The organism is Streptomyces sp. NPDC026522, assembly GCF_055567555.1.
Genome location: NZ_JBVHQF010000015.1, coordinates 1 through 171,574 on the forward strand (window position 1 = coordinate 1; position 171,574 = coordinate 171,574).

At 70.0% G+C, this 171,574-nt stretch carries 154 protein-coding genes, 9 pseudogenes and 2 CRISPR repeat arrays; of the genes and pseudogenes, 88 read left to right on the plus strand and 75 right to left on the minus strand.

Annotation, left to right across the window (positions count from 1 at the left end; translation table 11 throughout):
* Together ACZ4M3_RS31275 and ACZ4M3_RS31280 are read left to right on the plus strand one after the other, a co-directional pair.
* The coding region (locus ACZ4M3_RS31275; protein ID WP_351857368.1) for an adenosylhomocysteinase at positions 1–95 on the plus strand (95 nt) is incomplete at its 5' end.
* Positions 96–140: 45 nt separating this feature from the next.
* Positions 141–1,301: a prephenate dehydrogenase gene (locus ACZ4M3_RS31280; RefSeq protein ID WP_467738335.1), complete on the plus strand. Its 1,161-nt coding sequence runs from the start codon at positions 141–143 to the stop codon at positions 1,299–1,301.
* Between the two features lie 44 nt (positions 1,302–1,345).
* Here the strand turns inward: ACZ4M3_RS31280 and ACZ4M3_RS31285 are convergent, their stop codons facing one another.
* The 8 genes from ACZ4M3_RS31285 to ACZ4M3_RS31320 all read right to left on the minus strand — a co-directional run bounded on the left by ACZ4M3_RS31285 (position 1,346) and on the right by ACZ4M3_RS31320 (position 19,971).
* Complete coding sequence (locus tag ACZ4M3_RS31285; protein WP_467738337.1) at positions 1,346–1,918, minus strand: winged helix-turn-helix domain-containing protein; 573 nt, start codon at positions 1,916–1,918, stop codon at positions 1,346–1,348.
* Positions 1,919–2,008: 90 nt separating this feature from the next.
* Positions 2,009–3,109 carry a methyltransferase gene (locus ACZ4M3_RS31290; protein ID WP_467738339.1) on the minus strand — a complete coding sequence of 367 codons (1,101 nt, stop codon included), beginning with the start codon at positions 3,107–3,109 and terminating at the stop codon, positions 2,009–2,011.
* A 32-nt stretch (positions 3,110–3,141) separates the two neighbouring features.
* Positions 3,142–3,363 carry an MbtH family NRPS accessory protein gene (locus ACZ4M3_RS31295; protein WP_467738341.1) on the minus strand — a complete coding sequence of 74 codons (222 nt, stop codon included), beginning with the start codon at positions 3,361–3,363 and terminating at the stop codon, positions 3,142–3,144.
* Positions 3,360–5,747 (minus strand): M20/M25/M40 family metallo-hydrolase, encoded by a 2,388-nt coding sequence (locus tag ACZ4M3_RS31300; protein ID WP_467738343.1) that lies wholly within the window; start codon positions 5,745–5,747, stop codon positions 3,360–3,362. Before ACZ4M3_RS31300 ends, ACZ4M3_RS31295 begins: the two co-directional genes overlap by 4 nt.
* Positions 5,744–6,841 carry a hypothetical protein gene (locus ACZ4M3_RS31305; protein WP_467738345.1) on the minus strand — a complete coding sequence of 366 codons (1,098 nt, stop codon included), beginning with the start codon at positions 6,839–6,841 and terminating at the stop codon, positions 5,744–5,746. Before ACZ4M3_RS31305 ends, ACZ4M3_RS31300 begins: the two co-directional genes overlap by 4 nt.
* Positions 6,841–11,286, minus strand: coding sequence for an amino acid adenylation domain-containing protein (locus tag ACZ4M3_RS31310; protein ID WP_467738347.1), 4,446 nt, complete (start codon positions 11,284–11,286; stop codon positions 6,841–6,843). Before ACZ4M3_RS31310 ends, ACZ4M3_RS31305 begins: the two co-directional genes overlap by 1 nt.
* A complete protein-coding gene (locus ACZ4M3_RS31315) occupies positions 11,283–14,606 on the minus strand; it encodes a non-ribosomal peptide synthetase (RefSeq protein ID WP_467738349.1) in 3,324 nt (1,107 codons plus the stop codon). Before ACZ4M3_RS31315 ends, ACZ4M3_RS31310 begins: the two co-directional genes overlap by 4 nt.
* A gap of 58 nt (positions 14,607–14,664) precedes the next feature.
* Positions 14,665–19,971 (minus strand): amino acid adenylation domain-containing protein, encoded by a 5,307-nt coding sequence (locus ACZ4M3_RS31320; RefSeq protein ID WP_467738351.1) that lies wholly within the window; start codon positions 19,969–19,971, stop codon positions 14,665–14,667.
* Between the two features lie 326 nt (positions 19,972–20,297).
* On the opposite strand from ACZ4M3_RS31320, the gene ACZ4M3_RS31325 reads away from it, so the two are divergent.
* Positions 20,298–21,662 (plus strand): cytochrome P450, encoded by a 1,365-nt coding sequence (locus ACZ4M3_RS31325; protein WP_467738354.1) that lies wholly within the window; start codon positions 20,298–20,300, stop codon positions 21,660–21,662.
* A 132-nt stretch (positions 21,663–21,794) separates the two neighbouring features.
* Complete coding sequence (locus ACZ4M3_RS31330) at positions 21,795–23,306, plus strand: FAD-binding oxidoreductase (protein WP_467738356.1); 1,512 nt, start codon at positions 21,795–21,797, stop codon at positions 23,304–23,306.
* Positions 23,307–23,374: 68 nt separating this feature from the next.
* On the opposite strand, the gene ACZ4M3_RS31335 is transcribed toward ACZ4M3_RS31330, so the two are convergent.
* The gene (locus ACZ4M3_RS31335) at positions 23,375–23,608 is read right to left on the minus strand and encodes a ferredoxin (RefSeq protein WP_467738358.1); all 234 of its coding nucleotides are present in this window, start codon (positions 23,606–23,608) and stop codon (positions 23,375–23,377) included.
* Between the two features lie 3 nt (positions 23,609–23,611).
* Positions 23,612–24,799: a cytochrome P450 gene (locus tag ACZ4M3_RS31340; RefSeq protein ID WP_467738360.1), complete on the minus strand. Its 1,188-nt coding sequence runs from the start codon at positions 24,797–24,799 to the stop codon at positions 23,612–23,614.
* A 286-nt stretch (positions 24,800–25,085) separates the two neighbouring features.
* Between ACZ4M3_RS31340 and ACZ4M3_RS31345 the strand changes: the two genes are divergently transcribed.
* From ACZ4M3_RS31345 to ACZ4M3_RS31365, 5 genes are all read left to right on the plus strand, one after another.
* Positions 25,086–25,481 (plus strand): pyridoxamine 5'-phosphate oxidase family protein, encoded by a 396-nt coding sequence (locus ACZ4M3_RS31345; RefSeq protein WP_467738362.1) that lies wholly within the window; start codon positions 25,086–25,088, stop codon positions 25,479–25,481.
* On the plus strand, positions 25,478–25,960 hold the full coding sequence (locus ACZ4M3_RS31350; protein WP_467738364.1) for a hypothetical protein: 483 nt from the start codon (positions 25,478–25,480) through the stop codon (positions 25,958–25,960). The genes ACZ4M3_RS31345 and ACZ4M3_RS31350 overlap by 4 nt, the downstream gene beginning before the upstream one ends.
* A 150-nt stretch (positions 25,961–26,110) precedes the next feature.
* Positions 26,111–26,710: a class I SAM-dependent methyltransferase gene (locus ACZ4M3_RS31355; RefSeq protein WP_467738366.1), complete on the plus strand. Its 600-nt coding sequence runs from the start codon at positions 26,111–26,113 to the stop codon at positions 26,708–26,710.
* 55 nt (positions 26,711–26,765) lie between these two features.
* A complete protein-coding gene (locus tag ACZ4M3_RS31360) occupies positions 26,766–28,331 on the plus strand; it encodes an FAD-dependent monooxygenase (protein ID WP_467738368.1) in 1,566 nt (521 codons plus the stop codon).
* Positions 28,332–28,394: 63 nt separating this feature from the next.
* A complete protein-coding gene (locus ACZ4M3_RS31365; protein ID WP_467738370.1) occupies positions 28,395–30,860 on the plus strand; it encodes an excinuclease ABC subunit UvrA in 2,466 nt (821 codons plus the stop codon).
* 117 nt (positions 30,861–30,977) lie between these two features.
* Here the strand turns inward: ACZ4M3_RS31365 and ACZ4M3_RS31370 are convergent, their stop codons facing one another.
* The 3 genes from ACZ4M3_RS31370 to ACZ4M3_RS31380 all read right to left on the minus strand — a co-directional run bounded on the left by ACZ4M3_RS31370 (position 30,978) and on the right by ACZ4M3_RS31380 (position 34,697).
* Positions 30,978–32,429 (minus strand): MFS transporter, encoded by a 1,452-nt coding sequence (locus tag ACZ4M3_RS31370; protein ID WP_467738372.1) that lies wholly within the window; start codon positions 32,427–32,429, stop codon positions 30,978–30,980.
* 35 nt (positions 32,430–32,464) lie between these two features.
* Positions 32,465–34,006, minus strand: a complete 1,542-nt coding sequence (locus ACZ4M3_RS31375) for an FAD-binding oxidoreductase (protein ID WP_467738374.1) — start codon at positions 34,004–34,006, stop codon at positions 32,465–32,467.
* Between the two features lie 181 nt (positions 34,007–34,187).
* Positions 34,188–34,697, minus strand: coding sequence for a winged helix-turn-helix domain-containing protein (locus ACZ4M3_RS31380; protein ID WP_467738376.1), 510 nt, complete (start codon positions 34,695–34,697; stop codon positions 34,188–34,190).
* 220 nt (positions 34,698–34,917) lie between these two features.
* On the opposite strand from ACZ4M3_RS31380, the gene ACZ4M3_RS31385 reads away from it, so the two are divergent.
* Positions 34,918–35,700 carry a thioesterase II family protein gene (locus ACZ4M3_RS31385; protein ID WP_467738378.1) on the plus strand — a complete coding sequence of 261 codons (783 nt, stop codon included), beginning with the start codon at positions 34,918–34,920 and terminating at the stop codon, positions 35,698–35,700.
* 18 nt (positions 35,701–35,718) lie between these two features.
* Here the strand turns inward: ACZ4M3_RS31385 and ACZ4M3_RS31390 are convergent, their stop codons facing one another.
* Positions 35,719–36,627, minus strand: a complete 909-nt coding sequence (locus tag ACZ4M3_RS31390; RefSeq protein ID WP_467738380.1) for an SDR family oxidoreductase — start codon at positions 36,625–36,627, stop codon at positions 35,719–35,721.
* Entirely contained in the window at positions 36,624–37,241 is a 618-nt protein-coding gene (locus ACZ4M3_RS31395; protein WP_467738382.1) for a TetR/AcrR family transcriptional regulator, read from the minus strand. The genes ACZ4M3_RS31390 and ACZ4M3_RS31395 overlap by 4 nt, the downstream gene beginning before the upstream one ends.
* A gap of 495 nt (positions 37,242–37,736) precedes the next feature.
* Here ACZ4M3_RS31395 and ACZ4M3_RS31400 point away from each other — a divergent pair, with 495 nt between their 5' ends.
* From ACZ4M3_RS31400 to ACZ4M3_RS31415, 4 genes are all read left to right on the plus strand, one after another.
* Complete coding sequence (locus ACZ4M3_RS31400; RefSeq protein WP_467738384.1) at positions 37,737–38,276, plus strand: XRE family transcriptional regulator; 540 nt, start codon at positions 37,737–37,739, stop codon at positions 38,274–38,276.
* A gap of 128 nt (positions 38,277–38,404) precedes the next feature.
* Entirely contained in the window at positions 38,405–39,097 is a 693-nt protein-coding gene (locus ACZ4M3_RS31405) for a hypothetical protein (protein WP_467738386.1), read from the plus strand.
* On the plus strand, positions 39,094–40,263 hold the full coding sequence (locus ACZ4M3_RS31410; protein ID WP_467738388.1) for an MAB_1171c family putative transporter: 1,170 nt from the start codon (positions 39,094–39,096) through the stop codon (positions 40,261–40,263). Before ACZ4M3_RS31405 ends, ACZ4M3_RS31410 begins: the two co-directional genes overlap by 4 nt.
* The gene (locus tag ACZ4M3_RS31415; protein WP_467738390.1) at positions 40,260–40,871 is read left to right on the plus strand and encodes a hypothetical protein; all 612 of its coding nucleotides are present in this window, start codon (positions 40,260–40,262) and stop codon (positions 40,869–40,871) included. Before ACZ4M3_RS31410 ends, ACZ4M3_RS31415 begins: the two co-directional genes overlap by 4 nt.
* Positions 40,872–40,947: 76 nt before the next feature.
* On the opposite strand, the gene ACZ4M3_RS31420 is transcribed toward ACZ4M3_RS31415, so the two are convergent.
* The 4 genes from ACZ4M3_RS31420 to ACZ4M3_RS31435 form a co-directional block, all read right to left on the minus strand.
* On the minus strand, positions 40,948–41,301 hold the full coding sequence (locus ACZ4M3_RS31420) for a hypothetical protein (RefSeq protein WP_467738391.1): 354 nt from the start codon (positions 41,299–41,301) through the stop codon (positions 40,948–40,950).
* A 147-nt stretch (positions 41,302–41,448) separates the two neighbouring features.
* On the minus strand, positions 41,449–42,162 hold the full coding sequence (locus ACZ4M3_RS31425) for a hypothetical protein (protein WP_467738393.1): 714 nt from the start codon (positions 42,160–42,162) through the stop codon (positions 41,449–41,451).
* A 63-nt stretch (positions 42,163–42,225) separates the two neighbouring features.
* Positions 42,226–42,705, minus strand: a complete 480-nt coding sequence (locus ACZ4M3_RS31430) for a hypothetical protein (RefSeq protein WP_467738395.1) — start codon at positions 42,703–42,705, stop codon at positions 42,226–42,228.
* Between the two features lie 143 nt (positions 42,706–42,848).
* Positions 42,849–43,118 carry a hypothetical protein gene (locus ACZ4M3_RS31435; protein ID WP_467738397.1) on the minus strand — a complete coding sequence of 90 codons (270 nt, stop codon included), beginning with the start codon at positions 43,116–43,118 and terminating at the stop codon, positions 42,849–42,851.
* A 547-nt stretch (positions 43,119–43,665) separates the two neighbouring features.
* Between ACZ4M3_RS31435 and ACZ4M3_RS31440 the strand changes: the two genes are divergently transcribed.
* The 9 genes from ACZ4M3_RS31440 (at position 43,666) to ACZ4M3_RS31480 (ending at position 52,825) form a co-directional block, all read left to right on the plus strand.
* Complete coding sequence (locus tag ACZ4M3_RS31440; RefSeq protein ID WP_467738399.1) at positions 43,666–44,244, plus strand: helix-turn-helix transcriptional regulator; 579 nt, start codon at positions 43,666–43,668, stop codon at positions 44,242–44,244.
* Positions 44,245–44,429: 185 nt separating this feature from the next.
* The gene (locus tag ACZ4M3_RS31445; protein ID WP_467738401.1) at positions 44,430–44,771 is read left to right on the plus strand and encodes a hypothetical protein; all 342 of its coding nucleotides are present in this window, start codon (positions 44,430–44,432) and stop codon (positions 44,769–44,771) included.
* A 318-nt stretch (positions 44,772–45,089) separates the two neighbouring features.
* Positions 45,090–46,292, plus strand: a complete 1,203-nt coding sequence (locus tag ACZ4M3_RS31450; protein ID WP_467738403.1) for an MAB_1171c family putative transporter — start codon at positions 45,090–45,092, stop codon at positions 46,290–46,292.
* Positions 46,289–47,767: an FAD-dependent monooxygenase gene (locus tag ACZ4M3_RS31455; protein ID WP_467738405.1), complete on the plus strand. Its 1,479-nt coding sequence runs from the start codon at positions 46,289–46,291 to the stop codon at positions 47,765–47,767. The genes ACZ4M3_RS31450 and ACZ4M3_RS31455 overlap by 4 nt, the downstream gene beginning before the upstream one ends.
* Positions 47,768–47,900: 133 nt before the next feature.
* Entirely contained in the window at positions 47,901–48,245 is a 345-nt protein-coding gene (locus ACZ4M3_RS31460) for a hypothetical protein (protein ID WP_467738407.1), read from the plus strand.
* A 110-nt stretch (positions 48,246–48,355) separates the two neighbouring features.
* Entirely contained in the window at positions 48,356–48,901 is a 546-nt protein-coding gene (locus ACZ4M3_RS31465; RefSeq protein WP_467738409.1) for a toxin-antitoxin system, toxin component, read from the plus strand.
* Positions 48,902–48,903: 2 nt separating this feature from the next.
* A complete protein-coding gene (locus ACZ4M3_RS31470) occupies positions 48,904–50,148 on the plus strand; it encodes an MAB_1171c family putative transporter (RefSeq protein WP_467738411.1) in 1,245 nt (414 codons plus the stop codon).
* Complete coding sequence (locus ACZ4M3_RS31475; RefSeq protein WP_467738413.1) at positions 50,145–51,332, plus strand: MAB_1171c family putative transporter; 1,188 nt, start codon at positions 50,145–50,147, stop codon at positions 51,330–51,332. Before ACZ4M3_RS31470 ends, ACZ4M3_RS31475 begins: the two co-directional genes overlap by 4 nt.
* A gap of 230 nt (positions 51,333–51,562) precedes the next feature.
* Positions 51,563–52,825 carry an NADH:flavin oxidoreductase/NADH oxidase family protein gene (locus ACZ4M3_RS31480; protein WP_467738414.1) on the plus strand — a complete coding sequence of 421 codons (1,263 nt, stop codon included), beginning with the start codon at positions 51,563–51,565 and terminating at the stop codon, positions 52,823–52,825.
* 29 nt (positions 52,826–52,854) lie between these two features.
* Here ACZ4M3_RS31480 and ACZ4M3_RS31485 read toward each other — a convergent pair whose 3' ends face one another.
* Positions 52,855–53,064 carry a hypothetical protein gene (locus tag ACZ4M3_RS31485; RefSeq protein ID WP_467738416.1) on the minus strand — a complete coding sequence of 70 codons (210 nt, stop codon included), beginning with the start codon at positions 53,062–53,064 and terminating at the stop codon, positions 52,855–52,857.
* 180 nt (positions 53,065–53,244) lie between these two features.
* Here ACZ4M3_RS31485 and ACZ4M3_RS31490 point away from each other — a divergent pair, with 180 nt between their 5' ends.
* Positions 53,245–54,423, plus strand: coding sequence for an ALF repeat-containing protein (locus ACZ4M3_RS31490; RefSeq protein ID WP_467738418.1), 1,179 nt, complete (start codon positions 53,245–53,247; stop codon positions 54,421–54,423).
* Between the two features lie 134 nt (positions 54,424–54,557).
* On the opposite strand, the pseudogene ACZ4M3_RS31495 reads toward ACZ4M3_RS31490, so the two are convergent.
* From ACZ4M3_RS31495 to ACZ4M3_RS31515, 5 genes and pseudogenes are all read right to left on the minus strand, one after another.
* Positions 54,558–55,290 (minus strand): annotated as a pseudogene (locus tag ACZ4M3_RS31495) (chorismate synthase).
* Between the two features lie 21 nt (positions 55,291–55,311).
* A complete protein-coding gene (locus ACZ4M3_RS31500; RefSeq protein ID WP_467738420.1) occupies positions 55,312–55,935 on the minus strand; it encodes an MFS transporter in 624 nt (207 codons plus the stop codon).
* Between the two features lie 344 nt (positions 55,936–56,279).
* Positions 56,280–57,146 (minus strand): hypothetical protein, encoded by an 867-nt coding sequence (locus ACZ4M3_RS31505; protein WP_467738422.1) that lies wholly within the window; start codon positions 57,144–57,146, stop codon positions 56,280–56,282.
* Positions 57,143–58,009 (minus strand): ABC transporter ATP-binding protein, encoded by an 867-nt coding sequence (locus ACZ4M3_RS31510; protein ID WP_467738424.1) that lies wholly within the window; start codon positions 58,007–58,009, stop codon positions 57,143–57,145. The genes ACZ4M3_RS31505 and ACZ4M3_RS31510 overlap by 4 nt, the downstream gene beginning before the upstream one ends.
* The gene (locus ACZ4M3_RS31515; protein WP_467738426.1) at positions 58,006–58,407 is read right to left on the minus strand and encodes a GntR family transcriptional regulator; all 402 of its coding nucleotides are present in this window, start codon (positions 58,405–58,407) and stop codon (positions 58,006–58,008) included. Before ACZ4M3_RS31515 ends, ACZ4M3_RS31510 begins: the two co-directional genes overlap by 4 nt.
* Before the next feature lie 688 nt (positions 58,408–59,095).
* On the opposite strand from ACZ4M3_RS31515, the gene ACZ4M3_RS31520 reads away from it, so the two are divergent.
* Complete coding sequence (locus ACZ4M3_RS31520) at positions 59,096–59,722, plus strand: hypothetical protein (RefSeq protein ID WP_467738428.1); 627 nt, start codon at positions 59,096–59,098, stop codon at positions 59,720–59,722.
* Between the two features lie 535 nt (positions 59,723–60,257).
* On the plus strand, positions 60,258–62,807 hold the full coding sequence (locus tag ACZ4M3_RS31525) for a UvrD-helicase domain-containing protein (protein WP_467738430.1): 2,550 nt from the start codon (positions 60,258–60,260) through the stop codon (positions 62,805–62,807).
* 44 nt (positions 62,808–62,851) lie between these two features.
* On the opposite strand, the pseudogene ACZ4M3_RS31530 reads toward ACZ4M3_RS31525, so the two are convergent.
* Positions 62,852–63,428, minus strand: a pseudogene (locus ACZ4M3_RS31530) (IS701 family transposase); the annotation flags it as partial.
* 427 nt (positions 63,429–63,855) lie between these two features.
* Between ACZ4M3_RS31530 and ACZ4M3_RS31535 the strand changes: the two are divergent.
* From ACZ4M3_RS31535 to ACZ4M3_RS31545, 3 genes and pseudogenes are all read left to right on the plus strand, one after another.
* On the plus strand, positions 63,856–64,686 hold the full coding sequence (locus ACZ4M3_RS31535) for a hypothetical protein (RefSeq protein ID WP_467738432.1): 831 nt from the start codon (positions 63,856–63,858) through the stop codon (positions 64,684–64,686).
* 691 nt (positions 64,687–65,377) lie between these two features.
* Positions 65,378–66,787 carry an IS701 family transposase gene (locus ACZ4M3_RS31540; protein WP_467738434.1) on the plus strand — a complete coding sequence of 470 codons (1,410 nt, stop codon included), beginning with the start codon at positions 65,378–65,380 and terminating at the stop codon, positions 66,785–66,787.
* 147 nt (positions 66,788–66,934) lie between these two features.
* A pseudogene (locus tag ACZ4M3_RS31545) lies at positions 66,935–67,428 on the plus strand (DUF4265 domain-containing protein).
* A 64-nt stretch (positions 67,429–67,492) separates the two neighbouring features.
* Here the strand turns inward: ACZ4M3_RS31545 and ACZ4M3_RS31550 are convergent.
* The 7 genes and pseudogenes from ACZ4M3_RS31550 to ACZ4M3_RS31580 all read right to left on the minus strand — a co-directional run bounded on the left by ACZ4M3_RS31550 (position 67,493) and on the right by ACZ4M3_RS31580 (position 70,950).
* Positions 67,493–68,176, minus strand: a complete 684-nt coding sequence (locus ACZ4M3_RS31550; RefSeq protein WP_467738436.1) for a tyrosine-type recombinase/integrase — start codon at positions 68,174–68,176, stop codon at positions 67,493–67,495.
* Positions 68,173–68,565 (minus strand): hypothetical protein, encoded by a 393-nt coding sequence (locus ACZ4M3_RS31555; RefSeq protein ID WP_467738438.1) that lies wholly within the window; start codon positions 68,563–68,565, stop codon positions 68,173–68,175. The genes ACZ4M3_RS31550 and ACZ4M3_RS31555 overlap by 4 nt, the downstream gene beginning before the upstream one ends.
* Positions 68,565–69,320 (minus strand): hypothetical protein, encoded by a 756-nt coding sequence (locus ACZ4M3_RS31560; protein ID WP_467738440.1) that lies wholly within the window; start codon positions 69,318–69,320, stop codon positions 68,565–68,567. Before ACZ4M3_RS31560 ends, ACZ4M3_RS31555 begins: the two co-directional genes overlap by 1 nt.
* Before the next feature lie 313 nt (positions 69,321–69,633).
* Positions 69,634–70,051 (minus strand): annotated as a pseudogene (locus ACZ4M3_RS31565) (ASCH domain-containing protein).
* On the minus strand, positions 70,048–70,425 hold the full coding sequence (locus tag ACZ4M3_RS31570; RefSeq protein ID WP_467738442.1) for a diguanylate cyclase domain-containing protein: 378 nt from the start codon (positions 70,423–70,425) through the stop codon (positions 70,048–70,050). The pseudogene ACZ4M3_RS31565 and the gene ACZ4M3_RS31570 overlap by 4 nt, the downstream one beginning before the upstream one ends.
* 61 nt (positions 70,426–70,486) lie before the next feature.
* Positions 70,487–70,726, minus strand: a pseudogene (locus ACZ4M3_RS31575) (GGDEF domain-containing protein); the annotation flags it as partial.
* Positions 70,727–70,818: 92 nt separating this feature from the next.
* Entirely contained in the window at positions 70,819–70,950 is a 132-nt protein-coding gene (locus ACZ4M3_RS31580) for a hypothetical protein (protein ID WP_467738444.1), read from the minus strand.
* Between ACZ4M3_RS31580 and ACZ4M3_RS31585 the strand changes: the two genes are divergently transcribed.
* From ACZ4M3_RS31585 to ACZ4M3_RS31595, 3 genes are all read left to right on the plus strand, one after another.
* Positions 70,944–71,438, plus strand: a complete 495-nt coding sequence (locus ACZ4M3_RS31585; RefSeq protein ID WP_467738446.1) for a hypothetical protein — start codon at positions 70,944–70,946, stop codon at positions 71,436–71,438. The genes ACZ4M3_RS31580 and ACZ4M3_RS31585 overlap by 7 nt on opposite strands.
* 4 nt (positions 71,439–71,442) lie before the next feature.
* On the plus strand, positions 71,443–72,381 hold the full coding sequence (locus ACZ4M3_RS31590) for a MerR family transcriptional regulator (protein WP_467738448.1): 939 nt from the start codon (positions 71,443–71,445) through the stop codon (positions 72,379–72,381).
* Positions 72,382–72,455: 74 nt separating this feature from the next.
* Complete coding sequence (locus ACZ4M3_RS31595) at positions 72,456–73,025, plus strand: GNAT family N-acetyltransferase (RefSeq protein ID WP_467738450.1); 570 nt, start codon at positions 72,456–72,458, stop codon at positions 73,023–73,025.
* Positions 73,026–73,432: 407 nt separating this feature from the next.
* Here the strand turns inward: ACZ4M3_RS31595 and ACZ4M3_RS31600 are convergent, their stop codons facing one another.
* The 3 genes from ACZ4M3_RS31600 to ACZ4M3_RS31610 all read right to left on the minus strand — a co-directional run bounded on the left by ACZ4M3_RS31600 (position 73,433) and on the right by ACZ4M3_RS31610 (position 75,746).
* A complete protein-coding gene (locus ACZ4M3_RS31600; protein ID WP_467738618.1) occupies positions 73,433–73,693 on the minus strand; it encodes a hypothetical protein in 261 nt (86 codons plus the stop codon).
* Between the two features lie 54 nt (positions 73,694–73,747).
* Complete coding sequence (locus ACZ4M3_RS31605; RefSeq protein WP_467738452.1) at positions 73,748–74,749, minus strand: hypothetical protein; 1,002 nt, start codon at positions 74,747–74,749, stop codon at positions 73,748–73,750.
* 148 nt (positions 74,750–74,897) lie between these two features.
* Positions 74,898–75,746 carry a hypothetical protein gene (locus tag ACZ4M3_RS31610; protein WP_467738454.1) on the minus strand — a complete coding sequence of 283 codons (849 nt, stop codon included), beginning with the start codon at positions 75,744–75,746 and terminating at the stop codon, positions 74,898–74,900.
* 112 nt (positions 75,747–75,858) lie between these two features.
* On the opposite strand from ACZ4M3_RS31610, the gene ACZ4M3_RS31615 reads away from it, so the two are divergent.
* Positions 75,859–76,053, plus strand: a complete 195-nt coding sequence (locus ACZ4M3_RS31615; protein ID WP_392900839.1) for a hypothetical protein — start codon at positions 75,859–75,861, stop codon at positions 76,051–76,053.
* Between the two features lie 83 nt (positions 76,054–76,136).
* Here ACZ4M3_RS31615 and ACZ4M3_RS31620 read toward each other — a convergent pair whose 3' ends face one another.
* Complete coding sequence (locus tag ACZ4M3_RS31620; protein WP_467738456.1) at positions 76,137–76,634, minus strand: hypothetical protein; 498 nt, start codon at positions 76,632–76,634, stop codon at positions 76,137–76,139.
* A gap of 225 nt (positions 76,635–76,859) precedes the next feature.
* Here ACZ4M3_RS31620 and ACZ4M3_RS31625 point away from each other — a divergent pair, with 225 nt between their 5' ends.
* On the plus strand, positions 76,860–77,021 hold the full coding sequence (locus ACZ4M3_RS31625) for a hypothetical protein (RefSeq protein ID WP_387291237.1): 162 nt from the start codon (positions 76,860–76,862) through the stop codon (positions 77,019–77,021).
* Position 77,022: 1 nt separating this feature from the next.
* On the opposite strand, the gene ACZ4M3_RS31630 is transcribed toward ACZ4M3_RS31625, so the two are convergent.
* From ACZ4M3_RS31630 to ACZ4M3_RS31695, 14 genes are all read right to left on the minus strand, one after another.
* Positions 77,023–77,211 (minus strand): hypothetical protein, encoded by a 189-nt coding sequence (locus ACZ4M3_RS31630; protein ID WP_467738459.1) that lies wholly within the window; start codon positions 77,209–77,211, stop codon positions 77,023–77,025.
* Positions 77,212–77,290: 79 nt separating this feature from the next.
* On the minus strand, positions 77,291–79,447 hold the full coding sequence (locus ACZ4M3_RS31635) for a chromosome segregation protein ParM (RefSeq protein ID WP_467738460.1): 2,157 nt from the start codon (positions 79,445–79,447) through the stop codon (positions 77,291–77,293).
* Between the two features lie 81 nt (positions 79,448–79,528).
* Positions 79,529–79,945 carry a conjugal transfer protein TraB gene (locus ACZ4M3_RS31640; RefSeq protein ID WP_467738462.1) on the minus strand — a complete coding sequence of 139 codons (417 nt, stop codon included), beginning with the start codon at positions 79,943–79,945 and terminating at the stop codon, positions 79,529–79,531.
* A gap of 21 nt (positions 79,946–79,966) precedes the next feature.
* The gene (locus tag ACZ4M3_RS31645) at positions 79,967–81,727 is read right to left on the minus strand and encodes an ATP/GTP-binding protein (RefSeq protein ID WP_467738464.1); all 1,761 of its coding nucleotides are present in this window, start codon (positions 81,725–81,727) and stop codon (positions 79,967–79,969) included.
* A gap of 553 nt (positions 81,728–82,280) precedes the next feature.
* The gene (locus ACZ4M3_RS31650; protein ID WP_467738466.1) at positions 82,281–82,589 is read right to left on the minus strand and encodes a hypothetical protein; all 309 of its coding nucleotides are present in this window, start codon (positions 82,587–82,589) and stop codon (positions 82,281–82,283) included.
* Positions 82,586–83,059: a hypothetical protein gene (locus ACZ4M3_RS31655; protein WP_467738467.1), complete on the minus strand. Its 474-nt coding sequence runs from the start codon at positions 83,057–83,059 to the stop codon at positions 82,586–82,588. The genes ACZ4M3_RS31650 and ACZ4M3_RS31655 overlap by 4 nt, the downstream gene beginning before the upstream one ends.
* A 223-nt stretch (positions 83,060–83,282) precedes the next feature.
* Positions 83,283–85,856 (minus strand): hypothetical protein, encoded by a 2,574-nt coding sequence (locus tag ACZ4M3_RS31660; RefSeq protein WP_467738469.1) that lies wholly within the window; start codon positions 85,854–85,856, stop codon positions 83,283–83,285.
* Between the two features lie 156 nt (positions 85,857–86,012).
* On the minus strand, positions 86,013–86,573 hold the full coding sequence (locus ACZ4M3_RS31665; RefSeq protein ID WP_467738471.1) for a DUF6197 family protein: 561 nt from the start codon (positions 86,571–86,573) through the stop codon (positions 86,013–86,015).
* A 113-nt stretch (positions 86,574–86,686) separates the two neighbouring features.
* On the minus strand, positions 86,687–86,863 hold the full coding sequence (locus ACZ4M3_RS31670) for a hypothetical protein (RefSeq protein WP_467738473.1): 177 nt from the start codon (positions 86,861–86,863) through the stop codon (positions 86,687–86,689).
* Positions 86,864–86,962: 99 nt separating this feature from the next.
* Positions 86,963–87,154, minus strand: a complete 192-nt coding sequence (locus tag ACZ4M3_RS31675; protein ID WP_467738620.1) for a DUF5999 family protein — start codon at positions 87,152–87,154, stop codon at positions 86,963–86,965.
* A gap of 217 nt (positions 87,155–87,371) precedes the next feature.
* Positions 87,372–87,557, minus strand: coding sequence for a hypothetical protein (locus ACZ4M3_RS31680; protein ID WP_467738475.1), 186 nt, complete (start codon positions 87,555–87,557; stop codon positions 87,372–87,374).
* A 136-nt stretch (positions 87,558–87,693) separates the two neighbouring features.
* Positions 87,694–88,038 carry a hypothetical protein gene (locus ACZ4M3_RS31685; protein ID WP_467738477.1) on the minus strand — a complete coding sequence of 115 codons (345 nt, stop codon included), beginning with the start codon at positions 88,036–88,038 and terminating at the stop codon, positions 87,694–87,696.
* Complete coding sequence (locus ACZ4M3_RS31690) at positions 88,035–88,568, minus strand: WhiB family transcriptional regulator (RefSeq protein ID WP_467738479.1); 534 nt, start codon at positions 88,566–88,568, stop codon at positions 88,035–88,037. Before ACZ4M3_RS31690 ends, ACZ4M3_RS31685 begins: the two co-directional genes overlap by 4 nt.
* A 164-nt stretch (positions 88,569–88,732) precedes the next feature.
* A complete protein-coding gene (locus tag ACZ4M3_RS31695; RefSeq protein WP_467738481.1) occupies positions 88,733–89,341 on the minus strand; it encodes a hypothetical protein in 609 nt (202 codons plus the stop codon).
* Between the two features lie 400 nt (positions 89,342–89,741).
* On the opposite strand from ACZ4M3_RS31695, the gene ACZ4M3_RS31700 reads away from it, so the two are divergent.
* The 17 genes from ACZ4M3_RS31700 (at position 89,742) to cas2e (ending at position 113,899) form a co-directional block, all read left to right on the plus strand.
* Positions 89,742–90,089 carry a GntR family transcriptional regulator gene (locus ACZ4M3_RS31700; protein ID WP_467738483.1) on the plus strand — a complete coding sequence of 116 codons (348 nt, stop codon included), beginning with the start codon at positions 89,742–89,744 and terminating at the stop codon, positions 90,087–90,089.
* A 201-nt stretch (positions 90,090–90,290) separates the two neighbouring features.
* Complete coding sequence (locus tag ACZ4M3_RS31705) at positions 90,291–91,460, plus strand: helix-turn-helix domain-containing protein (protein WP_467738485.1); 1,170 nt, start codon at positions 90,291–90,293, stop codon at positions 91,458–91,460.
* A 5-nt stretch (positions 91,461–91,465) separates the two neighbouring features.
* Positions 91,466–92,044 (plus strand): cysteine hydrolase family protein, encoded by a 579-nt coding sequence (locus tag ACZ4M3_RS31710; protein WP_467738621.1) that lies wholly within the window; start codon positions 91,466–91,468, stop codon positions 92,042–92,044.
* Positions 92,041–92,952, plus strand: coding sequence for an FAD-dependent oxidoreductase (locus ACZ4M3_RS31715; protein ID WP_467738487.1), 912 nt, complete (start codon positions 92,041–92,043; stop codon positions 92,950–92,952). The genes ACZ4M3_RS31710 and ACZ4M3_RS31715 overlap by 4 nt, the downstream gene beginning before the upstream one ends.
* Before the next feature lie 235 nt (positions 92,953–93,187).
* On the plus strand, positions 93,188–93,457 hold the full coding sequence (locus ACZ4M3_RS31720; protein ID WP_467738489.1) for a helix-turn-helix transcriptional regulator: 270 nt from the start codon (positions 93,188–93,190) through the stop codon (positions 93,455–93,457).
* Between the two features lie 775 nt (positions 93,458–94,232).
* Positions 94,233–96,737: a hypothetical protein gene (locus ACZ4M3_RS31725; protein WP_467738491.1), complete on the plus strand. Its 2,505-nt coding sequence runs from the start codon at positions 94,233–94,235 to the stop codon at positions 96,735–96,737.
* Complete coding sequence (locus ACZ4M3_RS31730) at positions 96,734–97,555, plus strand: DciA family protein (RefSeq protein ID WP_467738492.1); 822 nt, start codon at positions 96,734–96,736, stop codon at positions 97,553–97,555. Before ACZ4M3_RS31725 ends, ACZ4M3_RS31730 begins: the two co-directional genes overlap by 4 nt.
* 252 nt (positions 97,556–97,807) lie before the next feature.
* On the plus strand, positions 97,808–99,490 hold the full coding sequence (locus ACZ4M3_RS31735) for a zinc finger domain-containing protein (RefSeq protein ID WP_467738494.1): 1,683 nt from the start codon (positions 97,808–97,810) through the stop codon (positions 99,488–99,490).
* A gap of 50 nt (positions 99,491–99,540) precedes the next feature.
* Positions 99,541–100,180: direct repeats of the CRISPR family, unit length 29 nt; unit sequence CGAACCACCCCCGCGTCGGCGGGGAGCAC.
* Positions 100,181–100,206: 26 nt separating this feature from the next.
* A complete protein-coding gene (locus ACZ4M3_RS31740) occupies positions 100,207–100,332 on the plus strand; it encodes a hypothetical protein (RefSeq protein ID WP_467738496.1) in 126 nt (41 codons plus the stop codon).
* Between the two features lie 119 nt (positions 100,333–100,451).
* Positions 100,452–104,203: direct repeats of the CRISPR family, unit length 29 nt; unit sequence CGAACCACCCCCGCGTCGGCGGGGAGCAC.
* Between the two features lie 182 nt (positions 104,204–104,385).
* On the plus strand, positions 104,386–107,265 hold the full coding sequence (gene cas3 / locus ACZ4M3_RS31745; protein ID WP_467738498.1) for a CRISPR-associated helicase Cas3': 2,880 nt from the start codon (positions 104,386–104,388) through the stop codon (positions 107,263–107,265).
* Positions 107,266–107,540: 275 nt separating this feature from the next.
* Positions 107,541–109,163, plus strand: a complete 1,623-nt coding sequence (gene casA, locus ACZ4M3_RS31750) for a type I-E CRISPR-associated protein Cse1/CasA (RefSeq protein WP_467738500.1) — start codon at positions 107,541–107,543, stop codon at positions 109,161–109,163.
* Positions 109,164–109,225: 62 nt separating this feature from the next.
* Entirely contained in the window at positions 109,226–109,954 is a 729-nt protein-coding gene (gene casB, locus ACZ4M3_RS31755) for a type I-E CRISPR-associated protein Cse2/CasB (RefSeq protein ID WP_467738502.1), read from the plus strand.
* Positions 109,951–111,093 carry a type I-E CRISPR-associated protein Cas7/Cse4/CasC gene (gene cas7e / locus ACZ4M3_RS31760; protein WP_467738504.1) on the plus strand — a complete coding sequence of 381 codons (1,143 nt, stop codon included), beginning with the start codon at positions 109,951–109,953 and terminating at the stop codon, positions 111,091–111,093. Before casB ends, cas7e begins: the two co-directional genes overlap by 4 nt.
* On the plus strand, positions 111,090–111,914 hold the full coding sequence (gene cas5e / locus ACZ4M3_RS31765; protein ID WP_467738506.1) for a type I-E CRISPR-associated protein Cas5/CasD: 825 nt from the start codon (positions 111,090–111,092) through the stop codon (positions 111,912–111,914). The genes cas7e and cas5e overlap by 4 nt, the downstream gene beginning before the upstream one ends.
* Complete coding sequence (gene cas6e / locus ACZ4M3_RS31770; protein WP_467738508.1) at positions 111,911–112,573, plus strand: type I-E CRISPR-associated protein Cas6/Cse3/CasE; 663 nt, start codon at positions 111,911–111,913, stop codon at positions 112,571–112,573. Before cas5e ends, cas6e begins: the two co-directional genes overlap by 4 nt.
* 62 nt (positions 112,574–112,635) lie before the next feature.
* On the plus strand, positions 112,636–113,571 hold the full coding sequence (cas1e, locus tag ACZ4M3_RS31775; protein ID WP_467738510.1) for a type I-E CRISPR-associated endonuclease Cas1e: 936 nt from the start codon (positions 112,636–112,638) through the stop codon (positions 113,569–113,571).
* 1 nt (position 113,572) lies between these two features.
* Positions 113,573–113,899 (plus strand): type I-E CRISPR-associated endoribonuclease Cas2e, encoded by a 327-nt coding sequence (gene cas2e, locus ACZ4M3_RS31780; RefSeq protein ID WP_467738512.1) that lies wholly within the window; start codon positions 113,573–113,575, stop codon positions 113,897–113,899.
* Between the two features lie 1,316 nt (positions 113,900–115,215).
* Here the strand turns inward: cas2e and ACZ4M3_RS31785 are convergent.
* Positions 115,216–116,166, minus strand: coding sequence for an excalibur calcium-binding domain-containing protein (locus tag ACZ4M3_RS31785; RefSeq protein ID WP_467738514.1), 951 nt, complete (start codon positions 116,164–116,166; stop codon positions 115,216–115,218).
* Positions 116,167–116,823: 657 nt separating this feature from the next.
* Between ACZ4M3_RS31785 and ACZ4M3_RS31790 the strand changes: the two genes are divergently transcribed.
* The 4 genes and pseudogenes from ACZ4M3_RS31790 to ACZ4M3_RS31805 all read left to right on the plus strand — a co-directional run.
* On the plus strand, positions 116,824–117,057 hold the full coding sequence (locus tag ACZ4M3_RS31790; protein WP_467738516.1) for a hypothetical protein: 234 nt from the start codon (positions 116,824–116,826) through the stop codon (positions 117,055–117,057).
* 211 nt (positions 117,058–117,268) lie between these two features.
* Positions 117,269–117,685, plus strand: coding sequence for an SRPBCC family protein (locus ACZ4M3_RS31795; protein WP_467738518.1), 417 nt, complete (start codon positions 117,269–117,271; stop codon positions 117,683–117,685).
* 89 nt (positions 117,686–117,774) lie between these two features.
* On the plus strand, positions 117,775–118,113 hold the full coding sequence (locus tag ACZ4M3_RS31800; protein WP_467738520.1) for a MarR family winged helix-turn-helix transcriptional regulator: 339 nt from the start codon (positions 117,775–117,777) through the stop codon (positions 118,111–118,113).
* Between the two features lie 2,411 nt (positions 118,114–120,524).
* A pseudogene (locus ACZ4M3_RS31805) lies at positions 120,525–120,752 on the plus strand (ABC transporter ATP-binding protein); the annotation flags it as partial.
* Positions 120,753–121,506: 754 nt separating this feature from the next.
* On the opposite strand, the gene ACZ4M3_RS31810 reads toward ACZ4M3_RS31805, so the two are convergent.
* From ACZ4M3_RS31810 to ACZ4M3_RS31820, 3 genes are all read right to left on the minus strand, one after another.
* On the minus strand, positions 121,507–123,249 hold the full coding sequence (locus ACZ4M3_RS31810) for an IclR family transcriptional regulator domain-containing protein (protein ID WP_467738522.1): 1,743 nt from the start codon (positions 123,247–123,249) through the stop codon (positions 121,507–121,509).
* Complete coding sequence (locus tag ACZ4M3_RS31815) at positions 123,249–123,932, minus strand: RNA polymerase sigma factor (RefSeq protein WP_467738524.1); 684 nt, start codon at positions 123,930–123,932, stop codon at positions 123,249–123,251. The genes ACZ4M3_RS31810 and ACZ4M3_RS31815 overlap by 1 nt, the downstream gene beginning before the upstream one ends.
* Before the next feature lie 392 nt (positions 123,933–124,324).
* On the minus strand, positions 124,325–124,534 hold the full coding sequence (locus tag ACZ4M3_RS31820) for a hypothetical protein (protein ID WP_467738526.1): 210 nt from the start codon (positions 124,532–124,534) through the stop codon (positions 124,325–124,327).
* A 233-nt stretch (positions 124,535–124,767) separates the two neighbouring features.
* On the opposite strand from ACZ4M3_RS31820, the pseudogene ACZ4M3_RS31825 reads away from it, so the two are divergent.
* Positions 124,768–124,863, plus strand: a pseudogene (locus ACZ4M3_RS31825) (ATP-binding protein); the annotation flags it as partial.
* Between the two features lie 300 nt (positions 124,864–125,163).
* Positions 125,164–126,234 carry a hypothetical protein gene (locus ACZ4M3_RS31830; protein ID WP_467738623.1) on the plus strand — a complete coding sequence of 357 codons (1,071 nt, stop codon included), beginning with the start codon at positions 125,164–125,166 and terminating at the stop codon, positions 126,232–126,234.
* A 561-nt stretch (positions 126,235–126,795) separates the two neighbouring features.
* On the opposite strand, the pseudogene ACZ4M3_RS31835 reads toward ACZ4M3_RS31830, so the two are convergent.
* A pseudogene (locus tag ACZ4M3_RS31835) lies at positions 126,796–126,909 on the minus strand (IS5/IS1182 family transposase); the annotation flags it as partial.
* A 540-nt stretch (positions 126,910–127,449) separates the two neighbouring features.
* Between ACZ4M3_RS31835 and ACZ4M3_RS31840 the strand changes: the two are divergent.
* Together ACZ4M3_RS31840 and ACZ4M3_RS31845 are read left to right on the plus strand one after the other, a co-directional pair.
* On the plus strand, positions 127,450–127,725 hold the full coding sequence (locus ACZ4M3_RS31840; protein ID WP_467738528.1) for a hypothetical protein: 276 nt from the start codon (positions 127,450–127,452) through the stop codon (positions 127,723–127,725).
* A gap of 9 nt (positions 127,726–127,734) precedes the next feature.
* Entirely contained in the window at positions 127,735–129,195 is a 1,461-nt protein-coding gene (locus ACZ4M3_RS31845) for an IclR family transcriptional regulator domain-containing protein (protein WP_467738530.1), read from the plus strand.
* A 291-nt stretch (positions 129,196–129,486) separates the two neighbouring features.
* Here the strand turns inward: ACZ4M3_RS31845 and ACZ4M3_RS31850 are convergent, their stop codons facing one another.
* The 3 genes from ACZ4M3_RS31850 to ACZ4M3_RS31860 form a co-directional block, all read right to left on the minus strand.
* Positions 129,487–130,074 carry an SMI1/KNR4 family protein gene (locus ACZ4M3_RS31850; protein WP_467738532.1) on the minus strand — a complete coding sequence of 196 codons (588 nt, stop codon included), beginning with the start codon at positions 130,072–130,074 and terminating at the stop codon, positions 129,487–129,489.
* Positions 130,075–130,117: 43 nt separating this feature from the next.
* Positions 130,118–130,369: a transposase gene (locus tag ACZ4M3_RS31855; protein WP_467738535.1), complete on the minus strand. Its 252-nt coding sequence runs from the start codon at positions 130,367–130,369 to the stop codon at positions 130,118–130,120.
* 541 nt (positions 130,370–130,910) lie between these two features.
* Positions 130,911–131,525: an ISL3 family transposase gene (locus ACZ4M3_RS31860; protein WP_467738537.1), complete on the minus strand. Its 615-nt coding sequence runs from the start codon at positions 131,523–131,525 to the stop codon at positions 130,911–130,913.
* 436 nt (positions 131,526–131,961) lie between these two features.
* Between ACZ4M3_RS31860 and ACZ4M3_RS31865 the strand changes: the two genes are divergently transcribed.
* The 4 genes from ACZ4M3_RS31865 (at position 131,962) to ACZ4M3_RS31880 (ending at position 134,322) form a co-directional block, all read left to right on the plus strand.
* Complete coding sequence (locus tag ACZ4M3_RS31865) at positions 131,962–132,273, plus strand: hypothetical protein (RefSeq protein ID WP_467738539.1); 312 nt, start codon at positions 131,962–131,964, stop codon at positions 132,271–132,273.
* Entirely contained in the window at positions 132,270–133,325 is a 1,056-nt protein-coding gene (locus tag ACZ4M3_RS31870; RefSeq protein ID WP_467738541.1) for a zeta toxin family protein, read from the plus strand. The genes ACZ4M3_RS31865 and ACZ4M3_RS31870 overlap by 4 nt, the downstream gene beginning before the upstream one ends.
* 360 nt (positions 133,326–133,685) lie before the next feature.
* The gene (locus tag ACZ4M3_RS31875) at positions 133,686–133,907 is read left to right on the plus strand and encodes a hypothetical protein (RefSeq protein ID WP_467738543.1); all 222 of its coding nucleotides are present in this window, start codon (positions 133,686–133,688) and stop codon (positions 133,905–133,907) included.
* 139 nt (positions 133,908–134,046) lie between these two features.
* Positions 134,047–134,322, plus strand: a complete 276-nt coding sequence (locus ACZ4M3_RS31880) for a hypothetical protein (protein ID WP_467738545.1) — start codon at positions 134,047–134,049, stop codon at positions 134,320–134,322.
* Here ACZ4M3_RS31880 and ACZ4M3_RS31885 read toward each other — a convergent pair.
* The 3 genes from ACZ4M3_RS31885 to ACZ4M3_RS31895 form a co-directional block, all read right to left on the minus strand.
* Positions 134,319–134,888 carry a hypothetical protein gene (locus tag ACZ4M3_RS31885; protein WP_467738547.1) on the minus strand — a complete coding sequence of 190 codons (570 nt, stop codon included), beginning with the start codon at positions 134,886–134,888 and terminating at the stop codon, positions 134,319–134,321. The genes ACZ4M3_RS31880 and ACZ4M3_RS31885 overlap by 4 nt on opposite strands.
* A 168-nt stretch (positions 134,889–135,056) precedes the next feature.
* The gene (locus ACZ4M3_RS31890; protein WP_467738549.1) at positions 135,057–135,296 is read right to left on the minus strand and encodes a hypothetical protein; all 240 of its coding nucleotides are present in this window, start codon (positions 135,294–135,296) and stop codon (positions 135,057–135,059) included.
* Complete coding sequence (locus ACZ4M3_RS31895) at positions 135,293–135,466, minus strand: hypothetical protein (protein WP_467738551.1); 174 nt, start codon at positions 135,464–135,466, stop codon at positions 135,293–135,295. The genes ACZ4M3_RS31890 and ACZ4M3_RS31895 overlap by 4 nt, the downstream gene beginning before the upstream one ends.
* Positions 135,467–135,663: 197 nt before the next feature.
* Between ACZ4M3_RS31895 and ACZ4M3_RS31900 the strand changes: the two genes are divergently transcribed.
* From ACZ4M3_RS31900 to ACZ4M3_RS31940, 9 genes are all read left to right on the plus strand, one after another.
* Positions 135,664–136,755, plus strand: a complete 1,092-nt coding sequence (locus tag ACZ4M3_RS31900; protein ID WP_467738553.1) for a helix-turn-helix domain-containing protein — start codon at positions 135,664–135,666, stop codon at positions 136,753–136,755.
* Between the two features lie 21 nt (positions 136,756–136,776).
* Positions 136,777–137,358 (plus strand): HD domain-containing protein, encoded by a 582-nt coding sequence (locus tag ACZ4M3_RS31905; RefSeq protein ID WP_467738555.1) that lies wholly within the window; start codon positions 136,777–136,779, stop codon positions 137,356–137,358.
* Between the two features lie 214 nt (positions 137,359–137,572).
* A complete protein-coding gene (locus ACZ4M3_RS31910; RefSeq protein WP_467738557.1) occupies positions 137,573–138,394 on the plus strand; it encodes a DUF4145 domain-containing protein in 822 nt (273 codons plus the stop codon).
* Between the two features lie 114 nt (positions 138,395–138,508).
* A complete protein-coding gene (locus ACZ4M3_RS31915) occupies positions 138,509–138,925 on the plus strand; it encodes a hypothetical protein (RefSeq protein WP_467738559.1) in 417 nt (138 codons plus the stop codon).
* 3 nt (positions 138,926–138,928) lie between these two features.
* Complete coding sequence (locus ACZ4M3_RS31920; protein ID WP_467738561.1) at positions 138,929–139,603, plus strand: SPASM domain-containing protein; 675 nt, start codon at positions 138,929–138,931, stop codon at positions 139,601–139,603.
* Positions 139,604–139,616: 13 nt separating this feature from the next.
* Positions 139,617–139,880, plus strand: a complete 264-nt coding sequence (locus ACZ4M3_RS31925) for an acyl carrier protein (RefSeq protein WP_467738562.1) — start codon at positions 139,617–139,619, stop codon at positions 139,878–139,880.
* Entirely contained in the window at positions 139,877–141,073 is a 1,197-nt protein-coding gene (locus ACZ4M3_RS31930; protein ID WP_467738564.1) for an enoyl-[acyl-carrier-protein] reductase FabV, read from the plus strand. The genes ACZ4M3_RS31925 and ACZ4M3_RS31930 overlap by 4 nt, the downstream gene beginning before the upstream one ends.
* A 47-nt stretch (positions 141,074–141,120) precedes the next feature.
* A complete protein-coding gene (locus ACZ4M3_RS31935; protein ID WP_467738566.1) occupies positions 141,121–141,342 on the plus strand; it encodes a hypothetical protein in 222 nt (73 codons plus the stop codon).
* Positions 141,343–141,833: 491 nt separating this feature from the next.
* Entirely contained in the window at positions 141,834–142,268 is a 435-nt protein-coding gene (locus ACZ4M3_RS31940; RefSeq protein ID WP_467738625.1) for an HNH endonuclease family protein, read from the plus strand.
* A 325-nt stretch (positions 142,269–142,593) separates the two neighbouring features.
* On the opposite strand, the gene ACZ4M3_RS31945 is transcribed toward ACZ4M3_RS31940, so the two are convergent.
* A complete protein-coding gene (locus tag ACZ4M3_RS31945; RefSeq protein ID WP_467738568.1) occupies positions 142,594–142,956 on the minus strand; it encodes a DUF6233 domain-containing protein in 363 nt (120 codons plus the stop codon).
* Between the two features lie 149 nt (positions 142,957–143,105).
* Here ACZ4M3_RS31945 and ACZ4M3_RS31950 point away from each other — a divergent pair, with 149 nt between their 5' ends.
* The 3 genes and pseudogenes from ACZ4M3_RS31950 to ACZ4M3_RS31960 form a co-directional block, all read left to right on the plus strand.
* Positions 143,106–145,304 carry a hypothetical protein gene (locus ACZ4M3_RS31950; protein ID WP_467738570.1) on the plus strand — a complete coding sequence of 733 codons (2,199 nt, stop codon included), beginning with the start codon at positions 143,106–143,108 and terminating at the stop codon, positions 145,302–145,304.
* A 290-nt stretch (positions 145,305–145,594) separates the two neighbouring features.
* Positions 145,595–145,834, plus strand: coding sequence for a hypothetical protein (locus ACZ4M3_RS31955; protein WP_467738572.1), 240 nt, complete (start codon positions 145,595–145,597; stop codon positions 145,832–145,834).
* Positions 145,835–145,999: 165 nt separating this feature from the next.
* A pseudogene (locus tag ACZ4M3_RS31960) lies at positions 146,000–146,275 on the plus strand (IS630 family transposase); the annotation flags it as partial.
* A 434-nt stretch (positions 146,276–146,709) separates the two neighbouring features.
* On the opposite strand, the gene ACZ4M3_RS31965 reads toward ACZ4M3_RS31960, so the two are convergent.
* The 3 genes from ACZ4M3_RS31965 to ACZ4M3_RS31975 are packed head-to-tail and all read right to left on the minus strand — an operon-like array spanning position 146,710 to position 148,032.
* Positions 146,710–147,072 (minus strand): GntR family transcriptional regulator, encoded by a 363-nt coding sequence (locus ACZ4M3_RS31965; RefSeq protein WP_467738574.1) that lies wholly within the window; start codon positions 147,070–147,072, stop codon positions 146,710–146,712.
* Position 147,073: 1 nt separating this feature from the next.
* Positions 147,074–147,559 (minus strand): hypothetical protein, encoded by a 486-nt coding sequence (locus ACZ4M3_RS31970; protein ID WP_467738576.1) that lies wholly within the window; start codon positions 147,557–147,559, stop codon positions 147,074–147,076.
* Complete coding sequence (locus ACZ4M3_RS31975; protein WP_467738578.1) at positions 147,559–148,032, minus strand: DUF1648 domain-containing protein; 474 nt, start codon at positions 148,030–148,032, stop codon at positions 147,559–147,561. The genes ACZ4M3_RS31970 and ACZ4M3_RS31975 overlap by 1 nt, the downstream gene beginning before the upstream one ends.
* A gap of 313 nt (positions 148,033–148,345) precedes the next feature.
* On the opposite strand from ACZ4M3_RS31975, the gene ACZ4M3_RS31980 reads away from it, so the two are divergent.
* The 7 genes from ACZ4M3_RS31980 to ACZ4M3_RS32010 all read left to right on the plus strand — a co-directional run bounded on the left by ACZ4M3_RS31980 (position 148,346) and on the right by ACZ4M3_RS32010 (position 156,078).
* A complete protein-coding gene (locus ACZ4M3_RS31980) occupies positions 148,346–148,990 on the plus strand; it encodes a hypothetical protein (RefSeq protein ID WP_467738580.1) in 645 nt (214 codons plus the stop codon).
* A gap of 130 nt (positions 148,991–149,120) precedes the next feature.
* On the plus strand, positions 149,121–149,714 hold the full coding sequence (locus tag ACZ4M3_RS31985; RefSeq protein ID WP_467738582.1) for an SdpA family antimicrobial peptide system protein: 594 nt from the start codon (positions 149,121–149,123) through the stop codon (positions 149,712–149,714).
* Complete coding sequence (locus ACZ4M3_RS31990; RefSeq protein ID WP_467738584.1) at positions 149,711–150,679, plus strand: sporulation-delaying protein SdpB family protein; 969 nt, start codon at positions 149,711–149,713, stop codon at positions 150,677–150,679. Before ACZ4M3_RS31985 ends, ACZ4M3_RS31990 begins: the two co-directional genes overlap by 4 nt.
* Positions 150,680–150,759: 80 nt before the next feature.
* Positions 150,760–152,820: a polymorphic toxin-type HINT domain-containing protein gene (locus tag ACZ4M3_RS31995; protein ID WP_467738586.1), complete on the plus strand. Its 2,061-nt coding sequence runs from the start codon at positions 150,760–150,762 to the stop codon at positions 152,818–152,820.
* Positions 152,817–154,133, plus strand: a complete 1,317-nt coding sequence (locus ACZ4M3_RS32000; RefSeq protein WP_467738587.1) for a hypothetical protein — start codon at positions 152,817–152,819, stop codon at positions 154,131–154,133. Before ACZ4M3_RS31995 ends, ACZ4M3_RS32000 begins: the two co-directional genes overlap by 4 nt.
* 871 nt (positions 154,134–155,004) lie before the next feature.
* Positions 155,005–155,370 (plus strand): DUF1330 domain-containing protein, encoded by a 366-nt coding sequence (locus tag ACZ4M3_RS32005; protein ID WP_467738589.1) that lies wholly within the window; start codon positions 155,005–155,007, stop codon positions 155,368–155,370.
* 147 nt (positions 155,371–155,517) lie between these two features.
* On the plus strand, positions 155,518–156,078 hold the full coding sequence (locus ACZ4M3_RS32010; RefSeq protein WP_467738590.1) for a DUF4158 domain-containing protein: 561 nt from the start codon (positions 155,518–155,520) through the stop codon (positions 156,076–156,078).
* 1,227 nt (positions 156,079–157,305) lie between these two features.
* Here the strand turns inward: ACZ4M3_RS32010 and ACZ4M3_RS32015 are convergent.
* From ACZ4M3_RS32015 to ACZ4M3_RS32025, 3 genes are read right to left on the minus strand one after another with little or no spacing between them, the layout of a single operon-like run.
* Positions 157,306–157,731: a hypothetical protein gene (locus ACZ4M3_RS32015; protein WP_467738592.1), complete on the minus strand. Its 426-nt coding sequence runs from the start codon at positions 157,729–157,731 to the stop codon at positions 157,306–157,308.
* Positions 157,732–157,775: 44 nt separating this feature from the next.
* Positions 157,776–160,271: a tyrosine-type recombinase/integrase gene (locus ACZ4M3_RS32020; protein WP_467738594.1), complete on the minus strand. Its 2,496-nt coding sequence runs from the start codon at positions 160,269–160,271 to the stop codon at positions 157,776–157,778.
* Positions 160,268–161,548, minus strand: a complete 1,281-nt coding sequence (locus ACZ4M3_RS32025) for a tyrosine-type recombinase/integrase (RefSeq protein WP_467738596.1) — start codon at positions 161,546–161,548, stop codon at positions 160,268–160,270. The genes ACZ4M3_RS32020 and ACZ4M3_RS32025 overlap by 4 nt, the downstream gene beginning before the upstream one ends.
* Before the next feature lie 84 nt (positions 161,549–161,632).
* Here ACZ4M3_RS32025 and ACZ4M3_RS32030 point away from each other — a divergent pair, with 84 nt between their 5' ends.
* Positions 161,633–162,904: a transposase gene (locus ACZ4M3_RS32030; RefSeq protein ID WP_467738598.1), complete on the plus strand. Its 1,272-nt coding sequence runs from the start codon at positions 161,633–161,635 to the stop codon at positions 162,902–162,904.
* Between the two features lie 73 nt (positions 162,905–162,977).
* On the opposite strand, the gene ACZ4M3_RS32035 is transcribed toward ACZ4M3_RS32030, so the two are convergent.
* Positions 162,978–163,574: an HD domain-containing protein gene (locus ACZ4M3_RS32035; protein WP_467738600.1), complete on the minus strand. Its 597-nt coding sequence runs from the start codon at positions 163,572–163,574 to the stop codon at positions 162,978–162,980.
* 165 nt (positions 163,575–163,739) lie between these two features.
* Between ACZ4M3_RS32035 and ACZ4M3_RS32040 the strand changes: the two genes are divergently transcribed.
* The 3 genes from ACZ4M3_RS32040 to ACZ4M3_RS32050 are packed head-to-tail and all read left to right on the plus strand — an operon-like array spanning position 163,740 to position 166,187.
* The gene (locus tag ACZ4M3_RS32040; protein ID WP_467738602.1) at positions 163,740–164,342 is read left to right on the plus strand and encodes a recombinase family protein; all 603 of its coding nucleotides are present in this window, start codon (positions 163,740–163,742) and stop codon (positions 164,340–164,342) included.
* Positions 164,332–165,822 carry a S1 RNA-binding domain-containing protein gene (locus tag ACZ4M3_RS32045; RefSeq protein WP_467738604.1) on the plus strand — a complete coding sequence of 497 codons (1,491 nt, stop codon included), beginning with the start codon at positions 164,332–164,334 and terminating at the stop codon, positions 165,820–165,822. The genes ACZ4M3_RS32040 and ACZ4M3_RS32045 overlap by 11 nt, the downstream gene beginning before the upstream one ends.
* An 8-nt stretch (positions 165,823–165,830) precedes the next feature.
* Complete coding sequence (locus tag ACZ4M3_RS32050; protein ID WP_467738627.1) at positions 165,831–166,187, plus strand: hypothetical protein; 357 nt, start codon at positions 165,831–165,833, stop codon at positions 166,185–166,187.
* A gap of 180 nt (positions 166,188–166,367) precedes the next feature.
* Here ACZ4M3_RS32050 and ACZ4M3_RS32055 read toward each other — a convergent pair whose 3' ends face one another.
* The 5 genes from ACZ4M3_RS32055 to ACZ4M3_RS32075 all read right to left on the minus strand — a co-directional run bounded on the left by ACZ4M3_RS32055 (position 166,368) and on the right by ACZ4M3_RS32075 (position 169,690).
* A complete protein-coding gene (locus ACZ4M3_RS32055) occupies positions 166,368–166,526 on the minus strand; it encodes a hypothetical protein (protein ID WP_467738606.1) in 159 nt (52 codons plus the stop codon).
* Entirely contained in the window at positions 166,523–166,828 is a 306-nt protein-coding gene (locus tag ACZ4M3_RS32060; protein WP_467738608.1) for a hypothetical protein, read from the minus strand. The genes ACZ4M3_RS32055 and ACZ4M3_RS32060 overlap by 4 nt, the downstream gene beginning before the upstream one ends.
* On the minus strand, positions 166,825–167,637 hold the full coding sequence (locus ACZ4M3_RS32065) for a class I SAM-dependent methyltransferase (protein ID WP_467738610.1): 813 nt from the start codon (positions 167,635–167,637) through the stop codon (positions 166,825–166,827). Before ACZ4M3_RS32065 ends, ACZ4M3_RS32060 begins: the two co-directional genes overlap by 4 nt.
* Positions 167,634–168,344 carry a glycine-rich domain-containing protein gene (locus tag ACZ4M3_RS32070; RefSeq protein ID WP_467738612.1) on the minus strand — a complete coding sequence of 237 codons (711 nt, stop codon included), beginning with the start codon at positions 168,342–168,344 and terminating at the stop codon, positions 167,634–167,636. The genes ACZ4M3_RS32065 and ACZ4M3_RS32070 overlap by 4 nt, the downstream gene beginning before the upstream one ends.
* A 644-nt stretch (positions 168,345–168,988) precedes the next feature.
* The gene (locus tag ACZ4M3_RS32075; protein WP_467738614.1) at positions 168,989–169,690 is read right to left on the minus strand and encodes a hypothetical protein; all 702 of its coding nucleotides are present in this window, start codon (positions 169,688–169,690) and stop codon (positions 168,989–168,991) included.
* A 363-nt stretch (positions 169,691–170,053) separates the two neighbouring features.
* Between ACZ4M3_RS32075 and ku the strand changes: the two genes are divergently transcribed.
* Entirely contained in the window at positions 170,054–170,923 is an 870-nt protein-coding gene (gene ku / locus ACZ4M3_RS32080) for a non-homologous end joining protein Ku (RefSeq protein ID WP_467738629.1), read from the plus strand.
* Between the two features lie 76 nt (positions 170,924–170,999).
* Positions 171,000–171,383 (plus strand): hypothetical protein, encoded by a 384-nt coding sequence (locus tag ACZ4M3_RS32085; RefSeq protein ID WP_467738616.1) that lies wholly within the window; start codon positions 171,000–171,002, stop codon positions 171,381–171,383.
* Positions 171,384–171,574: the final 191 nt, after the last annotated feature.

Sequence of the window (171,574 nt, forward strand, 5' to 3'; positions counted from 1 at the left end):
TGGGCGTCAAGCTCACCACCCTGCGCCCGGAGCAGGCCGCGTACATCGGCGTCAAGGTCGAGGGCCCGTACAAGCCCGACCACTACCGCTACTGAGCAGTCCCGCAACACTGAGCGGGTTCGGAACGAAGTGACGACAGGGTGATCACCATCGAACGCACGGACGCGACAGATCCGCTGGACACCGTCGTAGTGATCGGCACCGGGCTGATCGGGACCTCCATCGGCCTGGCACTCACCCAGAACGGTGTCCGGGTCCACCTCCAGGACGTCCATGCGGAATCGGTGCAGATCGCCGAGGCGATGGGGGCGGGCACCGCGCTCGCCCCCGAACGCCCGGCGGACCTGGCGGTCATCGCGGTTCCCCCGCACAGCGTGAACGCCATCCTGGCCGACGCCCAGCGCAGGCGGATCGCCCGCCACTACACCGACGTCGCCAGCGTCAAGGCGTCGCTGCCCGCCGGGCCCGGCGCCGACTGGGACGCCTCCCGCTTCGTCGGCGGGCATCCCATCGCCGGCCGCGAGCACCCGGGCCCCGGCGCCGCCCGCGGTGACCTGTTCCGGGCCAAGCCGTGGATCCTCACCCCGAGCACCGACACCTCGCGCGCGACCACCGCCACCGCCCGCCGGCTGGTCGGCCTGTGCGGGGCGGACGCGGTCACGATGAATGCCGAGGCGCACGACCGGGCCATCGCGATGACCTCCCACCTGCCGCACCTGGTCAGCAGCCTGATGGCCCGGATGCTGCGGTCCTACGACCAGCGCGCGCTGGGGCTGTCCGGCTCCGGACTGCGTGACTTCACCCGGATCGCGGCCGGCGACCCCGCGCTGTGGACCGACATCCTCGGGTCCAACGCCTCCGCGGTGCTGGCAGCACTGGAGGGTCTCCAGCACGACCTGGAGGTGACCCGCCGTGCCCTCAGCGCACTGGCCGAGGTCCGCGGGGGCGAAGACGCCCCTGCCTACCGCGAGTTGCTGCGCCGACTGCTGGAGGAGGGCAGGTCCGGGCAGCTGCTGATCCCCCAGAAGTACGGATCGGCGGGGCGCGCGTACGACCGGCTGCAGGTGCGCCTCACGGACCGCGGGGGCGAACTCGCCCGGCTGCTGGCGGATGTGAGCGACTTGAACGTGAACGTCGAGGACCTGTGGATCGAGGACTCGCCGCACTCTCCCACCGGCCTCGCCGTGCTCCTGGTCGACGCGGGGGTGACGTCCGCGCTGACGGACTGGCTGGAGAGCCGTCAGTGGCCCGTCGTCGGACGGGCCCGGGCGGTGCCGGAACCGCTGGCCGAACCGGTGTGAGGCCGGCCGGGCGAGGGCACGAGTGGTGAGCGGGGCGTGGACCGTCAACCGGCGGCGAGCGCCCCGCTCGTCGTTTTCGCGCCGCCGGCCGCTCCGCCCTCACCCTGCATGCCCGGCGTCAGCTCCTGGAGCAGGTAGCCGCGCCCCCACGCCGTGCTGATGCCCAGCCCGAGCGGGGCGATACGCCTGCGTATCCGCATCATGTGCAGGTCGAGGGCGTTGCGGCTGTTGGCCCGCGGAGCGCCCGTAAGGTGGGCGAGCGCTTCCCTGGCGACCAGCGAGCCGTAGTTGCGCACGAGTTCGGCGACGATCGCGATCTCCGTGGGGGAGAGCACGACCGAGTCGCCGTCGAAGCCGAGAACCCCGTCCACGTCGAGGGTCGGGACGCGGTACGTCCTGGCCTTGACGCGCAGCGCCGTGACCCGTGCCGCGAGGTCCGCCCTGCTGACCGGGACCCTGACCCAGTCCTCCCGCAGGTCCGCGGTCAGCGGTGGCGTCGCGCCGTTCTCCACGAGGAGGATCCGCAGGGCTCCCAGTTCCCTGCACTTCTCCCGCTTCGCCGTCTCCAGCGGCCAGCGGACGATCCTCACCTTGTCTTCGTCCGGGGTGATCAGCATCAGGTCCTCCGCGGTGCCGCATGACGGCGGCCCGCGCAGCGGCCCGGCCCCGCCCTCGGGGCGCGACCGGGCCGCCGCACGGGCCGTTGGTTACTTGGTGGCGATGATGACGCCGTGGGGGGTCCAACCCGGGAACTCGATCCGCTGGAAGGACTGCGGGTCGAAACCGGCCTTGGTGAGGGACTCCTCGTAGGTGGCCCAGGGGTAGATCATCCCGCCCTCGGCCGGCAGCGCGGCGAAGTAGACGCTGTCGAGAGCCGCCACGACCGGGCCGTCACCCGCGTCGTTGGACATCGAGTTGAAGATGATCACCCGACCGCCTTCGGGCAGGGCGTGGTACGCCTTGCGCAGCAGCGCGGTGTTCTCCTCCGGCGTCCAGATGACGAGCTGGTGGGCGAACATCACCGTGTCGTAGCCGGTGGGGAACTCGTCCGCGTGCATGTCGCCCGGCTTGACCGTGATGCGGTCGCTGAGGCCGGCCTCAGCGATCTTCTTCTCGGTCAGCGGGGCGGTCGGCGGGATCTCCAGGATGCCGGCCTCGATGTGCGGGTTGGCCTGGGCCAGCGCGATCGAGTTGACGGCGTCGCCGCCGCCGCAGTCGAGCAGCTTGGAGGTGCCGGACAGGTCCAGGACCTCGACCAGGTGCTGGTTGGCCAGCTCCGACCAGGACCGCATGTACTTGTAGAAGGCCTGCTCCATCTGCGGGTTCTCGTGCAGGCGGTGGTACAGGTCACGGCCGGAGCCGCGGACCCGGCGCAGGCCGACGTTGCTGTTGGCGCGCAGCGACTCGGTGAAGTCGATCTGGCCCTCGTAGCAGACGTACTGCTCGAAGCCGACGGTGTCCTTGAAGCGCTGCCAGTCGTCCGTCTTGAGGAGCTCGGCCAGGACGGTGGCGAGCTGGTAGCGGCCGTCCTCGACGGTGAGCATGCCGGTCGCGGTGACACCCAGCAGCAGGATGTCGTTGGCGCGGTCGGCCAGGCCGAGCTCGGCGCCGATCTGCGCCTTGGTCAGACCCGGCTTCTGCTCCAGCAGCTCGAAGAGGTTCAGCTCGCAGGCCGCGTTCAGGTACTGGAAGGCGGAGGCGCCGAAGAGGATCCAGGCGAGCCCGTCCATGTCCAGCGGAGCCTTGCCGGTCGGAGGACCACCGACGGGGGACTGGGTCGCGGAGGTGTTGTCGAGGGTGACGGTCATGGTGGTGTTTCTCCTTGTGTGAAGGGTCGGTATCAGGCGGCGGGGGCGGGTGCGGGACCGGCCCATACCGTCTCGATGTGTTCGAGGCATGCGCTGCGCGGGCCGGTGAAACCGGCCGGTCGCCAGCCGTCTGGAATGCGGCGGTCCGCCGGCCAGATCGAGTACGCGCCGGCGTCGTTGGCGACGACGGCGCAGGCGACGGAGTCGTCCTCGCCCAGGAAAGTGGCCAACCCGGTCACTCCTTTCGTAGTCATGCCGGCCCCTCCTGGACCGGAAGGTGCACCGTCCGTACGACGAGTGAGGCGTTGCCCCAGGTATCCACGTCGAGGGCGGCCGCCGGGCTGATGTGCTCCGGGATCCCGGCGGAAGGATCGGTGCCCGGAGCCGCCGCGAGCTGGTGCGGCAGTCCGTCGACCCGATCGAGGACCCGGAGCCGGGCATCGGACGACGGAAGTTCGAGTTCGACCCGGATGCCCGGGTCCGGGACGGCGTGCAGCCACAGCTCCCAGCTGTCGTCCCCGGCGGCGAAGCGGGCGGGCTCCGACCACGCGCCGTCCTCGACGCGCCAGCGGCGTACTCCGCCGCCGACCACGGCCAGCGACAGCTGGCGCGCACCGCGCGGCGAGCGCAGGTGCAGCACCAGACGGCGCCGGCCGGCCTCCCCGGCCGCGTCCTCCAGCACGGCCACCTCGGGGCCCGGGAGGTCGAGCTGCGGGGCGGGCGCGTGCAGGAAGTCCCGCTGCCAGCCGGGGAAGTGCTCCGGCAGGCGGCCCTTGGCCGGCTGGTCGCCGAGGAAGGCGCGCGTGCGGGCGGAGGCGGACTCGTCGCTGCTGATCCACAGCGCCTCGGCGCGTTCCGGATCCAGCAGGTAGCTGAGGGTCTCGGGCGGCGGGGCGCCCTTGCCCCGCCGGAGGAAGCGCCGCGCGGCCACCCCGGCCGCCAGGAGCAGCCCGCCCGCCGCAGCGGCGCCCCGGGCCCGGCGCGGCAGTTCCGCCAGCGCCGGCGCGGCCAGCTCGCCGCACAGCTGCAGGGCGACCACGGCGGTACCGGCCAGGCGCGGGGTGAGCCCCTTGAAGAGCAGGCGCGACAGCGGGACGAGCAGCGCGGCGGCCGGAGCGGCCGCGGCCGCCGCGCCCAGCGCGTGCCGTGCGGAGGGGCCCCGGCCCGGCGCGGCGCCGGAGGCGGCCGGCCCGTCGGAGCCCAGCAGCCACAGGCCGGCGCCCGCGCCGACCAGCGGCCAGGTCGTCAGGTAGCTGCCGCCCGGCATCCCGGCGGCGAGCGCCACCGAGGCGGCCGCCAGGGGCACCGTGGCGGAGGCGGTACGGGCCTGGGCCGCGGCACGGCCGCCGGGGCCGGCGAACACCGCGGCGCAGGCCAGCCCCGCCACTGCGGCGTAGATGTCGCCCGACCCGTGGAAGTCGCCGTGCCGGCGGAACTCCGGTGCCAGCTTGCCCATGGCCGCGGTGAATGCCGTACCCGCGGCCGCGCCCGCTGCGATCCGGCCCGCCAGCAGGGCGCCGGCACCGCCCAGCCGGCGGCCGCTCAGTCCGCCCCCGCGCAGGGCGTGGCCCAGACCGCCCGCCCACAGCAGTCCGGCCGCGACGCCCAGCGGCACGACGGCCCTGCCCGGGACGCGCACGAGGCGCCCCCGTCCGAGCGGGAAGAAGACGGTGTCCTCACCGCCCAGTTCGGCCAGGTCCGCCGAACCCAGGCGACGGGCGAGCGCGAGGGCGAGCTCCCCCTGGTGCTGGAGCGCGGACGGATCCACGTGCTCGATGTCGTCGAGGGGGCCGTGGTAGGCCGCGAAACCTCCGATGTGTGCGAAGTTGAGGCCCGGGATCCCCCGTTCCTTCACCAGAGCGAAATCGGTGGCATTGGGCATGCGCCGGTAGATGGCGTCGAAGAGGGAACTGGCGAACACGGGAACCCCGGTACGGGCCAGCTCCTCCAGCATCGGCCCGTTGCCCGGACCGGCTTCGAACATCAGCACCGGGCCTTCGGTGCCGCGGGCCTCGAAGTTGAAGGCCACGCCCACCGTCGCGGCCAGCGGGTGCCGGTCGAAGAAGGCGCGGGCGCCCAGCAGGCCGGCCTCCTCGCCGTCGGTGAACACCACCAGGAGGTCGTTGAGCGGCTGCGCGCCCTCGGCCCGCAGCGCCCGGACCGCCTCCAGGAGAGCGGCCACCGGGACGCCCGCGTCACTGGCGCCCGGGCCCTGGGACACCGAGTCGTAATGTGTCATCAGCAGCACGGCGTGCCCGGGGACGGAGCCCGGGAGCCGGCCGATGACGTTGCGCACCACTCCGCCGGTCAAGTACCGGGGCCCGTACGGCGTGGGCCCCAGGTCATGGCCGGCGACCGCCTCTTGGACCTCCGTCTCGAATCCCAGCTCCTTGAGCTCGGCGAGCAGGTGGTCGCGGACCCGGCCCGCGGCCGGCGAGCCGACCGGGTGGGGCTCGCGCGCCACCGCCCGGACGTGGCGCATGGCGCGTTCGGCGGAGAACCGGTCCTCCGGATCGCTGTCCGGGCGCGGTCGGGGCGAGGTGAGCGAGGTGGCGGCGTACGCCGCCGCGGCGCAGGCTGCCGCGGCCGGGCCGTACCGGGCCAGCCCCGTGCGCAAGGCGTGGGAACCGCGGATCACGGGGCGTCCCCCTCGGGAGTGGCGGACGGCTCCGGAAGCGAGCGCAGCCGGATCGTGCGGAACTGGTCGATGACGCCGACGGCGGAGCGCGAGGAGCCCTTGCCGGCCAGCAGGCTCGGCGACTCGTCGCCCACGAAGTGGTCGCACACCCCGATGTGGGAGTCGTACGCCTCCCCGAGGGCCGCCCGGAACGCGGCGGGCCGCTCGGAACCCTGCGCGGCCAGCCATTCCCAGGCACCGCGGGACCGGGCCAGCTCCTCGATCAGCGCCTCGTGGTCGCGCCAGTGCAGGCCGCTCATCTTCGGCGGTGCGACCGGCGGCATGAGGGTGGGGCGGATCTGCTCGTTGTACTGCTCCCGGTTGGCGTCGCCCGCGTAGAGCAGGGCCCCCTGACAGCCGCGCATCAGTGCCTCCGCCGCGGCCGCCGAGGCCTCGGCCCCGGACAGGTCGCCGCGGTCGGCGCTGTCACGCAGGCAGGCCGTGGCCAGAGCGCATCCCTGGGCGAAGACCATGAAGACGTGGTGTCCGCGCACCCAGCGGCGCAGCGCGTCCTGGGGCCCCGGCGGCCCGGGCGGCCCGGCAGCCGGGACGGGCCGCGCCTGCGGCGCGCCGTACGGGTCGGCGAGCCAGCCGAGCAGTCCGTCGAAACCGCCGATGAAGCGTTCCCAGGCGATCCCGTCCAACTCGGAGCCCTGCTCCGCGGCGACCTCCAGCACCCCGATGAGCGCGGCGAGTGCCGCGTCCACGAGCAGCTCGGTCACCGGGCCGCGAGTCCGCACGATGCCGAAGGCGAGGTCGTTGTCCCGGTTGGCCTCGGACTCGGCCGGATCGTCGGTCACCGGCCCGCTGCCGGTCGGCGCGAGGGCCGCACGCGTCTGCCGGGCCTGTGCCAGCAGCGCGCCGACGCCGGCCCGGGCGCCCGGGCGGCTGAGGCCGACGACGGCCTCGGCCGCCCGGTCCGCGACGGCGTCGCGCACCTCGTCCAGCGAGCCGGGCAGCTCCTCGGGCCGTCCCAGGCGGAAGGGCACGGTGGCCACCTGGGCCACGTAGTCGGGCCGGCCCGCCGGATGGAGGACGTGTTCGGCGGCCCCCATCACCGTGCCTCCGCCGTGTCGGCCACGTCGTGGACGACGTCCGCGGGCGCCGACATGAAGCCGGTGCGCACGAGGTAGTCCATGACGGCGTGGGCGTCGGCCTCCGTGGTCGGCGGGCAGACGATGTCGCTGCCGGCCAGCATGCGCAGCGTCTCGGCGCACTCGAGCTCGGGCCGGACCTCGTCCATGTACTTGGGGTCGAGGGCCCGGTGCGGCTCGGCTTCCGCATCCTTGATGAGCGGCACGAGCGGATACAGGAGGTGGTCCGGGGCGACGCCCAAGGCGCGGCGCCTGCCCTCCTCGAAGGGCACGATGTCGAACTCGTAGCCGTATCCCTTGATCCAGTCGCAGAACGTGCGCAACGGCACCGGCGCCGGGTTGAAGAGGTGGTAGAAGCCGTCGATCGCCTCCCGCTTGCCCGAGATGTGCACGATGGCGGAGGCCACGTAGTCGACCGGGATGACGTCGAAGATGCGGGGGTAGTCGGGCAGGATGCGCATGGGCAGGAAGCCGCGGAGCGCGACCAGCAGGTAGTCGATGGTCTGGGTGGCGCCGTTCTTCGTGTGGCCGAGGATCAGGCCGGGGCGGAAGACGGTGACCGGGATGCCGCGTCGGCGCGCCTCGTCCACGACCTTCTCCGCCACCCACTTGCTGCCGGTGTAGCCGGCCGGGACGCCGACCGCCGAGTGCAGCGGCGCGTCGTTCTCGAGGAACGGACGCGGCATGTGCGTGGCGAGCAGGGTGTCGATGGTGGAGACGTGGTGGACGGCCTTGAGCCGGGTGGTGCAGGCCAGTTCGATGACCCGCTGGGTCCCGCCCACGTTGGCGGCCTTGAGCGCCGAGTAGGGGTAGACGAAGTTGACGAGTGCGCCGTTGTGGTAGATCACGTCCACGGTCGCGGCCAAGTCGTCCCACTGCTCCTGGGTCAGACCCAGCAGTGGTTCGGCGAGGTCGCCGACGACCGCGGAAACCCGGTGCAGCTGGTCCTCGACGTCGATCTCGTAGAGGGCGAAGCCCTCCCGCAGCCGTTCGAGGGCGTGTTCTTCGTCGCGGGCCCGGCACAGGGCCACGACCTCGGCGTCGGTGCGGCGCAGCAGCTGCTCGACGAGGTGCAGGCCCAGGTAGCCGGTGGCGCCGGTGAGGAAGACGCGCCGCGGGTTCTCCCAGTCGGCCTCCGGCAGCCCCTCGGGGCTGATGGAGGGGTCCAGGGTGCCGTCGCCTTCGAGCGTCGCGGCGTGCTTGCGGCCCAGGACACCGGCCAGGCCCTCGCGGCGGTAGACCTCGATGGTCTCGGAGACGCCTGCCACGGTGGGCGTACGGAAGAACTCGTGCAGCGGGATCTCGACGTCGTGCCGGCGGCCCAGTAGGGAGGCCAGCTTCGCCAGGATCAGGGAGGTGCCGCCGAGGTCGAAGAAGTCGGCGTGGATGTCGACGGCCGGGACGCGCAGCACGGAGGCGAAGGCCTCGGCGACGGAACGCTCCAGCGCGTTGCGGGGTCCGGCGGAAGCGTCCCGGCCGGTGGCCGGTGCGGCGGGCTGCCACGCCAGCAGTTCGGCGACGGCGCGTCGGTCGGTCTTGCCGTTGGAGGTGAGCGGCAGCTCCTCCAGCACGGCGAACCGGTCGGGGACCAGGTAGCCGGGCAACTCGTCGGCGAGTGCGGCACGGACCTGCTCCGCCGACGCACCGTCGGCGCCGGTGGCCAGGACCAGGGCGGCGGCCAGCCGGGCGTCCTCCGTGCCCGCGTCCAGCGCCACCACGGCGGCCTCGCGGACCGCGGCCAGGGTCTTGAGCACCGACTCGATTTCGGCGAGCTCGATGCGGTGACCGCGGATCTTGACCTGGTCGTCGACACGGCCGAAGAACTGCAGGGAGCCGTCGGGGAGCCGGCGGCCCAGGTCACCCGTGCGGTAGAGGGCGCCACCCGCGCCGTCGCCCGCCGCCGCGAACGGGTCGGGCAGGAAGCGGGCCGCGGTCAGTGCCGGCCGGTCGTGATAGCCGAGGGCCACTCCGGCGCCGGTGACGACGATCTCACCCGGGACGCCCTCCGGTACGGGCCGCAGCGCGGCGTCGACGACATGCACGGCCGTGTTGTGCACGGCGCGGCCGATCGGGACCGGTACCGTGCGGTCGCCGCGCGGCACCCGGTGACCGGTGGCGTCGATGGTGGCCTCGGTCGGGCCGTAGAGGTTGGCGATCTCGCAGGACCAGGTCGACTCGACGCGCTCCAGCAGGCCTTCGGTGAGGGGTTCGCCGCCGCTGAGCACCAGCCGGATGCGGGTGCAGGCGCCCGCGTCCGGATGATCGAGCAGCAGGGACAGCAGGGAGGGCACACCGCTCAGCAGGGAGACCTGGTGCTTGCGGAGCGTCGCGATCAGCTCCCCGGGGTCCTTCATCTGCTCCTCGGTGGCGAGGACGACGGAGGCGCCGGACGCCAGCGGCCAGAACGTCGCCCAGATGGAGGGGTCGAAGCAGAAGCTGTAGTTGTGCAGCACCCGGTCGGCCTCGGTCAGCTGCCAGTTCGCCTGGCGCCAGGTGATGTTGTTGACGACGTTGGAGTGGCGCACGACGACGCCCTTGGGGCGGCCGGTGGTACCCGAGGTGTAGATGAGGTAGGCGGCCGCATCGGCGGGGACCCGCTCGGGGCGGGACGCGCCGCCCCGAGCGGCCGTACCGGACAGCTCGTCCAGCAGGAGCACCGGGACACCGAGGTCGCCGAGCAGCTGCACGGAGCTCTCGGACAGCACCAGCGAGGGCCGGGAGTCGGACACCAGGTAGCGCACCCGGTCCTCGGGATAGGCCGCGTCGACCGGCACGAAGGCCGCGCCGGCGGCGAGCACCGCGAGCAGCGCGGTGACCGTCGAAGGCCCGCGGCGCAGCCACACCGCGACCCGGTCGCCGGGGCGCACACCGCGCGCCGCCAGCTCGTCCGCCAGTCGTACGGCATCCGACCACAGCTGTGCGTACGAGACCTCGGCGTCACCCTGCCGCAGCGCGACGGCCTCGGGCGTGGCGGCGGCCTGCGCCTCGACCAGATCGACGAGGGAGCGCGGGTCGGGGGCCGTGCGCTCACCGCGCCCCGCCGCCAGGGCGACGCGGGCGCCCTCGGCGTCGAGCAGCGGTACGACCGCCCCGGTCACCTCCGGGGTACCGCCGGGCAGGATCGCGTCGAGGACCGCCGCGAGCTGGTTGCCCAGCGCGCGCACCCGCTCCTGCGAGTACAGCTGGACGTCGTAGTCGATCTGCGCGACGACCAGGCCCGGCTGGAGCCGGACCGTCACCTCCAGGTCGTACTCGGTGCCCGAGGCCGCGTCGGCGACCGGCCAGGCGGTGCCTGCGGCGCCGCCCAGCGGCCTGCGCGCGTCGACGGCCCGTACGACGGTCTGCACGTAGGGGGTGCGAGCGATGTCGCGGCGCGGCGGAGCCACTTCGAGGAGGTGGGCGAGCGGGACGTCCACGGCCGCGGTGCGCAGCTGTCGCCCGACGGCGGACAGGAGGTCCGACAGCGGCGCCTCGGCCGCGTCGTCCACGCGCACCAGGCGCAGCGCGTCGAGCGGCCCGACGACGTTGCCCAGTTCGGCCCGGCGTGCGGTGCGGACACCGCACACGGCGGCGCCGGTGGCCTGCGAGCGCATGAGGACCACGAGCCAGGCGGCCGCGACCGCGGCTTCCCAGTCGGCGACCTCGGCGGCGCGCGACGCGAGGGCCAGCGGCAGCGGCAGCACCACGGAGGCGGCGGAATTCGCCTTGATCTCCGGGCGCGGGCCGTAGCCGGGGATCTCGGTGGCGGCGGGGCGGGCCAGTTCCGCGGCCCAGCCGGTCACGGCGTCCGCGAGGGCGGGTTCCGCAAGACGCTCACGCTCGGCCCCCAGGGCCTGCTCCAGGGACCCGGCCTCGCCCGTGGCGCTCCCCCGGTCGCCCTCGTCGCCCAGGAGTTCGGCGACCAGCAGGTCCAGGGAGGTCTCGTCGAGGACCAGGCGGTGACCGGCGACGACCAGCTCGGCGGCGTCCCCGTCGGCGGAGCGCAGCAACAGCGCCCGCAGCAGGGGACCGTGGCCGAGGGAGAAGTCCTCCTCGGCGAGGTGGCGGACGTGCTCCTCGATGCGGGCGGCATCAGTGGACTCGGGCGCGCTCAGCGTGCGCAGCGAGATCTCGGCGAACGGCAGGACCAGGCGGGCGGGCCGCCCGGCGACCTCGACGAAGACGCTGCGCAGCGCTTCGTGGCGGGAGACCAGGGAGGCCAGCCGCAGCTGGAGCCGGGCCGCGTCCGGGGCGCCCTTGAGGCGGTAGCGGCCGGTGACGACGGCCCAGGAGCCGCCGGCTATGCCGCCGAGCAGCCACAGCCGGCGCTGCTCCACGGACAACGGGGTGGCCGACTCCGCACCGCGGTCTTCGAGTACGCGGTGCAGGGCTTCGGTGAACGTTTCAGTGGCGTCGTGCCGGGTCACGGCGATACCTCCAGGGGAACGGGGTCGGAGCCGGGGGCGGACCGGCGCACGGCCGGGAAGTCCCAGCCGTCTTCGTCGGCCCAGCGGTCCCCGGGCAAGGGCTCTGCGGTCTGCTCCGCACGCCCGTCTGGGTCTTGGGGTGGTGTCCGGTCCGCGCCGCCGCCGTGGAGCTGGCCGACGGTTCCGGCGAGCCGGGCTACGGTCGGCTCCATGAAGAACTCGGCCACGGGAACGCGGGCACCGAGGTCGCGCTCGATGCGTTGCAGCAGTTCGGCGGCGAGCAGCGAGTGGCCGCCGAGCCCGAAGAAGTCCTCTCGGACACCGACTTCGGGGAGGTTGAGGAGTTCGCACCACAGTGCCGCGACGGCGCGCTCGGCGTCGGTGGAGGGCGCGACCCGCTCGTCGGCGCCTTCCAGGCGCCGGCCCGTGCCCGGCAGTGCCCGGCGGTCGACCTTGCCGTTGGGGGTGAGGGGGACCGCGGTCACCGCGTACAGCTCGGAGGGCAGCATCGCCGTGGGCAGCACCTCGGCGAGGGCCTGGCGCAGCGCGGCCGCCTGACCGGGCGTGTCCAGGACTCCCGCGCCGGCGACGAGGTAGCCGGCGATACGGGCGTTGCCGCGCGGGTCGAGCACGGTCGCCGCGGCGTCCAGCACTCCGGGCAGGGCGCGCAACGCGCTCTCCACGTCGCCGAGTTCGATGCGGTGCCCGCGGACCTTGACCTGCTCGTCGGCACGGCCCACGAACTCGATCAGCCCGTCGGGACGCAGGCGTACGACGTCACCGGTGCGGTAGAGCCGTTCGCCCAGCCGGTATGGGTCGGGCACGAACCGCGCCGCCGTGCGCGCCGGGTCGCCGAGGTAGCCGAGCGCCACTCCGGGGCCGCCGATGAGCAGCTCACCGCAGACCCCCGGCGGCACCGGCCGCAGGTTCCGGTCGGCCACCAGGGCACGGGTGCCCGGGATCGGACGGCCGATGGTCAGGGGGGCGCCCGGACGGACCGTGGCGGCGAGGGACCAGATGGTGGTCTCCGTCGGCCCGTACAGGTTGTGCACTTCGGCAGCGGTTCCCGCCAGCAGGTCGGCCAGGTCCGGGGGCAGCGCCTCGCCGCCGCACAGCACCCTGAACCCTTCGCGGGGCCGCCAGCCCGCCGACATCGCCATGCGCCACACGGCCGGGGTGGCCTGGGCGACGGTGAGGCCCGGCGCGCTGAGGCGGGCGGCGAGGTCGGCGGCGCCGCGCTGCGCGGACGAGGGCGCCACGACGACCGCGCCGCCCGTCACGAGCGGCCCGAGGAGTTCGAGCAGCGAGATGTCGAACGCCGTCGTGGTCAGGGCCAGCAGCCGGTCGTCCGGGCCCAGCCCCAGACGTCCGGTCAGGGCGTGCAGGAACGAGGCGAGCGAGGCGTGGCTGACGGCCACCCCCTTGGGACGGCCGGTCGAGCCCGAGGTGAACATCAGGTACGCGGGATCGTGCGGCTGCGTCGCGGCCTGCGCCGGCGCGGCGACCGCGCCGTCCGCCGGCGCCGTGAGGGCGCTGATCGCCACGGCACGGACCCGGTACGCGGGACCGGGCCGGTCCGGATCCTCGCAGACCAGCACCGCGGGCGCGGCCTGCTCCAGGACCAGTTCCCGGCGCGCCGGCGGCGCCGCCGGGTCGACCGGCACGTACACCGCGCCGGCCCGCCAGCATGCCAGCATCGCGACCACGGCCGGGATGCCGCGCTCGGCGAGGACGACGACCCGGTCGCCGGCGCCCGCTCCGGCGGCACGCAGCCGCGCGGCCGCGGCGTCGACGCGCTCGGCGAGCGCGCCGTAGCCCAGGTGGTCCCCGTCGTCGCGGACGGCCTCGGCGTGCGGCCGGCTCACCGCGAGGTCCCTGATCCGCGGCCACACCAGCGGCCACGGCTGCTCCAGCGGACCGCCGTCGAGGAAGGGGTCGACGACGGTGCCGGTGGCGTTGCCGGTCAGGTCGACGGCTGAGACCGCGACGCCCGGGTCCCGCAGGATCTGCCGGAGCACGGCGTGCAGCTGGTCGGCGAAGCGTTCGGCGGTGGAGCGGTCGAAGAGGGCCGAGGCGTACTCCAGGAAGCCGTCGATCGCCCCGCCGGCCTCCTCGAAGAGGAACAGCGACAGGTCGACCCGGGCGTTGCCGCAGTCCACGTCCTCGACGTCGACGCGCAGACCCGGAAGGTCCCAGCTGCGCCTGACGTCCTGCTGGAGACCGAACAACACCTGGAAGACGGGGTTGCGCTCGGGCATCCGAGGGGGCGCCAGCATCTCCACCAGCTCACCGAACGGCACGTCCGAATGCTCCAGGACCCCCGTGAGCCGGTCGTACAACTGCCCGACCAGCTCTTCGAGGGTCGGCTCGGCGCGCAGGTCGGCCCGCAGCGGACAGGTGTTGGCGAGGTACCCGACCGTCCCGGCGAAGTCCGTGTGGGAGCGGTTGGCGACCGGCAGGCCGACCAGCAGGTCGTCGGCGCCGCCGTTGCGGGCGAGTACGACGACGTACGCGGCGAGGAGGGTGGTGAACGGCGTCACCCCGCGCTCGGCGGACCAGTCGCGCAGCCGGTCCGCGAGAGCCGTCTCCAGCTGTACGGGGACCCGGCTGCCGGCGTAGGACTGCAGCGGCGGCCGGCGCCGGTCGGTGGGCAGGTCCAGGACCAGCGGGGCGCCGGCGAGTTCCCGGCTCCAGTGGTCCCGGGCGGCCTCGCGCCGCGCGGACCACTGGGCGTCCGGCCCGTCCTCGCCGCCGCTGTTCCACACCACGTAGTCGGCGAACTGCAGGGGTTCCTCGCCGCCCGGACGACTGCCGCCCGTGTAGTGCTCCAGCAGTTCGCGCAGGACGACCTGGAGGGACAGGCCGTCGCAGACGGCGTGGTGCACGCACAGCAGCAGGACGTGGTGGTCCTCGGCGAGGGCGATCAGCAGCCCGCGCAGCAGCGGCGGCTGCGCCAGGTTCCAGCCGCGCTGCGCCTCCTGGCGCACCAGCCGGCTCACCTCGCGCTCCAGCTCGTCCACCTCCAGGCCGCGGCCGCTCAGGTCCACGACGGGCAGCGGGACGGTGACGCCCGGCACGACGACCTGGGTGAGGGTGCCGTCGATGCTGCGCAGACCGGTGCGCAGCGCCTCGTGGCGCTCCACGGTGGCGTTGAGCGCGGACTGCAGCGAAGTGCGCTCCAGGGCGCCGCGCAGGTCCATGCGGACGGCGAGGCCGTACGCCTTGCCGGCCGTCTCGTTCATCCGGTCCAGGAACCACAGCCGTTCCTGGCCGGGGGAGGCGGGGAAGAGATGGGCGTCGGGCGGGATCCGGTCGCTCACGGGTACTCCAAAGCGTTTCGTCGGGCGGGCGTCGGGCGTCCCGGGCGGGGCCGGCCCATCAGGAGGTCCGGCCGTTCCCGGCCGCGGTGTACCTGCTGCGGTCCAGCCGGCGTACCGAGCGCGGACCGGAGGCGTCCGCAGGCGCGGCCCTGGTCAGTTCCGTCAGGTACAGGGCCTGTTCGGCCACCGTCGTGTGCGTGCGCAGGGCGGTCAGCGGGACCTGCACCGAGAACTCCCGGCCGATCACGTGGGCGAGCTTGCTGAGCATCAGGGAGTGGCCGCCGAAGTCGTGGAACTCGTCGGTCACACCGAACTCGCGGACCGGCAGGACCTGGGCCCAGCACCCCGCGATCCGGCGTTCGGCCTCGTCGCGCGGTCCGATCCGGTCGCCCGTCACGAGGGGGAGGGTGGCGCAGGACGCGAGCCGGCCGCGGTCGAGCTTGCCGTGCCGGTTGCGGGGCAGCGCGTCGAGCACCGCGAACTCGGCGGGCACCATGTAGCCGGGCAGCTCCGTGGCGAGGCGCCGGCGCACTCCGCGCAGCCAGCTGCCGGGGTCGCCCTCCAGGGGCCGCGCGGGCACCACGTACGCGGCCAGCCGGCGTGCGGTGCCCTGACCGAGGGCCAGTACGGCGGCCTCGCGGACGAGCGTGACGGCTCCCAGCGCCCGTTCCACGTCGCCCAGCTCGATGCGGAATCCGCGGACCTTCACCTGGTGGTCGGCCCGGCCGATGAACTCCAGCTGCCCGTCGGGCCGCCAGCGGACCAGGTCTCCGGTGCGGTAGAGCCTTCGGCCCGGAGCGTCCGGGTCGGGCAGGAACCGCGCCGCGGTCATGCCCGGGCGCCCCGCGTAACCGAGGGCCACGCCCGCGCCGCCGATGAGGAGTTCGCCGGTACCGCCGAGCGGCAGCGGGCGCAGCCCGGCGTCGACGACGCTGAGGGTGGTGCCGCCGACGGGCCGGCCGATGGGGACCGGGCCGCTGGTGTCCGCCCCCAGATCGGCGAACGTGGAGTACGTGGTGGTTTCGCTCGGGCCGTACAGGTTGACCATGCGCACTCCCGGCAGACGCCGGTGCACGGCCCGGACCAGCTCGGCGGTGAACGGTTCGCCCGCCACGTTGACCACGCTCAGGCCGTCGGGCAGCGCGTCCTGCTCCAGCAGGCTCGCCACCGCCGAGGGCACGGTGTTGAGCAGCGTGGCACCCGCGGCGTGCGCCGGGCTCTCCAGCAGGTCCAGGACGCCGTCCAGCAGCCGCACCTCGCAGCCGTGGGCCAGGGGGGCGAACAGCTCGAAGACGGACAGGTCGAAGGTGGTGGGCGTGACGGCGAGGGTGCGCGCCAGCGCGCCGGCGCCGAACTCGGAGCCCGCCCAGCGCACCAGGTTCACCGGGCCGCGGTGCGGGATCACCACCCCCTTGGGGCGGCCGGTCGAGCCGGAGGTGAACAGGACGTAGGCCGGGTCGTCGGGGCTGACCGAAGGCTGCGGTACGACCGGCGCCGCGTCGCCCGCCGCGAGCACCGCGTCGACGTCCAGGGCGCGCACGGGGAAGAACTGGTCCCGGTCCACGGGAACCGCGCCGACCAGGACGTGGCGGCACCCGGCGTCCTCCACCACGGCGGCCAGCCGGGCCTGCGGGGTGGCCGCGTCCAGCGGCAGGTAGGCCGCTCCCGAGCGCATCACCCCGAGCAGGACGGCCGGCAGGTCGCGGCCGCGGGGCATCAGCACGCCGACGGTGTGGCCCGGCCCCACGCCCTGCGCGGCGAGCGCGGCGGCCACGACGGCAGAGCGGTGGGCGAGTTCGCCGTACCCGAGGGTGCCGTCTTCGGCGACCACGGCGGTGCGCCGCGGATGGCGTGCCGCGGCTGACAGGACCAGCTCGTGCAGGGTGCCCTCGCCGTCCTCGGGTACCCCGGGCAGCGACCACTGCCGCAGCAGTGCGGCCTGCTCGGCGCCCACGGCGGACACCTCGGCGAGCGGAAGGTCCGCATCGCCCGCCAGGGAGCGGGCGACGGCGCGGAACGTGTCGGCGAACTGCCCGGCCAGCCAGCCGGCGTACCGGCCGGGATCGACCTCGACCCGCCCGGTGAGCGTGCCGTCGTGCTCGCTGAGCACGGTGGTGAGCCCGAAGGGACCGATGCTGGGAGGGACCACGGCGACGCCGAGCTCCACGTCCCCGAGCCGCACCCCGCCGCCGAGCAGGCCCGCGCCGACTCCGCGGGGAGCACCGGGGGTGTCCTGCTGGAGCAGGAGCGCCGCGTCGGGGGCGGGCACGCCGGGTCCGCCGCGGGCGGCCGACAGCGCGACCAGCTCCGGGTAGCCGACGGTGCGGTGGGCCAGCGCGCCGCGCAGCGCTCCCGACGCCCGGACCACCAGGTCGCGGACGGTGCCGGCGGAGGTGTCCACGGGCAGGGTGACGGTGGAGACGAGGTAGTCGACGGCCCGGTGGGTGGCGGACCCGCGGCCGTGCAGGGGAACGGCGACCGGGACGCGCTCGGTGCCGGTGAGCCGGGACAGGGTCAGCGACTGCACGGCCAGCAGTACCGCGTACAGGGTGCTGCCGCACTCCTTGGCGAGGGCGCTCAGGGCGGCGGTGAGCCCGGCGTCCAGCGTGAGCGGTGTACGGATGGCGGGCCGGGCGCGGCCCGCCGGGAGGTCCTGCCCGGCGCCGTCGGCGGCCGGCAGCTGGAGCGGCTCGACCCCGTCGGCGAGCAGGGGCTGCCAGAAGGCCCACGCCCGCTCCAGGCGCCGTTCGTCCGGGACCTGGCCGCTGGGCACCGGGGCGGGCGGCAGGGCCAGGGCCCCGGTCCGCGGGTCGTCGGCGGCCAGCAGGTGGGTGAGCTCGGATGCGAGCACCCCGATGGACCAGAGGTCGGCGACCGCGTGGTGCACGGTGATCACGAGGTGGGCGCCGTGCCCGTCGGTGAGGACGAACTCGGCCTGGAACAGGGGACCTTCGGCGAGGTCCGGTACCCGGCGGCAGCGTTCGGCGAGAACCTCTTCGAGTTCCTGCGCCCCGACGGCGCCCAGCCGGGTGAGGGTGCAGTACCTGCCCCAGGGCTCGCCGGCGGCCGGGGAGGGCGCCGGGTCGACGACACGCGTCCAGTGCTCGCCACGGCGCACCAGGCGGGTGCGCAGTGCCGGGTGGCGGCCCACGAGCGCGGCCAGGCCGGCGGCCATGTCGTGCGGATCGGCCTCGGCGGGCAGGGCGAAGGCGATGCCGAGCACCAGTCCGGGAGTGGCGGGGTCGAGTTCCTGGAGCAGGCACAGGGTCTCCTGGCGGGTGCTCGCCGGGGACTCGACCGGTTCGGCGGTACCGCCGCCGGGCACGGGGCCGGCGGAGCGGATGAGCGCGGCGAGCGCCTCGGCGTCGACGCCGGCCAGGATGCCGGTGACGGGCAGCGCCACCCTGAAGGCCTGCGAGGCCTCCCCGGCGAGCCGGGCCGCTCCGAGCGAGTCCAGGGCGCGCGTGGTGCCGTCGTGGCCGCCGAAGTGCGCGATGACCGTCGCGGCGAGGCGCACGAGCAGGTCCTCCGACGGGGCGCCGGGTACCTCGGCCGCCGCGCCCGTGGACGGGCCGCCGCCCGGCACCGCGGCCACCGGGGCCGGCGTCGCCGGGTCACGGTCAGCCGTTTCGCACACCACGGTGACCAGGGAACCGTCCAGGTGCGCCAGCCGGGCGGCGGAGCGCTGCACCTTGCCGCTGGAGGTCTTGGGCAGGGTCGAGGGACGGATCAGGTGCACGCTGCGCACCGGAACCGAATGCTCCCGGGCCACGGCGTCCCGTACCCGGCGCGCGATCCGGCGGGCCTGCGCGGCGTCGTCCGCGGCCTCGGGCCGCAGCTCGGCCACGATCAGGACCTCCTCCCCGCCGTCCGGGCCGGGTACGCCCGCGGCCGCGACGCAGCCCTTGCGGATGCCCGGGTCGGTGTTCTGCACGGTTCGCTCGATGTCCTGCGGGTGCACGTTGCGGCCGCGTACGACGATGACGTCCTTGATCCGTGCGACGGGAACGAGTTCACCCTCCGCGGTGCGGAAGCCGATGTCGCCGGTGCGCATCCACTTGTGCGGCGAGCCGGGCAAGGACAGGCCGAACGTACGCGCCGTCTCCTCCGGGTCCTCGAAGTACCCCTCGGCCACGCTGTCGGAGGCGACCAGGACTTCGCCGACGGCACCCGGCCCGACGGGCAGGCCCGTGCCCGGGTCGACGATCTGGACCTCGGTGCCGGTCACCACCGGCCCGCTGGAGACCAGTTCGGTGGCCGGTGCGCCGTCCCGGGCCGGTTCCGCCCGGCCCAGGCCGAGGGCTTCGGAGTCCAGCCGGTGGGTACGCAGTCCCGCGCCCGGCCGGCCGCCGCTGACGATCAGGGTGGACTCGGCGAGGCCGTAGCAGGGCAGGAACACGTCGGGGCTCAGGCCCGCCGGGGCGAATCGCTCCGCGAACGCCCGCAGCGTCGCCGGGTCCACCGGCTCCGCGCCGGAGAAGGCCACCCGCAGCCCGCTCAGGTCGAGGGCGGCGACGTCTTCGTCCCGGGCCCGGCGGGTGACGAGCGCATAGCCGAAGTTGGGCGCCCCGGTGTGCGTGGCACCGGTCTCGGAGACCAGCCGCAGCCAGCCCATCGGGTCCGACACGAAGGACAGCGGTGACAGCAGGTGGATGGGGAAGCCGGTGAGGAGGGGGGTGAGCACCCCGCCGACGAGCCCCATGTCGTGGTAGGGCGGAAGCCACAGCGCGCCGGTGCTGGAGGTGTCGAGGCCGAACCGGTCGGTGATGGCGGCGACGTTGGCGAGCAGGTTGCGGTGCGAGACGAGCACGCCCCGCGGGGAGCCCGTCGAGCCGGAGGTGAACTGGATGAACAGCGGCTCCTCGGGCCGCACCGACGGCGCCCGCCAGTCGTCCCCGGCACCCGCCGGGACGCCCGTGTCCACCAGCCGCTCGGGCCGCACGTGGGGCAGGCGCTCCGCGAACAGCTCCCGCAGCGGCTCCAGCAGTCCCGGCTCGGTCAGCAAGGTGGCGTCCGGCAGCTTGGCGAGGATCGCGCCGAGCCGGGCGAAATCCCGCCGCACATCCGCCGGGTTGGGGGGGTAGACCGGGGCCGCGGGCAGTCCGGCGTAGACGGTGGCGAGGAAGGCCTTGAGGTAGTCCGGTCCGGGCTGCATCAGGAGCAGTACGGGGCCGTGTGCCACTTGGCGGAGCTTCATGGCGAGCGCCCGGGCCTCGCGGTCCAGCTCCTCGCGGGTGAAGCGCACCTCTTGCGGCAGCCCGATCGCCGGCTGGGCGGGGAAGACGGCCGCGGTCGCCCCGGGGTCGGCCTCGCAGACCGCCCGCATGACATCGAGAGCAGTCTCCCGGTCCGTCCTCGCCCGCATCTTCGTCCCGCCCCTCTGCCGATGACATGCCCCGTGTGGTACCTGCGGAGCGCAGAGGCGATTCACTGCCCGGAGTCCGCGGTCCCGAAGTTAAAGGCGGCCCGACGGGAGGGGGGAGTTTCTTTCCGAACCGTGAGGGATCTCGGAAAGAAGCCGGAGGGAATCCTCTTGCGGAATTCTTTCCGCGGGGACCTGGGGCGGCCCGCCGTCCGGTAGCAAGAAGACTCGTCATACGTGCCGTTTCCCTGAGGAGAACCACCGTGGCTGGAAGTTCTGTTGCGCAGAATCCGGCGGGCCGACTGCCCGGTCCGGCTGATCCTCTGGGAATGAGGAGGCTCTCGGCGGGACTGAGCCTGCTGCGCCGTCCGCTGCCGTTCCTGCGCGAGCTGCGCGACACGTACGGCGACGTGTGTGCGATGCCCGGCCGCCGCCCCCGCACGGTGTTCGCCTTCGGCCCCGACCAGGCGCGCCAGGTACTGACCGGCAAGGCCTTCGTCTCCGACTCCTTCCGGCACCTGCGGCTGCCGCCCGGTTCGCCGATGATGCTGTTGACGAGCGGCCTGCTGAGGCTGAACGGCACCGTCCACCGCAAGCACCGCCAGGCCATGCAGCAGGCCTTCTCACCGCGCCACGTGGCCGTCTACACCGACACCATCGTGCGCTTCACCGACGACATGCTCGCCCGGTGGACGCCGGGCCGCTCGGTCGACCTGCACGAAGAACTCGCCCGGCTCGTCACGAGGATCTCGCTGGCCACCATGGCCGGGGTCGAGGACGAGGAGTCCGCCCGCCACCTCAACGACAAGATGGTCCAGCTGGCCGCGGCCGCCGGGAACCCGCTGACCGCGGTGGTCCAGGCCCCGCTGCCCGGCACCCCCTTCCGCCGGATGACCCGGATCGCGGGCGAGATCGAGGACATCCTGCGCGCGCTGATCGCCGCCCGGCGCTCCGGCGCCGCCGCACCGGACCTGCTCAGCAAACTGACCGTGCCCGACGGGGAACCGGCCCCTGAGCAGGAGCTCACCGACGACGAGCTGCTGGGCGAGGCCTACACCGCGCTGTGCCACGACAGCGTCGCCTCCTCGCTGTTCTGGACCCTGTTCCTGCTCGACCAGCACCGGGAGTGGTGGGAGAAACTGCGCGCCGAGGTGGCCGAGGTCGTCGGCGACGCGACGCCGGGGCCGGACGCGCTCGTGCGCATGCCGGTGCTGGACCACGTCGTCAAGGAGAGCGTGCGGCTGATGCCGCCGGCCGGGTTCGGCGTCCGCTACGCCGAGGAGGGCGCCACGATCGACGGCCACCCGGTTCCCGAGGGCGCCATGGCGATCTTCAGTTCCTTCGTCACCCACCGCGACGCCACCACGTTTCCCGAACCGCTGCGATTCCGCCCGGAGCGCTGGGAGACCGCGCAGCCCGCGCAGCACGAGTACTTCCCCTTCGGCCTGGGCCAGCACAACTGCATCGGGCGCAACCTCGCCCTCCTGGAGAGCAAGCTGGTGCTCGCCCGGATCATGCAGCGCGCGCCCGTCGTACTTCCCGCAGGGACCGAGGTCAACCCGGTCGTGCGGATCTCGACCGTCCCCGCCGGCCACGTCCGGGCCGTCGCCGTCGAGCCGGGTGGACCGGCGCCGAAGGCACACCGCGTCACCGGCTCGGTCAACGAGATCATCGAGCTGCCGGACCACCGCTGAATCCGGCCATCGACACCGGCGTGTCCGAAAGCTTTCGGATTTCTGCCATCTCCGCCGCGCAGCACACACTCCGTCACCACACTCTGGGCCGTCGGAACCGAACGAGAGACCGTCCGGACAAGGGAGACCTGTATGAAACGCCGCGCTTTCCTCGGAACAGGAGCGGCCTCGGCGGCGGGCCTGCTCCTGCCCGTCGCCACCGCTTCGGCAGGAGGGCCGCCGTGGGCCGCCCTGCAACGGGGCATCGACGGCACCGTGGTGCTGCCGGGCGATCCGCAGTACGACACCGTCCGGACACTGGCACTGCGACAGTTCGACTCGGTCAAGCCGCAAGCGGTGGTGCGCTGCACCACCGCGCAGGACGTCTCCGAAGCCGTACGGTTCGCCGCCCGCCACCGCATACCGGCCGTCGCCCGCAGCGGCGGCCACTCCTTCGCCGGATACTCCACCACGACCGGAATGGTCATCGACCTGTCCCGCATGAACACGGTGGGCCTGGCCGGTTCGGTCGCCCGGATCGGGCCCGGCTGCCAGCTCATCGACCTGGAGGAAGGGCTCGCCGGCCACGGCGTCGCAGTGCCGACCGGCTGGTGCCCCACCGTCGCCATCGGCGGTCTCGCGCTGGGCGGCGGCCTCGGTTTCCTCACCCGCATGCACGGGGTCGCGAGCGACCGGATGCGGCGGGCCCAGGCCGTCCTCGCCGACGGGAGCATCGTGGAGAGCAGCGCCCACAGCCACCCCGACCTTTTCTGGGCCCTGCGCGGGGGCGGGGGCGGCAACTTCGCCATCGTCACCGAGTACGACTTCGAGCCGGTGCCCGCCCCCGACATGACGAGCTTCACCCTCACCTGGACCTGGGCCTCCGTGCGCGCCGTACTCGCCGCCTGGCAGCGTTGGACCGCCGACGCCCCGGACCCCCTGACGCCGCTGCTCAACATCTCGACGTACGGCGACGACCCCGGGGTGGACCCCGGCGTCACGGTCTCCGGGGTGTGGCTCGGCCAGCCCGGCGAGCTCGGCCCGCTCCTGGAGCGGCTGGTCGCCGCGGTGGGCACGGACCCCTCGACCGACGAACGGCGTACCGACACCTATCGCCTCGGCATGCGCCACTGGTTCGGCTGCGACACCCTCGAACCGGCCGCGTGCCACCGCATCGGCCACAACCCGCAGGCACAGCTCGCCCGCTACGGGTTCGCGCTGGCCCGCGGCAACTTCTTCGACAGGCCGCTGGACGCGGCGGGCATCGAGGCCGTCCTGGAGGCCTTCGCCGCCGCCCGCAATGCCGGCGAAGCCCGCAGCTACGACCTCCAGGGCCTCGGGGGCGCCCACAACCGCGTCTCGCCGACCGCCACCGCCTACGTCCACCGCAGCGCCCTGTTCTACGCGGGCTGGTCGGTCGGCGTCGACGTCCCGGACGGCGAGGTGCTGCCGGCGGACCGGCGGCGCGCCTGCCAGGAGTGGATCGACCGCAGCTACGCCCGGGTCCATCCCTGGTCCTCCGGTCAGGCCTACCAGAACTACATCGACCCGGACCTGGCGGACTGGCGGCAGGCCTATTACGGGGTCAACTACGGTCGGCTGGTGGCGGTCAAGCGGACTTACGACCCCAAGGGGTTCTTCCGGTTCGCCCAGTCGATCACCTGAACCCGGACACGGCGGAGGGCGGCGGACGAGAAGTCCGCCGCCCTCCGCCGCCCGCCCCGCCCGGCGTCTCAGTCCAGGCCCTCCACCGGCTCTCCGGTGGCCAGGTCCCTGATCGTGATGGCCTCGGCCGGGCAGAACCCGGCTGCCTCCAGCAACCGCTCGTCGGGCGCGGACCGGTCGGTCAACGCCACCGAGCGGTGGTCGTCCGCCCCGAAGACGTCCGGCGCCAACGACATGCACAGTCCCGACATCAGGCAGGCCTCACTGTCGACCCGCACGCTCCACTCGCTCTCTGCCGCCACCGGTCACCACTCCACCGGCAGCGACTCGACGCCGCGCAGCACGACCCCGGCCTTCCACCGCAGTTCGCCGTCCGGCACCGCCTGGCGCAGGTCGGGGAAGCGCCGCAGCAGGGTGCGCAGCGCCGTGACCAGTTCGAGCCGCGCCAGCTGGGCGCCCACGCAGTGGTGCGCGCCGTGGCTGAAGGCCAGGTGCGGGTTGTGCTCCCGGCTGACGTCGATGCGCTGGGGGTCCGTGAAGACCTCGGCGTCGCGGTTCGCGGAGTTCATCGACGGCACCACCGTCTCGCCGGCCCGGATCAGCACCCCGCCCAGAGTGACGTCCTCGCGCGCGACCGAGGGCTGGTCGACGGCGAGCAGCGGTACGTAGCGCAGCAGCTCCTCGACCGCGTTCGGCACCAGCTCGGGCTTGGCGCGCAGCAGCTCCAGCTGGTCGGGGTTGCGCAGCAGCAGGTAGAGGAAGTTGACGAGCTGGGACGCGGTGGTCTCCATGCCGGCGACGAGCAGGCCGAAGCTCATCTCGATGAGCTCCTTCTCCGACAGCCGGTCACCCTCGTCGCGCGCCCGGATCAGGGCGGTGAAGAGATCGTCCGTCGGGTTGGCCCGACGCTTCTCGATCAGCTCGTTGAAGTACACGTGCAGGTCGCCGATGGCCTGGCGGATCTCGTCCGGCGTCTTGGACGTCGTGGAGACCACCGAGTCGAAGAACGGCATGAAGCGGTCGCGGTCCTCGTACGGGACCCCCATGAACTCGCAGATCGAGATGCCGGGCAGTGGCCAGGAGAAGTCGGTGAAGACATCGGCCGGGGCACCCTTGGCCTCCATCGCGTCGAGCAGTTCGTCGACGATCGCCTGCACCCGCGGTTCGAACTCCTGGACCCGGCGGGCCGTGAACGCCTTGGCGACCAGCTTGCGCAGCCGCGTCTGCTCCGGCGGGTCCATGATGCCTATGCCCTCGACCACCGGTTCGGGGAAGAACCGCGGGCGGTCCGCTTCGGTCTGCAGCTGACGGCTGAACCTCGGGTCGGAGAGCACCTCCTTCACGTCCGTCATGCGCGTCACCAGCCAGGCCTCGCCGCCGTAGGGCATGGTCACTTTGGAGACGGGCTCCTCCTGGCGCAGTCTGCTCAGCTCGGGGGCTTCGTCGAGGTGTTCGGCAGGGAAGGGATAGCTCGGGGCGGGAGTCGATGTCATGCCCTTTCTCTAGCACCGGGCTCACCCGCCGGCCGTATTCCTTTCCAGGATCTTTCAATGGCTTTGAGTCATTTCCGAAAGGGTCCACCCGGGCCCGAGTGCAATGCGTTGACGGGCCCGCAGGTGGCTGGTAGCCATGTCCCCGACCTCATCGGACCGGATCGACAAACACTTTCGAGGAAGCATGCCAGCCACTATTTCCGGCGACGTGAACCACGTTCTGCGCCGTGTACGTGCCTGCGAATTCTCCACCTTGTCCAAGGCCGGCCGACCAGTGACCTGGCCCATGGCGTTCCTCTGGAAGCCGGAGGAGAACGAGTTCGTCCTCAGCTCCAGCATCTCGGTGGCCCGCAAGGTGGAACACATCAACCGCGACGACCGCGTCTGCCTGCTGATGTCCGATTTCACCGGCAGCGCGCTGCCCGGCAGCGCCCCGGCCGTACTGGTCCAGGGGCGGGCCACGGCCCCCGAGGAGATCCTGACCGTGCGGGGCCTCGAGGATTTCTGGGCCGAGCTCTTCCGCAAACGGCCCGCCGGAGCGATCGAGACGCTCGACCCCGCGGTACGCGAGCAGTTCCCCCCGAGTTTCTACTGGCGCTTGCGCATCACCGTGACCCCGGAACGGGTCTGGGCCTTCCGCAAGGACGCGATGGGGGCGACCGGGCTGGAGCGGGTGGCATGAGCGTCTGGCAGGACATCGACACCTACCTGCACCTCTTCAGCAGCCCGGTGCTCTCCTTCCGCGACACCGACGGCTTTCCCTTCAGCCTGCGCTGCCGGCCCCGGCACGACCGGGACTCCGGCCTCATGCTGGTCTCGCTGCCCGACGGCACACCGGCCGTCGCGGGGCCCGCCTGGCTGCTGTGGCACAGCCACGACGAGGAGTTCGGCTCCCTCCAGTCCCTGGCCGTCCGCGGCGAGCTGGCCGCCCACGCGGCCGGCTGGTCCTTCAGCCCGCACCAGGTCATACCGGGTCCCGGCCTCGGGCCCGAGGGCTGGACGGGGGTCATGGAGAAGATCGAACGCGACACGGCCCGGTTCCTGGAGAGCCGGAACCTGACCGCCCCGGCGCACATCGACTGGGCGACCCTGGAACAGATCGCCGAGGCTGCCCGGAGCGACAACGAGGAACGCGCCCGGGCCTGGGCCGAGCTGCTCTGACGACCCCGGACGGCAGAGACGCGGAGCGGATTCCCGGGCTGCCGCCCCGCTCGCCCGGGATCCTTTCAACGACCTGTTCCCGCCGGCCCGGCCGCCTCCGGGCGGCCCTAGCCTGGGCCACCCATCGGCACCCGAGAGCTGGAGCGGACCATGGCAGATCCCGGCCACGTGCAGACCTTCAACCGGATCGCCCCGCGCTACGACGCCAAGTTCGGCAAGGACTGCGAGACGGCGCACCAGGTCGTACTCGACTGGGCCGTCGAAGCGGGCGTGCGGCCCGAAACCGTGCTCGACATCGGCTGCGGCACCGGAAAGCTCCTGCACGAGGCGGCGTCCCGGTGGCCCGGGGCGCGCCTGCACGGCATCGATCCGGCCGACCGCATGGTGGAGATCGCCGGCAAGCGGCTGCCCGGAGCGGAACTCACGGTCGGCCACGCGGAACAACTGCCGCTGCCGGACGCCAGCATCGACCTGGTCCTCAGCACCACCGCCTTCGGCCACTGGTCGGACGCCGTGGCGGGGCTGCGCGAGGTGCACCGGGTACTGCGCCCCGGCGGCTGCGTACTGATCGCCGAGCACGCCCCGCCCGGGCTGCTGCTCGGCCTGCTGCTCAAGGTGATGGGGCGGCTGCCCCGCCTCTACGACGTCGACGGGATGCGCGCCCTGGTCCGCAGGGCCGGGCTCACGCCCGTACGGCTGCAGACCGTGCCCGGCACGTTCGTCGTGACCCACGCGGTCCGCAACGGCTGACCCGGCCGCCGCCGCCCGCATCCGCGCCCGTACGAGTTGGACCAAGGAGAATTCCATGCCCACTTCCCCGTCCGTGCTGATCGTCGGCGCGGGGCCGACCGGTCTCGCCCTCGCCGCCGAGCTCGCCACGGCCGGGATTTCCTGCCGTGTACTCGACAAGCGCACCAGCCCCTCGCCCCACTCCAGGGCCTTCGGGCTGCTGCCCCGTACCCTCGAGCTCCTCGATCTGCGCGGGCGGGCCGACTCGTTCGTGGCCCAAGGCCTGCCGTGGGCGCACGCCGCACTCGGCGACGGCAAGCGCTGGCTCGATTACCGACACGTCCAGAGCCCCTTCCCGTACATGCTCGTCATCCCGCAGAGCCGCACCGAGGAACAGCTGGCCGCCTGGGCCCTGGACTCCGGCGCCGTCATCGAGCGCGGCTCGACCGTGACCGGGCTGCGCCAGCACGAGCACGGCGTCGAGGTCGAGGTCGAGGGCCCGGACGGCCCGTACACCGAGCACGCCGACTTCGTGGTCGGCTGCGACGGGGTGCACAGCACCGTGCGCCGGCTCGCCGGCATCTCCTTCCAGGGCTCTTCGTACGACAGCTCGCTCATCGTGGCCGACGTCCGTCTGGCCACGCCGCCGGACCCGCAGGTGTACGCCCGCACCGGCAAGCGCGGCATGGTCGTCCTCTTCCCGTTCGGCGACGGAACCTTCCGCCTCATCGCGCTCGACCACGAGCGGATGGGGGCCCCGGTGGACGAGCCCGTCACCGTCGAGGAGCTCCGCGAGAGCAGCCGGGCCATCCTCGGCACCGACTTCGGGCTCCACGACCCGCTGTGGATGTCGCGCTTCCGCAGCGACCAGCGGCTCAGCGACCGCTACCGGCTCGGCCGGGTACTGCTGGCCGGCGACGCGGCGCACACCCACATCCCCTCCGGCGGACAAGGCCTGCAGACCGGCATCCAGGACGCCATGAACCTCGGATGGAAGCTCGCCGGCCACCTGTCCGGCTGGGCTCCGGCCCACCTCCTCGACACCTATCAGCGAGAGCGCCGCCCCATCGCGGCCGCGACCTTGCGCCGCACCGACCTGGTCTACAAGTTCGAGGTGTCCAACTCTCCGGGCGCCCGGCTCCTGCGTGCCCTCACCACCCGCCTGATGGGCCTGGCCCCCGTACAGGACTCGGTGCTCGAAGAGCTGTCCGGGCTGACCCTGCGCTACCGGCCGCTGCCCGGCGCTGCGGACGCGGCCACGCACAAACTGGTCGGGCGCCGCATGCCCGACGCCTCCCTGCGCTCGCGCGACGGCGCGGAGAGCCGGCTGTACACCCACTTCCGCCGGGCCGGCTTCGTCCTGCTCGACCAGTCCCACGGCGGCTTCTGCGCCGACGTGGCCGAGAACGGCTGGGCGTCCCGGGTCACCGCGGTCCGCGCGGTGGACGTCGGTCGCGCCGGGCGCAAGGTCCTGCCCGAGGCGGTGCTGGTACGCCCTGACGGCTACGTCGCCTGGGCGGGACACGCCGGGAACACCCCCGCTCTGCGGGCCGCGTTGCGCCACTGGTGCGGCGAGCCGCAAGCCGCTGGAGCGCCGCTGGAGCGGTCGGCCGGACCGGACGCGGTCCCCGCCGCGGTGTGATTCGATTTTCAGCAGCTCCCCGGCCGGAGACCGTCCCTTGCACCCCGAACGAGCGGAAACGCCATGCCGCAACGCCCCTTCCCGCACGCCGACACGGAATGGATCAAGGTGGTGCGCGCCCGGACGCACAACCTGCAGGACGTCACCGTCGACATCCCGCGCGGCGGCATCGTCGCCTTCACCGGGGTCAGCGGCAGCGGGAAGACCTCGCTGGCGATCGACACGGTGCACGCGGAAGCCCAGTTGCGCTACCTGGAGGGCCTGTCGCCCTTCGTCCGCCAGTACATCACCCCCAAGGACCGCCCACAGGTGGACCGCATCGACGGCCTCGGTGCCACCCTCGCCGTCGACCAGCGCAGGCTGAGCCGCCACTCGCGGTCCACGGTCGCCACGATGACGGGCATCGATGCCTACCTCGGGCTGCTCTACTCCCGCCTGCCCGCGGTCTCCGGCGAGGGACCGGAGCTCTCCGGCGGCCACTTCAGCCGCTACAGCCCCGAGGGCGGCTGCCCCGCCTGCCACGGCGCCGGGGGCGTACCCCACGCCGACCCCGACCTGATCATCACCCGTCCCGACCTGCCGCTGATGGCGGGCGGCTCACCCTGGTTCGACAAGCTCCGCTCACCGGAGCAGGTGGCGGTGCCCTTCCTGGCCGAACGTTACGGCGCGGACCTGTCCCGCCCCTGGCGCGAGCTGCCCGACGCCTTCCGGCACGCCCTGATCCACGGAACGGGCACCGAACCCGTCAGCGTCAGCGTCCAGGTGCCCAACAAGAACTCCGACGCCGAGATCGTCTACCAGCTCAACCAGCCGCTGCGGGGCGCGCTGGCAGAGGTCGAGCGGCTGTTCGCCGCCGCCGGCACCGAGAACGCCAAGCAGCGCTACCTGCCGTACATGCGCCAGGTCCCCTGCCCGCAGTGCGGCGGCAGCGGCTACGGCGAGGCCGCCCGTACGGTGTCCCTCGCGGGCGTCACGTACCAGGAACTGACCACGCTGCGGGTGCACGAGGTGCAGCAGTGGGCCGCCGAACTCTCCGGGCTCCTCACCGGCGTCCAGCACGAGATCGGCGAGGCGCTGCTGCCGGAGGTGACGAACCGGCTGCGGCTGCTGGAGCGGCTGGGCCTCGGCCACCTCGACCTCGGCCGCACCGCCCCCACCCTCTCCGGCGGTGAGCTCCAACGGGCACGCACCGCAGCCCAGTTGAGCACGTCGTTGACCGGCATCGTCTTCGTCCTCGACGAACTCGGGTCCGGGCTGCACCCCGCCGACAAACAGAAGCTGCGCGACATCCTGGAGGGACTGCGCGATCGCGGGAACACCGTGCTGCTCGTCGAGCACGACCCGGACGTCGTGGCCCAGGCCGACTGGGTGATCGACCTCGGCCCGGGCGCCGGCCGCGGCGGCGGCCGGGTGATGTTCTCCGGGCCCCCGCACGAACTCGCCGCGCACCCCGACTCGGCGACGGGGCGCTACATGGACCGCACCCGCCGGCGGATCACCCGCACCCGGTCCGCGGTCGGCGACGGCGGCTGGCTCGAAGTCAAGGACATCCGGGCGCACACCGTGCGGGTGGACGGGCTGCGCATCCCCCTCAACGCGCTGACCTGCTTCACCGGTGTCAGCGGAAGTGGCAAGAGCAGCCTGCTCGGCCACGCCCTGGCCCCGGCGCTCACCGCCGCGCTCACCGGCGCCGCCCACCCCGGTGTCGGCGCCATCACCGGGATCGACGCCGTGGCCTGGGTGGACTGCGTGGACCAGAGCCCCATCGGCCGCACCCCCCGCTCCAACCCGGCCACCTACACCAAGGCCTTCGACGCCATCCGCAAGCTGTACGCCGCCACCGACCGGGCCCGCGCTCTGGGCCTGGGTGCCTCCGCCTTCTCCTTCAACGCGGCCGCGGGCCGTTGCGAGACGTGCACCGGCTACGGCAAGAAGCTGGTGAACATGCACTTCCTGCCGGACGTGTGGGCGACCTGCGACGTCTGTGACGGGCGCCGGTTCACCAGCGAGGTCCTCTCGGTCACCTACCAGGGCCTGGCCATCGACCAGGTGCTCGACCTGACCGTCGACGAGGCGGCGCAGTTCTTCGGCGAACCCCGCACGCTGGCCGCCATGCTGCGCGCCCTGCAGCAGGTCGGCCTGGGCTACCTCCAGCTGGGCCAGAGCGCCACCGACCTGTCGGGCGGTGAGGCACAGCGCCTCAAGCTGGCCGAGGCGATACGCCGGGGCGGAACGGGCGGCCGCGGCGGCGTCGTCCTGCTGGACGAGCCCCTGACCGGGCTGCACCCGGCTGACGTGCAGCGCATGGTGGGCGCGTTCGACGCCCTGCTCGCCGCGGGCCACACCCTGCTGGTCGCCGAACACGACCTGCACCTGGCGGACAGCGCGGACTGGGTGGTGGACATGGGCCCGGGAGCCGGCGAACACGGCGGCCGCGTCGTCGCCGAAGGCACCCCCGAACAGGTCCGGGCGAGCGGTACGACGACGGCCGGTCACCTGCGCCGGCTGGTCGGCGAGCGGCGCGGCTGACAGCGGGCCCGGGCAGCGCGAGCCGCCCGGTGGCGGACAACGCACGACGCCCGGCCGGGGTGTTCCCCGGCCGGGCGTCGTGCGTTGTCCGGCCCGCGGCCGGCCGCGGCGACGGGATCAGACCGTCTGGCCCTGCTCCGTCGGCTCCTGCTGCGGCTCGTCGCCCTTCGGCGCGGCCTGCTTCTTGGGCACGGCGACCAGGCACAGCACGATGAGGACCGGGATGGCCAGCGACCACAGGAACCCGGCCTGGAAGCCCTCGGTCAGCGCCTCGGGCGTGTCACCGCCGGAGGACGCGGCCACGGAGGCCGTCACACCGCTCAGGATGGCCAGGAAGAGCGCCGCACCGATCTGCTGCGAGGTGCCGAGCAGACCCGAGGCGAGCCCCTGCTCCTCGTCGGGGACGCCCGTCGTGCACAGGATCATCGAGGGGGCGAAGCTGAGGGCCGCGCCCACACCGCCGATCGCGAGACCCGGGAAGACCTGAACCCAGTACGAGCCGTCGACGGTGACGAAACTCATCAGCAGCGAACCGACCGCGAACAGGGCGGCCGAGGCCAGCAGCAGCGTCTTCACGCCGAACTTCTGCACCAGCGGGCCCATCCGCATCGAGACGCCCAGGATGAGCAGGGTGACCGGGGCGAATCCCAGCCCCGCCATCATCGGGCTCATGCCGATGACCTGCTGCATGTACAGCGTGCCGAGGAACACCGAGACCGTTGCGCCGCCCGCGGTCAGCATGCAGATCATGTTGCCGTAGCGGACGTTGGGGTTGCCGAACATCGACAGGCGCAGCACCGGGTTCTCCACCCGGCCCTCATGTACGACGAAGACCGCCAGCAGGACCACCCCGAGCACCCCGCTGACCAGCACGGGAACACCCAGACCGCGTTCGGCGGCCTGCGAGACGGCCGTCACGAGCAGCACCACGCCCGCGGTGAGCAGCCCGGCGCCCGCCATGTCGATGCGTCCTACGGCCCGCGTGCTGTCCTTGCGGACCATGCGGGCCACGGCCACGATCACGATCAGGCCAAGCGGCACGTTGATCAGGAAGATGGACCGCCAGCCCGCGAGGTCCGCGAGCACACCGCCCAGCAGCTGGCCCGCGATGGCGCCGCCGGAGGAAACGGCACCCCACAGACCGAGCGCCTTGTTGCGCTCCTCGCCCTCCCCGAAGCTGGTGGTCACCAGCGACAGCGCCGCCGGCGATACCAGTGCGGCGCCGAAGCCCTGCACCGCGCGGGCCACGAACAGCGTCAGCTCATTGGGCGCGAGACCGCAGAGCCCCGAGGCGACGGTGAACAGGGCCAGACCGGCGAGCAGGATCCGCTTGGGCCCGAACAGGTCCGCCGCGCGGCCCGAAGCAACCAGGAACCCACCGAAGGCGAGGCCGTAGGCGGTGCTGACCCATTGGATGTTGGCCGCTGAGATGTCCAGCTGCGACTGCATCGACGGGACGGCGACCGCCACCACCGCGACGTCCAGGATCAGCATGAACTGGGCCAGACAGAGCAGCGTGAGAAGGGTCTTTCCCGCCTTGGCGCTTGTGGCGCTCTTGTCGGCGACCATGTGTTTCACCTCTCGGTTGGGAACTTGCTGGGGGATCAGGCGATTCCCTGTGCGAAGGAGAAGACCCGGTGCTGGTCGTACTTGCGCTTGACCGTGGCCAGCCGCGCGTAGTTCTCGCCGTAGTAGGCCGTCTTCCAGTCGGTCAGGGAGGGGTCGATGAAGTTCTGGTAGCTCTCGTGGTTCGAGTACGGGTCGATGGCACGGAACCCGGCGTCCGCCCAAGCCCGGCCCGCCGCCTCGTCCTCGGGCGTGTACTTCGCCTCGTTGAGGCCCAGCGAGTACCCGGCGTAGAACTCGGTGTCACGGTGCACGAAGGCGGTGTCGGTCCTGGCGGGGTCCTTGGCCGCGCCGCCCAGGGCGAAGAAGCTGAGGAAGCGGAACTGTCCCGCGCGCGGGTTGGCGACGAAGGCCTCAAGTGCCTCGTCGATGCCGGAGGCGGGGATGGCCTTGGAGAACAGCCGGCTTCGGTCGACGGCGAAGTTCGTACGGGGGACCGCTGCCTCGGGGGAGTAGCCGACGGTGTGGCACTGGTCCGGCGTCAGGTCCGCGCAGCCGTAGTACGACATCATTGCCTTCTGGTACGGCTGCTCCTCGACGGAGCGGGTGGTGGGGGCGCTGCCGGCGTCGCGGACGAAGCCGTCGAGCACAGCGGTGAACTGGTCGGGGCGGCCGAGCCAGCCGCCGTAGACCAGCAGCTCGGGACGGCCGGTACCGGCGTCCAGCCACTGCACGCCGAGGCCGGCCCCGAGGTCACGGGAGCCGCCGATGACCCAGCGCTGCCACGCCGCGATGACCTTCTGCGCGGCTTCCCACGGCCAGGTGAGGTTGAAGTTCACGATGGACGGCACCTGGGTGGGCTTGATCTCGAAGCTGGTCACCACACCGAAGTTGCCGCCGCCGCCCCCACGCAGGGCCCAGAACAGGTCGCAGTTCTCGGTGGCGGACGCGGTGACGCGGCGGCCGTCGGCGAGCACGACCCGGGCCGAGACGAGGCGGTCGGCCGCCATCCCGAACTTGCGGGTCTGCCATCCCAGCCCGCCGCCCTGGACGAAGCCGCCCGGGCAGACGCCCGGGCAGAGCCCGCTCGCGACGGACACGCCGCGCGGCGCCAGCTGGGTGAGCGCGTCGACCTGCTGGACGCCGGGGCCCATCACGACGGTGTCGGACGTCAGCCGGACCGAGTTGAGGCGGGAGACGTCCAGCACCAGTCCGGTCGTCGTGGAGTAGCCGCCGAAGCTGTGGCCGCCGCTGCGCGGCACCAGGCGCAGCGTGTTGTCCTGGGCGAAGGCGAGCGCCGTGCGCACGTCCTGTTCGCTCTCGCAGTACGCGACGGCCTGCGGGCGGATCGCGTCGAACTGTCCGATGGCCAGCCGGCTGGCCTGCTCGTACCGGGCGTCGCTGGGCAGCACCAGGTCACCTGACAGGTTGTTGCTCAGTCTGCTCCAGTCGATGCCGGCCGCCCGGCGGACCACCGGGTCCACCGTCGCGGCCGAGGCCACACTCGCGACCATGGAGCCGCCGATCGCACCGGCTGCCGCTCCGGCACTCATCCGCATGACGGTTCGGCGCTTGAGCATGGTTCTCCCCCTGGTAGGACTTGTCGCGTGGGTGGGGACATGAAGCGGTACCTTCCGCATTCACATCGGCAGCGATTGTGATCCCGAAATGCTCCGTTCCTCCGCGAACCTGTCGGAGTGCTGAAAGACCGCCGAGCGGAACCCGCCACGCGGCAGGAGGTGCCTGAGCCCGGCCCGGTCCTCAGGCCGGCTCATCGGCCGGTTCCAGGACGTAGCCGCGCCCCCACACGGTGCGCAGGCCGAGGCCGAGCGGCGCGACCCGGCGGCGGATGCGCATGATGTGCAAGTCCAGGGCATTGCGGCTGGGCTGTGAGCTACGGGAGAGCACTTCCAGCAGCATCTCCCGGGAGACGACCTGGGCAAACGATTCGGCAAGGCGGCTCACCAGGTCGGTCTCGGTCGGTGAGAGGACCGCCGACATCCGGCGGAAGCGCAGCACACCGTTCGGGTCCACCGCCGGAAGGTGATCGGAGCTGCCCTTGACGCGCAGGGAGTCGATCCGGGCGCGCAGATCGCTCTTGCTGATCGGAGTGCGCACCCAGTCCTCGCGGATGTCCGTACAGACCGGGGCCTCGACCCCCGCCTCCAGGACCAGCAGCCGCATCACTCCCTGGTCACGGCAGGCCTCCCGGCGCGCCGACTCCACTGGCCACCGGATCAATTCCACTTTGGTCTCAAGTGTGTCGAGCACAGCTGAAAGCCCTCCCTCTGTGGTGGCGACGGTGTGGCTCCGAATCAACGGTCTCTGCACAGTAGCCACGGAGGATCGGCCCCATGCCGGGGCTCCGTCCGGCCTTGAGCGTTCTTCCGCGAGAGGCTTGAGGCTCGCTCGGAAAGGCCTGCGGGAGGCGGCGACGGCCGTTAGCGTCTCCGGTGCCGAAACGCCGGCCGGACCGTACGACGGGAGTCTCATGCGCGTCACGCCAAGCCGTACGACCGCCGGGCCGCAGCCGGCCGCCGAGGCCGACGAAGTTCGGTTGTTCGTCCTGCACCACGCAGGCGGCTCCCATCTCTCCTACCGGGACTGGCCCGGCCTCTTTCCGGCCCGCTGGGACGTGCGGCTGCCGGACGCGCCGGGCCACGGCCGGCTGATGGCGCAGCCCCCGTACACCGATGCGGCAGCCCTCGCGGACCACTTCCTGCGTACGCTCGGACCGGAACTGGACGGCGACTACGCCCTGTTCGGGCACAGCATGGGCGCCTTGATCGCGTACGAGCTGGCGGTGCGGCTGAGTGCGGCGGGGCGCACCCCGCCGGTGTGGGTGGGCCTGTCCGGCCACGGCGTGCCCACGTACGGGGAGGGCGGTGTGCCGCGCCACAGGCTGGCGGACGAGGACCTGCGCCAAGAACTGGCGGCCCTGGGCGGCACGCCCCGGCAGGTCCTCGACGACCCCGCCATGTGGCAGTTGTTCGAGCCGCTGATCCGCGCGGACCTGCGGTTGGCCGAGAACTGGCGGCCCGGCCCGACGGCCGTTGCGCGCACCGCCGTCTCGGTCTTCGGGGGCGCGCAGGACGCGGGCGTGCCGCGCGAGCGGCTGGCCGCCTGGGCGGGTCGTGCCGGGCACCTGATCGGGATGCACCTGTTCGAGGGAGGCCACTTCTACTTCCGGCCCGACCCGTCAGGGCTGATCCGCCGGATCACCGGGGACATCCGGATCGCCCGGCGGATGCGCCGCCCGGACGGCCCGCACTGACGGGCACCGGAGGACGAACTACAGCGGGTCGCCGAGGGGACCCAGGCGCGGTGCCAAGTCCTTGGCCCAGTGCGCGCCGAAGTCGGGCCGGCTGCCGTCGGCGTCGGTGAAGCCGTACTCCTGGTACAGCCCCCAGGTCGCCAGCGCCCGGCCCGTCTTCGCCATCACGTCCGGGTCGGCCGCCAGCGCGGCGACCGCCCGGCCCAGGTAGGCGGGCGTCTCGGAATGCGCGAAGTCCGGGTCCCTGGCCACGCCGTCGCGCCAGTTGGCCTCGGTGACGCCGAAGTGTTCGAGCAGGGCCTCCGAGCGCAGGAAGCCCGGGGTGAGTGCGACGGCGGCCACCCCGTGCTCCTTCAGCTCGGCGGCCTGCGCGAAGGCGAGGCGAATCACCGTCGACTTCGCGACGTCGTAGAAGAAGGACCCGCGGTAGCGGGCGGTGTTGCCGTCCGTGACCTCCACGACCAGGCCGCTGCGGCGGGCGACCATCAGGGGGAGCGCGTACCGGCTGGTGATCACGTGGGTCTCGACGGCCTGCCTCAGCAGCCGCAGACCGGTATCGAGGTGCTGTTCCCACAGCGGCCGGTTCCAGTCCGTCAGCGGATCCCCGCCCCAGACGCAGTTGACCAGGATGTCCAGCTGTCCGCCCCGTTCGGCGTCGATCCGGCCGACCAGCGCCTGGACCTGCTCGGGATCACTGTGGTCGGTGCGGACGGGGATGCCCAGGCCGCCGGCGGCGGTGACCTGCCGCGCCGTCTCCTCGATCGTCTCCGGGCGGCCGAGTTCCGAGCGGCCGGCCGAGCTGCTGCGGCCGGTGACGTACACCGTCGCCCCCGCGGCGCCGAGTTCCACGGCGATGCCGCGTCCGCCGCCGCGGGTACCTCCGGCGACGAGAGCCACCTTGCCGGTGAGCTTCCGGCTGTCGGTCATGATTCCTCCGTGTCGGTGTCGCCCTGCGGCGTGATGTGGGAAGCGAGGGCCGCGGCGACCTCGCGCTCGATCCGGTCGGCCAGCGTGCCCAGGCGGTCCAGGGCCCAGGTCAGGCCCGCGCCGGCCACGACCGTCTGGATCGAGCCGGCCAGCGCCGCGGGATCGGTGCCCGCCCGCAGTTCGCCGGCTTCGACCGCCGCCGAGACCAACGACTCGTACGCCTTGCCCTGGGCGCGGTGGATGGCGAGGGCGTGTTCGTGGAGCTGCGGGTCCGTCAGGTCCATGCACAGGAACGCCAAGTGGTTGGCGAAGACCTCGGGGGTGGTCATCGGGGCCATGGAGGCCACGGCCAGCTCCCGCACGGCCTTCAGCGGGCTGTCGTACCCGTCGCCCCGCCGCTCGTGCAGGGCTTCCGCCTCCCTGGCGGACTGCTGCGCGAGCGCCAGCAGCAGGCCCCGTTTGGAGCCGAACCGCTGCACGAGGGTGCCCGGTACGAGGCCCACCTCGCGCGCCACGGCCGCAAGCGTGAGACCGGCCGGACCGACCCTGCCGATCACCTCTGCCGTGGCGCGCAGGATGAAGGCGTCATCGACCCCTCGGGGGCGTCCTACCACGGCTTCCTCCGCTCCAGGATTAATAAATGCCTGCGCATTTATTAAAGCAGCAACGGCCGTGCCACGGCAAAACGGCAGCGCGAAGCAGGGGCAGGAGCAGGGGCACGGGTGGGGGGCAGGGGCAGGAAGGCAGGGGCTCCGACCGGGAAGGGCGCCGACCGGGACGAAACGGCGGTGGCGGCGTCGGCGTCCGGCCGCGGCCACTCGGCCCGCGCCCCCGCCCGCTCGGGAGGAGCCGGCCGCAACGGACACCCCCGTGCCCCATTGCGGCCGCTCCGGCCCCACGGTGTGCTCCAGTCAAGTAGATGCCCGCGCCCGCAGGCACGCCTCCAGTTGACTAGATGACCTCGCTGAAACATACGCGGCGGCCGACCGCCCCTGTCAAGTCGGTTAGATTGTTGACGGGCCGGCCCCGGCCGGCATCCAGTCGAGTAGAGATGACACACGACACCGCAACAGTGACCGCTGAATCGGTGAGTACCGAGGAGTGCCGCGATGGGTGAGAACAACAGCGCGGGCGAGCAGGGCCAGGGCCCCATCGCCCACCGGCTCGATCACCTGATCCGCACCCTGCATCCCAAGGACCGCGGCCCGTACACGTACCAGGAGATCGCCGACTCCATCCGGGAGCAGGCCGGCCCCGACGATCCGACCGTCTCCCACGGCACCATCCACAGCCTCCACAAGGGCAAGGTCACCAACCCCAGCGTGGACACGCTGCGCGCCCTCGGCAAGTTCTTCGGCGTCGGAGCCAAGTACTTCCTCGACGACGAGGTCGCCGCCCGCACCGACGCCCGCATCAGGCAACTCCGCGAAGGCGCCGACCGGGCGGAAGCCGGCCGCGAACTCGCCGACGCCCTGGAGGACAAGCAGGTCAAGGCCGTCGCCTTCCGGCTGAAGGGCCTGTCGGCCGCCGCCCTGCGCGGCATCACCTCCATCGTCGACGGCGCCCGCCAGGCCGAGGGCCTGCCCCGGGTCGACCGGACCCCGGACCGGACACCCGCCGCCGGCCACGACCGGCCCTCCCGCCCCTAGCCGGCCGCCGCACCGTGGGCAGCGCAGAGTTCGACCATGTATACGACCGTTGTGACCGGATGCCACTGCAGTGGCGCACCCCGCACGAAGTCAGCCCGGACGACACCCGGGCCGGAATGGAACGCGATATGAGATGGCGCAGGCGACCGGCCGATCCCTGTGTCGCGATAGCGGACCGACTGCACATACCGCACCCCTTCGACCTGCCGTCCTTCTGCGCGCACATCGCCGAACAGCGCGGCCGCCCGCTGCTCCTGCTGCCCCTCGAAGGGCCGCCCCAGCCGGACCTCCCCTGCGGCATCTGGATCGGACTCGACACCGCCGACCTGGTCTTCTACGACCAGAGCGCCTCCGACCTGCTGCGCGTACAGATCATCCTGCACGAGATCTCCCACATGCTCCTCGGCCACGTCGCCCCGCAGTTCGACGTCCCCCACGACGCCACCGCCGACGAACTCGCCGCCGCGGCCGCCCACTTCGAACGGCTCCTCGACATGACCGCCCCCGCGGTCGAAGGCCTCGACGAGCACACCATGGTCGCCCGGCTCATGCGGGCCGAGGCCGAACGGCTCCGGGCCACCGCGGCCGCTCCCCGGCCCGGCGACGACGAACTCGAACTGTCCGGCAGCCGCATCCTCAGCCTCCTCGGCCGCACCAAGTTCGACTCCGACCAGGAGAAGGACGCCGAGACCCTGGCCACCCTCGTCCTGGAACGCATCAGCCGCGACGAGGACCGCTCGACCTCCGACGGCGCCGCCGACGTCATCCACCGTCTGCACGACGCCTTCGCCCACCCCGCACGCACCCACCGGAACCGATGAGCATCCTCAAGATCACCATCATGGTCATGCTGTGGGCGGTGGCGTTGTGGCGCCTGCCCTCCGCGATCCGCGTCCCCCGACAGCGCTCCCTGTGGCTGGCCTTCACCGGCCTCGCCCTGGCGACCACCCTCGCCATGCCGCCCGTCCCCAGCCTCCTGGACACCTCCACCGGGATCAACAACATCTCCGTACCGGCCAAACACGCGGTCGGCATCGTCGCCTGCGGCGCCATCCTCGACTTCGTCTTCTCCATGGCCCGCCCCCAGCTGGTCCGGCGCACCCGGCTGCCCCACCTGCTCCTCGCGCTCGCCGTCATGCTCCTCATGGGCGTCCTCTTCGCCCAGGTCGACCAGCCCACCCGGGTGGAGAACTTCTACGAGGCCTACGCCGGCACCCCCGCGGCCACCGCCTACCTGCTCACCTTCACCGCCTACCTGGGCCTGGCCATGGGCCTGTCCACCTGGCTCTTCCTCGCCTACGCCCGCCACGCCGGGGCCCGCTCCCTGCGCAACGGGCTGCGCCTCCTCGGCATCGGCACCGCCGTCGGCGTCGTCTACGCCGCCATCCGCATCGCCGCCCTGCTGACCCGGCAGTTCAGCGACGGTCCCCTCGCCGACGAGGAAACGATCCAGCGCACCGCCGACCTCGTCGAATACCTCGCCATCGGGCTGATCATCATCGGCAACTCCCTCCCCGCCGCGGGCGTCCTCGCCCGCACGGCCGGACACTGGCGGGCCGGCCGGCGGCTACGCCCCCTGTGGACCTCACTGACCGAGGCCGTCCCCGACATCACCCTCCCCACCCCGCACCGCCACGGCATCCGCGTCCACCTGCACCGCACCGTCATCGAGATACGCGACGCCAGCCTGAGCCTGATGCCGTACGTCTCCGCCACCGTCCGGGACCGCGCCGACCGCGCCGCCGAGCAGGCCGGCCTGCACGGTGAGGAACGCGAGGCCATGGCCGAAGCACTGTGGCTGCGCGCCGCCCGCGCCGCGAAACTGCGCGGCGCCGCCCCGGTCGCCGACCCCGCCCGCGGCCACGGCACCGCACTGGAGGACGTCGACTTCCCCGCCGAGCTCCACCGGCTCCTGCTGATCAGCGCCGCCTACCACTCCCCGACCGCAGCCACCTTCCTCACCGCGCCCGCCCAGGAGTCCGCATGACCCACACCGCACCCGCCCCTCCGCAGGAGGCGGCCGCCGAATCCCGCGCCGCCCGCCTGATCACCGACGGCCTCGAACCGAAGAACTGGATCATCGCCGTCACCCTGCTGACGGGCTGGCACGCCGACCGCCTCACCGGCATCGGCTGGGGCCTGCTCGCCGCCCTGTTCTGCGGCGTCATCCCGATCCTCTTCATCAAGTGGGGCGAACGCCGCGGCCACTGGGGCGACCGCCACGTCCGCCGCCGCCAGGACCGCCTGCTGGTCATCCCCGGCATCATGGTGTCCGTCGCCGCCTGCATCACCCTCATGGTCACCCTCGGCGCACCCCGCGAGATGATCGCCCTGATCGCCGCGATGCTCGTGGCGCTGGTCGCCATCCTGGCCATCACCACCGTCTGGAAGGTCTCCGTCCACACCGCGGTCTCCTCCGGCGCCATCGCCATGACCGCCCTCGCCTACGGCCCCTGGGCGCTCGTCGGCTACCCCCTCGTCGCGCTGGTCGGCTGGTCCCGCGTCGAACTGCGCGACCACACCCTCGCCCAGGTCCTCGTCGGCACCATCGTCGGCGTCGCCACCGCGGTCCCGGTCTTCCTCTCCATCCGCTGACCCCCCCCGGTACGCCCAAGGCCCCGGCCTCCCCAAGAAGGGAGCCCGGGGCCTTCCGGCATCCGCCGGCGGCGCCTCAGACCTTCGTGAAGACGACCGAACGCAGCTTCAGCCGGTCCGAGGCCGGCCGGCCGTGGGGGCGCAGCCGGAAGGAGTCACCCGTGCAGTCGGCCCCGGTGAACACCAGCGCCGATTCGTCGGTGTCGTTGTGCGGGGCGAAGGCGGGCTCGGAGGAGGCCGGGTCGGTCACCTCCGGGAGGGTGACGCAGACCTCGCTCGCCGGGTCGTGGAGGGCAGCCATCAGCGGTTCGCCGTTCAGGCCGGCGAACTTGTAGCCGAAGTCCCCGGTGGCCGCCTGGGCGGGCACGGCCAGGACGGCGGTGAGGGCAAGGGCGCCGCAGGCGGCGACAAGGGCGTGTCGAAGACGCACGGAAGTTCTCGCTTCGTGGATAGACGCTGACATCTCCTCCACCCCTATCCCGTCCACCCCGCGCCCACCTGCGGACACCGACCTGAAAGGTTTCTCCGCCACCCGTTGGGCCTACGGACCACGCGCCAGGCGGTTCGACCGGATCGATCAGAAGCCGGACCAGAGGCCGGTGCTGCCCAGCATGTCGCTGCCACCGCCCACGGTGCCCGCACCGTCGCCCGTGTGCAGCTTCAGGTTGCTGTTCGCGTCGATACCCGCGATGTCCTGCTTGCCGTCACCGTTGAAGTCGGCGCCCACCGTCCGCGCCATCACCGGCGCCGGAGCCGCGTCGTCGACGATGTTGTTGTAACGCACCGCGTCGTAGTAGCCGGTCGGCCAGCCTTCCAGGGACGAGCTGTTGATGTTGGCCGAGGTCGGGCCGTGCGTCGGGTTGTTGGGGTTGCTCTCGGCGTAGTAGGTGAAGGCCCCCGTGGACTGGTTGGTCCAGCCGGCGAAGAGGAAGGTGTGCGCATCGGTGTAGTCCATCGCGTCACCCGGCTTGAGCTGCGAGAAGCTGATCTTGGTGGACACGTCCGGCAGGGTCCACGTGGTCAGGCTGGAGCTCAGGTGCCAGGCCATGGACACGTAGCCGGAACAGTCCTCCCGGTACGAGCCGTTGGAGTCCGAGTGGTAGGCGCCCTGGTTGTACGCCACCCCCTGGTCGACCCAGCTCTGGGCGCGGGCTATCACCTCGCCACGGGTGATCGTGCCACCCACCGAGGATGCGGCCTGGGCCGGAGCGGCGAGCGTCACGGCGGCGCCGGCGGCGGCGAGCACGGTCAGGGACGCGAGGGAGGCGAGAGCGCGCTTGGAACGGGGCATGGTGATGTCTCCTGGGGAAGGTCGAGGCGTTTGAAGTCGAGGCGCTGGACGGAGCGACGGAGCTCAGCGAGGGAGGGCGAGGCTTCCGGCGAGCGTGGTCAGGAGGTCGGCGTCGGAGGCGGGCGTGGCGGAGTTGCCCTGTCCGGCCGAGGCCAGGTCGCTGTACTGGAGGACGGTGAGCACCACGCCGTCTCCGGCGAGGTACACGTGGTGGGTCTGCGGGCCCGGGGCCGACATGCCCGGCACTGCGGTCCACTGGTACTGCCAGGCGGCTGCCGTCTGGTGGGTGGCGGTACGGGATGACGTGGCGTCGGCGGCAGTTCCCTGCTTGCTCTGCGCGTCACGCAGGGCGGCCTGGCATCCGTCGAGCTGGGTGCTCAGGGCCTGACGGGCGCGGTCGGCGTCGGCCCGGGTGGCGAAGGTGAAGGTGTCCTGGATGGCCGGGGTCTTCGCGGCGCTCGCCCAGCCCTGCTGCTGCCAGGGGCGACGTCCGCCTGCATCCGGGCGTACGCGCCCGGCCCCCAGGTGCTGGTGGACCAGCACTCCTGGAGGGTGTTGCGGTCGCGGATGCTGAGCTTGCCGGTCTGCTCCATGGCGAGGATCGCGTCGGGGCTCCAGGTCCAGTTTCCGGAGCCGATCTGTCAGGTCGGGTTCACCACCGTGTCGACCATCCACCTGGCGGTGCTTCACGCGGCCCGGCCGTCCTGCCGGTAGACGACCAGGTTGCCGTCGGACTGCAGGTCAAGGCGGGCGTCCGGGTTGCCGTACGAACCGGCGGCCCACAGGGCCTTGCCGGCGGCGGAGTACACGACCAGGTTGCCGTCCTGCTGGAACGCCACGGTCGCGCCCGGGTTCCCGTACGTGCCGGTGTCCCACAGGACCCCGCCGGACACGTGCTCCAGTACCAGATTCCCGTCGGACTGGAGCTTCAGTACGGCGTTCTTGCTGCGCGCCACCTCGCCGGGCGTTGTACGAGGTGCCACGCTCGACGGCCGGCGCCGCCTGAGCCGAGGCCGGCGCGACGAGCCCGGCCGCCAGCGCAACGGCGACGAGGCTGGTGCGCAGCGCCTTGCCCATACGGATGACTGCCATTGGTTTCCCCCCACCTCAGCGGTGCCCTCTCGACGGGCCGCTGGGCCGATAGACCACTGACCCGATTCGTCGCGCATCAAGGCCACGGGCCCAGGGCACGGCTTGGCCGGACGGCAGCCCCCCGCTTCGGCGCGATCCTGGTGCGCACGTCCCCCAGACGTCAACAACCGTTTCACATCACGAAAACAGTGTTTCGTGCGCTGGCGTGTCTTCGCGCCGCAGGGCAGCGCACGAGCCCGGAAGGCCCCTGGCACCCTGGCGATTCCGAGCACCACACCGGGCGTTGGCCCCACGCCGGCGTGCAACCATCCTTTCGTCTTGTGTGCAGGATCATGGATCTGCTCTAGTGGCGGACGCGCAAGCATCCAGTGCGTCACCCGGGAAACACGCCGCCAACCGCCGGGAGCATCCGTGACCGTCCCCAGTCCCCATCTCGACAGCCTGACGCTGCTGGAGCAGCTGATCGAGGAAGCGGATCTCGACTGGGACGAGATCCTCGACGCGGAGGCGATCTCGTGGGAGACGGGCCTGCCGGTCGGCGTCGTGCGAGCCGGGCTCGGCAGGAGGCCGATAGCCCAGACCGGCTTCCTGGACCAGGTGGTCGAGCGGCTGACATTCCTGCGCCACACCCGGCTGCGCCACGACGGGGCGCAGTACACGCAGACGGAGATCGCCGAAGGAGCGGGGGTGACGCCCCAGTGGGTGGGCGAGCTGCTGAAGGGCCGGGCCGTGCCCAAGCTGGAGCACGCCGCCCGGCTCGAGGACTTCTTCCACGTCCCGCGCGGCTTCTTGACCGCTACCCCCTCGCAGGCCCTGGACCGTGCGTTCAGGCAGAAGCTGGAGCGCGTACAGGCCCAGCAGCTGGCCGGGCTCAAGGCACTCAAAGAAAGGTACGCACTGCGGAAAGTGGCGTTCCGCAGTGCCCCGGAGACCTTGGCCAACATGCATGCGCTCTTGGAGGTCATCCTTGACGACCAGCAGGAGGACTGAGCGCGGTCCGGTGGGCCGCATGCGGAGCAGGCGATGCCGGCAGCGTCCGGACCAGCAGATGGACCGGCTGTACGGGGAGTCGGAAGCAGACCTCGGCGAGCCCGTCCCCTCCGACGTGGACCAGCTGTTCCACAGGCTGGCCGGATACCTCACGAAGCGCCGCGGCCGCCCTGTACGGATCGTCCGTGATCGCCGTCGTGAAGAACACGAGCGACTTCCACTCCCTCGTCGTTCCCGGCCATGAGATCTGGCACGTGCTGCAGGGACACCGCGGCGAGCACGCCCTGGAGGCCCGGGTCGCCGCACGGTTCCTGAACGGCGTTGTGGCCGACGCGGAGCTGGAAGCTGCCGTCAGGCACGTCGCCGCACGCACCCGCGCGGTGCCCGGTGAGGAGGCCGAGGCCGAGGAGTTCGGCCGGCTGCTGGCTCGGCCTCTGCGGCGCCACGTGGAGCACGATCCCGACCAGCGCATCCTGGAAGGAACGGCCGCGAGGATCCAGGCCTCTCTCGGTGCCTCCGAAGCCTGATGCGGGTTTCGGCCCGTCACTTGCCGGCGGGCGGCCCTGGCCGGCGATGCCGTCGAAGGCCCCCACCGCCCCTGCACCCTGATGCGGCCGCACAGACGCCGCGTACGATCGTGCCGCGGCTGCCGCTCACCCGACCATCCCTGTCCACCGCCCGCAGCGCGGCCTTGCGGGCGGGCAAGGACCGGACACCGCATCGGCAGCCTGCACCGTCCCTGAGGAAACCACAGTCATGAGCAAGCCCGAGGCCGCCCGGCAGGACCGGCTCCTGCAAGACCGAGCCTGCGCGGCGACCTGCTTCGTCCTGCGGCAGTGCACCCGGTGAACGATTCGACCGGCCCGGGCTGCTACATGGCCGGGGCAGTGCTGCTCCTGGCCACACTGCCGAAACTGCTCGCGCTGCGGCGCGATCCGCGCGACGAGCTCATGCGGTCCGTGTGCGCCCTGCCGGCGCTGGCCACCGCCGTCTTCGGATCCACCGCCATCCCGACCCTGATCGCCGTCAACAAGCTGACCGGCATCCCCAACGCCGCCGCACCGCTCGCCTTCTCGCTGCTCACGGCCTTCTCCGGCGCCAACATCGGCCTCATTCTGCGCTGGAACAACGCCCCGGAGAACTCTGCGCGGACCCGGCGGCGCTCCCGTCTGTGCACCGTGGTCACGCTCGCCGTGATCGCGGCCATCAACACCCTGTTCCTCCTGGGCGACGCCCCCGTGGAGCGCCTGCGCGACCTGGACACCTACTGCGCGAACACGCCGTACATCCGAGAGGTGATCCTGCTCCACATCGCGGCTCACACCACCGCGGCGCTGACGATGACGGCTCTGAGCTGGAGATGGGCTCGTGAAGTCCACGGGGGGCTGCGCGCCGGACTCCTGCTCATCGCCGTCGGCTACGTACTCAATCCGTGCTACGACACGGCCGAGCTGACCGCGGTGGGGGCCCGCTGGGCGGGACGAGACTGGAGCGTGCTCAGCATCCAGCCGGCCCCGGCCCTCGCCTCCGTGTCCGCACTGCTGATGGCGGCCGGCTTCGTCCTGCCACTGATCTCACAGCACGTCACGAAGCAATGGCGGATGCGGCGCAGGTATCGCCTCCTGCACCCCCTCCACGAGGAACTCCGGGTGGCGACGAAGCACAGCATCGATCTGTCGGCCGGGCGCTGGACCCCCATGGACGTCCGGCTCACCCAGCGCGAGTCGGACATCCACGACGGGATTCTCGCGGTCAACCCGTACCCGAATGCCGGACTGCGGGACCAGGCGCTGCGCGCGGAGCTGGAGGCCGGCCGGTCGCCGCAGGAAGCCGCGGCCGTAGCCGATGCCGCGGCCCTGGCGAGCGCCGTCGTGGCCTGGAAAAGGGCTCAGCCGGGATCGTCACCGGCCGCGGCGCGGACGACGCGGCCGGTCCTGGTCCCGCCGAACAGTGCCCGAGGCCTGGTACGGATGTCGCTCGCGTTGGCCGGCTCGGCTACCGTCCGCTCGTTCCGGCAGTCTGCCCTCGCAGAAAGCAGCACTCGATGACAGAGCTCCCTTCGTCCGCCGCCCGCGTGGTCGTCCTCGGTGGTGGTCTGGCCGGCACCCTCGCCGCCGCGGCCCTCGCGCCCCACGTACGCGAAGTCCTCGTCCTGGAGCACGACGCAGTGCTTCCCGCCGCACCCTCGCCGCGGCCGAGGCTCCCGCAGGCCGACCACGCGCACATGCTGTGGGCCGGTGGGGCCGATGCCATGGAGGAGCTGCTGCCGGGGGTGACGGACGAGTGGCTCGCCGCCGGCGCCCATCGGATCCCGGTCCCCAACGGCATGGTCTCCTTCTCCCCGGCGGGCTGGTACCGCCGGTCATGGCCCGACACCCACTACCTGATCGGGGCCAGCCGGAACCTCATCGACTGGGCCGTACGCAGGCGCGTGCTGCAGTTGCCGAACGTCCGGCTGCGCACCGGCGCGAAGGTCTGCGGCCTGGCAGGCGACGCGGCGCGGGTCATGGGCGTGGCCCTGCGCGACGCCCAGGGCGAGCGGCACCTCGTTCCGGCCGATCTCGTCGTGGACGCGACCGGCCGCGGTTCGAAGAGCACCCAGTGGCTGCGGGAGATCGGCGGCCCGCAGGTGCGGGAGACCGTCGTCGATGCGGGGGTGCGCTACGCGAGCCGCAGGTACTGGGCGCCGGAAGGGGCCGGGGCCGGCTGGCCGGTGATCCACATACCCGCCGACCCGCGCGAGGGCCGGCCGGGACTCTTCGCCACGATCATCTCCATCGAGAACGGACAGTGGCACGTCAGCCTCTCGGGCACCCGCGGGGGCGAGCCCCCGGCGGGTGAGGACCTGTTCGAGGAATTCGCCCGCCGCGTACGTCATCCCCTCGTGGCAGAACTCCTCTCGCGGGCCGAGCCGGCGAGCGAGGTCTCCCTCTTCACCCGCACCGCGAACAGGAGGCGCCATTTCGAGCGGGCGAAACTGCCCGGGGGGTTCATCGTCCTGGGGGACGCGGCCACCAGCCTCAACCCCCTCTACGGTCACGGCATGTCCGCCGCGGCCCTCGGTGCACTCGCCCTGCGGGACCTGACCCGGCGTACGTCCGTGCTCTCGCCGGGATTCGGGTCGAAGGCCCAGCGCGCGATCACCCGGCCGGCCGCGGCGGCCTGGATGCTGGCGGTCGGCCAGGACCGGTTCTATCCCGGCACCCTGGGCCGGAAACCGACGCTGGTGGACCGTCTGACGGCCCGGTACGTCCACCGCCTCAACCACACCGCCATCGGCAACGCTCTGGTCGTCAGGAAACTCACCGACGTGATGACGATGCGCAGGCCGGCGCACATCCTGGGACTCCCCGACGTCCTTCTGGCCGCCGCGCTCGGGCCCCGTACGGCGCTGCTCGACGGGCCCCAGCTGACGCCGGGTGAACGGCAGGTACTGGACCGGCCACCCCTGCGGCCGGCCGGGGCGGCCGCGCCGGCGGAGCGCCCGGGGCACCAGAGGCCGGAGCCGCCGGTGCCGGCCTGAGCGGCACTTCCGCCTGCCGGTCTCATGAAACGATCGTTTCGTTGCCCCAACTGCCGTTTCCGTGGTCTAGTGATCGGGTAAGTCAGGGGCCCCTCTGACCACCTCCTCCCTCCGTGTCCTGATTGGAGGGTCAATGAGCGACGGGTACAAGGACCTCGCCACGACCATCGACATCCTTCTGCGCAGGACGGGACTCGACCGACGGAGCCTGTTCGACCGGAAGCGGCTCTCCTTTCACACCTCCCTGCCCAGTCGGCGCGAGCAGAGCTCCCCGAACCTCAAGCACGCCGGGCGGACAGCGCGCTTGTTCGACGTACCGGTCAGCTTCTTCGCCGACGAGCCGGTCGAAGCCCTGAACCGGGCCCTGCGAAGTGAGGTAGCGCCGCAGCTGGAGCCGCCCGTAGAAGGGGCGTTGATGCTCTTCGTCGACGGGATCGCGCGGGGGGAGAGCTCTCGTGGGCGAGTGAGTTCCGCATAGTGGAGAGGGCGGCTTCTCTTCCGGACGATCGCGGGAAGAGTTCCAGCGGGCGCGAACCACTCCCAGGCTATTACCGTAAAAATAGGGGAATTCACATGGGCAAAAGAAAGATGATCAGGCTTCGGAACGAGATTCTCGCGAACCTCGGCCGCCCGATCCCGTCGGATCCCGACGAACTGTTCGAGTCGCTCCGGGTCTTCCTCGAACGACGGGTGAACGAGAACCGCGGGAACGAACTGTACAAGCCGGTACAACTCCTCTTCCGTGAATTCCCCGAGGAGACCGCCAGCGGACTGACGCTCACCTTCGACGACCGCATGGTCATCGTCGTGGAGCGCCACACGACCACGCTTCACCAGCTGGTGATCTTCGCGCACGAGATGTGGCACGCGCTGATGGGGAAGTGCCTGACGCACGGCGCACAGCCCGACGCGGTCTCCGCGGCCGCCCGGTCACTGGGGGGCGAGCTGGAGCAGACGGACATCCTCGCCCTCGCCGCGCGCACCCATTTCGACACTAAGGAGGAGAACGACGCGGAGGCCTTCGGGCTGCTCCTGGGAAGCAGTTGCAGGGAGATCTTCGAACCGGGCGCCCCCGTGCTCCCGAACACCGGCCTGGCCGGCCGCATCCAGTCCAGCATGGGCCGGGGCTTCTGAGCATGCAGGGGTCCGACTACTACATACCCGCGTTCGCGCTGGCCGTCGCGCTCGCGGTGAGACTTCCCGCGCTGTGGCACAGCCGGCGTTCGCCGATGTCCCAGGCGATCTTCGTGATCATCGTCGCCTCCGGCGGGGGATTCGTCTTCGCCGCGCCGCCGACCGTCGAACGCGTCAACCGGCTGACCGGCATCTCGAACGTGTCGGCCCTGATCGTCTACTGCTTCCTGTCGTGCCTGTCCTGCGCGTCGATGGTCCTCCTCCTGCACTGGCGCGGCGGCCCGGAGGCGACCGTGCGCCGGCAGACCAGGCTGTGGATCGCCGCCACCGCCGGCGTCATCTCGACCTTCTGCGTTCTGTTCAGCCTCAGCGACGTACCGACCGAACGGCCGCGCGACCTGGACACCTTCTACGCGACCACCCCCTTCATCGGGGAGATGATCGTGCTGTACCTGACCGCTCACGCGGCCACCGCCACCGTCGTGATGACGAAGTGCTGGCGCTGGTCGGCCGAACTCCGGGCGGCGAACGCGAGCTGGACCCGGTGGGGCCTGCTCACCCTGGTGACGGCCTTCGGCCTGGGCCTGTCCTTCGCCCTCCTGAAGTTCACCGCCGTGGGCGCCCGGTGGGCCGGAACCGACGCCTGGGACCCGCTCAGCACCGAGATCGCCCCTCCGCTCGCCGGCTTGGGCGCCCTCATGACCACCGTCGGATTCCTCGTTCCGGTCGTCGGGCCGCGGCTGGAATCGATGTGGGACGCGTGGCGCGCCTACCGCCTCATGGGACCGCTGTGGCGCGCTCTGGAGCCCTGGGTCGGCGACGGAGCTCCCATGCGGATCGCCAGAACCTCCTCCCTGGAGATGAGAGCCACCCTCAGGGCCACGGAGATCGCCGATCGGCTGCTGAACCTGGCGCCCTACCTCGACTCCGAGCACCGCGCGGTGGCCGAACGCTATACGACCGCACGGGGCCTCGAACGTGAGGCCGCCTTGATCGTGGCCGAGGCAGCCACGATCAAGGCCGCCCTCGCCCGCACTCCCGATGCCTGCGCACCGGACCCCGAGCGCCCGTCGGCGGACGACACCGCGAACACCCCCGGCCCGCTGCTCATCCGGATCTCGGGGACGAACGGGCTCGCGGAACTCAGCCGGCACTTCTCCCGGATCCACCCCACCGACCTCCTGGTCGACGCCGCCCACGCGGAGAGCAACGCTTTCGGCCGCTCCGGGTCCGGCGGCCGCCGGTGAGCGCGGGCACCGCGTTCCTGTGCTCGGCCGGCGTCCTTCTGGCCGCCACGCTCATCAAGCTCTGGGCCTTGCGGAAGAACCCCAAAGACCCGATCCTGCGAGCCGTCTGCGGAACGCTGTTCATGGGAGCGCTGCTCTTCGTCACCGCGGCTCCGCCCCACCTGGCCAAGATCAACGACTGGCTCGGCACCCCCAACATCGCGGCGCCGATCGTGTACTGCATCCTCACCGCGTTCGACGGCATCAACATCGTCCTGCTGATCCACTGGCGGGGAAACGAGTCCGAGGCACGCACCCTGCGGCAGACCCGGCTGTGTCTGACGGCCTACGTAGCGGTGATGGCGGCGATCGCCGTCCTCTTCACCCTGGGCGACGCACCCGTCGAGCGGCTCCGCGACCTGGACACGTACTACGCCAACACGCCGTTCATCCGCGAGATGATCGTGCTCTACCTCGCCGCCCACACGGTCGCGGCGGTCACCATGACGGTGCTGTGCTGGCGGTGGTCGCGCCAGGTACCCGGCAGTCTGCGGCTGGGCCTGCTCACCATCGCCGCCGGTTCGTCCTTCGCGTTCGTTTTCGACCTGCTGAAGTACACGGCGGTCGTGGCGCGCTGGACGGGCAACGACCTCGACTGGCTGAGCACGCACGCCGCGTTCTCCCTGGCCGGCGTCTCCGCCCTCCTGGTCGCCGCCGGCTTCCTCATTCCCCACATCGGACAGGAAGCCAGCTCCCGCTGGGGCATGTTCCAGCAGTTCCAGCAACTCAAGCCGCTCTGGCTGGAAATCCAGCCGGAGATCCCACGCATGAGCCCGAAACCCATGAGCTGGTGGCGGTCCTTGGACCTGCGCCTCATGCAGCGGGAGCGGGACATCCACGACGCCGTCCTGCGGCTCGGCCCCTATTTCGACGCGTCGACCGGCAAGAGGGTCTACGAGGAGGCCCTGGCCGAACACGCCGAACGCCGCCGGGCGCGCGGTGAGGCCGACGCCTCGGTGATCGCCGGCGCCGTCATCGCCAAGGCGGCCGCGCGGCCGGCGGTCAATCCGGAGGACAGGTGGCTGCTGACCTCCACCGAGGACCCCGAAGACCTGGTCAGGATGTCCGACGCACTGGCCCGCTCCCCCCGCGTCCAGGCGATCCGACGTGGGGCCGCCCGCACCGGGAGCCGCACCCGCGCCTGACCCGGCGCGCAGCCCGGCCGACGGCCGGCCCGGCCGGTCAGACCGCTCACATCACCACCGCTCACATCACCACCGCTCACATCACCACCGCTCACATCACTACCGCTCACATCACTACCGCTCACATCGCCACCGCTCACATCGCCACCGCTCACATCGCCACCGCACCGGCGACACCAGAACCGAAACCGACCACGAGTCGTCAGGGACGAGATCCAGGAGGAACTCCCGTGCACCTTTTTGCGCCTCTTGAACTGCCCAACGGAACCTGGCTGCCGAACCGGGTGGCGAAAGCCGCTATGGAGGAGAGCCTGGCCCGCCAGCCGGGACAGCTGCCGGGGCCGGAGATCGAGGACCTCTACCGGCACTGGGCCCGGGGCGGAAGCGGCCTCATCATCACGGGCAACGTCATGGTGGACAGACGTGCGCTGACCTCGCCGAGAACGATCGTGCTCGACGCCGGTACACCTCTCGACCCGTTCCGCCGCTGGGCCGCGGCCGCCGGATCGGCCGGCGCGCACGTCTGGATGCAGATCAACCACCCCGGCCGCCAGGTCCGTTCCGACCTGCCCGGAGTCGCCTGGGCGCCCTCCGAGGTCGGCGTCAGCCTGGGCCGGCACACCTCGGCGTTCGCCCGTCCCACGGCCATGGACGAGGCGGACATCGAGGCCACCATCGCCCGCTTCGCCACCACCGCCCGGCTTGCCGAGGAGGCCGGCTTCCACGGCGTCCAGATCCACGCCGCCCACGGCTACCTCCTGAGCCAGTTCCTGTCCCCGCGGGTCAACCGGCGAAACGACCGGTGGGGCGGCAGTCTGGAAAACCGGGCCAGACTGCTCATCGAGATCGTGAAGTCCGTCCGCGCCCAGGTGTCCGAGAGCTTCGCCGTGGGCATCAAGATCAACACGGCCGACTTCCAGCGCGGCGGCTTCGACACGGACGAAGTGGCGCGGGTGCTCGGCTTCCTGGACGGCCTCGGTGTGGACCTCGTGGAACTCTCCGGCGGCAGCATGGAGAGCGCGGCGACCATGGGCCGTACTTCAGACGAAACCACGCTCGACCGGGAGGCGTACTTCCTCTCACTGGCCGAGCGGCTCGTCGAGGTCGCCTCCGTGCCGCTGATGCTGACGGGCGGGATCTGCCGCCGCACGACTGCCGAGCGGGTCCTGGAGCGGGGTTTCGCGGTGGTCGGCGTGGCCACGGCCCTGGCCCTCTGCCCCGACCTGCCGACCCGGTGGCAGGCGGGCGAGGATGCGCACGTCCCGCCGCCACGGCTGCGCTGGAAGGACCAGGACCTCGCCAGCGCCGCGGTCCTGGCGATCGTCAGGGCCCACATGGGCCGCATCATCCGCGGCGGTGAGCCGCGCCAGCGGATCCCCTCGTCCCTCCTGCTCGCCCTGGACATGCTGCGCAGCCGGGGCAGTGTGCGGGCCTACGGATCATGGCTGGCCGAGAACCCGGCGCCGGACGCGACGACGGCACTGCGCGGCTGAGGGCCCGTACGCACCCCGGCCGGTTCCCGTCACGAAGGGTCAGGGCCGTCCCCCGCCGGCGGCTCTGCCCCTTCGCCGTCACACGGGTGCCACTGGTACACGGCGTCACCGGCCTCGTCCGGCCCGGGGACGTAGCTTCCGATCACCTGGCCGTGGCTGTGCACCTTCACCGAGACCTTGGTGGTCTGTTCGCCCATGAAGCCGTCGAGGGGCCCGCCGACGAACCGCGCTTTGATCATTGCCAAATCCTATGGTCCGTACGCCAGTTGGCCATCACCCCGGCGATCGCGCCGACGCCCGGCGGTGCCCTCTCGGCCCGGCGGACGGTCGTCGACCCACCACGATCCGATGCGTCGTACAACCATTGGCGAGCCCGGTGAGTCTTGTGCCCCGTAAGTGCATTTACCAGGGGGTTTTCTGTGAAGTTGTCCCGGATCGCCGCGGCGGTCACCACTGCCGCTCTTGCTCCGGCCGTCCTCATCGCGTCACCGGCGTTCGCCGCCGGCAAGGACACTGCCGCATCCACCAGCCCGACCTCTCCGACCGCACCTGACCAGGCGGCGCCGGACCAGGCCGACAACGGCCAGGCCGACAAGGACCAGGCTGAGCAGGACCGCAAGACCATCCTCGCGATCATCGCCGACCCGATGGCCAGCGAGCACATGAAGGAGGCCGGCCACAAGGCCATGGCCGACGGCCCCGCGGCCATGCGCAAGTTCATCGAGACGGACCAGCACACGATCCGCCTCGACGACTACCGAGTGCTGATCCTCAGGCTCACCAACGGGGCCGGCCCCGGCCTGAGGGAAGGCGTCAACAACCTCTTCCGGAGCGACAAGCAGACTCTGGAACAGCTGCGCCACTTCTACGAGGTCACCCAGTACGAGCTGCGTGACGACGACAACAAGGTCGACATCTCGCGGCTGATCGGCACCGGTGGCCCCGGGGTGAAGGAGGCGGGCAAGAAGGCGCTCCAGGGCACTCCCGCCGACCGCGCCGAGTTCCTGAAGACGGGACGGTACCTCGCACAGGCCTCGGACGACCGGGTCGAACTCGCCCGCATCGACGAAGGCTGGGACGGCCCCATTCTGAGCGAGGCCATCAGCAAGCTCCTCAACACCTCCCCGACCCCGGCCGAACTGCGCCACTTCCTTGAAGTGACCCAGTACGAGCTGCGCGACCAGGACAACCGTGTCGCGATCGCCAAGATCATCGACGGTGGCGGCCCGGAACTGGTCAAGGCCGGCCGCGCCGCGCTGGCGGGCACCGCCGCCGACCGCGCCGAGTTCCTGAAGACGGGCCAGCACGAGGCACGTGCCAAGGACAAGAAGACGCAGCAGGAGAACGACAAGAACAAGAACCAGCAGGGCCACAACGGCACGGGCACCGGCACCGGTAGTGGCTCCGGCGGCAACTCCGGCACCGGATCCACCTCCGGCAACACCGCCGTCACGGCCCAGGGCGGCAGCGGCGCATCCCTCGCGAGCACCGGCGCGGGCGACTCGGTCCTGATCGCGGGTGGTGCGGGCACCGCACTGGCCGCCGGCGCGGGCCTCCTGCTCGCCGCGCGGATGCGCCGCGCCGGCTCCGCGGGCTGACCCGGCACGCACCAGCCGTCGGAGGCCCGGCCGCGCTCTGCCGCGGCCGGCCTCCGCTTCATCGCACGACAGCTCGCCTCTGTCCGTACGAGCGGCCCACCGTCGGCTCCTGCGCGCCACGGACGCTTGCGGCGTCAGCGGATGCGGACCGCGTTGCGGCGGTTCTCCATGACCGAGTCGCCGCCGAACTTTTCCACCGCCGCGTCGCCCCCAGCACCAAGGCGACCACGGCCTCCGCGACGATGCCGGCCAGCGCTGGTGGTGCGGCCGCGGCGGCCTCGCCCGTGGCGACGTCGACGGTGGCCAGGGCCCGCGGGCCCGTCGCGATCGGTTTCATCGCGGCGCGCACGCGCAGCGGTTCACCCGTCGTCAGCCCGCCTTCGGTGCGACCCGCGCGGGCCGTCGTGCGCTTGATGCTCCCGTGCCGTCGCCCACCTCGACGCCCTTGATCGCCTGGATGCCCATCAGGGCACCGGCCGGACGGGCGTCCAGGCGGCGGTCCCCGTGGACGTGCGAGCCGGGGCCGACCGGCACGCCGTACGCGAGGACCTCGACCACGCCGCCCAAGGTGTCGCCGTCCCGGTGGGCCCGGTCGATACCGGCCAGGTCGGCGTGGCCCGGCGGCGGCCGGGCAGCAGGGCGTCGAGGCCCGTCCCCTCCTCCATGGCCGCTGCGCCCAGCGGGTCGGGCGACATGACCTGCCGGCACTTCGGCCACTCCGTGTTGGCGACCGTGACCGCAACCGGTGAGCCGAGGGACAGGCCGTGTCGCACGCCGCGCAGGAGCGTGACCCCGTCCCGTTCGAACCTCATCCGGGCGCCGCGGCCCGTGCCCGAGCCGGCGCCGGGCGAGGTCGGCGGCCACCAGGGCGGTGGTCCAACGCGGCCATCAGTGCCGGCCGTGCCACTCATCCGCGGTCAGTCGGCGCAGCCTGTTCACCGTGCCTCCCGGAGCGGGGTCAGGACCTCGGCGCGGACCCTGGCGGGAGCGGTCCCGGGCCTCCCCGCGAGGTGGATCGCCAGGGCGCCGGTCAGACCGGCCGTGGCGAAGGTGGGCCGGGTAGAGCATGGGGCCGGTGGCGTACACCATGACCTGAGCGCTGAACAGCCAGATGCCGGTGACGGCGACGACCACGTAGATGACGGGAAGCGGCAGCCGGACGGTGAGCAGCAGGGCGCCCGCTGCGGTCAGCAGGAACCAGACCGCCGAGACGCGGGCCGCTCCGAACCGGGCGGCGACGGAGCCCGCTACCAGCATGCCGACTATCCCGCCCGCATTGACGACGAGGAGGAAGGCGACCGAGGACGTGGGGCCGTATCCGGCGGTCCGCATGAGCTGGGGCAGCCAGATGCTCACCCCGTAGACGAGGAGCAGTCCGCAGAAGGACGCGGACCACAGCAGCGGTGTCGTTGTCGCCCGCCTGACCCCGCAGCTCGCCTCAACCGCTGACAGCCATGGCCTTGTGGCTGAGTACTCAGAGGAGAATGGGGACCTTGTGCGCTTGCGCGGCAACTTGGGCCACCGCGGCAGTCTGAACCCCGCCCCTGTTGGAGAAGTGCAGCGGCCGCACGATCTCGTAGGGCAGGTCCACTTCGGTGGACCTCAGCCCCGGCGGCGCTGGGAGCTGGGGCCTGCACCAGACGCAGCGGCAGGCAAGCCTCACGGTGCTGCGCCCCGCTGGACGGCTGGAACGGATAGCGCCCCGAATGATCGGCGGCTTCCCCCGGCCGGCTCGGCCGTTGGTGGCCGCGGCCATGCCCAGCGGAGCCAGGACACGCCGATGTGCGGCACATGCGGGCAGCTCGGGTACGCAAAGATCCAGTCACTGTCCCCTTGCCGCAGGCAGTTGGGGTCGGTCAGCGGTGTCGGCGGCGCAGGAGCGCGAAGGCGGCGACGATAGCGGCGGCTGCCAGGGTCAGCACGATCGCGCTCTCGACCAGTTGCAGCGGCCAGAAGTGGGACTCGGGGTGATAACGGGTCCCGGTGAAGTCGACCAGACCGAAAAGGTCCCCGTAACCCCTGCCCCGCGAAGGCCCTTCGGGGGCGGCCCAGAGCCAGGGGCGGACCATGACGAGGACCCCCGTGACGAGCCCGACCGTGGTGACGGCCGCTGCCATGGCGGGAACCGTGCGTCCGATCACCAGGCCGGCCACGGCGCCGACCGCGATGCCGAGGAGGGCGTAATTCACCGCCACCGGCCCGATCATCTGGTAGACGGGGAGGGCGTTCCACTGGAGCGGGTACCAGGTGTCCAGCGTTTCCCGCCGGATCCAGGCGGCCAGCAGCACGAACGCGGGCAGTACGAGGAGCACGCCGGCGACCGGCACTGCCAGCTTGGCGGCGAGCCAGCGGGCCGGACTGACGGACTGGGTCCACTGGAGTCGGTAGGTGCCCGACTCCAGCTCGCGGCCGACCAGCGGACCCGCCACGAACGCGCCCAAGAGCAGGGGCAGGGCCCCCATTCCGAGCCCCACGTAGTGGAACATCCTGTTGACGTACAGGCTACGGGAGAGGAAGCCGCGGACTTGGATGCCGCATCCGGGCACCGTGTTCTCCACCCTGCAGCCGGTCGCAGCGAGGTCCTCGGCCAGTGATTGGACGTACCATCGGCCGGCGGGCAGGGCGGTGGCGGCGAGCAGCACGAGGGCGAGTGCCGCCCACCACACGTGGCGGTGCAGACCGATGGTGACGCGTACGGGTCCACGCAGATCGGAGAGGGTCACGCCGCTGCCTCCATGGCCGTGGTGAGCAGGGCCGGGGCGTCCGGGGCGCTCAGGTGGGCTAGCACCAGTTCCTCCAGGGTGGGTTCGATCGCCTGCCAGCCGTCGCCGTCGGTACTCACGGGCCCTTCGGGACGTATCAGGGCGGTGAGCCGGCGCCCGGTGGAGCGTGCGGTGACCACGGTGTGGGGTGCCAAGTCGCGGATCGGGCCGGCCACCAGGGTGTGGGCCCGCAGGAGATCGTCCACCGAGCCGCCGAGGCGGATGCGTCCGCCGTCCATCAGGAGCAGGTGGTCGCAGGCGTCCTCAAGCTCGGAGAGGATGTGCGAGGACGTGAGGACGGTGGTTCCGTGTTCGGTGGCCGTTGCCAGCAGGGCGCCCATCAGTTCGCGGCGGGCGAGCGGGTCCACATCGGACAACGCCTCGTCCAAGAGCAACAGTGTGGGCCGTTTGCCGAGGGCCAGTGCCAAGGCCAGCCGGGAACGCTGGCCCCCGGACAGGGAGCTGACGCGTCGGACCGGGTCCAGACCGCCGCCCTCCACGACCTTGCCTGCGGCGGCAGCGTCCCAGCGATAGGGATTCAGGTCGGCGCCCATGCGCAGTGTTTCCGCGACCGTCAGTTGCGGATAGAGGGGCTTGTCCTGGGAGACATAGGCAACGGCCTCGCGAGGTGGAGCCGTCAGAATGCCCTCGGTGGGCCTCAGTACGCCCGCGGCCAAGGCCAGCAGCGTGGACTTGCCGGCCCCATTGGGACCGATCAGGGCACATATGCGGCCGGCGGGGAGCCGGAAGGAGCAGTCCTTCAGGGCCCAGCTGCCGCGGCGGAATCTCCGCCCGAGGCCATGGGCCTCGATGGCTGCGGTCATTCTTCGTCCCCCTGGTTCGGTTCACTGTCGGTGCCGCTCAGCACGGAGGTGAACAGTGCGGTGATGTCGTCCTGCTCCAGGCCCGCCCGCCGGGCCCGTACCAGCCACTGCGCGAGCTCGGCGCGCAGTGCGCCGTCGGCCGCTTTGCCCTCGCCCAGCGTCCGGCGGACGAAGGTGCCGAGGCCTCGGCGGCCCTCGACCAAGCCCTCGCGTTCGAGTTCCCGATAGGCCTTGAGCACGGTGTTGGGGTTGACGGCGAGGGCCTCGACCACCTCCCGGGCGGTGGGCAGTCGGTCCCCGGGCTCCAACAGGCCGAGGCGCAGGGCCTGTTTGGTCTGCTGAACGATCTGGAGATAGGTGGCCACACCACTGCGCCGGTCGATGCGGTATTCGATCACGGCCGGCCACCACCCTTTCACTAAGGAAGTAGTGAAAGGGTGCCGCGCGGGAGCCCGACTGTCAATCCCTCAAGCCCCCGCGACGGCGGTGGCGGAAGCGGCAGCGCGCACTGGGCCTGTGCCGGGGACGATGCGGCCGAGAGCAACCCCTTGAATCCGAGTCGAGAGGCTGCGCGACAGATCGTCAACATGAACCCAGCCGAGCAGAAAGGCTGTTCACGGAGCATCAGCAGCGCCGAGGCGATCGCTACCTTGCCGCCCTCGTCATGCCGGCCCCAGCGTCCTGGCAGCCGGCCCTCGAGCCCAGGACCCATCGGCGGCTTGCTCGCTCGGCATCCGGTTCGCAGTCCATCGGACACCGGATACGACCTCGTCGTGGTCGTATCGCGTGACGGATACGGACTCTTCGACGCAGCCACCGGCGAGAGGATCGCACGTGGCCGGAATCCCGCCCCAGGCAGCAAGCTCAAGAGGGCCGTCGGACGACCCGGTGCCCTTGGAGGTGGGCCGGTCTCAGCGCGCACCCACCGGTGATGACGACGGCCTCGTCGCTCCGCCATGCCCGCCCGCCGGCTCCGGCGAGTCGGCCGACGCCCGGCGACCCGCACGCGTCCCCCGGCGCATGCGCACCCGGTGGCCGTACGTATGATCCCGCTTCCTCCCCTCGGCGAAGGTCGACGAATCAGCGATGCCACCCCGTAAAACCGCTGCCAGGTACGCCCGTTGGATCGCCACCGCAGTCGCGGCGGTCCTGTCGGTCCCGGTGCTCGGCGGCCCCGCCCAGGCGGCCCCCGGAGACCCGGCGACCGCATCCTCCTTCAACCTCAAGTCCGGGCCCGACCTGAGCGGCCAGGTGGCCGCCCTGAAAGCGGCCCTGCCCACGCAGGGCGTGCAGGACCTGCTCGACCAGGGCAACCGGGTCGCGCGGACGGGCGCGTCCTGCACCGCGGACCCGTTCGGCTCGGGCGACGACGGCAAGGTGCTGCCCCCCGCCAGGAAGCTCTGCTGGGGGCGGGAGCGCCGGAGCGCGAAGGGCGCCATGGCGCCATGGCGCCATGGCGCCGACGAACTGTGCGAGGGGTACCGGGGTAGCGGGCAAGCCACCACCGGGCGACTGTGCGTTGTCGCGGATGCCTGGCGCGGCGACCAGGGCGTCCACGAGGCACGGCAGTACGGCCGGGCCGACTGTCGCGATGAGCAGCTCGGTGTCCGGGGCACCGACCAGCCCCGCCCCGCCCCGCGCGCCGGCGGGCGTGGGCGGACGCGGCCTCGGCCATGGACAGCGCGACTACGGGGCCCATGGCCATGGCGGTGATCGAGTCGAGGAGGAGCAGGCGCTGCGGTACGGCTGCGGCGGCCACGGCCTGTTCGCCCAGGGTGCTGATCACCACAGGCCGGTCTGGGCGACGGCCTGCCCCACGACGGACGCCGCCACATGGAGCCCATCGGGGCGAGGACGCGTCCGCCCAGTGACGGGGCGGGGGGCTGATGGGGCGGGGGCGGTCGCGCCGGTCACAGCGGGCTCCAGTCGAGGGCGGCGAAATCGCCGGCACGGGAGAGCGATCACCGGATGCCCGGCCCCGGTTCCCGCCCGGTACCTCGGCGGGTCTCACTCGGCCGCGTTCCAGGGCGGAGTGTCGTTTCAGTGCCACGACGACTGGGGGGATTTCGTCGAGGTTGAGGACGCTGCGCTTGCTTGCCGCGGGCGCGGACGTCGTCCACCCCACTGGTCGAACAGTTCGAGGTAGGGCAGGCCGCGTTGTTCGGGATACTCCACGGGGCAGGCCTCGGGCCTGCGCGTGTGTCCCCTTGACTCTCCGCCGGGTGATCGACTGTGCCGCGTAGCGGCAGTGGCGGTCGGCGAAGGACGGGCGGCCGACGTCCGCGCGGAGACTGCCACACCGGCCGCGATCGGGAGAACCGCATCCCGAGGGCGGGGGTTCGGACGCACGGTGGGCATGCATCCTGGGCTGGGGCGGGGTGGAAAGGGGTTCGGTGTGGGTGTGAGGGCGACGGGCGAGCAGGGTGCGGCGCGGGATGCGTTCGCTGCCGGTTCGGACTTGGCGTTGGTTGCGGGTGCGGGGACGGGCAAGACGTCGACACTGGTACTGATGGGCGGGGCGACCCGTCGGCGGGGCTTGTACGTGGCGTTCAACAAGCCCATCGCCGAGGAGGCGAAGGCCAGGTTCGGGCCCAACGTACGGTGCAGTACATCCCATTCCTTGGCGCACCGTGCGGTCGGCCGGCATTTCCAGGACCGGCTGAACGCCTCGCAACACATGCCGCTGAAGAACACGGCCCGGTTATTGGGCTTCGATCGGGACCTGGCGGTCGGCAAGCGCCGAATCAGGGCGACGACCCAGGCCCGACTGGTGATGGAGATGGTCCAGCGGTTCTGCTGGAGCACCGATGAGCAAGTGGCTGCCCGCCATCTGGGACGAGTCAACGGGCTGGACGATGCCGGGGTGCAGTATTTGGCACAGGTTCTGCTGCGTCGCGCCCGTTGGGCCTGGGACGACATCTGCTCCCCGCACGGAGTACTTCCGTTCAAGCACGATCACTACCTCAAGATGTGGGCGCTGACCAGGCCCCGGCTGCCTGCGGACTTCGTGCTCCTGGACGAGGCTCAGGACACCAACCCGGTACTGGAGGAGATCTTCCTCGCGCAGGACGCTCAGCGGGTGTGTGTCGGCGATCCGGCCCAGCAAATCTACGAGTGGCGGCACGCCAAGGACATCATGAGCTCCTTCCCCGGGCGACGCCTGGAGCTGACGCAGTCCTTCCGGTTCGGACCCGCGATCGCAGAAGTGGCCAACAGGTGGCTGAAGGCCGCCGGTTCGACGATGCAGCTGACCGGGCACGCCGCCGCCGAGTCCGGACTGGGCCGGGTGGAGGTCCCGGACGCGGTGCTGTGCCGCGGCAACGCGGACGCGCTCACCGAGGTACTGCACTTCCTGGACGCCTCAGTGCCCGTGGCTCTTGCGGGCGGCGGGAAACCCCTCCTGAAGATCGCCGAGGCCGCGGTCGATCTGAAGGCCGGAAGGCGGACTTCGCACCATGAACTGTGCCTCTTCGCGTCGTGGGGCGAGGTGCAGGAGTACGCCGAACAGGATTCGGCAGCCGCGGAGCTGAAAGCGATCGTGGAATTGGTCGACAGCTACGGTCCCGAGCAGATCATCTCCGCGGTCAACCGGATGGCGGACGAGGACCAGGCCCGGGTCGTGGTGTCCACCGTGCACAAGTCCAAGGGCCGGGAATGGAACCAGGTGCGGATCGGCAACGGCTTCGCGCCCGTGGACGAGCAAGCCGCCGCCCGCGGGGTGCACGCCGCCGAGGCACGACTCGCGTACGTCGCGGTGACCAGGGCCCGGCGTCTGCTGGACACGACCGGGCTGGAGTGGGCAGAGGCACAGCTGCGGCGTCCGCACCGGGCGAACGCCGATCACACGCCCGACGGGGTTCCGCTCGCGGCATTGCCGCTGACCGGGCAGCTGGCCTACCCGCCCTCGCCGATGTCGGTGTTCATGGGGCGCCGTCTTCCCTGCCCAGGGCGGGTGGTCGGCACGTACCTCCAGCGGATTCGTCACCTGCCCCACCCGGTGCAGCCGATGAATGAGCGACGGCCCGACTGGGCCGCGCTCGGGCGCACCATCGACTACCGTCTGCGCCTCGACCTGGGCGGCGACCTCGGGCCGGCCGTCACCCAGGGCATTCGCCTCATCGGCAGCCAGGCGTCCGTGGAAGGCCTCCCCGCGATCCCTGTACGTTCTGCTCTGTACACGGCCGGGACCCGGCTCCTTACGCGCCTGCGGGCACACCTGGACGGTAGCGGTCCTCTCAGCGAGGACGACCTGACACGTCTGTGCCATGTGGCGGGCTACTTCGAGAGCGTCTACCGCAACGGTGCCTTCCCCCGGCGCCGCAACCTGCTCGCCCACGCCGACGACGCCACCACCCTTGAGGACCTCACCGCGGCGGTACCGGCGTACGTGCTGGAGGACATCGCCGAGCAGATGCAGCTTGCCGACCAGCCCTTCGCCCCACTACGTGCGCTGCCCGCGGCGCAGCGGGAGTGCGGGCCGGTGTTCACGGGCAGCAGCGACCTCGGCGGCGCAGACGCCGACTTCATCACCGGCGGCCTCCTCATCGACTGCAAGGCCACCACCCGACCGCACCAGATCGGAGCGGCACAGGTCCTTCAGCTCGCCGGATACCTCCTCCTCGACTACGAAGACCGCTACCGCATCGACCGGGTCGGGTTCTACCTGTCCCGCCAGGGTGCACTCCTGACCTGGACCGTGCGCGAATTCCTCCACGCCCTGGGGGCTCAGACGGAACTGCCGGCGCTGCGTGCTGCCCTTCGAAGCCACCTACGGCAGAACCGCGTCCACAGCGGGTGAGACTCGGCCCGTCCCGTCTCAGGAATGCCGGCCCGCCTGGCCGGTTACCCGCTGGGCCCTTGACGGCCGGGAAGAAGATCAAGCCGAGTGCCTGGAGTTCGGGTGGCGGGGGGCGTTTTCGACCAGGCGTGCCAGCAGCGTCGCAGGGTGTGTCAGGGGTCGAGCCAGGCTCGGATCCCGCGGATGGCCCGGGGCCAGCTGGGTGGCTGGGGCCGGTGGGACACGGGTGTGCCCCCGCTCTGGGCCGTCGGCAGCCCCGGGCGGCTGGGCCTGGTCCTGCGATGGGGGCTCATCTGCGAACCACGCTTCCCAGCAGAAGGAGAACGCACAGTTCACGGGTGAGCCGGGCCGGGGCAGGTTGGTGGCCAGACACCAGGTGGCCTTGTCCGGCAGGGTGGCGGGGTCGGCTGTGGCCACGACCAGGCGGGCGAGACCGTCCGGGCCCCAGCCACCAAGGCGGGCGTCGGCGGCCCACCAGGTCTCGGTGTGCCCGTCGCGGAAGCTGCGGGTCACGGGTATCCAGCCGCCGGGGTTCTCATGATCTGTCCAGGTCAGGACGCGTGCGGCATCGACGGACGTGTGGGCGCCGAGCCCGTAGGCACACGTCCCGCCGCGGGGTTTGCGTCGAAGGCGGCCGCGTCCCCTTCAAGTGGACCAGGAGCAGGCGGACACGGCACACGTGCGGTCATAGCAGCACCCCCGAAACACTCTCACCTCACCGATACTGCTGACCTGACCCCATGTCAACAAACCACCGCTAACTGCCCAGTGCCGAGTTGCTCGCCACGAGCCGTAGATGCATCCTAAAGAGAGGATTGCGAACGAAGATGCAGACAGCATCTCGTCGCACGCAATCGATGGGGAAACCACAGCGTTTCAGTGAAGGCGTGTGAACCTTCGACCCTACACAGAGCAGCGGTTGCATCTATGGCCAACCCCGCTCTTCCCAATCTTTATCTCCTGGCTACTTGCGGCGCCACCGGCAAGGAAGAGCTGGGATTGATATTGCGGGGATTCCCGCTTCTTCTGTCGAACGGAGAGGATTGCCATGCCGAATTTCAACGAAGACCCTGTCGTCAGTTCTGATGACGGTACGGCCGTCTGGGGTAAGAGCAAGACTTGGGTGGGCGTGTTTGGCGAGAGCCAAAGCACGACGGGCGGCCATGGAGTGATGGGGCAAGCCCTCGGTACCGGAGTTGCCGGAGTCAGCAAGACCTGGGTCGGCGTTTATGGAGAATCCAGTGGAACTACGAATGGTCCTGCGGCGATCTGGGGAGACGGTAAGGATGGAGCCTTCGGGGTAAAGGGGCACGCGCGAGCTCAGGGGGCCGCGGGGGTGGCGGGGTATAGCCTTACCAATAAAGGGCCTGGGATCTACGGCCAAGGCAATCCCGCTGGCCAATTTGACGGAGACGTAATCGTCACCGGCGATTTGGTCCTTACAGGTGGCGATGTAGCCGAAGAGTTCGACATTTCCCAGCAAGTGGCCGACCCGAGCGACGTGTGCCCTGGCGCAGTCGTCGTCCTCGATTGCGATGGTGCGCTGGCACCGTGCAGCCGCGCCTACGACACCAGCGTTGCGGGCGCTGTCGCAGGTGCAGGTGACCGCACCCCGGCACTGGTTCTCGATCGTCACCAACACGCGGGACACGACCCAGCCCCCCGACCGGCTGTCTCCATCACAGGCAAGGTCTGGTGCATGGCGGATGCCTCCTTCCAGACCATCCACGTCGGAGACCTTCTTACTACGTCCTCGACTCAGGGACATGCGATGGTCGCAAACGACCGTGAGGCAGCGTTTGGTGCAGTGCTGGGCAAGGCCTTGACCCCGCTGGACGCGGGCACCGGCCTAGTGCTCACCCTCGTCGGCCTCGCGTGATCTAGAAGAACCGAAGTTGGGGCCGCAGCGAGTTCAGAGCGAGCGGATAATGCGGCCCCTCAAACCTGGTCGCGAAAGGCACAATCATCATGCCCAGACTTCGAACTGCCATCCACAGCGCGCACGACAGAGGTGTTCTGCCGCAGTACCGCCCAGACGGAAACGTGCGCATGTTGGCACGCAGACTTGACCGGACGGCGCCCATCTCCATGCGTTCTTTCATTCGACTGCTCGACAGCCTGCACTTCGTAGTCCCTCCCCCCGAGGGGACGCATGAGCCGCCGCAACCCCCGCCGCATATTACGGTGGGGACCGATGGTTCGGGTACCTCAGCCATGTTTAAGATCGACGGAACTCATTTCAACCCGAACGTCACAGTGACGGTCAGGGTCGTTGACGACGCCCTTGCGCAGCGGACCTTTACGAAAAGCTCTGAAGCTAACGGCGATTTCCATATGCGGCAGAGTATTCCCTGCATATCGGGACTGGGGTTGCATATTTCGGCTACGGACGGGCGACGAGATCCACACGATTGGACGGGAGTCGCGTGGAGTAACACGGTCGACGTTTCTTGCCCTTGAGATATCTGCGGGTCTGGCTCGCCCCTCGACGGGACCGCCTGCGGGTGGTTTGTTGACATGGGGTCAGGTCAGCAGTATCGGTGAGGTGAGAGTGTTTCAGGGGTGCTGCTATGACCGCACGTGTGCCGTGTCCCCCTGCTCCCGGTCCGCTGGAAGCGTACGCGGCCGCCTTCGATGATCTATTTCGGTCGCTGGCCCAGCGGCGGGGGTTTCGGGAGTACCTGACGGGTCTGCTGCTGCCGCGGGACCGGAACAAGACGCTTACCGCGTTGGCCGGAGCGGAGCCCGTGGCAGGTGCCCAGCATCCGGCGGTGCAGAGGCTGCAATTCTTCCTGTCGGAGTCCACCTGGAAGTTCGAGCAGGTCAACACCCGCCGGCTTGAGCTCCTGTCCGCTGACGAGGCGACAGCGCCGCATGGCCAGGGAGTTCTGGTCATCGACGACTCCGGGAACCGCAAGGACGGCACGGCGACCGCCCACATCGGGCGACAGTGGCTGGGCCGACTCGGGAAGACAGACAACGGCATCGTCACGGTGACCACACTCTGGGCCGACGAACGCCTCTACTACCCCCTGCACGCCACCCCCTACACCCCAGCCCACCACTTCCCGAGGAAGCGCAACGACCCCGAGTTCCGCACCAGGCCCCAGCTCGCCACCGACCTTGCGGGCCAAGCCCAGCAGGCCGGGTTTGCGTTCCGGGCAGTGGTGGCGGACTGCGGCTACGGCGACCACGACGAGTTCCAGCACACCTTGCGCGAGGCCGGCCTGCCGTTCGTCATGGCCCTCAAACCCCGCGGCGGGACGTGTGCCTACGGGCTCGGCGCCCACACGTCCGTCGATGCCGCACGCGCCCTGACCTGGACAGATCATGAGAACCCCGGCGGCTGGATACCCGTGACCCGCAGCTTCCGCGACGGGCACACCGAGACCTGGTGGGCCGCCGACGCCCGCCTTGGTGGCTGGGGCCCGGACGGTCTCGCCCGCCTGGTCGTGGCCACAGCCGACCCCGCCACCCTGCCGGACAAGGCCACCTGGTATCTGGCCACCAACCTGCCCCGGCCCGGCTCACCCCGCACCGCCGACAGCCCCCACCAGCCCGCCGGCCTGGCCGAACTCGTCCGCCTCTACGGCCTGCGGCACTGGATCGAGCAAAGCTACAAACAGATCAAGGACGAACTCGGCTGGGCCGATTTCCAGGTCCGCTCCGACACCGCGATCCGCCGCCATCAGACCCTCGTGAACTGTGCGTTCTCCTTCTGCTGGGAAGCGTGGTTCGCAGATGAGCCCCCATCGCAGGACCAGGCCCAGCCGCCCGGGGCTGCCGACGGCCCAGAGCGGGGGCACACCCGTGTCCCACCGGCCCCAGCCACCCAGCTGGCCCCCGGCCATCCGCGGGATCCGAGCCTGGCTCGACCCCTGACACACCCAGCAACGCTGCTGGCACGCCTGGTCGAAAACGCCCCCGCCACCCGAACTCCAAGCCCTCAGCACCTCATTGGCCAGCGGCTGACCCCTTGACCTCTGCTTACGGGTTTAACAAACCACCGCTAGGTACACCGCGCGCGGTCAGCCGACGGCCGGCATCCTTTTCCGGACTAAGGGCAGCCCCGGACCTCCGTTCGATGTGTGCGGGGTGAGTGCGGGATCATCTGGATCGTGACCTCTATGACTCCATCCGAGCCCAGAACTACTGAGAGCAATCGGATCAAGGTGTGGTACCGGTTTGTGCCGCGCGAGGCTGGCTCCCCCACGACACTGAAGGGCTCTGGGCCACTCGCCTGAGCGGAGATACCGCCAGGGTGGAGAACGTCCCCTTCTTGCAAGACGGGGTGGCTGAGGGCGAGGTCGTGCGGTTCGTGACAGACGCCGACGGACTCCACTGGGCGAAGGAACGGGTGGAGTCATCAGGTAACTGCACGGTCCGGGTCTTGCCCGTTCCCTCCGGCCCACTGGGGAGAAGTGCTCGGGCTGCGCACGAGCGGCTGTCGCCGTTCGGCCTGGGCGGTGAGGTCTTCAGCGAGGAGCTTCCGCTGGTCGCCGTGACGGTGCCGGCCGATGCAGACCTTGGTGGGATCAAGGCGTTGCTCCTCCGCGGCCAGGAGGATGGGTGGTGGCACTTCGAAGTCGGTTGTGTCACCGATGCATGGCGCAACGCGTAGTCCGGTCGGCGAGACCGGCCCCGCTGGGGCGGGGCCGGCGGGTGCTTTCGGGGGTGCAGGGTGGTCAGCTTCGCAGCTCGGGCTCTCGCGGTTTCGGACGCGGCAGTGGCGCGGCGTCGGTGAAGACGGGCATGCCGAGGTCGACCAGTTGAGGGCGTCCGCCGGTGGGGGTGTTCTTGAGACTGTTGAGCTTGGCCATCGCTTCGTCGAAGCTGACCTGGAGTCCCTCGACCTCGCCGAGCCAGCCGTTGGCTCGGGCCTCTCGGATGCGTTCGCGGAGGTTTTGGATGATCTCGATGAGACGGGACTTCTGGCTGGGATCCATCTGGAGGACGGGGCAGTGGACGCAGGCGTGCTCGTGCTTGCAGGGGGTTCCGTAGGGGCGCCCGCAGGTGCCGAGCGACACTTTTCGAAGTTCGAAGTGCTGCTGGAAGTCGCGCCACTCCTCAGTGGTCGGTTCGCGGTATTCCTCTTGGGGGCGCTCGGCTCGACGCCGGTCGAGGAAGCCTCGGTAGGTCCGCGCCAGGTCGTCCTGGAAGAGGGCGAGGTAGGCCTGGGTAGTGGTCAGTGTCTTGTGACCGAGGATTCGGGCGCCGATATGGACGGGCAGGACCCCGGTCACGGCCTCGGTCGCGAACATCCTTCGGAAGTCGTGAGGCGTGTAGCGCAGCGGTTCCCCCGCCTGGTCACGCGGGCCTGTGGCTTCCAGGGTCCGGTCGAGCGCACGCTTGATGCCGGCCTCGCTCATGACCTGTGGGGCCGGCGGGGAGGTCGGCGTAGTCGGCGAGCAGCTCGCGGGCGCCACGGGTTGAGGACGACGTCCTGGACGCGGGGGTTGAGGCCGCCGAGGTCGAGGATGTCGCGGGCGGCGGCCGGGTCGCGGAGCCGGTCGCGGACGTCTTCGATTCGATCGGCGGCGGGCGGGACGGGGGAGCCGTCCGGGCCGGTGGACAAGTGCAGGTAGCCGAACGAGGTTAGACGGATCGGGCGCAAGGGAGTCTCCTGCTCGGCGGTGGAAGAGGGCGTGACGTGCGGAGCTCCGCGCTCTGCCGGGAAGGGCAGGGCGCGGAGATCCAGGGTGGTGCTACTGGGTGGGGTCTCGGTGACCACGAGGAACTGGTCGGCGGCGAGGTCCATTACGACGCGTACGTCCCGGCCTTGGGCATACTGGTCGGCGGCGTATTCGTCGGCGGCCCAGGAGCCGTGGGGGCGGAGGGGTCCCGCTCCAGGACGGTGCGGGCCTGCGCGGTGGTGGTGGCCATCAGGCGTCGCCGCCGTTCACTCGCTCGTGGATGTCGATGAGTGTGGTGATGGCGTTGGGGTTGTTCGCCAGGCCGACCCATGTGCCGTGTGCGGTGAAGACGGGGACCTGGTCGCGGTCGGTGTCGAAGATGACGCAGGACCGGGACCAGTGCGGTGCCCAGGACCTCGAGGGCGTCGACGGTGAGCCGGGCGGGCCCGCCGGGCGCGGACGGCTGGACCAGGGTGCCAGTCGCGCGCAGGAGGTCGCCGGGCTGTATGCCGTTCAGCAGCTCGTGAATGATCCGGGGGTCGCCGCTGGTGCAGGTGACGACCGTGTCGGGGGCGTCCTCGTCGGCGGTGTCGAAGTCGGCGGGTCGGACGACCAGGTTGAAGGTGGCGGTGCCGTCCGGTACGGGGGCGGGTATCGCGTCGACCCAGCCGTCGACGGCGCAGTATTTGGTGTCCATCAGCTGGCCTCCGCCAGGGTCTCTGGGGGGGGACTGCGCGAGCATCAGCAGCTCGCGGTTGCGCTTCTTCTCCGCGTCGGTGAGGGGCCGGGCCTGCACGGCGCCGTTGCAGTGCCAGAGCGGGGAGGCGGGCGGCTCGGGGTAGGCGAGAGCGTGGTCGGCGTGACGGTCGGTGCTGCTCATGGGGCCCCGGTGGGAGGGGTCAGGCGTGGGTGGCTGGCTGCTCTTGGGCTGGGTTTCGGAGGCGAAGCGGCCAAGGGTGCCTCAACCGGGTTCGCGGCGGTCCAGTTCTGCGCATGTGTGCACGGGCTCCTTGGCGTGGGAGCGCATCGGCGTGGGCTTGTCACACAGCACGCAGGGGCGGTCCTGCCAGCGGTCGAAGTGCTGGCTGTCGCGCCATTCGAGGAGAGCTCCGGGAGCCGGGACCGGGCCCGGATCGAACAGCGGCTACCTCGTTTGCGGTTCACTGCCGCGGGTGGCGCCACTGCTGGAGCACCTACGTGACCAGGTCCGGCGGCGGCCGCCACGGGCCGAGCTGCCCCCGCTCGATCGGGATGGGCAGCGCGAGCTCCTGGACGTCGTCGAAGACCAGGTGCCAGATGCCGGGCTGCGCCCACCGGGAACAGGACGCGGCTCCGTCGGGGTCTTCGTGGGAGCCGGTGATGCGGGCGACGCCGATCACGGCGCCGCTCACCAGGTCGCGGCCGCGGATCGTGCGGGCGACCAGCGGCTGACGCAGGGCGGCCCGGGCGATCTGCTTGGCCGCGTGCAGCAGTACCCAGCCCGGCTGCCAGGACGGTCGGGGCCTGTTCTCCACGGTCTTGCCACCGGTGAGGATGCAGGCGGCCCAGGGCGGGCTGCCTGATGCTGATGCAGCGGACCCAGTCGTCCTTCGGCACGGTGGGCTGGCTCATGCGGCCCGCCCCCAGGTCGCGGTGCCAGAGCGCCCTGCGCGGCGGCCGTTGAGGGACGGCACCGTGGTGGGCGCGACGGTGGCGAGAACAGCGCGGCCGGAGTACTTGCCGTTGTACAGGGCGGCGTCGGCGGCCCGTTGCAACGCGGACAGGTCGCTGGAGCCGATCGCGTCCGGACTCGCGGCGCCGACCGAGGCGGCGACGTTCACCACCTGGCCGTCGTCCAGGACGACCGGGGTGCGCAGTATGCGGATCAGCTGCGCGAGGCGCTCCTCGCGGCGGTCGGCGGGCAGGTCCAGGACGACGGCGAACTCGTCGCCGCCGAGCCTGCCGAGCGCGGCGCGTGTGCCCGCCCAGACGGTGAGCCGGGGCACCGTAGGCGGCGAGGACGGTGTCGCCGGCCGCGTGACCCAGCGTGTCGTTCACGGCCTTGAAGTCGTCGGCGTCGACCAGGACCACCACGGCGCTGTCGCGGTGGCGGCGCAGGACCTGCCGGGCGCGGGGGGTGTAGGCGTCGCGGCGCAGCAGGCCGGTCAGCGGGTCGCGGCGGCGCGCGGCGATCTTCTTGTGCAGCGCGATGGCGTGCACGGCCCAGCCGGTCAACGGCACGGCCGCAGTCGTCAGGAGCAGTGCGCGCTGCCCGAACCGGGCCTGTATGCGCAGGACGGAATCCATACTGGGGATCTCCCTCTCGTCTCGTACGGGATGGGAAGGCCCGGGACAGGCGAACTGGTTTGGACGCCTTGAGCGCCTGTCCCGGGGCGGATCTACAGCTCGAAGTCGCCATCGTCGGCGCGGGTCCAGCTGTACGGGTCGTTCCAGCGGCCGGCGGTCGCCGCCTTCCAGTCGAGCTCCCAGCCGGGCCGGTAGCCGCGCGCCGAGGCCGGATGACATGGCACTGAGCCACCAGCAGCGCGACCAGATCGAGCGGCGCTTCCGCGCGGCCATCGACCGGTTGCTGGCCGGGCGGATCCCGCCCGGCGGCGCCTGCGACGTCAAGACGCTCGCCCGCGAGGCTGGCGTCTCCCGTGCGTCCCTCTATCGGACGTGGGGCCACCTCAAGGACGAGTTCGAGAAGCGGCGGGCAGCCGCCTGGGCGGCGGGCCAGCAGCCCGATCCGCGCGAAGCCCGCATGGCCCGGTTACGTGATCTCAATCAGCGACTGACCAGCAAACTCACCCGCACGCATGGGGAGTTCAGTCAACTCGCCGAGCGTCACCGGCTCCTTATGGACGTCCCGGCCGCCAAGGACGACGAGCTACAGCGACTCCGCCGCGAGCTGGAGACGTTCAGCCCGAACGTCCCCGGCGCCCGTCTCGGAACGGCGGCAGGGGCGGAGACAGGGAGCGCAGACTTGAGTCTCCTGCAGGGGGAGACAGAAAGGTGAGCTCATGGACGGCGGCACCCTCTACTCGATCGGCGAACTGGCTCAGCGCACCGGGCTAACGGTCAAGACCATCCGGTTCTACTCCGATCGGGGCATCGTCGAGCCTGCCGGCCGCACCTACGCCGGCTACCGGCTCTACGCCCAGGACACCGTCGCTCGCCTTGCCCTCGTGCGAACACTGCGAGAACTGGGACTCGGCCTCGCCATGATCCGGCAGGTCGTGGACCAGGAACTCACACTCAGCGAAGTCGCCGCCAAACACGCTGCCGCACTTGACGCGCAGATCAGCATCCTGCGACTACGACGGGTGGTTCTGACAGCCGCCGCCAAACGCGAACCCACCCCCGAGGAGATGGAACTCATTCACCAGCTGGCCACGCTCTCCGAAGCCGAACGCCGACGCCTGATCGACGACTTCCTCAATAGCGTCTTCGAAGGCCTCCACCGCAGCTCTTACTACGCCGCAGCTCGGCGTTCCATGACGCCCGAGCTCCCCGACAGCCCCACAGACGAACAGATCAGAGCATGGGTGGAGCTGGCTGAACTGTCTCTGGACCCGGATTTCCGCGCCAGTGTGCGGCGCCTGGCCGAAGACCACGCGGCCGCCCTGCCCGACGTCGCCCCCACGCCACCTCGCCCAGACATGATCGCCGTTGTTCGAGATCTCGTTGGGCCAGCCGTGGCGCGCGGTATCAGCCCCGAATCGCCCAAGGCCGATCCTGTCGTCGCGGCGCTCACCGCCCACTGCGCGCTCGCCCACGGCCGCTCCGATGACGCCGAGCTGCACCGGTGGCTGCTACAGCGCCTGAAAGCCGCGAGCGATCCGCGCAGGGACCAGTACCTCCGGCTGCTCGCGCTGATCAACGACTGGCCGACACCGGAGCGCCTCACCCCGGTGATCGACTGGGCCGTCGCAGCTCTGCGGATACGGGCAGCCCAATGACGCAACAACCACCCAGCTCTGCCCCACAGCTACACGCGGCGCAGAAAGCTGCTGCGGCCACATATTCTCGGCAAATGGAGAAGATCGTTGCACTGCTCGAAGCAGACGCCACACCGTCGGCCCCTGCTCTCCTACTGCGTCCCTGGCGCCCGGCGGACGCTGCCGACCTGGTTGAACTGTATCGGGATGACGCCCTGCGCCGGTGGACGAGCTCAACTATGAACGACGAGGCGAGCGCGGCTCATTGGATTCACGAACAACAACGGGGATGGGATAGGGGAGACCGCTTCGGATTCGCCGTCGTCGAATCCCAAACTGCAGGCACCGACGGCACGTTGACGGGGCACATAGTCCTCAAAAACGTCCTACCGGATACTTCGTCCGCCGAGGTCGGCTACTGGACCGCAGCGCATGCGCGCGGCCGGGGAGTGGCACCCCGAGCACTACAAGCACTGACGGAGTGGGCTTTTACCGCCTTCCCCGGCAACGGGCTAACGCGCCTTGAACTCCTGCATCAAGTGGACAACACAGCATCATGCCGCGTCGCGCAGAAGAGTCGGTACGCACTAACCACGGTCCTGCCCTCAGCACCGCCCACCTACCCCCTTGCCGGTCACCTGCACGTACGGGCGCGCGACCTCTGACCCAGTCGGATACCGACCCTCGCACTGCTGATCACGGTGCCCCCACGTCACTCCCGGGGACGCACTCCAGGCCGAGACGTTGACGTCGGACAACCGAGACAGTCGGGACTGCCGACGAGGAGGGCGACATCTGGGACGGCCCGTGACCGAGACATTAGGGAAGTTGGACACGGCCTTTGCCGCGTTAAACCACTGGTCCCCGAGGGGGTGGATGGAGTCGAAGACGGCGGTCAGGGCGGCGACTAGGGCGACGCCCTCGATGGCGCGGAGGCGATCGGTCATGCTGGGTGTGCTCCCCATCTCGGATTCGACGGTGGGGTGTGTTGGGCGGCAGGCTTCTTGCCGATGCTGCGGGCGCCCTGTGGTGCCTCGCGCCCGGCCGGATTCCGGCCGGGCGCGGTGGGGTTTCAGAACGGGGGCTCGTTCCAGGCCGGGACGGGCAGGAGCCGGAGGCGCAGCTCGCGCCGGCGAGCCCAGCAGCCGCACGCCTCGATCTCGGGGAAGGCGCCACCGACCCACCAACCGCCCTCGCCGTGGCAGCGCGGGCAATCCGGTCGGGGGCGGGCGGTGATCTCGATCCGATGCTGGTCGGCGTACAGCGTGAGGTGGGCGGCCTTGAGGGCGGTGGCGGCCGCAGCAGCCGTGAGGGTCACCGCGCCTGCGACCAGTGCGGCGGTTCGGTCGCCCACAGCGTCAGGCCCGGCCGGCGGGCGGGTTGCTGCTCACGGCGCGTAGGGCAAGCCATGTCTCGTATTCCTTCCACCACGTCTCGGGGTCGTGGCCGGCGCGCTCGGCAGCTTCCCAGGCGAACTCGCCGATTTCCCCGCTGTCGAGCTGTTCAGCGGTCTCGGCGACGACCGTGGCGGCGAGCTTGGGGTCAGCGGTGTGCAGGGCGGCCAGGTAGCGGTAGGCGGTCCAATACCCGCCTTGGCGCGGGCGGCAAGAGCCTCAGGCGGCAGATCGGTTGAGAACAGGTCATGGGTGCTGCGCAGGGTCTGCTTGAGGAGGTTGCCGGCGGTCTCGGTGATCTCCTTGGTCACCTCGTAGCGGGGCCGGACCGAGGCGGGGATGTCTTGCGGCACGGCCCGCTCGGTGTCGGCGAGGGTGTGGGACCAGGCGGTGTGGACCTGGTCGAGGCTGGCGAGGTCGTCGGTGGCGATGCCCGTGCGGCGGGCGCGGGCGGGCATCAGGGCGCCGAGGAAGTCCTCGCCGACGATCAGGACAGCCTGCTGGCCGCCGGTGACCCGCACCCGGACAACGTCGTCGGCCGCGGCGAAGCGGCTCAGGAAGCGCATGTCGACTGCGGGAGGGACGTCATGGGCGGGGCTGGGCTGGTCGAGGACCGTCTTCAGGAAGCTGCGCCAGTTGAAGAACGCGTTCGGGCTGATGGCGATGCCGAGGTCGCTGTGCGGGGCGGTGACCTGGAGCCGGTCCTCGGTCGCGGTCACGGTAATCGGTTCGCTGCCGGGCTGGGCGCTGATCCACTCGCGCAGGGAGCTCACGGCGGCGGCCGGGATTGTGCAGGCGAAGGGCTCGCCGTCCAGGCCGTGGTGGCGGTAGCGGGCCGCGGCGATGGTGTAGCGGTCGGAGGTGACCGCGTAAAGGTAGGTTGCGTCGGCTTCCAGGCGGATGCCGTGCAAGGCCGGTGTGTACTCGTCGCCAGTGTGGCCGGCCGTGCGGTCGAGCAGGCGGCCGATCTGGTGGGCGTTGATGGTGACGGGCATGAGTGCCTCCCTTGGGTGTGCAGAAACGGACGCCCGACCCGGGTGGGGTGGCGGGCGTGGGTGGAGGAACAGGCCGGTCGGCCTGCCTGGTCCTCGCCCTGCCCCGCTGCTGCGGGGCAGGGCGAGGACCAGGCGGAGCGACCGGGGGTCAGCGCTGGAAGGGGCGGACGTTGTCGGGAGCGTCGTCGTCGGGCGCGGTGGCCGGGGCGGGGATGTGGATCTCGGGCCGGATCTCGATCTGAGGCTGGAAGGCCGGGGCGGGCTGAGCGGGCGCAGGGAAGTTGTTGACGATCGGGCGCAGGCTCCAGCCGCGCAGGGCGAAGGCGGAGGCGGCGGTCCAGGCGAGGACGGCGAGGCCGGTGGCGATGGTGCGGCCGTCGGCGGGGGCTGCGCTGTGGACCATGGCGATGCTGGCCGCGCCCCAGGCGGTCCAGGTGATGCGGGCGCCGCTGCTGCGTGCGAAGCCGCCAGTCAGGCCGAAGAGTCCGACCATCTGCCAGACGGTGTAGACGGTAGCGCCAGTGATCGGCAGGGAGACGGAGTGCGCGGCGATGTACGAGCGGACCGGCTGGTCGATGACGGCGAAGATGCCGCTGGAGGTGTCGGTGCCAACCTGGACGCGGGGCACGGCGGTCATCAGGCTGTGCAGCATGGCGGCCAGGGCGTCGGCGGCGCCGTCCAGGAGCAGGATGACGAGGCAGATCCCGGCGAGGCCGAGCGCCGCCTTCAGCCAGTTCGCCATGCCGTGCCAGCCGAGCTCGGGGGCCTGTCGCAGGTCCTCCCAGCGGTCGTGAAGGACGCCGCCTTCGTCCCAGGCGTCGGCCCACCAGGTGCGCAGGGCCTCCGCGCGCGACGGCTGGTCCTCGAGTTCGTCGAGCGGCAGGGACGCGGCCGCGGGGAGGTCGGCGGTCTGGACGTGGTCAGCGGCCGGGTGCTCGCGGCGCGGGCCGGGGATGTTCGAAGCGCGGTCGTTGTGGTTGTGGTTGTGGTCAGTCACGGTCGACTTCTCCTTCAAGCGGTGACGGACGTACGGGATGGGCATGGCTCTGTTGCCGGGGCCTGGTGGTGCGACAGGCTGGGGCGAGGCCAGGGAGCAGCAAGGGGGCGCGATGGCAGTCGAGTTCGATTCGGTGATCGCCGACGGGGTGATCTATCCGGCGTTCACGGACGACGACGGCGTGCTGTGGATCGACGACGAGGACGACTACGAGGTGGTCGTCGACCACGCGATCGTCGATGGGGTGATTTACGAGGCGGAGGTCGATGAGTACGGCCGCCTGCTGATCTACCTGGACGACGACTGAGCGCGGGGGCTGCCTGGGCGGCCTGCCCCGTACTCGACTCCCGGCCCGTGGGGCGGGGTTCGAGTACGACGCAGGGTGCCGGGTCAGTGGTGGATGTCGTTGCGGGCGCGGGCGAAGAACATGCCGCGCGTGGTGCTGTTGCTCGTGATGTCGGTCCGCATGGTGACCGAGCCCTCGTAGATGTTCTTGGTGACGGCGGAGCGGGCGCGGTTGATCGCGCCGCCGATAGCGGTGGCGGCCATGGCGAGGCCGGCGAACGGGAGGGTGACCATCAGGACTCCGGCGAGGCTGACGGAGGCCAGGCCCTGGAGGACCAGCCAGGCGCCGCAGCCGATGCCGGTGACCCCGGCGCCGACGCCGATGCTCGCGACGGCGATCCCGGCCGCCCAGGCCGGGACGATCCGGTGGTCGGGCTGCGGCACGGGCGGGGTTATGCCGAAGGCCAGCGGTGCGGTGTCGTCGCGGTAGGAGGTGGGGTGGTGGCGTACGGGCTTGCTCGCCCACTCGTCGAGCAGGCGGCGGGCTTCGGCCGCGGCCTCGGACTCGGGCATGCCGGACTGGGTGGTGTGCAGGGGGTCCATCGGGGTTCTCCGATCACGCGGGAAAGGGGCGCGCCCTCCTGGCCGTCATGGCCAGGAGGGCGCGTGGGGGAGTGGCCGCGCGCAACGGCGAAGGGCGTCGCCGGAGTCGTGTCCGGCGGCGCCCTTCGGCGTTGTGCAGCAGGTGATTTGAGGCTGACGGGTGGGTAGTCACCGCACCGGCGCCCCGGGCATCCTCGATCCGGCAGACGCGGTGGAGGGAATCGGGTGGAGTTCGTCTTCGATTGCGGATGGTGCGGCGGGGACAACTACTTCGTCGGCAAGCAGGTCGGCTGGTGGGTCGACAAGTGGGAGATCCCGTCGGAGTGGGACTGCCGCTTCTGCGAGGGGCTCAACTACACGCCCGACCCGCCGTGGACCGAGGCGTAGGTCAGAAGCTGGAGAGCAGCCCGGCGAGCCCGGTGAGGCCGTTGTTGATGGCCGGGGCCAGGCCGGTCGCGGCGAGGGTGAAGCCGAACAGCGTGCAGGTCAGCGCGGAGCCGACGCGAACGTAGCCGCCCTTGACCAGGACGACGACGATGATGGCCAGCAGCGCGGCGGCGGAGATCGACAGGGCCACGGCGGTGGTGCTCCTTCGCGGGGATCGGTGGGGCCGGCCGCGCTCGGGCAGGCCGGCCCCGGGCGTGGATGGGGTGTGATCAGGCGTCGGTGAGGCTCTTGATGGCGTCCAGCGCCTGGCGGGGAGAGGTGACCTGCGGCTCCTGACTGCGGCCGCCGTTCTTGGGGCCGCGCCCGCCGCTTCCCTTGCCGCCGCCGCCTCCGCCGCCGCGTCGGCCGGACTTGCCCTCGCCGTCTTCGCCTTCCTCGGGCTCGGGCCAGAACTCGCCGGGCCGCACGGGCTGGTTCCAGTCGAACCACAGGCCGCGCTTCTCCAGCTCGCTGATCTCGTGGTCGGTGAGGCGGTTGACCTCGTCGGGGAACAGGTTGGACAGGTCGGTGTCGAAGTCCGCGTACAGCGACCGCATGAGGACGGCGCGGCCGTTGTCGAGGACGATGACCGCGACGCCGCCGGTGGAGACGCCGTTCTCCGGGTCGGCCTCGCCGCGCATGGCCCGCTCGATCGCGGAGCCCTCTTGGCGGGAGTAGCGGGCCGGGATGGTCGGCACGTCGAAGGCGTTCTCCATGGTGCCTTCGGCCGCCTTGCGGGTGGCGCCGGGCGAACCCATGTTGAAGATGACCGGGCGGCTGTTCTGCCGCAGGTTGTCCTTCATCTCCGTGGAGAACCCGTTGTGCGCGAACGGCGACTGCCCAGCGGGGTTGAAGCCGATGCCGTACTTCAGGCCGGTGACCGTGAGGTCCTCGCCGTCTTTCTGGATGAACTCGCCGAAGTCCGCGTCCTGGGCGGCGGTCATGAACTCGTCCGCGTACACGTTCAGCTGCTGGTAAGGGCAGCGCGGGTCGCCCGGCTTGTAGTCATGCGGCTGGCCGTCGTGCGGCCAGGGCATCTCCGCCCTGATCTCGCACAATGCCTGAGCCGCCCGCAGCGAACGGGCCATCCACAGCGCGTTCGAGCCCTGCCGGTCGATGTACCGGCCGAGCACGGTGGTCTTCTCGTCCTTGCGGACGGTGGCCAGCCACACCACCTGTCCGTTCAGGGACTGGGCGGCCATGTGGATCGCGAAGAACTGCGTTTTGCCGGAGCGGGACACACCCAGGGTGAGGCCGTGGGCCGGGGCGTTCTTGTCGTGCTGGTACACCATCGTCTTCACCGGCTGGCCGGTGATGGTGAACCCGCACACGTACATGCCCTTGGCGTCCGGGGTGAGCAGCTCGCGGGTGGCGGGGAAGATCGCGCTGAGCGGCGGCTCGTCGAACGCGCTGATGAGGAACTCGCTGCCGTCGATGAGGACGAAGACGCAGGAGTCGTCCTCGGGCAGGCCGAGGCCGCGGCAGACCTTGGGCAGGTCGATGCGCGGGGTCTCGGTGGAGTCGGCGGCCATCTTCGCCCGGTAGAAGGTCACCCCGCGTTCGTCGTCGCGGGTCTTGTGGACCAGTTCGGAGCCGGGTGCGCCGCCCTTGGGTCCGCCAACCCGGTCCGTCCAGCGCTCCTGGTCGGTGGGCTTGGTGCGCCGGCGCTGGTTGGCGTCGGGGGTGATGCGGGCCTCCATCCAGCCGGGTCCGCCCTGGCGGCCGGGCTGGATGGCGACCTCCGCCAGGACGACGTCACTGGAGTGCACGCCGAACGGGGCGGCGACTACGGCCTCCGTGAGACCGGTGATCGGCCGTCCGGTCTCCGAGGCGCGCAGCAGGATCGTCATGTCGTGCCGCATGCCGGGGTGCCGGGTGGCCGTGACGATGTGCGTGCGGCCCGGCATCCCGGCCTGCTCCCACAGCAGCCGCGCGTCCCGGGTGAGCAGGTCGGCGCCGTCGTCGGGCCGTGCCGGAGACGGCTCGGGAGCAGCTTCGACAGGCTGGAGCTGCGGGGCCGGGGCGGCGAGGGCGGGCCGGTGGCGGCGGCGGGTGTGCCGGGAGAACGGCATCACCAGGTAGCCGGCCGCCGCCCATCCGACGGCGAGCAGCCCGTCCAGCCAGTACGGGCCGCAGCCGCCTGTGTTCTTGGCGGCGATGTCGATGGCGGCGGCCAGGACCAGCGGGGACCAGCGCAGGATCTTGCGTCCGGCGCCGGTCTCCCCGCTCTTGGCCGCGAGGAAGATGCCGCCGATCCCGGCGGCGCCGGCGAGCTGCACGACCTGGTTGACAGGGCTGTCGGGGTAGACGTTCGGGGCCACGGCCAGCACGGGCGCGGCAAGGGTATAGGCGAGGCGTTCGAGCGCGACGCTGCGCGGCGTGGTCACCGGAATCTCCTTCGGGAACGAGCGCGGGCGGCCCAGCAGATCGCGGGGCCGCCCGTGGCGGGGGTGGTGGGGGAGTGGGGGTCAGCGGTTGAAAAAGCCCGGCCTGGGCGTCTTCTCGCGCCGGTTGGAGCGGATGTCGTCCAGCGCGCCGTAGAGCCGGGCGTGGGTGCGCTGGGTCTGGTGGGTGAGGTCGGCGGTCTCCTGGGCGGTGTCGGACAGCTTGTGGACTTCCCGGGCGGCGCCGACCAGGGTGGCCTCCACGTTGTTCGTGAGCGACACGAACTTCGCGTCGAGGTCGGCGTTGGCGATGTCCTGGGCCATGTCGCCGGCGTCGTTGGCGTTGGCCTGCATGCTGCGCTGCAGCGCCTCCAGTTCGAGGGTGGCGTCGTCCATGGCCTTGCCGAGCTTGTCCAGCTTGGCCTGGACGGCCTTGTACCGGTTGTCGTCGTCGGCCACGGCGGGCGCCGCGCCGGTGCTGGGCGCGAGGTCGCTGCTCATCAGCGGGATTCCTCCAGTTTCCTAGTCGTGGTGGGCGGCGGCCGACGCGTGGGCGAGGCCGGCGCCTTCCTTCGCGGCCATGTCCTCGCCGTACACGCGGGCGACTTCCTTGGCCGCGAGCCTGGCGGCCTCCTTGGCGATGCCGCACTGCTCGGCGCACCGTTCGGCCTGCGCCTTCATGCGGGCCGCGGAGTCGGCCAGGTCCGCGATCAGGTCGGTGACCTTGGTGTCGATGTTGTGGTCGCCGACCAGGTCGGCGGCCATGTCCCGCAGGGCGTCGGCGACCCTGCCGAGCGCCTCCATCAGGGCCTCGGCCCGCTCCTGGTCGGAGGCGGCCTTGATGGCGATGTTCGCCATGCCCATCAGGTACTCGTCGAACGTGATGTCCGTACGGTGCTGGGCGGCCAGGCCGCTCTGCCCGGACGGCCTGCTGACTTCCGAGCTGCTCACGCTGCTCCCTTCCGTGGTGGCGGGTCGGCTGGTGCCGGGCCGTGGGGTGTGCTTCTCCGGCGCGGGCGGCAGGCCCCTCACGCCGGTCGTCACGGGCGCAGGCTCGTCGGGGACGATGTCCGCGTCGACGATGTCGTCCTCGTCCTTGCCCGAGCCGTCGGTGCGCGGCGGGCGGGTGGGCCGGTCGGGCCACTCGACTGTCGGCGTGGAGTCCTCCGCGCCGAACGGGCTGTCCGCCGTACGGCCGCGCCGACCGGCCCGACCCGTACGACCGCGCCCGGTCCGGCCGGTACGACCGGTGCGACCCCGCCGTCCGGTCCGACCCGCGCCGGTGCGCCGGCGCCGGAAACGGCGCCGCTTCTTCGAGCCGTCAGACGCACCGTCACCGGCCGTGGAGTCCGTGCCCGGCCCATCGCCCGCCGTGCTGTCCTTCATGGCGCCGGAGGCCCCGTCAGGGCCCCCCGTGGCGGTCTTCCCGTCCTTGTCGTCGGTGCCCTTGGCCTTGGAGTCCTTGTCCATGGTCAGGTTCACCTTCTCGGTGCCGGCCTTGGCGTCCTTCGCGTCCTGGGCGGCCTTCGCGTCGGCGCGGCGCTTGTCCCAGCGGCGCTGGGCTTCCTCGCCGACGGCCTGGCCCAGCGTGGTGCGACCGGAGTCGGCCGACGCCGCGGCTTCCCGCTTCGCCTTCCGCGCCGCGTCGCGCTCCTGCCGCTTCGCGCGGCGGTCCTCCCACACCTGCTGTCGCTGGGCGCGGGCCTGGTCGCGGTCCTTGGCCCGGCCGGCGAGGCCGGCGGCATGCCCGGCGCTGCGTCGCTCCTGCCGTCCGGCCTGCCGGGCACCGGCGCGCTCCTGGCGGCCGCGGGCCCGCTCAGCGCGGGCGCTGGACGCCGGGCCGTTCTGGCCCCGGCCGCCGCCGTCACCCTTCGAGCCGCCAGAGCCCGTCTGAGAGCCTTTCGCGCCCCCGGACGACCCGTTGCGCCCGGAACCGGCTGCGCGGCCGCCAGAGGCCCGGTCAGAGCCCTTCGCGCCGCCCTTACCGCCTCCGCTGCTCCCGGTCGCTCCGGACCCCGAACGCCCGCCGGGGCCGCCGGAGTTGGAGCCGCGCGGCGCCCCGGAGCGGTTCGGCCCCGTGCTCGAGTTGGTGCGGGACGGGCCGCTGCCGCCACCGCCGCGCGAGGAGCCGCCCCCGCCGCCGGCCTTCGAGCGGCCCTTGTCCGCCCCCATTCCGGAGCCGGACGCCTTCGTGCGGTCGGCATCCGCCTTTCCGCGCGCCGCCGCCTTGTCGCCCTTCGCTTTCATCATCGCGGCATGGAGCTTTCCATTCTGCTCCATCATCGCGACTTCCTGCGCGGTCCGACCCTCCAGCAGGGCAGCCTTCCGCGCTATTTCAGCCTCACGGAAAGGCGCTTCGCTTTCATGATTGACCCGCGCCATTTCCAGCCGGAATTCCAACCAGTCACCGAGACGGTCAGCGAGAGAACGAGGCTGAACATATTCGCCTTCCTCGTATTCACCGTCACCTTCTCCGATTTCCGGGGCGGCAATTCCTTCGGAGCGCAGCGCCGTAGACGGGTCCGGGGCGGCCGGAATCGGGGGCAGTTCCATCGTCGTCTCTTCCGGCGACTCCGGGGGAGCCTCGGAAACGTCTTCCGGCGGCGGAATGGTGTCGCCGTAATCCGGGATCGGCGGTGGCACGTATGTGGAGTCATCGCGCCAGGGACCGCGAACCAGGATCCCGTTCGGGTCGTCCACGTCGGACACGATGCACCTCCCTCCTGGGACTTGACAGAGCGTGGGGTCTTGTGTGCACGCGTGTGCACGTGCACGTGTGCACGCTTTACGCGCGCGAGGCCCCGCCGGAGCCCGACGAGGCCTTCGCTGGTGACGTTCAGTTACGCGGGGGGTGCTTCGCCACGACCTGCTCCGCGTACTGCAGCAGGTCGTTCCAGATCCGTCCGTTGCCCTCCACGCGCTGGTCCAGCGCCGTGATGAACAGGCGGCAGATCAGCGCGAATCCGGAGTAGACGTCGCCGCGACCGGCTTTGACGTCCTTGGCCATTCGGGATCGTGCCAGGCGGAGCCAGAATTCCATCTGCCCTGCCTCGCCGCGAGATTCGCGGGCTTTCGTCGCCTCTTCCTTCAGCCAGTTCTGGCGCCGCTGCGCCGAGCGTTCGGCGCTGCTGAGGGGGCGGTTCACGCCGACTCCCGACCCATGTCGTAAATCGACGTGGGGCCACCATACCCGTAATTCTGGCTCTGCGCACCCTGCTGCGGCGGGTTGGGCGCGGCCTGGAGGGTCGGCGGGTTCTTCTTCCGCTGCCTTTCCAGCTCCTTTTCCTTCCTTTCCTTGGCCGTATTCACAACGGCCTCGTCGTGGGCGCGCCGCTTGTAGGCGCTCTTTTCCAGGCCCTCGGTGAGGTTGTGCAGGTTCTTGAGCACGTTCCCGAGGGCCTTTTCGACGGGCATCGCGCGCAGCCGGGCGTGGTACCAGCGGTCGCCCTCCACGTGCGTCTCGCGCAGGTGCACGCGGGTCTCGATCGCGAGGGTCTCCAGGTTCTTGCCGATGTCCAGCAGGACCCGCTGAACGTCGGCCAGGTACCGGGCGGTTGCCTCCGGGTTCTGCGCGACGTCGCGCAGAGGGGAGTGGTTCGGGTCGGTGCTGTTCATGCGGAAGACCTCCAGGTCTCGGGGCTGGGGATGGAGGGAGTCCGTGTCCCCGAGGCTGTTGCGCGGGGCGGTGGTACTCGCTTCGTGCCTGGCCCGCTGTCTCCGCTCGGGGCGGGGGCGGGCGAGCGGCCTGCCGGCCGTGGTCGTCACCGGACCGCGCTCGGTGGGCGAGCGCGGTCCGGTGGCGACTATGAGCGGCAGGACGGTTGTGCGGGCGGTCCGGTCAGCGGACCGGGTGCTGCTTGAGGGCGACGGCAATCTGTCCGGCGCGGTCTGTGGCGATGGAGCCGCCCTCGGCCCGGACCGCCTTGGCGATGTTGGTCCGGTTCAGCGGCTCGTTCGCGGTCCGGAGCCGGTCCAGCGCGGTCCGCTCCAGGTCCGTGAGCGTGATGACCGTCCGGTCCGGACCGCCGTCCTCGCCCCGGTCCGGACCGTTTGCGCTGTCCGGCGCTTCCTGGTCGGCCGGCCCGGTGCGGTCCGCGTCCTGCGGTCCGGGAGCGGCGTCGGCGGTCCGGACCGTCACCCCTCGCGTGGCCGCCGCACTCTGGGTGGCGGACACGGCCCGAGGTCCACGGTCCGGACCGGGGCCGGTCGGCAGGTCAGCGCTCTGCGGTCCGGCCGGACCGGCCTCCAAGGCGAGCGCCGGTCCGCCGGTCCGGTCCGTGGCTCCTGCGGTCCGGACCGGACCGTGGACCGCCATCCGGTCGGCCGGACCGGACCGGACCGCGTACCCGCCGTGCTGGACCGGGCGGACCGGAGCGGGGCTTTCCAGCGGTCCGTGCCGGTCCGCGCGGGTCAAGGTGAGCACGGTGGGGATGGCGGCCGGTCCGTGATCGTCGGCCCCCACGCGGGGGACGACGACCCGGTGCAGGGCCAGGCCGGTCCGGACCGCCTTGCGGTCCGCGAGCTCCGCGCCCGCTGCGGTCCAGGCCCGGTCCAGCGTGGTCAGGCGCGGGTCGGTGATCGCGAGGGACCAGGCGGTGAAGCTGTGGACCGGGTAGCGCAGCCAGCGGACCGCCCCGATCGACGGGCGGGCCTTGGCGACCTTGCCGTCCTCACGGAGCTTGCGGCGGTGGATCAGCGAGGCGTACAGCTCCCACAGCACCATGCCCACGATGCTCATGGCGGCGAACGCCACCGCCTTCGGGGTGAAGTGCCAGTAGGTGATCTGCTCCGTCCAGATCTCCTCCTTCGCGTCCCAGACCCGGCTGCCGGCCACGGCCTGCCCAGAGGCATGCCAGAAGTTCATGACCGCCGCCCCGAGGGCGAAGATCCAGGTGGAGACCCGGTAGAGGGTTCCGGCGTCGCCGCTCTGGCGGGCCTGGTGGTACATCCAGCCCACGAACGCCGTCGACAGCTCCCAGGCGGCGGCGAACAGGATCGTGAACGGGACGACCCAGCCGAGGATGTCCTCGGCGAACCCGGCCTGGCCCGTCCACGCGACGGCCATCGGGGCGGTGATCGGACCGATCACCATCAGGCGTTCCGCGTTGACCTTCACGAACTGCTTCACGCGGTCGGTCACGGCCGGCTTCCCGGCGCGGGAGGAGGCCCGCAGCTCACGGGCCTTGGCCCTGCGGGCCTCCTTCGCGTCCCTGCGCTCCCCTTTCGCCTGGAGCTTGAGGCGCTTGCGCTCCAGTGCCCGCTCGGTGCGGTCGGTGGCGCGCTTCATCCGGGCGGCGGCTTCGGCCACCATGTCGTCGGCGGCCTTCAGCGTGACCTCCGCGTCCGCTTCCCGCACCCGGGCCTGCGCCAGGGCCTCCTCAGCTTCCTTGAGCTGCGCGTCCTGCTTGGTGCGAGCCGCGGCCAGGATGCGGTCGGCCTCCTCACGGGCGGTGCGGGTCAGACGCTCGGCGTCCTCAGCCGCCGTCGCCCGCAGCCGGCCGATGTCCTCCTTGGCGAGCGCGCGTGTACGAGCCGCATCCGCCCGGGACGCCTCCCGCTCGCGGGAGGCGTCCTCACGCAGCTCGGCGGCCGCCTTCTCCGCTTCGGTGCGCACCTGCGCGGCCTGGGCGTCCGCGCTCTCGCGCAGCCGGTCGGCCTCGCCTCGCGCCCGCTCCAAGAGCTGGTCGGCGTCGGTGGTTGCGCGGGTGCGGGTCTGTGCCGCGGTGCGCTCCGCTGCCGCGAGCAGCTCGGTGCGCTTGGTCTCCGCGTCAGCGAGGGCCTTCGCGGCGGCCTGAGCGGCCTCGGTGCGGACCTGCTCCGCCTGCGCGGCCGCCGTGGTGGCGACCTCCTCCGCCTGGCCGCGTGCGTCGGCGAGCAGCTGCTCGGCAGCCGCGTTGGCGTCGGCGAGGACCTGGTCGGCCTCGCCGGACGCCTTCGCCGTGACGGTGTCGGCCTCCGCACGCGCGTCGGCGAGCAGCTTCTCCGCCGTCGCTTCGGCGGCGGTGCGGACCTGCTCCGCGTCGGCGGCCGCCGTGGTGGCGGCTTCCGTGCGGACCCGGTCGGCGTCCGTTGCGGCGACGGCCACGAGGCGGGACTGCTCCGCGGTGGCGGCCTCGGTGATCGAGGCCGCCTCGGTGCGCGCGCCGTCCAGCAGCTCGGTGCGTGCGCTCTCCGCGTCGGCGAGGACCCGCACGACGTCGTCGGCGGCCAGATCCCGAAGGTCGGCGGCGCGGTCCGCGGCGTCAGCCACGACCGGGTCGGCCTCCTCGAACACCAGCGGAGTGGTGTCCTCAGGGGCGGCGGCCTGCGCGGGAACGGTGGCCGGCGCCTGTGCCTTGGTGCGCCCATTGGCGCGGGGCTTCGCGGCCGCGGCGTTCTGGCGCCTGCGGCGGGCGGCGGTCTTGGGGGCCACGGTGGTGTCCTCTCTTACTTCCGGCGCCTCCGTGCAAGAGGTCACCGCGGTCGGCGTCGGGTCGGTAGGGTCGTGACCAGGCCCTCCGGGGCCCCGGCAGCTGAAATGCCGGGGACTCGGAGGGCCGTTGTGCTGGTGCGGTCACCGCCGGGCGGGTCAGGCGGCCGCCGCTTCCTGGCTGGGCCCGTAGGTGCGGGCGAACCGGGCGCCCGCGGTCAGCAGGGCGGTGATGTCCGCGTGGGTGCGGTGCTGCCGCTCCGACCACGGCGTTGCGCGGGCGGAGTCCGATCCGGTGTGCGCCTGGATCAGCCGGTCCAGGACGGAGCCCGCCACGAAGGCGGTGTCCGTGTCGCCGTGCTCGCCGTCCTCGCCGACGTGGCGCAGTGCGGTGGACAGGGTCCGCTGCGGGTCGTTGTCGCTCTCATCGCGGACAAACCGCAGCAGCGCCCGGACCATCGCCTTGACCGTCATGGAGTCGTCGTCGGCGAGGTCCGTGCCGCTCGACTGGTCCCGGTTGTAGTTGTGGACACGGATCCAGCCGTCCTTGTCGAGCAGGGAGATGGTGGCCTCCAGGTGGCGGGCCACGGCCTCGCCGGGGGACTCCTCGCCGGACGGGCCGGTCCACACCGGCAGGTAGGAGTCGGCGGTGATCTCCTGCGCCCTGTGCAGCGTGGCATCGGTGAACACGGCAGTGGGGGTGGTCGTCGTCTTGGGCATGCGAGCCTCTCTCAGGGTCGGTGGGTCCGGGCTGTCCGGCTCCCCGTCACCGCCCGACCCGGCCGCCGGGGTGCAGCGGCCGGTGCGGGCGGATCAGGCAACTGGCAGTCGGTTCACCGCGGGGTGGTGGTCACTTCGTCCTGGGTGGGGAAGTTGTGGCGGCCGTCATCCATGCGGACCGTGAGGTGGCCGCCGGTGTGGACCTCTTCCACGGTTCCCTGGGCTCCGGCCTGGTGCCGGGTCCCAAGCGCCTCGATGTCGGTGGTGAGCGTGACGCGGTCTCCGCGCATGGCCATCTCCCTCTGTGACGGTCCGGGCTGTCCGGCTCCCTGTCACCGCCCGACCCGGCCGCCGAGTTCGGTGGCCGGTGCGGGCGGATCGGGCAGCCGTCAGGCCGTGGCCGCGAGGGGCCGGCGCGGGGCGATGATCTGGCCGTCGGGGAGCAGCTCGCCGGTGTCCTCGAACACCAGGACGGAGTTGCAGAGGAGGCTCCAGCCCTGTTCGGGGTGGGAGGCGATGGTGTGCGCGGCCTCGCGGTCGGGGCTGTCGGCGGTCGGGCACGTCGGCCGGTGCGTGCACAGGGACTCCGGCATGCGCCGGGCCGTGCCGGTGGTGGTCGCGGTGTCGAGCGGGGTGCTGCGGTGCATGAGCTCTCCTGGCAGGGGGCGGGCCCGAGACTCTCCCGGACCGAGGGCGTGTGAAAGGGCGGCCGCCCGTGGTGCGGGCGGCGGGTACGCGGCGGGCCAGGGCTGCGGTCGAGAACCTGTCCTCCGGGCCCGCCAGGCGGGACAGCGTCGGTCAGCTCTTGCCGCGCCTGGTGAGGGGCGGGTGGATGTCGGTGACGCGGTGGCCGGCCTCCCAGGCGGCCGCCGCGGTGAGCACAGCGGCCGCCAGGAGCGCTTGAGTGAGGGGGTGGGTCAGGCCACGCGCGGCGATGGCCCGTACCGCGTGGTGCTGGGCGGTACGGGCGGCCGGTATGTGCAAGCCGGCTACTCCTGTTCGGGCTGCGGCTGCGGCGGTGCCCCGCAGGTGCACGGCTCGTGCTTGACCGACTGGTACGGCTTTCCGTCCGCACCGGTGGAGTTCACGGTGACCAGGGTCGGCGGGTGGCCGCAGCCGCTCACCGGACCGTGCCCGTCGCGCTCGTCGACGGCGCCGGGGCTACAGCGTTCTGGCCGCAGCGGCAGGTCCAGAAACCGCACAGGACGCAGGCGTCGTCCGCCGCGCTGACCGGCAGGCTGAAGGACAGCAGCGGGGGCCGGACGTAGCCGGGGGCCATCTCCGCGAGCGTGCGCCGGGCCCGGCGGCCTTCGGGGATCCGGGCGTCGTCCCGCTCGACCATCGTGCGCAGCAGGGTGCCGACCTGGTGGAGGGAGTCGGTCTCGTCCCGCTCGTAGCCGCGGGAGTCGTCTTCGCGGCGGATGTCGTCGATCTTTCCGGCGCGCGGGGCCAGGGTGGCGGTCATGCCGCGACCTCCCAACCGGTCCGGGCGCGACGGGCGGTGCGCACCACAGCCAGCTTGGCGGCGAGCTCGGCGATCCGCTCGTTCTGCTGCCGCAGGAGTACGGCCTGGTGCGGCATGCCACCGCTCCGGGTCGGCATCCGGCGGGCCTCGCGGTTCAGCTTCACGGCGAGGTCCTGGAGCTTGTTCCACTCCTGGTCGCTGGCCTCGTCGGCGGTGATCGCGGCGGCGAGGCGCTGGGCCTGGAGCTCGCGGAGGGCGACCAGCTCGTAGCCGGAACGGCCACCGCGGACCAGGTCGTCGACGCGGTCGTTGCCGTCGCCGTCGCGCAGGGCCAGCTCCTCGCAGGCCGCCCGGACGGGGCAGCCGTGGCAGAAGCCGATCGCCTCGGCACGCTGCGCCTGCCAGGTGGCTGGCGGTTCACCGTCGGCCCGGAAGAATAGGTCGGGGTCGGCCTTCGTGCAGCGGGCGCCGGCGTCGATCGCGGCCTGGAGCACCGGGCGCCGCATCCGGCGGGCCTGAGTGGATGTCATCCTGTGCATGTGCGTCTTCCCTTTCGTGGAGGGGGACTGCAAAGACGACCCCCGGGGGCCTAAGCCCGGGGGTTCGTCGTTTCATGACTGCCGTACGAGCAGCCAAGGCCCTGGCCGCCCCTCTTATGGGGTGGCCAGGGCCTTGGTCGTTCGTCCGCAGCTGATCAGCTCGCGCGGTGTCCGGGGTGCAGCGTCTTGAGCGGCACCGGCGGCGCACCCAAGGGCGCCTCGCCGACAGGGAACTGCGCGCGCCGGGTGTCGGCATCACGGACCGCGGATTCGGCCGCCGCCCACTGTTCCGTGCGCAGCTGCCACAGGGGCCGGTCGTTGCCGCGCTCGTCGTCCGCCGGCGCCTGCCGCTGCGCGGCGATCTGGCTGACGGCCGGGGCGATCGCGACCTTGGGCTTGCGCCGCACGGTGGTCTTGCGTCGGTGACCGGTCTCCGCGTGACCGTCCTCCAGGCGCTCCTGCCACTGCTTGAGCGACACGTCGACCGTGACCAGGCGGTTGCTGCCCAGGCGGCAGCGGACGGCCGCGTCCTTCCCCGTACGGCCGGTGTCGTGCGGCACGACCTTGGGCGCCGTGCTCCGGAGGCCGGTGATCGGCACCCACGTCTCGCAGTCGGGGCAGATCAGCGATGCGCAACCCCGGCGCAGGTCGTACTGGTGGGGTTTGAGGGCGGACAGGGCCAGCGCCGGGCGGGCGTTGACGGTGCGGGAGCGGGTCCGGCTCCGGCGGGGGCGGGCGGTGCGCTCAAGGGTCGAGGCAGACATCTGGACTCCTCACAGGCGGAGCGGCAGGGGCGCGGGTCGCGATGCTCTCTCTGCCCTCCGGGCCGCACGGCACGAGGCCGGCGTCCCGTAGGACAGACAGCGCACAGCGCTGCGACGTACACGCAGTGGTCGCGGCCGTCAGGCTCCGGGGGAGTTCGATGGTGCTCTCGCGTCCTCAGCTCGCCTGATGACGTGCCCCCAGCGAGCTGAGGGCTACCCCGGCCGCCCCGAAGGGCGGACGACTACTGCGGTCTTGCGGTGATGCGGTCCTACGTCTTTGCCGATGTCGCCGAGGCGACCAACCGTGTCGACGTGGATAACCTAACCAGTACACTCGGTGCCGTGTCAACCAGGTTGGGCAGGCTATCTATTCGAGCGAGGTGGCTCTACGATGTGGCTTATGACGGACGAGGCCATGCAACCCTTCGAGCGCATCGCGCAGGACGTGCGTGAACAGGTTCGACTCAGGCAGCTCAAGCCTGGCGACAAACTGGAGAGCACCAGGGAGTTGGCGAACAGGTACGCCGTCGCGCCCGGAACGGTGCAGCGCGCCTTCGCCGAGCTGCGACGGGACGGAGTCATCTACTCCCACACGGGCCGCGGGAGCTTCATCCGCGAGAACGCCCTCGAGGCGCTTGCTGACCCGACTGCACAGACCATCAGGCGCCTTGAGGAGCAGATCGCTGATCTGACCGCGCGACTCGAACGTGTCGAGCAGAACCAGAGGAGCGGGTCGGCACGGACCTGAGCCCGACCAAGACGCCGGCCTGCCTCGTTCTCCTGCAGTGGCAACCACGGTGTCCCCCGTTCTTCATCGGCATCACTTCGACGGAGATCAGCTTCGGGGTCGCAGGCGCCTTCGCGAGATGTCCCCGCGTAGAAGAGGTGTAGCAATAGCGTCGCAACAGGGCTCTTCCTGCCTGGCAACAGAGCGTCATGGGGGTGTGTAGTGATCGCAGTGGAGCAGTGGACAGGCGAGGAGGCACTGCTGTTGCGATCGGTAATGCGCGCGTCGGTGCGGGGATTCGCTGATCATCTCGGGATCAGCCCGCGGACGGTTTCGCACTGGCAGAGAAACAGGACCAGCGTGTGCCGTCCGCAGATGGCGCAGATCCTCGATACGGCGCTGCACCAGTGCACCCCCGAGGAGCAGGAGGCGTTCCGCCTGCGCCTGGCGGCTCTCCACGGCACCACCATCGCCGCCGCCGGGGTCGATACTCCGCAGCCGACGCCTTGCACCGTCGTCTCCCATAAGTTCCTGCCGGCCTACGTGGGCGAGCGAATCGCCCCCCTGTACGCCGTCGGTACTCCGGCGCCCTGCGGCCCTGGAGGCTTAGAGCGACGGACGCTGCCGGTCGGACACCGCTCGGCCCAGTCGTCGACGGTCCACGTCTACGGGTGCGGCGTCGCCGTCGTCCACCTCGAAGAGCATCACCGTGTCGAGTCGCTGACTGATCTGGCGGTGTGGCGATACCGCACCTATCTGCAGGAACCCGACTGGGCGGGCAAGCAGCTCACACAGCTCATGAAGCTCCACGGCACCGAGGAAGCACCTGCTCACGAGGTGCCCGCGCCGCAGTATGTGCTGTCGGTCTACGAACTCCGAGAGAACTCGTGGACGGGTGCGGGGCTGGATACCGCGCTGCAGCTCCTGGCGACGCCTTCTGTCCTGGTCAACCGCCAGGACCCGGCGAACGTCGTCTCGCTCGGGCCGGACGTCGAGGCCGCCAAGTTCCGCGAGGGCTGGTCGCACGCCGAGGCTGTCCCCTTCGGTGGCGGCGTCTCGCAGGGTGTCGCCGGCTGGTCTGGGGTCTCGTACCACCCACAACCGGATGAGCGCGCCCTCACGACGAGTCAGATCGTCGCTCTGGAGTTGGACGTCCAAGCCCTGTGGGCTCTCTCCTCCCACGTGCTGCATACCGTCGAGGACGGCCACGACCCGGTGATGCCTCCCGAGTACGGCTGGCGGTTTCTGCGAAGTGCCTACTACCGGCTCACAACCGCGCGCCCCACCGAGACGGCACAGCACCGCGTGATGCGCGAAGCGATCTTGACCACGAGCGAACTCCCCGATCGGCTTCGCGCCGCTCAGGACGCCCTCCGAGACAGCACCCCTTGATGGCCATGGGAAAGGTGAACGGGTTGGACCCGCGATCGACAGCGCTGCTGGTTATCGACGTGCAGCAGGGCTTCGTCAACCAGCACAGCCGCGACGTTGTCCCGACGGTCGTACGGCTGGTGGACGGCTGGCGAGCAGCCGGCGCTCCGGTGGTCTTCACCCGGTTCCACAACGCGCCAGGCTCGCCGTACGAAACGATTTCCGGTTGGAAGCGGCTGCGCACTGCGGAGGAGCAGGCGTTCGTGGAGGAGCTGGCGCCCTTCGTCGACGCCTCGGCCCTGGTCATCGACAAGGGCCAAGCGTCGCTCTTCACGCCCGAGGGATCACAGCTCATCCGGGACGCCGGCTGGAGTGACCTGGTGCTGTGTGGTATCGACACCGACGCCTGCGTGTACGACTCCGCCACCGCTGCCTACCAACGGGGCTACCGGCCGTGGGTCGTCACCGACGCTTGTGCCTCCAGCGGCGGCTCCCAGTACCACGAGGCCGCTCTGCTGCTCGCGACCCGGAACCTGGGCGCCGATCAGCTCATCACCAGCGAAGTCGCTCTGTCACGTATCAGCGGAACTGGAGGGATGCAGTGAGTACACCTTCGTTCGACGCCGACGTTCTGGTCGTCGGGGCCGGCCCCGCTGGCGTGGCGGCCGCCCTCATGGCCACCAGCCTCAACATGAAGGTCCTCGTCGTGGAGGCCGACAGCGTCGGCGGCAAGCTCCTGACCATCGGCGCTCTGGAGAACGTCTCCGGCAACTGGACGACCGGCCCACAGCTGGCCGAGGCCCTGGCCGAGGATCTGTCCCGCCTCGAGCAGGCCGGTCGGTGCTCGCTGGTCCGATCTTGTGCGGTGGGGGTCAAGGGGCACTCCGACCGAGCGGAAGTCCTCCTCGCGGCTGGCCAGGTGCTCACCGCGCAGGCGGTCGTGGTTGGCACGGGCGTGCACGCGATGACGCCTTCCGACACCGAATGGATCAGCGCCGCGCCTTCGCTGTCCACGCCTCCGCTGTGGCGTGCGAAGCCCGAGCAGGTCGGGCCACGAACGTACGTACTTGGGGGTGACAGGCCGCTGGGCACCTGGCTACGGGCTCACCCTCAGTCCCCTGCCACGCTCCATGTCCTTGCCCCGGCAACGGACGACTACAAGTTGGCGGAGGTGTCAGGGGACGATCGAGTCCGGGTAGTTCCGGTTTCCCACGTTGCCATTTCACAGGCCCGTCACGGGACCGACTTCATCGTGGAGGTCGAGAATCGCGGAGGAGAGCACAGCACCTACGTCGCAACGGCGGTGTTGAGCAATCTCGGTAATCGGCCGGCGGCTCTCGAAGGGCTCGCGCTAGACGAGGACGGATACTGCCCGCCGGAAATGCAGCACCCTCGGATCTTCATCGCCGGGGATCTGCGGTCGGGTCGGTTCCAGCGCATCACCACGGCACAAGGCTCAGGAGCTGAAGCAGCTCTGGCGTACTACTACTCCACCGCGCTGCAGCAGGGTTGACGGAGGAGTTGACGTGCCGGAGCAGGAAGGAATCTTCCCTTGGGGCGGGCTCGGCATTCCGGGTACCCCGCACGCTACCTGCGCATTCTCATGTCACAAGCGCAACGTCCATCGTGGCAAGGCGGGGAGCCAGGTGCGGTCGGTCGGCATTTCGCACGGGCACACCTGTTCCTGCTCCCGGAGATCGTCGGGACGTGTATCTTTTGGGGCATCATTCTCTATGGTGGAGGTCCCGATGTCTGATCCGCTGAGGCGAATTGACGCCCTGGTGGAGGAGGACACTCTCCCCCCGCCCCAGGTCCGGCAGCAACTGCGGCTTGCCGCCGGCCTCACACAGGCCGAAGTCGCGGACGCCATCGGCGTCCAACGCCTCGCCGTCGCAAGGTGGGAAGCAGGACTCACCCAGCCTCACCGCGGCAATCGCCTGAAGTACGCGCATCTTCTGCGAAAGCTGTCCGCGAAGCATCCGGATGCCGCCGCCGAGGGGGCCCCCGATGAGGGGTGACCCCTCGGTCCGGGCCGTTTTCGGGGTCGCCGACGCCGCCTTCGGAATCGAGGGGGTCGGGATGACCTAACGGCCATCGGCCGCGCGCGCCGGGAGCGGATTAACCACCCGCTGGCCTCGCGCGGCCCGTCTTGCTCAGGTCCCAGTTTGCCGCTGGTCCTGAGCTGCGGCTCACCGAGCCGCTCGTTTTTCTCCGGCCCCTAACCAGGGCCACACCTGGCCACTACCACGGCCACCACAGCCGCGTCAGCACCAGCTGCACACGGCACCACACCGGCCCCTAACCAGGGCCACTGCAGTACCCCACCGCAAGCCCCCACCACAGGGGCTCTGCGATAGCACCACCACCGAGACGAGAGGAGTCGCCTCCATCCGCCGTTCGGTGGCTGCCCGCTCCTCCCGGAGGGGGCTGTCACCTACATCCACTCACCGACCAGGCCGCTCGCGGACTGTGTCAGGTTCGCTATGGAAGTGGTGTCCTCGTCATAGTGCACGATCTGGTGTCCCCTGAAAAGCCGACAACTGCCCGTTTCATCACCTTTTGCGCAGTATCAGGCTGCTGTTTGATCGGATTCACAGGCTCTCGCGCCGGTCGCCGAACCCAGTTCGCGGGTGTCGGGTCATTGAGCCGCATCCCGGACGGCGGGACGCGTTTCAAGATTTCTACCCGCCAGGCGGGAGCGCACCGGGCTCTCGCAGCTTCCCGGACTCTGTCGACAGGCTGCCTACACGAGGCTGCCGAGATGATCTCCATCTCCTCCATTCGGGCGGGCCGGTGAGCGCCGTGGCGGCACCGCCCGCTTCGTTCGAGCGCCCCCGCACGGAGTCGTCTGTCCCGGCCGGGCCGGTACCGGAGCGGGCCGCGGGACATCCGCTGTCGCTCGGTCGCGATGCCCGCGCCCGTCTGGGTGGCGCGGTGCGCTCGCTGCTAGACCTGGCCGGCCTGGACGGTGCATCGGACGCGGTGCGCCTGGCCGTGCTCGTCCTGGCGTCGCGGACCCCTTTGGAGACCGGCGCGGTGGAGATCCGCACGTCCGAGCTGGGCCGGTGGCTCGGGCTGTCCCCGTCGTACACGGCCTCCAACGTGGTGCCTGGGCTGCGCCGCTCGGGCGTGGTCTCCGTCGCCACGGCGGAGGGCGAGTACGGCCAGGACATCGGCCTGAAGTGCCGGGTGCTGCCGCTGTGGGCGGCGCAGGACGTGGCTGGGCACCCGCTGAACCTGGCGAAGAAAGAGTTTGCAACGCTGCTGCGGCTGCTGGAGGCCGTAATGGGGCCTGGCTGGACGCACCGGGACGGCTCGTTGACCCCGGCCGGCCTGATCGGTACGCGTACCGGTCGCGGCGCGGCGACGGACCGCCTGGCGCTGCTGCTGCTGGTGCTGGAAGCGCGGGAGACCGGGCGGGTGCGGCAGTGCGGCGGCACGGTGGACACCAAGCGCGGCCGCGCCGCGGCGACGGTGGCCCGGCTGCTGGGCTGCACGGCGTCGGCGGGGGAGCGGGTGCTGGAGCGCCTGGAGGACCGGGAACTGGTGCTGCGGGTGCGGCTGAAGACGGCCTCGGGCCTGTCGAACCGGTCGCGGCTGATGGTGCCGGCGGTCGCCGCCGCGCGCGGCCGTACGGTCGCTGACGACGTCCAGAATGTCCGTGCGGAGGCCCTGAAGGCCGAGTTTTCAGACCCCGACGTTCCGGCAGGGCCTGTTCAGGCGCCGCAGCGAGAGATGAAAGCACAGGTCAGCGGGGTGCTGGTGACGGATGAGGCTGCTGCTGCAGAGCCCGACGTTGCGGCAGCCCTTCACACTAATCACCCTCACCTGGTTACTCCCTTCGTTCCTCCGCAGCGCTCTGGTGGCTTTTCCGGCGAAGGCCGTGGGGCTGAAGGCCGTCGCCCGGAGCGCGCGTGCCCGGGCGAGGACCCGGCCGCCGACGGCGAGAGCCCCGTTGCCGGGACCAGGTCGCCGGTGCCTGAGGGCGGCCCGCTCCGCGGGGAACTGCTCAATGAGTCCCCGGTCGATGAGCGGGGTGGGCAGCGCGTTGCCTCGGCGGGGGCCGTTGGCCGGCCGAAGGCCGTGGGTGGTGGAAAGGCGCAGCAGCAGCGGAGGGTGGGTCTGCCTGCTGATCTGCGTCTGCGGGTGGCACTGGGGCCGGTCTCGTGGCTGTGGGAGCAGCTGTCCGGCTGGCAGCAGGACCAGGTGGAGGCGGTCGCGAAGGCGGAGCTGGCGCAGTTGGCGGGCCTGGGCGTGGCGCCGGAGGGCGCGCCGCGGCTGCTGGCCGATCGGCTCACCGACCGCCTGGAGGAGACCGGCGGCGAGGCCCTGGTCACCAGCCCGTACGGCTGGCTGATCCGGCGGGGCCTGGTCCGGCGGCCGTCCTGCCCGGACCGGCGCTGCGACGACGGGATCCGTCTGGACACCGGGACTGAGTGCGAGAACTGCGCCAACGTGATCCACGTCCGGCGCGCCCACCGGGCCCGGATCAGGGCGGACATCGATCGGGAGCTGCCCGGCCTGTCCGACGGCGAGCGTCGGCGCATCCTTGAGGAGCGACTGCGCGGGCAGGCGGCCATCGAGGCGGAGGACCTGGCGTGGCGTCGGGAGCAGGTCCGCGAGCAGCAGGCCCGCCGGGATGCCGCCCGTGCGGCTGCGGCACAGCGAGCGGAAGCTGACTGCGTGGCTGCGGCTGCCGCCGACGCGGTGCGCCAGGCCCTGCCGTGCGAGGACTGCGGGCGGGACCAGGCGGCCGGTTTGTGTGAGCGGTGCGACCACCGTCGTCAGACCGAGGCCCTGATCGGTGAGGCCGTTTTCCTGCAGGCGGTCTGGTCCGCCGACCCGTGCAACCTGGGCAGCGTTGCGGCTGTCGCGGCTGTGGTCCGGACGGCCATCGGCGACAGCATCGCCACCACGTGGCAGGAGTTCCTGCAGATTACCGACGTGGCCGCCCTGGAGAGCGACCCGGAGGCAGCGCAGGACGCGTATGTTTTCGCCGCGCTGCAGACCGCGCAGCAGGCCGTTCAGGAGTGCCAGGACACCGCCCTGGCGATGTTGGGCCGGACCGAGGAAGCGGAGATCGAGGCCCGGCGGGCGTACAAGACCGAGCAGGGCCGCCACTGGTTCAAGCACAACCCGAACGGCGCTGACGCCATCGCGGCCGCGGCCGCGACCGAGGCCGCCGAGACGGCCCGCGGGCGCGTGGCCGAGTACCTGCTCGCGGCACGGTTGGAGCAGCTGCGTGAGCTCGCCGCCCTTCAGCTGGACGGCGACACGGCCGTGGCGGTGATCGCATGAACGAGCTGAGCGGCGTCGACCTCGCGCGCCAAGCCCTGGCAGCAGCCCGGGAGGCGGCGAAGAAGAACGGTGCCACCACCAAGAAGCCGAAGCGGCGCACCGGCACAGTCGTACGGCGTGACGGGCGCGAGCCGCTCGGGCTCGGCGCGGCAATCGGCCTGATGATGACCGAGCGCGGCATGGCCGTTCCGGCCGTCGGCGGAAGTGTCCTCGCCCGGTTCGACGACATCCTTGCCACAGCCGTGCCCGAACTCGCCGGCCGAGCCCAGGCCGTGGCGTTCGACGTGGACACCGGCCGCCTCGACGTCGTCCCCGACGCTCCGACCGTCGGCACGAAGCTGCGCTGGAGCGCGCCGCAGCTGATCGCGGCGGCCAACGCGGCGGCGGCCCACGCGAACGTCCACGCCGTACACGTCCTGGCACCCGCGCCCGTGGAGGCCGGCCCCGCCACGGCCGCCGTCCCGGCTCCGCGGCCGTCTGCGCCCGTCAGGCCGATGGAGCATAGGACTCCACCGGACGGCTACCGCCGTGCCATCGAGGCGCACCGTCGGGCCGCGCCGCCGTCCCGAGTTGATGTGGCCATAGCGGAAGCGGTGGAGCGGCAGACCGCCGCGATGCGGGAACTGGCACGCCAGGCCTTCTCTGCCCCGGAGGGTGCGCCGGCCCCGATCGAGCAGGCCCGCGCCCAGCGCCGGCGGCAGGCCGCGGCGACCGAGGCAGCCGCGCTGCGCCGGGCCCGAGCTGACCGAGCCCGGCGCCTTTCGGCTCCGGAGACTGTGCCGATGCCGCAGCAAGGCCGGGCTGGTGAAGCGGCGTGACTGGCCTGCATCTTGGCACACGTGCCCTCGCCTCCTACCGCGCGGGCCGCCCCCGATCCCGGGGGTCCGTGCCGAGCGCGCCGGACAGCTGGTGCGGCCGCCGCTGTCTTGGGTCAGGCCAAGCAAGTCCCCTGCGGGCCAGCAGGTGTGGTGGCAGGCTGAGTTAGGACGAAAGGTGGGGGATTCGTGCGGGGTGACAGACGGCAGATTCAGACGGCGGTTCTGGGCGGTGCGGACTCGGAGGAGCCACTGATGCTTCCGCTGGAGGCGATCGAGCTGGATGCCTTCCGCCGGCAGCACGACCAGGACACGTTCTGGTGCGGGCTGCTGCTCGGGGGATGCGGTCTGCAGCTGACGACGAAGCTGTATACCGACCGGGTCTGCCATTTCGCTCATCACCCTGGCCCGGACGGGATGCCGCACTGCGGGCGCAGCGCCCGGGGTGTGGCCAGCGCTGATCACCTGTACGTGAAGTCTGCGGCCGCCTCGTGGCTGCGTGGCCGCGGTGTGCAGGCTAACTTCGACTTCGGCCAGCCGACTGGCTCGGTACTCGACATCCGGTTCGAGTCCAGAGGGCTGCGTGTGCACCTGGACGCAGCGGTGGCGCCTGTGTGGGATGAGGAAGGCAGGGAGCCGGTGCTGGGAGCGTCGGTTCCCGTGGACCAGGGCACGCTGATCAGACGCTGGTATGTCCACCGCATCCGTCTGGACAGCGAGGGCACCAGCCGACGGGTCCGCATCGGTACCGAGGCGTTCACCCGGGGCGTCGAGTGGTTCGGGCTGGACGAATGCGAGATGACCGAGCGCGGTTTGTCGACGCCGGCGGTGGAACGGATCGTCCGTTCCCGCGGTACCCGCCCCGGCTCGACGTGGGCGGTGGGGAAGGCCGACCGGAAGGTCCCGGACGCGCTGGCGCGTGCGCGGTTGCTGCTTCGAAAGCTGGCCGACGCCCGCAGGGTGGAGTCCGTGCTTCTCGTGGCCCAGGTGTCACGCGAGATTTCGGCGATGACAGACGTCCCGGGTGAGATGCGGAGTCAGCTGACCGCTGCCGCAGGGGATGCTGCGCGTTGGCTCGCGGTGCAGGGCGAGGTGAGACGGGACCTGTTCGCTCGCCTGGAGGGGGCTGTCGCCGCAGAAAATCCCGAGGAGACCGGACAACTCTTGGTACGGGTCAATGCCGTAGCCAGTCATGATCGCACTGCAACCGAGAACGCCGTTGTGGACTCGGCGGCCGCGTACCTTGCGGCCCTGGCGCGGCAGAGGCAGGCCGACGCCGCGGCCGTACGGGCCGAGCAGGAGGGCCTTCGAGCTCAACAGGCTGCGGGCCAGGTCCGGAAACTGCTGGCCGATTTACAGCGAGACGAGTCCAAGCTGTCGCGGCAGACGAGGCGCAGGTTGGTGAACGAGCTCGTGCACGCGGCGGCACTGGCCGCTGATCGGGTTGATGCAGCTCAGCAGTGGAAGATCGACTATTGGAAGACGAAGGCGGATGCCGGAAAGCCTCCGGTCCAGACCGCACGGTCGACACCTCTGCCGGCTCCGCGTACGCCCCGGCCGAAGCAGAATGTGCCGCTGCACGAACAACTGAGCCGCGGCCTGTGGCTCAGCAGACCCTGCCCGACCTGCGACGCCGCCAGGGGCATGAAGTGCCTTAACGACGATGCTACGAGGAACCAGGGCCCGTGGCAGATCCCCCATGACGAGCGGCTTCGGCTCATCATCAGCGAACGGAGATCCCGAGCCGGCGAGAAGCAGCGCTCGGCGCGGCCGGAGGAACGTTCACGCCGGTCGCAGACGACTTCGCAGTCTCCCCGCGTCACTGACATCGTCTGTCCTACCTGTGGGGCCCGGCCCGGCTCGCGTTGCAGCACACCGGACGGCCGCCCGCACCACCCCCGCGTAGCACAGTTCCGACGCCGGTTCTCCTCCCGCTGACTGTCGCGCAGCGAAGAACTCGGCCGCCGTTTCGCCCGCCTGCGCACCGACGGTTCACCCCCGCGTCGGCGGGGAGCACGGCCACAGCGCCGGGTAGGCAGAAGGATGGAGCGAACCACCCCCGCGTCGGCGGGGAGCACGCCCTGGTCATCGACAAAGCTCAGGCATCGGTCGAACCACCGCCGCGTCGGCGGGGAGCACAGCGCTGTCGATCGCGGGTTCAACCCGTCCACCGAACCACCCCCGCGTCGCTGGGGAGCACGGGAGGGGTCGGTCATTGTCTTGACCGGCTGCCGAACCACCCCCGCGTCGGCGGGGAGCACACTGCCGGTGGTTCTCTCGCGCTCTCTGGTGGCGAACCACCCCCGCGTCGGCGGGGAGCACGCAGTGAGCGGGGATGAAGCTCCGGCGGCCGCCGAACCACCCCCGCGTCGGCGGGGAGCACCAGCCGTGGTCACCGGTGGACTCTGCCGCCATCGAACCACCCCCGCATCGGCGGGGAGCACGACCGGGAGGGAAGGGAGCTCGGCCGGGTCGCCGAACCACCCCCGCGTCGGCGGGGAGCACGGCTCCGACGAGGGTCGGTCGGCGCTGGCCTACGAACCACCCCCGCGTCGGCGGGGAGCACGAGGTGACGGGCGGGGCGGTGAGCCAGCGCGTCGAACCACCCCCGCGTCGGCGGGGAGCACCGCGTGCCGCTGCAAGGCGGCCGCCTCATGAGCGAACCACCCCGCGTCGGCGGGGAGCACGATGACGAAGCGACGGTCGACGGCAACCGCCACGAACCACCCCCGCGTCGGCGGGGAGCACCGCTCCTGGGTGTCCGGGTCATCGGCCAGTAGCGAACCACCCCCGCGTCGGCGGGGAGCACATCATGGGCTTGCCCTACAACTTGCCGCACAACGAACCACACGCGTCGGCGGGGAGCACACGCTCCTCCGGGGGTTCAACTTCTCCGAGACGAACCACCCCCGCGTCGGCGGGGAGCACAGGGAATCGTGATGCCGATCTGTGCAAGTGTCCGAACCACCCCCGCGTCGGCGGGGAGCACCTCCTCTGCCGGGCCACCGAGCCCGATCTCGGCGAACCACCCCCGCGTCGGCGGGGAGCACCCATCTCGCAGCTGAGCGATGGGGTGTGTCGGCGAACCACCCCCGCCTCTGCGGGGATCACGCCGGCATCCCGGCGTGTACTCACGCGTAGAGCGAACCACCCCCGCGTCGGCGGGGAGCACGTCGTGCGTGTAGCTGTTCACGCGGTCACCGCCGAACCACCCCCGCGTCGGCGGGGAGCACGATGGTAGCGAGGTCGCCGAGATTGGCGCGGGCGAACCACCCCCGCGTCGGAGGGGAGCACGGGCAGGCCCAACGGGCTGAGGCCCCTGACGCCGACCCACCCCCGCGTCGGCGGGGAGCAAACATGAGGCCCAGCAGGCGCATGGCCCAGGTCGAACCACCCCCGCGTCGGCGGGGAGCAAACATGAGGCCCAGCAGGCGCATGGCCCAGGTCGAACCACCCCCGCGTCGGCGGGGAGCACCACACGCGGAGCCAACGACCGGCGCAACTCGTCGAACCATCCCCGTGTCGGCGGGGAGCACAACCTTCCCGGAGGATTGGCCAAGTGCCTTTTCGAACCACCCCCGCGTCGGCGGGGAGCACGACGCTTTCGCGACGCCCGCCGTGCAGTCCGGCGAACCACCCCCGCGTCGGCGGGGAGCACGGACCAGGGCGTCCCGCTCGCTGGCCGTCGCCCCACATGCGAACCACCCCCGCGTCGGCGGGGAGCACTCCGCGTACCGGGTCCCGGCCGAGTGGGTCAGCGAACCACCCCCGCGTCGGCGGGGAGCACACCCCAAAGTCCGCCGGCGCCCAGGTCCGGTTCGAACCACCCCCGCGTCGGCGGGGAGCACGGGGCGTACGGGCCCGGCCACATGGTCGGGACCGAACCACCCCCGCGTCGGCGGGGAGCACCACAAGGCGAGCAGGTCGGGCATGTCGTCCGACGAACCACCCCCGCGTCGGCGGGGAGCACGCGATCAGGTACATCAGCGCCCGGCCCAGGACCGAACCACCCCCGCGACGGCGGGGAGCACCTGCTCGCCCGCGGCCACGAGCCCACCGGCCCCGAACCACCCCCGCGTCGGCGGGGAGCACGTGTTGACGGGGCTACGGGCACACGATGAACGGGAACCACCCCCGCGTCGGCGGGGAGCACAGGCGCTGCGCAAACCGCAGGAGCAGCTGGTACGAACCACCCCCGCGTCGGCGGGGAGCACCCGGACCGGCTTCGGCCGGGGGCGTGACAGATCGAACCACCTCCGCGTCGGCGGGGAGCACGACGGCGGAACCCTCGCGGGCCACGCAAGGGCCGAACCACCCCCGCGTCGGCGGGGAGCACCGGCACCATCCAGCTCCGCGGCTACCGGCGGGCGAACCACCCCCGCGTCGGCGGGGAGCACCGCGGCCGCAAGTGCGCAATCTTTCTGGTCGCCGAACCACCCCCGCGTCGGCGGGGAGCACTGACCCCGCGTGGCCTCGGACACCTCGCTCGTCGAATCACCCCCGCGTCGGCGCGGAGCACTGGATCGCATCCAGAACCGCCATCCAGAGGACCGAACCACCCCCGCGTCGGCGGGGAGCACGGTGGCAGCCCAGGCGGCGGCCGCGGCAAGGCCGAACCACCCCCGCGTCGGCGGGGAGCACCTGCTCTACCCGGCCACGGGCACCTGGCGCGGCGAACCACCCCCGCGTCGGCGGGGAGCACTCGCATCGGGTCAGTGAAGGAACCTCGGGATTCGAACCACCCCCGCGTCGGCGGGGAGCACGCCCTCCAGCTCACGGGCCCGCACATGCAGGACGAACCACCCCCGCGTCGGCGGGGAGCACGAAATATCGGCTGCTTCGCACATGGCGAGCAGCGAACCACCCCCGCGTCGGCGGGGAGCACCACACTGCGGGGATGAGCACCACGCGCCGGACCGAACCACCCCCGCGTCGGCGGGGAGCACGGTGGATGGATCATCCAGCGGTGCCCGAAATCCGAACCACCCCCGCGTCGGCGGGGAGCACTTCGCCGTCGGCGTCCACGCACTGGACGAGACCGAACCACCCCCGCGTCGGCGGGGAGCACGTCCTCGCGGAGCTGGTGCCAGACGTAGATGGCGAACCACCCCCGCGTCGGCGGGGAGCACCGACGTGCGTACCCTGCTCGCGAATCGTGATCCGAACCACCCCCGCGTCGGCGGGGAGCACGGATCCATCCCCCGGCTCCTCGCGGACACCGGCGAACCACCCCCGCGTCGGCGGGGAGCACCAGTCCGCGAGCATCTCCAGCCCCGATACCGTCGAACCACCCCCGCGTCGGCGGGGAGCACATCAACTACGACTGGACGGAGGAGGCCGCGGACGAACCACCCCCGCGTCGGCGGGGAGCACCGCCTCGATGAGGCACTCGGGGCAGACGGCAACGAACCACCCCCGCGTCGGCGGGGAGCACGTATCGATGCCCCGGCCCGCGGCCCGTGCGAGCGAACCACCCCCGCGTCGGCGGGGAGCACCTGCTCCCCGAAGGCGCCAGCTTCAAGTTCATCGAACCACCCCCGCGTCGGCGGGGAGCACGTCATACGGGAGCACCAGGAGCCAATCGTCTACGAACCACCCCCGCGTCGGCGGGGAGCACTCGGGCGCAGGACGACGCCCTGGCCCTGACGACGAACCACCCCCGCGTCGGCGGGGAGCACGCCGGGATCAGCGGGAGGTCGTCGTACGTCAGCGAACCACCCCCGCGTCGGCGGGGAGCACTGCAGAGCATCGGGAGCGATCCAGCGGACGTTCGAACCACCCCCGCGTCGGCGGGGAGCACTGAAAGCGCCTTTATGGTCCTCGCCCAACAGCCGAACCACCCCCGCGTCGGCGGGGAGCACTCCCCCTTGTTGTTGTCGTTGTTGTTGCCCGAACCACCCCCGCGTCGGCGGGGAGCACCCTGGTCAAGGCGGGCGCACGGCTGGCTGCACCGAACCACCCCCGCGTCGGCGGGGAGCACGGTGTTCTAGCCGCCATCAAGGACAAGCTCGGCGAACCACCCCCGCGTCGGCGGGGAGCACCACCACACCCAGAAACGGATCACCATGAAGATCGAACCACCCCCGCGTCGGCGGGGAGCACAGCGCCTCCCGTAGGCGGCGCCGGTAGCGCTGCGAACCACCCCCGCGTCGGCGGGGAGCACGGAACTGGCCGGGGTGCCGACATTCGACAAGGCGAACCACCCCCGCGTCGGCGGGGAGCACTACCGAATCAGGAGATCGAGTACCGCTGCGGGCGAACCACCCCCGCGTCGGCGGGGAGCACGGTCTACGGACCGGGGACCGGGAGACCCACCGCGAACCACCCCCGCGTCGGCGGGGAGCACACATCGAACTACTGCCGGCCCAGGGCTCCGCGCGAACCACCCCCGCGTCGGCGGGGAGCACCTGTACACGGTGGCCGGCATAAGCCTCCGCAGCGAACCACCCCCGCGTCGGCGGGGAGCACTGAGCCGAACTGCATCCCCGGAAATCGAGGACCGAACCACCCCCGCGTCGGCGGGGAGCACCGTCGAGGGCTCTCTTGGCCATGGTGCGTCCCCGAACCACCCCCGCGTCGGCGGGGAGCACGAGAAGGTGCTCCGCCTGTCGTGGGTGATCGTCGAACCACCCCCGCGTCGGCGGGGAGCACTCTTCGCGACCTGCGGCTTCTCAGTGGCTTTGCATCTTCTTTGCCCTTCGAGGTGGCGTCACGGTTTCGGGCATGACCGAAGCCTACGACGTTCGCGCTAATACAGGAGCGATCCAGGGTGCCACCGGATTGTGGTTGGCTGCGGGACAGCTCGCAACAGCTGGGTGAGGGGAGCGGTCGTGATGAGCCGGCCTGAGGTGGATGAAAGCCTGTGGGGGAAGGCCCGTGGGTTGGAGGGGGTGAAGTACCCGGTGGTGCGGCATCTGCTCGATGCGGCGGCCATGGCGCAGTTCTTGTGGGATGAGTACCTGACTGACAACCAGCGTGTGGTCATCTCTGCTGGTTTGCAGTGTGTGGGTCGGCCCGATGAGGCTCGTGCGCTGGTCGGGCTGTGTGCTGGTTTGCATGATCTGGGAAAGATTTCCGGTTTCCAGTTCTGTAACCGGCGTGCTGCGGCAGGGCTCAGTGCGGGACTGCTCGGTGATCTTGGGAAGATCGGTGATGAGCAGGTCCGCCACGACGTGGCAGGGATGCGGGCTACTGCTGCGGTGTTGGCCACTTTGGGATTCGAGGATGTGTCGGATCCCGATGAGGAGAAGGGACCCATCGCGCGGATTGCCGAGGTCATTGGTGGGCACCACGGCCGTTTCCACCGGCATGAGTCTTTGTTCAGCAGTCCGGCGTATGAGGCGTTCCTGGGAGGTGAAAAGTGGGCTGGTCAGAGGTCCGCGCATGCCCGTGCTGTTCATGCGGTGCTCGGTGCGCCGACGATGCCGGACAAGTTCGCTGCGCCAGCGGCTGTTCTTGTAACGGGTGTGGTGGTTCTGGCTGACTGGCTTGTCAGCCAGGAGAGCTACGTGCGCGAGCGTTGCGGTTCACTGGTTGTTGGCTTGGAGCGGCACTTCGCGCAGTCGTGTGTTGATGCGAAGCGACTGGTCCGAGATGCGGGACTGGTGCCCGTTGAGCTTGTGCGCAAGCCGTTCGCTGAGGCTTATGGCATCGATGGGGCACCGAACGCTCTGCAGCGTTCGCTGGCCTCGGACTTGCCGGTAGCGCTCGAAGGGGCATTCCAGGAGAAGGGTGCTGTCGGCAGGGCCGGGATTCTCGTGGTGACGGCTGCTCCTGGTGATGGGAAGAGTGAGGCCGCGCTGGAGGCGGAGCGGGTGCTTTCTGCGCGTTTTGGGACGCGGGGGTTTGCTTTCTTGTTGCCGACGATGGCGACGAGCGATCAAATGCACGGCCGGGTTGCCGGTGTCCTCGCCCGGCAGGAGGCGGCCGGGTCTGGGTTGGCGCTGACCCACAGCATGTCTTGGCTCAACAGTGCCTACGGCGAGGATGGTCTCGGTCCGGGTGACCGGGTGCTGGTGTGTGATGGAGACGAGGCGGGGCAGGATGACGGGCCGGCACGCCGGCTGGCGGCCTTGCGTCCGGCGCGGTGGTTGCGTGGTGCGAAGCGGGCTCTGCTGGCCCAGTACGCGGTCGGCACGATCGATCAGGCGTTGATGGCGGTGTTGCCGGTTCGGCACAACATGTTGCGGCTGTTGGGGCTGTCGGGCAAGACGTTCATCGTGGATGAAGCCCACGCCTATGACCCCTACATGCAGGTGCTGTTAGGGCGCCTTTTGAACTGGTTGGGAGCCTACGGGGTGCCGGTGGTGCTGTTGTCGGCGACCTTGCCGGGGTCGGTGAGCGACCAGCTCGTCAAGCAGTACCTGCAAGGTGTCGGGCATACGCCGAAGAGTCTCAAGGCGCGGTCGTTCCCGGTGCCGTATCCGGGCTGGCTGTATGTCGACGCCGGCAGCGGCCACTGCACCGAGATCAGTGCGGCGGATCGGGAGGAGCAGGCTCGGCAGCGCCGTATGGACCTGGTTGTCGAGGTTGAGCCTGTCGACGGGAGCCGGCCGGATGGTGCGCGCGGTCGCCTTGCCGTCATCGGCCGGCTCGTGGCCCCGGCTTTGGAGGAAGGGGCCGGGTGTGTGCTTGTGGTGTGTAACACCGTCGGTGAGGCTCAGGACACCTACACCTATCTGTGCGAGCTGAGTGCGGGACGGCTGGAGGCAGGGGGTGTGCAGCTGCTGCATGCGCGTTTTCCCGCAACGATGCGGGAGGCGCGTACCCGGCAGGTCGCCGGGGGGATGGGCCGGTCGGGACCGCGGCCACAGGGGCGGATCATCGTGGCCACCCAGGTGGTGGAGCAGTCACTGGATCTGGACGCGGATGTGGTGATCAGTGATCTGGCCCCGATGGCGTTGCTTTTGCAGCGTGCCGGGCGGTGCTGGCGGCACGAGACGTGGTGGGCCGAGCACGGGCGGCCGGACGGCAAGGACCGTCCCGGCTGGGCGTTGAAGACAGGGCCCCGGCTGGTGGTGCTCGATCCTTTGAGTGGTGGCGGGGGAGTACCGCGGCAGTGGGGCGAGGTCTATCACGAGGCCGTCTTGCGCGAGACGTCCCAGGCCTTGGCCGAGCGGGGGGTGGAGCCGGTTCGGGTGCCGGATGACGTGCAGGAGCTGGTGGAACGGGTCCACGGAGTCGGTTCGGGTCGCTACAACTTCGACAACCCGGAGGCCTCAGCGGCCTGGAGTGCCTACGTGGGGGAGGAGGCCGCCCACCGCGGGGCAGGGAACATGGTGGTGATTCCCCGCGCAAGGTCGGTAATCGGTCTTGACGAGCTGCACCGTACGCCTGGGACAGATGACGAGTGGCAGGCTGCGACACGGCTGGGGGCGGATTCGGTACGACTGCTGTGTGTGTACGTCCATGACGGTGGGCGGGAGAGCCTGGATCTGGCCGGTGAAATCCGGTTGCCCTGTGCAACGGTGGGCGAAACTCCGACCGCGGCCGAGGTACGCCTGGTGATGGGGCAGACCATCCCGGTCAACGCGCAGTGGTTCCGTGATGCGGACCGCGTCGACCTCAGGCCACCACCGGCTTGGACGGAACACCCGATGTTGGGCGACCTTGTCGTGCTGCGCCAGCAGATCCGCGACGGACAGCCGGTGCCTGTAGCAGTAGGACGTCACCGGATCTGGCTGGAGGACGACCTTGGTCTGCGACGCGCATAACCGGCCCACAGACCGCGCTCCGGGCTACCCCACATCCGGGGGTAGCCGGGACCGCATGCCTCCGGGGCAGACGCATGGGCGTCTCTTAATGCAGATTCTGCTCATCTGAGGACAGACCGCTGCCCGCCTTGCTGTACTAGGCCTCGCACGGCGGCCCGGGGGCGTTGTCAGTGGTCCCTGCTTCACTGTGCGCGGGATAGTTGCGCGTGTACGTGTAGCTGCCAGGGGCAGGGCGCGTGTGCGGCTTTGCCCGGGCGGCAGAGATGGCGGACAGCATGGCTGAAGGGTTCGACCTGCGGGACGAGCCGTGGATCCCGGTGCGCTTAGGCAGCGGTGCATCGGTGATGGTGGGGCTGCGTGAGCTGTTCCACCGGGCGCATGACATCGAGGACCTGGAGCTACCGGTGCCGCCCGCGGCGTCGGGACTGTTACGGCTGCTGGCGGCTGTAACCGCCCGGATCAAGGTCCATGACGGCATCGCCCTGGACGATGAGGATCTGGCGGATGAGCCGCCGGAATGGATCCGGGTGCGCAACCGTGTGTTGCGGCAGAAGGCCTTCGACGCGGATGCGGTGGATGAGTATCTCGACTGCAGGGTTCCGCAGGGCCGTTTCGACCTGTTCCATCCTGAGCGGCCGTTCATGCAAGACCCCCGTCTGCGGACGGAGTGCGTCGACGGCAAGGGCCTGCCGAACCCCTCCGGGGTCAACAAACTGGTGCTTGGGCGACCCACGGGTGTCAACGGTGCTGTCCTGTTCGGACACTTCACCGACACCGCTCCGCTGCCCGTTCCGGCCGCCGAGGCTGCATGGCATCTGATCGCCCAGCTGTACTACGGGCCCTCCGGCCAATGCACACCACGCCGGATTACGACGGTCAAGCCCGGAAACGGCGACGCGGGCCCCTTGCGGAAGTCCCTGTCGTACCACCCCTGGGCGGACAGCCTCTATACGACGCTCATCCTGTCCGTGCCTCAGCCCACCGTCGGGGAGCCGGATCCCTTGGACACGTGTCCGTGGGAGGAGGAGTCGCTGCCTGATCCGTTGGGTGCTTTGCCCGCGCCGAGCTGGCCCGGACGGCTGCTGACCGGACGGGCCCGACATGCCGCCCTCCTCGTGCCTTCACCTGACGGCAGATCGGTCACGGACGCCTATCTGACCTGGTCCACGCATGAGCCGGCGGTGCCGGCTCCTGACCCCTACGTCATCCTCGACATGCCAAGGGCCGGTGACGGCGAGCCGTACCCGCGGCCCGCGGACGCCGGCCGGGCGTTGTGGCGGGACCTGGACGCGCTGCTCCTCAAGGGCGGGGGCCAGGCCCGGCGGCCGGCGGTGTTCGAGAACCTGCCCGCGTCACTGAGGGCCGGTCTACGGGTTCGGGCATACGGCTTCGACCAGGACGGCCAGCAGAAGGACAGTTCCTGGTTCGAGGCGACGACGCCGCCGGTTCTGGGCTGGCAGGAGGACGGATCCAGCCCCGAGATGGCCGTGCGCGTCGGGCACACCAGGGAGTTCGCGGAGCAGACCGGTGACCGGCTGCGCTATGCCGCCCTTCTGGCCTGGAAGATCGCGACCGACCCGGGAGTCGACCCCGACGGCAAAGTGAAACTGGATCGGAAAAAGCCGGGCCCCTGGGCGCAGGCAGCCCTCGCCCACTACTGGCCGGCCGCCGAGAAGATCTTCTGGACCCTCCTGGCTCCCGGCCGTCTCGACGATCCATTGCGGCCGGCGTTCGTGGAGGCGGCACTCGATGCCCTGGACGCGGCCATCGGGGCCCGCAGCGCAGATGTACGCGTGGCGCGGGCCCGGATGAACGCGCGCAGGGTACTGCGTTCGCTGCTCCGCCACACAACCATTCCGCAGCAGTCCCCAGGAACGCTTTCGGGAAGTGAACGATGACAACCATCCCTGTCCAGGCATCTTCCCCCGCAACGGATCCCAGGTCCCGCCGAGAGGCGCAGATGAGGCGCTTCGTCACCGAGGTGATCGCCCTCTGCGCCAAAGACAAGAGGGCGCAGGCCGACCTGCGCAACGGGCTGGGGCTGCCATACGAGCGTTGCCACCGTCTCCACCGTCACCTCGTACGGCTGGTGCCCGAGGAGGTGCAGCACCCGGCCGGCCGGCGCCCCTACTACACGGTGGCCGCGCTGATCGCGGCCCGATCCCGTTCCGCCCGAGAGCAGGAGGAGGCCAGGGCCGAGGAGTCGGCGGTGGAGGCGGCGCGGGAGCCGGCCGAGGCTGCCGCACCCGGCGAAGCGACAGCAGTGCCGCTGCAGGGCTCAGCCGGACGGGAGGATGCCGGTCGCACCCGCCGGGAGCGGGTCAACCTGGGAGCGTCACTGGGCGAAGCCGTCAACGCGGGCGTGATGAAACCCGACTCGGCGGAGTCGGAACTGCACTACATGGCGCGTGTGGGAAGCGAATCGCTGAACAGCCGGCTTCCGGCGCTGCTGCGCCAGTTCACCGGACGAGGGGTGTTCCTCGACTGGGCCGTGCTGCTGGATGACCTGTCGTGGTGGGACCGGCGTCAGGACCACATCGCCACGCACTGGTTGGAGAGTTACTTCCGTGTCCGCACGGCAGAGGAACGACGCACCCCTGACAGTCCCGCCGCACCCGGCCCCGCCCACGTGGGCGACGGGCTGGTCCGTGGGCACCACCACAACGACACCACTGAGGAGAACGAGTGAATTCCCTGTTCCTGGACCTGAACGTCATCCAGGCGGTTCCCGCGGCCAACCTGAACCGGGATGATCTCGGGTCACCGAAAACTGTCCGGTACGGCAACGCGAACCGGATCCGCGTCTCCAGCCAATCCTGGAAGCGCGTCGTTCGCCTGGGAGTGGAGCAGGACCTCGGCGAGAAGGCTGCCAGGACACGCATGGTCCCGATCAAGGTGAAGGAAGCCCTCGTACGATCGGGCTGGCCTGAGGACTTGGCCGCGTTCGCCGGCGCGCAGGTCGCCGCGAGCGCGGGCAAGAAAGGCCTGGGCACCGAGAATGCCGGACACACCTCCGTGCTGCTGTTCCTGCCCGAGGCCGGTATTGCCGACCTCACCGCTGTCTGCACCGAGTACCGCGCCGAACTCGAAGCGGGCCTGGGCAAAGCCAAGCCCGGGGTGCTGCTGCCGGCGGACCGAATCGAGGCCATCCTCAAGACCCGCACCGCCTCGATCAGTCTCCTGGGACGGATGCTGGCCGAGCTCCCCGGAGCCAACGTCGACGGAGCGGCACAGGTCGCGCATGCCTTCACCACCCATGCCAGTGAACCGCAGCGCGACTACTTCACAGCCGTCGACGACTGGCTGGGGGAGTCGGAGACGGGCAGTGGCCACCTGGACACCGCCGAATTCAGCGCCGGCGTCTTCTACCGGTTCGCCTCGGTGAACATCACCGATCTCCTGACCAACCTCGAAGGCGATGCCAAGGCCGCACGCACCGTCCTTGCCTCCTTCGCGGACCACTTCCTGATGTCTCTTCCGCAGGCGAAGAAGAACAGCACAGCTGCCCACACCATCCCCGATCTCGCCTACCTCGCGGTACGTTCGCACCGGCCCCTGTCGCTGGCCGCGGCATTCGAAACCCCGGTAGCCGCAGACCGCGCCGGCGGGTTCTCAGCCCCCTCCCGACAGGCCATGGCGCACTACGCCGGCCAAGTCCACCGGCTCACCGGAAACCGACACCGCGCCTTCCACGGTCACGCCGGAATCAGCACCGAGCCGTACGAGCAGCTGGGCAGCGCCCACAGCTCCTTCGCCGAACTCATCGACGCCGCCGTGGAAGCGGCCCTGCCCGAGGCAACCTCCGATGATCAGGGCGATGCCCAGTGACCGGTCTGCTGCTCCGGCTCGCCGGCCCGCTGCAGTCCTGGGGGGAGCGATCGGCCTTCACACCCGTGCGTGACACAGCCGGCTTCCCCACGCGATCCGGTGTGATCGGGATGTTCGCCGCTGCCCAGGGACTCGCACGCGGCGCATCCCTCAGCCAGTACGACGCCCTGGAGATCACTGTCCGTATCGACCGGCCCGGCGTCCTGCTGACCGACTACCACACCGTCGGAGGAGGCCTGCCCACCCATCTGACCGCAGCGACTAGCGGTGGAAAGAACAAAGGCGCAGCCGTCATCACCCGCCGCCAATACCTGGCCGACGCAGTGTTCGTCGCCGCGGTAGAAGGCCCCGGTGAACAGATCGGGGAACTCGCCGACGCCCTGCGCCACCCCCACTGGGCGCCTTACCTCGGCCGGCGCTCCTGTCCGCCCGATGAGCCTTTCCTGCTGCGATCCGACGTCAACGATCCGGTGGCCGAACTCCTCACTTCCGTTCCGCTGAGCCGGCCCCACACCGACGAGCTCTGCGGCCCGACGTCCACCTCACACCCGGACCACATCAGTGTCGACGTTTTGTGGGAGCACCCGCCCTCTGGCGCCTCCACACCCGCGATCCCCCTCACCGTCCAAGACCGTCCCCTCACCTTCGCCCAGCACGGCCGAAGCCACGGCAAACGCCGGGTGTACCGAACCACCGAGCAGCTGCCCGCCGGCCTGCTGCACCACGAGGAACGCACCTTGCACGAACGCCTGGTCGACTATGCCGCCCAGGACACAACAGCAGGCGCACGGTACCCGCAGAGCACGGAGCACACGGCATGACCTCAACCCCGCATCCGACTGCATTCCTCGCCCGCATCCGCCTCAACCCGCGCAACCGCGCCGTCGCACGAGACCTCCGAGACGCCACCCAAATGCACCGCACCCTGATGAGGCTCGTCCCCGACGACCTCGGTGACAGTCCCCGACTCCGCAGCGGCCTCCTCTACCGCATCGAGGCCACCTCCGACACCACCACCGTCCTCCTTCAGGCCACAGCTCCCCTGGACGACAAAGCCCTGCCCGCCGAATACGGCCACATCGAGATCAAAGACCTCTCAACGATGTTCGCCGCACTGCGCCCCGGCCTCGCCGTCCGCTACCGCATCACCGTCAACCCATCCCGGCGCGAACGCCTGCCCCTGGAACAGAAAAACCAACGGGGCAAAGTCATCCCCCTCTCCGGACCCGACGCGGACCAATGGTGGACACGCCGAGCCGAGGAAGCCGGCCTGCGACTCAAAACCCTGCTCCCCACCCCCGTTGAAGCCGCGCGCCGACGCGGCAACCCCACAGCCCCACTTCGGCACAACCTCATCCGATACGACGGCACCGCCACCGTCGCCGAGCCACTGGCCCTCACCAACGCCCTGCTCACCGGCATCGGCCGGGGCAAGCCCTACGGCGCGGGACTCCTGACCCTGGCCCCGGCAGCCACGTGACAGGGCAGGCACACCAGCGGGGCGGCCAGGCACGACGCCGGCTCGCCGCCCCAACCCTCGCCATGCTCCCGCGCATCGCCGACTCCCTGTCCTTCCTCTATCTGGACATGGTCCGCGTCGTACAAGACGACACCGGCGTCTGCGCACAGATCCGCGTCGACGACCAGCGCACCGACACCGTCTACATCCCCACCGCAGCCCTGACCTGCCTCCTCCTGGGCCCCGGAGTCTCAATCACCACGCGAGCCATGACCACACTCGCCCGCCACGGGACCAGCGTGATCGTCACAGGATCAGGCGGAGTACGCGCCTACGCCGCCGTGCTCCCCGACTCCCTCACCACCACCTGGCTCGAACACCAGGTCCACGCCTACTCCGACCCCCAGCGACGACTCGCAGTCGCCACACGCATGTACCAAATGCGTTTCGGCCAGGACTGCCCCCCAACACCAACCCTCGACATACTCAGAGGCATGGAGGGCCAACGCATGAAGGCCTTCTATCAACTACTGACCAAACAACACGGCATCGGGCGTTTCCGCCGCAACTACGACCCCAAGCAGTGGCACGATCAGGACCCCGTCAACCTCGCCCTGTCCGCAGCCAATACCTGCCTGTACGGCATCGTCCACGCCACACTTCTCGCCCTGGGCTGCTCACCAGCCCTGGGCTTCGTCCACACAGGAAAGCAACACTCTTTCGTCTACGACATCGCAGATCTATACAAAACTGACACCACGATCCCGATCGCATTCTCCCTCCATGACTCCACCGATCCGGAGCAAGAAGCACGCCGAAAATTCCGAGACGGCCTCCGGCTCCTGAAACTCCTGCCACGCATCGTCAAGGACATCCAGTCACTACTGGACCCTGGACCCGACCGCCCGAGCAAGACTGAAGAGGCAGCAGACAGGCAGGCCGTGAATCTGGTCCACCTCTGGGACCCGCACGCAGGCATCCTGCCGGCCGGACGCAACTACGGCAGTCAGGAGACCTGACGTGTCATCCATGGCCGTCATCGCCACCACTGCAGTTCCTGACCACCTCCGAGGCGCGCTCAGCCGGTGGACTACAGAAGTAGTTTCAGGAATCTTCGTCGGAACACTTTCAGCCCGAGTTCGTGACGAACTGTGGGTGGCCGTCTCCGAAACCGTTGGAGACGGCCAAGCTGTCCTCATCCATCCGGCCCCCAACGAACAGGGGTACACACTCCGCACAGCAGGCACAAGACGCCGCCTACCCGTGGACTTCGACGGCCTCACACTCATCCGGATGACTGGGATCACACCCACGCAGACAGCAATGAACTTGCAAAGCCCTTACTAACTACCAGGTCAGGAAGGTGCTCCCCGCCGACGCGGGGGTGAATCGGCGCCGGGTCCGCCGGCGCCCTCGTCACCGCCGTGCTCCCCGCCGACGCGGGGGTGAATCGAACTCCGCAGCAGCAGCGAGGGCCTCGGTGTCGTGCTCCCCGCCGACGCGGGGGTGAATCGGCGCCGTGGGTGCGGTTGATGAGCAAATCGGCGTGCTCCCCGCCGACGCGGGGGTGAATCAGTTTTCGGGCTCCCGAAAGGGGCGTGGCGACCGTGCTCCCCGCCGACGCGGGGGTGAATCGGGGGAGGAGCTCATGCAGGCCATTCGTGTTGAGTGCTCCCCGCCGACGCGGGGGTGAACCGGCGAAACCGCAGGCAGCCGCGTGGTGCGGCTCGTGCTCCCCGCCGACGCGGGGGTGAACCGTGCCAGTGGTGCAGGCCGATGTCCGCTTTGCGGTGCTCCCCGCCGACGCGGGGGTGAACCTACTGCCGACCCGCCCCCTGAACCTGCCGCACCGTGCACCCCGCCGACGCGGGGGTGAACCGCTGTCGGTGAGCTGCTCGAGCGGTAGGTTCTGGTGCTCCCCGCCGACGCGGGGGTGAACCGGCGGGGTATGAGGCGACCCGCACGATCAGGCAGTGCTCCCCGCCGACGCGGGGGTGAACCGGCGCCGTCCGGCAGCAGGTTGGCGGGGAGGCCGTGCTTCCCGCCGACGCGGGGGTGGACCTTGCTCAATCCCCGAGCCGATCTCGGCGGCCTCGTGCTCCGCGCCGGCGCGGGGGTGGACCGACGTATCCGGCGTCGCCCCAACGCTGAGCGTGCTCCCCGCCGATGCCAGGGTGGGACCGGACCGGTCGTCCCCGCCCACGCGTGGGTGGTTCGAGGCCCGGTACTTCCTCGCTCACGATGGCGAGGTGCTCCCTGCCGAGGTGGGCGTGGTTCGCAGCGGCCGCCGAAGGCGACTGCGTCAGCTGCTGTCGTCTTCGGCGGCCTGCGCGCTGGACGAGCGGGTGCCTGGCGGAGGTGCAGCGGCTTTACGAAGACTGGGGGTACGAAGCGATCGGCACCGTTCAGCCCTCCCCGGATTCGCCGGTACTCGTCGCGATGATCAGGCAAGCGCAGCTCTAGGTTTGCTGGAAGCCCCCGCTGGTCCGGCCGAGCCGGGGCGGGGGCTACGACGTGAGGTGCTCGGGTCAGATGCGTACGCCGAACATCCGGAGCGTGGCCTTGCAGAGCTGCACCATGAGCTTAAGGGGCCAGACGATGCACAGATTGATCATCAGGCTGACGAGGCCGAACATGGTTCCTCCTTCCCTTGGGAGCGTGGCCTACTCGCAGCCGACGCCGTCGCCGTCACGGTCCAAGTGGCGGCCGTAGCCCGGATCGCCCCTGTGAACAGGGGCGGCGCCGGCTGCTCGCGCGGCCGTGCAGTTCTTGTAGTACACGCTGCCTCCGCCGGAGCCACCGGAGCCGCTTCCTCCGCCGGAGCCGCCGGTGGTCGAGGTCGAGCCGCCTGTGGACGAGTTGTCGGAGTCGTCGTCGTTGGGGGCCGGCGCCGGCTTGGGGTGCAGCTCGGTGTGCTGCGACGAGGGGCACGCAGTGCCGGGGGCGGCGAGCTGCAGGTAGGCAGTCGTGGTCTTGGGAGTCCGGAGTTCTTGGTTTTCGGCGGGCTCCTGGAAGCAGACCGCCCAATCGTCCACGGTGCCGGGAAGGGTGACGTCGGTGTACGCGCTCTGCGGCTCGATCTTCTGGAGCCCGATCGGCTCGAGTGCTTCGAACGCCTTGGCGAAGGTCTGTCCGACAACCTTGGGCATCTTCGGATACGGGATCGGTTCGCCGTCGTTGGCCGGGCACGGGACCTCGTGGCGGACCACGCCGAAGTCGAGCGTCGGCAGCTTGCCGATCTGCTTGGCTGCCGTGGTCTGAAAACACACCTTCCAGTTGCCGTCGTCCCATTGGCTTGTGTTGGTGTCAGCAGCGTCATGCGAGGTCGCGTTGTAGCCAGCGGTTGAGGCCGCCTTTTTTGCTGCCTTGAGGCTCTGGCCGACGAAGCTAGGAGGGGCGGACGGGCTCGGGCGCGGGCTGGTGCTCGGTGCACTGGCGAGCGCCTGCGGCTTGGCGTCGGTCTCCGTCTTCTTCGGCGGGTCGGACAGTAGCGGGACCAGGAACCAGATGCCGGACAGGACGGTCGCGACGATCTTTTTCGTTTGGCTCCATCGGCTTGTCCAGGCGAGTGCGATACCCACCGGCGGCAGGAAGAACAGCGTTGTGATGATCAAGGCGGGATGCTGCCACCAGCGTCGGGGAGGCGCGGGCGTGGGCGAGTAGGCGTGCGGCGGCGGGTACACGAGTCTCCTGGTCCTGAGCACTACTTGAAACCGCAAACAGTACACACATAGTTAAAGATCCTCACCGACTGTTGCTTGGGCGCTGAGACCGCGAAACCCTGGCTGTGCCTCGGTGGGTGTCTCGGACAGGAACCTGCGGGCTGTGACGGCGGCGTTGATGGGCCGTGGTGGGGCGCGCTTCATGGCCTTTCATGTCGTGAATCCGGTCCGTTGGGCCGGACCGCGGATCGCCCGGTGCGTGGGCAGCGGCAGGCTCGCCCTGGTCGCCGCCGACGTTCGACCGGGCGATGCGGCAGATCCTCGACTGTGAGGGTTTTCCTCGACGATCAGCGCAAGCAGATCGACGTGTGGAGGACGCCTTCGGAGCCTGCCCGCTCCCGGCGTCGGACCGCTCGCCGGTCACCGGTGCGCGCTCCACGCTCGCAGAGGGCAAGGGAAAGTTACCGCTGTACAAGCAGGTCCCACGCGGTTCGTGGTTCACGCAGCCCTCTGTCTTCGGCGCCTCGCCAAGAAGGGCAAGGGCTGCCTCAACGACGACGGCATCGGAAACGGGCCCCGCCGTCAGCCTGAGCTGAAAGGAGGGCGGCTGTGGGGCATGCGGTCGAGGCCAGCACCCAGGAGGGCGCGGCACAAGTGTGCCAGCTGCTCGCGGACGGGACCGGTGAGCTCGGCGCAGAAGTCGGCGCGGCCCTGGGCCTGGAGGATCTGGGCACACACGGTCAGCAGGCCGATACTTGCCTCAGGCCCGTCCATTATCCGACCGCACGCCAGACCTACCCGGGCCTGGGCTGGAAGCCGAAGGTCACCATCGTCGAGGGGTGACCCGATACGTGAAGTGGCTCCAGGACACCCCGGCTGCCGCCCCGGAATGGCTTGAGTGGTGGGCTCCGGAAGTCTTTCGGGGGTTGACGTAGAAGTGGTGCTGCGTGAGGGCTGCCCCTGGGGCGAAGGAGGGGCCGCTGAAAGGCGTGTGGACAGATAATCTTCGCGCAGATAGTCTTCTCGAAGAGAATCTTCGACCAGGAGGCCACTGATGTGGACGTACGAGCACAGCACCGAGACCGAATCCGCACCCGAGGCGATCTGGCGTCTGTGGGCTGACGTCGAGAATTGGGGAGTCTGGAACACCGACATCGCGAGCATCCAGATCAGCGGCCCGTTCGCGGCGGGCGCTGAGATCGTGATGACGCCAGCCGGCCAAGACCCGGTGCACCTGATCGTCGCCGAGGCGACCGTCGACAAGCTGTTTGTGGACGAGGCCCGGTTCGACGGGCTGCTCCTTCGCACCATTCACCGGCTCGACCAGGGCGAGCGAGGCCGCACTCGAGTGACGTACCGGATGGAGATCACCGGCACCGGAGCCGACCAGCTCGGCCCGCGGATCGGTCCGGCCGTCACTGCGGACTGGCCCGAGACCATGGCCGCCCTGGTCAAGCTGGCACAGGACTGATGGCCCTCAGCCCCGGCGACAGCCCCGGATTCCTGCTCTGGCACGCCACGCTGCGTTGGCAGCGCGAAATTGCCGCGACCCTCGGCCCAATGGACCTCACCCACGTCCAGTTCGTTCTGCTTGCCTGCACCTGGTGGCTGAACACGCACGGCGAACACCCCAACCAGCAGGCCCTGGCCCGCCAGGCCGGCACCGACGTCAAGATGACCTCGCAGGTCCTGCGCGCCCTGGAGGCCAAGGGTTTGATCGAGCGCGAGGTCGACCCCGCCGACACCCGCGCCAAACGGCTGCGTGTCACCAGTGCCGGAGCCGAGCTGGCTCCGCGCGCGATCGCCGCCGTCGAGAACGTCGACGCACGCTTCTTCCAGCCGGTGGCGCACGACGACGCCGTAACCATGCTCAGCCGCCTGGCCCACCCCGAATCCTGAAGCCACCAACTCAACTTGCGGCCGGCCGGAACGCCTCCTCCCAGCAGGGGCCACCTCCGCCAACCAATCATGATCACGGCACTGATCTCGGCGTGGTCATTAGCCCTCCAACGCCGATACTTCCTAGTCTTCGGAGTTGGAATCGGTCGTACGGCCACGTTCGACTTTCAGTCGCTTCAGTCCCTGATCGCCGTGTCGTAGCGCCGTGAACTGGCCGGATGCCAGCGACAAAAGATCGAGGGCAGCATCTAATGGTGGGCACCAGACGCGGATCTGGGACTTCGGTTCCGACGGAGCTCACCCAATGAGGAGGACCTTGTGGCACCGGGGTGTGACGCCCGGCCAGGAAGAGCGTGGCCGGGGAAGGGGAGCGCGCCTATCGGTGTGGCCGGCGGCAGCGGTTCGTCACGGCGAAGCCGTCTGCAGGCTGGGGAGGTGGGTCAGAGGCGGAACAGTACTCCGCGCCACGTCCATCCCGCGTCGAGGACGGTCTGACGGAGCGGGTTCTTGATCTGGCTGGTTTCGAAGCGGACGGTCTGGACTCTGCGCTCTCGCCCCTCGGATCCCTTCTGTTTCTCGTAGACCCAGTACACCGCGTTTGCCGGGCCGCTGGCGCGCTGACCGCGGGTGTGCTCGGCGAACGAGCCCCCCCACTGTTCGTCGAGGGCCCGCACTTCTCGAAAGAGCCAAATGTCTTCGCGAGCAGAGCATCCGGACCCAGTAGGCGATGGCCGCGGCAACCAGCGGGCACGGCCGCCGTCAGGCGGCCGGCGCCGACATCGTCGGGGCCGCCGAGCGCGCCCGGCTCAACGAACGTTGGCCGAGCGGCACGGCATCGACGCCGTCCGGTGCCTGGCATGGGCCGAGACGTGACGTTTCTGGATCAAGGGTGAGTGGCCGTTCGCTTGGCGCCTGGCACTGAGTACGGTCTGCTCATGCACAACTTCGGGCTGAGGCAACGGGGTCACGTACTACTCATAGCCGGGGATGCGGCGACGAGGCGCCGCAGCGTGCAGGTGGCGCCGAGCGCAAACCTGGCGGCGCTGGGGATGGTCGAGGCGCCGGTGTTGTTGAACAGCGATGTCCCGTGTGACACAACGTACTTGGACGGGGCGCGAGATCCGAACGCGGTGCTGACGCGGCTTCGTACGGCCGCCGCTACGCCTGGCCCGCTGATGGTGTATCTCTCGGGCAGGCTGACGGTTGACCGGCGGGGTGGCCGTCTGCATCTGGCACTGGCTGGGACGACTGCTGGCTCGGTTCGCTACACCGCGTTGCCGTGGGGGTGGCTGGGGACGGAGCTTCGGGGGCGGCCCGCCGGACTGACGACGGTGCTGCTCGATCTCGTGGCGGACAAGGCTGCGTGGCCGTTGCTGCAGGAGTACGGCAGTTTGCCCGCGGCTCCGGCCGTGGAGGTGTACGGAGTGGTTGCCCCGTCTGGCTGGAGCGGCAGTGGCAACGTCGTGAGCTGTTACACCCGCGCCTGGATTGACCAGCTTCGCGCCAGCCCCACGCGGCCCTCGAACCTCCAGCTGCATGCTCTCGCGGCTGGCGCGGCCGCCCTGCCGCCTGGTTGCATCGTGCTACCGAGCGCCCTGGAACTTGGCACTAATGGGCCGGCGCCGTTGCCAGAGGCTCCCTTTGGCAGGTCGGGGCCGGACGAGGGCAGACCGCTTCGTACGGTCGTGACGCCTGCATCGACGCCTGGCCAGGGCGGGGCTGGCGCCTGGCAGGCGATGCCCCAAGGCCAGCATGCGTTGGTTCGTGGCCCTCATCCTTCCGAGCTCCTGCCGGTCGAGGCGGCCGTGCGCCTTCCCGCCGACGGCCTGCCTGTGGACGCGCAGCCTCAGCTGCCAGACCGGGCACTTCAGCACAAGGCCCTTCCCGCACAGGATCCGCGCCCGCATATCCACAGCCTCGCCACCAGCGGGCGGGACCTTGAGGCAGCCGCACTCGCACGGGCCTGGGAGCAGCACGTCCTGCAGACCTGCGGGACCACCTCGCTGGAAGCGATCGCATGGGTGGAAATTCGGGCTGACCTGGCCCGTATGGCAGGTGACTTCGAGCTCGCGACCCAGCTGTGGACCCGTGCCGCCATGACCCGCATGACCCGCCAGGCCGCAGACGCGCCAGCCGTACACGCAGCGGCCGCCGGCCCTGTACTGCTGGACACAGCTCAAGGACCGCAACGCGGCACTCGGCACCGGTCCGGACCTGGTCCGCCTGCTGCGCTCCTTGCCGTCCCTTGACGCCCGGCATCTGCAGCTGACCCAACAGCGCCTTCAGTTCCTGCACCGCGAACCGAGTCACCACTGAACTCGTGGTGGAGGCACCACTGCGGGGGCCTTTGCTTATCAGATGGCAGCGGGCAGTACTCCGTCAATGCGCTCGCCGATGTCTCCTTCCTGAAAATGTGCGCCATGCTTCCGTCGGTCCTGGCCCGGATCGGCCGCCTGTCCTGGCAGACCGATCGGCAGGCGGTTCGGCTCCTCATCGCGTGCGAGCTCGTCACGGGCGTATCCGCAGCAGTGCTGCTGACCGCCACCGCCCGCGCGATGGGGCCCATACTCACCGCCGGCAGTGCGGCCGCCCGTCTGCAAGGAGCGCTGCCCGCGCTGCTCGTGATCGCGCTCGCCGCCTTCATGACCGTGAGGTAGTCCGGCGGGTCCGTGTCGGCTGCCGCCGGCATCACCGATCCTGCGCTGACCATCCACGCCGCGACGATCACCCCTGCCGCCCTCCGCCACGACCCATGCCGACGTATGGTGCCCTGCATTTCCGCCCCTTTATGTCCTTGCGCTGCAACCTCGCGCTGACCCGCCTCACCACACCGTCCATCCGGCCCAGCACCTGACCTTCCGTGAGCTCCAGGGACGGTCGAGCGGAAACAGGGAGATCCGGGACTTCGTCGATTGCGGTCGCCAGTGGCAGCCACTGGAGAGCTCTAGCGTCGGCCAGGCATTTTGCCGAACACGGCTCGCTCACGAGCCACATGTCCTCCCCAGTTGCAGACCAGCACGTACACCCTCACCCGCTCTGGACCATAGGCTGATGCAAGAACACCTCTCGGAGGTCACACGGGGGATCGGCTGACCGCAGTCCTGATGACGTGTTCTCCGCCTGGTCTGCCCGACGCGTTCGGGGAGCACCAGGCCCGTAATTCAACTTCCCAGGATGGCTTTCGCGCGTCCGATGATCTCCAGGAGGAGGAGCGTGGGTACCAGCCAATTGGTAATCGTCTGACTGGTGGTGTGCATTTGAGGCGGCTCCTCGGGGATGGGGGGCTTGTCCGCTGGTGCGTTGAGCATGTCCGTGGTCCTGTTCTGGCGGTATGCGTTGTGAGGAGGCGGGCCGGGCCCCGGCGCGGGCAGGCGCCGGGGCATTCGCGACGCTTCAGCGGCTGGTGATGATCAGAAGCGGGTCGGGGCGGCCAGCGAGATGAGGGGTGAGCAAAGGTGGCACTGTCAGGCCTGACGGTGGCGTCCAGAGCGTGTTGGGCCGAGCGATACTCGGTTCAGGCTCGGGAACGGGTTCAGCCGCGGACTCGGGTTGCGGGTTGGTGGCGAGGACCAGGGCGAGGAACAGGCCGGTGGAACGGTTGCTGAGGGTTTCCGCAGCTGCCACGAGGCGGTGTAGCTCAGTAGCGGGGAGGGACAGGGCGACGGAGGAGGCCTGCCCGGCCAAGGGCAGGGAGATCGCGACGCAGACTTCCTTTTCGCTGTATTCGAGGACATCGAAGTGGGCGCTCTGCGGGCCGTACTGGTCGATGGTGTCGATCAGCCGTTTGGCGTCGGTGATGGTCCTGGGAGTCAGGGGTTTGGGCCGATGGCGGGAGAGAAGGTCTGCACGTTCGGCGGGGGTCAGCTGGGAGAGCAGGCTCTTGCCGACCGCGCTGGCGTGCGGGGTCTCCTTGAAGTCAACGGTCACGGTGACCTGTGGCGCTTGAGGCCCCCAGGCGCTGTGGGGGATGGCGATCTCCCCATCTGTGTAGGTCGAGAGGTAGATCGCCGCACCGGTGTCGTCGCGCAGCTGGCCCAGGACGCTCTGCATGACGGAGTTGCCGCTTGCGATTTCGGCCAGGAGAGGGCCGGGGCCGTAGGTACCTGCGTCCAGGGGGCGGCTCAGGCTGTTGTCGGCCAGCCAGGACAGAAGCTCGACCGCTCCGCGGGGGGTGATCCCTGCGGCTTGTGCGACTGCCGGGACGTCGGCGGATTTGGTCTCGCGGAGAAGCTGGAGGACGTCCAGGATCCGGAGAGCATCCTCCCATTCCGCAGGAGTGTGATCGGTGGGGTCGAATGCTTTGCCGGCCAGGGCCGGTGGAGGTGTCCACATCTTCGGGCCCTTCGGGGGGCGAACCTCGCCGGAGCAGGTAGCGGCCGAAGGCCCAGCGCCTACTGCGCCTGCCGTCATCTCCGGCTCAGTTAGGTGGTCAGCCCCTGCCCTGACTGGTTGGGGCGTGTTCTGTGTGTGAGGTTCCTGGCAGCTGTCTGATGTTTCTGCCGGCCCGGTGAGCGCCAGCAGAGCCGCGGCCAGGCGCGGGGTGGCCAGCACGATGTCCCCCAGCTCCTCGTGCTCGTGGCGCTCGACGAATAGGGCGGCCTGTTCCAGATTTTGGCGCAGCAGTGTGGAGGGCGAGGGAAGGTCGCGCCAGCCGGGCCCGGCCGGTCCTTCTGGCCTGGGACGCAGCGCCGAGGTGAGCCGGTCGCGCCACAGCTGTTCATCACGGATCTCGGCACGCCGTTTGTGGTCGAGCATCAACAGGTAGGCAGCCTCGGGTTCACCCGCGCCAGCAGCGAACTCCCACCAGAAGGAAGCGGCTTCATCGCGGACCAAGTGAAGAAGACAGCCGAAAGCCAGTGCTCCGGTGACCGTCAGACCCCGATCTTGGGCGAGCAGAGCGATGTCCTGGCCGGCCTGGGGGTCGAGGATGAGATCCTGGCACAGTGCGTCCAGCTCTCGTCCCGCGTCCTCACCGGCTGTGACCCCGGAGTGCTCGGCCGCAGGGCGCCGACAGGCAGCGGACGCCATCAGCCGGCCATAGGCGGCCGCCACGTTGTAGCGCACTGGTGAGTCGGGTTCGCTCTGGCTGGCGGCGTCCAGAGACCAGGAAGACCAGGACATGTGCGCCTGGCTCATCACTTCCGCCTCCATCCTGTGCCCAGACGCCGCGTCAGCCGGGCCTTGGCCCGTTTGAGATTCATCCGCGCCGATTCCTCCTTGATTTCCATCAGCTCGGCGATCTCCTCGACCGGCACGCCCAGCACATCCAGCATCAGCGCTTCCTGTTGGCGGTCGGGGAGATCCTTGATCTCGTCCTGGAGGCTCATCAGGTCGATGACTTCCTCTCCGGGATCCCCCGCGGGATACCGGTCGAGTTCCGCCCGCAGCCGTTCGTCGTCGACTGGGCCGATGCGGCTGCTTTTGCGATGCAGGTCGGCGATCCGGTGCTTGAGCACCTTCCATCCGTACCCGGACGGGTACTCCATCGCCATCACCCTCGGCCAGATCCGAACGACCACCTCGAACATGCTGTGCACGGCGTCCTCGGCATCAAACCGGCTGGGGAGCTTGGCGTCGGCGTACTGGAGGAACTTCTCCGCGTACTTCTCGTGGTAGCGGCGAAATCCCGCTTCCTGCTCAGGGGTCCAGTGCCCGGGCGCGTCCGGCAGCCGCGGCATCGGTACCGGGGGTACCGGCATGCCGCTGATCACCCGCGGCATGCCGGCGGTGCCGGGCGCGGGCTGGGGCAGTAGACGGCCCCATGCGTCGTGCGTCGCGCCGGCCGGGTCACCGTGCTCGGCGGTGCCCACGTCGCTCACCGGCCCACCCCGCAAATACCGCATCCCCGCAGCCGGGTGCTGGCGCGGGTCGCTATGCGGCCGCGGGCGGGCTGACCGATCGGTTCGGGGCCGGCGGATGTCACCGGTGGCGCGCCTGCGACGACCGGCAGCGCAGCGTGCAGCTGCACGTGTCCTCCTAGGAAGATCAAGCACCGTACTTCCTTTCACGGCACTGGAGGCGGGTGCCTCTATGAAGGACAGCGCTTGGGAGGCCGCGTATGGGTACAGCTGCGCCCAAAAAAAATTTGAACGCGCAAATATAGAGAGAGATCGATCAGGAATCGATCAGATGAGGTGCCTGATCATCAGGCAAAGGCACGAGGGCGCCCCATGGTGGTGTCGGTGCCCTCGCGCCTTCCGTGCCCCGGTTCCTACCGATGACGGTGGTCGGCTTGGTGGGTGGAGCCGACGTGTTCACCGGTGGCCGGATCGGGAGCGGTGACCGTCATCGTCACCTTGAACTCGAAGGCGCCTTCGCGCGGGCCGTCGGTCCGGGCCCAGGCAAGGGTATGGATCTCCAGACCGGGAGCCTGGCGCGCGACAGCGGTCGGCGGCCTGGAGGGCGTCAGCGGGGGTGTCACCGGTGCAGACGATCGCGCCGAACGCGGACACCTCGACGTCACTGGTCTCCACGTCGCCGAAGGAGATGCCTCGGACCAGGCGGGTGGCTTGGTAGAAGGTGCGGACGAGGTCCTGGCTGAAGGACGGCCCACGCAGTATCTGCGGAACGAAGGCGGGTTCGGCGGGGGAGACGGGGGCGGGGAGGGCTCGGTTGGTGTCGGTCATGTCCGGGACCGTACGGTCGCCGCGCCCGCGCACGTGGCTGCACAGTGAGGCCGAGGTCGTCGACACCACGCACCTCACGTCCTCCCAGGCTGCCCTGCAGATCGTGGAGGCCGTCAAGAGTTGAGGTCCTCCCGTCGATCATTGCTACTGGTTACACAAAGGCTGCTGAATGAGCATTTGTGACAAGGGGAGTGCCTCACTGGTGACAACCGGGCTGCTTCGGCGGTTCCTATTCGCCATGTCATCTGGCTTTGCCGGTGCCAACTGCTCGGCTTGGGCTCAGTTCATGAGCCGAAGCACGGTAGTTGCCACATAGGCAGACTTGTTGTGCCGTCGCCGGGTTGGTGGGAGTTGTAGCCCGCTGAGCGCTGACGCTGGTTGGGGCGGGAGGGGATTGTCGGTGGCTGGTGGCAAGATCGCCGGCATGGGTTTCATACGTACTACGCCGCCGCGGCCTGTCGAGGTGACTGCGGTCTTCCCCGAGCTGGTTCCGCTGGCGCGACCTGCCATCCGGCTGCATCCGCGTCCGGGGTCGCCTTCGGTCAGGGATAGCTCGGTCGGCGGGCCGTTGCTGTGGCCGGCAGGGGAGCCGTGGCCGCACTGCGAAGACGCGCACCATCACGTGGACACTGGATTCCGCCGGTCACCGACTGCAGTGCGGCTTGAGAGGCTCCTGCAGCTTCGGCGGCGCCCGGATGTTGAGTCCACGCTTACGCCCGGGGAGGAAGCACTCAAGCGACGCGATGCCGCGCAGCTCGCGGAACGGCTGGCCGCCGGCCCTCTCCGGCCCGCTGAATGCCCGGTGCCGATGTTGCCCGTGGCTCAGCTGTTCCTGCGGGATATACCCCTGTTGCGGCCGCCTGGGCAGGCCGATGTGCTTCAGATTCTGTGGTGCCCGTACGAGCACGAACCCGATTACAAGCCGGCGACCGCATTGTTCTGGCGGTCGGCTGGGGAGGTCGGCGACGTCCTCGTCACACCACCGGAACCGTACGAGGCGGACTATCCGGGCTACGTGCCCGAACCGTGCTTGCTGGCTCCGGAAGCGATCACCGAGTACCCCAACAGCCTGGATCTGAGCCCGGAACTGCGGCTGATGCTTGAGGATTGGAGCAGGTGGCAGGCAGCCGGTGCCGACGTGGACAGCTCCTACGCGAAGTATCCGGGTGACTTCTATTCCACGCATCTGGGTAACGCACCTGGCTGGAAGGTCGGCGGCTGGCCCCCGTGGGGCCGCACCGACCCGTACCCCCGGTACTGCGCTGTGTGCGAGGTGCAGATGGTCCCGCTACTGACGATCGCTTCCTGGGAGTGGGACGGCGGCGACGGCCACAGCTGGGCGCCGCAGGAAGACCAGGCCGCGGCCGTCGCCCCCTACTACGCGGGCCAGGCTTCCTCGCAGCCGACGAGGGTGGAAGTGGGCAGCACGGACAACATGCAGGTCTACGTCTGCACTGCCTCCCCCGAACATCCACACACTGACCTGATTCAGTGAACTGTCGGGCCCGCTGCACACCCTTTCCGTAGCAGGGGACTGCTGCTGAGTCAGGGCAGGGTTCCGAGGGGATCTCACCCGAGCGGGCGCTGTGAATCCCGCAGAAACGGGCCTGCACCTGCCTGTTGACGGTGCTGCCTGCGCAGGGCGGACCAAGCTGGTCTCGTGGTGCCCGCGTTTACGTGGGGCACGTTGCGGTGGCTGCGGTCGTCGAGTCGAGGCAGCCGGTCCTGAGGAGCCTGGCCCCCGAGAACTCCTCGGAGACTAGCCGTCACGAAGGGCGCTTCCCGACCGGTTGGGGCGCGGTAGGTTCCGCGAGGTTTCCGCCTTGCTCGCGTGGTCTTCTTGGCAGCCGCGCTGAGGGCAGGGCGAGCTCAGGCCGTGGACGACCTGGACCGCCTTGTGGACGCCGACGAGGACATCACGGTGCAGATCGCCGCGGCATACGCCGCCCGCCTCAAGGAGCTCAGCGGCAGCTGACTCAGCCAAACACAGGCAGCAGGGCCAGGTTAGTGGTCTACCAGCCTGGCCTCCCTTCCGGCTGAGGGTGCCGTGGAAGACCTAGGCGCGCTTGGAGTAGCGGGTCGTGTCGGCCCTGTGAGTCAGCCGGTAAATGGTCCGTTCGACCTCGTTGCGGCGCTTGTAGAGCTCACTGTCGAAGCTGGTGGGGCTACCGTCCTCGCAGCTGCCGGCATTTGCAGTCAACGCCCCACGCTCGGCCGCCGGAGGCTGGCCCTCGTCACGCGATCCGGGAGCGGTACGAAGCTGCCGCCCCGGACCCGGGACGGCAGCCTCCACCGGCAGGCCACGCGCCAACGCGGTCACTGCCCGAATCTCTGGTCCTACGGTTGCAGCCGGTAGCAGTCAGAGGGATCGATGGCTGCCTCGGCAACCAGCTCCGCCAGCCTCTCCCTTCCTGCCCCAGATCTCAACCCACTCTGAACGCCCGTGAGCCAAAACCGCACGACGGGCCGCCCCGCCAGCCGGACGCCGGGGGCGCGAGCACAGAGGCCTCCGGGAACGCCCCTGAACCAATCCGAGCAGGAAGAACAGCCTGGCGAAGTACGCCCCGGCGCCCTGCCACGCTCCTGTAGCGTCCCGTCCGGGAAGCGCCAACTTCCCTTCCTTTAGAACCACTTGCAGCCGAACCGTCGCTTGTGCGCGCACTGGGGACCGCACTCCACACTCCGCACTGAGTAAAAGGGATCTTCCGACATGTCCACGAACGGACTCGTATCCTCGCCCGGCGAAGGGGCCGCCTCCGGCCACCGAGGATCCGAGCAGCGCCACCTGCCCCTGCCATACGTCGCGGGCCTGGTCTCGTTCCCCGTGCTGGGGACGGTGCTGGCTCTAGCGGGCCTGCCGCGGTCCGAGATCGTCCCCCTTCTGGCGTCCTGCACGGCACTCGGCGTCGCGGCGATGCTCGTCCTCGGCGGAGGCCGCCGGCTCGCAGTGGGGCTGGCCTCGGCCGTCCTGCGCATCACCCAGTAGGGCGGGACGGTGGGACGCCCCGAGAAGCCAGTGGACTGGACCGACCCGATCCGCGCCGCCTTGGCCGTGCTGTTACGGGGAGCCCGCGGCCAAGCGCGTCTGACCTACGCACAGCTCGCGCTCCGCACCAGCAGCTCAGCTGCCACCCTGAAGCGCGCCGCCTCCGGCAAGGCGACCTCGGCGACCGTCACAGAGTTCCTCACCGCCTGCGGAGCCACGCAGGAGGAGGTGGCGATGGCGGCGCGCCTGGCCGAGGCGGCCCATGGACAGCCGCGCGACGTCCCGGCCAGCACTGTGATCGAGCCGGCCGGGGTCTTCACCGAACGGGAACTCAACAGCGCGCTGGTGTCACTTCACCGGAACGCCGGCCGCCCGCCCTACCGGCAGGTGCAGCGCAAGGGTGGCAGCGAGTGGCTCGCTCTGAGCAGCATCTGGGCCATCCTCCGAAAGCAGCGGCTGCCGGCCAGCCCGGGGCAGATGGCCGCCTTCCTGCGGGGCTGCGATGTCGCGGAAGAACAGCAGGGATCGTGGCTGGCCGCGTGGGACCGGGCGAAGCGGCCACACGCCATGCCCGGCGCCCTTTGCCTGTCCGGCTCCCCGAGCAGCCATGGCCCGTCGGGGCGGTACGCAGCAGCCTGCCTCCCGCGTGTCACGAGGCGCGGGACGAAGATGCATCGCGAGCGCTCAGCCCCCGTTGCCGTACCCGTGTGGTGGGAGGCTGCCCGGTGGGCCAGTGACCTCATGGGGCTGGTCGACGCCGCGGACGGCATCGACACCCGCTCGCTCGCCCGCAAGGCAGGGCTGTCGCTGGACTCCACCACGCGGCTCCTGGAGTGGCTCCGTCGGCAACAGCTGGTTACCACGTTCGCGGGCGCCCATTTCCCCGGACCGGCTCTGGAACCGCTGACCCGCCCCGGACCGCTCCTGGGCCACGCCCTCGCCCGGCTGCGCGACGAGGTGGGCGCCGCGGTGTACCTCAGCAGCTACACGGACGGGGACGTCCAGATCCGGGCGTACTCGTCCAGCGAGTCCGCGCCGCCGGCGGAGGAGTGGGTCCCCTTCAGCGCTGCGGCTCACGCGAGCGCGGTCGGGAAGAGCCTCCTTGCCCAACTCGATGGCGCCGCCCGGATGGACCACCTCACCCGCCACCCCCCTGTCAGGCTCACCGAACGCACCATCACCGACCCGCTCAAGCTCTTCGAGAACCTCGACCAGGGCGGCCCACACGGGGCCCAGTTCAGCCTGCTCGAGTACTCCCCGGGCGCGGTCTGCGTCGCCGTCCCCCTCGGCCTACCCGGCCAGGTCAGCGGCCTAGCCCTCTCTCTCCCGGTCCACCAGTACCCCCGCCTCCTCACCGCCGCCCAACGCCTACCCGACCTCGCCCCCACCCTCCTCTTGGCAGGCCTCCTCGATGACCGTCCCGAACCGACCACCGCCACCCGCCGCTCGCCGGAGCCCCTCGTGGCTTAGACACATAGGCCCACCAGCTTCGACAGGGTGCTTTACAAGCGCCGCAACGAAGTCGAACGGACCCGTCGCCACCCGCTACAACACGCGCGCCTAAATCTTCCACCGCACCCTCACCGCAGCAGACTCTGGCTCCGCGAATGATCCTCCGGACAGAACATAGAGGCCAGCCCGCAGCAGGGGGAGTCGTCCGGGTACGCGTTGTTACGCCACCGGCACTTCCTGCCACGCGGCGACGGCAGATGTGCACGACTTCGGGTTCTGGCTCACTTTCCGTGGAGTGGTTACGGAGAGTCAAATCTTCGGTGCCATGCGATGCCTGTCGGGATGGGCACGAAGCTGGAGTGAGGTGAGCTCCAGGGCCCGGTTGTCGCATCCGGCGCTCATGTGGTTGAGCCAGCGTTCGTACCAGTCGAGGAAGTCGGTGGCGGAAAAGACATTGGGGCCCCAGAACCCGTCGCTGTTGCCGATGAGGACGCGGCCGGTGAGGGGACCGGTCACCGCGATGACGCATACGTCGGTGCAACCCATTTCGATGACGTGGAGGAAGAGGTCGCGTCCGTGACCCCCGAGTTCTGCGTCGTCGAATCCGCGAGGTGTCCCCGGTTCCTCACGCGGGTTCATGACCAGCAGGGAACACCGCTCCAGCGGCATGAGGCCGTAAAACGGCGCCGCGCCTGAACCGCCAATGTGCGTGAGGAACTGCCGGTAGGCGTCGGGCAGGGCGATGTCGTGCTCGGCCTCGAACGCAGCGACGCGTGCTTCTGCCAGCTTCGGACCGAGGCGGAATTTGTGTTGCTCTTCTCCGAAGGAGTGGCTATGCAGTGGTTGGAACGGGATCGCGGCCAGCTTGCGACGCAGGCGGAGTATGCGGGGATCCATGGTGCATCTTCTCTCGTCCCCGTCACCCTATGGGTGACTGTGGTCAGCTGGCCAGAAGGACTCTCTTCCTCAGGAGAGCGAAGCCGGCCCGGCCGAACATCTGGCGTTTGAGCATCTTGATCCGGTTGACGTGTCCTTCGACGACGCCGGAGTTCCAAGGCAGGGTGAGCCCGGCAATGACGGCATCGCGGTCACGTTCGATGCCTGCGGCCAGGGTATGGAGGCTGGGGAGGTCGTCACGCCGGACGGCGTCGAGCCACTGGGGAAGCCGTTCGCCCTGGCGCTCGGTGAGCATCTAGGCGAAGGACCGGACGTGAGTGGTGAGGGCGTTGAGTTCGGGACAGTGGACCAAGACTGCCTTGAGCCGAAGGTGGTCGATCCCAGGGAGGGTCTCGGGGCGCCGGAGGATCCAGCCGGCGACGACGCGGGGTGACGGTGGCCGAGCTGTGATCGGGTTGGGAGAGGTCCGCTTCTCCCGGAAGTAGGCGCGAACGCGCTGGGGGGTAGGGCTTGAACGCGTCCAGCTTGGACGGCCGGCCCTGCTACTGCCCGCGGAAGAGGCCCCTCCGGGGTGGCTGCGTCGGCCAAGAGTTTGACGGTACGCGAGGTCATGCGGAGTTGGCGGCCAATCGCCCTCCGACTGAGTCCGGCGGTCAGCAGTTCGTGGACAGCAGCGTGGTTGGCTCGGATTCGGTCGGCGAAGCGGTGTCCCCTTGGCCAGGGCGAGCCGGACGGGTCTTCGAACTTCTCCAGCTCGGGGGCAGGCTGGACTGGATCTGGCGCCAGCACCCGCCGGCATCCGCGGTGGTCTGCGACACAACGCTCGGCGGCTTCGCTCAGGTTGTGCAGAGATGCCACCTATCCGCCACTTGCACCGCCTGGAGCGCCCCGGCGGCGGCGCCTTCTGCGAAGAACGGTGCCCGATCGCGGCAGACCACCTCCACCCCTGGCCGCTTCGCGAGCCAAGCAGCCAGGCTGGAGGCTTCCCGGTCGGGCAGCAGGTCCACCGGGCGTCGGCTTTCGACGTCGACCAGGACGGTCCCGTAGTGGCGGCCTTTGCGGGTCGCGTACTCATCGACGCCGACGACACGCGGGGCAGGAACTTCCGGGTCGGGCAAGGATTCGACCAGCGGAAGCACCGTGCTGCGGCTAACGGACAAGCCAAAGACTCTCGCTATGCGGGCCCCCGCCCGACCGGCGAGCGCGAGGCCGACCGCAGCCAGCGTCGACCGCAGGCGCTCGGTCCGCCGGCCGTACCGACGGGTCAGCCCCGGCATCTGCTCGACGAAGGTCCGCCGCCGGCATGAGATGACCGGGCAGAGGAACCTGCGGACCCGCAGGCATAGCACAACCCGTCTGCCACCGCTGGGCACATCAGCGGGAAACCGCAGGTAAGAGCTGTGAATCCGCCGCGACCAGCTTCCACAGCCAGGGCAATCGGACCCGGTCACCGTCCTCTGGGCCTCGATGGCCGCGGCCGGGCGGTGAAGGAGCCGCGCGGGTTACGTACCGCTTCGTCGGTCACGTCGACCGACAGCATAGCCACGTCCGAGATCGACGGAAACAGTAACTCCTCCAGCCGGAGCACTACTTCTTCCACGGGCCGAGCTGTCAGCCACACCGCACTGGGGACGAATCATTTTCAGGCACCTTCCCGAGGCCATGCCCGCCCGACAAACGTCACTCCGAGTCATGATTTACGGAAAGTGAGCCAGAACCCCTTTCAGTGAACAGAGCCAAGCGGCTGCCCGCCGAGGGGCTTACGACCGTGTCGGAGGTCGGCCTCCACACCATCGTGCCCTCCTCCCCCGCCCACTGATCACGGAAGACACCGCGCACCTCGCAACCCCGCACGCGAATGATCACCACAACGAGAAGGAGGGTTCCGTGCCCGCAGAGAATGACGGCGGCTTCGTCACGCACCGGCTTGAGCAGCACGACTGGTCGAATGAGGAGACTGCCGCGTACGAGGCGGCAATCGAAGCTGTCAACGGGGCCGTCGGCGCATACAGCGCCCTGATCGCCGCCCAGGAAGACAAGCCCAAGCCAGACCAGAGCCTCATCGAGGCGGCCGAGGCCGCGCAGTTCCGGCTGGCCCGGGAGAGGGAGGGCTTGCGCGCCAGCGAGCGGGAACAGATCGCGGCCGCCAGGGACCACTACGCCCGACTCACGCGCAAGGTGCTGGGGGACATCCCGTGATCGATCCGGCCGAGGTCGAGCGGCACCAGTTAAGCACGGAGGAAAATCAACGGATCTTCCAGCGTCGGATCGTCCCGCCGCTGCTGCAAGGGCGCCTGCCGCAGGACAAACCGACAGTGGTTTTCCTCGTCGGTCAGCCTGGCGCAGGCAAGAGCCGGGTCGCTGGCATGGTGGCCGCCGCGCTCAACCGGCGGGGCGGCTTCGTGGATGTCGACAGCGACCTCTACAAGCCCTTTCACTCGGCCTACGCGAGGTTGATGGCACAGGATGACACGCTCATGGCCGCCTACACCCGGGCCGACGGTCGTGCCTGGATGGCCAGGGCCGAGGAGTACGTACGCACCCACGGATTGAACGCGATTATCCAGGAGACCTCTCAGAACGCGCAGGTCGCGGCGGACAAGATGCGGGTCTTCCGGCAGTTTGGTGCCCGTCTCGAAGGGCTGTTCATGGGCGTGCCGAAGGCGTTGAGCGACCAAGGCATCGTCAGCCGGTATATCGAGCAGCTCGCCGACCGGGGGCAGGGACGTCTGACCGTGCAGGCGAACGCGGACGAGTCCTTCCAGGGCATTCTCGACCTGGCCGATCGCGTCGATCACGGTGCGCTGGTCGACCTGGCGAGCGTGTATCGGCGGGGTGACAGCAAGCCCCGATACAGCAACCCGTGGGACGAGGCGGGGCAGTGGGCAGCGCCGCCGGCCCTCCGAGGAGCAATCGAGACTGAACGCCTGCACCACCTCTCAGAAGCCGAGAGCAAGGGCTTCGTCGACACCCAACTGCGGCTCCGCGATGGCACCCGCGAGCTCGGGCCGGAGTGGCCGCAAAGGCTGAACCGGATCGAGCGGAACGCGATCTCCATCCTGATGCCTGCCGATGCTCGGCAGCTCGCAGCGAGGAGGCCGTCGTCGGCGGCCGCGCGGTCCCGCAGCACCACCGCAACACGAAGCCCGGATCAGCCCGGACGTGGCCCTGCCGCGAACCCTGGTGTCGACCCCCAGGCACCCCGTCGTCGGCCGGACGGGCCGGACACCGGGCGTGGCCGAAGCCGATAGTCGCCGGCGTGGGCCGTGAGTGCGGTCAGGTTGGGCCAGTACGCACGGCGCAACTGGCGGATTACCTCGCCGCCCGCGAAGACGGCGAGGACTAGGGCGTGTCCGGTGGGTGTGGGACCGCCCACCTTCCAGGCTTGATTACTGGCGATCTTCAACGCCTTTGACTAGGCTCCAGGTTGCTCATTCGAGAGTCACAAGCACTGGCGACGTGTCCGATGGGGGACAGTGCTTCAATCTCGACAGGCAATGAGCACGATGAGTCTCTAATCGTCGCAGAGCCTCAGCAGGCCATCCGCAAGCGGTGGTCGAGCTGAGGCTGCCCGCCGACTGGTCGATCACCTTCGTGAAAGGGATCGACTGGTGAGGCTGACCTTTACCGTTCAGGTACTTCTCGCACTTCTGTCCTGCGTATCGTCGCTGCTGGTAGCGGTGGTGGCGGGGGTACTTTCGCATGAGGCTGGGGCGCCCATAGCTGGTGCGGTGCTGTATGGCGGCGGCGCGTTCATCGGCTGGATGACGCTCTGCGTCACTGTGCTGACTGCACTCGGTCTCCTCGGGCGTCACGGCCATCCCGGCGAGTGAGGGTGCCCGCTACTCAGGAATGAAGCCAGAGCCGGATCGCAGCGAGGGTGACGGTGCTGTGGAAGACGTACGCTCTCTCGCGGCCGGCGTTGGTGCTGACCGACTGCGGCTGGGCGGTGCGGTGCGCTACCGTCCCGCCATGACGACGCCGTTCGCGACCGGCCCCGACCATCCGGCGTGCGAGATCTGCCCGGCGACGAGGCTCCCTCGCGAAGGATTCGTGGTCTACGACCGTCCCAGTCGCGAGTGCCCGTTCAATCCGGCCGACGGCCACCGGTACACCGCCGACGGCACCCCGGCCTGTGTCCACCCCGACAAGGTCGGGGTGGAGCCGGACCGGTACGCGCCGCCGCCGGAGCCGGTCGTCGTGCCTGTGGAACCGGTCCGGCGGCGGTGGTGGAGGGCGGGACGTTAGGCGGCGGCGAAGTCGATGTCGTGCTCGCGTCCTGCACGGTCCAGGCCGATGCTCGCGTACCGCGCGGTGAGGATGTCGACCCGGCGGTCGACTTCGTCCTTGGTGAGCCAGTAACGGGTTGGGGGTTGGCCCCAGGCGAGCCGGTAGGCGTGGTGGGTGAAGTCCCCGTCGCTGTAGTCGGTGTGTTCCTGGTCGGTCTGGTGGATGAGCTGGAAGCCGGTGCGTGCCGCGATCCGGGCGAACAGCTGCGGTTGGGCGATCATCGCGTGGGTCATCTCGTCTATGGGGACCGCCACAGCGACCTCGGCCAGGTGCTCGTCGCCGGTGAGGTCGAAGACCGCAGCCTTGAGCGAAAGGGCGCGCAGGCCTTCGGTGAACAGCGGGCCCTTGTCGGCGTCCAGGCTCCACCGCTCGATGACGGGGAACCCGGTGAAGCACTGCCAGTCGGAGGAGTACTCCAGCGTGGCGGTCTCGAACGCGCCGAACTCCTCATCGGCGATGATTGCGGCCAGGATCTCCTTCGCCCGGCGGGCGGTCTGTGCGGGGGTGGGCATGCTTGAACTCACAGTGGACTCCTCGACGAGATGGTCATGCGGTGCCCCGCACCGGCCCCTGGTGGGCCGGTGCGGTCCGTGCCCCGTACGCCCGGGGGATCGATGTCGCGCCCCAGGCGTACGGGAGTCATCGCTTGCCGCGGCAGGTGACCGGGGGCCACCTTGCGCCGGCCGGGTGCTTCACCTCACGCGCTGCACGTCGCGTATCAGCGCCTTGACCTCACGGCCCGAGGGCAGGCGGGCCCACAGGTAGGCGAGGGCGGCGTCGACCCCGTCCCAGCCGGAACCGACCTGCACCACCGTCCCGGTGAAGTGCACGGCGGTCTCCCGGCCCCGGTCGGCGGGCTCGACGTACGAGATGCCGGTGACGGTGTCGCCGATGTCGTAGGGGGCGTTGCGGAGACGGGCCATGGTGCTCACTGCCCGCTCCCTGCGCCGTCGGCGACGTCGTCTTGGCCTTCGGGGACGGGCTCGGGGTCTTCCCAGCGGGCCAGGAATACGTCCACTCCGTGAAGGGCGCGCATACGCAGCTCGCGGCTGGGGCCGTCCGGCATGTCGGGGGTGGGGTGAGGCGCGGGGCGGTTGGTCATGGCGTACCTGCCTCTCTGACGGAGCGCGCGAAGGCGATGTCCAGCACGTGGCCGGCCGACGTGTCGTCGGCTGCGGGAACCGATCCACCGGGGGAAACCCGGGCCGATTCCACGGGTTGACCGTACGGACGCCCGTGGTGCAGTAGGACTGACTGCGGGTACGAGTTCGGGTAGCGGCCCCGCCCAAGGGAGCGTCGATGACCGCCACACACACCGCCCGGCCACGTTCGGGGCTCATCAGCGGTTTCGTGCTGCGCACCGCCCGGGAGTCGATCCCCGCGACCCAGCAGGGCCTCGCCGAACGGCTCACCGTGGACCTGGCCACCGTGCAGGGGTGGGAGTCCGGCCGCCGCCCGCTGGCCAACATGAAGGCCGGGGCGCTGACCGGCATGCGTCGCCGCCTGGCCGTCCTCGGCGCCGACCAGAGCGTTCTCGTGCTCCTGGATCCGGCGATGGACGCCGACCGGATCCTGGCGGCCTGCCTGGCCCCCGCCGGTGCTCTCCATGCTGTCGGGGAGTGGGTGCACACCCGCGACACCACGCACATGCTGGCCTGGGCACTCACAGGCACCCCGCCGCCCTCACTCGCCGATCGCCTCGCCCGGCCTCGGCGTGGCCCAGTACCCGCCGCCCCGTTACTCGACAGCGGCGACAAGCAGACTCTCTTCGATCATCTGCGCGCCGCCGCCGAGAGCGCAAAACGGACCGACCCCCAGGGCATCCTGCTCCACCGGCAAGCCCTCTACCTGGCCTCCTACGACCGCACCCCCCAAGCACGAGCGTGGACCGCGCAGGCCCTCCACGCCCGCCGCGACGCGCTGGCCCGCCACGGCTGGACCCCCCAGTGGGCCGAAGCCCGTTCCACCGCCGCCGCCCTGGCCCGCCTCGGCGACCCGATCCCGCTGTGGGACTTCATCGAGCGAGCCATAGCCGACAACGACGACGGCGAAGCCGCGAACCTGAACTACTGGGCGTACTGGCTCGGAGTCGCTCGCCAGCCACAGGCCGACGACACGTTCATGCGCGACCGCGCCCTCACCGGCTGGGACCCCGTCGCCCTGCTGCGCGCCCTCGCCGACGGCATGCACCTCGCCCCCGGTTACGTCGACCTGTACGCCCACTCGCTATGGGCGCTGCTGACCGCCCGCCCCTGGCTCCCCCGCGCCCTGCCCGAACTCGCCGCATCCTTGGACAGCCGTACGGAAAGGCTTCTGGAGGACGGCGTGATCTCCCAGAGATCCAGACGCGAACTCGGCGCCGTCCACTACGTTTTACGACAGCACACATGATCCGAACCGGAGGTCCATCACATGGCAGACGAGACGGCGAACGCGCAGGGCACGGCCGGGTTCCTCTTCGAGATGGGCGTCCTCAAGAACGCGAAGCGCACCGGCTGGTGGTTCACCGGGAACAACAACCCCGAGTCGATCGCCGAGCACTCCTTCCGCGTCGGGATCATCGGCTCCGTCCTGGCCATGATGGAAGGCGCCGACGCGGGCAAGGTCGCCCTGATGTGTCTGTTCCACGACACCCAAGAGACCCGGATCGGGGACATCCCCCACATCGGCCGCAGCTACATCCAGGCCGCCACGAACCAGACGGTCACCGCCGACCAGGTCTGCGCCACGCACCCGGCCGTCAGGGCCGGGGTCCAGCGAGTCGTGGACGAGTACGAGACCGGCTCCAGCCTCGAAGTCCTCGTCGCGCACGACGCCGACAAGCTCGAATGTCTCGTCCAGGCCGTCGAGTACCGATCGCAGGGTTACAGCGAAGTCCAGGACTGGATCGACACCTCGATCGCCAGTCTCAAGACTCCCTCCGCGCAGGCCCTCGCCGAAGCTGCCCTGACCATGTCGCCGCTCCAGTGGCGCCGAACCTTCCTGGGGAACTGACCGCTCCCCTCCTGCCCTTCCCCAGCAGGTGACGAGGAGCACGTGCGCCGGCGGAGGTACTTCCGCCCGCCTCCGCCCTCGTCGGGTGGAAAACTGTGGGCGTATGGACGACGAACCCCTTGAACAGTGGGCGCAGCGGTTGGCTGCTGCGCCTTCTCTGAACTAGCTTGAGAAACCTCTCGTCGAGGCTCAGAGGAGCTGGCAGAATCCGGTCATGCCCAACCTGCTCATCAGAGACTTGCGAGTGATCGCGGCTGGCCTTCCCGAGGACATCAAGGAATGGCCGAGCATTCCGTGCCCGACGTGCGGCAGAGGGAACCTGACGCCTGTAAGCGAGACGTTCACCTCGGAAGAGTCCAAGACGAGCGAGCGCATCCAATCAGAGCTCTGGGATGAGTGGGAGCCCGATTGGACATACGGGGGCTTTAGTTGCATCCTCCGCTGCGGAAAGACGACATGCGACCTCGTCCGAGTCGTCGGCGAGATGAGAGTCGCAACGAAACTGGACGAGCGCGAGCGCTGGGATGGAGAAAGCTGGTCAGTAGAATACCGACCCAAGCTTTTCCATCCTTCACTACCGCTCCTGCAAAGCCACGAGGGGGCGCCCCGACCCGTCCTGCGACGGGTCGAAGCCGCATCCGCCGTTCTCTGGGTTGACCCCAGCTCGGCAGCGAACCGCCTCCGCTCGGCCGTCGAGGCACTGATGGACGACCAGGGGATCCCGAGGAAGTGGTCGGGAAATAAGGGGCCTTTCCCCCTTAATCTCCATCAGCGCATCGAGAGGCTTGCGGTTGCCAAGCCGGCCTTCACCGATGCGGCCGACATGATCTTGGCGGTCAAGTGGATTGGCAACGTAGGGAGCCATGAAGACGCCCTGAAGATCGCCCACGTGCTCGAGGGGGTCGAGATTCTCGATTTTGTTCTCGCCGAGATCTACGACAAGAGCAAGGAAGCTCTCAAGCAATTGGCGGCCGACATTACGGCGCGAAAAGGTTCCCCCACTCTTCGATGGGCCCCTACTCTGCTCGGCCTGTGATCTGCCCGAAGGTCGGCATTCGTGCTCCCGGTCGACGAAGGTTCCGAGGCGTACCCGAAGTGGGTGGAGGAGGAGACGAACCCCCGCTAGCCGTGTGACCTGAGCAGGAGGCTGATGGCCCGCTCGATGAGGCTGTTCGGGCCCGATTATCAGACGGACGAGGGCGTGGACGGCGACGAAGGGCTCCCGTCCGGTGACCGCGGCCGAGGGAAGACCGATCGCTTCGAACTTGTCGACCAGGCGGTCCAGCTGCTCGGCGGTCATCGTCAGGCCCTGCGCGAGGGGCAGTGCGCCCATGCTGCACGAGGGCGAGTCGTTGCATTTGGTGGTGATCTCCAGCTCCAGGTGCAGCGGCCGGTAGCGGATTCCGGCGAGCCCGCGGCGGCGAAACGGTGTTCGATCACCTATAAGACGTCCGGGGCCCCCATACCCCGTTGCCGCTGCGAGCGGACCTCCGCCAAGCTGGAGAAGGCCGGCCTCTTCGACAATGAGCTGTTCGTGCCGCTGATCATGCTGTCCGTCGGCGAGTAGACCATGCCCCTGGACTGGGTCGCCCGGATTTTCCATTACGCCGTCACCCACTACAGCGCGCGTGAACTGAACGTCGCCGTTTCCTCGCTGGCCGCCCCGGACAGCCGCGAGCACAAGGTGTACGAGCTGATGGAGGTGTACGAGAGGACGTACGGAGACTTCCCGCATGACCGGGTGCACTCCACGATGCGCGTCTACCTTGACAACGACCGGCTCCCCGAGCAGCAGAAGGTGCACCGGCCCGGCGAGACGACGGTCAAACGGTGGATGGACCGCTGCTTCGACTGCTTCGCGCCGACGGTGGGCACATACATCCTGCCGTCGGGACTGGTGAAGCAGGACGGCCGCGTGTACGCGTGCGCCTCTTTCGACCTCCCGGAGTCGCTCGGCTTCGGGAACGTCTTCACCGACGGGATGCGCACGATCGTGGCGCGCGCGAACGACGACGCCTACCTGCGGGCGATCGCGGACGGCGGCGGCCTGCGGGGCCTGCACGGCAAGGTCCCCGAGGCGTTCACCACCGAGACGACGTGCGGCGGGTTCTGCGCCTCATGCTTCCTACTGAGCCACAAACACCGCGAGACCAACGGCCTGCCGGCCGCCCGGCCACTGCCGGTCATCGGACAAGACGCCCTGACGTCACGCCTGCGCCCCACGCAGGCGGCCGACGCCCACTGAGGGAGGAGCGTCAATGCCGAAGGTGACAACGACCGAGGAAGTTCTCCGTACCGCGCTCGCACGGGCCGCGGGCCGGGGCATCGATACGCTCCCCGCAGACGGACATTTAGAGCAGGACCTCGGGATCGACAGCCTGGCCCTGGCCGAGCTGATCACCGATCTCGAACAGCACCTGACCATCGTCATCCCGGACGAGGACACCGGCCGTCTGCAGACGGTCACAGACCTGCGTGCACTCCTCGCCCGGCTCGTACCCAACGGAACGGACGCACTGTGAGCCTTCGCCACCTCGACCCGAAGCAGCGCGGCTTCCTGATCGTCAACTCCCACCCGGACGGCGCCGCCGAGACCGTGAACCGGATGTGGGAGCAGATCCCCGCCCGCACCGACGGCAGCAGCCCGGTCGTGCTCCTCCTTGGCCACAGCGCCGGGTACGGGCTCGCCACGCTGCTGACCGGGCTGCGCCGGCACGGCATCCGCGGCGTGGGTGTCGCCTTCGAGGGCGCGGAGACCGAGCGGCGCACGGCCACCGCTGGCTGGTACCGCACCGTCGCCGCCGATGCCCTCGCCCGGAAGGCCGGCCGCGACTTCGTGTTCGTCAACACGGACGCGTTCTCCGCTGCGGGCAAGGAACAGGTGCTGGCCCTGGTGGAAGAGCGGTACGGCAAGGTCGACTACCTCATCTACAGCCTGGCGGCCCCACGCCGCACCGACCCGACGACCGGCACCGTCTACCACTCGGTGATCAAACCCCTCGGCGCGCCCTACGAGGCCCCGGCACTGGACTTCTCCGCTGACACCCCCAACGTCACTCACCTCTCCCTTCCAACGGCCAGCGACGAGGAACGGCATGCGACCGAGCAGGTCATGGGCGGCGCGGATTGGCAGCTGTGGGTCCAGGCCCTGACCGCACGCGGCCTGGTGGCCGACGGGTTCACCACCGTGGCGCTGACCTACATCGGCTCCGAACTGACGGCCCCCATCTACCGCCAAGGCACCATCGGCGCCGCCAAGGAACACCTGGAGCGGACCGCCGGACACCTGAACGCCGAACTGGCGGACATCGGCCGGGCATTCACGGCGGTCGCGGGCGCAGCCGTCACCCAAGCCTCCAGCGCCATCCCCTCCATCGCCCTCTACACGAGCTTCCTGCGCACCGTCCTCGGCGACGGATTCCGCACCACGGCCGAGCAGGCCGGCGACCTGTGGGAACAGCTCACCGGGGCGACACCGCTGCTCCTCGACGAGCAGGGCCGCATCCGACTGGACGGCTGGGAACTCGACGAAAAGGTCCAGGACCAGGTGCGGGAACTGTGGGCAGACCCGGAGAGCGGACTGGAACGCGCGCGGGGTGGCGCGGACTGGTTCATGGGCCAGATCCGCGAGCTGTACGGGTGGGGCGTCGACGGCATCGACTACGGGCAGCCCGTAGAGACGACGGTCGAGTGGCCAACAGGCGCCGACGCATGAACTTGCTCCGACGCCTTGGCAGCCCGCGCCCCTGAGCTTCACGTTCCGTGTCGCTCACAGCGAGCTCGCCCCTGACCCGGCGTTTCGAAGAGGTCGCAGAGAAGCACGACCGCGAGTTCGGGACCATCAAGTCCGACCTCACCGCAGTACGCCTCCTCGGCAACCACGACCAGAAGGCCGAAGCCCTCGACAAGAAGATCGACCGCAACCAGGCACAGATCATCGAGCTGCTCACCCAGCTCGTCGGGCAGCGCCCCTACGCCGACTGATTTCCCCGGGCCTGGCCCCCGGCCCGTACATGGCGATGGCCCCCACCGGACATGGTCGGGGCGTCGGCAACATCGCGCCCTCGGACTCCCCCTGACCGCTCCGCACCCGGGCAGACGATCGTTTCTGCGGTGAACGCCGCCACCCACCCGGGTGACCGGGCACCCCGGGGCCGTCCAGCTGGATGGCGGGTTCCGCTACAACCCCGGCGTGATCAAGAACCTGTTGCTGCGCGGCCTGCCCGCGCGCCGCCGCCCTCAGCCGACGCCTGGCCGCCCTGCCCCTGCTCGGCACCGCCAAGCCGGCCTCGGCCGACCGACCCGGCACGGCTGCTACCCTCCCCGCGGCCGCCGAGTCCCGCGACGGCTACGTCCGCACCGCCTTCAAGCACTGGAACGCCGGCGCGATCGCGGACGACGGCTGCAACACCCGAGCCGAAGTCATCCTCCAGGAAGCCGTCGAACAGCCCGAGGTTGCCCCGGGCTGCAAGCTCATTGGCGGGCGCTGGTTCTCCCCGTACGACGACACCTGGGTCACCGCCGCATCCGCCCTCGATGTGGACCACCTGGTCCCACTCGCCGAGAGCTGGGACTCCGGGGCCTCGGCCTGGACCGCCAAGCGCCGCGAGGCCTACGCCAACGACCTGGCCAGTCCGACATCGCTGATCGCGGTCACCGCTAAGTCCAACAGGGCCAAAGCCGGCAAGGACCCGGCCGAGTGGCTGCCCCCGAGCGCCACTTACCACTGCACGTACGTCACCGGCTGGGTGGAGACGAAGCTGCGCTGGTCCCCGACCGCCGACGACCGCGAGCGCGAAGCGCTCCTCGGCCTCGCCGAAGACTGCCCCGGCGCCACCGTCATCTACGAGTTCTGCAGGGCCACGGCCGTCGGGACCCGATGCCAAAGCACGTCTCTGACGGCGGCATGACGGTCCTCCTCGCACTGCTCGTCACCGTCGAACACTCCGAGGAGGACCATCAGGGACCTCGCCTCGTTCTCGCCTACGGCGTACTGCTCTACACCCGGGGGAGGCGCAGTAGCCGGCGCCTCCCGCGCGCCGGCCACCGGCGACTGTCCATGGGACGGATACCGACAGTGCTCCTCCAACCAACTCAACGAAGCAAGCCCGCCCGACCGAAGTCGCTCATGTGACAGCGGCGGCATGGCCCTCACCTCCGAGCCCCTTTCTTCCTCGACACGGTCCCGCTGCCTGCCGGCGGCAACAGGGCCGGACGGTTGCTGTGGCTCGCGCGCTACGCGTAGCCCTGGCCGAGCTGGAGCAGCGGGGTGAGGGCTGTGGCCGCGTCGCATCGGTCGCATGCCTCGGCGCCGGGACGGAGCAGAGCATCCAGCGCCTCTTCCAGCCCCAGCTCGGCTCCGCCCCCCCCGACAGCCAGTCTGCAGTCGTGGTCGTGGACGACTGCGCCGCGACCTCCGGGCTTCGGCCGCTGCACCCAGCCCCACCGGGAGGGTGCCGGCTCCACTTCGGCCCGGTAGGTGGGCACTGGGGAGAGAGAGCGACGCCTTCGATGGGCTGCAGCTGATCGCGGTGACCCAGGTACGGAACTCCATCGCCTCAACGACTCCTTCCCCGGCGTACTGCCACATCGGCGCACCGATCAAGAAGAGCCACTGCCCGGTGGCATCGTCGCGGCGCCGTTCGCAGAGCCGGACCTCCAGCCGCTGGCGATCGGGCAGCAGCATGCTGATCAGCTTGACCCCTTGGCGTTGTAGTTGGCCTGTGTGCGCGTCCTGGTTGGCCCGCGTGAGCGTGGTGGGTGGCCAGGGCATGTCAGAGGTGGCTGGCACGATGCTCCGCATGGATCTCGTACACCCGCTCGACGGCCTGGATGCTTGCCCCTGGTCTTCCCTCTCCCACGCGTACGGCAGTGCGGAGGACGTTCCCGTTCTCCTGCGGGCTCTGGCCGGCGCCGACGCGGACGCGGCGGATGAGGCGTTGTCGGAGCTGTACGGGTGCGTTCTGCACCAGGGGACGGTCTACGCCGCCAGTGTGGAGGCGGTGCCGTTCCTGGCGGGGATCGCGGCGGCCGGCTACCGCACGGCAGATGTCCTGGCGCTGCTCGGGGGCATGGCCGAGAGCGAGGACGAGTACGGCGTGGCGTCGGGTACGGTCCGGGCGGCCGTGGCGGACCAGCTTCAGCTGCTACTGCCCCTGCTGGCCTCGTCGGAGCCGCAGGTACGCCGGACCGCGGCCTGGGCTGTGTCCCATACCCGCGCGACCGAGGCTGCGCTCCCGGCACTTCGCGCGCGCTGGGAGGAGGAGGCCGAACCCGCTGCACGCGCGGAGGTCCTGGCCGGGGTTGCCCGACTCGATCCTCAGGTTGGAGCGGCCGCGGCCGCCACCGTTCTGGAATCGTCCCAGCCTGCCGCGGTGCGAATGGCCGCCGTGTTCGCCTCCCTCGACGCGGGCGCGCCGTGGACGGAGCTCCTCCACACGACGATGCTGTCTCTGCTGCCCGCCGATTCCCTGCGCTCTGACCTCGACCTCGGGCGAAGCGAGCCGCTGGCCGCCGTGGTCGAGGCGCTTCTGGGTCGGGGCCGCCCCGCGGAGCGAGAGGTGGCTTTCGCACTGGTCGACGCGGCCCTGCATGACAGCCGTTCCGATGTGCGGGCCGAAGGCCTCTGGGCGGCCGACCGCGCCTGCATGCTCTCCCGCAGTGCCCCGGGGCGACTGGTCGGGAGCCTGCGCGCGGCGGCCGTTGACGAGGAGTCGGTGGTCGACATGGCGTCCCTGCTCGGCCGACTGGGCAGTGTCGCCACACCGGCTGCGGTCATCCTCGCCCCGCTCGCCGGACGGAACCCGGACCAGGACGACGACCACGCAGACCGGGCCCTGGCCGCGCTCGTACGTGTTGCGCCCTCACAGGCGGCCCCGCTCCTGGCCGCCGGCCTTGGGCGGCGGCCGCGTGCCCTGGGCGCGGCCGCCGGGTTCCAGAGTCCGGCAGACTCAGCCTTCCCGTACGACGGCGAACTCCTGGACGCGGTCCGGGAGCGCCTCGCCCGGCCCGAGGCCTTGAGCGGGAACGAACCGTGGCAGTTGACGACCCTGCTTGCGGGTTGGGGCACCGAGGCAACGCCGGCGTTGCCCGAGTTGTGCGCGGGGCTCCCACACCTTCCTGACCAAGTGGCCCGGGCCATCGCTTCCGTCGCCGCCAACTGCTCGCCGGCGGACCGCGCACGGGCCGTCACCTCGTTGCGAGTGGCGGCCGAGAGGGGAGTCCTACCTGCGGCGAAAGCCCTGGACGACCTCGAAGGCGAGCTCGCGCCCCTGCTGCACTGCCTCGAACGGGACCTCGGACGTGGCGCCGGACAGCTCCGGGAGGCCGCCACGATGGCTGGTTCGATCGGTCCCCGGGGAGCGGTGCTTGCGCCCGCTCTACGCGCGGCGCTCAGCGGCCAGGACGGCGACACCACGCCCGCGCTGGACACGGACACGGCCCTCGCTGAGGCTCTGTGGCGCGTCACGGGGGACGCGGACGCAGTGGTCGCCGTTCTGGACTCGGTCTTCGCCCGCGCTGAACAGAACCCCTGGTCCCGGTGGTCGGTCGTGCGGGCCGCCCGCACGACCGTCCTCCTCGGCCTCGCGGGGCGGCCGCTCACCCCTCGTCTGGAAGCGGCCCTCGACGATCCGGCACAGGCGCCGCCCGCGGTGCTAGCCCTCAGGGCCGTGGCCGAACCCGCCTCGCTGGACCGCACCGCGCTTGCCGAGGCCGTCCTGCGGTCCGCCGAACAGGACGCCGATCCGACGGGTGCCTGCGATGCCCTGGAAGCACTCGGCGCAGACGCATTGACCGACGATCACCTGAGCCGACTTGCCGCCCTCGCTGACGGCGACGCCCGGATCGTCTGCTCCGGAGTCGAAGACCGCATCATCGATCAGGACGAAGCCCTCCGAACCCGCGCCCGGGCGCTCCTCACCGCGTTCACGGACCCAGCTCTCTGACCTGGCGGACATCGTCGGCCGCTCGATATCCGAACCAGGCTGTGCCTCGCACCGTTCGTTCCAGGATCGTGAGCGTGATAGTTGGTCCCTTAGCGCTTGAGTTGGCCCCGCTGGGCGTTGTTGTTGGCGCGCTGACCTGCTGTCCAGCTGGCCGGTGCACCCGCTGACGTAGCACGCCCCCGGATCCGGTGGCTTGAACGCGTTCAAGTCATCGGGTCCGGGGGTTGGTCATGCAGGCCGCTGCGCGAGCGAGTATTCATCCATGGCAGTTCGGCCTCGTGCTGTGCGCCGTGGTCACCCCCCTACCGGTGCTGATCGTGTGGTTCGCGGGTTCCGGCATCCCGGCGCTGCTGGTGCTGTGGTCGTTCATCGGCGCCATGGCCGGGATGTTCCTGTTCTTCCCCTCGGCGCTGCAGCTCCTGCTGGCCACCGGGGCGGACCCGCGCGAACGCCCGACCGCCGCCAAGGTGATGGCCGGTGCCGGACTCCTGCTGTCGGCGGCGGTCGTGGTGCAGTCGTCGAGACGCTGAGCGCTGCCAGGGGGTGTCCGGCTAGCGGGTGCGCGGCTGGTTGAAGCGGAGCATGTTGCTGGCGGGCTCCGCCTCCTGCGATGACGTCTTACGAAGGCACGCATCCCACCGTTCTCGTCCGGGTGGGCAACCTCCACGCCCAGATCGACGAGCAGCTACTGCTCAAGGGGGCCACGCAAGCGCTTCTCCTGGAAGGACCTACCGCGACCTGCTGGTGCGGGCACATCTCCAGCTCGACGGCCCGATCGTGGTGGTCTGGGACAATCTCAACACCCACCTGGCCGCAGGGCTGAAACGGTACGAGGCCGAGCACGACTGGCTCCCCACCATCCGCCTCCCGCCCTACGCCGTGAGTTACGCAGAATCCAGCTCAGGCCGCACCTGATCGACGGCTGCCTCACCGCCACAAGTCTGGCTATCAACCCACCGACCCCACCCTGAAAACCTCAGTAATGGACCGCTCGTATCTCCCCAGACAGCTGCTGGGCCGCACGAGATAGCGGAACCGTGCCCGTGAGCTGCCCTCAGCAGGTGGTGCACCGGGAGCCAGCGCCGGAGCGCGGCCCGGGTGGCTCGGCGCAGCGGGTAAACCTCGACGGACACTGGGCTGTCGGGGCGGGCGTTCTGCGGGCGGCACCGGATGCGGACTTCCCCCAGGGGTGTCGACTATCAGCGGTCGCCGAGAGGCTTCTCGCCTACCGGACAGGCCCTGGCCGAACCTGGGTTCGCTTCCCGCGCCCCGGGGCCGTCAGGGGTCTGTAGGGGACCAGGCGTGAGAGGAAGCCCAACGATCCGTTCGCTACGGCTGCGACTCCTCGTAGCAGCGGCCCCCGTAGCCGTCGCAGTCGCAGTCGCATCTTCGTCCTGGCAGGCGATTACAGGGGTGATCTGAACTGCTTCTCGACTAGGGCGAGAGCCTCTGGCTGCGTCAGCCCGTGTGCCCGCGACAGTTGTACGACGCGTCGGCATGCCTCGATCAGCAGGGCCTGGGAGGTCGGGGTGGTCGTCGTGACGATGGCACCGCGGCCCGGGCGTAATTCGATGAGGCGGTCATCATTGAGTTGCTGATAAGCCCGCAGCACGGTGTGCATGTTGACGCTGAGGGTCGCTGCCAGGGCCCGCGCTCCCGGGAGCCGTTCGCCTTTGTGAATGGTGCCATCGGCCAGTCCGCGGCGTATGCAGGCGGCAATCTGCTCCGCCAGCGACGTGCGTGCACCGGGATCGATGGTGATGAGCATGTCAGTTGGCCTCGCTGCGCGGCGGCAGGTAGTGGTTGATCAGGTCCGCTGCTGTCTCGGCGTCGTCGACGGTGATGACGAAGCGTGTGCCGCGGGTGAGTTCGAGCCAGAGAGCGTCGCCTTCCCTGAGGGAGACCGCTCGCATGCCGGGCTTCCACCGGTAGCCCCAGCCGCCCACTTCCATGGGTCGGGTCCAGCGAGCCCCAGCGCGTGCGATGCGGTCCACCGTGATCTTGCGCCGAAGAAAGGGCACAAGAGCTGAGGCCACCGTGACGCCGTTTGCGGACACGGTCACCTTGATGCCGCCTGTGACGAGGAAGGCGGCTGCTGCAACCAGGAGGACGAGGCTGACGGTCCGGTACTCGTCGACGAAGGAAGCGACCGTGACGAGGGCGATGGCGAGAACTACGCCGACCGCGAGCATCCAACCGCTGTACTGCGACCGGTACCAGACCGTTCGCTTGTTGTCGTCGTGCTGAGAGTGCATCAGTGCCTCCGTGGTACAAAGCGGCCTACGAGCGCGATCGCAGCGCCAATGGCCAGCGCGATAAAGAACTGGTGGAGAGGGACAGAGACGTCCCGGCCGTCGGCGAACTTGGTGCTGGCCTGCAGCAGGACGCACAGCAGATACGCCGTTGCCATGGCGACCGCCCAGGCAAGGGTGACGATCGTGCGGAACGAGCCTGGCGTGCTGTCCTCGTCGTCGCCGGCCAGTGCCCAGACGAGGAAGAGAATCACCTCGATGACAAAGACCACCAGGTATGAGGCCACGGCGGACCCTGAAGGGCTGTACCTGTCGGCGCCGTTGAACCCGAAGTGGGTTGCCATCCGATCCGGCAGTCCGTGCCATAGCAGCAGGTACGTAGCGAGCACGGCCACCAGCGCTGCGATGAAGGGTGCGACGATCGCGGCGGCTCTGCGACCGAGGCTCATGTCGTGTTGTTCGTCGGCTGGTGGCACACAGGCTCCGTTCCACGAGGGGGCATCCGGTGCTCTCGAAACTCCTTGTTCGCATCAGGCTAGAACAATAGAAACGTATTCCGTGTGGTCATATTCGGACGTTCCCATTCCTTGGCTGGGCGCCGGGCTACCTACACAGCCCCGACGCATAGGAATCGATTGCTCCGGAAATGTGGCCGATGTGACGTCCGTCACCCCGAGGGAAATTTACTCCCCTCTGAGTAATCGCTTGTGTGTACGATACCGCCGTCTTATTGCAATGGGTATACGCACGACCAAACCGGCCAATCACCACAAGTTCGGGGAGTCGCACGTGAAGACCAGAAACGCCGCGGTTGCAGCCGTAGCCGCGTTAGCGGTCGCCTTCACCGGAGTCGCCGCGCACGGAGCGGCGGCAAGCAGCAGCACCGCCACGTCATCAGCCCACTCGACAGCGCCCAAGGCAGGCTCCGCTGAAGACGGACGGGCCCTGTTTGCCGGCGTCTACTTCTCTCAGGGCTCCGTAGCCGAGGAGCTGGGCAAGTCGGCGGACTTCCGGCAGGTGACGAAACTGAGCCGAGAGAACAGTACGGAGCAGAAGCACAAGGCCACCGCCGCCGTGATGAGCGTGATCGAGGAGAAGCAGCCGGACTTCTTCCAGGCATTCTCCGCCAAGCTCCGTTCCGGCGATCCCCGCAAGGTCCAAAGCGGCATCGCCGACGGCAACAGCGCCCTCCGGGCGCTGGCAAAGGACGGCGCGGACGCACCCGACCCCGGCACGGCGAGCGGAACATGCGTGATCCTCGCCATCGACGTGCTGTTCGTCCTCAACGCCGGTGCCGCGGTGAATCTCTCCGTGGCCGTGGCCGTTCAGGCATGGAAGTACGTCACCAACGCGTCCGTGGCGCCGGAGGGCAAGGACAACTCGCTCGCCAGTGAGCAGCGCATCGCCAAGCTCACCCACATTCTGGCCGCCTGACCAGAGCCCGTCACCGGCATGGCGGTGGGGTGCGCCCGGGAGCGCCCCACCGCCGTCTGTCGGCAACGCGTCGCGTCCTCGCCTCAGGGCCAGAGCACCCGAACCCGTGCACACCGCACCAGGGAGAACCGTGCGCTTATTCCGTTTCGACGTCAAATGCAAGAACCCTTCCGGCACCGCCGACGTTCCGCGCTCCTGGGTGAAAGCGGCCGTCGCAGGATGGGCGGTGGCCATGCTTTACGTGGCTCAAAGTTTCCTCCCTCACAATGTCGTATCGCTTCCCGCACAGGACACAGTGCGCAAACTCGCCACCGTTACGGCGCCCCAAGGATGGGCCTTCTTCACTAAGTCGGCCAAGGACCCCAGCTACGCCCCGTATCGCATGGTCGACGGTGATTGGAAGAACGTCTCCCTGACGCCGCACTCACGACCATCCAACATCTTCGGCTTCGACCGGGCCTCCCGCACACAAGGCATCGAGGCCGCCCTGATGCTGCGCCAGGAGGGCACACGCTGGACCGCTTGCGACAGCGCGGACACGGTCGATCAATGTCTGTCCCGCGTCAAGAACCGGCCTCACGTAGCCAACCCGTCCCCCGCTCCTACCCTCTGCGGCCAAGCCGCGGTCGTCGAGATGAAACCGGTGCCGTGGGCATGGCGTGATCTGTCATCTGAACACTCGACGCCCACCAGAGTGGCAAGCTGGCAGGTGACCTGCCGATGACAAAACATTCCATTCCCCTGCCATGGACCAACGTCTACGGGCTGGCTCGAACACTGGTCGCCCTTGGCACGGCGGGCACACTCGCGGCATCCAGCGCCCAAACCCTCTTCCGTCCGGTGGCGACACTCGGCGATTACCCGTCATGCCAGTCCGCCTCCGCAGGCAGCATCTTCTGTCTCTCACCGCACGACTACACCGGTCTGACTTGGATCAAGTGGGTATGCGTCGCCATGCTCCTGATCATCGCCTCCGGATGGCGCCCACGACTGACGGCACTGGCTCACGCCTACATCAACTACAGCGTGTTCTCGGGCATTGCCATCATCGACGGAGGAGACCAGATCGCACTCGTCCTCTCGGTGCTCTTTATCCTGCCAGCACTCGGCGACCCTCGCCGTTGGCACTGGCAGCAGCCGCCCACTCACCCCCACACCAGCTCGTCCCACCGCGCCTTCCTGCTGTTGGGACACACCAGCCTCGTCGTCCTGCGGTTGCAGATGTCGGTCCTGTACTTCCAAGCCGCCGTCGCCAAACTCCCCCACTCAGAATGGGCCGACGGCACAGCCATGTGGTACTGGGGGACCAACCCTGATTTCGGCCCCGCCCCATGGCTGGCCATCCTGGTGACACCCCTGGTCTCTACAGCACTGGGTGTTGCGCTGATGACCTGGGTACCGCTGGTCATCGAGCTGTCCTTGGCGGCCAGCCTGCTGATCCCCTTCCGCATACGGCGGTACGTCATGGCCGCCGGACTGCTCTTCCACCTCTCCATCGCGGGCATGATGGGCCTGTGGAGTTTCGCCCTTGCCATGGCAGGCGGGATCATCGTGCTCTGCCTCCCTGCCGGGTCCTCTCTCAACGTCACTGACGGCGAACTGCCCGAGCAGGAGCCCGCCGGTCCGTCGTCCCAGCGGGAGACGCAGCCAAAGCCGACCGTTTCCAGCCTGCCGCGATCTGGCCTCTGAACCGTGTGTTGCATCGGCATCCCGCCGATGCAACAGGGAATCCTCCAAAGGCACCCGTCCCCACGCGAGTATCTCTGCACGTGGTCACCCGGTGCGCCGGGCCCGGCACGGCGGTATCAGGCGAAGGCCATGCGATTCAACTCGGTGACAGTCTGACGGCGGCGGTCGCTGTTGGCGCGGCCCCACTTGAGGTTGGAGTAGTACACGAACTGACCCGTGGTGGGTTCAAGGAGGGCTACTCCGCCGACGCCGCGAAGTCGGCATCGCTGGCCGCCACATCATTGGCCCGCAGCGTCGAATACGCCAGCCAGGCCGCGGCGGACGCCGTAGCAGCCGATCAGGCGGCCGGGCGCTCCGAGGGCTACGCCAAGACAGCCCGCGACTCCGCCGACCAGGCTGCCCTCGACGCGACCGCCGCCCGGGCCGCAGCTGCCCGGGCCGAACAGGACGCCAAGACCGCCCGCGCCGCGGCCGACCGCGCCGCCACTGCCGCGACCGAGGCCGAAAAGGCGGCCCAGGACGCCGACAAGTACGCCAAGGAGGCACAGGAAGCAGCCGACCGGGCGGAGAAAGCTGCCAATGCGAAGCAGATCGATACCGGCACCGTGCCTGACGGATCCGGTGGGTCCATCGGCAAAATGTTCTACGTCATGGACCGCACCGAGCAGATCGGCAAGCCCGAGACCCTGAAGAAGACGGCCGGCTGCGAAGGTTGGATCGATGCGCTCTTCTACAAGGGCGACTGCACGATGACAATGAAGATCCGCTACAAGGCCTACCTCGACCTGTACCGGTGCACCGCGGACGTCCTGGACCCCTCGAAGGCCACATGTCCCGCGAACGAGACGGTGTATCTGGGCGAGTACACGACAGACGAACTCACCCAGGAGTTCACGCACACCATCACGATCGGCGAGTACCAGGCCGGCGTCGACCCGGTGGACATCCTTTTCGGAAGCTGGATCAAGTGCGGCCAGAAGTTCGCTTCCGGATTCGAACGCGGAAGCTGGGGCGGCTGCGCCTGGGCGGCGGTGGACGTTGCGCTCCTGTTCTCGGGCAAGATCCTCAGGCCCATCGCCGACGGCATCACCGCTCTCGATGCCGCCATGCGTACCGGAATCGGCATCGCCGACGCCCTGCGGGGGCTGGAGGGACTGAGGATCAACCCGCAGGCTCTGGCAGCCATCGAGTACGAGGCCAATATGGCCGAAGCGGTTCTTACCTCCTGCAAGGTCAACAGCTTCCCGGCCGCAACACGTGTGCTCATGGCAGACGGGTCACATCGCCCGATCAGCTCGCTTCGGGTGGGTGACGCGGTACTGGCCGGCGACCCGGCCACCGGGGCGGTCCGCTCCGAGCCGGTCACCGACACCTTCCAGCACGCGGCGGACGGCCTGGTCACCATCAGCCTTTCGGACGGCAGCAGTCTGGAGACCACGCCCGGACACAAGATCTACGCTGAGAAGCGCGGATGGATTCTCACTTCGGAACTGCGTACGGGAGACCGGCTGCTCCGCCCCAACGGGGAGCTGATGACGGTGGCAGGCGTAGGCGGCGAGACCGACGCGGCATCCCAGCAGGTCTACGACCTCACGGTCAGCGGTCTGCACACCTTCTACGTCCGCGCTGAAGGATCACAAGCGTCCGACGTGCTCGTGCACAACTGCATCAACCTCGGCGACGAACTCCTGCCGAGTCTGAGGAAGTACAAGGAATCGGGCGAGATGCACGCACTCGCGGAGCACGTGAGCCCGACTCCGGCCGAAGCGTTCACTCTGGCCGGGAGGAAGGGGGTGCCGAACTCGGTGTTCACCAGCCAGGAAATCGCCCAGCAGGCCATCGACCGCATCGTGGCGGACCACTTCACCACGGTGAAGAACGGCCAAAGGGTCCTGGACAAGGTCAAGTGGAAGAAGTTCGAACAGAGGGTGGCAGGAGCGAGGGAAGGCGAGGTGGTCCTGGACATCACAGGGACTTGGAATGCCTATCCGTCCCTGGGGAAGATGTACCACCCGGACGGCGTCACGGTAACCAGCACCGGTAACAGCGTCTCGCTGAAACTGATGAAGGTGTCGGGCCATAGTGGCCAGGGGCGTGGTGGGTTCGCCATCATGACCGCCTTCCCGACGGGAACTCCATGACCCAGGAACGTCCGACCTACTACCAGCTCGGCTACGGAGAGGATTTCGGCCTGACCGCCCTGACCGAACGCCTGAGCCGTAGAGGCTCCGGCACTGGCCCGGCCGACGCCCTGGCGTACGCGGAAGAGACCGCCGACGGGTCCGAGGGCGAGGAGGCCGTCGAACTGGGTGAGGACGCTCGCCGGCTGCTGGCTTCCGAGCTGCCGGAACGAATCCTCCGCACGGTGTGGCTGGCCTCCACCGGCAGTGCCTTCGACCCGGCTGACCACGGCATGACCTGCCGCGGATGGCTGGAGCGGATCTCGGAGGTGTCCACAGCACGGCTCGGCCAGAACAAGCGCTCCTACACTCCGCCACCGGTGCGGCCGGTGCGGGACGTGGGGGTGTGCCAGGCGGTCGTGGCGGAACTCCGTGCCACGGCCCCGGCCCTCGTCGGCGCGTCGGCGCTGCCGGACCTCGTCGACGCCCTGGAACGGGTGGTGACGGGTGCCGACGGTGACCTCGGCATGCGACTGTTCCTCCGCGCGCTCAAAGCCCACGCCGTGCCCGTCCCGTCTGAGCAATACCGCCGCCTGTTGGCACTTGGCCGACAGTTCGGCTTCCCCGCAGGCACCGTCCACGACGGCCTGTACATCGTCTGGCCGCAGGTCAGCACCACCAGGCAGGGCGTCTCCGGGGATTTCGGACTCTCCCAACTCGCCAGACAATTTACGGCGGGGTGGCACTACCGCACTCCCCGCGCGGCCCTCGAGAACGCCGTGACATACGACGGGTACGAGCGGCCTCCGGGCTCGGAGGCGGCCATCTTGTGGGAGGACACGCGGCGGATGCTCGACTCCGGGCTGTCCGACGACACCATCACCGTGCTGTGGCTGGCGGCGACGGACCGGGGCTACAGCATCGACGAGTGCGGCGTCGGCGGCCGGGAGTGGCTGGAGCAGGTCGTGGAAGTGTGTGAGGAGCGCCTGGCTGCGGTCGCTCCCGCCTACCTCCCGGTGGCCTCGGCCCTTCACACCGGCACCAGTGACGCGGTCCTCCGCGAAATCCGGGACGTGGCAGCCCTCGCCGCGGGCAAGGCGATCAGCCCCGCATTCCGTCCCCTGGAGGGCACCGCGGTGATGGGAGCACTGGAACAGGTCGTCACCCAGGTCGACCCCGACCTAGGGTTCCGCCTGTTCCTGCGGACACTGGAAGTCCTGCAACTGCCGCTCACCGAGGAGCGGTACGCCCGGTACGAGACCCTCGGCAGCCGTTTCCAGTACGGCGAGGACCATCTCCTCTTCTCGATCGACCACCTGGTGCAGCGCAGCTGACCCGCCTGCCCGTACCCGTACGTCAAACCAGAGCGCCCCTCCTACCGGAGGGGCGCTCGCATTGGACCTCGTTGGTCACGGTGCGCGCTCGACTCGGTCAGCGTCCGGGCTGCAGCGAAAGAAGGAAGCCCACGCCCTGGTCCACGAGCTCCTGGCCCAAGGCCACTCACGCCGGGTGATCGCCCGGCAGTTGCGCTGGGGCCTACACCGTCCTCCGGTACGCGAACGCCGCACCTGGCAGCACACCTTCCGAGAGAACCGCCCCCTGCCCAGCAGACTGGGCCCCTACAAACCCTACCTGGAGCGACGCTTCGCCGCGGGATGCACCAGCGTCACCCACCTCCGCAGTGAGCTGGTTGCCCACAACGCGCCCGTCGTCTACCAGATGGTCCGCTCCCACATCGTTCACTCTGCGCGGGGCTTCCTCCGAGGCGCCGCCCCGGCCGCCGTCCGTGCAGCAGGTGACTGGCTGGCCCACCGGTCACCCACCGCCCTCGGTAGGACACACGGCGGTCTCATGAGACTCCCGCAACCGAACGCTGGAATGACGCTCGGCGACGGCTTCCCCGGATCTGTGCCAGAACCTCGTTTTGCGGTCTCCAGGAAAGGCCTCAGCACGTGCGCGACGGGAAGTGTAAGAAGCATGACTGCGATCGAACGACTTTGAGAGGACTTTGAGCTTCCCATCAAGGACGCTTGGCTTTGTTCATGGGTAGCGGGTTCTGGAACACATTCCGTGAGAGGCAGGCTGTGGGGCGGGCGGCGGCCTTGGTGCATGTTTGCGATGTGGCGGCAATTACCCCTGGGGTAATCGCACCGGCCAAGCACCCTCAGCTACGTTCTGGTCATCCCCCCGGAACGAAGGAGCCCCATGGTGTCCGCTTATGGCTTCGCTCATCTCCGCAGCCGCCGAAATAACTCAGACATCATGGAGTACCTAGAGCGCATCCAGGCGACCCTCGACCCCTTCGCGGGCCGTTTCGTCATCCACGGTCCGCCGGCCGAAGTCGTGGAGGGGACGTGGCCCGGCAGCATGGTGCTGATCGAGTTTCCCAGCCTGGCTGAAGCCCGTGCCTGGTACGACTCTCCCGCCTACCGGGGCATCCTGCGCCTGCGTACCGACCATATCGAGGGCGACTTGCTGCTGATCGAGGGCGTCGGACCCAGCTACGACCCGGCCGAGCGGGCTCGCACGTTGCGAACAGAAGCGGAGCGAGCGGGCCAGTCGGGCATGTAGTCCTGGCAGCCGCCTATTCGGCCCTGTTCTCGTATAGCTACGGCGAACGGACGTGTAGCCCTGCGTGACCGCTATTGAAGGTCGTTTCCCCGCGCTGGGCCTCTCGTTGAGCTGAATGAGTGATCGCGGGCGGGCGGGGGAGCGCGGGTGCAGCAGGACTGGGAGCCGGAGGACCTGATCGAGGTCTGGACGCTGCTCGAAGACGATATGAAGCGGGTGCGGAACAAGTCCGGGGCGACCCGGCTTGGGTTCGCGCTGCTGCTGAAGTTCTTTGAGGTGGAGGCCCGGTTCCCGGAGTCGGCCAAGGAGGTCCCGGTCGCTGCGGTGGAGTATGTGGCCCAGCAGGTGAAGGTGCCGGCGGAGGCGTGGGCGGACTACGGCTGGCAGAGCAAGGCGATCCAGCGGCACCGGGGCGAGATCCGGGCGGTGTACGGGTTTCGGGCGAGCACCGAGGAGGACCAGGACCGGCTGGCCGCATGGTTGGCGACCGAGCTGTGCCCGGTGGAGCTGTCCCGTGACCGACTCGCTGCCGCGGTTATTGCCCGGTGCCGAAACGAGCACATCGAACCGCCAGCCGGGACAGGTGCGGCGGCTGGTCGGCAAGGCGGTCAAGGACTTCGAGAAGCGGTTCTGCCGCAGCACGATGGACCGGCTCAGCCACGCGACCCGCTCGCGCCTGGAGGATCTGATCGCAGGCGACGACGGTGATGATCAGGGCTACCAGGGGGCGATCAGCGGCACCGCCGTGGTGGGTGGCGGGCGATCACACTTCGCCGAGCTGAAGACGGACCCGGGGGCCCCGGGGCTGGAGAGCCTGCTCGCCGAGGTGAACAAGCTGGAGCGGGTGCGGCGGCTGGAGTTGCCCGCGGATCTGTTCGCGGACGTGTCGGAGAAGCTGGTGGACGCCTGGCGGGCGCGGGCGTCGAAGGAGTACCCGGCGAACCTGGAGCGGATGAAGCCGCCGCGGCGCCTCACGCTGCTGGCCACGCTGTGCCATGTGCGGCAGACGGAGATCACTGACTCGCTGGTGGACCTGTTCATCCAGCTCGTGCTGAAGATCAACACGCGGGCGGAGCGGAAGGTTGACAAGGAGCTGGGGGCGGAGCTGAAGAAGGTCCGCGGCAAGGAGGCGATGCTGCTGCGGGTGGCGGAGGCGGCACTGTCGGAGCCGTCCGGCACGGTGCGGCGGGTGATCTTCCCGGTGGTCGGCGGGGAGAAAACGCTCAAGGCACTGGCGGCAGAGGCCGCGGCGAACGAGGCCCGCTACAAGGCCCGTATCCGCACGGTGCTGCGGTCGTCGTACTCGGCGCACTGGCGGCGGATGCTCGCGCCGCTGCTGAAGGCGCTGGAGCTGAAGTGCAACAACACCGCCTACCGGCCGGTGATGGACGCAATCGACCTGCTGGGGCGGTACCTGGAGCAGCCGCTGAAGGAGGGCGCGTTCTTCGACCCAGCGGAGACGGTGCCACTGGACGGGGTGGTCCCGGAGCAATGGCGGGCGGCGGTCGTCGAAGACAAGGGGCGTGTCGAGCGCATCCCGTACGAGCTGTGCGTGCTCGTGTCGCTGCGGGACGCGCTGCGCCGGCGGGAGATCTGGGTGGTGGGCGCGAACCGGTGGCGCAACCCGGAGGACGACCTGCCCGCCGACTTCGAGGACAACCGCGACGTGCACTACGCGGCCCTGGGCCAGCCGCAGGACGCCGGTGAGTTCATCACCGTGCTCCAGAGCAGGCTGCGGGCGTCGCTGGACCGCTTCGACCGCGCCCTGGCCGAGGGCACCACGGGCGGGGTGGCGATCGTGAAGAAGCACGGCGAGCCGTGGATTCGCGTGTCCCCGCGCGGCAAGCAGGACGAGCCGGAGTCCCTGGTGGCGATCAAGGCGGAGATCGAACGGCGCTGGGGCACCTTCTCTGAACTAGCGCTTGAGGTGCTGAGTCAGGAGCGCTCGTGCTCGCGGCTGAGTTCGTGGTAGCCGCGGAAGTCGAAGAACCGCAGACCGTCGATCACTGCTCCAGACAGGATTTCCCGCAAGGTCCATGGGTGGGTGGTGTAGTCGTCCGTCGCCACGCCTCCATGTTCAAGAAGCATCGCGATCAGTTGGTGGACCTCTGCGGTGCCGTCGATACGCCCGGAGACGTCGATCTGCACTGCCCAAGTGGGGTGGTGCCCGACGGCCGCTTCGAGGATGGCCACGTCCTCGGGATCCCAGTCGGAGAAGAGGCAGCCGGTCTCCTCGTCATCGATGTCGATGTAGAGGTTGCCGTCCAGAGTCCACGGGTCGCGCTGTTGGGGCAGGTGCCGATCGAGTGAGGCGACGGTCTGGGCTCGCTCGCCTGCGGGGAACACGAACACAGTGCGCATGGGCTGGAGCGTAGGCAGTGCACCTTTGTGGAGGCCATGGATTTTCAGGAATGCTGCAGGTCCGTCGAGGTCGTGGTGCGGTTGGAGATGGCGGCGAAGGTCGGCATCCCGAGGTTGACCGCGGAGGACCGGCGGGCTGCTTCGGCATCGAGCTGGTCCAGTTTGCCCCGCGCGCCGGCGAGGCTGACCTGGAGGCCCTCGACTTCGCCCAGCCAGCCCTCCCGTTCTGCCTCGGCGATCCGGGCGATGAGGTTGTCGCGGATCTCGACGAGTCGCTCTCGCTGTGCCGGGTCAGGCCTGAGCATCGAGCACCGGATGCAGGCGTGCTCGTGGACGCACTGCGTGCCGAACGCCCGAGCGCACGTACCGACGGAGAGCTTGCGCTTCTCGAAGTGGGCCAGGAAGGCGTCCCACTCCTCACTGGTGGGGGTGCGGTACTCCTTGCTCGGCCGCAGCGCCCGGCGGCGGGCGATGAACGCCCGGTGAGCCTCGATCGCCTCGGCGGGATAGACCGCCTTGTAGTTCATCGTGGTGGTGATGTTCTTGTGGCCGCAGATCACCTGAGCGATGTGCGGCGGCAGCCCGCTCATGACGGCGTCGGTGACGAAGATCCTGCGGAAGTCGTGCGGCCAGTAGCGCAAGGGCTGCCCGGTGGCGTCGGTCAGGCCGGAGGCCAGCAGGGTCTCGTCCAGCGCCTTGCGGATCGTAGACACGGACACCGGCCGGTTCTGCCCTCCCCAGCGCCACTGAAACAGCAGCGGCAGAGGTGAGTTCCAGGCCCGTTCGTTGGGGTCATAGGAACGAACCAGGGGGATCGTGCCGGAGGTTTCCCGGACCCGGCAGACGATCGCACTGAGCACGTCGGCAAGCTCCGGGCTCACCAGGAGGAGTCGCTCCTCGTCGTTCTTGGACGGTGCGATCTGCAGGAGAGGGACGACCTCGCCCGTGGTCGGCAGCCTGTACTGGGTGATGCTGTGATGGCTCGTCTCCAGCATCTCCTCGATGCGGACCCCGGTGTGGCGGAGGAACTCCACGGTTGCCCAGGCCCAGAAGGCCCGCTGTTCGCCCGGCCCGAAGCAGTGCCGGCGGCCATCCTTGTCGTAGGCGGTGGCCGAAGCGGCGTGGTCGGTGTAGCGGGTCCCCTTGACCTTGACGTAGGTCTCGCCGAGGACGGTGAACGAGGTTCCCGGCGCTGCCGCGCGGACGGCGGCGAGGCGGGCCTGGGCCTTCTTGAGCTCGTCGGACGCGGTCCTGACCAGGGAAGGAAGGACGGGGAGCCGCTCTCGGGTCCGCTGGTCCATGCGCGCTTTGCGCCGGGTGAGGTGCTTCCTGTACGAAATCTCGGCCTGCTTGACGGGACACGGTGCCACCCATGGGCCCCAGCGGCTGGGTTCCTCCAAGGCCCATTGGGCCAGGTCCAGGTAGAACGCTCGGACGTCGGTGAACAGGGCGAACGCATTCGCTCTGGGGCTCGTGACCTCGACGGAGCTGCCGTCGGGCAACCGGCGGACCGTCGTCTTGGTGCGGCTGCGTTCCTTCCAGGCCGCGGCGACCTCGGGGGCCAGACGGAGGGAGTCAATGCCGGGATGGTGCTTCTCCAGGGTCGCCCAGAAGTGCGAGGCGAGCGTCCGGGAAAGGCTCTCCAGCGAGTTGTAGTCCAGGGAGGGCTGGCGTTCGGTCAGGTAGTCGACGATCAGGTCGCGGATTGGGCGGCATCGCAACTGGTAGCGGTCCACGAGTTCGGCGACGGTGACCTGGCCCGAGTGCCGGCTGACGTCGCGCAAGGTGGTGGGTGCCTCGGTGGGGAAGTTACCGAGTTCCCTGAGCCAGCTGTAGAACAGCGACCGGCCCGAGCCGGCGTGCACGTAGACCCGAGCCTCGGCCTCTCGCAGTTCCAGGCAGTCGCCCACGGTGATGTCACGGACCCCGCCGCCCTTCGCCACGACGAGCATGGCGATCTGGTAGCGGGCGTGAAAACCGAGATTGGTCGACCACAGTTCCGGGGCTGCGACGGTGGCCAGCGCGGCGAAGCCGCCCGGGTCACGGCCGTCGGTGATCGCCTGTCGCAGGTTCTGGGACTGGCGCGTCAGCAACCAGTCGAGGCTGGGGCGGATCACATCGGCGCAGATCAGCGCGAGGGCGCCAGAGGAGAGCTCGGGACGGTCGATCCGCCCGTAGCGGCCGTCGATGATCGCCTCCATCAGATGGTCGAGCCAGGCCCGGCCCAATTCATCGGAGCCGGAGTTCCGCCAGCGTTGCTGCCAGGTGTCGCCGGGGAACTCCTCCAGCCAGCGCAGGATCTTCTGGGCCCCGCTACCTCGGATGTAGCGGGTGTGCTTGCTCGCCTTGGCCGAGAACTCCGCCAGGCGCTCCTTGACCTGGGTGCGGTCCTCGGCAGTGGCCAGCCAGCTCTCGGGAACGGGTCGCGCTGGGAAGGCCGACCTCAGCAGTTTCTGTGCGGAACCGTGCAGCGGTGCGGATGGCCGGTGTCCCGAACGCCGTCCCGAGGACGCGGTCGCGGTCGTGGCCGTGGTCGTCATGGCCGCCGTCCGAACAGTACGTCCAGGCTCGCCGGGGCGTAGCCGGGAGCCGGCGCCGGTGGCAGGACTGCCTGTCGAGACTGGCGGGCGTGGTGGGCGAGCACGCTCTCGATTACCTCGTCCCGGGTGGCGGCGAGGTAGATCTCCGTGGTGGACAAATGCGCGTGACCGAGGACCCACTGCACGTCGGTCAGCGGCATCTGCGGGTCGCGAGCCATCCGGTAGGCAGCCGTGTGCCGCAGGTCATGAAGAGTCCAGTTCGACCCCAGCAGATCGTTGGCCCGGCCGAACATCGCCCTGGCCGCGTGGTAGTTCAGCGGCCTGAACGGTCGCCGTAGGGTCCACCACAGCGGCAGATGGCGGCCCCGCGGGGTGCCCTGGCGCCGGACTTCCTCCTGGTAGAGCCGCAGCCACACGAACGTGTCCGGCGAGGCCGGCAGCGGCTGGCTCTCCCGCGTCCCTTTACGGACAACGGTGATCAGCTGCTGTCCTGGGTCGGCGTCGAGCTGGCGGCTCGTCAGTAGCTCGTCGGCTCGGGCGCCGGTGGAAACCCAGGCCGCGAGCAAGGCCCGATCGCGGTTGTACTTCAACGCGGCAAACAGCGCGTTGAACATCTCGTCCGGGATGCGGCGCGGGAGCTTCTTGGGCACTCGCGGCCGGTAGCGGCCCTGCCGCTCCTGCCGGAACGGTTGCATCGGGTTGTGGTGGGCGTTGGCCCGGCCGCGGCGGAAGCGATCCAGCGGGAACGGGTTGATGATCGGCCCGGCGCCCTCTTCGAGGTGGAAGTCGTAGAAGGACCGCAGCACCGTCTCGCTGTGTGTACGGGTCGTCGGTGCGTACTTCCGGCCCGGCGTCGGCTTACCCGTCACCGGATTCGGTGTTCCCGGCTCGGCCCGCTTCGTCCCACCCGGTCTGGGGCTGGGGACTGAGCCGCCCTGACGCTGGTAGCGCCAGTGGACGCGGACCGGCTTGTCCGCCAACTGCAACCAGCGGGAGAAGTCCCGGGCCTCGCCGCGAGTCGCCCGGTCCCAATCGACGTCAACCGCCCACAGGAACCGGAACCACCGGAGCAGATCCATGCCGTACGACCGGATCGTGGTCGCTGGTCTGCTGGCCGCCTGCAACTCGGCGAAGAACGCCGCGACCGGTCCAACCGGCAAGCCGTCTGCAGAGAGCAGCCGGTACGGCTCCTGCGGCTCACCCGTCTCGACCAACCGGCCAAGCTCGGGCAGCACAAAGCTCGTCAGATCCCGCCCGGGACCCAGAGGATCAGCCATGAAGGGAAGCTAGCAGAAACCGCCTCTGACCTGCTGAAACACCAGAGTTAGTTCAGTCAACGGGCCATCGACCTGCTGGACATCTTGAAGTACGCCGAGTTCGACACGGACTTCATCGCCGAGTTCACCTCGGTCGCCACCCGCGAGAACCTGTCCAAGGACGTGCTGCGCCGCCGGCTACTGCTGGTGCTGTTCGGCCTGGGCACCAACATGGGCATCAAGCGGGTCGCGGTGACCGGCAAGCACGGCGAGTCCGAGGCGACGCTGCGCAGGGTGCGGCATCTGTTCGTCAACCGGACCAACATGCGCGCCGCGCTGGTGAAGCTGGTCAACGCCACCTTCGCCGCCCGGGACGAGATGTGGTGGGGAACCGGCACCGCCTGCGCGTCCGACAGCCGCAAGTTCGGCGCGTGGTCCTCGAACCTGATGACCGAGTGGCACCAGCGGTACCGGGGCCCCGGCGTGATGATCTACTGGCACGTCGAGCGGAAGTCGGTGTGCATCTACTCCCAGCTCAAGTCCTGTTCGGCCTCCGAGATCGCCTCGATGATCGAGGGTGTTCTGCGGCACTGCACCGACATGGACGTCGATCGGCAGTACACCGACACCCACGGCGCGTCCATCGTCGGCTTCGCCTTCGCCCACATGCTCGACTTCAAGCTGATGCCCCGGCTGAAGAACATCGGCTCCGCGAAGCTGTACCGGCCGGCCGCGGGCGAGGACGACTGCTGGCCGCAGCTGGCGCCGGTGCTGTCGACCAAGACGATCAACTGGGAACTGATCCGGCAGCAGTACGACCAGATCGTGAAGTACACCACCGCCCTGCGGCTGGGCACCGCCGAGGCCGAGCAGGTCCTGCGGCGCTTCACCCGCGGCGGGCCGAAGCACCCGACCTACCAGGCGATCGAGGAACTCGGGCGGGCGGTGCGCACAGCGTTCGTCTGCGACTACCTGGCCGACGTCGAACTGCGCCAGGAGATCCACGAGGGCTTGCAGGTCGTGGAGAACTGGAACAGCGCGAACAAGGACCTCTTTTACGGCAAGGACGGCGACCTGGCCGGGTCGGACAAGGAATCCCAGGAGGTGTCGATGCTCGCCCTGCACCTGCTCCAGTCCGCCCTCGTGCACGTCAACACGCTGCTGATGCAGCAGGTCCTCGCCGATCCGAAGTGGGCCGACATGCTCACCGATGCCGATCGGCGGGCTCTGTCCCCGCTGTTCTGGACGCACGTGAACCCCTACGGCCGGTTCGAGCTGGACATGAACAGCCGCCTTCAGCTGGACCTGACCGCCCCAGCCGCGACCTTGCCCGCCCCGCGCCGCCCGCAGGACGAGGCGGCACCGACCGGGAGGTGATGCCCGGTTCTAGGCGGCTCGGGCGGCCGGTTCGTTCCGCTCCAGGCCGGCATCCAGGGTGGCGGCAAAGTCCTCAGGTGTGGATCGGGAAGGACGCCTGGAACGCCAGGCGTTCGTCGGCCTCGTCGCCGATGCGGGAGAGGACCTCGTCGAGCGCGAGGAACTCCTCCCACACCGGCCGGCCGGTGGCCTCGGCCAGCCACGTCACGACGAGGTCCTCCAGGTCGGGAACGCGCTTGTTCTTCCAGATCTTGTCGGCGAGGCTCACCAGGAGGTCTTCCAGAACGACGTCCGATCGCGTCCACGACGCGTGGGTCGTGGCGAAGCGGGCGAGCTCCGGGCTGACGCCGCGTTCGAGTAGCAGGGCCCGCCCGGTCTCCTCATGTGCCGACCCGGGCCCGGAGAGCTCGGCCAGGTGCACCGTCTTGCCTATGTCGTGCGTCGCGGCCCCGAACAGCGCCGCCTCCCGGTCGATCGCCACGGAGGGATAGCGCTCCTCTACCCAGTCGACCAGCTGATGCGCGACGTCGTGGACGGCGCGTAGGTGGGCCGCTAGCCGAGGCGGACCGCCCAGCGTGGACAGAAGCGCTGCGACACGATCTGGCAGCGGGAGCAGGGGAAGGTCGACGGTGCCGCTCACGGCTCTCAGGAAGGCGGTGTCGGTTGTCACCGCGTCAGGGTACTGACCGAGGCCGTCGATTGTGTCCGATAGAGGAACCCTCAGCGAACAATGATGATCTCGTCTGGCGGGAGAGAGCTACCTGCACTGACGGTGTCTCATTTAGGGTGTCCGGTGATCTGTACGCTGAGCGGGGGCTTATCGTACGCTCCGGGCATGAGTGAACGCGTCGGCTACGCGAGATGCAGTCTGGACAAGCAGGACCTCACGGCCCAGCACGAGATCCTGATCAGCCTGGACGTCCCGGAGGACCGGATCTACCTGGACCACGGGCTGACCGGAACCAACCGCGACCGGCCCGGCCTGGCCCAGGCCCTCGCGGCGGTCCGCGCCGGCGACACCCTCGTCGTCCCCAAGCTCGACCGCCTTGCGCGCTCGGTACCCGACGCCCGCGACATCGGCGACTCGCTCACCGCCCGCGGCGTCAAGCTCTCGCTCGGCGGCACGCTCTACGACCCCGCCGACCCGATGGGCAAGATGTTCTTCAACATCTTGGCCACGTTCGCCGAGTTCGAGGTCGACCTCCTGCGCATGCGCACCCGTGAAGGCATGGCGGTGGCGCGGGCCAAGGGCAAGCTCAAGGGGAAGCAGCCCAAGCTCACCGCCCGCCAGCAGACGCACCTGGTCCAACAGCACCAGTCCGGCGAGCACACCATCGCAGACCTCGCCGAGCTCTTCTCCGTCAGCCGCGCCACCGTCTACCGCGTTCTTGAACGCCACCAGAACGCAGCCACGCGGTCGACCTCCGGTGGGCAGTGACGTGCTGCCTTACGTCTACCGGGTCACCAAGTACGACCCCGCCGATCGCGACCAGCACGGCCACTACGCCGGCACTGAGGACACGACCTGCGACCACGGGCCGGTCGAAGCCGCCTACCTGCAGGCCGTCGCCGCCTTCGCCGAGGACAGCGGCGTCGACCAGCTGGCCATCCGCGAGCCGCAGCTCGGAGGCTTCGTCCACTTCGGCCTGGAGCCACCGGTCGACGGCTGCGGCCTGGCCGGCCTCTTCCCCGCCGGCCCCGCCGGGTTCCACGACGGGGCACTGGTGCCGATCGGGGTCGGCTTGGAACTTGTCCGAGCGATGCTCCGCGACAACGGGGCCTGGTGCCGCCTGGAGGTCGAGGGAGAGTTCACGGTGCACGTCGGCTGGGACCAGTACCTCTACCTCGGCAGCAGCCGGCCCTGCGAAGCCGCGCTGACCCGAACCCGAGCGCTCGGCCTGTTCCCGGAACGCCTGGAGGCATCGCCGTACGACTTCGCCCCCGACGACCCCGCATACGTGCAGCGCCCGGCCGACGCCGACTTCTGGACCCGCCTTGCCTGGACTGTCGGCGCCCACCGCGCCACGTTCCTGGAGGAGACCTTCGCCCTCAACGCCTCCCGGTGGCACCGCCTGAGCCGCGACAACATTGAGACCGTGCGCTCCCAGCTGGCTCCACGTGCACAGTTGGCCGTCTGGCCGGACCTGCTCACCGACGTCGACACGGCCGTGGCTGCCCTGCCCGACGAAGGGCTAGTGGAGATCATCTGGGAGAAGGAAGACGGGCAGATCACCAGCACGGTCATGGACGAGACCCAGTTCGAGGACGTGACCTCCCAGCTTGCCAGCGCGCGTGCTGCCGGCGTCGTATCCATGTACGCCGGCGAAGATCTCCCGCTGTTTACCGCTGTGCTGCCCGACAGCGACGGGGTACTCCGCGCGCGCTGGCAGACCGAGCCGACACCCAGCGACCGGGACTGGGCGTTCCTGAAGACCCTGCGCCGCGGCCAGGTCGTCACCGGCACGGTGACGACCATCGCCAGCTTCGGCGTCACCTTCGTGGACATCGGCGGCTTCACCGCGATGATCAACATTCCGGAACTCTCCTGGCGTCCGATCAACCACCCATCCGACGTCGTCAGCGTCGGCCAGGAGGTCACAGCTGAGGTCCTCGACGTCGATATGGTCTGGGAGCGAGTGCCGCTGTCGCTTCGAGCAGTGCAGGAAGACCCATGGCCGCAGGTAGCGCAGAGGATCGGCCAGGTCGTCACAGGTCCTGTCACCAAGATCGTACCGTTCGGTGTCTTCGTCCGCATCGAAGACCGAGAGGACGGCTTTGAGGGGCTCGTGCACACCGACGAGCTGGATCAATCGCCGCAGGACGTCATCAAGGTCGGCGACGCTCTCACCGTGAAGATCATGGATGTCGATCTCGTACGGCGCCGCATTGCCCTGTCGCAGAGGCAGGCCGACCGGTGACGACGTGGATGCAGTGCTTCTGGGACGAGGAAGCCATCTGGTTCTACTTTGAAGTCGACGCCGGCGGCTGGGTGATCCGACAGGTCGAACTCCAGGGTTCCGAGCTCACCCCGATCGCGGCTGCGTCCCTGGACGAATGGCAGCGTGCCCAGCAGGCAGGGGGTCTGGCCGAGTACGAAAGGATGTTCGGGGTTACCGCTGGGCTCCCGGTCTCACAGTGGGAGGGGCACGAACCCGACCAACTGACCGCGCAAGAATTCGAGGCGGTCTGGGATGCCGCCCGTCGTGCGATCACGGCCCGCCACCCGGTTGACCAGGGGCAGAACGCTGAGACCCTGACAGCGGTACGTCAGATCGACTACTGAAAGCTACTTGTCACTTCGTGGCAGCTTCGGGAATGCGCAGGGCCGTCATCCATGCAGCCGACTCCGGAAACTGACACCGGCCCTCGCGCCCGGTTCAGCCGCGAGCATCACCCTGCGCTACATGTCCGTTTGCCGTAGGTATACGAGAATAGGGCCCAGGAGGGCAGGTCACAGGCCGAATCAGGTGTTCGCCAAGTCGACGAACCGGCTGTAGTGGCCCTGGAAGGCGACGTTGAAGCCGGGCAGTTCGCGGAGGGGGACCACGACGCCGCGCTCGCGGTCGGCCTCCAGCGCGGCGGCCTTCCACGCCTGGAAGCGAGGATCGCTGTGGATCATCATTCGTTGGCGAGGTCGGCGACGGCCCCGGCGGTGCAGCACACCAGCATTCCGGCCTCCTGCGGAGCGAGCGCGGGTACGACGTCCGTGTATCCGTACTCGCGGGCTGCCGCCTCCAGCCGGGATCGGACTTCCCGGTGGCCCGAGGTCAGCAGGATCCGGAACTGCTCATAGGGCATCTTCTGCGACAGGAACCCCATTAGGGCGGTCGCGGCGTGCAGGCCGGCGGGGACGGAGCCGGGGCCGAACTCGTGGACGAGCTGGCCGGACAGAGCCGAGTGGAACGACGTCTGAGCAATGGTCATGGCCGTACGTGTATGGCCTGAGACGGCCCCGGGTGAAGTTCAGGCGCGCGGCATTCACCCGACCGGGGCGCGGCCGGATGGGTCACTGGGCTGGCGCCCTCAAGGGGGTCGCTGCCGGCCGCTGCCGGTCGACTCGGAACCTCTCCGAGGTCGCCTCCGCCGCGCATCGGTGTGCTGACGAGATATTCGCCGCCCGTGGTTCGCGCCACCTCGCCTCGCCGCAGGATCGCCCGCACGATGTGCCAGTGCTTCGGTCTGCCGTGGGCGTCGTGCCCCTCGTACTCCCGCTCGGTGACGACCACGGACTGCAGGCCGGTGCACAGTCCGTGCACCTCGGGCGGTGTCAGGAAGGTCATGGGTCGGCCCCATCGGGCCCAGGAGTCGTTGACGCCGAAGAAGGTGCAGCAGAACAGGCCACCTTCGGTCAGTCCGGCCTGGATCGCCGCCACCACGCCCGGCAGGTCCCGCCGTGGCAGGAACGGCAGTACGTGAACGGCGAGGACCAGGTCATACCGGCCCGCTGGGATCCCGGCCTCGCGGATGTCGCGGGGGATCACAGTCAGCCGGGAGTTACCGAGCCGCATGGCGCACCGGAGGGTCTCCGCATCAGGGTCGACGGCGTCGACGTCGAAGCCCGCCCGCAGCAGGTGGCGGGCGTCGCTCAGCGGTCCCGCACCGATATCCAGGGCCCGCCCGTGCCGCCGCCCCAGCAGTTCGAGGGCGTCCAGGACGAGCGAACTCGGGCCACGGGCCGGGTGGAGCGCCGCGTACGACTGCGCCCGGCCAGACTGCGGACCGTGCGGCGTCATCCGCTGGCTCGGAGAATCTTGTCCTCCACCAAGGCCGCCGCGAGTTCCACCTTCTCGGCATCCGTCAGACCACCCGGCAGTTCGCGCACGTAGAAGGCGCCGGTGCGGGCGATGAACGCCAACGCCTCGGCCGCCGGCCGGTTGACACTGATCAGGACCTCGCCGTTGGGCGCGATCAGGCAGGTCTCGTCCCTTTCCGCCCCCCGGACACGCTGCCGCCCCGCCTGCTCGTTCACGAGCCGACGGCGCGGAGTCAGAGTCCGGGCGTCGTACCAGACGTCGGGCAGGATCTCGCCGAACAGGCGCTCGTACTGGGCCCTGAACTCGCGGAACGATGCCTTCGGACGATGCATCGCCATGTCCGGGACGGGCGCGTTGCTCGGGACATGGTGGACGTACCGGCCGAAAAACCGCCGACAGTAGTCCTCGTACTCCGTGGTGAACAGGATGAACTGGTGCCACACCTCGTCGACCCGCAGCGAGTGCATCTGCCAGGATCGCTCGGGGTGCTCGTGCGCCATCACGAAGTACCGCTTGACTTCGCGGAACAGAAGTTCCGCCTCGGCTGTCTCGTCGACGATCCGTTCCTTGAGGAGCTTCTCGATGAGATACGGCGCCACATGGTCGACGGCCGCACTCCAATCGATGGCCTGGAGGCTCATTGCGGTACGCAGCTCGACACGCAGATGCTGCAACTGTTGTGGCATGTGGCGCATGGCGAGTGGCAGTCAGTGCATTCGGGGTCCCAATCCTCCGAGCTTTCCATGCGCAGCGGGGCCCGTCTCCCGATGCGCAGTCGTCCGGCCGCCGCCGACGGTGCGGGGGCGCCGTGGACATTGGCGACGCTCTCCTCCCGGCGCCGGACGAGGGTCGCGTCCGCCCGCACCCAGAGCACTGTCGCGCCGAAAGGCAGAACCTGTGAGGGAGCGTCCTCCGTGTGGAGGATGTCCGCCCTGGGGATTTGGATGCTCCGGGACAGGTCGTAGAGGCTCGGGTAGAGCTCAACGTGTTCGTTGGTGTCGCCGAACCCCACGTATCCGAAGAAGACCTGGGTCCTCGTCCCATGCGTCCGCAGGGCATGCAACAGCGGATGCTCCTCGATCGAGACGCCCGCATTCTTAGCGGTCACGGTACCTCCTGGTTCGGGTGGGTCTCGAAGCTACGGGGCCCTGGAGCTGGCGCTTCTATGTCTTCGCCGACATATCGCCCGTCCGGAGCAGAAAGGAGCAGGACGCGCCGGTGCTGGTCCGGCGAAGCGTGATGTCGGATTCCGCGAGCCGTGGCGCATGGCATGGCAGTCGTCAAACAACTGTTCCGCGAAATCAAGGAACTGGGAGACCAGCTGCCAGGCTCACAACCTCGGCATCACGGGGCAGGTCCCGAAGCTGCGCGCCCGGCCGGGGACCAGGACCGCGTGCGAGGCGAGCTCCTGTGCCCAGTCCCTCGTGCGCTCGTCGGCGGCCCGGGCCCACGCCCGGGCCGTCACGGCGTCGGGGTGCTCCTGCCGTGGTCCTGCTCGTACCGCTCGGCCACCTTCCGGCAGCGGGCGCGACCCGGCCACGCGCCCCAGCAACTGCTCACCCGGCAGAGCATCCCGTTGCCGACAAGTCAGCAGCTCCTCCGCCCGCGCCCCGTTGGAGACCCAGAACGCCAGCAGGGCCCGATCGCGGTTGTGGCGCAGTGCCGCAAACAGCTCGTCGAACCGCGCATCCGGGATCCGACGCGGCACCCGCACCGGCACCGACGGTCGGTACCGGCCGCCGGGCGAGGACCGGGCCGGCCGACCGGCCGCAGCGGGCAGTCGACGGCGCTCTCGTCCGAGGGGGAACGGGTTGATGATGGGGCCGGTGCCCGCGTCCAGGTGAAAGTCGTAGAAGGACCGCAGCACGGTCTCGCAGTGCGCCCGCGTCGTCGCCGCGTACATCAGCCCGGGTCCCGCCCGTCCCGTCACCGAATTCGGCACCCCCGCCGACGCGCGGGCCACCGACCGCACCGTGGTGTCGGCAGTCCGTCGACGCCAGTGCACCCGCACGGGCTTCAGCGCGATCGCCATCCACCGCGCAAAGTCCCGGGCCTCCGCCCGGGTAGCCCGACGCCACTCCACCCCGAGGGCATCCAGGAACCGCCACCAACGCAGCAGATCCATCCCGTAGGAGCGGATCGTCGACGGCGGCCGCGAACACGCCTGAGCTCGGCGAAGAACGCCGAGACCGGCTCCACTACGTCCCCGGCGGCGTCCAGCAGGACGTACGGCTGGGCTGGGTCGGCCACCTCGACCAGGGCACCGGTCTGTGGCAGCACGAAGTTGATCAGATCCCGAGAGGGATCACCCGTCTCAAGCATGAGCGGAAGCTAGCAGAAATGCCATCTGACCTGCGGTTATTCGTCAACTGGTTCAGTCAACACCACGATCCCGATCAAGGTCTATCCCGCTACGGAATCGCATGCGATCTCGTTCCGGCAGTTCCACACGGCCGACGGAGGACGGGTCCGCTACCGGAAGGTCTGCGAAGTGGACGGCCGGGAGCTCGATCAATCCGAGATCACCCGCGGGTACGAGACGGCCACCGGAACTCTGATCCCGATCTCCGACGAAGACCTCGACAGCCTGCCGCTGCCGACGGCGAAGGCGATCGAGATCGTCGCTTTCGTACCCACGGACTCCATCGACCCTCTCCAGATCGGCGCCTCGTACTACCTCGCCGCCGAAGGTGTCGCCGCCAAGCCGTACGAGTTGTTGCGCCAGGCGCTCCAGCGCAGTAGCAAGGTCGCCGTCGCCAAATTCGCCATGCGCGACCGGGAGCGGCTGGGCCTTCTCCGCGTCCGAGACGACGTGATCATGCTGCACGCCATGAGGTGGCCGGACGAGATCCGCTCCGCCTCCCAGGTCGACGTGCCGGACGCGGCGGTTACCGACGAGGAGATCGACGCGGCTGTCGCCCTCGCGGACAGCCTCTCCGGGATGGACGTCAGTGAGCTCCATGACGAGTACCAGGAGGCGCTGGAGACGCTGATCCAGGCCAAGGCCGCCGGTACCCGCCCGGAGCCGGTGGCCGCCCCCGAACCGACCCGTTCTGCCGAGGTCGTCGACCTGATGGCGATGCTGGAGCAGTCGGTGAGCGACGCCAAAGCCGCCCGCGGCGACAACAAGGACCAGGACGCCACGGTGCATGATCTGCCCGCCGCGAAGAAGACCTCGAAGAAGACCGCGCCGGCCAAGGCCACCGACAAGAAGACCACGCCGGCGAAGAAGGCGACCACCGGCCGCAAGCCTCGCAGCGCCTGACCTCCACCCGCCCCGTCAGGGTGATCTCCGGTGCGCAACCGTGCCGCGCGCCGGTGCAGCACCGGTTGGTCCTGCCATGAAGAAGAACGCCCACCTGACTGCCCTGGTGCTCGCGGGAGCCCTCGTTCTGGCAGGGGCCGGTCCGGCGGCCGCCGACTCCAGCGCCTGTACACACCACATGTCCGGGCCCCAGGTCTGCATCCGTCTGGAAGGCCTCAACAGCTGGAACGCGGCGACAGCGATCTGGACGAACCCCCCGCGGGGCGTGAACTCACGGGAGGTCTACCTCTACATCAACGGCCGCCGCGAATTCACCGCCACAGCTACCCGAGTGGGCAAGACACTCAGCCACAGCTGGGACTCCATGCCGGGCCTGAACAGGTACTGCGTGCGATTCCAGGGCAGTGAGCGAATGGCGTGCCAATCGGCGAAGGACATCGGCGATCGCGCGCCCTACTGATGGCGAAGCTACCCGCAGCCCGGCAACCCGTCCCCCTGCTTCCGGAGCGCTGCGGGCGGCGCCCGCTCCGGGATGACCCACTCCCGGGACTCACCTCTTACTGATCTTTTCGTAAGTTCGGTGGGTGTGGTGGCCGTGTGGGTGGGAGGCTGTCGGGGTGGCTTATCGACCTTCCCCCTCGGTTGCCGGCT

Bases quoted from the DNA above. Each gene is read 5' to 3' on its own strand.
- ACZ4M3_RS31285 (WP_467738337.1), bottom strand. From the start codon at position 1,918: ATGCTGATCACCCCGGACGAAGACAAGGTGAGGATCGTCCGCTGGCCG.
- ACZ4M3_RS31290 (WP_467738339.1), bottom strand. From the start codon at position 3,109: ATGACCGTCACCCTCGACAACACCTCCGCGACCCAGTCCCCCGTCGGT.
- ACZ4M3_RS31295 (WP_467738341.1), bottom strand. From the start codon at position 3,363: ATGACTACGAAAGGAGTGACCGGGTTGGCCACTTTCCTGGGCGAGGAC.
- ACZ4M3_RS31305 (WP_467738345.1), bottom strand. From the start codon at position 6,841: ATGGGGGCCGCCGAACACGTCCTCCATCCGGCGGGCCGGCCCGACTAC.
- ACZ4M3_RS31320 (WP_467738351.1), bottom strand. From the start codon at position 19,971: ATGCGGGCGAGGACGGACCGGGAGACTGCTCTCGATGTCATGCGGGCG.
- ACZ4M3_RS31325 (WP_467738354.1), top strand. From the start codon at position 20,298: ATGAGGAGGCTCTCGGCGGGACTGAGCCTGCTGCGCCGTCCGCTGCCG.
- ACZ4M3_RS31330 (WP_467738356.1), top strand. From the start codon at position 21,795: ATGAAACGCCGCGCTTTCCTCGGAACAGGAGCGGCCTCGGCGGCGGGC.
- ACZ4M3_RS31340 (WP_467738360.1), bottom strand. From the start codon at position 24,799: ATGACATCGACTCCCGCCCCGAGCTATCCCTTCCCTGCCGAACACCTC.
- ACZ4M3_RS31345 (WP_467738362.1), top strand. From the start codon at position 25,086: ATGGCGTTCCTCTGGAAGCCGGAGGAGAACGAGTTCGTCCTCAGCTCC.
- ACZ4M3_RS31350 (WP_467738364.1), top strand. From the start codon at position 25,478: ATGAGCGTCTGGCAGGACATCGACACCTACCTGCACCTCTTCAGCAGC.
- ACZ4M3_RS31355 (WP_467738366.1), top strand. From the start codon at position 26,111: ATGGCAGATCCCGGCCACGTGCAGACCTTCAACCGGATCGCCCCGCGC.
- ACZ4M3_RS31360 (WP_467738368.1), top strand. From the start codon at position 26,766: ATGCCCACTTCCCCGTCCGTGCTGATCGTCGGCGCGGGGCCGACCGGT.
- ACZ4M3_RS31365 (WP_467738370.1), top strand. From the start codon at position 28,395: ATGCCGCAACGCCCCTTCCCGCACGCCGACACGGAATGGATCAAGGTG.
- ACZ4M3_RS31370 (WP_467738372.1), bottom strand. From the start codon at position 32,429: ATGGTCGCCGACAAGAGCGCCACAAGCGCCAAGGCGGGAAAGACCCTT.
- ACZ4M3_RS31375 (WP_467738374.1), bottom strand. From the start codon at position 34,006: ATGCTCAAGCGCCGAACCGTCATGCGGATGAGTGCCGGAGCGGCAGCC.
- ACZ4M3_RS31385 (WP_467738378.1), top strand. From the start codon at position 34,918: ATGCGCGTCACGCCAAGCCGTACGACCGCCGGGCCGCAGCCGGCCGCC.
- ACZ4M3_RS31390 (WP_467738380.1), bottom strand. From the start codon at position 36,627: ATGACCGACAGCCGGAAGCTCACCGGCAAGGTGGCTCTCGTCGCCGGA.
- ACZ4M3_RS31400 (WP_467738384.1), top strand. From the start codon at position 37,737: ATGGGTGAGAACAACAGCGCGGGCGAGCAGGGCCAGGGCCCCATCGCC.
- ACZ4M3_RS31405 (WP_467738386.1), top strand. From the start codon at position 38,405: ATGAGATGGCGCAGGCGACCGGCCGATCCCTGTGTCGCGATAGCGGAC.
- ACZ4M3_RS31410 (WP_467738388.1), top strand. From the start codon at position 39,094: ATGAGCATCCTCAAGATCACCATCATGGTCATGCTGTGGGCGGTGGCG.
- ACZ4M3_RS31415 (WP_467738390.1), top strand. From the start codon at position 40,260: ATGACCCACACCGCACCCGCCCCTCCGCAGGAGGCGGCCGCCGAATCC.
- ACZ4M3_RS31425 (WP_467738393.1), bottom strand. From the start codon at position 42,162: ATGCCCCGTTCCAAGCGCGCTCTCGCCTCCCTCGCGTCCCTGACCGTG.
- ACZ4M3_RS31455 (WP_467738405.1), top strand. From the start codon at position 46,289: ATGACAGAGCTCCCTTCGTCCGCCGCCCGCGTGGTCGTCCTCGGTGGT.
- ACZ4M3_RS31460 (WP_467738407.1), top strand. From the start codon at position 47,901: ATGAGCGACGGGTACAAGGACCTCGCCACGACCATCGACATCCTTCTG.
- ACZ4M3_RS31465 (WP_467738409.1), top strand. From the start codon at position 48,356: ATGATCAGGCTTCGGAACGAGATTCTCGCGAACCTCGGCCGCCCGATC.
- ACZ4M3_RS31470 (WP_467738411.1), top strand. From the start codon at position 48,904: ATGCAGGGGTCCGACTACTACATACCCGCGTTCGCGCTGGCCGTCGCG.
- ACZ4M3_RS31485 (WP_467738416.1), bottom strand. From the start codon at position 53,064: ATGATCAAAGCGCGGTTCGTCGGCGGGCCCCTCGACGGCTTCATGGGC.
- ACZ4M3_RS31510 (WP_467738424.1), bottom strand. From the start codon at position 58,009: ATGACCGCAGCCATCGAGGCCCATGGCCTCGGGCGGAGATTCCGCCGC.
- ACZ4M3_RS31520 (WP_467738428.1), top strand. From the start codon at position 59,096: ATGCCACCCCGTAAAACCGCTGCCAGGTACGCCCGTTGGATCGCCACC.
- ACZ4M3_RS31535 (WP_467738432.1), top strand. From the start codon at position 63,856: ATGCCGAATTTCAACGAAGACCCTGTCGTCAGTTCTGATGACGGTACG.
- ACZ4M3_RS31540 (WP_467738434.1), top strand. From the start codon at position 65,378: ATGACCGCACGTGTGCCGTGTCCCCCTGCTCCCGGTCCGCTGGAAGCG.
- ACZ4M3_RS31550 (WP_467738436.1), bottom strand. From the start codon at position 68,176: ATGAGCGAGGCCGGCATCAAGCGTGCGCTCGACCGGACCCTGGAAGCC.
- ACZ4M3_RS31555 (WP_467738438.1), bottom strand. From the start codon at position 68,565: ATGGACCTCGCCGCCGACCAGTTCCTCGTGGTCACCGAGACCCCACCC.
- ACZ4M3_RS31560 (WP_467738440.1), bottom strand. From the start codon at position 69,320: ATGAGCAGCACCGACCGTCACGCCGACCACGCTCTCGCCTACCCCGAG.
- ACZ4M3_RS31585 (WP_467738446.1), top strand. From the start codon at position 70,944: ATGGCACTGAGCCACCAGCAGCGCGACCAGATCGAGCGGCGCTTCCGC.
- ACZ4M3_RS31590 (WP_467738448.1), top strand. From the start codon at position 71,443: ATGGACGGCGGCACCCTCTACTCGATCGGCGAACTGGCTCAGCGCACC.
- ACZ4M3_RS31595 (WP_467738450.1), top strand. From the start codon at position 72,456: ATGGAGAAGATCGTTGCACTGCTCGAAGCAGACGCCACACCGTCGGCC.
- ACZ4M3_RS31605 (WP_467738452.1), bottom strand. From the start codon at position 74,749: ATGCCCGTCACCATCAACGCCCACCAGATCGGCCGCCTGCTCGACCGC.
- ACZ4M3_RS31615 (WP_392900839.1), top strand. From the start codon at position 75,859: ATGGCAGTCGAGTTCGATTCGGTGATCGCCGACGGGGTGATCTATCCG.
- ACZ4M3_RS31620 (WP_467738456.1), bottom strand. From the start codon at position 76,634: ATGGACCCCCTGCACACCACCCAGTCCGGCATGCCCGAGTCCGAGGCC.
- ACZ4M3_RS31640 (WP_467738462.1), bottom strand. From the start codon at position 79,945: ATGAGCAGCGACCTCGCGCCCAGCACCGGCGCGGCGCCCGCCGTGGCC.
- ACZ4M3_RS31645 (WP_467738464.1), bottom strand. From the start codon at position 81,727: ATGATGGAGCAGAATGGAAAGCTCCATGCCGCGATGATGAAAGCGAAG.
- ACZ4M3_RS31655 (WP_467738467.1), bottom strand. From the start codon at position 83,059: ATGAACAGCACCGACCCGAACCACTCCCCTCTGCGCGACGTCGCGCAG.
- ACZ4M3_RS31665 (WP_467738471.1), bottom strand. From the start codon at position 86,573: ATGCCCAAGACGACGACCACCCCCACTGCCGTGTTCACCGATGCCACG.
- ACZ4M3_RS31670 (WP_467738473.1), bottom strand. From the start codon at position 86,863: ATGCGCGGAGACCGCGTCACGCTCACCACCGACATCGAGGCGCTTGGG.
- ACZ4M3_RS31685 (WP_467738477.1), bottom strand. From the start codon at position 88,038: ATGACCGCCACCCTGGCCCCGCGCGCCGGAAAGATCGACGACATCCGC.
- ACZ4M3_RS31690 (WP_467738479.1), bottom strand. From the start codon at position 88,568: ATGACATCCACTCAGGCCCGCCGGATGCGGCGCCCGGTGCTCCAGGCC.
- ACZ4M3_RS31695 (WP_467738481.1), bottom strand. From the start codon at position 89,341: ATGTCTGCCTCGACCCTTGAGCGCACCGCCCGCCCCCGCCGGAGCCGG.
- ACZ4M3_RS31700 (WP_467738483.1), top strand. From the start codon at position 89,742: ATGACGGACGAGGCCATGCAACCCTTCGAGCGCATCGCGCAGGACGTG.
- ACZ4M3_RS31710 (WP_467738621.1), top strand. From the start codon at position 91,466: ATGGGAAAGGTGAACGGGTTGGACCCGCGATCGACAGCGCTGCTGGTT.
- ACZ4M3_RS31720 (WP_467738489.1), top strand. From the start codon at position 93,188: ATGTCTGATCCGCTGAGGCGAATTGACGCCCTGGTGGAGGAGGACACT.
- ACZ4M3_RS31730 (WP_467738492.1), top strand. From the start codon at position 96,734: ATGAACGAGCTGAGCGGCGTCGACCTCGCGCGCCAAGCCCTGGCAGCA.
- ACZ4M3_RS31735 (WP_467738494.1), top strand. From the start codon at position 97,808: ATGCTTCCGCTGGAGGCGATCGAGCTGGATGCCTTCCGCCGGCAGCAC.
- ACZ4M3_RS31740 (WP_467738496.1), top strand. From the start codon at position 100,207: ATGAGCGAACCACCCCGCGTCGGCGGGGAGCACGATGACGAAGCGACG.
- cas3 (WP_467738498.1), top strand. From the start codon at position 104,386: ATGAGCCGGCCTGAGGTGGATGAAAGCCTGTGGGGGAAGGCCCGTGGG.
- casA (WP_467738500.1), top strand. From the start codon at position 107,541: ATGGCTGAAGGGTTCGACCTGCGGGACGAGCCGTGGATCCCGGTGCGC.
- casB (WP_467738502.1), top strand. From the start codon at position 109,226: ATGAGGCGCTTCGTCACCGAGGTGATCGCCCTCTGCGCCAAAGACAAG.
- cas6e (WP_467738508.1), top strand. From the start codon at position 111,911: ATGACCTCAACCCCGCATCCGACTGCATTCCTCGCCCGCATCCGCCTC.
- cas1e (WP_467738510.1), top strand. From the start codon at position 112,636: ATGCTCCCGCGCATCGCCGACTCCCTGTCCTTCCTCTATCTGGACATG.
- ACZ4M3_RS31795 (WP_467738518.1), top strand. From the start codon at position 117,269: ATGTGGACGTACGAGCACAGCACCGAGACCGAATCCGCACCCGAGGCG.
- ACZ4M3_RS31800 (WP_467738520.1), top strand. From the start codon at position 117,775: ATGGACCTCACCCACGTCCAGTTCGTTCTGCTTGCCTGCACCTGGTGG.
- ACZ4M3_RS31810 (WP_467738522.1), bottom strand. From the start codon at position 123,249: ATGAGCCAGGCGCACATGTCCTGGTCTTCCTGGTCTCTGGACGCCGCC.
- ACZ4M3_RS31830 (WP_467738623.1), top strand. From the start codon at position 125,164: ATGGGTTTCATACGTACTACGCCGCCGCGGCCTGTCGAGGTGACTGCG.
- ACZ4M3_RS31840 (WP_467738528.1), top strand. From the start codon at position 127,450: ATGTCCACGAACGGACTCGTATCCTCGCCCGGCGAAGGGGCCGCCTCC.
- ACZ4M3_RS31850 (WP_467738532.1), bottom strand. From the start codon at position 130,074: ATGGATCCCCGCATACTCCGCCTGCGTCGCAAGCTGGCCGCGATCCCG.
- ACZ4M3_RS31855 (WP_467738535.1), bottom strand. From the start codon at position 130,369: ATGCTCACCGAGCGCCAGGGCGAACGGCTTCCCCAGTGGCTCGACGCC.
- ACZ4M3_RS31880 (WP_467738545.1), top strand. From the start codon at position 134,047: ATGACGACGCCGTTCGCGACCGGCCCCGACCATCCGGCGTGCGAGATC.
- ACZ4M3_RS31895 (WP_467738551.1), bottom strand. From the start codon at position 135,466: ATGACCAACCGCCCCGCGCCTCACCCCACCCCCGACATGCCGGACGGC.
- ACZ4M3_RS31900 (WP_467738553.1), top strand. From the start codon at position 135,664: ATGACCGCCACACACACCGCCCGGCCACGTTCGGGGCTCATCAGCGGT.
- ACZ4M3_RS31905 (WP_467738555.1), top strand. From the start codon at position 136,777: ATGGCAGACGAGACGGCGAACGCGCAGGGCACGGCCGGGTTCCTCTTC.
- ACZ4M3_RS31910 (WP_467738557.1), top strand. From the start codon at position 137,573: ATGCCCAACCTGCTCATCAGAGACTTGCGAGTGATCGCGGCTGGCCTT.
- ACZ4M3_RS31915 (WP_467738559.1), top strand. From the start codon at position 138,509: ATGGCCCGCTCGATGAGGCTGTTCGGGCCCGATTATCAGACGGACGAG.
- ACZ4M3_RS31920 (WP_467738561.1), top strand. From the start codon at position 138,929: ATGCCCCTGGACTGGGTCGCCCGGATTTTCCATTACGCCGTCACCCAC.
- ACZ4M3_RS31925 (WP_467738562.1), top strand. From the start codon at position 139,617: ATGCCGAAGGTGACAACGACCGAGGAAGTTCTCCGTACCGCGCTCGCA.
- ACZ4M3_RS31965 (WP_467738574.1), bottom strand. From the start codon at position 147,072: ATGCTCATCACCATCGATCCCGGTGCACGCACGTCGCTGGCGGAGCAG.
- ACZ4M3_RS31970 (WP_467738576.1), bottom strand. From the start codon at position 147,559: ATGCACTCTCAGCACGACGACAACAAGCGAACGGTCTGGTACCGGTCG.
- ACZ4M3_RS31990 (WP_467738584.1), top strand. From the start codon at position 149,711: ATGACAAAACATTCCATTCCCCTGCCATGGACCAACGTCTACGGGCTG.
- ACZ4M3_RS32000 (WP_467738587.1), top strand. From the start codon at position 152,817: ATGACCCAGGAACGTCCGACCTACTACCAGCTCGGCTACGGAGAGGAT.
- ACZ4M3_RS32005 (WP_467738589.1), top strand. From the start codon at position 155,005: ATGGTGTCCGCTTATGGCTTCGCTCATCTCCGCAGCCGCCGAAATAAC.
- ACZ4M3_RS32015 (WP_467738592.1), bottom strand. From the start codon at position 157,731: ATGCGCACTGTGTTCGTGTTCCCCGCAGGCGAGCGAGCCCAGACCGTC.
- ACZ4M3_RS32020 (WP_467738594.1), bottom strand. From the start codon at position 160,271: ATGACGACCACGGCCACGACCGCGACCGCGTCCTCGGGACGGCGTTCG.
- ACZ4M3_RS32025 (WP_467738596.1), bottom strand. From the start codon at position 161,548: ATGGCTGATCCTCTGGGTCCCGGGCGGGATCTGACGAGCTTTGTGCTG.
- ACZ4M3_RS32040 (WP_467738602.1), top strand. From the start codon at position 163,740: ATGAGTGAACGCGTCGGCTACGCGAGATGCAGTCTGGACAAGCAGGAC.
- ACZ4M3_RS32050 (WP_467738627.1), top strand. From the start codon at position 165,831: ATGCAGTGCTTCTGGGACGAGGAAGCCATCTGGTTCTACTTTGAAGTC.
- ACZ4M3_RS32055 (WP_467738606.1), bottom strand. From the start codon at position 166,526: ATGATGATCCACAGCGATCCTCGCTTCCAGGCGTGGAAGGCCGCCGCG.
- ACZ4M3_RS32060 (WP_467738608.1), bottom strand. From the start codon at position 166,828: ATGACCATTGCTCAGACGTCGTTCCACTCGGCTCTGTCCGGCCAGCTC.
- ACZ4M3_RS32065 (WP_467738610.1), bottom strand. From the start codon at position 167,637: ATGACGCCGCACGGTCCGCAGTCTGGCCGGGCGCAGTCGTACGCGGCG.
- ACZ4M3_RS32070 (WP_467738612.1), bottom strand. From the start codon at position 168,344: ATGCCACAACAGTTGCAGCATCTGCGTGTCGAGCTGCGTACCGCAATG.
- ACZ4M3_RS32075 (WP_467738614.1), bottom strand. From the start codon at position 169,690: ATGGCGATCGCGCTGAAGCCCGTGCGGGTGCACTGGCGTCGACGGACT.
- ACZ4M3_RS32085 (WP_467738616.1), top strand. From the start codon at position 171,000: ATGAAGAAGAACGCCCACCTGACTGCCCTGGTGCTCGCGGGAGCCCTC.